The organism is Roseburia sp. 831b, from assembly GCF_001940165.2.
Taxonomy (GTDB): Bacteria; Bacillota; Clostridia; order Lachnospirales; family Lachnospiraceae; genus Roseburia.
Window position 1 is genome coordinate 1 of sequence record NZ_CP135163.1, and the last position, 230,686, is coordinate 230,686.

210 protein-coding genes, 9 pseudogenes and 3 riboswitches (1 of these 222 cut by a window edge) are annotated in these 230,686 nt (G+C 40.5%); of the genes and pseudogenes, 45 read left to right on the plus strand and 174 right to left on the minus strand.

Annotated elements, in window-relative coordinates; translation table 11 throughout:
* Positions 1–12: 12 nt before the first annotated feature.
* The 33 genes from BIV16_RS14535 to pdxR form a co-directional block, all read right to left on the minus strand.
* Positions 13–360 carry a hypothetical protein gene (locus tag BIV16_RS14535; protein ID WP_075681193.1) on the minus strand — a complete coding sequence of 116 codons (348 nt, stop codon included), beginning with the start codon at positions 358–360 and terminating at the stop codon, positions 13–15.
* 122 nt (positions 361–482) lie between these two features.
* Entirely contained in the window at positions 483–1,190 is a 708-nt protein-coding gene (locus tag BIV16_RS14540) for an ABC transporter ATP-binding protein (RefSeq protein WP_075681195.1), read from the minus strand.
* 16 nt (positions 1,191–1,206) lie between these two features.
* Positions 1,207–1,923 (minus strand): hypothetical protein, encoded by a 717-nt coding sequence (locus BIV16_RS14545; protein WP_143524770.1) that lies wholly within the window; start codon positions 1,921–1,923, stop codon positions 1,207–1,209.
* A gap of 30 nt (positions 1,924–1,953) precedes the next feature.
* Positions 1,954–3,435 carry an ABC transporter permease gene (locus tag BIV16_RS14550; protein ID WP_075681199.1) on the minus strand — a complete coding sequence of 494 codons (1,482 nt, stop codon included), beginning with the start codon at positions 3,433–3,435 and terminating at the stop codon, positions 1,954–1,956.
* Positions 3,432–4,973, minus strand: coding sequence for an efflux RND transporter periplasmic adaptor subunit (locus BIV16_RS14555; RefSeq protein WP_075681201.1), 1,542 nt, complete (start codon positions 4,971–4,973; stop codon positions 3,432–3,434). Before BIV16_RS14555 ends, BIV16_RS14550 begins: the two co-directional genes overlap by 4 nt.
* A 15-nt stretch (positions 4,974–4,988) precedes the next feature.
* A complete protein-coding gene (locus tag BIV16_RS14560; RefSeq protein WP_083625272.1) occupies positions 4,989–6,725 on the minus strand; it encodes an HlyD family efflux transporter periplasmic adaptor subunit in 1,737 nt (578 codons plus the stop codon).
* Between the two features lie 232 nt (positions 6,726–6,957).
* Entirely contained in the window at positions 6,958–8,346 is a 1,389-nt protein-coding gene (locus BIV16_RS14565) for an MATE family efflux transporter (RefSeq protein ID WP_075681205.1), read from the minus strand.
* Positions 8,347–8,427: 81 nt separating this feature from the next.
* On the minus strand, positions 8,428–10,302 hold the full coding sequence (locus tag BIV16_RS14570) for a DUF1266 domain-containing protein (RefSeq protein WP_075681207.1): 1,875 nt from the start codon (positions 10,300–10,302) through the stop codon (positions 8,428–8,430).
* Positions 10,303–10,333: 31 nt separating this feature from the next.
* On the minus strand, positions 10,334–11,587 hold the full coding sequence (locus tag BIV16_RS14575) for an ATP-binding protein (RefSeq protein ID WP_075681209.1): 1,254 nt from the start codon (positions 11,585–11,587) through the stop codon (positions 10,334–10,336).
* 362 nt (positions 11,588–11,949) lie between these two features.
* The gene (locus BIV16_RS14580) at positions 11,950–12,828 is read right to left on the minus strand and encodes a DUF2971 domain-containing protein (protein ID WP_075681211.1); all 879 of its coding nucleotides are present in this window, start codon (positions 12,826–12,828) and stop codon (positions 11,950–11,952) included.
* Between the two features lie 114 nt (positions 12,829–12,942).
* A complete protein-coding gene (locus BIV16_RS14585; protein ID WP_075681213.1) occupies positions 12,943–13,353 on the minus strand; it encodes a peptide deformylase in 411 nt (136 codons plus the stop codon).
* A 14-nt stretch (positions 13,354–13,367) separates the two neighbouring features.
* On the minus strand, positions 13,368–14,150 hold the full coding sequence (locus BIV16_RS14590; RefSeq protein ID WP_075681215.1) for an arginase family protein: 783 nt from the start codon (positions 14,148–14,150) through the stop codon (positions 13,368–13,370).
* A 98-nt stretch (positions 14,151–14,248) separates the two neighbouring features.
* Positions 14,249–15,391, minus strand: coding sequence for a glycerate kinase family protein (locus tag BIV16_RS14595; protein WP_075681217.1), 1,143 nt, complete (start codon positions 15,389–15,391; stop codon positions 14,249–14,251).
* Between the two features lie 31 nt (positions 15,392–15,422).
* Positions 15,423–16,526, minus strand: a complete 1,104-nt coding sequence (gene cobI / locus BIV16_RS14600) for a precorrin-2 C(20)-methyltransferase (protein ID WP_075681219.1) — start codon at positions 16,524–16,526, stop codon at positions 15,423–15,425.
* Positions 16,499–17,932, minus strand: coding sequence for a cobyrinate a,c-diamide synthase (locus BIV16_RS14605; RefSeq protein ID WP_075681221.1), 1,434 nt, complete (start codon positions 17,930–17,932; stop codon positions 16,499–16,501). Before BIV16_RS14605 ends, cobI begins: the two co-directional genes overlap by 28 nt.
* A 1-nt stretch (position 17,933) precedes the next feature.
* Complete coding sequence (locus BIV16_RS14610; protein ID WP_075681223.1) at positions 17,934–20,072, minus strand: bifunctional cobalt-precorrin-7 (C(5))-methyltransferase/cobalt-precorrin-6B (C(15))-methyltransferase; 2,139 nt, start codon at positions 20,070–20,072, stop codon at positions 17,934–17,936.
* On the minus strand, positions 20,069–20,806 hold the full coding sequence (cobJ, locus tag BIV16_RS14615) for a precorrin-3B C(17)-methyltransferase (RefSeq protein WP_075681225.1): 738 nt from the start codon (positions 20,804–20,806) through the stop codon (positions 20,069–20,071). The genes BIV16_RS14610 and cobJ overlap by 4 nt, the downstream gene beginning before the upstream one ends.
* Entirely contained in the window at positions 20,796–21,839 is a 1,044-nt protein-coding gene (locus BIV16_RS14620; RefSeq protein ID WP_075681227.1) for a cobalt-precorrin 5A hydrolase, read from the minus strand. The genes cobJ and BIV16_RS14620 overlap by 11 nt, the downstream gene beginning before the upstream one ends.
* Positions 21,839–22,609, minus strand: coding sequence for a precorrin-4 C(11)-methyltransferase (cobM, locus tag BIV16_RS14625; protein ID WP_075681229.1), 771 nt, complete (start codon positions 22,607–22,609; stop codon positions 21,839–21,841). The genes BIV16_RS14620 and cobM overlap by 1 nt, the downstream gene beginning before the upstream one ends.
* On the minus strand, positions 22,606–23,718 hold the full coding sequence (gene cbiD / locus BIV16_RS14630; RefSeq protein ID WP_075681231.1) for a cobalt-precorrin-5B (C(1))-methyltransferase CbiD: 1,113 nt from the start codon (positions 23,716–23,718) through the stop codon (positions 22,606–22,608). The genes cobM and cbiD overlap by 4 nt, the downstream gene beginning before the upstream one ends.
* A 12-nt stretch (positions 23,719–23,730) precedes the next feature.
* Positions 23,731–24,366 carry a precorrin-8X methylmutase gene (locus tag BIV16_RS14635; protein ID WP_075681233.1) on the minus strand — a complete coding sequence of 212 codons (636 nt, stop codon included), beginning with the start codon at positions 24,364–24,366 and terminating at the stop codon, positions 23,731–23,733.
* Entirely contained in the window at positions 24,359–25,396 is a 1,038-nt protein-coding gene (locus BIV16_RS14640; RefSeq protein ID WP_075681235.1) for a pyridoxal phosphate-dependent aminotransferase, read from the minus strand. Before BIV16_RS14640 ends, BIV16_RS14635 begins: the two co-directional genes overlap by 8 nt.
* A 336-nt stretch (positions 25,397–25,732) precedes the next feature.
* Complete coding sequence (cbiB, locus tag BIV16_RS14645; protein WP_075681237.1) at positions 25,733–26,701, minus strand: adenosylcobinamide-phosphate synthase CbiB; 969 nt, start codon at positions 26,699–26,701, stop codon at positions 25,733–25,735.
* Between the two features lie 12 nt (positions 26,702–26,713).
* Positions 26,714–27,349, minus strand: a complete 636-nt coding sequence (locus tag BIV16_RS14650; RefSeq protein ID WP_075681239.1) for a histidine phosphatase family protein — start codon at positions 27,347–27,349, stop codon at positions 26,714–26,716.
* A complete protein-coding gene (locus BIV16_RS14655) occupies positions 27,322–27,720 on the minus strand; it encodes a bifunctional adenosylcobinamide kinase/adenosylcobinamide-phosphate guanylyltransferase (protein ID WP_075681241.1) in 399 nt (132 codons plus the stop codon). The genes BIV16_RS14650 and BIV16_RS14655 overlap by 28 nt, the downstream gene beginning before the upstream one ends.
* A gap of 273 nt (positions 27,721–27,993) precedes the next feature.
* On the minus strand, positions 27,994–28,761 hold the full coding sequence (gene cobS, locus BIV16_RS14660) for an adenosylcobinamide-GDP ribazoletransferase (protein WP_075681243.1): 768 nt from the start codon (positions 28,759–28,761) through the stop codon (positions 27,994–27,996).
* Between the two features lies 1 nt (position 28,762).
* Positions 28,763–29,356: a bifunctional adenosylcobinamide kinase/adenosylcobinamide-phosphate guanylyltransferase gene (locus BIV16_RS14665; protein WP_075681245.1), complete on the minus strand. Its 594-nt coding sequence runs from the start codon at positions 29,354–29,356 to the stop codon at positions 28,763–28,765.
* Positions 29,353–30,459 (minus strand): nicotinate-nucleotide--dimethylbenzimidazole phosphoribosyltransferase, encoded by a 1,107-nt coding sequence (gene cobT, locus BIV16_RS14670; RefSeq protein ID WP_242940400.1) that lies wholly within the window; start codon positions 30,457–30,459, stop codon positions 29,353–29,355. The genes BIV16_RS14665 and cobT overlap by 4 nt, the downstream gene beginning before the upstream one ends.
* Positions 30,446–31,921: a cobyric acid synthase gene (locus tag BIV16_RS14675; protein WP_075681247.1), complete on the minus strand. Its 1,476-nt coding sequence runs from the start codon at positions 31,919–31,921 to the stop codon at positions 30,446–30,448. The genes cobT and BIV16_RS14675 overlap by 14 nt, the downstream gene beginning before the upstream one ends.
* Before the next feature lie 107 nt (positions 31,922–32,028).
* Positions 32,029–32,226, minus strand: a riboswitch (cobalamin riboswitch).
* A 112-nt stretch (positions 32,227–32,338) separates the two neighbouring features.
* Positions 32,339–32,599, minus strand: a complete 261-nt coding sequence (locus BIV16_RS14680; protein WP_075681490.1) for a hypothetical protein — start codon at positions 32,597–32,599, stop codon at positions 32,339–32,341.
* A 53-nt stretch (positions 32,600–32,652) separates the two neighbouring features.
* On the minus strand, positions 32,653–34,386 hold the full coding sequence (locus tag BIV16_RS14685; protein ID WP_075681249.1) for a methyl-accepting chemotaxis protein: 1,734 nt from the start codon (positions 34,384–34,386) through the stop codon (positions 32,653–32,655).
* 235 nt (positions 34,387–34,621) lie between these two features.
* On the minus strand, positions 34,622–36,106 hold the full coding sequence (locus tag BIV16_RS14690) for an aminotransferase class I/II-fold pyridoxal phosphate-dependent enzyme (protein ID WP_075681251.1): 1,485 nt from the start codon (positions 36,104–36,106) through the stop codon (positions 34,622–34,624).
* A 129-nt stretch (positions 36,107–36,235) separates the two neighbouring features.
* On the minus strand, positions 36,236–37,633 hold the full coding sequence (gene pdxR, locus BIV16_RS14695) for a MocR-like pyridoxine biosynthesis transcription factor PdxR (RefSeq protein ID WP_075681253.1): 1,398 nt from the start codon (positions 37,631–37,633) through the stop codon (positions 36,236–36,238).
* 106 nt (positions 37,634–37,739) lie between these two features.
* Between pdxR and pdxS the strand changes: the two genes are divergently transcribed.
* Together pdxS and pdxT are read left to right on the plus strand one after the other, a co-directional pair.
* Entirely contained in the window at positions 37,740–38,615 is an 876-nt protein-coding gene (gene pdxS / locus BIV16_RS14700; protein WP_075681255.1) for a pyridoxal 5'-phosphate synthase lyase subunit PdxS, read from the plus strand.
* A gap of 1 nt (position 38,616) precedes the next feature.
* The gene (gene pdxT, locus BIV16_RS14705; protein ID WP_075681257.1) at positions 38,617–39,201 is read left to right on the plus strand and encodes a pyridoxal 5'-phosphate synthase glutaminase subunit PdxT; all 585 of its coding nucleotides are present in this window, start codon (positions 38,617–38,619) and stop codon (positions 39,199–39,201) included.
* A gap of 21 nt (positions 39,202–39,222) precedes the next feature.
* On the opposite strand, the gene BIV16_RS14710 is transcribed toward pdxT, so the two are convergent.
* The 8 genes from BIV16_RS14710 to BIV16_RS14745 all read right to left on the minus strand — a co-directional run bounded on the left by BIV16_RS14710 (position 39,223) and on the right by BIV16_RS14745 (position 46,819).
* Complete coding sequence (locus BIV16_RS14710) at positions 39,223–39,588, minus strand: hypothetical protein (RefSeq protein WP_075681259.1); 366 nt, start codon at positions 39,586–39,588, stop codon at positions 39,223–39,225.
* Between the two features lie 111 nt (positions 39,589–39,699).
* Positions 39,700–40,347, minus strand: coding sequence for an ABC-2 transporter permease (locus BIV16_RS14715; protein WP_075681261.1), 648 nt, complete (start codon positions 40,345–40,347; stop codon positions 39,700–39,702).
* Entirely contained in the window at positions 40,335–41,195 is an 861-nt protein-coding gene (locus BIV16_RS14720; protein WP_075681263.1) for an ABC transporter ATP-binding protein, read from the minus strand. Before BIV16_RS14720 ends, BIV16_RS14715 begins: the two co-directional genes overlap by 13 nt.
* A 27-nt stretch (positions 41,196–41,222) precedes the next feature.
* On the minus strand, positions 41,223–41,597 hold the full coding sequence (locus BIV16_RS14725; RefSeq protein WP_075681265.1) for a GntR family transcriptional regulator: 375 nt from the start codon (positions 41,595–41,597) through the stop codon (positions 41,223–41,225).
* 86 nt (positions 41,598–41,683) lie between these two features.
* A complete protein-coding gene (gene rsgA, locus BIV16_RS14730; RefSeq protein WP_075681267.1) occupies positions 41,684–43,264 on the minus strand; it encodes a ribosome small subunit-dependent GTPase A in 1,581 nt (526 codons plus the stop codon).
* Positions 43,265–43,724: 460 nt separating this feature from the next.
* Positions 43,725–44,975, minus strand: a complete 1,251-nt coding sequence (locus BIV16_RS14735) for an HD-GYP domain-containing protein (protein ID WP_159435944.1) — start codon at positions 44,973–44,975, stop codon at positions 43,725–43,727.
* Positions 44,976–45,055: 80 nt separating this feature from the next.
* Positions 45,056–45,931, minus strand: coding sequence for a damage-control phosphatase ARMT1 family protein (locus tag BIV16_RS14740; RefSeq protein WP_075681269.1), 876 nt, complete (start codon positions 45,929–45,931; stop codon positions 45,056–45,058).
* Between the two features lie 21 nt (positions 45,932–45,952).
* On the minus strand, positions 45,953–46,819 hold the full coding sequence (locus tag BIV16_RS14745; protein ID WP_075681271.1) for an SPL family radical SAM protein: 867 nt from the start codon (positions 46,817–46,819) through the stop codon (positions 45,953–45,955).
* A 203-nt stretch (positions 46,820–47,022) separates the two neighbouring features.
* Between BIV16_RS14745 and BIV16_RS14750 the strand changes: the two genes are divergently transcribed.
* Both BIV16_RS14750 and BIV16_RS14755 read left to right on the plus strand, forming a co-directional pair.
* Positions 47,023–48,015, plus strand: a complete 993-nt coding sequence (locus BIV16_RS14750) for an aldo/keto reductase (RefSeq protein WP_075681273.1) — start codon at positions 47,023–47,025, stop codon at positions 48,013–48,015.
* 17 nt (positions 48,016–48,032) lie between these two features.
* Entirely contained in the window at positions 48,033–48,470 is a 438-nt protein-coding gene (locus tag BIV16_RS14755; protein WP_075681275.1) for a MerR family transcriptional regulator, read from the plus strand.
* 100 nt (positions 48,471–48,570) lie between these two features.
* Here BIV16_RS14755 and BIV16_RS14760 read toward each other — a convergent pair whose 3' ends face one another.
* The 8 genes from BIV16_RS14760 to acgA form a co-directional block, all read right to left on the minus strand.
* Positions 48,571–48,894 carry a type II toxin-antitoxin system Phd/YefM family antitoxin gene (locus tag BIV16_RS14760; protein WP_075681277.1) on the minus strand — a complete coding sequence of 108 codons (324 nt, stop codon included), beginning with the start codon at positions 48,892–48,894 and terminating at the stop codon, positions 48,571–48,573.
* 105 nt (positions 48,895–48,999) lie between these two features.
* On the minus strand, positions 49,000–49,941 hold the full coding sequence (locus tag BIV16_RS14765; protein WP_075681279.1) for a DUF1848 domain-containing protein: 942 nt from the start codon (positions 49,939–49,941) through the stop codon (positions 49,000–49,002).
* 28 nt (positions 49,942–49,969) lie between these two features.
* Positions 49,970–50,896 (minus strand): SIR2 family NAD-dependent protein deacylase, encoded by a 927-nt coding sequence (locus tag BIV16_RS14770; RefSeq protein WP_083625275.1) that lies wholly within the window; start codon positions 50,894–50,896, stop codon positions 49,970–49,972.
* On the minus strand, positions 50,847–51,620 hold the full coding sequence (locus tag BIV16_RS14775; RefSeq protein WP_075681494.1) for a protein-ADP-ribose hydrolase: 774 nt from the start codon (positions 51,618–51,620) through the stop codon (positions 50,847–50,849). Before BIV16_RS14775 ends, BIV16_RS14770 begins: the two co-directional genes overlap by 50 nt.
* A 5-nt stretch (positions 51,621–51,625) precedes the next feature.
* Complete coding sequence (locus tag BIV16_RS14780) at positions 51,626–52,213, minus strand: 4Fe-4S binding protein (RefSeq protein WP_083625277.1); 588 nt, start codon at positions 52,211–52,213, stop codon at positions 51,626–51,628.
* Between the two features lie 100 nt (positions 52,214–52,313).
* Positions 52,314–52,889 (minus strand): nitroreductase family protein, encoded by a 576-nt coding sequence (locus BIV16_RS14785; RefSeq protein ID WP_202969659.1) that lies wholly within the window; start codon positions 52,887–52,889, stop codon positions 52,314–52,316.
* Positions 52,883–53,947, minus strand: a complete 1,065-nt coding sequence (gene acgM, locus BIV16_RS14790; RefSeq protein ID WP_075681283.1) for a radical SAM/SPASM domain protein, ACGX system — start codon at positions 53,945–53,947, stop codon at positions 52,883–52,885. Before acgM ends, BIV16_RS14785 begins: the two co-directional genes overlap by 7 nt.
* A 24-nt stretch (positions 53,948–53,971) precedes the next feature.
* Positions 53,972–54,166: an ACGX-repeat peptide gene (gene acgA, locus BIV16_RS14795; protein WP_075681285.1), complete on the minus strand. Its 195-nt coding sequence runs from the start codon at positions 54,164–54,166 to the stop codon at positions 53,972–53,974.
* A gap of 227 nt (positions 54,167–54,393) precedes the next feature.
* On the opposite strand from acgA, the gene BIV16_RS14800 reads away from it, so the two are divergent.
* The 3 genes from BIV16_RS14800 (at position 54,394) to BIV16_RS14810 (ending at position 55,353) form a co-directional block, all read left to right on the plus strand.
* The gene (locus BIV16_RS14800; RefSeq protein WP_075681287.1) at positions 54,394–54,720 is read left to right on the plus strand and encodes a winged helix-turn-helix transcriptional regulator; all 327 of its coding nucleotides are present in this window, start codon (positions 54,394–54,396) and stop codon (positions 54,718–54,720) included.
* Between the two features lie 84 nt (positions 54,721–54,804).
* The gene (locus BIV16_RS14805) at positions 54,805–55,065 is read left to right on the plus strand and encodes a DUF4160 domain-containing protein (protein WP_075681289.1); all 261 of its coding nucleotides are present in this window, start codon (positions 54,805–54,807) and stop codon (positions 55,063–55,065) included.
* Between the two features lie 12 nt (positions 55,066–55,077).
* A complete protein-coding gene (locus tag BIV16_RS14810) occupies positions 55,078–55,353 on the plus strand; it encodes a DUF2442 domain-containing protein (protein WP_075681291.1) in 276 nt (91 codons plus the stop codon).
* 56 nt (positions 55,354–55,409) lie between these two features.
* Here the strand turns inward: BIV16_RS14810 and BIV16_RS14815 are convergent, their stop codons facing one another.
* The 4 genes from BIV16_RS14815 to BIV16_RS14830 all read right to left on the minus strand — a co-directional run bounded on the left by BIV16_RS14815 (position 55,410) and on the right by BIV16_RS14830 (position 59,599).
* Entirely contained in the window at positions 55,410–56,450 is a 1,041-nt protein-coding gene (locus BIV16_RS14815; protein ID WP_075681293.1) for an MFS transporter, read from the minus strand.
* A complete protein-coding gene (locus BIV16_RS14820) occupies positions 56,440–57,042 on the minus strand; it encodes a TetR/AcrR family transcriptional regulator (protein ID WP_075681295.1) in 603 nt (200 codons plus the stop codon). The genes BIV16_RS14815 and BIV16_RS14820 overlap by 11 nt, the downstream gene beginning before the upstream one ends.
* Positions 57,043–57,064: 22 nt before the next feature.
* Positions 57,065–57,418 carry a dihydropteridine reductase gene (locus BIV16_RS14825; RefSeq protein ID WP_075681297.1) on the minus strand — a complete coding sequence of 118 codons (354 nt, stop codon included), beginning with the start codon at positions 57,416–57,418 and terminating at the stop codon, positions 57,065–57,067.
* A gap of 213 nt (positions 57,419–57,631) precedes the next feature.
* Positions 57,632–59,599, minus strand: a complete 1,968-nt coding sequence (locus BIV16_RS14830; RefSeq protein WP_075681299.1) for an LPXTG cell wall anchor domain-containing protein — start codon at positions 59,597–59,599, stop codon at positions 57,632–57,634.
* Between the two features lie 291 nt (positions 59,600–59,890).
* Between BIV16_RS14830 and BIV16_RS14835 the strand changes: the two genes are divergently transcribed.
* The gene (locus BIV16_RS14835) at positions 59,891–60,685 is read left to right on the plus strand and encodes a MerR family transcriptional regulator (RefSeq protein ID WP_075681301.1); all 795 of its coding nucleotides are present in this window, start codon (positions 59,891–59,893) and stop codon (positions 60,683–60,685) included.
* Between the two features lie 108 nt (positions 60,686–60,793).
* Here BIV16_RS14835 and BIV16_RS14840 read toward each other — a convergent pair whose 3' ends face one another.
* The 14 genes and pseudogenes from BIV16_RS14840 to BIV16_RS14905 form a co-directional block, all read right to left on the minus strand.
* On the minus strand, positions 60,794–61,468 hold the full coding sequence (locus tag BIV16_RS14840; RefSeq protein WP_075681303.1) for a dihydrofolate reductase family protein: 675 nt from the start codon (positions 61,466–61,468) through the stop codon (positions 60,794–60,796).
* Positions 61,468–62,183, minus strand: a pseudogene (locus tag BIV16_RS14845) (aldo/keto reductase); the annotation flags it as partial. The pseudogene BIV16_RS14845 and the gene BIV16_RS14840, both read right to left, overlap by 1 nt.
* Before the next feature lie 122 nt (positions 62,184–62,305).
* Positions 62,306–63,589, minus strand: coding sequence for a group II intron reverse transcriptase/maturase (gene ltrA, locus BIV16_RS14850; RefSeq protein ID WP_075681305.1), 1,284 nt, complete (start codon positions 63,587–63,589; stop codon positions 62,306–62,308).
* Positions 63,590–64,124: 535 nt separating this feature from the next.
* Complete coding sequence (locus BIV16_RS14855) at positions 64,125–64,523, minus strand: bacteriohemerythrin (RefSeq protein ID WP_075681307.1); 399 nt, start codon at positions 64,521–64,523, stop codon at positions 64,125–64,127.
* A gap of 111 nt (positions 64,524–64,634) precedes the next feature.
* A pseudogene (locus BIV16_RS14860) lies at positions 64,635–65,867 on the minus strand (HD-GYP domain-containing protein).
* A 24-nt stretch (positions 65,868–65,891) separates the two neighbouring features.
* Positions 65,892–66,047, minus strand: coding sequence for a rubredoxin (locus BIV16_RS14865; protein WP_012740305.1), 156 nt, complete (start codon positions 66,045–66,047; stop codon positions 65,892–65,894).
* A gap of 91 nt (positions 66,048–66,138) precedes the next feature.
* On the minus strand, positions 66,139–66,513 hold the full coding sequence (locus BIV16_RS14870) for a desulfoferrodoxin family protein (protein ID WP_075681500.1): 375 nt from the start codon (positions 66,511–66,513) through the stop codon (positions 66,139–66,141).
* A gap of 27 nt (positions 66,514–66,540) precedes the next feature.
* On the minus strand, positions 66,541–67,449 hold the full coding sequence (locus tag BIV16_RS14875) for an L-lactate dehydrogenase (protein WP_075681309.1): 909 nt from the start codon (positions 67,447–67,449) through the stop codon (positions 66,541–66,543).
* Between the two features lie 49 nt (positions 67,450–67,498).
* Positions 67,499–68,680, minus strand: a complete 1,182-nt coding sequence (gene rbr / locus BIV16_RS14880) for a rubrerythrin (protein WP_075681311.1) — start codon at positions 68,678–68,680, stop codon at positions 67,499–67,501.
* On the minus strand, positions 68,673–69,080 hold the full coding sequence (locus BIV16_RS14885) for a Fur family transcriptional regulator (protein WP_075681313.1): 408 nt from the start codon (positions 69,078–69,080) through the stop codon (positions 68,673–68,675). Before BIV16_RS14885 ends, rbr begins: the two co-directional genes overlap by 8 nt.
* 127 nt (positions 69,081–69,207) lie before the next feature.
* Positions 69,208–69,957 carry a peroxide stress protein YaaA gene (yaaA, locus tag BIV16_RS14890; protein ID WP_075681315.1) on the minus strand — a complete coding sequence of 250 codons (750 nt, stop codon included), beginning with the start codon at positions 69,955–69,957 and terminating at the stop codon, positions 69,208–69,210.
* The gene (bcp, locus tag BIV16_RS14895; RefSeq protein ID WP_075681317.1) at positions 69,957–70,412 is read right to left on the minus strand and encodes a thioredoxin-dependent thiol peroxidase; all 456 of its coding nucleotides are present in this window, start codon (positions 70,410–70,412) and stop codon (positions 69,957–69,959) included. Before bcp ends, yaaA begins: the two co-directional genes overlap by 1 nt.
* Before the next feature lies 1 nt (position 70,413).
* Positions 70,414–70,623, minus strand: a complete 210-nt coding sequence (locus BIV16_RS14900; protein ID WP_075681319.1) for a DUF6219 family protein — start codon at positions 70,621–70,623, stop codon at positions 70,414–70,416.
* A 462-nt stretch (positions 70,624–71,085) separates the two neighbouring features.
* Positions 71,086–71,358: pseudogene (locus BIV16_RS14905) on the minus strand (alpha/beta hydrolase); the annotation flags it as partial.
* Here BIV16_RS14905 and BIV16_RS15790 point away from each other — a divergent pair.
* A pseudogene (locus BIV16_RS15790) lies at positions 71,356–71,487 on the plus strand (MerR family transcriptional regulator); the annotation flags it as partial. The pseudogenes BIV16_RS14905 and BIV16_RS15790 overlap by 3 nt on opposite strands.
* Before the next feature lie 55 nt (positions 71,488–71,542).
* On the opposite strand, the gene BIV16_RS14910 reads toward BIV16_RS15790, so the two are convergent.
* Both BIV16_RS14910 and BIV16_RS14915 read right to left on the minus strand, forming a co-directional pair.
* Positions 71,543–72,133 carry a cytidylate kinase-like family protein gene (locus BIV16_RS14910; protein WP_075681321.1) on the minus strand — a complete coding sequence of 197 codons (591 nt, stop codon included), beginning with the start codon at positions 72,131–72,133 and terminating at the stop codon, positions 71,543–71,545.
* Between the two features lie 13 nt (positions 72,134–72,146).
* The gene (locus BIV16_RS14915) at positions 72,147–73,514 is read right to left on the minus strand and encodes an MATE family efflux transporter (protein WP_075681323.1); all 1,368 of its coding nucleotides are present in this window, start codon (positions 73,512–73,514) and stop codon (positions 72,147–72,149) included.
* Positions 73,515–73,723: 209 nt separating this feature from the next.
* Positions 73,724–73,833: riboswitch (THF riboswitch) on the plus strand.
* A gap of 64 nt (positions 73,834–73,897) precedes the next feature.
* Here BIV16_RS14915 and BIV16_RS14920 point away from each other — a divergent pair.
* Complete coding sequence (locus BIV16_RS14920; RefSeq protein ID WP_075681325.1) at positions 73,898–74,479, plus strand: folate family ECF transporter S component; 582 nt, start codon at positions 73,898–73,900, stop codon at positions 74,477–74,479.
* A 74-nt stretch (positions 74,480–74,553) separates the two neighbouring features.
* Here BIV16_RS14920 and BIV16_RS14925 read toward each other — a convergent pair whose 3' ends face one another.
* The 17 genes from BIV16_RS14925 to BIV16_RS15005 all read right to left on the minus strand — a co-directional run bounded on the left by BIV16_RS14925 (position 74,554) and on the right by BIV16_RS15005 (position 93,297).
* On the minus strand, positions 74,554–76,272 hold the full coding sequence (locus tag BIV16_RS14925; RefSeq protein ID WP_075681327.1) for a glycoside hydrolase family 13 protein: 1,719 nt from the start codon (positions 76,270–76,272) through the stop codon (positions 74,554–74,556).
* A gap of 142 nt (positions 76,273–76,414) precedes the next feature.
* Positions 76,415–77,278 (minus strand): DUF4300 family protein, encoded by an 864-nt coding sequence (locus BIV16_RS14930; RefSeq protein WP_242940401.1) that lies wholly within the window; start codon positions 77,276–77,278, stop codon positions 76,415–76,417.
* Positions 77,262–77,618 (minus strand): hypothetical protein, encoded by a 357-nt coding sequence (locus tag BIV16_RS14935; RefSeq protein ID WP_075681329.1) that lies wholly within the window; start codon positions 77,616–77,618, stop codon positions 77,262–77,264. Before BIV16_RS14935 ends, BIV16_RS14930 begins: the two co-directional genes overlap by 17 nt.
* 205 nt (positions 77,619–77,823) lie before the next feature.
* A complete protein-coding gene (locus BIV16_RS14940; protein ID WP_075681331.1) occupies positions 77,824–78,024 on the minus strand; it encodes a hypothetical protein in 201 nt (66 codons plus the stop codon).
* A gap of 24 nt (positions 78,025–78,048) precedes the next feature.
* Entirely contained in the window at positions 78,049–79,212 is a 1,164-nt protein-coding gene (locus BIV16_RS14945) for an MFS transporter (RefSeq protein ID WP_075681333.1), read from the minus strand.
* Positions 79,213–79,450: 238 nt separating this feature from the next.
* Positions 79,451–80,536 (minus strand): LCP family protein, encoded by a 1,086-nt coding sequence (locus BIV16_RS14950; RefSeq protein WP_242940402.1) that lies wholly within the window; start codon positions 80,534–80,536, stop codon positions 79,451–79,453.
* Between the two features lie 25 nt (positions 80,537–80,561).
* Positions 80,562–83,417 carry a response regulator gene (locus tag BIV16_RS14955; protein ID WP_159435947.1) on the minus strand — a complete coding sequence of 952 codons (2,856 nt, stop codon included), beginning with the start codon at positions 83,415–83,417 and terminating at the stop codon, positions 80,562–80,564.
* Between the two features lie 137 nt (positions 83,418–83,554).
* Positions 83,555–84,547, minus strand: coding sequence for a hypothetical protein (locus BIV16_RS14960; protein ID WP_143524771.1), 993 nt, complete (start codon positions 84,545–84,547; stop codon positions 83,555–83,557).
* A 124-nt stretch (positions 84,548–84,671) separates the two neighbouring features.
* Complete coding sequence (gene hypB, locus BIV16_RS14965; protein ID WP_173664562.1) at positions 84,672–85,343, minus strand: hydrogenase nickel incorporation protein HypB; 672 nt, start codon at positions 85,341–85,343, stop codon at positions 84,672–84,674.
* A gap of 113 nt (positions 85,344–85,456) precedes the next feature.
* Complete coding sequence (locus BIV16_RS14970; RefSeq protein ID WP_075681343.1) at positions 85,457–87,157, minus strand: bifunctional diguanylate cyclase/phosphodiesterase; 1,701 nt, start codon at positions 87,155–87,157, stop codon at positions 85,457–85,459.
* 103 nt (positions 87,158–87,260) lie between these two features.
* Positions 87,261–88,322, minus strand: coding sequence for an SGNH/GDSL hydrolase family protein (locus BIV16_RS14975; RefSeq protein ID WP_075681345.1), 1,062 nt, complete (start codon positions 88,320–88,322; stop codon positions 87,261–87,263).
* A gap of 60 nt (positions 88,323–88,382) precedes the next feature.
* The gene (locus BIV16_RS14980; RefSeq protein ID WP_075681347.1) at positions 88,383–89,006 is read right to left on the minus strand and encodes an NUDIX hydrolase; all 624 of its coding nucleotides are present in this window, start codon (positions 89,004–89,006) and stop codon (positions 88,383–88,385) included.
* 43 nt (positions 89,007–89,049) lie between these two features.
* Complete coding sequence (locus BIV16_RS14985; RefSeq protein WP_075681349.1) at positions 89,050–89,958, minus strand: DMT family transporter; 909 nt, start codon at positions 89,956–89,958, stop codon at positions 89,050–89,052.
* Positions 89,959–89,963: 5 nt separating this feature from the next.
* A complete protein-coding gene (gene larE, locus BIV16_RS14990; protein ID WP_075681351.1) occupies positions 89,964–90,794 on the minus strand; it encodes an ATP-dependent sacrificial sulfur transferase LarE in 831 nt (276 codons plus the stop codon).
* A gap of 1 nt (position 90,795) precedes the next feature.
* Positions 90,796–91,548, minus strand: coding sequence for a nickel pincer cofactor biosynthesis protein LarB (gene larB / locus BIV16_RS14995; protein WP_075681353.1), 753 nt, complete (start codon positions 91,546–91,548; stop codon positions 90,796–90,798).
* 116 nt (positions 91,549–91,664) lie between these two features.
* Positions 91,665–92,324 (minus strand): lysoplasmalogenase family protein, encoded by a 660-nt coding sequence (locus tag BIV16_RS15000; RefSeq protein WP_075681355.1) that lies wholly within the window; start codon positions 92,322–92,324, stop codon positions 91,665–91,667.
* Positions 92,325–92,367: 43 nt separating this feature from the next.
* Positions 92,368–93,297: a diacylglycerol/lipid kinase family protein gene (locus BIV16_RS15005; RefSeq protein ID WP_075681357.1), complete on the minus strand. Its 930-nt coding sequence runs from the start codon at positions 93,295–93,297 to the stop codon at positions 92,368–92,370.
* Positions 93,298–93,466: 169 nt separating this feature from the next.
* On the opposite strand from BIV16_RS15005, the gene BIV16_RS15010 reads away from it, so the two are divergent.
* Entirely contained in the window at positions 93,467–94,201 is a 735-nt protein-coding gene (locus BIV16_RS15010; RefSeq protein WP_075681359.1) for a DUF134 domain-containing protein, read from the plus strand.
* 79 nt (positions 94,202–94,280) lie between these two features.
* Here the strand turns inward: BIV16_RS15010 and BIV16_RS15015 are convergent, their stop codons facing one another.
* The 5 genes from BIV16_RS15015 to BIV16_RS15035 all read right to left on the minus strand — a co-directional run bounded on the left by BIV16_RS15015 (position 94,281) and on the right by BIV16_RS15035 (position 101,221).
* Positions 94,281–95,957 (minus strand): two-component system response regulator, encoded by a 1,677-nt coding sequence (locus BIV16_RS15015; protein WP_075681361.1) that lies wholly within the window; start codon positions 95,955–95,957, stop codon positions 94,281–94,283.
* A 159-nt stretch (positions 95,958–96,116) separates the two neighbouring features.
* The gene (locus BIV16_RS15020; protein ID WP_075681363.1) at positions 96,117–97,778 is read right to left on the minus strand and encodes a sensor domain-containing diguanylate cyclase; all 1,662 of its coding nucleotides are present in this window, start codon (positions 97,776–97,778) and stop codon (positions 96,117–96,119) included.
* Positions 97,779–97,850: 72 nt separating this feature from the next.
* The gene (locus BIV16_RS15025; protein WP_075681365.1) at positions 97,851–98,108 is read right to left on the minus strand and encodes a hypothetical protein; all 258 of its coding nucleotides are present in this window, start codon (positions 98,106–98,108) and stop codon (positions 97,851–97,853) included.
* A gap of 88 nt (positions 98,109–98,196) precedes the next feature.
* Positions 98,197–99,702, minus strand: a complete 1,506-nt coding sequence (locus BIV16_RS15030; protein ID WP_159435948.1) for a methyl-accepting chemotaxis protein — start codon at positions 99,700–99,702, stop codon at positions 98,197–98,199.
* A gap of 262 nt (positions 99,703–99,964) precedes the next feature.
* Positions 99,965–101,221: a methyl-accepting chemotaxis protein gene (locus BIV16_RS15035; RefSeq protein ID WP_159435949.1), complete on the minus strand. Its 1,257-nt coding sequence runs from the start codon at positions 101,219–101,221 to the stop codon at positions 99,965–99,967.
* A 2,454-nt stretch (positions 101,222–103,675) separates the two neighbouring features.
* On the opposite strand from BIV16_RS15035, the gene BIV16_RS15040 reads away from it, so the two are divergent.
* From BIV16_RS15040 to BIV16_RS15070, 7 genes are all read left to right on the plus strand, one after another.
* Positions 103,676–104,434, plus strand: coding sequence for a ParA family protein (locus BIV16_RS15040; RefSeq protein ID WP_075681371.1), 759 nt, complete (start codon positions 103,676–103,678; stop codon positions 104,432–104,434).
* A gap of 1 nt (position 104,435) precedes the next feature.
* Positions 104,436–105,566 (plus strand): hypothetical protein, encoded by a 1,131-nt coding sequence (locus BIV16_RS15045; protein ID WP_075681373.1) that lies wholly within the window; start codon positions 104,436–104,438, stop codon positions 105,564–105,566.
* An 869-nt stretch (positions 105,567–106,435) separates the two neighbouring features.
* Positions 106,436–107,749 (plus strand): replication initiation protein, encoded by a 1,314-nt coding sequence (locus BIV16_RS15050; protein ID WP_075681375.1) that lies wholly within the window; start codon positions 106,436–106,438, stop codon positions 107,747–107,749.
* A 318-nt stretch (positions 107,750–108,067) separates the two neighbouring features.
* On the plus strand, positions 108,068–108,271 hold the full coding sequence (locus tag BIV16_RS15055; protein WP_075681377.1) for a hypothetical protein: 204 nt from the start codon (positions 108,068–108,070) through the stop codon (positions 108,269–108,271).
* 183 nt (positions 108,272–108,454) lie between these two features.
* Positions 108,455–110,047, plus strand: coding sequence for a hydroxylamine reductase (hcp, locus tag BIV16_RS15060; protein WP_173664563.1), 1,593 nt, complete (start codon positions 108,455–108,457; stop codon positions 110,045–110,047).
* Between the two features lie 13 nt (positions 110,048–110,060).
* Entirely contained in the window at positions 110,061–110,747 is a 687-nt protein-coding gene (locus tag BIV16_RS15065; protein ID WP_075681381.1) for a Crp/Fnr family transcriptional regulator, read from the plus strand.
* 33 nt (positions 110,748–110,780) lie between these two features.
* Positions 110,781–111,524 carry an ATP-binding protein gene (locus BIV16_RS15070; RefSeq protein ID WP_075681383.1) on the plus strand — a complete coding sequence of 248 codons (744 nt, stop codon included), beginning with the start codon at positions 110,781–110,783 and terminating at the stop codon, positions 111,522–111,524.
* Between the two features lie 254 nt (positions 111,525–111,778).
* Here the strand turns inward: BIV16_RS15070 and BIV16_RS15075 are convergent.
* Positions 111,779–113,156: pseudogene (locus BIV16_RS15075) on the minus strand (transposase).
* On the opposite strand from BIV16_RS15075, the gene BIV16_RS15080 reads away from it, so the two are divergent.
* The 14 genes from BIV16_RS15080 to BIV16_RS15145 all read left to right on the plus strand — a co-directional run bounded on the left by BIV16_RS15080 (position 113,145) and on the right by BIV16_RS15145 (position 125,098).
* A complete protein-coding gene (locus tag BIV16_RS15080) occupies positions 113,145–113,708 on the plus strand; it encodes a hypothetical protein (protein WP_330546511.1) in 564 nt (187 codons plus the stop codon). The pseudogene BIV16_RS15075 and the gene BIV16_RS15080 overlap by 12 nt on opposite strands.
* 776 nt (positions 113,709–114,484) lie before the next feature.
* Positions 114,485–114,697 (plus strand): FeoA family protein, encoded by a 213-nt coding sequence (locus tag BIV16_RS15085; RefSeq protein ID WP_075681389.1) that lies wholly within the window; start codon positions 114,485–114,487, stop codon positions 114,695–114,697.
* 142 nt (positions 114,698–114,839) lie between these two features.
* Positions 114,840–115,061 carry a FeoA family protein gene (locus BIV16_RS15090; RefSeq protein ID WP_075681391.1) on the plus strand — a complete coding sequence of 74 codons (222 nt, stop codon included), beginning with the start codon at positions 114,840–114,842 and terminating at the stop codon, positions 115,059–115,061.
* A 180-nt stretch (positions 115,062–115,241) separates the two neighbouring features.
* Positions 115,242–117,401, plus strand: coding sequence for a ferrous iron transport protein B (feoB, locus tag BIV16_RS15095; RefSeq protein ID WP_075681393.1), 2,160 nt, complete (start codon positions 115,242–115,244; stop codon positions 117,399–117,401).
* 36 nt (positions 117,402–117,437) lie between these two features.
* Positions 117,438–117,575 (plus strand): FeoB-associated Cys-rich membrane protein, encoded by a 138-nt coding sequence (locus tag BIV16_RS15100; RefSeq protein ID WP_075681395.1) that lies wholly within the window; start codon positions 117,438–117,440, stop codon positions 117,573–117,575.
* Positions 117,576–117,603: 28 nt separating this feature from the next.
* Positions 117,604–118,026, plus strand: a complete 423-nt coding sequence (locus BIV16_RS15105) for a Fur family transcriptional regulator (RefSeq protein WP_075681397.1) — start codon at positions 117,604–117,606, stop codon at positions 118,024–118,026.
* Positions 118,027–118,187: 161 nt separating this feature from the next.
* Positions 118,188–118,802 carry a DUF3793 family protein gene (locus BIV16_RS15110; RefSeq protein WP_075681399.1) on the plus strand — a complete coding sequence of 205 codons (615 nt, stop codon included), beginning with the start codon at positions 118,188–118,190 and terminating at the stop codon, positions 118,800–118,802.
* A 14-nt stretch (positions 118,803–118,816) separates the two neighbouring features.
* Positions 118,817–119,248, plus strand: a complete 432-nt coding sequence (locus tag BIV16_RS15115) for a flavodoxin (RefSeq protein ID WP_075681401.1) — start codon at positions 118,817–118,819, stop codon at positions 119,246–119,248.
* A 1-nt stretch (position 119,249) separates the two neighbouring features.
* Positions 119,250–119,540, plus strand: a complete 291-nt coding sequence (locus BIV16_RS15120) for a DUF2325 domain-containing protein (protein WP_075681403.1) — start codon at positions 119,250–119,252, stop codon at positions 119,538–119,540.
* Between the two features lie 102 nt (positions 119,541–119,642).
* Positions 119,643–121,064 carry a histidine kinase N-terminal 7TM domain-containing diguanylate cyclase gene (locus BIV16_RS15125; RefSeq protein WP_159435950.1) on the plus strand — a complete coding sequence of 474 codons (1,422 nt, stop codon included), beginning with the start codon at positions 119,643–119,645 and terminating at the stop codon, positions 121,062–121,064.
* A 257-nt stretch (positions 121,065–121,321) separates the two neighbouring features.
* A complete protein-coding gene (locus BIV16_RS15130; protein WP_075680103.1) occupies positions 121,322–122,581 on the plus strand; it encodes an IS110 family transposase in 1,260 nt (419 codons plus the stop codon).
* A gap of 151 nt (positions 122,582–122,732) precedes the next feature.
* Positions 122,733–123,611 carry an EAL domain-containing protein gene (locus tag BIV16_RS15135; RefSeq protein ID WP_075681407.1) on the plus strand — a complete coding sequence of 293 codons (879 nt, stop codon included), beginning with the start codon at positions 122,733–122,735 and terminating at the stop codon, positions 123,609–123,611.
* Positions 123,612–123,913: 302 nt separating this feature from the next.
* The gene (locus BIV16_RS15140; protein ID WP_075681409.1) at positions 123,914–124,672 is read left to right on the plus strand and encodes an NYN domain-containing protein; all 759 of its coding nucleotides are present in this window, start codon (positions 123,914–123,916) and stop codon (positions 124,670–124,672) included.
* A gap of 36 nt (positions 124,673–124,708) precedes the next feature.
* Positions 124,709–125,098 (plus strand): AsnC family protein, encoded by a 390-nt coding sequence (locus BIV16_RS15145; RefSeq protein WP_075681411.1) that lies wholly within the window; start codon positions 124,709–124,711, stop codon positions 125,096–125,098.
* Between the two features lie 10 nt (positions 125,099–125,108).
* On the opposite strand, the gene BIV16_RS15150 is transcribed toward BIV16_RS15145, so the two are convergent.
* A complete protein-coding gene (locus tag BIV16_RS15150; protein WP_075681413.1) occupies positions 125,109–125,750 on the minus strand; it encodes a TetR family transcriptional regulator in 642 nt (213 codons plus the stop codon).
* Between the two features lie 129 nt (positions 125,751–125,879).
* Here BIV16_RS15150 and BIV16_RS15155 point away from each other — a divergent pair, with 129 nt between their 5' ends.
* From BIV16_RS15155 to BIV16_RS15165, 3 genes are read left to right on the plus strand one after another with little or no spacing between them, the layout of a single operon-like run.
* Positions 125,880–126,545 (plus strand): amino acid ABC transporter permease, encoded by a 666-nt coding sequence (locus tag BIV16_RS15155; RefSeq protein WP_075681415.1) that lies wholly within the window; start codon positions 125,880–125,882, stop codon positions 126,543–126,545.
* A 12-nt stretch (positions 126,546–126,557) separates the two neighbouring features.
* The gene (locus tag BIV16_RS15160) at positions 126,558–127,313 is read left to right on the plus strand and encodes an amino acid ABC transporter ATP-binding protein (RefSeq protein WP_075681504.1); all 756 of its coding nucleotides are present in this window, start codon (positions 126,558–126,560) and stop codon (positions 127,311–127,313) included.
* Positions 127,310–128,152: a transporter substrate-binding domain-containing protein gene (locus tag BIV16_RS15165; RefSeq protein ID WP_075681417.1), complete on the plus strand. Its 843-nt coding sequence runs from the start codon at positions 127,310–127,312 to the stop codon at positions 128,150–128,152. Before BIV16_RS15160 ends, BIV16_RS15165 begins: the two co-directional genes overlap by 4 nt.
* A 903-nt stretch (positions 128,153–129,055) precedes the next feature.
* Here the strand turns inward: BIV16_RS15165 and BIV16_RS15170 are convergent.
* The 19 genes from BIV16_RS15170 to BIV16_RS15260 form a co-directional block, all read right to left on the minus strand.
* Positions 129,056–129,979: a tyrosine-type recombinase/integrase gene (locus BIV16_RS15170; protein WP_075681419.1), complete on the minus strand. Its 924-nt coding sequence runs from the start codon at positions 129,977–129,979 to the stop codon at positions 129,056–129,058.
* A gap of 4 nt (positions 129,980–129,983) precedes the next feature.
* A complete protein-coding gene (locus BIV16_RS15175) occupies positions 129,984–130,415 on the minus strand; it encodes a MarR family winged helix-turn-helix transcriptional regulator (RefSeq protein ID WP_075681421.1) in 432 nt (143 codons plus the stop codon).
* A 1,248-nt stretch (positions 130,416–131,663) separates the two neighbouring features.
* Positions 131,664–132,050, minus strand: a complete 387-nt coding sequence (locus BIV16_RS15180) for a thioesterase family protein (protein ID WP_075681425.1) — start codon at positions 132,048–132,050, stop codon at positions 131,664–131,666.
* 46 nt (positions 132,051–132,096) lie between these two features.
* Complete coding sequence (locus BIV16_RS15185) at positions 132,097–132,600, minus strand: CarD family transcriptional regulator (protein ID WP_075681427.1); 504 nt, start codon at positions 132,598–132,600, stop codon at positions 132,097–132,099.
* Between the two features lie 448 nt (positions 132,601–133,048).
* Positions 133,049–133,858: a ZIP family metal transporter gene (locus BIV16_RS15190; RefSeq protein WP_242940403.1), complete on the minus strand. Its 810-nt coding sequence runs from the start codon at positions 133,856–133,858 to the stop codon at positions 133,049–133,051.
* A gap of 57 nt (positions 133,859–133,915) precedes the next feature.
* Positions 133,916–134,776, minus strand: coding sequence for a lysophospholipid acyltransferase family protein (locus tag BIV16_RS15195; RefSeq protein WP_075681431.1), 861 nt, complete (start codon positions 134,774–134,776; stop codon positions 133,916–133,918).
* A complete protein-coding gene (locus BIV16_RS15200; RefSeq protein ID WP_083625286.1) occupies positions 134,773–135,729 on the minus strand; it encodes a glycosyltransferase family 8 protein in 957 nt (318 codons plus the stop codon). The genes BIV16_RS15195 and BIV16_RS15200 overlap by 4 nt, the downstream gene beginning before the upstream one ends.
* The gene (locus BIV16_RS15205) at positions 135,689–136,573 is read right to left on the minus strand and encodes a glycosyltransferase (protein WP_075681435.1); all 885 of its coding nucleotides are present in this window, start codon (positions 136,571–136,573) and stop codon (positions 135,689–135,691) included. The genes BIV16_RS15200 and BIV16_RS15205 overlap by 41 nt, the downstream gene beginning before the upstream one ends.
* Before the next feature lie 2 nt (positions 136,574–136,575).
* Complete coding sequence (locus tag BIV16_RS15210) at positions 136,576–137,352, minus strand: lysophospholipid acyltransferase family protein (RefSeq protein ID WP_075681437.1); 777 nt, start codon at positions 137,350–137,352, stop codon at positions 136,576–136,578.
* A 227-nt stretch (positions 137,353–137,579) separates the two neighbouring features.
* Positions 137,580–138,443 carry a DUF362 domain-containing protein gene (locus BIV16_RS15215; protein WP_075681439.1) on the minus strand — a complete coding sequence of 288 codons (864 nt, stop codon included), beginning with the start codon at positions 138,441–138,443 and terminating at the stop codon, positions 137,580–137,582.
* A gap of 66 nt (positions 138,444–138,509) precedes the next feature.
* Positions 138,510–140,939 (minus strand): PAS domain-containing hybrid sensor histidine kinase/response regulator, encoded by a 2,430-nt coding sequence (locus BIV16_RS15220; protein WP_075681441.1) that lies wholly within the window; start codon positions 140,937–140,939, stop codon positions 138,510–138,512.
* Between the two features lie 163 nt (positions 140,940–141,102).
* Entirely contained in the window at positions 141,103–142,053 is a 951-nt protein-coding gene (locus BIV16_RS15225) for an AEC family transporter (protein WP_075681443.1), read from the minus strand.
* 46 nt (positions 142,054–142,099) lie between these two features.
* Complete coding sequence (locus BIV16_RS15230) at positions 142,100–142,555, minus strand: subtilin biosynthesis sensor protein SpaK (RefSeq protein ID WP_075681445.1); 456 nt, start codon at positions 142,553–142,555, stop codon at positions 142,100–142,102.
* 91 nt (positions 142,556–142,646) lie between these two features.
* Entirely contained in the window at positions 142,647–145,181 is a 2,535-nt protein-coding gene (locus BIV16_RS15235) for a heavy metal translocating P-type ATPase (RefSeq protein ID WP_075681447.1), read from the minus strand.
* A gap of 73 nt (positions 145,182–145,254) precedes the next feature.
* Positions 145,255–145,560 (minus strand): metal-sensing transcriptional repressor, encoded by a 306-nt coding sequence (locus BIV16_RS15240; RefSeq protein WP_075681449.1) that lies wholly within the window; start codon positions 145,558–145,560, stop codon positions 145,255–145,257.
* Between the two features lie 156 nt (positions 145,561–145,716).
* On the minus strand, positions 145,717–147,882 hold the full coding sequence (locus BIV16_RS15245; RefSeq protein WP_083625287.1) for an EAL domain-containing protein: 2,166 nt from the start codon (positions 147,880–147,882) through the stop codon (positions 145,717–145,719).
* Positions 147,883–148,024: 142 nt separating this feature from the next.
* On the minus strand, positions 148,025–148,468 hold the full coding sequence (locus BIV16_RS15250; protein ID WP_075681453.1) for a hypothetical protein: 444 nt from the start codon (positions 148,466–148,468) through the stop codon (positions 148,025–148,027).
* A gap of 34 nt (positions 148,469–148,502) precedes the next feature.
* Positions 148,503–150,053 carry a Y-family DNA polymerase gene (locus tag BIV16_RS15255; RefSeq protein WP_075681455.1) on the minus strand — a complete coding sequence of 517 codons (1,551 nt, stop codon included), beginning with the start codon at positions 150,051–150,053 and terminating at the stop codon, positions 148,503–148,505.
* Between the two features lie 191 nt (positions 150,054–150,244).
* Positions 150,245–150,835 (minus strand): hypothetical protein, encoded by a 591-nt coding sequence (locus tag BIV16_RS15260; protein ID WP_075681457.1) that lies wholly within the window; start codon positions 150,833–150,835, stop codon positions 150,245–150,247.
* A gap of 242 nt (positions 150,836–151,077) precedes the next feature.
* On the opposite strand from BIV16_RS15260, the gene BIV16_RS15265 reads away from it, so the two are divergent.
* On the plus strand, positions 151,078–151,449 hold the full coding sequence (locus BIV16_RS15265) for a hypothetical protein (protein ID WP_075681459.1): 372 nt from the start codon (positions 151,078–151,080) through the stop codon (positions 151,447–151,449).
* A 49-nt stretch (positions 151,450–151,498) separates the two neighbouring features.
* Here BIV16_RS15265 and BIV16_RS15270 read toward each other — a convergent pair whose 3' ends face one another.
* Positions 151,499–152,758, minus strand: a complete 1,260-nt coding sequence (locus BIV16_RS15270; RefSeq protein ID WP_075680103.1) for an IS110 family transposase — start codon at positions 152,756–152,758, stop codon at positions 151,499–151,501.
* A gap of 314 nt (positions 152,759–153,072) precedes the next feature.
* On the opposite strand from BIV16_RS15270, the pseudogene BIV16_RS15275 reads away from it, so the two are divergent.
* Positions 153,073–153,399 (plus strand): annotated as a pseudogene (locus BIV16_RS15275) (cupin domain-containing protein); the annotation flags it as partial.
* A 30-nt stretch (positions 153,400–153,429) separates the two neighbouring features.
* Here the strand turns inward: BIV16_RS15275 and BIV16_RS15280 are convergent.
* The 5 genes from BIV16_RS15280 to BIV16_RS15300 form a co-directional block, all read right to left on the minus strand.
* Positions 153,430–154,776 (minus strand): MATE family efflux transporter, encoded by a 1,347-nt coding sequence (locus BIV16_RS15280; RefSeq protein WP_083625261.1) that lies wholly within the window; start codon positions 154,774–154,776, stop codon positions 153,430–153,432.
* Positions 154,777–154,788: 12 nt separating this feature from the next.
* Positions 154,789–155,976: an MFS transporter gene (locus BIV16_RS15285; protein WP_075681463.1), complete on the minus strand. Its 1,188-nt coding sequence runs from the start codon at positions 155,974–155,976 to the stop codon at positions 154,789–154,791.
* Between the two features lie 37 nt (positions 155,977–156,013).
* Positions 156,014–157,411: a DUF5808 domain-containing protein gene (locus tag BIV16_RS15290; RefSeq protein ID WP_075681059.1), complete on the minus strand. Its 1,398-nt coding sequence runs from the start codon at positions 157,409–157,411 to the stop codon at positions 156,014–156,016.
* A 50-nt stretch (positions 157,412–157,461) separates the two neighbouring features.
* Positions 157,462–157,827 (minus strand): GntR family transcriptional regulator, encoded by a 366-nt coding sequence (locus BIV16_RS15295; RefSeq protein ID WP_075681061.1) that lies wholly within the window; start codon positions 157,825–157,827, stop codon positions 157,462–157,464.
* Between the two features lie 167 nt (positions 157,828–157,994).
* Positions 157,995–159,329 (minus strand): MATE family efflux transporter, encoded by a 1,335-nt coding sequence (locus BIV16_RS15300; protein ID WP_075681063.1) that lies wholly within the window; start codon positions 159,327–159,329, stop codon positions 157,995–157,997.
* Between the two features lie 118 nt (positions 159,330–159,447).
* On the opposite strand from BIV16_RS15300, the gene BIV16_RS15305 reads away from it, so the two are divergent.
* Positions 159,448–160,347 carry an AraC family transcriptional regulator gene (locus BIV16_RS15305; RefSeq protein ID WP_075681065.1) on the plus strand — a complete coding sequence of 300 codons (900 nt, stop codon included), beginning with the start codon at positions 159,448–159,450 and terminating at the stop codon, positions 160,345–160,347.
* Here BIV16_RS15305 and BIV16_RS15310 read toward each other — a convergent pair.
* From BIV16_RS15310 to BIV16_RS15340, 7 genes are all read right to left on the minus strand, one after another.
* Positions 160,344–162,056, minus strand: coding sequence for a methyl-accepting chemotaxis protein (locus tag BIV16_RS15310; protein ID WP_242940396.1), 1,713 nt, complete (start codon positions 162,054–162,056; stop codon positions 160,344–160,346). The genes BIV16_RS15305 and BIV16_RS15310 overlap by 4 nt on opposite strands.
* A 107-nt stretch (positions 162,057–162,163) precedes the next feature.
* Entirely contained in the window at positions 162,164–163,807 is a 1,644-nt protein-coding gene (locus tag BIV16_RS15315) for a Na/Pi cotransporter family protein (protein ID WP_075681069.1), read from the minus strand.
* A gap of 526 nt (positions 163,808–164,333) precedes the next feature.
* Entirely contained in the window at positions 164,334–166,970 is a 2,637-nt protein-coding gene (locus tag BIV16_RS15320) for a cation-translocating P-type ATPase (RefSeq protein ID WP_075681073.1), read from the minus strand.
* 198 nt (positions 166,971–167,168) lie between these two features.
* Positions 167,169–168,848: an alpha-glucosidase gene (locus BIV16_RS15325; RefSeq protein WP_075681075.1), complete on the minus strand. Its 1,680-nt coding sequence runs from the start codon at positions 168,846–168,848 to the stop codon at positions 167,169–167,171.
* Between the two features lie 475 nt (positions 168,849–169,323).
* Positions 169,324–170,448, minus strand: coding sequence for a LacI family DNA-binding transcriptional regulator (locus tag BIV16_RS15330; protein ID WP_075681077.1), 1,125 nt, complete (start codon positions 170,446–170,448; stop codon positions 169,324–169,326).
* The gene (locus tag BIV16_RS15335) at positions 170,435–170,998 is read right to left on the minus strand and encodes an NUDIX hydrolase (RefSeq protein WP_330546497.1); all 564 of its coding nucleotides are present in this window, start codon (positions 170,996–170,998) and stop codon (positions 170,435–170,437) included. The genes BIV16_RS15330 and BIV16_RS15335 overlap by 14 nt, the downstream gene beginning before the upstream one ends.
* Positions 170,999–171,081: 83 nt before the next feature.
* Positions 171,082–171,984, minus strand: a complete 903-nt coding sequence (locus tag BIV16_RS15340) for an NAD-dependent epimerase/dehydratase family protein (RefSeq protein WP_075681079.1) — start codon at positions 171,982–171,984, stop codon at positions 171,082–171,084.
* A 217-nt stretch (positions 171,985–172,201) separates the two neighbouring features.
* On the opposite strand from BIV16_RS15340, the gene BIV16_RS15345 reads away from it, so the two are divergent.
* On the plus strand, positions 172,202–173,686 hold the full coding sequence (locus tag BIV16_RS15345; protein WP_075681081.1) for an AAA family ATPase: 1,485 nt from the start codon (positions 172,202–172,204) through the stop codon (positions 173,684–173,686).
* Here the strand turns inward: BIV16_RS15345 and BIV16_RS15350 are convergent.
* The 16 genes from BIV16_RS15350 to BIV16_RS15425 all read right to left on the minus strand — a co-directional run bounded on the left by BIV16_RS15350 (position 173,683) and on the right by BIV16_RS15425 (position 188,854).
* Positions 173,683–175,101: a hypothetical protein gene (locus BIV16_RS15350; RefSeq protein ID WP_075681083.1), complete on the minus strand. Its 1,419-nt coding sequence runs from the start codon at positions 175,099–175,101 to the stop codon at positions 173,683–173,685. The two genes, BIV16_RS15345 and BIV16_RS15350, sit on opposite strands and share 4 nt — an antisense overlap.
* Entirely contained in the window at positions 175,091–175,816 is a 726-nt protein-coding gene (locus BIV16_RS15355; RefSeq protein ID WP_083625262.1) for an ATP-binding cassette domain-containing protein, read from the minus strand. Before BIV16_RS15355 ends, BIV16_RS15350 begins: the two co-directional genes overlap by 11 nt.
* A gap of 539 nt (positions 175,817–176,355) precedes the next feature.
* Positions 176,356–177,687, minus strand: coding sequence for an IS110 family transposase (locus BIV16_RS15360; RefSeq protein WP_173664561.1), 1,332 nt, complete (start codon positions 177,685–177,687; stop codon positions 176,356–176,358).
* A 118-nt stretch (positions 177,688–177,805) separates the two neighbouring features.
* Positions 177,806–178,945 carry a cysteine desulfurase family protein gene (locus BIV16_RS15365; protein ID WP_075681085.1) on the minus strand — a complete coding sequence of 380 codons (1,140 nt, stop codon included), beginning with the start codon at positions 178,943–178,945 and terminating at the stop codon, positions 177,806–177,808.
* Complete coding sequence (locus tag BIV16_RS15370) at positions 178,942–179,268, minus strand: hypothetical protein (RefSeq protein ID WP_075681087.1); 327 nt, start codon at positions 179,266–179,268, stop codon at positions 178,942–178,944. The genes BIV16_RS15365 and BIV16_RS15370 overlap by 4 nt, the downstream gene beginning before the upstream one ends.
* A gap of 11 nt (positions 179,269–179,279) precedes the next feature.
* The gene (locus BIV16_RS15375; protein WP_075681089.1) at positions 179,280–180,788 is read right to left on the minus strand and encodes a hypothetical protein; all 1,509 of its coding nucleotides are present in this window, start codon (positions 180,786–180,788) and stop codon (positions 179,280–179,282) included.
* The gene (locus tag BIV16_RS15380; RefSeq protein ID WP_159435941.1) at positions 180,778–181,167 is read right to left on the minus strand and encodes a metalloprotease family protein; all 390 of its coding nucleotides are present in this window, start codon (positions 181,165–181,167) and stop codon (positions 180,778–180,780) included. The genes BIV16_RS15375 and BIV16_RS15380 overlap by 11 nt, the downstream gene beginning before the upstream one ends.
* Positions 181,168–181,295: 128 nt before the next feature.
* On the minus strand, positions 181,296–181,658 hold the full coding sequence (locus tag BIV16_RS15385) for a hypothetical protein (RefSeq protein WP_075681094.1): 363 nt from the start codon (positions 181,656–181,658) through the stop codon (positions 181,296–181,298).
* Between the two features lie 53 nt (positions 181,659–181,711).
* A complete protein-coding gene (locus BIV16_RS15390; protein WP_083625265.1) occupies positions 181,712–181,951 on the minus strand; it encodes a hypothetical protein in 240 nt (79 codons plus the stop codon).
* A 264-nt stretch (positions 181,952–182,215) separates the two neighbouring features.
* On the minus strand, positions 182,216–182,407 hold the full coding sequence (locus BIV16_RS15395) for a helix-turn-helix transcriptional regulator (protein ID WP_075681096.1): 192 nt from the start codon (positions 182,405–182,407) through the stop codon (positions 182,216–182,218).
* Positions 182,408–182,493: 86 nt separating this feature from the next.
* Complete coding sequence (locus BIV16_RS15400; protein WP_075681098.1) at positions 182,494–182,709, minus strand: helix-turn-helix domain-containing protein; 216 nt, start codon at positions 182,707–182,709, stop codon at positions 182,494–182,496.
* 15 nt (positions 182,710–182,724) lie between these two features.
* Positions 182,725–183,219 (minus strand): hypothetical protein, encoded by a 495-nt coding sequence (locus BIV16_RS15405; protein WP_075681100.1) that lies wholly within the window; start codon positions 183,217–183,219, stop codon positions 182,725–182,727.
* Positions 183,220–183,908: 689 nt separating this feature from the next.
* Positions 183,909–185,135 (minus strand): U32 family peptidase, encoded by a 1,227-nt coding sequence (locus BIV16_RS15410; RefSeq protein WP_442971738.1) that lies wholly within the window; start codon positions 185,133–185,135, stop codon positions 183,909–183,911.
* 31 nt (positions 185,136–185,166) lie between these two features.
* A complete protein-coding gene (locus BIV16_RS15415) occupies positions 185,167–186,597 on the minus strand; it encodes a hypothetical protein (RefSeq protein WP_075681102.1) in 1,431 nt (476 codons plus the stop codon).
* A gap of 127 nt (positions 186,598–186,724) precedes the next feature.
* Entirely contained in the window at positions 186,725–188,608 is a 1,884-nt protein-coding gene (locus BIV16_RS15420; protein ID WP_075681104.1) for a heavy metal translocating P-type ATPase, read from the minus strand.
* A 27-nt stretch (positions 188,609–188,635) separates the two neighbouring features.
* A complete protein-coding gene (locus BIV16_RS15425; RefSeq protein ID WP_075681106.1) occupies positions 188,636–188,854 on the minus strand; it encodes a cation transporter in 219 nt (72 codons plus the stop codon).
* Positions 188,855–189,065: 211 nt separating this feature from the next.
* Here BIV16_RS15425 and BIV16_RS15430 point away from each other — a divergent pair, with 211 nt between their 5' ends.
* Complete coding sequence (locus tag BIV16_RS15430) at positions 189,066–189,794, plus strand: metalloregulator ArsR/SmtB family transcription factor (RefSeq protein WP_075681108.1); 729 nt, start codon at positions 189,066–189,068, stop codon at positions 189,792–189,794.
* A gap of 43 nt (positions 189,795–189,837) precedes the next feature.
* Here the strand turns inward: BIV16_RS15430 and BIV16_RS15435 are convergent, their stop codons facing one another.
* The 11 genes from BIV16_RS15435 to BIV16_RS15485 all read right to left on the minus strand — a co-directional run bounded on the left by BIV16_RS15435 (position 189,838) and on the right by BIV16_RS15485 (position 203,220).
* Entirely contained in the window at positions 189,838–191,316 is a 1,479-nt protein-coding gene (locus tag BIV16_RS15435) for a DUF1846 domain-containing protein (RefSeq protein WP_075681110.1), read from the minus strand.
* A 120-nt stretch (positions 191,317–191,436) separates the two neighbouring features.
* The gene (locus BIV16_RS15440) at positions 191,437–191,688 is read right to left on the minus strand and encodes a heavy-metal-associated domain-containing protein (protein WP_075681471.1); all 252 of its coding nucleotides are present in this window, start codon (positions 191,686–191,688) and stop codon (positions 191,437–191,439) included.
* 167 nt (positions 191,689–191,855) lie between these two features.
* Positions 191,856–192,710 (minus strand): YitT family protein, encoded by an 855-nt coding sequence (locus tag BIV16_RS15445; protein ID WP_075681112.1) that lies wholly within the window; start codon positions 192,708–192,710, stop codon positions 191,856–191,858.
* A gap of 61 nt (positions 192,711–192,771) precedes the next feature.
* A complete protein-coding gene (locus tag BIV16_RS15450) occupies positions 192,772–193,890 on the minus strand; it encodes an ABC transporter ATP-binding protein (RefSeq protein ID WP_075681114.1) in 1,119 nt (372 codons plus the stop codon).
* Positions 193,887–194,891, minus strand: a complete 1,005-nt coding sequence (locus BIV16_RS15455) for a FecCD family ABC transporter permease (RefSeq protein ID WP_075681116.1) — start codon at positions 194,889–194,891, stop codon at positions 193,887–193,889. Before BIV16_RS15455 ends, BIV16_RS15450 begins: the two co-directional genes overlap by 4 nt.
* 6 nt (positions 194,892–194,897) lie before the next feature.
* Positions 194,898–196,043 carry an ABC transporter substrate-binding protein gene (locus BIV16_RS15460; RefSeq protein WP_075681118.1) on the minus strand — a complete coding sequence of 382 codons (1,146 nt, stop codon included), beginning with the start codon at positions 196,041–196,043 and terminating at the stop codon, positions 194,898–194,900.
* A 3-nt stretch (positions 196,044–196,046) separates the two neighbouring features.
* Positions 196,047–198,011, minus strand: coding sequence for a sirohydrochlorin cobaltochelatase (locus tag BIV16_RS15465; protein WP_083625267.1), 1,965 nt, complete (start codon positions 198,009–198,011; stop codon positions 196,047–196,049).
* A 484-nt stretch (positions 198,012–198,495) separates the two neighbouring features.
* Positions 198,496–198,704: riboswitch (cobalamin riboswitch) on the minus strand.
* A 74-nt stretch (positions 198,705–198,778) separates the two neighbouring features.
* Positions 198,779–199,315: a GNAT family N-acetyltransferase gene (locus BIV16_RS15470; RefSeq protein WP_075681473.1), complete on the minus strand. Its 537-nt coding sequence runs from the start codon at positions 199,313–199,315 to the stop codon at positions 198,779–198,781.
* Between the two features lie 230 nt (positions 199,316–199,545).
* Positions 199,546–200,127: a histidine phosphatase family protein gene (locus tag BIV16_RS15475; RefSeq protein WP_075681120.1), complete on the minus strand. Its 582-nt coding sequence runs from the start codon at positions 200,125–200,127 to the stop codon at positions 199,546–199,548.
* Positions 200,128–200,171: 44 nt separating this feature from the next.
* Positions 200,172–201,212, minus strand: coding sequence for a helix-turn-helix domain-containing protein (locus BIV16_RS15480; RefSeq protein WP_075681122.1), 1,041 nt, complete (start codon positions 201,210–201,212; stop codon positions 200,172–200,174).
* A 733-nt stretch (positions 201,213–201,945) separates the two neighbouring features.
* On the minus strand, positions 201,946–203,220 hold the full coding sequence (locus BIV16_RS15485; RefSeq protein ID WP_075680211.1) for an IS110 family transposase: 1,275 nt from the start codon (positions 203,218–203,220) through the stop codon (positions 201,946–201,948).
* Positions 203,221–203,557: 337 nt separating this feature from the next.
* Between BIV16_RS15485 and BIV16_RS15490 the strand changes: the two genes are divergently transcribed.
* Positions 203,558–204,301, plus strand: coding sequence for a hypothetical protein (locus BIV16_RS15490; protein ID WP_330546512.1), 744 nt, complete (start codon positions 203,558–203,560; stop codon positions 204,299–204,301).
* Between the two features lie 184 nt (positions 204,302–204,485).
* On the opposite strand, the gene BIV16_RS15495 is transcribed toward BIV16_RS15490, so the two are convergent.
* Both BIV16_RS15495 and BIV16_RS15500 read right to left on the minus strand, forming a co-directional pair.
* Positions 204,486–205,400, minus strand: a complete 915-nt coding sequence (locus BIV16_RS15495) for a LysR family transcriptional regulator (RefSeq protein WP_075681128.1) — start codon at positions 205,398–205,400, stop codon at positions 204,486–204,488.
* Positions 205,397–206,302 (minus strand): LysR family transcriptional regulator, encoded by a 906-nt coding sequence (locus BIV16_RS15500; RefSeq protein WP_075681130.1) that lies wholly within the window; start codon positions 206,300–206,302, stop codon positions 205,397–205,399. The genes BIV16_RS15495 and BIV16_RS15500 overlap by 4 nt, the downstream gene beginning before the upstream one ends.
* A 164-nt stretch (positions 206,303–206,466) precedes the next feature.
* On the opposite strand from BIV16_RS15500, the gene BIV16_RS15505 reads away from it, so the two are divergent.
* Positions 206,467–207,264, plus strand: coding sequence for a DUF4866 domain-containing protein (locus BIV16_RS15505; RefSeq protein ID WP_075681475.1), 798 nt, complete (start codon positions 206,467–206,469; stop codon positions 207,262–207,264).
* A gap of 25 nt (positions 207,265–207,289) precedes the next feature.
* Complete coding sequence (locus tag BIV16_RS15510; protein WP_075681132.1) at positions 207,290–208,630, plus strand: threonine/serine ThrE exporter family protein; 1,341 nt, start codon at positions 207,290–207,292, stop codon at positions 208,628–208,630.
* A gap of 193 nt (positions 208,631–208,823) precedes the next feature.
* Here BIV16_RS15510 and BIV16_RS15515 read toward each other — a convergent pair whose 3' ends face one another.
* From BIV16_RS15515 to BIV16_RS15535, 5 genes and pseudogenes are all read right to left on the minus strand, one after another.
* The gene (locus tag BIV16_RS15515) at positions 208,824–209,027 is read right to left on the minus strand and encodes a hypothetical protein (RefSeq protein ID WP_075681134.1); all 204 of its coding nucleotides are present in this window, start codon (positions 209,025–209,027) and stop codon (positions 208,824–208,826) included.
* Positions 209,024–210,982 carry an AAA family ATPase gene (locus tag BIV16_RS15520; protein WP_242940398.1) on the minus strand — a complete coding sequence of 653 codons (1,959 nt, stop codon included), beginning with the start codon at positions 210,980–210,982 and terminating at the stop codon, positions 209,024–209,026. Before BIV16_RS15520 ends, BIV16_RS15515 begins: the two co-directional genes overlap by 4 nt.
* Positions 210,983–211,207: 225 nt before the next feature.
* Positions 211,208–211,645, minus strand: coding sequence for a MarR family winged helix-turn-helix transcriptional regulator (locus tag BIV16_RS15525; RefSeq protein ID WP_075681136.1), 438 nt, complete (start codon positions 211,643–211,645; stop codon positions 211,208–211,210).
* A gap of 134 nt (positions 211,646–211,779) precedes the next feature.
* Positions 211,780–212,991: a methyl-accepting chemotaxis protein gene (locus BIV16_RS15530; protein WP_330546513.1), complete on the minus strand. Its 1,212-nt coding sequence runs from the start codon at positions 212,989–212,991 to the stop codon at positions 211,780–211,782.
* Positions 212,974–213,372, minus strand: a pseudogene (locus BIV16_RS15535) (cache domain-containing protein); the annotation flags it as partial. The gene BIV16_RS15530 and the pseudogene BIV16_RS15535, both read right to left, overlap by 18 nt.
* A gap of 265 nt (positions 213,373–213,637) precedes the next feature.
* Between BIV16_RS15535 and BIV16_RS15540 the strand changes: the two are divergent.
* A pseudogene (locus tag BIV16_RS15540) lies at positions 213,638–215,015 on the plus strand (transposase).
* Positions 215,016–215,286: 271 nt separating this feature from the next.
* On the opposite strand, the gene BIV16_RS15545 reads toward BIV16_RS15540, so the two are convergent.
* The 7 genes from BIV16_RS15545 to metE form a co-directional block, all read right to left on the minus strand.
* Positions 215,287–215,670, minus strand: coding sequence for a C-GCAxxG-C-C family protein (locus BIV16_RS15545; protein WP_075681142.1), 384 nt, complete (start codon positions 215,668–215,670; stop codon positions 215,287–215,289).
* A gap of 60 nt (positions 215,671–215,730) precedes the next feature.
* On the minus strand, positions 215,731–216,132 hold the full coding sequence (locus BIV16_RS15550; RefSeq protein ID WP_075681145.1) for an HI0074 family nucleotidyltransferase substrate-binding subunit: 402 nt from the start codon (positions 216,130–216,132) through the stop codon (positions 215,731–215,733).
* Positions 216,116–216,385, minus strand: coding sequence for a nucleotidyltransferase family protein (locus BIV16_RS15555; protein WP_075681147.1), 270 nt, complete (start codon positions 216,383–216,385; stop codon positions 216,116–216,118). The genes BIV16_RS15550 and BIV16_RS15555 overlap by 17 nt, the downstream gene beginning before the upstream one ends.
* A gap of 99 nt (positions 216,386–216,484) precedes the next feature.
* Positions 216,485–217,285: a class I SAM-dependent methyltransferase gene (locus BIV16_RS15560; RefSeq protein ID WP_143524767.1), complete on the minus strand. Its 801-nt coding sequence runs from the start codon at positions 217,283–217,285 to the stop codon at positions 216,485–216,487.
* 98 nt (positions 217,286–217,383) lie between these two features.
* A complete protein-coding gene (locus tag BIV16_RS15565; protein WP_242940399.1) occupies positions 217,384–217,980 on the minus strand; it encodes a TetR/AcrR family transcriptional regulator in 597 nt (198 codons plus the stop codon).
* 44 nt (positions 217,981–218,024) lie between these two features.
* Complete coding sequence (metF, locus tag BIV16_RS15570) at positions 218,025–218,906, minus strand: methylenetetrahydrofolate reductase [NAD(P)H] (protein ID WP_075681481.1); 882 nt, start codon at positions 218,904–218,906, stop codon at positions 218,025–218,027.
* A 4-nt stretch (positions 218,907–218,910) separates the two neighbouring features.
* Positions 218,911–221,181: a 5-methyltetrahydropteroyltriglutamate--homocysteine S-methyltransferase gene (gene metE, locus BIV16_RS15575; protein ID WP_075681151.1), complete on the minus strand. Its 2,271-nt coding sequence runs from the start codon at positions 221,179–221,181 to the stop codon at positions 218,911–218,913.
* A 148-nt stretch (positions 221,182–221,329) separates the two neighbouring features.
* Between metE and BIV16_RS15580 the strand changes: the two genes are divergently transcribed.
* A complete protein-coding gene (locus BIV16_RS15580; protein ID WP_075681165.1) occupies positions 221,330–221,584 on the plus strand; it encodes a hypothetical protein in 255 nt (84 codons plus the stop codon).
* Positions 221,585–221,621: 37 nt separating this feature from the next.
* Here the strand turns inward: BIV16_RS15580 and BIV16_RS15585 are convergent, their stop codons facing one another.
* The 8 genes and pseudogenes from BIV16_RS15585 to BIV16_RS15620 all read right to left on the minus strand — a co-directional run.
* Entirely contained in the window at positions 221,622–222,980 is a 1,359-nt protein-coding gene (locus BIV16_RS15585) for an MATE family efflux transporter (RefSeq protein WP_075681167.1), read from the minus strand.
* 87 nt (positions 222,981–223,067) lie between these two features.
* Positions 223,068–225,200 carry a YhgE/Pip domain-containing protein gene (locus BIV16_RS15590; RefSeq protein ID WP_075681169.1) on the minus strand — a complete coding sequence of 711 codons (2,133 nt, stop codon included), beginning with the start codon at positions 225,198–225,200 and terminating at the stop codon, positions 223,068–223,070.
* Between the two features lie 25 nt (positions 225,201–225,225).
* Positions 225,226–226,113, minus strand: coding sequence for a DUF368 domain-containing protein (locus tag BIV16_RS15595; protein WP_075681171.1), 888 nt, complete (start codon positions 226,111–226,113; stop codon positions 225,226–225,228).
* Positions 226,114–226,203: 90 nt separating this feature from the next.
* A complete protein-coding gene (locus tag BIV16_RS15600) occupies positions 226,204–226,911 on the minus strand; it encodes a response regulator transcription factor (protein WP_075681173.1) in 708 nt (235 codons plus the stop codon).
* The gene (locus BIV16_RS15605; protein ID WP_075681175.1) at positions 226,901–228,073 is read right to left on the minus strand and encodes a HAMP domain-containing sensor histidine kinase; all 1,173 of its coding nucleotides are present in this window, start codon (positions 228,071–228,073) and stop codon (positions 226,901–226,903) included. Before BIV16_RS15605 ends, BIV16_RS15600 begins: the two co-directional genes overlap by 11 nt.
* Positions 228,074–228,195: 122 nt before the next feature.
* Positions 228,196–230,096, minus strand: a pseudogene (locus BIV16_RS15610) (heavy metal translocating P-type ATPase).
* Between the two features lie 211 nt (positions 230,097–230,307).
* Complete coding sequence (locus BIV16_RS15615; protein WP_075681177.1) at positions 230,308–230,583, minus strand: metal-sensing transcriptional repressor; 276 nt, start codon at positions 230,581–230,583, stop codon at positions 230,308–230,310.
* A gap of 74 nt (positions 230,584–230,657) precedes the next feature.
* On the minus strand, positions 230,658–230,686 hold the 3' end of the coding sequence (locus BIV16_RS15620; protein WP_075681484.1) for a cytidine deaminase family protein. 364 nt of this gene lie beyond the right edge of the window; the window shows 29 of its 393 coding nt (coding positions 365–393); its start codon lies beyond the right edge, outside the window; the stop codon is at positions 230,658–230,660.

Here is a 230,686-nt window from a genome sequence, read left to right on the forward strand (position 1 = left end):
AGCTTCCCCTTTTTAAAAATACAGGAATCCAAAAAGCTCATGGTTGTCTGTCTTTTCTGCAATCTCATGTACTTCGTCACAACACGCAATCATCTTTTCTAATTTTGCAGACCGAGCATCTAAAATTTTTTTCTTTAAGCTTTCCTCATCCATAACAAGTCCTTCCAAATTGATATTTCTTTCACAATGTCTTTTCGACGGATAATTTCCAATCAATAATCTGTCAAAATCATCCTCGTTTTCTCTAGTATATACAATTAGCATCATTCGCGCAAGGCTGGTAGTGCCAAGTGCCAGGTCATAATAAAAAGAATCCTGCTTGCAGGATTCTCCGCCTGCGGCGGGTCGCATTTGCGACATTGTTCAACTCCGCCGCAGTGCGATCCTTGCGGAGCATTTTTATGTAATAGGAACGAAATTTCCTATTACATAAAAAAATGACTGCCTGAAATTACAACAATCTCTTCCAAGCAGTCATACACTTATGCACCAAGTGCTTCTGGGTTCTCATCCTCGAACAATTCTCCGTCCACGATGCGTACAACACGTTTCGCGTGCTGGGCTACGCTTAAATCATGCGTAATCATGACAATCGTATTTCCCATATCGCTTAAGTGCTGGAACAATTTCAATACTTCCAATCCACTGTTGCGGTCTAGCGCTCCGGTCGGCTCATCTGCCAAAAGAATTGCCGGCTGTCCGACTAATGCTCTCGCAATGGCTACCCTCTGCTGCTGTCCGCCGGACAGCTCATTCGGTTTATGCTTAATACGCTCCGCAAGTCCTAGCATCTCTATGGTATCCATGCTCGCATCCGTCGCCTCTTTTAATGTCATGCCACGCATCAATAGCGGCATGACAATATTTTGCAATACATTATAAGTTGGAATCAGGTGATAGCGCTGAAAAATGAAGCCGATTTTCTGGTTACGAATTTTTACCAGCTCTTTCTCTTTGGCATCCTGAATGGCAACACCATCTAAATTGTATGTTCCGGAACCGGCCACATCCATACATCCAATAATGTTCATCAGCGTACTTTTTCCAGAACCGGAAGGACCTAAAATCGCAAGGTATTCTCCTTTTTTCACATCAAGCGAAATATCTTTTAAAACATGAAGCGGATCTGCACCTGTCTCATAATACTTGTTGATATCCCGCATGGTAATGATATTTTCTGTTGTATCCATGCTCTTTCTCCCTTCTTTATTGTTCTATCATCCAGATTTCAAGTATGACTTCATTTCCGTCATCGTCTGTCTCAAGCAAAAGCTTCAAAACATCTCCTGTTGCAATTCTTGAAAAAGTTGTCTCCGTACCTGCTGCGGTATGCACGGTTACACCAACCGGAATCTGTGTGGTGACAACGCCTCCCGTCATATTGGAAGCATCTTTTTCCCCGGAGTCCGATGGCATTTCTGTTGTATCCATATCCACAGATTCTCCATTCGAAGGCACATCAGATGGGGCATCTCCTGTCGGTGGCTCTCCTGTTGGTGCCTCGCCGGACGGTGCTTCTTTGTCGGATGGTTTTTCTCCCGATGGGGCTTCTCCTGACGGCGCGTCTCCGCCAGATGGAGCATCCCCAGATGGCGGCTCTCCTGTTGGCGCTTCACCGGATGGCTTATCCCCTGATTCTGTTCCGTCTGAATTGCTTTCGGAATCTGTCTGTTCCTGTTTTTCTGCATCTTTTGACTCCGTGCTATCCGCTGCTGCATCTTCGTCTTCTTCCGTTGAGATTACCTGTGATTCATCCACTTCCATGTATGTGATTTCATTTCCTTCTATTGCGGTCACAACGGCATACGCATATCTCTGATTGTCTGCAAGTTCCGTATCATCCGCCTGCGAACCACATCCGCCTAAAGAAGTAAGAAGTAACATTCCGGATAAAATCAGTCCTATTCTCTTTTTTATCATCATTCTTTCCTCGCTTTTCTTTCTATCCGGCTCTTATTCCGCGCTCAACGCTTCTACCGGTACTAACTTCGATGCCTTATAGGCAGGATAGAATCCAAAAATAGTTCCTGTTCCGATTGCAAATAAAAGTGCAATGAAAAATGCTGACACGGAAAGTTCCACCCTGACTCCAAGATATTCAACCAACGGTGTAATCAACACACTGACACCTATTCCTAACACGCCTCCTAAAAAGCTGATTGCCGCTGCTTCTAACAGGAATTCAAACAAAATATTACGCTGGGAACAACCGATTGCTTTTAAAATACCAATCTCATTTGTTCTTTCTTTTACCGAAACAAACAGAACATTCATAATACCGATACCGCCTACAACAAATACAATTGCCGCCATTGCAACTAAAAGCATAGTTAGAATCTCATTTGAGGCGGAAGCTGCTTCTATTTTGCTTCCGGCATCTTCATAAGTGAATTCTGTGTTTGGATAAGACTCTGCGAGAACGTTTGTAATATCTTCGATTACGGTATCAACCGCATCCACGTCTTCCGCTAACACTGTGATGGTAGGATTTACATCTGTTCCTACGATATATTTAATCCCTGTTTCATATGGAATAAATACAGAGTCGTCCGGGCTGATTCCGGATGCCACGGTTCCCATCGTCTGTAACACGCCGTTTACCACATAAGGACGGTCATCAATATAGATAACACTTCCATAAGCATCAATCGCACTTCCGAAAATCTCCTCTGCAACTGTCGCACCAAGGACACAGACTTTTTCTTTGTTCTCATCATCCGAATCTGTGATAAAGCTTCCAACGGCAAGCTCTAAATTGCTGATTGACTCATAATTTGATTTGATTCCCGCAATCGTGTAAGAGGTCTCCTCCTCCAAATCTCCACCGTCAACATTGGATTTGGTGGAGTACGAAATGGTTGCCGCGGATATGCCGGAGACAAATGTCTCGATGTCGTCGACATCATCATCTGTCAGTGTTATTTTTTCTTGATTCATACGGTCTTCCATATCCGTGCTGTTACCAAAGAGAGATGACATATCTGGCATTCCGCCGCCTAATTCTCCACCAGGACCTCCTGAACCGTCGCCGCCTCCTGGGCCACCGCCCATGTTTCCATCGGAAGCATTGCCTCCACCGGCACTGTCACCGCCACCCGATGGCATTCCTCCACCAGACGGCATTCCTCCACCGGAAGCGTCACCGCCGCCACCACCCGATGGCATGACAACACCACCGCCACCGGAAGAACTGTCGTCATCACTGCCTGAGGACATGGAATTGTCCATTCCTCCGCCCTCATAAGAAATATCAATTGCTCCTGCATTCAAGTTTTTAAACTGGTCTGCCACATCTTCCTGTCCGCCTTTTCCAATTGCAATTACCATTACGATTGTAGCTGCACCGACGATAATACCAATAGATGTCATAATCGCCTTAAATTTATTCTGGGTGATATTAATCCAGACCAGCCTTAATAATTCTTTTCCTCTCATTCAGATGTCACCTGACTTTCTATCAGAACCGTCTGACCTTCTTCTAATCCAGACTGAATTTCTACGTTGATACCGTCTGAAAATCCTGTCGTCACCTCTACTTTCTCAATCGATCCATCGTCATCTTTTACATCCACGTAAGATGTTGTTCCATCCTTTATAATTGCTTTATTAGATACATATAAAACATCTTCTACCTGCTTTGTGATAAAGGTAACGTTTCCGGTCATATCGGAGTACACATCCGAGGTGTCTCCGGTGAATATTACAGTAACGTTGTAGGAGACTGTGGACGAGCCACTTGAGGTAGAGGTATCAATACTTTCTACGGTTCCGCCATAAACCACATCCTCGTATGCTGTCAGTTCAATATTTACAGTATCTCCGATTGCCACATTTGAAATATCCTCCTGGGAAACCGAAACCGTCATCGTAACAGCGTCCGCATCTGCAAATTCTGCAACCGCCGTATCGGATGATAAATCATCTCCCGCCTCATATCCGACTGACAAAATGCTTCCGGAATACTCTGCATAAATGGTGCCATCGCCGATAAAACTTTCAAATTCATCTAGTGCTTCCTTGGCATCGTCAAGTGCATCCTGCGCATCATCCACATCATCTGTTATTCCATTGACATCAACCGAGTAAAGACTAGATGCATTATTGTAATTTAACATTGCTTCCTGATAGGTCTTTTCAGCTTCAATTGATTTTGTGGTCTGGTTATTCTGTGCAGACTGAAGTTTTATCACGAGAGAATTATAATTACTCTGTTCTTCAGATAACTCAGAACTTAAATCCTCACCTGCTGCAATTCTCGCCTGATAATCAGCAATTTTTGCTGCAGATTCATCGACCGCTTCCTGCGCATTATCCACATTTTCCTGCAATTCGGCAAGAGTTGCTTCATATTCCGCCTTTGCAACGGAGCCTTCTGCTATATTCGAATCATACGTATACTGTGCATCTAACTTCTGTTCAGCTGCGCTTAATTTTGCGGAGGTCAGGGAAGCTGACGCTGTGGACACTGCCGCCTCTAACACTTGTCGGTACTCTTCCACACTCTCATCCGTTATTTTCAAAAGTGGATCGCCCTCCGATACATTCTGTCCCACTGTAACGTAGACTTCTTCTACCTCAAGTGAGGCACTGCTGCTTGAACCGGAGGAACTGCCCACGCCAGAGGAACTGCTTGAACCTGCCGAACTTCCCGCACCCGCTGCACTTCCTGTTCCTGCACTGTTGCCACCTGTACCTGTTGTATTCCCTGCAGAAGACGTCGAACTGTTGTTCGAGTTTGTGGAAGATGATGTCTCATCAAAATCAATTTCCTGTGTAAGCGTTCCAATTGTGACGGAACCACTCTCCGTAACTCCTACGGTCAGATTCCCACTCTCAACAGTTGTCTCCTTATAAACGGTTTCTGTATCGTTTGAGCTCTTACTCTGATAAGCCCATACACTGATTCCTGTTCCTGCAACCGCCACAGCACATATCCCCGCAACTGCTGCCTTTATTTTTTTCCCTGCTTTCATTGTTCCATTCCTTTCCTATTCCTCTGTCTCAATCAGACAGGTATCGTCTGCTGAAATTCCTTCTACCACAACCGTATACTGCTCTGTGCTTTCTCCGATTGTAACCGGTATCTCAACAACGTCGCCATTTTCATCGTACTGTTTTACTTTTGCTGTCGTTCCATCAATATCTGACAGTGCATCTGTCTCGATATAGTAAACATCTTCCACCGTTCCATAAGAAAACGTAACGTTTGCAGAGGAACCGGAACTTAACATACCGTCAGAATTGTCAATCTGTATCCCAACTGCATACGTTACATTTGATACGCTTCCTCCTGTCGTTGCGGAAGATGCAATGGATGCCACTTTTCCTTCCACGTTACCGGTTCTGGCACCTGAAATTGCAACCGAAACAGTATCTCCTACGGCAATTTTTGAGATATCTTCCTGTGATACTTCTACCGAAATACTGATTGTCTGCGTATTATAATAAGAAACAAATGCCTGCTGTTCCACAAGGGTATCGTCAGCATCATAGGTCACAGATGCAATCGTTCCATCCTGGCTTGCACACACAACACCATCTTCTAATGAAAGCAGGGCATTTTGCTCTTCTTCCAAATCATCTAATGTACTCTGTGCACTATCCACCGCATCCTGCAGTGTGGTAATGGTTGCATCATACGTGCTGTCCGCATACTGTGCCTCAAGCACGGTAGAATCGTATTCATTTTCTATACTTACCTGCTTTGTCACCGCATCACGTAATGCCTGCTGATAATCACTCTCTAACTGGGACAGTTTGCTTTCTAATTCCTCTTTCTTCTTGGTTGCCTGCTGGGCTGCCTGTTCCGCCTGCTGTTTGGCTGACTCTGCCTCTTTTTGTGCCGCCTGCAAATCACTTTGGGCTTTTTCTGCATTCTGTTTCGCCTGACTCATGCTCTCGTCTGCTGCTTCCACTGCGCCATAGTCTTGACTAACCTGCTCCATCAACGTTGTAATATCGTCTCTGGATGTCTCTAAATTGTCTGCCGAAGTAATCAGATTCTGCAATGCAGCTAAGTCATTTGTCAGCGTTGTTTTTGCCGTATCGTATGCCTCTTTTTGCTCCTGATAAGCTGTCTGCGCTGCTGTGGCTGCATCCGTTGCCGATGTGACAGCAGCCTCTTTTTCCTCTACACCTGCTTCCGTGTAGTAGGTATTGTTTGCAAGGTTATTGGTGTAAGTTGCGATGTCATTTTTAGCATTTTCCCATTCCGCCTTTTTTTCCGCAACGGTTGCATCCAATGCACTTAAGGATGCGCTATAACTTGCATCTGCATTTTCTGCATCCGTTAATGTCGACTGGTACGTGTACTGTACCTCTAAGACTCCTGTCTCATAGTTCATCTCTGCTGTATCTAAATCATCTTTTGCATCCGCAACTGCTTCCTCATAATATTCTTTCGCTGCCTCCACACTGTCATCTGTCAGTTTATAAAGTGCATCTCCTTCATTGACAGAATCCCCAGATTCTACATAAACTTCTTCCACTGTCATTGTCACTGCTGTTACAGAAAATTCCGGCAACTGGCTGTCCGTTGAGATTGCCGTGGTGCCGTCCTCCTCAAACGCCAGTTCCAGGTCCCCATATTGTAGTGAAGTCTCCTGATATGCACTTTCTTTTTCTGTACCTTTTGCATGAATCATCGTGAATCCAATGGTTCCACCAACAATCACTACAACCATAGTTCCAGATATTTCCACCCAGAACTTTTTACTATGCTTCATGAATCAACCTTACCTTTCCGTATCCCGCTCTTCTTATTCTTAATAAGCAGAAACTATACTCAAATTTTTCATTGTGCCTATCTTACCAATGCAACCTTAACGTTAATTGAATGTAGTGTGACGGTTATGTGTAGATTCCGTTAAATAAGTGTGTTATAAAAAGACGGGACAGCCGCTTTGCAAAAAACTGCAAAACGGCTGTCCCGTCTTTTTATCATGATCTATATCCTTTTTATACCATTCGGACAAGCCATACATTACTCCGTACCATACAGTATCCGATTATCACCTTAATCATCTCCGTTGCCTGCACAAAGAAATAGATGCTTACAATTCCAAGACCTGTGAAATGTGCTAATACAAATGCTGTCGGCACCACAATTACCCATGTAAAAACGGAGTCAAATAAAAATGTGACAAATGTTTTTCCACCGGAACGTAGGGTGAAATAGGACGCATGACTGAACGAGCAGAATGGCATAATCATTGCCGAAACAGCAATAAAGCTTGTTGCCAGTTTCTTAATCTCTTCCGACGTATTATAAATAGCCGGAAAAAATCTTCCGACAACGAGCATGACAGCTGCCATGATGATACAGCAGAACACGCTAAACGCAATCATTTTGTTGTCCGCGTCTTTTGCTTCTTCCAGCTTACCGGCTCCAAGGTACTGACCCACCACAATACTGATACATGCACCAAGCTGCAAGTATACAATATTAAAAAGGTTTGTAATCGTTGTCGCAATGTTTAATCCGGCAACAACACTTAATCCGCGCACAGAATAGCACTGTGTCACGGCCGTCATTCCCGCAGCCCATAATACCTCATTCATCATCAATGGAAAGCCTTTGATAAGAATCGCCTTTAATTCCTGCCCCGGTACGCCAAATCCGACATAGGCACCTTTTAAATATTGATTCTGTTTCGCGTGTGTATGTGCCCATACAATCACAATAATCGCCTCAATATAACGGGCAATTACCGTTGCAAGCGCTGCTCCCATGACACCCAGCTTTGGAAACGGTCCTATTCCAAAAATAAGCAGATAGTCAAGCACTGCGTTGGTTCCAACTGCAACAAAACTAGCAATCATCGGTATCAAGGTCTGCCCGGTCTCTTTTATATTTGTCGCATAGGATTGGTTTATGGCAAACGGAATCAGCCCTACTACCATAATGGATAAATACTCCAGTCCATACTGCAATGCCTGTTCTGTTGCACCATTTCCTGTTGTATCTGTCAGATACAGTGAAATCAGATTTCCGCCCTTTATCAGAAACAGTAAAATTGCAAAAGCGGTCACAAGCAAGGTGGCATAGAGTTTAAAACGGAAGGAATACATATGTCCCTTATGGTCACCTTTTCCATAATACTGTGCCCCAAAAATGCTTGCCGCTGACACCGCTCCAAAAATTGCCAGATTGTATACAAAAATCAACTGATTTACAATCGCTACCCCGGACATTTGTTCCGTACCCAGCTGCCCTACCATAATATTGTCCAGAAAGCTAACTAAATTTGTAATTGCATTCTGTACAATCATTGGCAGTGCAAGAAGCAGATATCTGCGGTAAAATGCCTTGTCCCCAATATATTTTTTCATTCGTGCTGTTCTCATTGATAACCTCCCTCCAAAAAAGTGCGTATTACCTATGATATCATTGAAAACAGCAATGTCAAGCATTAATTAAAATTTCTCTTACTTAAATTTCACCTTTGCAGAATAAGCCATCTGTGTATATTGTTTATACCCCGTTTTATATACAATTTTGTTTTCGATTCTTCCATTAAAAACAAGATATCCATAGTAGTAACTCTCGTACATCTGCTCCCACGAGGTGTATTCATTTTGCAGGTATTTAACGATAGGTGCAGAATGAAGCAAATATTCATCGTAAGATATATATCCACATACATATGACATGGCATACATTCTGATACATCTGCAATAATCCCAGGAATCCACGCCCGCATCTCCGATATTCTTGTATGCCTTGTCTGCACCTTCATAGCCTAATACATCGTCATACTGGTAATATTTGGTTGGATCATAATCCATGCCATTCATCTTTTCCAGATATTTTTCGTAGGTATATTTATCCCCCTTCTCTAACACGGAATTGGTAACTTTTATCAATGTACTCCTATTATAAATGCCCCAGTTCTGCTCTAAATTTTCCTTGATATCCTCGATGTCGTCTTTGTAGCCAGAAAGTTTTCTCTCTTTGATATCCAGTTTCTCATAATCTTCCTCTGATATGCCCTGTTCATGAAAGTATGGATAATATGCATACTTGAGCCACTCTTCATAATCGGATTTCTCCATTCCGGTTGACTCCATTGCTTCCTGCGCATTTTCCCGGTTCTCATCATCATTACCGCTCCACTCCAGCTGCAGCTTTCTGCCATCACTAGTCATTTCATACCATTCCACCTGAAAATACTTATATCCCTGGAATCCAATCCAGATAATGGCAGCAACACTAATTATAGCTAAAATAAAATGCTTCTTTAGCCAACGCCCAAATGGTAGTTTTTTACTTGCCTTAAAAACATGGAATTTAAGTTCATCACGGTCTAACAGATAATCCGACAGCGGACTATACCACAAATATTTTCTTTCTCCCTTTTCACTGCCCCATGGTATATCATCCGTAATCACACTATCGGATAACAAACGCCTTTTTTGACCTTTTTTATCCATAAACTCATACATAACATGTCTTTCTCTTGTGCGGGAATCCACCTGGGTAACTTCTTCCGATACGGCAACCGCATCTACTCTGTAATAGGTGCGCTTTACAACATTAAATATTCTGTATTCCTTTAATATTCCCACGCCCGCATTCAAAAACATGCAAAGTATTGCCAGACAAATACTTCTAAAACCAAAGATACAGATAAAAAACAAGATAAATATCATTACTTTCAAGAAAACATTCCATCTGGCAATTCTTTTTATGCGCTGAATTTCACTCTCAACAAGTACAGGCTGTTCTGGAACGGACTCCATATCATATGGAACAGCCTGTGAAGCAATCTCATCTGCCCTTTGGGATGAAACAACCACTTCCCCAGTTCTTATGTAATTTCTTACTATCATATCATTTGCATTTGCCACAATTGGAGCTTGTTTCTTTACAAAAAAATTGTACCTGCACCGGCTATTTCTCTGCAGAGCATTCAAAATTATCTTTTTCGGATCATCCGAAGCTTCATATTCTACCATTAAATATGATTTGTCATCGTATAATTTGATTTTCTTGCCAACGGAACAAATTTTCACATCATATATGGAAACACTCTTCTTGCATCCGATTGCCGGAGTTATCCAAAGTGTGTTTCCATCCACAGTTATCTTTTTCCGATTCACTTTTATAATAAAAGGAATTGAGAGAATTGCCCCGCCAAGGATCAGAAAGAAAATATCTCTTTCTATTGCATCCAGAAGTGGACTATATTCCATAAACAATTCTAAACTTGCATCCAAAATTACTCCCACCATGCACATCAGTGGAATCAGTGTTACCAAAACTCTCTTTTTTAAAGAAACCCGTACTTCCATCTTTTCCATTTTTCACCCTCATTTGTAGTTTTATTTCATATTAGAACTCCAGGCTATCCGCATTGAGCAGAAAATATTTCATACCCATAATTACAAAACCTTCATCATTTCTCCACGGCTTTTTCGTTCCATTTACGATAACAATCTTCTTAAATGAATCTGAAATATTCCTGAATGAATTGAACTCCTGTGCTTGCTTTTCCTCAGAGACCATGTCGTACGCTACCTGAATATAATATCTCTGGTTTCCCTGATTAACTACAAAATCAACCTCTAGCTGCTTATGAACCCGCTTTCCTTCACTATTCTTTTTCAAAACATCTACAATACCAACATCTACATTATAGCCTCTGATAAGCAGCTCATTATACACGATATTCTCCATAATATGAGTAGGTTCCTGCTGCCTGAAATTCAGTCTGGCATTTCTAAGTCCTATATCAGAAAAATAATATTTCAGATTTGCCCCTACATACTTTCTGCCTTTAATATCATACCGGTTCGCTTTCGAAATCAAAAATGCCTCTTCGAGGTAATCTATATGATTGGATATAGTCTTATTGCTATAATTGATACCTCTTTCACTTTTAAAGGTATTTGATATTTTGGTAGGATTCGTTGGGGAACCTATTGCAGAAGCAAGAATATCTACAAGTGTTCCTATTTCATCAACATTTTGAATTCTGTTTCGCTCTACCACATCCTTTAAATATACATTGGTAAAAATATTCTTCAGGTACTCTGCCTTTTGACGCTCAACAGAAAACTGTGCCACCTGTGGCAATCCACCATATATCATATACTCTTCCCATGCATCATCATAATCTCCATCGAAAGCTGCATAGAACTCTGCAAAGGATAACGGGTAAATTCTTACCTCATCTCCCCTTCCTCTAAATTCAGTTACAATATCACTTGATAAAAACTTCGAATTACTTCCAGTAACATACACATCAATATTGCTAATACGAAGTAAACTATTCAACACCTCTTCAAATCGAGGCATAAATTGTACCTCATCCAAAAGAAGATAATATTTCTGCCCATCCTTCATAGCATCTCTAATATACTGATAACATTTTTGCGGGTCTCTCAATTCCTCATTTTCAATACCGTCCAACGCAATCTCAATAATGTGATCGTTGTCTACACCACTCTCCAACAAATATTTCTTATACAATACAAATAGCAAAAACGATTTCCCACATCTTCTAATTCCTGTGATAATTTTTATCATGCCATTATCTTTTCTTATCTTTAACTGTTCAAGGTAGGAATCTCTTTTAATCTCCATATAGCCGCTCCTTATTTTTGTACATTGTACAAATTTTAGTAATGTAATTTTACTACTAAACTATTCATGTTTCAAACAACATTACTATTTTTTGTGCATTAGCATCTTTTTATGTAATAAAAAAGTATGACGAACAACCAGATACACTTTTAAAACACTAGATTATGAAGTTCCGTATTAATCTTACCAATATGCTCAATAAGTTCTGCTTTTTAAAATGTCATAATATCTGTTTTGATATTTTCTTTCGTATAATTATCATACAGCCGAATTTTCTAAGTTTCCACTTTACTTTTCATTTGTTGTGGCTAACATTTAATACAACTCCCCTTACTTTTATGTCAGTACACAAATAATCTTTCTTAAAAATTTGCTCTAAGCACAATAGGTATATCTGTAATAATATTTTCAATACCTTCTTGGGCTTTTCTTGAATTACATACTATAGTTTTTATAGATTTCCTATCAAAATTTATAATATTGTAATGACAATTGTTTTTTTCGTTATAACAATATTTAGGAATCATTTCTTTTATTTCTGGATGCTTTTCTGTTGGTACAACAGTATTGATTAAAAATCTATATTCTTGTTCATCTTTATACTGATTGTTCAAATCATATTCTCGCTTATAAAAATTGCCAACATACATTAAATGACGAAGTATACACTCAATTTTTGTATCATCATCAAATGTAATATCTTTTACCGCCATCAGATCATTGATTTCTTTTTTTATTATTTCAACCTGCTTATTAGTGTCATAAACAATTTTTGAGTGTTTGATACAATTTTTATCCTTTCTTTCTTCTTTTTTAGTAAAGAAGTATAAGCTATCCACAAATGCTCTTTTATCAAAAATAATATTATATCCATTTTCTCTTGCATAATTGTTCCAAAGATATTCAGAATCAGTATCCAAACACATTGATAAAACTGCTGTTCTATGCTCACTAATAAAATTTTCAATTTTATTATCATCACCAATTAAACTGTATGCATATTCTCTTTGTTCATCAGAAAATATATTTATTTTTGAAATGATTTCGTTTACGCGTTGTAAAATCAATCTTCCTTCACATTTATCGCCAAAGTCTTTTATATCTGTAGCCCAAAATTCGCCACTGCAAATATTACTAAGGGCATTTATGTTTGATGTATAATGACTCAAACAAACAATATCTGAAGTATCGTTTTTCATTATGCAACTATAATCATTAATTCTATTTAAAAATTCCCCCATTTTCTCACCTCAAATCTTTCTTTACATTTTATGTCACTGGAAATATCCTTATTATCACAACTACTGTCTATAATTTTCTGCATGCAGGTAATTTTTTAATATTCACATTTGATGCTAAATCACAACCCCATTGCAATGGTCGATTTCATGCTGAATAATCTGCGCCGTCCATCCGGTATATTTGCCATGCTGCTTTTTGAAATTGGAATCTAAATAATCGACCTCAATTTCTTCATATCGTGTACATGGTCTCACACCATCTAAGGAAAGACATCCTTCTTCTGTTTGATATGCTCCTGATTTTCTGGTGATAACAGGATTAACCATAGCAAATGCAAACGGTCCCGCTGCCACAACAATGATTGCCTTATTCACCCCTATCATATTGGCAGCCATACCAACACAGATTTCTCTATTAGCCCCTAACGTATCGAGCAGGTCCGTCACAACCTGCTTGTCTGCCTCTGTCGCGGGCTGTGCCTTTCTTGCAAATATATGCTGTCCTTTTACAATTTTCTTTACCATAATCATTTCTCCATTTATTTTGTATAATATGTTAAAAACTCAAACAATTTCTGATTCGTTTTCGCATTAATTTCTTCCGCCCGCAAGTACTCTGGTAACGGTATTCCCTGCTGACATTCTCCACATATATCAACACCTAAAATGTTTCCGCTTTCCAGGAAATAGGACAACAGTTGTTCTAATATCGGAAGCGACATTTTTCCCTGGCTCCAGTTTGTCTCCGAATATTTTTCATCTAAGATATCTTTATCTACAGAGATATAAAATGGCACGTTTTTCTGTATTTTTGGAATTTTCTTTTTATCTTCTCCAGAACAAATCTCTTCTGTTGAAAATGTAATTAACTTTTTCTGTAATTCTTCCCTTTTTCCTAAAGCACTCAGTTCATCATAAACTTGTCTGATATCGCTTTCTTTTGGTCCAATCAAGATTAACTGCTGCAGCCAGTGGTTTTTCAAAAATACTTTTCTGACCCAGTCTCCACAACTTGTCATATGTTCAATCATCGGCTTTTGCATGTCGGTGTGGTGGTCAAATACGACCAATGAAAATTTCTGCTGAATTTTCTCTGTCATAATTCCCGTTACATAGTGATAATTTCCTGAATCCAAAAAATGAATTCCATGTATTCCATATGGCTCTATTCGAGCAAGAATCTCTTTTTCTGCACGTTCCGAACAATATAAGTCACATTCCTCTATATCGGAGCAATCCAACCAGTATACATGTTCCTTCTTTGGGATTTTTTCATCACAATATACATGTGAAAAATCTAATATCAAGTGCGCTGCTTCCATTTTAAAATCAAGCCTCTTTTCGTCAGATTCCGTTTTCACCCCAACTTTATTTCTACCCCATATCGTTCATTTTTTCAATCGAATGATAACATCACATTCTAATCTTCCATACATTTGATAAGACGAAATACCTGTTCAACAGTGGCGGCCATATTTTGATATGCATTCTTAGGATTTAATGCTTCATCTAACGAAGATACTGTCCGTAGAATTGGAAAAAAAGCATCAATCCCATACTGATTACAGACTGCCGCATCTTCGGTCACACAGCCTGAAAAAGCTATCACTTTTTTCTTGTGTCTTTTTGCGATTTCTGCAACTCCTGCCGGAGCTTTTCCCATTACGGTCTGCACATCAAGTCTTCCTTCCCCGGTGATTACAAGATCTGCATCCTTTAAAAACGATTCCAGTTTTGTTTCCTCTAAAACAATTTTTATCCCGGATTCTAATCTGGCATTTGTATATGATAAAAAGGCAAAGCCGAGTCCTCCGGCTGCGCCTGTTCCGGGTTCGTTTCTATCTGCCTTTGGATATTTTTCCTGGGTAAGCTTCGCATAGTTGGCTAACCACTGATCCATCTTGGCAATCATGGATAACGTTGCACCTTTTTGCGGACCAAATACAGCGCTGCAGCCCTGCTCGCCGCACAGCGGATTTGTCACATCACAGGCAATCCGAAAGGTACAATCCTTAAGTTCTGGAATGACATGACAATCGGATATTTTTTCAATCATTGCAAGGCCTTTAGCGCCATAGGGTACCTGCTTATTCTGACAGTCCAGAAATTCGTAGCCGAGGGCTTGCAGCATTCCTACACCTCCATCATTGGTTGCGCTTCCTCCAATCCCAACCATAAAGTGACGGCAGCCTTTTTTTATTGCATCCAGAATCAGCTCTCCAACTCCAAATGTAGTTGTATTTAACGGATTTCGTTCCCTTTCGCAAACAAGCGTGATTCCCGCGGCCGCAGACATCTCTATGATTGCCGTATTGCTCTCCTCTATCCTGCCATATTCCGCTTCCACAGGCGTACCAAGTGGTCCCGTCACCCACACCTTTTCCAATCTTCCATTCATGCCTTCCACTAATGCCCTGACAGTGCCTTCGCCCCCGTCGGCTAATGGTCGAACCACAACCTTGGCATTTGGAACTACTTTGTGAATTCCCGCCGATACCGCGGCTCCAGCTTCAAGTGAAGTCAGGCTTCCTTTGAACGAATCCATCGCAACTACAACTTTCATAAAATAACCTCCGAACAATTCAACTACAACCTTAGTCCTGTTTCCCAAACGTCACCTTCCCAGACAAAATTTTCATAATATTATCATAATTTTCTGGCTGATGCGGATAGGTACAATTTGTACATACTTTGATGGTTTTTCCATTCTTTTCCCAGTATTCCGGTTTTCCGGGACAAGGATTCATCCGGTACATTGGGCAGTAGCAGAACATACAATTTAACTGTTCGATTCCTTTGTGACAAGGATAATAGGAACACGCCCTGTTTTCAAAAAAACGGCTGCTGTTTGGAAGTGTCTTTGTCTTATTTTTCACAATCACAATCGTAAGGTAGCCATTCTCGGATGACAGATTCTCAATGCCTTCTGTCACACATTCGTTCTCCATGCCACAGTTTGAGACGCAATAAACCTCTAGCGGGCGGATTTTCTGCTCCTTTTGCAGCATTTCTTTGAGCTTTTCCAAACTTTTTCCAGATTTCATATAAATTCTGGTTCCCGTAAACTGTTTGGTTTCTTCGATTTCATAAGAACCCGGAATGATGTGAATCTGTTCTTCCTTTTCCCCTAAAGAGATTCCAAGCCTTGCCGCAACTGCACAAAAAGATGGGATGCCGCTTATCATTTTCGTCTGATATCCTTCTTCTTTCGCACGATTTTGCAGATATAAAAACGTAGAATACACCGCCGGGTCACCGATGGTCAAAAAGGCGACGTCCTGCCCTTCCTTTAAAAGCGCTTCTATCTTTGCAAAACTTTCATCCTGCGCCTTTTTCAACCGATTTTCATCCTTTGTCATCGGAAGCGGCAGCGCCAAAAGTGGATGTGCGGAAAGGTTTGGAACCATTTTCTTTGTAATCTGGTACGCATAGCAATCCTCAATCGGTTCGGATGGGAACAGAATGGTCCGACAGGCTTCTATCGTCTTGACCGCCTGATACGTCAACAGTTCCGGCTCTCCCGGTCCGACGCCGATTCCATATAAAGTTCCCGTTTTTTCCTGTAATTGTTGCATCTTACTCTCCATTTCTGCGCCGGCTTTTACACGTTCCAGGCTTGTGCGCTGGCTTTTTGTACATTTTAAGCTTGTGCGCCGGCTTTTTACACATTCTAAGCTTGTGGACTGGCTTTTTCGCATGAATCTGCATACTCCAGCGCTTTTTGATAAAAGTGTGCCACAAAATCTGGATTTGACGGATAGTACAAGTGTGGAAATCCCCACCAATGATTATCCCCTGCGTGCACACAGTTCCATTCTCTTTTTCCGGTTGGCTTCACCGCTTTGCAGCTCATTCCATTCTCAGTGCTATCAAAATAATGGAATTCATGCCCTTTTATCGTCTCCCCTTTTTTCAAAAAAAGAGGTTTTTCCTCTTGAAAAGCTGCATACCCAAAGTGTACCAGCTTTCCTTGATAACTGCAATCTGCCGGCAAAATGTTGCACATCGGATATGTCACACCATCTTCCGTCGTCAACGTCCGATGCAGGTACATAAAACCTCCACATTCTGCGACAGATGGCATTCCATCCCGAATCGCAGTCACTATGGATTGCATCATCTCCTGATTTTCGGACAATTCTTTTGCAAAAAGTTCCGGGTAACCACCACCCAGCAAAAGTGCGCTCGCACCTTCTGGAAGTTTTTGATCATGAACCGGCGAAAAGAACTGAAGTGAAAATCCAGCCTGCTCTAATGCCCTTAGATTTTCCTGATAATAAAAGCAAAAGGCCTCATCATAGGCAACCGCAAGGATTGTATTTTTTTTCACAATCTCATGTGTGGCTGCACCGGTCAACCGGATTTGCCTATCCTCTTTTACGTCATTTTCTCCTGGCAAGTCGGATTCCCTCACGGACGCACTTCCAAGTGCAAGAAGCGCCTCTAAATCCACCGTTTCCGCCAACGATTTTGCCGCAACCCGCACCTGTTCTTTTAAATTTTTCTTTTCCTGAGGCATCTTTAAGCCCAGGTGACGGCTCTCTAAGTGGAGTTCTTTTTGCTCCGGGAAATATCCTAACACCTGGATGTCCAGCTCTGACTCAATCAGGTTCGCTAGGGATGCAAAAAACATCTTGCTGACCCGGTTTAAAATAACACCTTTTATCAGATGTTCCTTATCGTAAGATAAAAAACCTGCTAAAATCGACAGAATGGATCTTCCCATTCCGTGTGCATCTACAATAAGCACAACCGGAAGCGAAATCGTTTTTGCCAGGTGATACGTGGATGCCTCTTCTTTTATGCCGCCAAGACCGTCAAAAAGTCCCATGACACCCTCCACCACTGCAAAAGCTTCCTTTTTTGTCTGCGCCAGGAACAGGTTTCGTGTATCTGCTTCCCCTGTAAAAAAGGTGTCCAGATTTCCACCCGGGACGCCAAGAATCGTCCGGTGAAACATCGGATCAATATAATCTGGTCCACATTTGTAGGAGACAACCGGAACCTCTTTTTCTTTTAATGCCTCAATCATGGCACAGGTAATCAGGGTTTTCCCACTTCCACTTTTGGGTGCTGCAAGAACAACGCCTTTTCGCAACTGCATCTTAATCCCTCCCGTTCTTTTTCTTGCCGTGTAAGGTAAAAGAACAAATCAGAATCGGATTTTCTGCTTTTGGCATCTGATAAGCGCCAAGACTACGGTAACGGCTTACCTGCATCTGAACCAGTTCAAACCCGCTCACCGCATAATTTTCCTTAATCTGTGGCAATTCTGAGATGGTTTCCAAACTTACTGCATTTAAAACTACACGCGTACTTGGATTCTTTTTCGAAAGACAATCTAAAATCTCCCAAAGATGTCCTCCACTTCCACCGATAAATGCATGTGTCGGCTGCTCTGGCAATTCAAGTGCGCCCGGTGCCGTTCCGCCGATAATTTTCATGTTTGAAACACCAAACTTTTCTTTGTTCTGCTTTAAAAGTTCCAGTGCCTCCTCTTTTTGTTCAATGGCATAAACGGTAATATGCTTTGATAATCTTGCAGCCTCGACCGCAATAGAACCCGTGCCGCTGCCGATATCGTAAAGCACAGAATTTTCCTGCAATCTTAGTTTGCATAGACTAACTTCGCGCACTTCCTCTTTGGTCATCGGAACCTTTGCGCGAAGGAACTCATCGTCTGAAATGCCTGGCGTGATAGCACTCTTCTTGACGCTTCCAATCGTTCCGGCTTTCTGTGAAGTTTCATCCTGCATTATGGAATTCGTCTCTCTTTCAAGCAGAACGACATAAAGCCCTTCCTTTTCCACCTGCATGCATTCCTCCGGTGACAATTCTTTTACGTTCTGCTCCGGATAAGACAGCTGGTAACCAACATAAATATGTAGTCTTTCTTTCTTTGCCGCAAAAAGTTCCCCCAGACGTCTGATATCTTTTGCCCCTGATACGAGAAGAAAAAGGCGTCCCTGCTGCTCAAGACAAGACAACACCTCCTCCTGCCAGCCTTCTTTGTCACTTTTTCCATGAATGCTGTAAATTCCGGCATCATTCCAGTTTGTGCCAAGCGCGGCAGCCAGCATCTGAACCGAAGAAATTCCTGGTGCAATCCGAAGAGAGCCGGTCAGCTTTTTTTCTTCCAGCGCACGGGACAGGCACTCGTAGACTTTCTTACAACCACTGTAAAAACCGCTGTCCCCGGAAAAAAGAATCACAACTTTTAACGTTTCAAGCGGTGCATACTCCTTACTCGCCAAAAGAAGGGATTCCAAAATATCATTTGCAAGGTATTTTGCCTCTTTTTTCAGGCGGGCAGAATAAGGTGCTATCAAGCGGCTTGCTCCGTACAAAAGGTCCGCCTGTTCGATTGCATTTCTCGTCTCAAGCGTCATCGTTGCCTCCGTTCCCATTCCGGCTCCGGCAAGCAAAATTTCAAGATTTGCACTTTCTTTTTCCTTTGCACCCGTTAATGTGGCAATCCTGTTACAAACCTCAGAAAACGAAAGCCCCTCTGGTGCATTTTCCTGTGTGTCCGTCTCCTTTTTTATCACAAAAAGAGGGATGTTGGCTCTCCTTGCAGCCTCCTGCTTTTCCGGGAATCCTCCTGTCGCACCGCCCTGTTTTGTAACTACACATGTAATTTCATATTGATGGAGTAACGCCTCATTCATTTCCACAGAAAACGGTCCCTGCAATGCCAGAATCTGTTTGGGCAAAAGTCCTTGCTCCATGCAGATAGAAAGACTTTCGATACCCGGTAACACCCGCACATAAAGCCTTTTTCTAAGACGTTCTGACTGACAGAATTTTGCCAGCTCTTTGCTTCCGGTTGTAAGCAAAATATGCCCCGGCACCTGTTCTAATGCCTGAACGCAATCTTCTATCGTCTGATAAAACTGCGTCTGATTCGTTCCATCTGCTGCAATATCACGCTCTAAACGAAGGTATTCGATTTCCTGTCCTGCCGCTTTACGCTCTTTTACACAGGCGCGGATGGTTTTGGTTACCTCCGTCGCATATGGGTGCGTCGCATCCACTACAACTTCGAACTGGTGTTCTTTTAAGAATTGCGCCATCTCCTCTTTTGCCAGACGGCCTCTATGGATGGTGACAAGCGGGTGCTCTTTCATGACAAGCTCCCCATATTCCGTTGCAACGGAGACATCATGCGGTATCTGTTTTTTTGCTAAATGTTCTGATAATCTTCGTCCTTCTGTTGTTCCTGAAAAAATAAGAATCTTTTTCATTGTTCTCTTCGATATCCTCTCGGTGTGACAAGTTTTCCACCTAAAATCCTTGTTTTGGAGTTTCCGATAAACACGGTTGTAAACATATTGACCTGCATATGCTCTAATTCTTCTAAGGTACAGGTTACGATGCGTTCCCCATCCCTCCCGATATTTTCCACATAACCGCAGGCTCTCTCCGGCTCTATTTCTTTTTGCAAAATCTTACATGCTTTTTCCAGATAATCTGCTCTTTTGTGGCTCGACGGATTGTAGATTGCAATTGCAAAATCTCCACGTGCCGCCATCGTGAGGCGTCGCTCAATCAGTTCCCACGGTGTCAGCAAATCACTTAAACTAATCACGCAATAATCATGGTTTAACGGTGCGCCAAGCACTGCTGCTCCGCTGTTTGCGGCCGTAATTCCAGGTACGACCTCCAATTCAATTTCTGGATAATCTGTGCCAATCTCATACATCAGTGACGCCATTCCATAAACCCCGGCATCTCCACTGCAAATCATAGCGACGGATTTTCCTTCCATCGCCTGCTCGAAACACATCTGGCACCTTTTTTCTTCCTGGCGCATCGGCGTGGAAAGAAACGTTTTATTCTGAAAACGTTCCCCCAGCAAGTCTAAATATACCGTATAACCGACAATGACCTCGACCTGCTCTAATACCTGCAGTGCATATCCCGTCATCTGTATCTCTTCTCCCGGTCCCATTCCAACAATCCAAATCTTATTCTTCATATAATGTCAATCTCCATTCTTCCTTTGCAATTGCAAGTGTCATTCCATTTTCCGCCTGTTTGCGTCTGACGAGTCTTACCCCATCTTTTCCGGCTGCGATTGCGGCTCTCTCGCAGACATTATCCACACCGACCTGCTCTTTTACAAAAGCCGATGGCAAAAAATCACCCTTGATGTGCATAAGCGTATCAGCATCAAACACGACAAACGGAATTCCCTTTTTATGTGACAGGGCAAGAATTGCATGTTCCTCTTTTTTCCGGTCGATAGAAGCAATTGCGCGAACCTGCTCCCAGGTAATGCCCGCTTCTTTTAAACATTTCTCCACAAATGCTTCTAAAACCTCATCCTCTTTGTCCCTCCGGCAGCCAATTCCAAGGATGTATTCCCTTGGAACAAGGGTTAAAAGGGGCATCCTCTCATTTTCGACCGATTTATTTTCTTGTAATTCAGTCTCCCTGCAACGCTTTCCTATCATAACATCCACCTGGGATGCATACGCATCCGAAACCGCCATGGAAAGCTTCTTTTTCTCTAGCACCTTCGAAGAAACCTTTGCAATGCCGTCTTTGTTCGCCACCGCCAAATCATGCTTCTTTGCAAACACATCGATGGAAAACTGGATTGAGACATCGGTCGCAGTTGTAATGACAGGCGTAGTTGAATCTAGCAATCTCGAAATATTCCTTGCAATCTCGTTTGCGCCACCGACATGACCGGATAAAATCGGAATGACAAACTGTCCGTTTTCATCCATGACAAGCACCGGACTATCGGTTAATTTCGACTCTAAAAAAGGCGCAATCGTTCTTACCGCAATCCCACATGCCCCGATAAAAAGAATTGCTTTTCTCGCTAAAAAGCATTCTCCTGCCCACTCTTTTAAATCTGTAACATAGGCAGCATCAGAAACTTCTTTTTTTGCGGTAAAAACAGAAATTTCATACGGCATCGCGCTTTCTATGAAACGCGTTTTCATGCTCTTTGCAAGTTCATTTCCTTTATGCGTAAAACTGATGATACATAGTTCCATCACACATCCGTTCCTTTCTTTGCGCTGCGAAACTCCGTGGAAAAATCGCTTGCATAAAGACGCGACTTTTCATATCCTTTTTGTGCAATCGCATCTCCCACTAAAACAAGGGCTGTCTTTGTAATATTGTGCTCTTTCGCAACCTTTGCGAGCGTTGCCACCGTGCAAAAATAGATTTCCTCGTCAGGCCAGGTTACCTTATACGCAAGTGCTGCCGGGGTATCCTCCTTATATCCGCCTGCAAGCAGCCTTTTCGTTAACTGCTCTAACACTCCGGTGCTTAAATAAATCGCCATCGAACACTGATGTGCTGCAAAAGATTCAATCTGCTCTTTTTCCGGGACAGCCGTACGGCCTTCCATTCTTGTGATAATCAAAGATTGTGAAATATTTGGCAAAGTATATTCCAGATTCATGGAAGCCGCTGCACCAAAACATGCGCTTACCCCAGGTGTGGAATCGAATGGAATCCCTTTTTCCTCCAATGCATCCATCTGCTCTCTTACTGCTCCGTAAATACTTGGCTCTCCGGTATGAAGTCTTACAACATCTTTTCCCCCGGCTGCCGCCATTTCCATAACCTCAAGCACTTCCTCTAACGTCATCGTTGCGCTGTTATAGATTTCACATTCTTTTTTGGCATAAGAAAGCAGCTCTGGATTCACAAGTGAACCGGCATAAATAATGACATCTGCCTTCTCTAACTGGTGCATCCCGCGCACCGTAATCAAATCCTTTGCACCGCACCCTGCTCCTACAAAATGTATCATACGTTTTCCTCCTGCTGCTTTTTTAATTCTTCTAACAAACTTTGCGCACCTTTTGTCTTGCCCAGCAATCCGATTTCATTGCTATATACCATGCACTCGATTTGCACACTCCCCATTGCCCGATGATTTAAATGGTCTGCAATCTTTTCCATGACCTGCTCCATCACCGGTTCCAACAAATTTTCTTTTTGAATCCGGTTCATGGCATCCTCGGTACTGATGCAGTCTAAAATCGCTTGTAACAAGGAAGTGGATGCTCCCGCACGGATTGCTGCCGCCGCAATTAACTCCATCCGGCAGTCGCCCTCCTTGGAATGCGTGTTCATGATACCACCGGAAACCTTAATCATTTTCCCGATATGCCCGGTCAAAAGAACCTTTTGGAAGCCAAGCTCGCGTACCATATCAATCGTCTGACCAATGAAATTACTGCATTTTACACTTTTATCTAAGTCAAAGCCATAGGTTTCCCGCATAAAATCTAGTCCATAATTGCCAGGTGATATCGCTACAATTGTAGTTCCTTCCTCTTTTTTCTGATTCAATTCTACCCGGATGGTATCCAAAAGCGCCTGCGCACTCATCGGTTCCACCACGCCGCTTGTCCCAAGAATCGAGATGCCGCCCACGATTCCAAGTCTTGGGTTAAACGTCTGCTTGGCAATCTCTTCTCCTTGCGGCACTTCAATGAGAACCTTTAATGCGCCCTGATAATCAAAAAAATGGCAGACCTCGCCCACTTCTTTTTGAATCATCTGTCGTGGAACGGAATTGATTGCCGCATTTCCGACCGGCTGGTCTAGCCCTGGTCTTGTCACGCGTCCAACCCCAGCGCCACCGTCAATTAAGATGCCTTCTCCGGTACCATAGGAAACCGTTGCGTACACGAATGCGCCTGTCGTAACATCCGGGTCATCGCCACCGTCCTTTACAACGGCACAGCGCACCCACTCTTCCTCTCTTTGAATGTCTTCTAAGATGGCATGAAACGGGATTCCCTTTGGTGTCTCAATCGTAATGTCCTCTTTTTTTCGTCCACCAAGCAGCATATACGCTGCCGCCTTTGCCGCCGCTGCGGCGCAGCTTCCGGTTGTAAATCCAAAACGCATGAAACCCTCTCCTTATCTTCTTAACTGATACAAAATCGCGTTGCAGATTGCCGCTGCAACATTGCTGCCGCCTTTTCGTCCTCGGTTAATGATGTATGGCACATCCGTCTTAATAATCAGCTCTTTTGCTGAAACGACATTGACAAATCCAACCGGAACCCCGATGATAAATGCCGGGCGATACACACCCTCGCTCATCATCTTATGAAGTTCAATCAAAGCCGTCGGTGCATTCCCAACCGCAAAAATGACCGGTTTCTTTAGCTGCGCCGCCTTTTCCATGCTAACCGTTGCTCTCGTGACCTGACGCTCCTTTGCAATTTTGGCAACATCTTCATCCGCCATAAAACAGTGCGCCTCCCCGCCGAACGACGCTAAAATCTTTTTGTTGATTCCCGCAAGTGCCATATTGGTGTCGGTCACAATGTCTGCCCCGTCTAAAATCAGCTGTTTTGCGATGGCAACCGCATCCTTTGAATAAGTCATTGTCTTGGCATACTCAAAATCTGCACTCGTATGAATCACACGTTTTGTCACAAGTTCCTGGCTCTCTGGCAACACAATATTCCGTTCTTTTAACTCCTCCGAAATAATCTCAAAGCTTCGCTTTTCAATGTCTCCCGGAAGCACAAATTCTATCTTATCCAACTCTCATTTCCTCTCTCATCACTGCAATCAGCCGTTCATTTTCCTGCCTTGTCTTTACGGCAATGCGGTAATAATCTTTTCCAAGTCCCTGATAATTACTGCAATCCCGGATTAAAATTTTATGTTTCAATAATGCCTCATAAAGCGGCGCCTTTGTCTTAAAAAGCAAATAGTTCGTCTCACTGTTAAAAACTTCACAATCTAATTTTTCTAACTGCTCTTTTAACCAGATGCGCTCCGTTTGAATGACCTCTTTGCTTTCTTCGATGAACTTCGTCTCCTTGACCGCCGCAACACCTGCCATCTGTGCAAAAACGGAAACGTTCCACTCTGGGAGCTGCCTTTGTATCCGCGATAACAGTGTCTGATTCTCACAAATGGAATAGCCGAGCCGTACACCCGGAATGGAAAATGTTTTCGTAAACGCCCGGACACGTATCAGATGTGCAAACTTTCTCTTTGCAAAAAAAGTTTCATACTGCACTGCCCCCACACAAAATGGAAGGAAGCACTCGTCTAACACCACATAAATTCCAAGATTTTCACAATGTTCTAAGATTTTTTCCAAAAGGGAAAGCTCGACACATGCCCCCGTCGGGTTATTCGGATTTGCAAGAAAAAGAAAATCCGTCTCCTCCGTCAGTTCTTCTAAAAAAGTCTCGGATAACTGGTATCCGTCTTCTTTTCTCATCGGAACAAACTTTATCTGCGCTCCCACCGCCTGTGCCGCCTGCTCATAACCCAAAAAAGAAGGCACCGGTATCACAATCTGCGTTGGTTTTATCGCATGCACAATCGCAAGGAAAAGTTCGGATGCCCCGTTTCCACACAGAATACTGTCCGGCGGAACTTTTTCATACGCTGCTAATGCATCTTTTAATTGCTCTTGTTTTGGGTCTGGATACTGTATACAATGTTCCACTGCTTCATGCATCGCATTTTGAACCGACTGCGGAATGCCCAGTGGATTCATATTCACGGAAAAATCAAGTTCCACCTCATTCCGGTAGATGTCGCCTCCATGGTTCATTGCTTTGGCCTCCTTTCGTTTTGCTTTACTAATTTATTTCATAGGATAATTTATAGGTTACTAACTGGAAAATGGCAAAAGTCCAGGATAAATTTTGTTGTGATGTACGAACCTAAGAAAATCTGGATATGCCTGAAAAAAATGACAACAAGTGACGTGAACGGCTTCAACGAGCCATCCTTGGCTCGTGAAGCCTTGTTCTGCCATCCATGGCAGAACATCACTGGAATAGAACAGGCATACTTAGATTTTCTAAGATTCTCCCATAGGTACAAAATTTGTCCTGGGTTTTACCATTTTCCAGCCACTACGTTGTGAATTATCTTATCGAATACATTATAATACTAAAAACAATGCCATCACGCCTAGACACACCGCCTCGCAGGCGATTGCGGTCGCGTAGAGCAATCGGTTGGCGCGCTTGATATCTTCGAATTCTACCTTTCGGACTGCATCTCCGATGAAGGGCTTCTTTACCACTTTTCCAAAATAGCTGGCGTCGCCGGCTAACTGAATCGACAGTGCGCCGGCGCATACTGCCTCTGTCTGTGCAGAATTTGGGCTTGCATGATGGTAGCGGTCTCTTTTGTAAATAAAAGCAGCATGTCTGCCATCAAACGCTTTTCCAAGAAATGTACAGACAAAAATCATGAAATATGCGCTGATTCTTGCCGGAAGATAATTGCATACATCGTCTAGCTTTGCTGCTGCGCGTCCAAAATAAAGATAGCGGTCATTTTTGTAACCAATCATCGAATCCATCGTGTTGACAGCCTTGTATACAAAGCCAAGCACCGGACCTCCGATTGCCGTATAAATCATCGGTGCAATCACGCCATCCGAGGTATTCTCCGCTACTGTCTCAATTGCCGCTTTGGCTACTCCGGTTTCATCCAGACACTCGGTATCGCGTCCCACAATCATGGAAACTGCTTTTCTGGCTCCCTCTAAATCCTGCTCTTTTAACTTTGCATACACTTTCATGCTCTCCACTTTTAAACATTTGGTCGCAAGAATCTGGTAGGTCATCACCGTTTCCACGACAATTCCGGCTATCGGATGGAACCAATATGCCCCAACAAGAATTGCAAGTGCAACTATAAGTGTAGTTATAAGTACAAGAACAACCAGCAAAATTCCCATCTGAAACTGTTTTGCTGTATCATCCTTCTCTTTTCGTAATTTTTTTTCTAAAAACGCAATCAGACTTCCAATCAATCGGATTGGATGGAAAAGCCAATATGGGTCTCCTAGCAGCAAATCCAGCAAAAATCCAAGCCCGAACGCTATCATATGATATTTCATTTTTATCTCCTCTTACAAAGCGGTTATCGCATTTATTTTTGTCTGTTCCCTCGAAAGAAGAATCTTGCAGCGATAACCACCACCATTTTTGACCTGATAATCAAAATAACTTCCACCACTTATCGTAGATAACACTGCCATAATTGTACCACCATGCACAACGGATGCCACACAAAACTTCTTTTTTTGCTCTTTCCTAGCTTTTGATAAAAGCAGTTCTGTTGCTCTTTCATATCCCGCCATGCAGCGCTTTACAAATCCACTCTGACTCTCGCCCTCTGGAAAAGGAAGCGTACCATTGCTGTCAATCCAGGCTTGATAATAGGAATCCTCTTTCAAATCCTCGTAATTTTTTCCTTCAAATCTTCCAAAATCCATCTCCCGCCATTCCGATATGAAATGGGGACTTTTCTCCGGGAACAAGATACCTGCACTCTCTATACACCGCTTCATCGGGCTTGTCAGAAGAACATCCGGTTCTTCTGGAAAAATGTCCTTATCACGCAATCCTTCTAACTGTTCTCTTCCTTCTATCGATAACGGTTCCTCCGTTTTTCCAAGGTACCGATGCTCCCGATTTGACTTCGTCGCTCCGTGGCGAATCCAAAACCAATCCAGTTCTATTTCAGCCGCTGTCCCATTCCGCATAGGATACGTTCCACCCTTTCTGCTTTCTCTGCAATCAAAATCTGCATTCTTCCGGTCTGTTCGCGATACGCTCTCTCCACCTTATCCATCGGAACAATTCCGTTTCCAACCTCATCACAGATAATTATCACATTTGGGCAGTTTTCAACGAGATATGTCGTTAATTCCAACGGATTTGCCTTATTTTCCACAATTTTTTTAATCCATTCATGAAAATGATTGATGATACACCGGGAATCTTTCTCGATTGCCCCGGATAATTCCTCTCTTGTAAGTGGAAGCTCCTTTGCCTCCATAACCACACATTCTGGATGTCTTTTTTTCACATAAGAAAGTTTTCCCTGAAAACATCCTCCAAGATATAATTCCATTTTTTCTCCTTTCCCCGTGCGAATTTCCTACATGGATTCGGGTATCAAAAGGTTGCTCACAAATTAGTTATTGGCAAATTGCACAAAGACCGGACTCTTTTTGTGACTTTGAGGAAACATTCGAAAATCTTAGTATGCCTTTCTGTCCCCAGTGATGTTCTGCCACGGACGGCAGAACAAGGCTTCACGAGCCATGGATGGCTCGTTGAATGCCGGTCACGTTACTTTGATTGCCAGTAAGAAAACTGTAAGCAACCTTTTAACACCAGAATCCTACATGAAAATAAGCCCGCAGACTGCCACTGCCACTGCCATGACGTTTTCACACAGGGACACAAAATAACCTGCTGTATCTCCATTGATTCCGCCAAACTCTTTTTTACTTTTCCAGTAATAATAGAAAAAACTAAGAAACGCAACTACAACTGTAATTACACCAATTTTTCCATCTATCCAAATCATAAACCCAGCATACAGGACTGCCTGCAGCACAAGTGTTACAAACACGTTTCTTTTCTGGGCGCTGTCCGCAAAATAGGCAAGCATTCCTTCTTTTTTTGCCGCCGGGAAACGGACAACCGCGATTCCACTTAGGCTTCTGGACAATGCAAAGCCGACACCTATCACCCAGATTTGACGGATGGAATGAAATTCCGCAAATGCCGCACCATAAATCAATTCATACAACAGCAACATCAATACAGAAAATGCGCCAATGTGCGGATCTTTTAAGATTTCTAATTTTTTCTCTTTTTCCTGATACGAGTGAAATGCGTCCATCGTGTCCATAAAACCATCGAGATGAAATCCCCCGGTCACCAAAAGTGGCAGTGCAATGGCAACAAGTGTCTGGCAAAGACTCCCAACTCCCAGCCATTCCACCAGTCGAAACCAAAGCGCTTCCAAAAGTCCTATCACAATTCCAATCCATGGGAAAAAACAAAGATGGTATCTCATATCCTCTTCCTTCCAGGCAAACTGAGGCACCGGAATCTTAGAATAAATGGAAAATGCAATACAAAACGGTTTCCATAACTTCATGTTATCTTTCATCCTTTCCCATAATTGGTATCCCTGCCACAACCTCTATCACCTGATTGGATTCGGCGGCAAGTTTTTCATTGATGGCTCCAAGCACCTTCATGTATGCCATCGTCGAATCATCATAACGAATGCCATCCTCAAACACATTGTTTGTCACGATGACAAGATGCTCGCAGTTTTCTCTTATCTTGTCAATGCCTGATACAACTTCTTGCATCACACGGTTACAGTTTGCTTTAAAACCGCTATTTTCCTGTAAATTATCGCCCTCACACGTTGATGTGGCCGCTTCCTCCTCCACAGGAGAAAACATCTCATTCGCTACCAGGTTCGACATACATTCTATCAGTACAACGCTGTCTTTTTTTATTTTGTCGGCTGCCTGTCCGATATGCATCGGCTGTTCAATCGTCTGGAAGCCTTTTCCGGCGCGAAGCTTTTGGTGACGCTTAATTTTCTTTTCGCCCTCATCATCAAAAACCTGCATGGTGGCGATGTAATACCGCGTTTTTTCTTTTGCAAGGCGAAGCACCGTCTCCTCCGCATAAGCTGATTTTCCACTTCCGCTTCCGCCCGTCACTAAAACCATCATGAGGAATACCTCTCATACTGTTCAATCTGGAATTCATCAAATGAAGAACCATCTTCATAGACCTGCAGTGCAATGTCAAGAAGGGACATCATCATAACCGCTCCGGTTCCCTCTCCCAGTGCCATATCCGCATCCAAAACCGGGTCTAACTGCAGTTCTTTCATCACCTTTGATGCCGCCTGTTCCCTGCTTTTATGGGAAGGAATCATGTAATCCTTACAGCCGGGACAAAGTCTTTCGGCAAGCAAAGCTGCCACTGAACTGATGACACCATCGACTAAAACCGGTATCTGATACAAAGCTCCCCCGATGAAAATTCCGGTAAGTCCTGCAATGTCAAGACCTCCTACCGTCTGCAAAATCGTAAACGCATCTGCTCCTATAAGACTATATTTTGTGATTGCATCCTCAATCACGTTACATTTTCGGCTCAAAGAAGCATCATCCAATCCTGCTCCACGACCAGTAATCTCTTTTACATCTAAATGAAGAAGCGATGCAACTACGGCTGTACTTGTAGTTGTGTTGCCAATTCCCATTTCGCCGGTTGCAAGTAAATCGTATCCTTGTTCCTTGCAGGAGCCCACAAGGCGGATTCCTGTTTCGATTGCAAGAAGTGTCTCCTGCTCACTCATCGCCGGCTCTTTTGCAAAATTTCTCGTTCCATGTGCCACTTTTTTTGATAGAACACCTGGAATTTCCTCTGATGTGTCAATTCCAATATCAACCGGAATCACGTCCGCTCCGACAACCGCTGCCATTTTTCCAACGGAAGACTGGTTTTGCCCCATTGCCCTTGTCACTGCAAGCGTCACTTCTTTTCCTGACTGGCTGACGCCCTCCTCCACAATTCCATTATCCGCGCACATCACAAGAACTGCCTTCTTTTTCGTGGAAATCTGCACGTTTCCCTGAATGGCTCCAATCTGTGCAATCAGATGTTCAAATTTTCCAAGGCCATCCAGTGGTTTTGCAACTGCATCCATCTTTTTTTGAACCGCCTGATAAACCGTAGTGCTTGTCGGTGTAATCAAAAACTTTTGTAGTTGAATTTTATGTTTCAATGGAAGATTCTCTAAAAACTCCATCTTATCTTCTGTCATACTCTGCCTCCTGCAGCATTCCGTAAATCTCGTCCATATTCAAATATTCCCGAAGCGTATCTGCGAGCAAATCAAACTGGCTCTCCTTGAACTGCTCGTAATCCATCACTGCTCCCGGTTCGTAATCGATTCCTTTTTTCTTAGCAAGTGCCTGCAGCAACGTAACCGCAAGGTCTCCTGCGTCAAAAATTCCATGGATGTAAGAGCCATAGACATTTTGTTCCTGTAAAACCGTTCCTGGAGTTTCCCCGTTTTCACAGACGGTTCTGCCCATATGAATCTCGTAACCTTTGATGTTTTCTCCTGTTAACGCTGACAATGTACCGGTTAATTCTGGGAACGTCCGTTCCACCTGTTTTCTTATCTTTTCTTCTTCTAACACCGTTGTCGACGGCAAAAGTTCCATGCCTCTTAAGGTTCCACCTTCTTCTAGGGAAAGCGGGTCCTCTAAATGCATGCCAAGCATCTGGAAGCCGCCACAGATTCCAAAGACCGGTATCTCATTTGACATTTTTTTAATGGCTGCCTCAAGCCCGTTTTGACGCATCCATTTCAAATCTCCCATCGTATTCTTCGTTCCCGGCAAAAAAATCATATCCGGGTGATGCAGCTCTTCCACGCTTGTCACATAGCGAACCGATACTTCATCCATCCGCTCAAATACATCAAAGTCCGTAAAATTTGAAATCCTTGGATAACGGATTACCGCGAGGTCAAGCAAAGCTTCTTTTTTCTGTTCAAACTTTTCCGTAAGACTGTCCTCATCCTCTAATTGTACTCTCATATAGGGAATCACACCGCTGACCGGAATCTTGCCCTTTTCCTCTAGCATTTTGATTCCAGGGTCTAAAATGGATGCATCCCCACGGAATTTATTAATCAAAAGTCCTTTTACTCTGGACTTTTCCTCATCCTCTAACAAAAGAAGTGTTCCTAAAAGCTGCGCAAACACACCTCCGCGGTCAATGTCTCCTACCAGAAGAACCGGTGCGTTAACCATCTTTGCCATTCCCATATTTACAATATCATTCTGTTTTAAATTGATTTCTGCAGGGCTCCCTGCTCCTTCAATGACAATGATGTCTGCCTGTTCTTCTAACTTTTGAAACGCTTTTAAAATGTCTGGTATCAGTCTGGTTTTATAGGAAAAATATTCTTTTGCCGGCATATTTCCGATGGCTGTGCCATTCACAATCACCTGAGAGCCGATGTCGTTGGTCGGCTTTAGCAGGATTGGATTCATGCACACCTGTGGTTCTATCCCCGCCGCCTGCGCCTGCATCACCTGTGCACGTCCCATTTCAAGTCCTTCCTTGGTAATGTAGGAATTTAATGCCATATTTTGTGACTTAAATGGGGCAACACGATAACCATCCTGATGGAAAATACGGCATAACCCTGTAACAACCAGACTCTTTCCCGCATTCGACATGGTTCCTTGAATCATAATTACTTTGGACATAAAAAACCTCCATGCCACATATGGCATGGAGGCAGATAAGACAATATGAGTTTTCCCGGGAACGCAGTTATCGCTTAAATCCATCACAAACCAATTACTCGTGGCTGTTATGTACCATATCTCAGGCAGGTCTCCTGACTAAAAGATCTTTGCCGCCCAGAACGCCTTCCCAAATTGCTTTAGTGGCTTCTTTTCTGGTAACTCCCTTATCACAGTGACGAGTTCGTACAGGATTTGCACCTGTTTCCCTTTTCATCAGAGCATACAGCATACTGTACTCTGACACCTGAAACACTTACTTTCTTCTTATATTTATACGGATTTATTATACGAGATAATTCTGCAAGAAACAAGATAAAATCTCGAAAAAGCTATCTAACTACGTTTGTATTCGTTTTTACATCTTCAATTGAAACGCTATTCTGCATCAAAATCGATTTTGAATTCACCTTCCGGTGCCTTGATGGTCAGAATACCTAAATTGAACTCTTCATCCATAATCGTAATCTGGTATTCAAACACAACATCATCCTCAAATTTTGACAACAGAAGATAGGTTCCGTTCTCTTTTCCTTCCATCTGGTCACAGATATCATTATATACGTCCGCTCCGGAAATCTCTCTTTTGTAACCGGACTGTCTGATTTTTTCTTCAATTGCCTGATATAACTCGTTCATGCTGGTCTCCATTCTGAAACGTGAATCTACGTTCACAATCTTGTGCATTTTCTCTACAAGACATCCTGTCTCGCATCTGTCCTAATATGGAAAAGTGAAATCTCTTCCTGTAAAACCTTCACAATTTCGTTCAGGTCTTTCATTTTCTGTGCCATCTCGTCGATGTTCTCACAAACCTGATCGGTTGTGGCAGCGGTCTCCTCTGTGCTTGCTGCATTCTCCTCTGAGATTGCTGCTACACTTTCTACGGCTGAAACTGTCTGCACTCTTGCTTTATCGAGATCCTGTGTCTTTTCCTCAATCTGCTCAATCTCTTCCACCGACTTCTGGATTCCATTCTCGACAATCGTAAATGCTTCGTTTGTCTCACTGATTTTCGTCTCCTGAATCTCAATGGTATGACTTACTTCGCCCATTGTGCTGACAGAACTCTCTGAATCTCTGGTTAACTGATTTAAGATTTCCTGGATGTCCTGGGCAGAACGATTACTTTGCTCCGCTAACTGCTGAATCTCAGAAGCAACGACTGCAAATCCTTTTCCCTGCTCCCCTGCACGTGCCGCCTCGATACTTGCATTTAAGGAAAGTAAATTGGTCTGGCTTGCAATCTCAGTAATAACGTTGGTCGCCTCACTGATTTTCTTTACGGATTCATGTGTCGAACTTGTCTTTTCCGTAATATCCAAAACAGCATCTTTTACATCATTCATGCTGTCGTTTAATTCATCTAATGTTTTTCTGGAATTGGCAGATGCCGTTCCCATTTCCTCTAACAGCTGCATCAGTTCCTCAATTCTTGAAGATGTTTCCTCAATCATCTGACCCATTGCTGTTACATTATCCCCTGCGGAAACCGTATCCTGTGCCTGCGTTGTCGTTGCATTTGCAATCTCCTGCACGGTTTTGTCAATCTGCTCCATAGAAGAAAGCGCGCGTCCGGCTGTTCCGTCGCAGATACTTGCCGTATCGCTTAACTGCTCACATTGTTCCTGAATCTGTGTAATGATGGAACAAAGCTTCTGATCCAGGGTCTGGATTCCACGGCTCATATCACCGACAACGTCCCTTCGGGTCAGTAAACGCTCTGGTATCGGGAACCCAAGTTCTCCTTCTGAAATCTGCTGAACGACTCCCATTCCATCTCCGATTGCATGAACAATTCGAACCGCAATGATTCCGGCAACCAACGCTGACACTGCCAAAATCACTACTATGATGATAAGCATTTCTCCTCTTGCTGCCAAAACATCCTTATTTACATTTCGGTATTCCTGTCCCAAAAACACCATACCAACCGGTGTGTTACTGTCAGACTGGGAAAAAATTGGAATATAATAACTGATGTATCGCACTCCTGCAATCTTTGTATTGCTGTCCTGATAATCTTTTCCTTCTTCTAAGACAGCCTGCTTCACCTCATCGGATGCCGTCGTTCCAACCTGTCTGTTTCCATTTTCATCTACAACCGTAGTTAAATATCTGGTATCTCCGTAAAAAACTGTAACATCCATTCCGGTGTTCTCTTTGATACGATCGACCAGTGCCTCAGACTGGGAAATGTTCAAATCCCCTTTCCAAAGCTGACCATCCTCTGTTCCTACATGATATTCGCCGTCCGATGCTTCCTCAAAAATATCGCGGACTGCCAATGATGTCGCATGCATTCCGGTATACGCTTCCGAAAAAATCCCGGACTCAATCTTCCAGGATGCAATCAGATACGAAATTAACCCAAGAATCACCAAAGGTAATGTTACTAATAAGACAATTTTTGCGCGTAATTTCATCTTAAACCTCCATTTTTTGCAAAAAAACTACCATTTTTCTCATATAAATAGTAAAGTACCTATTAGCATAACATACAATCCCTTTGGTTTCAACTAAAAGTTATGCCTTTTTTCGTACTTTTTTCTCATATTTTCGTATTATAATATAAAAAAACAGCTCTGCTTTAATATGCATCCTGGATTCTGGGTGCCTATCACTTTACAGAACTGTTTTTTTGTAAATTAAAGATATATTTTACTGTCTATAATAGGAAAGGAAATCTCCTAATTTTCCAACTGCTTCCTGCAGAACCTCCATTCTTGGCAGATATACCACTCTGAAATGATCTGGTTTTTCCCAGTTAAATCCGCCGCCATGAACCACTAAAATCTTTTTGTCGCGAAGCAAATCTAATGCAAATTTTTCATCATCTACGATATTGAACTTTTTCACATCAATCTTAGGGAAAATATAGAATGCTGCCTTTGGCTTTACAGCAGTAATTCCCGGAATATCATTCAGCGCCTTGTAAATATACTCTCGCTGTTCGTACACTCTTCCACCCGGAACAATGTATTCCTGCACGCTCTGGTAACCACCGAGAGCTGTCTGTACGATAGACTGCGCCGGTACATTCGAACAGATTCGCATGTTGGAAAGCATATTGATTCCTTCCATATAATCTCTTGCCATATTTTTGTTGCCACTTAACACCATCCAGCCAATTCGAAAACCTGCAATCATATGTGATTTGGAAAGTCCGCTGAATGTCACACAGAATAAATCTGGTGCCAAGGACGCAATCGAAATGTGTTCCTCACCATCCATGACAAGACGGTCATAAATTTCATCGGAAAAAATGATTAACTGATGTTCTCTTGCGATTTCCACAATCTGCTGCAAAATTTCTCTTGGATAAAGTGCGCCGGTCGGGTTGTTTGGATTGATGATTACGATTGCCTTTGTCTTATCCGTAATTTTTTTTCGGATATCGTTCATATCCGGGTACCATTCAGACTGTTCATCACAGATATAATGAACTGCCTTTCCACCTGCTAATGTAACACAGGCAGTCCACAATGGATAATCCGGTGATGGAACCAGCACTTCGTCACCATTGTCGAGCAATGCTGACATGCTAAGATTGATCAACTCACTGACACCATTTCCGGTATAAATATCGTCAATTGAAACATTTGGAATCTTCTTTAACTGTGCATACTGCATGATTGCCTTACGGGCAGAAAAAAGTCCCTTGGATGCGGAATATCCTTCACATTCGGTAATCTGTCTTTGCATATCGTAAACAACTTCATCCGGTGTTCGGAATCCAAACGGAGCCGGATTTCCAATGTTCAGTTTCAGTACATGGGTTCCGTTTTCTTCCATTCTTGCTGCTTCATCGACAACAGGACCTCTTACATCATATAATACATTATCCAATTTGGTTGATTTCTTAAACTCACGCATAGCAGAATTTCCTTTCTTCTCCTCTATCTCTATCTTTACATCCTTCTTTTCGTTTTTTCCATATAACCAGTCTTTTTCAACCTGTAATGTTTTCGCAAGGAATTGCGCAATATTCTCTCTCGGAACGGCTTTCCCGTTCACATACTGGCTAATCTGGCTTTTTCCGAGCTTTATCCCGGCGCTCTCTGCGGCTTTTAGCAAATCAACCTGCTTCATTCCATTTTTCTTCATCGCCTCTAAGAAACGCTCTGCAAACACTGTTTCCGCCATCTTTTCCTCCTTCTCAAAACATAAAGTTCATTTTCATTGATTTGATTCTATCACTTTCGTTTGAAAAGTTCAATATTTTTGCAAAAGTTCATTTCTGTATTTATTTTTTCAAAAAGTTCATTTTTACTTCTATCGTATCACCTCATAGAGCGCATCACATGCCTGCGATATCTTATCAAGCTCGATATTCGAGTAGTTTACGATAAAGTAATGTTCCTTTTCTACATCGTTTGTAAAAAAGTATTCGGACAGCGCCTGGATTCGAATTCCTTTTTTCTGAAGTTTGTCAATAATTTCACAATCTGGTTTTTGTGTCTTTAATTTTATCAGGAAATGGAGACCTGCCTCATTTTCAATGATTTCACAGCAATCTTTTAATTTGCTTTCCTCGATTTCCTGAATCAGTTTTTTTCTTTGTCTGATATAGTACAGTCTCATGCGGTTGATATGCTTTTCAAAATATCCTTTATTGAGAAATGCCGCCAGTGTGTACTGTTCGAAGTTGGAAACCGTGCAGGAATAGAACGATAACTGTTCATAAAAACGGTTGGCTAAGTGCGTCGGCAGTATCATATAACTGATTCGGATGGTCGGCGTCAAAGATTTGGAAAAGGTATTCATATAGATGACCTTTTCACAGGCATCCATACTGATTAACGTTGGGAGTGGCTTTCCACTGGGGCGGAATTCACTGTCGTAATCATCTTCAATAATGTACCGCCCCTCTTTTTCATTTGCCCAGGCAAGTACCTCGTAACGTCTGTTTGCCGGCATGGTAATTCCGGTCGGGAAATGATGATTTGGGCTGATATGCGCGATATCTGCCCCGGACGCCTGCAGCCCTTCTACCGTAATTCCATCGTCATCCATTCTGGCATACCTGCACGTAATCTGATACTGTCTGTAAATCTGCACCAATTTTTTATAGCCGGGATTCTCAATGCAATATTCCTTCTCGGTTCCCAAAAGTTGAACCAACAGTCCATATAAATACTCGGTTCCGGCACCCACCACAATCTGATCCGGGTCAACTAACATTCCTCGAAAAGACTTCAGGTAATCTGCGATTGCCTCGCGAAGTTCTAATATCCCACCGGTCGGTGACACCTCCATCAACTCTTTACACTGATTGGAGATGGTCTCCCTCGATACTTTTGCCCAGACGGAGAAAGGAAAATGATCCGGGTTCATTTTATTGCTCGACAAATCCACTTCATAAGATTCCGGTACATCCGGCACTTTGATATCCAGCGAAATTCTCGACTTTTTCGGCACGCGGAGCATATCATTGATTTTTGCGGCATAATAGCCCTTTTTCGGGATGGTATAGACATATCCCTCACTAATCAACTGGTCATACGCATTTTGAATCGTAATGGTACTAATCCCATTGTGGCTCGCGAAGGTCCTCTTCGACGGTAATTTTTCCCCCGGTCGTATCACTCCCGCCAAAATATCACGTTTTAAGCAATCATAGACCTGTTCATACAGTGGTGTTCCATTTTTTTCAAAAACATAAGTTAACATTTCATTTTTCCTTTTCTCTGACATGTATTTTAATCTTATTTTGAGTATTTTCTTATAACCAGTTCTATTATAGGATAAAGCCATGCAAAACACAAGGAGGAAAAAAATGAACGTATCACAATATGAATTAAACAAAGGATTAGCACAGATGTTAAAAGGTGGTGTCATCATGGATGTTACAACACCGGAACAGGCAAAAATTGCAGAAGCCGCAGGCGCCTGTGCCGTCATGGCATTGGAACGGATTCCTGCCGATATCCGTGCTGCGGGCGGTGTATCCCGTATGAGCGATCCGAAAATGATAAAAGGTATCCAGGATGCCGTCAGTATTCCAGTCATGGCAAAATGCCGTATCGGCCACTTTGTAGAGGCTCAGATTCTTGAGGCAATCGAGATTGACTACATCGACGAGTCCGAGGTACTCTCCCCTGCTGACGATATCTACCACATTGACAAAACACAGTTTAAGGTTCCATTTGTATGTGGCGCAAGAGATTTAGGAGAAGCATTGCGAAGAATCAACGAAGGTGCTTCCATGATTCGAACCAAAGGAGAACCTGGTACCGGCGATATCGTACAGGCAGTCCGCCATATGAGAAAAATGAACTCTGAAATCCGCAAAATCACATCCATGCAAAAAGATGAACTTTTTGAGGAGGCAAAACAGCTTCAGGTTCCTTATGAATTGGTACAGTATGTCCATGAGAACGGAAAATTGCCAGTTGTAAACTTCGCTGCCGGCGGTGTGGCTACTCCTGCTGACGCAGCACTTATGATGCAGCTTGGTGCAGAAGGTGTGTTTGTCGGTTCCGGAATCTTTAAGTCCGGTGACCCTGCAAAACGTGCATCCGCAATTGTACAGGCTGTCACAAACTACAAAGACGCTGCCCTGATTGCAAAACTATCCGAGGACCTTGGCGAAGCAATGGTCGGCATCAACGCAAATGAAATTGAACTTATTATGGAAGAAAGAGGGAAATAACGTGAAAATAGGTGTACTCGCTGTTCAGGGAGCTTTTATCGAACATGAAAAAATCATAGAATCCCTCGGTGCTGCCTGTATCGAAATCCGTAAAAAAGAGGATTTAGACGACATCGACGGCGTTATTCTTCCTGGCGGTGAGAGTACCGTCCAGGGACAACTTTTACAAAAACTAGATATTCTTGCGCCTCTTAGAGCGCTCATAAAAGATGGGCTGCCGACACTTGCTACCTGTGCCGGACTGATTTTACTCGCCGGTAACATTGATGAGGACCCGACTGTCCATCTTGGGACATTACCGGTCACCGTAAAACGAAATGCTTACGGCAGACAGCTTTCAAGCTTTCTTACCGATGCTGATTTTAAACCAATTGGTAACGTTCCCATGATGTTCATCCGCGCCCCTTACGTGGTACAGGCCAATGAGGGTGTGGACATCCTGTCGGAAGTTGACGGTCGCATTGTGGCAGTAAAATACCACAACCAGATTGGACTGGCCTTTCATCCTGAGTTAACGAAAGATACCAGAATCCATCAATATTTTTTAGATGTTGTTACACAGAATAGGCAATCATTACCCAGGTAATGATTCCCTGAACAATCTTCGCTAATAGCGAAGATTGTTCAGTTCTTCCTGCACTTTGTCCTTTGTATAAGCCCCTGTAAGATAACCACTGATATGCATATTCACCAATTCTTTTTCAAAACGGGGTTCTTTTGACATTGGAATCAGATTCAACTGTGGGTTCTTTTTCTTCAATCGTTTTGCCAGGAAAAAACCATGCCCAAATTTATCTTCCATACTGATAAATGCAGCTTCAATGTGATTCTCCTGCGCATGCAAAAACGCTTTTTGCGCATCACTAAAACTCTTTATTTGCGTTCCCATCTCATTTTTCCGCTCATATTGCGTAATTATATGTTCTAGCGTTACACGCTTTTTCCAATCCTCTTCATAGATTAGAATACACATTATCTCACCTCATTTCGCTGCCTATACTTTTTATTTGGTATCCTATCTCTATTATAAAGGATCAATGTTGCCTAAACGTTGCTTTTTTCTTGCTTTTTTAATATTTTCTTTCTAAAATTCTTTTTTTTCCATAATTTTAACGCTGGCATGGTAGGAAATCACAAGAACAAGGAGTGTTACCACGACACTTCCAATTGCAATTACAGAATCACTTATATTGCCTGCCAAATATAATGGTACATTACCCGCTGACAAATTGACAAATCCGGTAATTAAAGCCACTACCGCTGCCGCTCCACCAGCGACGCAAAGTAAAACAATTCTTCCTCTTTCTGCGCCAAATTTTATCTGTACCGGCAGCATAATCGCCATAAGAAAGCATACCACACATAAAAACATCAGGAATTCCAAAGCCTGTTCGGATAACACCATCTTCGTTCCTGAAGATATCTGGGCTGCCATATACAAAATGACTGCAAGAACCCATGCCAACGCAGTTCCACCCATACAAAAGACATATTTTTCCTTCACATATAGCCGCTCCGATATTGGAAGTGTCATCAGAAACTGATAACCATTGTCCAGTTCATCATACGATATAGTGCTCATTAAAATCATTGCGGTCAGAAACGGAAGATAGCCTAAAATAAAGGTTCCATCCTTGGCAAAGCCTACTACAATCGATATTACAAAAAATAAAATAAGAAGTGCTTTTCGCTGTAACAATAAGCGAATATCTTTTTCGATTAATCCTGCCATTCTCTTTTCCCTCCTGTCATCATCAGAATCAATTCATCGATTCCTCCGTTTTCTACCACGATTTCCGGATAATTTTCCTTATAAAAATTTTTATCACTAACAAAGCAGGCATATCCATAGTTTTCTTTTTTTGTGCTTAAAATGAAATCTTTGTCTAATTCACGGTATTGCTGTTCCTTTACTTTTAACACACCATACTGTTCTGTAATAATGTCCGTGTCCTCATGCAAAATAATTTTTCCATCGTGAATCATGTAAATATCATCGCATAGGTTTTCTAAATCCGAAGAAATATGAGAGGTAATCAACACCGTGCGTTCTTCATCTGCCATAACATATTCGCGCAACATATCTAAAATTTCATTTCTTGCTTCAATATCAAGCCCTGCGGTCGGCTCATCTAAAATCAAAAGTTTTGCCTTGTGGGTCATTGCAGTCAGTACACGCAGTTTTGCTTTCATTCCGGTTGAAAATTCCTGAATTCTTTTGTTGGTTGGAAGTGCAAGTTCCTGACACTTTTGTTTAAAATACGAACGCTCAAATTTCGGATACATCTTTGCTAAAATATGTTCTATGTCATTGATATTTAACTGCGAACTAAATCCCGCTTCCGCCATGGATACCCCTATCTGCTGTTTTTTCTCCGGCGTTAAGGTTTCTTCGCTTTTATCCAAAACAAAAATGCTTCCGGCATCCGGTTTTACAAGTCCTAACAGTAATTTAATAACGGTGCTTTTTCCGGCTCCATTTTTTCCTACAAGTCCTGTGATTCTGCCGTCTGGAATCTCCATCGACAAATCTAAGTGATACGCTCCATAACTCTTTTGGACGTTCTTCATCTCAATCATTTTCTTTTCTCCTCTTTCCTGGAAAAGCTAATTCTCGTCTAACAATAAGGTTACAATTTCTAAAATTTCATCTTTGCTTAGTCCGATTATTTTTGCCCGGTCAATCGCCTTTTCAAAATCCGCCTCAACCGTCTTTGTTCTGGCCTCTAACGCAAGCTGTTGGTCCGATGCCGTCACATAGGTACCTTTTCCATGTACGGTTGTAACAAAACCATCTTCCTCTAACTTGTCGTAAGCCTTTTTTACCGTTAATGCACTGATTCGCAACTCTCCTGCAAGCGTCCTTACCGAAGGGAGTGCATCGTTCTCTTTCAATGAAGCATTCATAATCTCTGATTTAATCTGCTCCATCAGCTGCTCGTATATCGGAACCATCGATGAATGATTCAAAATAATATGCATATTATCTTCTCTCCTTTGCAATAAACAGTATACAACAGTCAGTATCTGTTGTCAACTGTTATATACTGTTTGCTTTTTACTTCTCCTTATTTTTTCTTAATTGCTTTTCTCATCTTGGAAATCGACTTCATCTTTGCCGCCTTGTTGCTCTCGTGATGCAGGCCTTGATAGAGCTGGTAACGCTCCCTCGATAACGTTCCATCCTCTAATGCTTTTTTGACTGCACAGCCTGGCTCCGTATCATGTTTGCAGTTACGGAACTTACAATGCGTTTCCAGCTCTGCAATGTCAGAAAATGTTTCATCAATCCCTTCTTCTACATCACACATGCCAAGTTCCCGCATCCCTGGCGTATCGATGATAACAGCCCCATTCGAAAGTTCTATCAGCTGACGATAAGTTGTGGTATGCCGGCCTTTTGCATCCCCCTCCCGAATCCCGGAAGTTTTCATGACTTCACGCCCCACAAGCGCGTTTACAAGTGTCGATTTACCAACGCCGGAAGATCCGAGGATTGCAATAGTATTTCCCGGCAAAAGATAATCCTGTACCTCATCCAGGCCGATGCCGTATAACGCACTGATGGTATGCACTCTGACTTTATCTGACAGGCTCTCCACCTCCCTTACATACCTTCCCGGATTGCTGCATAAATCCACTTTTGTTAAAATCACAACCGGAATACCATTTCCATCCAATGTGATGGAAACATACCTTGCAATCCGATTAAAATTGTAGTTGTCATTTAGGGATGCCACAATAAACACATAATCAAAATTGGAAACCATCACCTGTTCCTGCATATTTTTTACATATCCAAACGCATGCCCTGACTGATCCGGACGTTTTAACAAACTCTTTCTCTCGCAGACAGACGTAATTATCGAATCCCCCAATGGATTATACTGAAACGTCACATAATCTCCGACCACCGGAAGCTCCTTTCCATCCCGTAAAAATGTACCTTTTAATTTTCCCTGTAATTCCTTTTCCCAGAATTTAATCTTATACGTGTTTTTCTGAATCTCGCAGATTCTTCCAAGTCTTTCCTTATGAAGCCACTGACAGGAAAGCTTTAATGGTTTGTGATATGGGAATTGCGCCGTCAGTTCATCTAATGCATTAGCATCTTTGCATTTTTCATACACATCACTCTCATAAAACTTTCCATGAATATTTCCAAACGTTTCCTCATCTAGCGGATATGCCATCAAGGCATCAAAATTTTCTCCTTGTGGTGTTGTGATTCCAAACTTATCGCAGGTTTGAAATTCATGTCTTGAATAATAGTCCGGTTCTCCATAGATTACAATTCCTGGATATCCCGCTTCTTTTGCAAGAGAAATTGTTTCTTTTAGCAGTTTCTCACCAATCCCCATGCTCTGACACGTCGGCTCCACCGCCAATGGACCAAACGTAAGAACCTCATGCGTTTTGTCACCGTCAACTACTTTTGCCTTTGCATACAGGATGACACCTACCACTTTTCCGTCCAGTTCGGCAACACGACTTAGTTCTTTTTCGTAACAATCCGATTCTCTCATAAGATGTACGAATAAATGTTCCTCGCATCCCGATCCATGCAGATTCCAAAAGGCACGCAGTGTTACATATTCTGTTTCTCTCTTTTCGTTTTCTCTTTCTTTTCTGATTCTTATTTCGCTCAATGTTTTGTTCTCCTATCACATTTCATTTTTTCAATATCAGACCTGCAGCTTCTATAAGGCAGGCGTTTTTCTAATATTGGGGTTCTTTTGAATATGAAATGTTACCGGGGAAATAAGAGTTGTTATAATAGGATGATGCAAAAGATGTTTCATCGTTTTTGGGAGTGATAAACTTGGCTTTGTACAATTTATCCACCCGAAAACGATGACTCAACGTTTGACATCATACCTATATAATAGAAAAAGCCGTAGCAAAATAAGCCACGACCTGATAGACAGATAGAATCATTCTCTTTTTAACAAATCGCTCCAAACCGGGGTAACATTACATATTCAGTTCTTACAATAGCCATTTTCTTATTCATAATCACGTTACCTCCTGTTTCTTTAGATTTGTGTTTCATTATTTTAAGCGTAACACTTTCTGACTGCTGTGTCAATTGTTGTTTCTCATCATGTTTTAAAATTCCCCCATCAATTTCTCCACTTCTTCTCTCGCTTCCAGGAAAATGGAGACCAGATTGGGATCAAAATCTGTTCCTGCTCCCTTTTCAATGATTGCAAAGCACGCATCTATGGGCATTGCGTCGCGATAACATCTTTTCTGTGAAACTGCGTCAAACACATCTGCAATTGCCATCACTCTTGCATGGAGTGGTATCCGCTCCCCGGAAATTCCATCCGGGTACCCTTTTCCATTATATTTTTCATGATGATATCGTGCGATTTCGTATGCAATTTTTTGAAACTCAGGGCTTTCCAGGTTTTGAAACGTATTTTGAATAATCTCTCCCCCGCGCGCCGCGTGCTCCTTCATAATTTCATACTCTTCATCTGTCAGCTTGCCTGGCTTTTGCAAAATCCGGTCTGGCGTCGCAATTTTTCCAATATCGTGCAATGGTGCTGCATTGCTCACGTGAATAAGATAATCTTTGTTTACAATATCCTGATAGCGTTTGTTGTGCCGCATCTTGTGAAGCATGAGGTTAACATAAGACCTTGTTCTTTTGATGTGTCCACCGGTACTATTATCCCTGTTTTCCACCATCGTTGCAAAGCCGTCTGCCATCTCCTCATTGTACTGTGTGAGTTTTCGAATCGATGGATTCTCAAAATCAATATATATTCCAAGCATTAGCACCGTTGGACAAATTGATGTCAGCAACACCTCCGGGAATATGATTTGTATGACTAAAATCACTCCAACAATCTCGATAAATGACACTGTTCCAAGCATTTTGTCTTTTGGCAGAAAGCGGTGTCTGGCAATCACAAGATACAAGATTGCGCCATAATGAAACAATAACGACGCATAGCAGACATACACTGAAAATCCCATGGAGTAGTTTGTAATTTCACCATGAAGATACTCAATCCGGTTGATTCCAGCAATAATTAATACAAGAGACAGCACTCCCGGCAAAAAAAGAGGCAGATTCCTTTTCTTATTCGTCTTACAAAATCCGACCAGTTGGTCATACATATACATGGATGTTATGATTATCATTACATCCATCGACAGGAAAAATATAAGATGCAACAGGTTATTTACCGGTCTTGGAATTTGTGCAAGATGATTTACTGTCCACGCAGTCAGTCCATCGAATAAAACAGACCACGGTGCAGCCACCATCAGCGCATCAAACCATCTGTTACGCGTGATTTTTCCTTTTTCTGTTGCCTTTACATAGGAAACAACTATATATGCCATTACGAAAAGGCATCCCATTTGTAATCTGATATACTGCATGTTCTCACCCACACCTCATTTTTCTTTCCCACGGTTGTTCTTTATTTTTTCAGTGCATCACTTCTTTTTAAAATCATCTTCATCTCTGGCACACCAATATCTTTTGCAATTACCTGACATTTTGTCATCAGTAAAAAGTAGATGTTCTTTTTTTCTGTACTGAGACATTCATAATTTGCCTGTCCCTTGGCTATCACCACATCCGCTTTTTCATATATCTGCAAAAACTCCTTTGACGTGCGCGAAAGAACCGTTCCAAGTGAAGAATCCCCATTTGACACAACCGTTGCAACCTCATCAATTCCAACCAGATAAGCATCTTCCTCAATGGAATCGTTTACAACCGCCGCTCCTCTTGTTGCAAAGAAAATCTGAACTTTTGGGTTCATTGCTTTTATTTTTCTCAGTAATATCTTATCCAGACAAATTTCCCCACAATTGTCCCCTAAATATAGAATTGTTTTCGCTGTCTCAAGCTCTTTTCGTAGAAGCGCAGCATCATTAATTTCCAGATTTTCGCCTTTCAAACGCTTGAAATGACGTTCTACATCTAAAATTGTCAGCTCATGAATTGGGTTAAAGTCAATCACATTTCCGATAATTGCATATTTTACAGCTTCCTCAAACGGATTTTTCGACTGCTCTATCTCTTTTTCATATGCAGGCAGTCTTTCTAAAAACATTTTATTGTACTTTTGTCTTGTCTCCTTATAAGGGTCCTGATTGCCTGTTTCCTCTTTTATAATAGAAAAAATTTCTCCGATTAGTTCCGGTGATGTGATGGCATTATAGTCCACCTTGCTAAGATAAGAAAAAACTCTTCGCAATAAATTTCCTTTTTCTTTCATCCCGACCATGTCTGCAACCTTAATCGCCTGATTTACAACACATGGAAGACATTTTTCCTGCATTTTCATAATCCTATGCTCCTTATAGTTCTAATCAAACAAAGATTGCTGTACATATTTTTCCGGGAATTCATGCAAGTAGGCAAAACAGTCCTCTGGTTTACATAAAATTCCTGTCTCTTCGCACCTTTCCATAACCAGCTTTGTTAACTCCCTCGTATTCGGGCTTGGAAGTTCATACGCATTCCCATAAGTCTTAATATACCGTTCTTTCATTCCCGGAAAATCATGATCGAGCGCACTGTAAAAATACTCGCGGTCTCCTTCCCGAAGCGTAACGCCTATGCCAAAGAAGATGATTCCTTTTACACCTGCCTCAATGCAATAATCTAAAATTCCATCGATGTTTTCTTTGGTATCATTGATAAATGGCAAAATGGGAGACAACCAGACAACCGTAGGTATTCCACGTCTCTTACATTCCATCAGAACCTCGAAGCGCTCCCTTGTCGTACATACGTTTGGTTCAATTTTTTTACATAATTCCTCATCATAGGTTGTTAGTGTCATCTGCACAACCGCTTTCGCTTTTTCATGGATGGACTGTAAAAGATCCATATCACGTAACACTCGATTGGACTTTGTATGTACTGTCACACCATATTCATATCGGTCAATCAACTCCAGACACTTTCTTGTGAGTCCGAGTTTTTCCTCTAAATGCAGATATGGGTCGCTCATTGCACCCGTTCCAATCATACATTTCTGACGTTTGGAACGAAGCGCCTTTTCGAGTAACTCCGGTGCATTCTCCTTGATTTCAATATCTTCAAATGCATGCGTAAAATTGTAACATTTACTTCTTCCATCGCAGTAAATGCAGCCATGTGAACATCCCCGGTAGAGATTCATTCCATTATTTTGTGATAAGATTCCTTTTGCCTGTACAAAATGCATTTTTCTTCTCCTCTACAACCTGCTCATGCCACTTTTTCCCATTATAGCATTGAACACCTCATCCGAAAACCATAATTCTATCTTTTCCATTTCTTCCTTGATAAGCTTTTGATATCGGAGTATAATTTTCTTATTATTTTGGAGCTGCCATGTACCAAAATGGATTGAAAACTTGTATACAAAAAGAAAGGTATGGGGATTTTATGTATCAGGCAAAAGAAACACGATATGACCGTATGAAATACCAGCGTTGTGGCAACAGCGGTTTAATGCTGCCGGAGGTTTCACTTGGATTTTGGCATAATTTTGGGGATACCGGTGTCTATGAAAATATGCGCCAGATGGTTTTTACGGCATTTGACAATGGAATCACGCACTTTGACCTGGCAAATAACTATGGACCGGAATATGGAAGTGCGGAATCTAATCTTGGAAAATTGTTAAAAGAAAATTTTACTGCGTACCGCGATGAGTTAATCATCAGCACCAAGGCGGGATATGATATGTGGAAAGGTCCGTATGGCAACTGGGGCAGCCGGAAATATCTGCTGGCAAGCTTAGACCAGAGTTTAAATCGTCTCGGCTTAGACTACGTCGATATCTTCTATCATCACCGCATGGACCCGAACACGCCATTAGAGGAGACGATGGGTGCGCTTGACCAGGCGGTAAAAAGCGGAAAAGCCCTGTACGCAGGGATTTCAAACTATGATGGCGAAACCATGAAGCGTGCTGCAGTTATCTTAAAAGAACTACATTGCCCGTTTGTCATTAACCAGAACCGCTACTCTATTTTTGACCGCACCATCGAGCAAAATGGTTTAAAGCAGGCTGCGGTGGAAGAGAAAAAAGGAATTATTGCGTTCAGTCCTTTGGCACAGGGCATGTTGACAGACCGTTACCTGCACGGTATTCCAAAAGACAGCCGCATCAGCACAGACGGACGTTTCCTGAAAAAAGACCAGTTAACAGATGCAAAACTCCAGCAGATTCAGACGTTAAACGAGATTGCGGCGCAGCGTGGCGAAAGCCTTGCACAGATGGCATTGAAATGGGTTTTAAAAGATGACGTGGTGACGAGTGTACTGATTGGTGCATCGAAACCGGAACAGATTTTAGATAACATCAAAGTAATTGAAAGTACGGGATTTTCCGAGGAAGAGCTTCGCAAAATTGATGAAATCGCAGGTGTATAAAAGAAAGGCTGGAAAGGATGTATTCAATCGGACAAGTATCAAAAATGTTTGACCTTCCCATCTCGACTTTAAGATATTATGATAAAGAAGGTCTTTTCCCGAACTTAAAAAGAGAGGGAAATATTCGAAAATTCAGTGATGCAGAGTTAGAAGAGATCCGCGTCATTGAATGTCTTAAAAAATCTGGACTAGAAATCAAAGACATCAAACAATTTTTTGAGTGGAGCAGCCAGGGCAGTTCCACCTATGAAAATCGTAAAAAAATGTTTGAGCTTCGCAAATCCGCTGTCGAGGAAGAAATCCATGCCCTCGAAAAAACACTTGCCATGCTGGAATTCAAGTGTTGGTATTATGAAAAAGCGATGGCTGATGAAAATGAAGACGGCATCAAAGACATGTTGCCGGATAAATTGCCTGCCAAAATCCAGGCACTATACGATAAGGCACATGAATAATATTAAAAAAACGCTATTAGTGGAAGATAACTTTATTCCCTAATAGCGTTTTTATAAATCATATTTGTCTCTTCTTTTCGCAGCTTCTTTATACACCATGTCATTCGATATCCACATCCTCCGTCTCTAAAAGTTCGTCCTCCGAAATTCCTAAATCATTCGTCACAGAATCAAATGAAACGGTCTTATTGTTACCATTCTCTTCCATTCTCTTGTTTGCTTCTAACAAAAGAAGATAATCCTCTTCAATTTCTGTTAATCGTGTATATTCTTCCGGAGATAAAATAACCGCCGATGGCTGATTATTCTTTAGTACAATTAGCTCCTTTTCTGAGCGGAGTCTATCAAATATTTTAGCTGCCTGACCTTTATTAAACTGTGAAATAGGGACAAGACTTTGTAAAAGATGTGTCGCAATTGCCATAATATGGCTCCCTCCTTTGTTTCTTTCTAACTTTATTATATGCAGTGTCAGGCAAAAAATCAATATATCATATTGTAAAATTTGTTGTAGTATTTTCATTATAATTTATTGTAATAAATCCAGCCTCATCTGTCCATCCACCCAGCTCTCCTGCTTTGCTTCATGAATCACGTCACCCAGCATGTGAGTTCCTAGTAAAAACGGAGACGTCGGGTCATGTTTTTTCCGGTTTTCTTGTACCAGCCCGGCATTGGCGTTCGCGTAGCAGTATTTGCAAAGATGACCGCAGGTATCGTATGCTCCGATATCGACACCGAGCAGGCAGGCGCATTGTCCGTTTCGCTGATTTGTCTTTCTTTTTGGCACATCTAAGTGCGCATGGAGAGCTGTTTCAAAAGTGTTTACGGTCATGCAGCCGGAACAGTCTGCGCCAAACGCAGCCAGCTCGTCCCCTTCTGCGCAGGGGCGAATGGTCATTCCGTAAGTGACGGCAATCTCTACAAATGCTTTTCCGATTGCGATTCTGTCGTTTTTTGAAACGGCTCTCGCAGTTGGAAAATTGTGTTCCACCTTTTTGTAAATATCAAGGAAGCTGATGACACAGGTTTTGGTATAGCCGGAAAGATTTTTTGCCATTTTTTCAAATGTGGCGATGTGCCATGCAACGGAGTGGTTCGCATCGATAAAAATCGGGTCGTATCGCCATCCCACACTGTCCACACCGACAAGGTTTGACAGCTTTTTGAAGTCTTCCATCACAATTTCTTTGGCGGGAACATGAGGTTCCACATCCCGCCCATAAGGGGTGATGGTGACAAACCAGTACTGACCGTATGGTCTTAAAACATCCATGTGCGCAAGCATCGGCGCCGGATTTTTTGTGCAGAATGCGATAAGGTCGACAAAATCAGGCGACAAACTGTATTTTGTCACCTGACTCTGATTGTAAGGATTGCGCACGAGCACGTAGCCTTCTTTGATTCTGTTTACAAGCCATTCCGAATAAAATGCCGGAATATCGGTTCTCATTCCTGTCTGTATAATCATAATGTTCTCCGCTCTTAGACGTTATTTTTCAGATTCTGCTTTGAATATCGGAAATCACTTCTGCGATGTCGGCATCGATGCCAATGCTTTTGTCTGCAATATCGTCCGGCACATAGGCCTGTCCCTTGTTGATGCAGACATAAAAAGCATGCTGCCAGTTGTTTGCGTACTGCCAGAAGTTGTATTTTATGATGCCGGGCGTGTTGTAGCCGACCCCTAATTCCAGAAAAACAATCTTTTTCCGCATGTGCTGCTCCATAAAGCGTTCATAACGGTTTGCCGCTGAATGCCAGCCGGCATCTTCCACAAACGTATTGTCGGCGCGAAGATTCATACTCATGGGTCTGCCGCATTTTGGGCATTTTGGGACGAGTTCTGTCGGAACAGACATTAAAATTTCGGTATTTTTCGGTTTTACCGGTTTTCCGTTTTCAATCTGAAAACCCTGACTTTGCACCATTTTTCTGACGACCTCTTCATTGTCATAAGTCATGGCATGACAGGGCTTACTGCACTGAAACAGCCCATAATCGCCCTGCGTATAAAATAATCGTTCTTTTGCAAAACCGGCTTTTTGAAAGCAGTGATCCACGTTGGTTGTCAGGACAAAATAATCTTTTTCTTTTACCAAATTATAAATATCCTCGTAGAGGTGTTTCGGGGCATCCATATAGCGGTTTACATAAATATATCTGCTCCAGTATGCCCAATGTTCCTCTAACGTTTTATAAGGATAAAATCCACCGGAATACATATCTTCAAAGCCATATTTTTCCGCAAAATCAGAAAAATACTGCTCGAATCGCTCTCCGCTGTAAGTAAAACCCGCAGCGGTGGATAGTCCTGCGCCTGCACCAAGAACGATGGCATCGGCATCTTTTATTTTTTCGATTACGACTGCTAATTTATCGGAGCAGCCGTCGATAGATTTGTTCATCTTCGTCTTTGAAAACATTAAATATCACCTTTATCTTAGAATTAAATTGTTGTTTATATGCTTTGACGGTCTGTACAGCGATTTCCGCCGCTCTTTCGTTCGGGAACATAAAAACACCCGTCGAAATGCAGCAAAACGCTATACTTTGCACCTGATGCTCCTCCGCAATTTTAAGGCACGATTCGTAACAGAATTTTAGTAAATTTTCGTGTGCTGCGGTTAAGTTGCCACTTACAATTGGTCCGACCGTATGAATCACATAATCGCAGGGCAGATTAAATGCCGGTGTGATTTTTGCCTGTCCGGTCGGTTCTTCATGCCCTTGTTTTTGCATCATGGCAGCACAGAAATTTCGAAGCTGGATGCCGGCATAAGTGTGAATACAGTTGTCAATGCAATTATGACAGGGCTGGTAACATCCCGTCATGCCGCTGTTTGCCGCATTTACGATGGCGCCAGCCTGAATCCTTGTAATATAGCCCTTCCAGAGGAAAAAATCAGGCTGGAGTTCCTCCATATCGTTTAAGGTAACCACGCCTTTTTCGGCATTGACTTGCTGTAAATATTCGTTTTGAACCTGCAAAAACGCGTCATCCATAGCCGTAGCCATGCGAACATTCATCAGGGAACGCAGTAGGTTTTTCTGCTCCTGTGCATTTGAAGGAAGTGGAATATCTGCATACCGCGGCTGTTCCTGTTTTAATTTTTCGATTAAAAAAATACGTCTTTCACTCTGATTCATCGTTCTCACACCGACCTCTCGATTGCTTTCACCGGGCAGTTCTCATAACAGTTTCCGCAATGCAGGCAGTGTTCCTGTTCGATACGGAAGGGTTCGTCTTTTTCAATACACTGTTGTGGGCATTTTGTCTGGCAGACACCGCATCCGATACAGGATTCTGTTATGAAGTAGCCTTTTTCTTTTATTTTAACATCTCCGAGGCGGTATGTCTCGCGAAAAATAGGGTGGACGCCAAGATTGAAGTATTCAATCTGCGCCTCGTCAATGCAAAAAATGATGCCGATATCCCTGGTGTCGCCGGGATACACATTGGCAAGGTATGGCTGCTCTTCAAAAATTTTGTCTGTCCATTTTTCCTGCCCGTCCTCAGCTACGGCATATGCTTTTCCGGAAAGACGAATCATTTCCTTATATTTCGTGTAGGCAAGTATCTGCACTCTGCCGTCTTCTAGCAGTTCTTGGCAGAAATTTTTCCCTCTTGCGGTAAAAAAATATAATGCATCCGGTTCGTAGTGAATCGCACTGATATTTCGAATCTGTGGTGTGCCCTCACGGTCTACCGTTGCAAAGGCAAGAACGCCTACGAGTTTCATTTTTTTCAAACATGTCGCTAAATCATGCTGCAACCTCCTATTGTAATTAAAAAATCTAAGGTATTACTTTTGCCGGAAAGATTTTTAGAAGCTGTCCGGTTTATTCTACGATTTTAATTCTGCCAGGCTTTCTCGGCTTGCTTTGCGGCAGTGCGCCGTCGATATATCCTAAAATTACAAAGCCCTGACAGGTGTAGCCTTCCGGCACATCCCACTTTTCCATAAGACGTCTGCCTTCATCGGAGTCGAATGTCTCGTATCCTCTGGAAATGATGCAGGATGCAATGCCAAGCTCTGTCGCCTGCAAAACTATGTTTTCCATCATGCAGAAAGCATCGGCTGTCTTGAATAGAAAGTTGTTCTGACAGAATACGCATACAACCGTAGGTGCACCGTAAAAACCATTTTGAATCGTCGGGTCATCAATGGTACTTGGCTGTTCTTTGGAGACGTAACTGCCGGCTAAATTTGTGCGGTCGAATCTCGCCAGATTCATTGTTCCAAGATGTGTCGTAAGTTCTTGGTTGTGAACGGCAACTAACATGCTCCGCTGTCCGCCACCCGCGTTTGGCGCATAATTTCCGGCTTCTAAGATTTTTTCTAAGTCGGCTCTTCGAATCTGTTCTTTCGTATATTTTCGAATGGAATGTCTTGCTTTGATGATATCCATCAACATGGTAACACCTCCCCGGTTTTATCGTTTTTAGTCTTCCAGCACTGCGGATCCGCTCCATAAAAGTCCCCGGTTGTGCCGTTTGCAACTGCCGGGCAGCCCCTGCACCAGGCTTTTAACTCGCATTTGCTGCATTTTACAAATTTATCGTAATCTCTGTATTGCTCCATCTGGCAAATCCACACATCTGCCAGCCTGTCCTCGAATACGTTTGCAACCTTACTGTCGGTTACTCTGCGGCACGCCATAATATCACTGTTTGATGCTATTGTGATGTGGCAGTTTCCACAGTTGCAGCCACCGTAAATCATGCCGTCTTTCGCATTTTCCGGTAGGGAAAACTGCCCTGTCTCGTATTCGTATAGCGTCCACAAGTGGTCTTTTTTATTAAAATAGGTCTCGCATCCTGCCGCCTCATATGCCTTGAATTTTGCGTCACAGATTTCTAATAAGTGCCGGTATTCCTGCGGGGTCATGCTCGTATCGACCTCGCCGCCGGTAGGCACATAGCGGGAAAATGCAAACACCTTAACGTTCGCTTTTACTACCGCATCGATAATGTCTGGTATTTCATTCATATTTGTTTTCGATACGGTACTCATAATGACACTTTTGATTCCTGCACGGTTCAGGCATCCGATTTTTTCCAGTGTCAGGTCAAAACTGCCCGGTTTTCGAAACCAGTCATGTGTCTTTTGCATTCCATCTAATGACATTTGATATTTCTCGCAGCCACATACTTTCAGCATCCGACAGATTTTGTCGTTTAAATGGAAGGGATTTCCCATTAGGGTAAATGGGATGTTTTTGCTTTTTAAAAGCACCATCAATTTCCAAAAGTCCGGATGAAGGATAAGATCTCCGCCGGTAATGTAAAAATATGGAATTCGGTTGTAAACTTTGCAAAAGTCTTCGCAGTTTGCCACGACCTCCTGCATCTGTTTCCAGGTCATGCTTTTTAATTCCTTGCATCCTTCCCCGGAAAAAATATAGCAATGTTTACAACGCTGGTCACATTCATCCGTAATGTGCCACTGAAAAGAAAAATAATTCTGGCTCATCCTATCCAACCTCCTTCTAAACTCTTATTTGTCGCCAGCACCACATGCAGTACCGCAAGCAGCCGGTTTTTCGTCAGGCTTGGCGCCAGCACCGCAGGCAGTACCGCAAGCAGCCGGTTTCTGTTCAGGCTTGTCACCAGCGCCGCAGGCGGTTCCGCAAGCAGCACCTGCCTGATGTTCTTCTTTCTTGTTCCATCCCAAAATGTTTGATAATGCCATCTTTGTTACCTCCTGTTTGAAATGATTTTGGGCTTTCGCCTTGTTGCAAGTTTAGAATATCAGGTGTCTGCCGTGAAAAAAAGTACGCACTTTTTTATTACATAGTTACCTTTTTGTAACTGATAGACAGACGCAAATTCGTATGTTACACTCAAATTAGAACTTACATCATATTTGATACTTAGAAATGAGATGGATGCAAAATTGCATGGAAATGGAGGTTTTTTATGCTGACGAAGGATGAATTGCCGGAATGTCCGGTTGCCACTACGGTTCAGTTGATTGGAAGTAAATGGAAATTACTGATTATGAGAAATCTTTTAGACAGACCGTGGAGATTTAATGAATTAAAGAAAAGTCTGGAAGGAATCAGCCAGAAAGTTCTGACGGATTCGCTGCGTTCAATGGAGGAAGACGGCATTATCACACGAACGGTATATGCGGAAGTACCGCCACGTGTGGAATATGCGCTTAGCGATGTCGGGGAGTCGATGCGGCCGATTTTGGATGCCATGAAGGAATGGGGATTGAGGTATAAGGAGACGTTGGAATAACACGATAACTAACATTTTTCTAAATGATGCGCTATACAAATTATTCATTTTTAGGGTATAATAAATTTGGAAGGAGGTCGTATAATGCCAGAGATATCACTTTTTTACGGAATACGTGTTACGATGTATTACGAGGATCATAATCCGCCACATTTTCATGCTGAATACAATGGAAATAAGGCACTTATAGATATTACTGAAGCACGTGTCATAAAAGGGGCTTTGCCTTCACGACAATTGAAATTAATTTTAGCATGGTGTGTTATACATCAGGACGAACTTATGCAAGATTGGGAACTTTCTAAGGATGGTCTTCCATTAAATAGAATTAATCCTTTGATTTAGGAGGTGTTATCTATGTTTCATAATGTTATTCAGGTCATTCCATATGAGGATTATAGTGTTTATGTATATTTTGAGGATGGAAAAATAGTATGCTACAATGCAAAACCATTGCTTGAAAAAAAGGGATTTGCGCCCTTAAGGGATCAAAATTTCTTTATGAATGCCTGCACTATTTTAAATGACACATTGGCGTGGGATGTGTCCGGACATAGAGATGCCAGCACGTGCATCGATATAGATCCTGACATGCTATATTCCTTAGACCCTGCAATTGAAAAAATTGCCTGAAACATTAAAAACTGGCTTTTAAAAGCCAGTTTTTTCTATAATATCTATTGATTTTTCTATCTGTTGTTCTTTTCCATTCTAAAAAGGATGATAAGCAACATCACAACGGTTACTGCAGTCATGCATCCAAATGTATCATACATTTTTCCGGCTAAGGGGCTGATAACAGCCATTGCAAGTGAACCGGGTAATGTTACCAATCCAGATATGGTGGCACTTCTTCCAAGTATGTTCTGTACATACAAAGGCATAATCACGGATGAGCCCATCATTACAAGATATAGCATCATACTGCCAATCACACTTAAGCGATATTCCGAAACTTTTAAGATGCGCAGATTTAAGAAAGGTTCTTCCAAGTTCAGTTGTCGGTGTGTAAATAATATTCCCGCAAATACACCGATTACTAACGGACATAGTGCCATAACGGCTGTGAGACCAAGGGCACTTAAATTTCCGATTCCCAATGTAATTCCACCAAATGTAATTGCACTTAAAACAAATGAATATACATCAAATGTTTTGATATGAGTTTCCAGTACATTATCGAATATTGCAAGTGCCAGAACAAAGGATACCATTAAAATGCCAAAGGCTATGACAAATATGGTGCGCCATCCAAGTGTATCCACCAAAACACCAGCTATCGTTGGTGCAATGACGGGTGCAGCTCCGACAGATAGACCATACCACCCTATAACCGTTCCACGTTTTTCAGGGGGATATATCGTTAGAAGGACTACCTGTGCCATAGAAGTAGTAATTCCATTACTGCAAGCCTGCAATATTCTACCTATCATCATAGTTGGAAAATTTGTGGCAAAAATGCAAACTGCCAATCCTGCTAAAAATAGTCCGATTGCGCTTATATATAACTTTTTGGTCGGACATCTGGTAATTAAAAATGCTGTAAGCGGCATCATAATGCCCATTGCCAGTGAATATCCGCTTGTCAGCCATTGACCATCCGATACAGATATGTGCAAATCATGGATGATGGGTGGCAGCGCTGTTGTAAGTGCCGTCTGCAAAAAGGATGATGCAATGCACGTTATAATGAGATTTATCATAATAAAAGTTCTTTTTCTAGTGTTCATCTCTTGTACTCTCTTCTTTTTTCATTACAATTTTTATAATCAAATGCGCGACCTCTTCTACACTTTCCTTACACCCTGTTTCTATCCATTCTTTTACCATACCGGTAATGCCATAAATGTAAAATGCGGACAGGAACGAACGCTCCTCCCTTGGAATATCGAATCTTTCCATGATTGGTTCAATAATGTGGAGATACAGATTTCGATATTTCAGGTTTGCTTCATATACTTTATTTTCAAACGCTGCACGGTAAATTCGTTTGTTCTTTTGAACGAATTGCAGATAGGGAATCAGATATTCCTCGGTCACAAAAAGAAGTTCATCCGTGGAAGCATTTCCAATTTTTTCAATGGTTGCCCTGGGACTCGACTCAAAATATTCCAAAAAGGAATCTAGGATATATTGCATGGTTTCTTCTAGTAAATCAGCCATATTTTCGTAATGCAGGTAAAAAGTAGAACGGTTCACGCCTGCTGTTTCGCAGATTGCTTTGACGGAAATATAGGAAAATTCCTGTGTTTCCATCAATTTGATGAGTGCCTCATCCATACGGATTGCTGTATTAAAATATTTACTTTCTGATCGGTTCATGCACTCACCTCCGTTTTTTTTATTATGCCTCATCGCTTATCTGGTTGGCAAGTTCTATTATTTCAAAGGCGTATTTTTTCTTTCCGGCTTCTAATTTTTTCTTATAAATGGGATAATTGATGCCCATTCCGATAAGCCCGACAATTCCCAGAAAAATGCCAAGTATCATCATGCCGATACCCTCGCCGATTACCTGCATGGAAAGACACATGCCAAGTCCCATGATAAGTGCTGCTACAATACCGAAGGTGTAGGTAAAGATTTCTGCCGGAAGTTTCGCTTTCCGGTCTAATTTTTTAAGTGCTGTTATTTTGGATGCATCCTTTGGTGCATATTCGCTCGCAAGAGCTTCTGCATAAATTTTATCTGTGTTCATTTTTATTTCCTCCCTGTTTTTGATGAATTTATTATAGGAGGTTTTGGGAGGAAACAGAACAACACAAATTGGGAAAAATGTGGAGTTGTAAATAAAAGATTATTTCGGTATCAGAAAAACGCGGGGAAAAGTTCTATCGCTTTTCTCCGCGTTTTGTGTGTATTCTTTATGCGTTATGGTTTAAAGCCTGTGTGATAAATTTGCTAATACAAATTATTTACAATCGTTCTTTTTTCTTTTTGCAAACATTCCTGCAAGTCCTGCGAAGGATGCCAAAAGAAGCGTTGTCCAAAGCGCCGGATTCGAGTTATCTCCCGTCTGTGGGGATGTTACACTCTGTGTATTTTCATCCGTATTGTTACTGCCAGTATCCGCTGTATTTTTAACAATGTTAAAGTTTGTGCTTGTGGAACCATCTGTCCAGACAAGTTCAATGGTGTGACTTCCAACAGAAAGTGTCTTAAGGTAATCAGCACTTAAAGTGATAATGGTAGATCCTTCTGTGACGGTATAATTTTTTGCATCAATAATGACACCATCCACTTTTACACTCTGGAACTTGCTAATCTCGCCACTTCCCCTGATTACAAGACTTCCATCTGTATTCTGCGTCCAGGAACTGTTTGCTCCGTCAAGAATGGTATAAGAGGAAGAAGTTGCAGCTTCTTTTTCTGTTACAGTTAAGGTTACGGCCTTTGTTGTAACAGTACCGGCTGAATTACGGATGACACATTGATATTTAAAACCGTTGCAGTCTTTGGCTGTTACACCTGTCGTATAACTTGCCTGGTTTGCTCCGGTGATATTGACAAATCCTTTTCCATCATTTTGGTTTATCTGCCATTGATACGTTAAACCGATACCGGTCGCTGACACTTTGAAGGTTGCGGCGCTTCCGGGTTCCACAGATATATCTTGTGGCTGAGCCGTAATCTGAGGCGGTGCGATGGCAAGAGCCAAAGCATTTCCGGATGCAGTAATTGTATAGGATGGTTCGTCAGAACTGAAATATGCTGCATTGCATCCCTCATTGGTAAAGACGGTCGGATTTCCTTCCGATGGGAGTCTGGAATAATTTAATTCTATGCCAATCAGAGAACCTTCTGTCAGGTTGGCAGCTTTGATGACATGATCGCTGTCCTGATAATAATTAGAACACTTACCATTTTCCGCTGTGTTTCCGGTTATGGTCACTTTACCTTTCAGTTCCACAGAATTTGCGCTGTTGACGCTAATACCGCCGCCACATGCTAAACCTGCTGTATTACCGGTAATGCTGCCGCCGTTCATTTCGAAGTATGTGCCACTGTGGTACACGCCGCCACCGCTGCCATCCGGGGCACTGTTTCCTGTAATGGAGGCATTGTTTTCCATGGAAAAAGAACCGGCACAAGTATATACACCACCACCATAATGTGTCGTTGCAGTGTTACCCGTGATAGAACTGTTGTCATGCATGCAAAAGTCTGCCGTGTTTGAACTTCCGGTGTTGCATACGCCCCCACCGGTTACAGCAGTGTTATCCCGGATAGAGGAAATGTCATACATATCCACATGGTAATAATTAAATACGCCGCCACCATCGTTTGCAGTGTTGCCGCTAATAACCGCACTGCCCTTCATCTCGAATGTAGCATAGCTGTTATTATATATGCCGCCGCCGTCCACGCTGGCATTATTGCCGGAGATTGTTCCGCCGTACATATGGAAGGTTTTATAGTTCGCCACGCCACCGCCACATGTATCGGTCTTATTACCGGAGATGGAGCCACCATAAAGGTTAAAAATTGAGCCGTTGTAAACGCCCCCACCGTCCACGCCGGAGGTGTTGCCGGAAATGTTGCCATTATACATATAAAAAGTTCCGTAATTAGAAACTCCATTTTTACTATAATTTACTTCATGCGTGATCTTACCGGCATCGGTGTGACAATCGGTAAGGGTAAATGGCTTATCTCTATTTACGGTAATGTCTCTATCGTTCATCTTACCGACAATATCGTTCCCGTTGAGGCAGAGTGTCACGTCATAATTGCATTCCCATGTGCCGGTAAGAGTTACAGACTGTGTTAAATAGTAAAAGCCGTCCGATGCGATAGCATCTAAACTATCCACAGGTGTCCATACCTGACTTTTATCACAGGTGTGATTCCCGGCAGTTAAATCCCCTGTTCCACACACACAGTGTACATGTTCTGTATTCTGTGTGCTCTGAGTGTCTGCCGCTTATACAGATATAGCGTTTCCCGGCAGCCATGGAACGCCCCCGATTGCCATTCCAAACGTTAATATACCGGAAAGCAGCGCTGTGATTGCTTTTCTCATTCTATTCCGTTTTCTCATACTCATTCTCCTCCTCCTTGTAAATTCCCACACCATTTGTTATAGTAATTATAAATCGTACCCTAAGGGACGAGTCAAGCAATGTGTACGTTTATTCGACATATTTTTTCAGGGGAAATGGGGATTGGTATGAAAAAGAATGATGAAAATCTGTTTAAAATCGGGGAAATTGCAAAGATTTTGGGAGTCACCAGAAAGGCAATCCTTATCTACGAAGAGATGGGGCTGCTGACGCCTGCTGTCAAGGATGAAAACAGCGGATACCGCTATTATACGGCGGATAATATGACACAGATTCGCTCTATCCGTTCTTTACAGACGCTAGGGCTTTCTCTCGCGGAAATCAGGGAATATTATTATGATACGAAGAATCTTGACCATCACTTGAACCGGCTTATGGATTTGCGTGATGCGTTAGACCGCAACATTCAGCTACTCCAGGTGCGTGCAGCAAAACCGGGGGATTTTAGCGTCCACTCGGTACGCCTTCCACATCAGGTATGCTTTTGCCGTGAATATCAATGTGAAAATACGAAGGATGCTGCCGACAAACTGCGCGATACCTACATTGCCGCAGCCAGAACCGGAAAAATGTCCGTAAATGCCAGAATGTTTACCATGCGCATCGGACAAACGGATGATGAATTGAAACTGATGTGCTGTATTCCGGTTGAAGATGATTTTAAAGGCGTGGAACGAAAGGAATTCGCAGAAACACATGTTTTATGTATCTATTACCGTGGACCTTATGAAGGGATTGAATCTGCAATCGCCTCCTTAAAGGCATATACACATGCTAACCGTATCCAGACCACCGGGGAATTCCGCTGTATCTATCTGGAAGGTCCGCCGAGCCGCGGAGAAAACAGTGCCGACTATATCACACAGATTGTGGTACCTGCAAAGCCAGTTTATGGCATATAAAGATACCATATTCATCGCATTACCAAATTTGTGTAAAAACGCTAATGCGTGATCAAAAAAATGGAGAGAAGCGCGTGCTTCCCTCCATTTTTATATCCTTTTTTATGTTTACAGTGTATACCGTATCCAGACAGCTCCACTGTCAAACTTCTGCACATCCATAAGCTTTAGTCCTGTAACATCATGTGACATTGCGAGTCCGTCGAATACTGCCGGCATACCGCCTCTTCCATCGATTCCTGCGCCGATTAATAAACTGATTTCATTTAGAAGTCCAGCTTCTAAAAAGGCTGTATTTATTTTGGAACCGCCGACAATACCCATTCTTTCCACATGGAATTGCTCTGCAAGGATTTCCGCTGCACGGGCTAAATCTGCGTGCTCTTTTCCACAGGCAATCCAGGAAATGTTTTGTGCATCGAGATAGGCAAGATATTCTTTGGTAACATTTTCGCTTGTTACGATAAGATACGGCTTTTTCATGCCGGATGCGTCAGGCCATAATAATTTTCCTTTTGAGTCGACAATTACCTCATAGCCGTCGCTGTCTGCCTTCTTCGAAAAGCCTTCCTGACCGTAGACGGCGTCATTTTTCGGGATGAATTGTCCCGGTTCTGCCATTTCTAATTCGGCTGTCACTCTTCCGCTTACGGTGGTTGGGATATTGATTTCATCTAATGTTGTATAGTAATCTGCTACGCCTGGCAATTTGGATGTCATGGCACAATCGATTCGTCCATCAATCGAAATCATCATACGACAGATGATATATGGTTTTTTCATTAAAGTTTTCCTCCATAAACCGGGAAACCGCTGTTTGCACCGTAGTTTTCAATTTTCTTAAAATTCTTAAGTGTCTGCATATCTTCTGCGCTGATTTCAAAGTCAACCTCAGCGTTTGTCTTCATATGCTCTGGATTTGCAGTCTTAGGAAGTGAGATGGCACCAACTGTAAGGTGTAGCGGATGCAAAGCTGCGGAACCGATACCTTGTATTTGTCGGCAATCGCTTTGATTTCCGGCTGATTTAAGATTTCACCGTGTGCAATCGGGGAATAAGCTTCCACGGTAATACCGTTTTTCTGGCAAAAATCGATAAGTTCGACCGGTGTATTGCTGATATGGCAAAGTACCTGATTGACCATCGGTTTTACTTTATCTGTTTCCATCAGACTTTCTAAATCTTCTTTCTGGAAGTTTGAAACACCGATTGCTTTCAGTTTGCCTTCGTGATAAGCTTCTTCTAATGCTCTCCAGGCTGCTCTGTTTCCTTCTACATATCGGTTTTCACTCTGGTTTACCTCGACCCAAGGCTGTGGGGAGTGGATAATCATCATATCAAGATAATCGAGTCCCATTTTCTTTAATGTCTCCTCAATTCCTGCTTTGGCTTCCTCGTAAGTCTTGTGCTCAGCAGCAACTTTTGAAACGACAAATAATTCTTCTCTTGGGATTCCGCAGGTTCTGACACCCTCGCCTACGCCACGCTCATAAGCATATTGTCAAGTGTAGGTGTCAGATTTTATATTCAAAATAATCGAGTAGGAGGGAAAATTAAATAAATTTTCCCGACCTCTCACACCACCGTGCGTACCGTTCGGTACACGGCGGTTCAATCAACTTAACAAGTAACACGCCTTTCCGTGTAGTAATCTAACATTGAGATTAATCCAAATCGGGTTAGTCTTTCTTTGTTTATTGCAAAATTCATAACTCTTTGCTGACACACATAAGCGATTCGGCTACCTGTGTATGCCGTAATCCATGCTGTATCCTTATCAACTCCAAGTTTCATCAAATTCTTTATACGTTTCTGCGGGGTTTTCCATTGCTTCCAGATACACATACGCAGCCTATAACGAATTCTTGAATCTAGTTCTTTACATAGAGTTTTCATACTACCTATCTTAAAGTAGTTAATCCACCCTCTTATAACCTGGTTGAGCTTCTCCACCTTATAGCTGTTGCTGACACCCCAGCTACGACAGGTGAGTTCTTTCATTCTTTTCTTGAACTTCGCTACTGACTTTGCGTGTGGTTTTGCCTTAAACTGATGCGCTCTTGAATCAAAGTAGAAACCAAATCCAAGGTATTTAAGTCCTTGTGGTTTATCTACCTTACTCTTGGTCATGTTGACTTTGAGTCCTAGCTTCTCTTTAATGAATCGTGAAATATTTCTCATGACTCTGTTAGCAGACATTTCACTTCCGACCATTATAATACAGTCATCCGCATATCGTACAAAGTTAAGCCCTCGCTTTTCCATTTCCTTATCAAGTTCATTGAGCATGATGTTTGCCAATAATGGCGAGAGGTTTCCTCCTTGTGGTGTCCCCACTATGGAATCCTCATATTCATCATCAATCATGATTCCGCTGACAAGATATTTTCTAACAATAGAGATGACATCTCCATCTTTAATAGTTCTGCCTATGATAGTCATTAACTTGTCATGATTTACTGTGTCAAAGAACTTTTCCAAGTCAATATCTACAATCCAGTCATTACCCTCATTCATCATGTCGAGTGCTGTTAGAATTGCTTGCTGTGCACATCTGTTAGGTCTGAATCCATAACTATGGTCATGGAACTGTTCCTCATAGATTGGTGTTAAAACCTGTGCAATGGCTTGTTGTATGAATCTGTCTGTTACTGTTGGTACTCCTAGGTTTCTGACACCGCCATCAGGCTTTGGTATCTCCACTCTTCGTACTGGCTGAGGTTTATATTTTCTTGTCCTCAACTGTTCCTTGATGATTTCGCCATTCTTTACAAGATGTTCCTTAAGTTCTGTGTACTTCATTCCGTCCACTCCCTCTGCACCTTTGTTTCGTACGACTTGCAGATATGCTCTGTTGAGGTTATCACTAGATAGTATCTGCTTCATTAGACTACTTGTGTCCATGCGTTCTTTCCTTTCCGTCCCGCTTGATTTGACCACCCTTTTCCCGATTGGTTACGGCAGATGTTGCCATTTCTGCAATACGAGACATACTCAAACTTATTGATTGTTCGCCCCTTTGCTCCATCTCCATTACAGAGACTTCTTCACTACTATGGGCTCGGCTGACTTCTCACAGTTCGTTGTTACTAGGCTGATGGAACCTCTGTGAGACCTCCACGCTTAAGGTGCACGCTCTTTCTCTCCATGTATCCGCCACATTTACTCTGCTACTACAAAAGTGATAGTTATTAGACTTCGTTGCTTTACGCCAACTTATCTCTCGCAGCTTAGCCTTATATGTGATTTCTGTTCGTCAGACCAGAGATTTGCTTACAGCTTCCTTCAGATTCTACCTCACAATAGACACCCTTGCTGTTCGGCTATACACTTCCCACTATCTGGGCGTGTTCGGGACTTGCACCCGTTAGAGCGCGCCCATGGCGCGCAAACGTAAAAAGCTGTTACTCCCTAAAGAATAACAGCCATTCTTACAATATCAGCCTTTTGGAATTTGACCATCGACATACAGAATGTGATTAACTAACCACTCTGTGAGATATTTTAAAATCCCCATAATCTGTTCATCCTGATCTTCTATCTCATCATTATGATGCTCCATAAATTCATCAAGTTTATGTATAAATTCCTGATGCTGAACTTTCTGTGTAAATAACTTCTTATAATTAATAGATTCCATATACTGTTCTTCATCTGTAAAATGTTTTACTGTATAATCACGAAGATTTTCCAATATTATGTCAATTCTATCATATTTATCTGGTGTATACTCGTCATGAAGCAGTTCATATGCCTCATCTGCATATTTAAATAACTGCTTGTGTTCTTCATCTATCATATCTATTCCGATATAATATTCTGGTTTCATTTCATACATCAATTAATCCTGCTTTCAGTTTTATTTGTTTTATGAACCTGTTCTATACTATCTGATCATAATAGGCAAATGCATTTCTCATGAATTTCCTATATTTTCTTTTTCTTAATGTTAGATTCTACCAAAACATTCCCTAATTTTCTTGGAAATATCAGAATCAACAAAACCTTTCTGCGCCATGTCATCGAGCATCTCACACGTTTTTTCGTGCGTTAAACCTTTCTTATATGGTCTGTCCTCAGTTAATGCCTGATAAATATCAATACATGCCATAATACGTTCCGGCTCATTTAATTCAGATGCGGTTTTTCCAAAAGGATACCCTTTTCCATTTAATTTTTCATGATGGAAAGCTGCCCAGTCTCGTATTTCTTCAAAATCATTAACCTCTGATAATATAAGGTATGTATAGCTAGCATGATTCTTCATTTTTGAAAATTCATCATCTGTCAGTTTATCCGGTTTTTCCAAAATTTCATTGCCTACTGCCATCTTCCCAATATCATGCAGTGCACCAGCCAGATAAATTTTTTGCACATTAATAGAATCATATCCGATATATTGAGCAAAAAGAGCTGCTTTTTCAGCCACTCCTATAGAATGTCTGCTTGTAAAAGAAGATTTATAATCTACAATCTTTGCAAAAAAATCTGCGACATTTTTACACGTTTTCCAATCAAAAACCTGTTTTTGTCTTGGGATAATCTCCCATAGCTTCATTTCAAAAGAATTATCACTTAAACACATAAAAGATTCAGAATGTGTGAATGCATGAAAAAAGGCATTCACACATTCTGAATCGAATAATCCATCCCTATTTTTTAAAAGGTACTGACATATAAAATTCTAACTGTTATTTCCAGATCCCTTATTATTTCCTATAATATCAATGGTATCTGCAAGATGAATAATTCTTGCAAACAATTGAATTTCATTCCACTTTTTTTGAAAAGAACCAGTTCCATCGGCATGTTCATGATGATACAAAATCACATTTGACACATCTGTTTTAAATGGAATTTTAGTAATATTTTTTTCACCATAAATACAATGAAGATTTGTTTTTTTCTCGGATAAATCTTTTTTACAATTAATGACGGAATCCTTTTTCAGTTCTTCCGAAATATATTGTGTCAAAGCATTATCATACAGTAAAGCACACATGGCTAAATCTTGTAATTCATCACCTTGAATTTTCCAATATTCAGCCATGCATATACTTATATAAGCCACTCTTTTTCCATGTTTGTTTTTAATATTTACCAACTCTGCTTCTATACAATCCAAAGCATAAGAACAGGCTCCTGCAAGTCCGATGATATCTATACTTAGTTCTTCTTTCATTGGTATAATCCTATCATAATATATTTATGCTTCTGAGAACTGATCTTTTCCTACAGAGCATAACGGACATTCAAAATCTTCCGGAATATCCTCCCACTTTGTACCAGGTGCAATACCACCTTCTGGATATCCTTTCTCCTCATCGTATTCCCATCCGCAAACATCACATACGTATTTCATTTGTTGTTCCTCCTTGTAAATATATTAATACACAGCCTATATTACTGGTTATATTTGTGTTGTTCTGTAATCTTAATATTTATAAATGCTTCTAGCATTTCCATAATCCATGCAGATTACAATATGCATATACTTCTTCTACCAGTTCACCATCGCAAAGACAAAAATCTGCTACCGGCTCCTGCCCTGGATTTAACTGTTTTCTGTATATTCCTTGATTGGTACTTAATGTAATCCACTCAATGAAATGCTCTTCAAGCATTGGATGTTTTGTCTCTCCGACCACGACATGAACATGACTGCCTTCTATCGTATATACAGGTACATGCTTCTCGACAGCAGCATCTGTCACTCCGGCTTTTAATTCCTGCATAGGTTCTCCGCAACAAATTACAGGTACACCCTTATCCTTTACCTTTTCAACGATGTTTCCACAATGCTTACAAATATAATACCTTACTTCCATGCCTTTCTCTCCTTCCATGTGTAAAATTTATAATTCAATTGTCTCCATAATCTTTTTCAATGAATCTGCAGATTCCTTAAGCTTTAACGCTTCCTCGCCACTTAAATTAATAGGTATATCAGCCTCAATACCATCTGCACCTACAATAGCTGGCATACTTAACGATACTCCGTCAATATCATATACTCCATGAATCATGTGTGATACAGGAAGTATTGATTTTTCATCTCTCATAATCACTTCGCTGATTCTTTTTACAGACATTGCAATTCCGTGCTTTTTGTTTATAATCTCATAAGCACTGTTCTTGACTGCTGTAGCTATTTCTGCCGTGTTTTCCTTGTGCTTGTAATGTCCACGCATTTCACACATTTCACTTAATGGAACACCAGATACATTGGCTGATGACCATGCTACAACTTCGCTGTCTCCATGCTCACCTACTATAAATGCATGAACACTCCTGCTGTCCACAGATAAATGCTCACCAAGCTTATTTCTTAATCTGGCACTATCTAACACAGTACCCGATCCAATAACCCTGTTTTCTGGAAGTCCTGATAACTTTATGGCTACCTGAGTCAGGATATCTACCGGATTCGCAACTACAAGCATGATACCTGCAAAATTTCTCTTTGCTATTTCAGGAATGATTGACTTAAATATTACTACATTTTTATTTACGAGATCAAGCCTTGTCTCTCCCGGTTTCTGTCCCGCTCCGGCAGATATAACAACAATTGCAGCATCATCCACATCATCATAATCTCCGGCATATATTTTCATCGGACTCGCAAATGGAATACCATGGCTGATATCCATCGCTTCTCCTTCTGCCTTGTTCTTATCTGCATCGATAAGGACAATCTCTGTAAACAAGCCACTCTGCATCAGAGCAAATACCGATGCAGAAGCAACAAAGCCACAGCCTATCATTACTGCTTTTTGAATTAATCACTTTCTTCTTCGTAATAATCTCATCTCCTTAATAATTCTCTTCATGTACTTCAAAATAGCTCTGTGGATGATTACATACCGGACATACTTCAGGCGCCTTAGTTCCTACCACAATATGTCCGCAGTTACGGCATTCCCATACCTTAACTTCGCTCTTTTCAAATACCTGTGCAGTTTCAATATTCTTAAGAAGTGCACGATATCTTTCCTCATGGTGCTTCTCAATCTCACCTACTGCCCTGAATTTTGCTGCAAGCTCAGGGAATCCTTCTTCCTCAGCTGTTTTAGCAAAGCCATCATACATATCTGTCCACTCATAATTTTCGCCTTCTGCCGCTGCCGCCAGGTTTTCCTTTGTATCACCAATTCCTGCTAATTCCTTGAACCACATCTTTGCATGTTCTTTCTCATTATCTGCAGTCTTTAAAAACAATGCTGACATCTGCTCGTAACCTTCTTTTTTCGCTACAGAAGCAAAATAGGTATACTTATTTCTTGCCTGTGATTCCCCTGCAAATGCCTCCTGTAAATTCTTCTCTGTCTGTGTTCCTGCATATTTGTTTTCTGCCATCTCTTTTACCTCCGTTTTCTTTACTACTTTTTCAAAATCTGATGCCGGGTGCTTGCACAAAGGACATATAAAGTCATCCGGTAATTCCTCGCCTACATATTCATATCCGCAAATTCTGCAACGCCATATTGTCTGACCGTCCTCTGTTTTTCCAACCTCCTGTGGCTTAGGCTTAATATTATTCTGATAATAATCATATGTTACTGAAGGAACATTGCTTAAAACTTCCATATCGGTTATCTCACCGATAAACATCGTATGTGAACCCAAGTCCTCTGTTTTAGTAACTGTTACAGAAATGTATGCATTTGTACCTTCTGTAATATAATAAATACCATTTGTGCCCCTGGCACACTTTTCAAATGCTTCAAATTTATTGGTATCCCTTCCTGATTGGAAGCCAAAATGTTTGAATAATTCAAACTGTGCCTTCTGACTTAAGACTGATACTGTGAATTTTCCGGTTCTCTGAATCATATCATGCGTGTAATTTGCTTTATTGACGCAGATACTTAACTGGTTTGGTTCTGAAGCTGCCTGAATGGCTGTATTAATAATACATCCATTGTCTTTTTCATCTTCTCTGGCAGTCAGCACAAACAATCCATAACTCAGCTTATACATTGCTTTCCTATCCATTTTTTTCCTCCTTTACCTTCTCCCTGCATTTCAGACAAATGCCTTTAAATGAAATATCATAATCCAAAAAATCAATTCCATGAGTGTTATGAATTCTTTCCAGCAAGTCCGGTATTTCATCCATATCCACATCTGAAACCTCACCGCATTTTATGCATCTGACATGGTAATGATTTTTCAGTGTAAAATCAAACCGGTTCGATCCATTCGGAACTTCAACCTTTCTTAATGCACCTTCCTCTACCAATATATCAAGATTTCTATATACAGTTCCTTTTCCAATTGATGGATATGCTTCTTTTATAAATTCATACACTTCATTTGCCGTAACGTGTCTTCTCATTTCGTATACGGTATTTCTTACGATATCTTTTTGAATGGTATTTCTCCTACTTGTCATTCGCCCTCCTTATTAGGATTAGTTCTTAATAAAGATTATATACCACTATTATCCTGTTGTCAATAAAAATAGTAATAATTCTCATTATTATAAAAACTGCCAAACTGAGCATCTTTTACCTGAATAACTATTTTATTTTGCGTTCAAATACATATTCTGAATCTGAAGATAAATCATACCGAAACGAATATCCGAGTCTGTCAAATTTCTGAATCTCCACCGGATTTTCAATATTATTTTCCGCTATGAATCTGACCATTTCACCACGAGCCATCTTGGCATAGGTACCTTTTGTTACCAATTTATCTCCGGATAACTCACAAAATACAATCGTAATATATCTGTCCTGTGGTGTCAGATACTTTTCTATAGATTTTGAGTATTCTTTTGATGCAAGATTAATGATAATCCTACTGTCATCAATTACTGAGCGGTATAACAATTCTCCCCAGTACTCATACAGATTTTTTGCATCTCCTATTTCAACCTTTGCCTGCATTTCTAACCGATAAGGTGTCACTCCATCCATTGGTTTCAGAACACCATAAAATGCAGATAATATTCTCAAATGGTTTTGTATATACTCAAACTGCCTATCCTCAAACACAGATGGTGCCATATATTGAAAAGCAATTCCTTCATATGATAAAACAGCCGGAGTAAGTATATGGTAAATATCCATGTTTTCCAATCTATAAAAGTTTTGTTCTGCAATTTTGTCATTACATTTCCAGATAGCTTTCAACTCCTCTTTTGACTTATCTTTCAACCAGCTTAATAACTCTGTTGTCTTATCAATAAACTCCGGTAAAGCAACTGGCTCTATACTGTCAGTATCCGTAATCATCTTTTTTGCAGGAGATAGTATAATCTTCATCAATCTAATTCCTTAAGCATATTTTTTGGATCATCTGCCGCTTTGACTTTATCATTGGCTTTGATGATAACCCCCTGCTCATCAATAAGATATGTTGTTCTTACCACACCCATAGAAACTTTTCCATAGTTTTTCTTTTCTTTCCAGACATCATATGCTTCAATAACTTTACGCTCCGGATCTGCTAAAAGCGTAAATGCAAGTCCATATTTTTCTTCAAATCTCTTGTGAGATGCTACAGAATCCTTACTGACTCCGAGAATAACCGCACCTTTTTCCGTAAACTGAGGATAACGCTCTGAAAAGCCACATGCCTGCTTCGTGCATCCTGCAGTATTATCCTTTGGATAAAAATATAAAATCACTTTCCTGCCTGCATAATCACTTAATTTATGCATTTCTCCATTCTGATCCGGCAATTCAAAGTCCGGTGCTTTTGTTCCTGTTTCTAACATATTATTTCTCCACCTCTTTCTTTTCTATCTTTTTTCCTGATTTCTTATTACCAGAAATCATTTTATGACCAGAATAAACTGCCATAATCATACATATCAAAGAGCCAAATGCAAAATATTTGTGGCTTAATTTTGAACCCTTGTATCCTGTGTAAAGAGTACCTATCATTGTAATTAATGTTCCAATTGACCAGTATTTATGTGCTTTCACGCTTTATTCATCTCCTGTATATGAACATATTATATCAAATTTTTTGTAACATGGTCTATATTTTTCTGAATGACACACCTTTCTTATCGTATTGGTTTATTATGATACGATAGTTAGAAATAAATCTCTCACTTAATCTTTAATTCAATTTCCATTCCTTAACCATATCTCTATCGCTTTTTGCCTCTTATCGACTGATTATAGTATACCTTTTTATCTATACTACTCCGATCTTCTGACTTTTCATTTTTCTTCTTCCAACAGTATACCACATTTTTTCGGGGCTATTCAATTAGATAAATTACATTTTTTCTGACCCAAATTGATAAATACTCTACATTTTTTCCGACCTAATAGGGACGTAAATAAAATTTCAGGCAGGATTATATCCTGCCTGATAAAGTTTATGCGTCTATTTCAATTTAGCTCCATCCTTAAATGCAGCACCGACACGCTCTCCTTCTATAAGTTTTTCTGGAAAAAATCATCCATTTTATCAAATGGAATTGCTTCGAGATTATCATATAAATCTGTGTGAACAGCGCATGGGATGCTCAAAAATTCCTTGTTGGCTGTATATTTACTATCCTTAACCATATTCTCATAAGCATCTTTTCCGAAATAATAGCTATGTGCTTTATCCCCATGCATGATAAGTACGGCACTTCTAATCTCGTTACTGTATTGCAGGATTGGCTGATTCATAAATGATTCACATCCAATGCTGTTCCATCCCTGTTAAAATATAAATGCTGGTATTATGAAACCGCTATGAAAGATGGCAACGAAGACGCTATCAATGCCATGCTGCCAGATAAACTGCCAGAGGATATTCAAAAGTTGTATGATGATAGTTGGAAGTAATACCGATACGCTTTCAAAAATGGTAGAAATTTTACTTTTTGCAACCCATTATACGTTAATGGTTCACACACTCCAGAATCATCCTCTCACACATACCATACCCAAGCTGTGAACTGTTCAAGGAAAGCGTATAATTCCCCGCCATGCCCCATTTCTGCTCCGTATAAAAATTATAATTTGTGCTGCGCCTTTTATCGGTGTCATTCATCATTTTTACAGCATCATCCTCCGAAACACGGTACAACGCGCATATCCGCTTTATTTTTTCCGACATATCGCCATGAATAAATACATTCAGTACATCATCCCTGTCCTTTAAGATAAAGTCAGCATTTCTTCCAATAATAACGCAGCTCTCTTTTGCTGCGATATCCAAAATGACGTTTCGTTGTGCTTCATATACCATATCTTCTATCGATTTTCCGGTGATGTCGCGCCCGGAAAAAGCATATGCAAACAAGCCTTTCTTTGGAGACAATTCAGCGTTTTCTTTAATGTATTCCGGGGAAAAGCCTGACTGCTCTGCAATTTGGGCAATGATGTCTCTGTCGTAATATTTTATGCCAAGCTTCTTTGCCACTTCTTCGCCGATAAAGCGTCCACCGCTTCCAAACTCTCTGCTGATTGTAATAATTCTTTTTGCCATCGTTCCTTCCTCCTTAACGTAAATTTTCCACTTTTTTCTTACGGATTCTCTTTAAAAATACATAACCCACCAGACAAGCCACAAGCTCTGTTACCGGGAAGGCCCACCAAATCAGCGCAACTCCAGCCTGACCATTTCTGACAAACATTGAGAAAACTCCTGCCAGCGGCAATATAATTACAAGCTGTCTAAGCAGTGAAATCACGAGGGACTCGATACCGCCGTCTAATGCCTGATAAATTCCCTGATATGCCACATTGATTCCCGCAAAAATAAAACTGATAGAGATAATTCGCATAGCGCTGATAAAAAATTCTTTTGACTGTCCTGCGTTAAACAGTGTGGCAAAGGCTCCCGGAAAAATTTCTGTGATAAGGATACCGAAAATCATCAGAGCTGCGGTATAGAGCAGTCCATATTTCATACCATCCTTTATCCGTTTTTTATTTCCCATTCCATAGGCAAATGCGATGATTGGTGTAATTGCATCTCGCAGTCCAAAGGCAAGGAACAATACAAACTGTTGGACTTTGTAAAAGAGACCGTATGCTGTCTGAGCCGATGGATTGAATTTTAGGATAAGGTTCATCACATACACCATAATGGACATAAGTGCCTGTGCAATAATGGCCGGAAGCCCAATGGCATAAATTTCCTTGATAATTTTGCCATCCGGCTTCATGTATTTCACATCATGTTCAAACTCCTTATTCAATTTCATATGGAAAAGGAACAATACTACCGCTGATACAACCTGACCGATTACCGTGGCATACGCTGCACCCTCTACTCCCATCTTTGGAACCGGCCCGATACCATAAATCAAAATTGGGTCAAGAATAATATTTATGACCGCACCTGCGACTTGACCGATTGTGGAATAAAGGGAACGACCGGTTGCCTGCAATAATTTTTCAAACAGCGAGAAGAAAATAATCCCAAAAGAAATCACACAGCATATCTTAAGATAGCTTGTTCCCATGGATATAACTTCCGGGTCTGCTGTCTGGGATGCGATGTATGCTTTTACTCCGAAAATTCCAAACAACAGGCACACTGCATAAATAATCCCTCCAAGAAACAGACTGTTTCCTGCAACCTTTGCCGCTTTTTTGCTGTTGCCCTGTCCCAGAGTTCTTGCAAGAAGTGCGTTTGTTCCCACTCCGGTACCGATTCCTACTGCGACCATCAGCATCTGAACCGGAAATACCAGTGTCAGGGCATTCAGCGCTGCCTCACTTCCTTCTCTCATGTTTCCGACGAAGGCACTGTCTACGATATTGTAAACTGCCTGCAATGCCATCGATAAAATCATGGGAATTCCCATTTGAACCATGAGCTTATTTACCGGCATCTCCTTCATTTTGTTACTTTCTGCCATCTTGAATCCTCCTTTTTTGCATAAAAAGAACGAGCAGCAAAACTGGATTTACGCAATTTTGCTACTCGTTCGGGAATTATTATACTTATTAAATTAAAAAAGTCAAACAAAAAAATTACCTTGTTCTTCTACAAAAATACTACAGATTCTTCTTTACATCGTCTTATCGATATGGTATAACAATACCTGTTAAAATTAATTTTCATATTAGCAGAGTAGAAATCTGTGCGTTAAGTGCCATGTGAACAGGGAGTTGTCACACGGACGAAAAGCAAAAGCACTGCTTTTGTTTGCGATACAGGATTCGCATCCCGCTGCTGCATAAGGATATTTACGTCTCCTCTATGCGGTTTTAGGAAACTGCTAAGGAAGGAGGCTTTTTTATGTTAAAATTTAAAGAATTGTATCAACACTCACTTAGGGAATTTCGCAGCACGAAAACGATTGTGCTCTGCGGAATTCTCGCTGCACTTGCCATTGTATTAAGTATGGTTGCAAGTATCCAGCTCGGACCTTATATCAAGATTGGTTTTTCCGGTCTGCCGAACCGCATTGTTGAATTTCTATTCGGTCCAGTGGTCGGATGCCTGTTTGGCGGTGCGCTCGACCTCTTAAAGTATGTCTTAAAGCCGGATGGCCCGTTTTTCTTTGGCTTTACTTTTAATGCCATGCTTTCTGGTCTTATCTACGGCACTCTTCTTTACCGCCGTCCGGTTTCTATCAAACGTATTGTGATTGCTGAGTTTCTCGTCAAACTTGTCATCAACTGTGGACTGAACACACTTTGGCTCTCCATGCTTTACGGAAAAGGTTTTATTGTACTGCTCACTCCACGCGTCATCAAAAATGTAATCATGTTGCCGATTGACAGCTTTATTTTATTTTTTGCGCTGACTTATGCAAGAAAATTTGCGGCAAGGTTTGGATTTTTCACAGTGAAATCCGGGGTAAAAGAATATCTCTAATGGGTACCTCCTTTGTTTTAATGATGTAGTTGGCAAACCATGCATCATTTTAACAGAGGAGGTTCTTCTGTATGCTAAAGCTTGATTACCGCCGCATCAAGCCCTTCTACTTTTCCATCAAATACGCTGTCTGTAATCAAATTGTATTTCTGTGCATACTCATTAAATTCCTTCATCCTGGTGCTGCAATTAAAAATCATGGCAATTGTCTCTTCACCATTTTTTCTAATCATAACAATTGTCTCTTCCTCATCTTTTGCGCTTATCTCAATCAATTCACCTTCTACAACGCAGGTATGTGTTTTTCGAATCTGCAAAAGCTTTTTATACCATTGAAACATCTCTTTGTCCTGGTATTCTCCATCCCAGTACATACCTCGTCTGCAATCCGGATCGTTTGCTCCCGGCATTGCAAACTCATCTCCATAATATACCATAGGCATTCCCGGCAATAACAACTGAAAGGCTGCCGCCAGATGCTGTTTTTTCTTATTATCATTACATAGATGTAAAAATCTTGCTGTATCATGACTGTCAATCAGGTTCCACATAAGAGGATAACATTTTTTATTTAAGCGGCCCTTCAGATAGCCAAGGTTCTGTACAAACTGGCTGACATTAATCCTGGTATCTGCAAGCAGGTCTATCATATTCAGGTAAAATGGGTAATTCATGACAGTATCCCATTCATCTCCCTCAAGGAAATCTCCTGCATAATGCCATATTTCTCCAATTATCAGCATATCCTTCTTTACTGCCTTAATTGCCTTTCGAAAATTTTTCCAGAAAAAATGACTGATTTCATCACCTACGTCCATTCTCCATCCATCAATGTCGCATTCCTTAATCCAATAACAAGCAACATCTGTAATGTATTTTTCGACCTCAGGATTCTTCAGATTCAGCTTTGGCATTCCGCCATAATAACCAAAACATTTGAAGTTTGGAATCTCTCCCATTTCATCTTTAGGCGGCAGTTCATCAATAAAATACCAATCCAGATATCTGGATTTTTCGCCCTTTTCCAGAATATCCTGAAATGCAAAAAAATCTCTTCCTGTATGATTGTATACCGCATCCAGAACTACTTTCATTCCACGCTCATGTGCTTTTTGTACCAGCTCCCTAAGATCCTCTGTTGTTCCAAAGGAAGGATCAACCTGATAATAATCAATGGTATCGTACTTATGGCACGAATTTGATTTAAAGATAGGTGTCATATACAAGATGTCAATTCCCAGGTTCTCAATATAATCCAGATGTTCAATAATTCCTCTGAGATTGCCATGTAAATCGTCCATATGTGTAATCGGTGCTTTATACCACAGCTCCTTGTCTACTGGCTGAGACGCTGCAAAACGGGATGGAAAAATCTGATATACCACCTTGTTGGCTGCCCACTGTGGCACCTCAAACATCTCTTCCTCCCTAAGGTTCTGCGGACAGTCAAACATCCTGTCCCTGTTTGTAATACAGTCCTTATTAAATTCATAATTGCCGTAATATACCTTCTCTCCATGTGTGTCTATAAATTCAAAGAAATAGCGCAGACATATCAAATGCATCTGAAGCTGTGCTTCATAATAATCGTGGAACTGCGAAGTGGCAACCTTCTTCATAGAAATCGTCTTTCGCGTATCCTTGCGCTCCATTGGTATATACTTGTCCTCATAGTGAAGGATTATCTCCTTCATATCATCCTTTTTTACCTGCACACGGATCACGAATACATCCTTATCAATCGCATAGCAGAACCTTTTATCCATATCATGAAAAATTGCTGAATACTCCATAAATTTTCCCCTTTACTTATTTCGTTTTTTTGTATTTTAACGCACTTTTTCAAACAATTCTAACACTATATCCCTGATTTTTATAACTTTTTCTACCTTCAACCCTATATTTCCAAAGAAATAAGGATGGCTGCAGCCATCCTTAAATATTTTTCTTTAATGTTCCAATATATTCTCCGTTACAATACACAAACGGTCCAATTTCTCCTTCTTCGCCGAAATATTCTGGTCTCAATGACAGAATATGAAGCAGCTCATCCATATTATGCACCTTTGTTGCCTGATATGGCTGTTCAAATGCAATTTTTTCTACAAATAAATAGTAGTCACTGTATTTTATAAGAATACCGGTGTGACCTACGAAAACAACATCCGAATCCGGGTCATATATTGCTATGCTGAGAAGAGATATTCTATCACTATCTATTTGAAATCCATAATGCTGCCAGTTGTCGGAAAATGTGGTTTCCGGATGGTTTTCATCCGTAAGACTCTTTTCGCCATAGAGTGTAGTAAACATATCTCTATTTTCTTTTATAATCTCATATCTATCCACATTATCTATCGCTTCTGTATCAAACATTAAATAGCTGCCATTATAGCTGCTTTCCATCGTTTCTGCATGAAGCAGCCCATCCAGCAAAAGAAAAGCTGTCATTCTGCAGTTACTGTCTGAATAATCATGATTCTGTTCCCAGCCATCCATACATTTTCCTGTATCTGCCCTCATTTTTTCAGGATTAGACCACGCATCCTCCAGCTTTGCATTACTCCCTGCAGAAGCTGCAAAATCAACTACCCACTCCTGGAACACATCTACATTAGAGGCTCCCGCATCTTCCATTTCCCTGCAGACCTCTTTAATGGTATCGTTTCCGCCCATATAAGTGGCAACAGGTATCTTCTGTTTCTGTGCTGCTGTACATGCACTTAGCATCATACTGCATAAGAGCATAACAATAGCGGATAATTGAATTATTGTTTTGATTTTATTTTGTCTTTTCAATAGATATTATCTCTCCCTCAAACGGATCTACCTCAGAAATTGTTCCTGTATATTTAACAGTCACGGTATCTCCGTCGCTGATATTTTCTAAGCCTTCTGGCTTTTCTTCAAAAGTAAAACTATACGGTGTGTCATTTTCATCTGTGACAACAAACATAAAATCTTTTATCTCATCAATCGTTCCTGTCAATTCCTTTTCTTCTGCTGTTCCTTCCTGTTTCCCGGTCTCACTATTACCCGTTGCAGCACTATCCTGCTTGGGTTCTGTCTGACCACAGCCACCTAATAATCCCATGCAAAGCATCATTCCCATTACAATTACAATTAATTTCTTTTTCATTATCAATATACCTCTTTTCTTTCTTATTAGCAGTCGTTTGGCTACCCTTTAACAGATTACCCTACTATTGGATATATGTAAATAGTATGGTTTCAACCAAAAAAAGTATACCCAAATTATAACACAGCAAAACGATACGCACTTTTTTTCCTTAATGCAATACGATACTCTCGTTGTATTTCCTCCGCAGCTTTTCTCATGTTCTTTAAATGTGGAACGCATAAATCTCTTCCGGCCACTCATCTCCCTCATTTAACCCCTGCATCAATAACCAATTATCTGGCATTTCAAAGGAAATGATTTCTCCTATCTCATTTTCCAAGGTAACGAGCGCCATAAGCGGTTCGCCCGGCAAGCGCTCCTCGCATCCATAATCCACTTCGTCAATTCTTTGTATCGTCCACATCTCAAATCTCCCCTTATTTTTCTTTTATAAGCGGCTTTCCTGCCTAAACTTCTTACAGCTATAAGAAAATCCTATCACTGCAACCAGGCAAAAGACTGCTCCTGCTATCATGGCGTGACTGACACTCTCATCCGCTAATTTCCCAAAAATCAAGTTCGTTGCAATTGCAACACCATCCATCATAACAGCGTTAATGCTAAGCGCTGTGGCCCGGTTTTCGTGATGTACCTGCTCATTTTCCAAAAGGCTTACAAGCGGCAGCATCAAAGAAAATGCTACACGGACGCAAATAATAGCAAGTACCGATACCATTGCATTTGTAGAAAAAGCCAAAAACAGGCAGCACACCAGTCCTAATCCAAGTAACAGCACACCCGTTTTTCTTTTTCCAAGGCGCACGGTCAGCTTGTCAGACCAGGCTCCCGTCAATCCTGCAACCGTCATTACCGCGTATGCCCACCCTATTGCGTTATCCGTCATTCCACAACGAACATATTGCAGCTGATTCAAAAATACGGTAATGGTCTGCTGCATCTCACTAAACAGTGCAACCGAAACCAGAAAACACAACAATTCTTTTCGCCCAATCGTTTCTTTTAAGATCTGCCAGAATTCAATGACCGAACTTTTTTCCTCTTTCTCCGGTTCTTTTACCTCATCCAAAAACAGGCAAAAAATAGTGGCGATTCCATACACAACCGCTGTTAAAAGTGCACTTAAGCGGTAATTTCCACTTAAAAACAGGCTGTACACACCAGCTGCAATCAGCATACCTGCCGTTCCTATGCTGCTGTATATTCCAAAAATTCTCTGTACTTTTGCTTCCTCACTGGATAAATAGAGAATACTTTCATCTACTCCCGACAATCCTGCTATTACAATACTTAAAAGAATCCGTTCCAGCAAAAACATGCCAAATCCATTTGCCTCGTAAAACACTACTTTTGACAGAAAATAAAGCAGACAGCAGATAACCATCGTATGCTTATACCCTATCTTTTCCGCAATTATGCCCCATGGGAGCTCTAACAGCACACTTAGTGCAAGCGAAATGCTTTCCATTAATGTTATCTGGAATACACTGATTCCAGCAGCCTGACGGTACAACGTCGCAACCGCACTGTAAAAAACCATACCCTGCAAAAAGGAGATGGCATACATAATTCCTATATTCTTTTTTCTTATCATCACGTTTCGTTCCTTTCAAATTGTACACAAAGAAAGCTAAGAACTTTTCACTCTATTTGTGAATATCTTAACAATCCTACCGCTTCTCATTCTGCTTTCTTTTACAATTTAAATGGGACGATTCATGACGTTTCCTTTCCAAAACAAAAGAGGACAAATTCCTCATAGATATATTTATTTTATGACAAACCTGTCCTCTTTTCAAGTTTTTTCGTTCTATTTTGATGTAATCGATGTTCTACTCTTCCTCTGTATCTTCGGATTCCTCTAAATAATCACCGGAAAAGGTTACTCCATCGCTCTCAGATACTCCTGTATCGCTCTGAATTTTCTTACTGAGTTCCTGAATCGTTTCAGATACCTCATAATCTGTATCACCAAACAAATAAGAATGTAGTTGTATGACGTTGCTCTCCAATGTAGTCGGTACAACCACCTGACCTTTTTTGCCCAAGGTCATCGGATAATGGGAAAATGGGAATCCAGACGAATCTGCAAGCTGATACTGCGCAATTCCTGCCGCAAGCTCTAAAATATCGGCGGAAGAATAACTTGTACTGATGTCGTCCATCACCGCATCTACAATCTTATTAATTGTAAAAATATCGGATTTCTTCGCTTTTTCAAACATCAATGAAAGCACGGTTCTTTGTCTTTGTGCACGCTTAAAGTCATCTCCTACGGTATTGCGCACCCTGCAATATGCCGTTGCCTGAATCCCATCTAAAGTGCGGGTTCCACCCGATACATAACTAGATTTTTTGCCGGTTACCTTCATCAGCTCGTCAATGTATACCTTCATGTTCTCGGCTTCCTGGTTGGTAAGCTCAATTTCAATGCCGCCTAACAAGTCTACCACTTCCGATAATGCATTAAAATCGACTGCAACATAATCCTTGATATTCAAATCAAGGTTCTGGTTCATCATCGCAATCGCATACTCAGGTCCGCCCTTTGCGTAAGCTGCATTACACTTTTGGAAGGAGTTATCATAAACATTCAGATAAGAATCCCGGTATAACGAAACAAGCTTCACTTCTTTGGTGTCATTATTGATGCTTACAATCATGATACTGTCACTGTTTCCAGACTTGTAGCTTCCATTCGAGCGGTTATCCAGACCAAACAGCGCAATGTTTGTATATCCGTCTAAAATATCCTGTGTCTCTTCATCCAATTCATTAATCGACAATTCCTCTTCCGCAATCTCTCCGGTGTGTTCCATCTTATTCAGTTTCTGTTCTACAAACAACGCAGGAACTGCAATGATAATCACCACAATTGCAAGTACAATCCCCAGACAAACCCATTTCTTTTTCTTCATATCAGGCCCCTTTCTCTGCGATACCCTATCCGGCATGATTTTTTTTGATATCGCGCGTATAAAATTGAATCTGTTCGTAAATCTTCCTTGGTTCAATCGGCTTTGCAAGATGTGCATTCATTCCTGCCTCCAAGGATTTTTTGACATCCTCCTCATAGGCATTCGCCGACATTGCAATAATTGGAATCTGCGTGGCATCCTCTCTGTCTAAGGCACGGATGCGCCTTGTTGCCTCCAGCCCGTCCATCTCCGGCATTCTGATATCCATTAAGATAACATCATAAGTTCCCGGTTTTGACTGCTGGAACAATGTCACGCCCTCTTTTCCATCCTTTGCCCACGTTACAACCGCTTTTTGCTGCTCTAACAGCTTCGTTGCAATCTTGGCATTTAGCGGATGATCCTCACACAAAAGAATCTGGAATCCCGGTCTTAAAACTTCCGGCGGCTCTGTTCTCTTTGCCGCTTTTGGTGCTGGTGTAATGCTTATTTCTTCCTTTTTCTTCTTCACAAGTGGCATATTTAAGAACAACGTAATCGTTGTGCCACATCCTTTTTTACTGGAAATGGAAATCGTTCCTCCCATCATTTCAATCAGCTGTTTTGCGATTGGAAGCCCCAGTCCGGTTCCCATTGTATAATCTTCGTTTGTGTTTTCCTGCTTGAACGGTTCTAAGATATGTGGTAAAAAGTCTTTGCTGATTCCAATTCCAGTATCACGCACAATAAACTTGTTGCGTATCATTTCGTCTGTCTGTTCCACACGCTCCATGATGAATTCAATCTTTCCACCCTGCGGTGTGAATTTTACCGCATTGTTGAGCAGATTAATAAAAATCTGTTTGACTCTTTGCTCATCAATCATCATCTGGTACCATTCCGGTTCTTTCTTTTCAAAATGGAACTCTAAATGTTTCTCTGCAATCAACGGCTGCATCATATTGATAATCGAATCAAATACACCTTTTTCATCACATTCATGCGGATTGATGGTCAGATTTCCGCTTTCAATCTTATTGACATCCAACACATCGTTAATGAGCTGCAATAAAAATTCGCTCGACTCCTGCAATTGTGGAATATACCCTTTTAAGGTATCCATATTCTGCTCTTTTTCCATCAGATAGGACAGTCCTAAAATCACATTCATCGGCGTTCTCATATCGTGGCTCATTCTGGATAAAAAGGAACTTTGCGCCGTTTTTGCACGTTCCAGCTCAATATTTTTCTTTTTCATCCGGCTCGAATAGAAAAGTACTACCAGACAGACTCCGATTGCCGCAATAAAAAGTGCAATCACAACAATAAAAACCTGGGGTTTCTCATAAAACAGTGTCTCAAAATCCAATGCCGGGCTGGTATTTGCTGCCCCTTGAAAAATTGCATCGATATCTTCATCTGAAATGCTTTGAATTCCTTTTCCAATAATTGATTTTAAACAGCCATCCGTTTTGTTAGACATTCCTAACCCCAACTGGTACTGCATCGACGGAATCAGAATATATTTCAAAGAAATATATTTTCCACGATTCTGGAATGCTGTCGAGGTAAAATAATTCATAAATGTACAGTCGGCTTTTCCATCCAATACAGCCTCCAGGGCATCCTCTGCATTGTCATATTCGTCATAGGAAACGGTATCCCCATATATCTTGTATATCTGCTTCTCCAGATAGGGCTGGCCGTACACCGCAATTCTTTTGATATCAGATGAATTGTGATTCTCATTCACCACACGGTAGACATTCATCTCGTTTACCACATCCGATAATTCTACGTTCCACTGATTCGCAAATACAAAATCGTACGGGAAATCGACAATCATATCCGTCTCCCCTGATTTGATGGCATTTAGCGCATCCGTGTAACTTGGATAAGCGACAAACCGAAACTGCAATCCGGTCGCTTCCGAAATCCTGTCGTAGATATCGACCAATGAGCCACTGCAGTTTCCTTTTTCATCAAAGGAAATCATCGGATACCAGGAACCTCCCACGGCAACCGTTATAACCGAATTTTCCTTTAAAAATTCTTTTTCCTGACTGGACAGTACAACCGTCTGTTCTTCCTGTCTGGACTGATAATGACGCTCCATCTCCTGCTGGAAATTCGGCATATCAATCTTGATTCGCGTCATCGCATCGTTTAACTCTTCTAAGACATCTTCTTCGTCCTTTGGCACCGCAAAATAGTAGTCCATCGGTGCAAACTCGGCGACAATCCGGCTTCCATCGCCATAACTGCTTGAGACAACCCTTGCATCAATGATACCATTTTTCAATGCCTGTGTCATCTCATCCCCTGTATCAAAATAGAAAATCTGCGGATGCAGGTCATGTTCTTTACAAAAATCGTCAAAATATCCCCTGAAAATACTGGTGGAAAGAATTCCTACTTTCATATTCTGAAACGACTCATAGTCATTGTATGCATAATCAGTATTGTCCTGATCAACTAAAATACAACCGTAGTTGGTTCCTGAGGCGTAATCGGAAAAACCAAGTGTCTGCTCCCTGTACGATGTTTTGGAAACATTGTTCATCAGGTCAAGCTCACCATTTTCAAGCATTTCCACGCCCTCTGCAAACTCCACCGGAACAAATTCATATTTCCATCCTGTGTACTGCTGAATTGCCATCAGATACTCATAACTGCATCCGCTGTAAGTCTGTGTTTTCTCATCATAATCCTGAAAGCCGGGTGCTATGTAATATCCTACACGGATTACTTTTTGTTCCTGCCCCGCTTCTGTTGCCTCCTGCGCCATTGTGGTAACCGGGTACGCAAAAAAGCTGCACAGCATCATAATCAATATGACGGTTGCAGCTTTTCTAAGCCATGCCTTTTTTCCCTGGTATGATTTATTCTTTAATACTCTCATCGCTCTATCCTCAAACATTCTTAAAAAGATGAAATCTGTCTTTTTTGATATTTCCTTTTATCGTACTTTATCTTACTTCATCCTTCTTCAAAATTCTAGAATATTGGCGAAAATAGGCATCTTATATACAATTTTTTCTAAGAATTGAAATCAATCTTGATTCCTTTTAAGTCTTCTTCGAGCATATCGTTCTCTTCTAGAATCTTTTGAATACTTCTTTGTGCCTGGACAACGTTGCTGTTTGACTGCTCACTTTGTGTCATGTGCGTCTCTAACTTTTCTACTTCTGCCTGACCCTTTAAAAGTTTTTCCTGCTCTTTGCGCTTTTCTTTGGCATCTTCTAGGCGCTTATCCTGTTCTTCTTTCTCTTTTTCCTTCTCCTCTGCCTTTTCTTCACTCTCCTGGACTTTATCATCCACATTCTCTTTTACCTGATTGATGAGAAGTCCTAATATTTCTTTGTTAGAGGCATCTAACAGCTGCTCTGCAGAATCGTTTGCTTTTAACATATCCTGGGATTTTAACTCATCGATTCTTGCGTCCGCTATGGAGCCTCCTAAAGAACGTGCTTCGCGCTCATTTAACTCCGACAGCTGTTTTAATTCGATTGCTCCCGCGTTAAGCGCCAATGCTTTCTTTTGATATTCTGTACGAGGTGTGTTCTGTAATTCCTTTAACCGCTCCACCTCTTCCTTGGTAAACGGTTTGTCGCACACACCACCTTGATAATCCTGGAATTTTTCTAAAAGCTCAGTGTCCTTTTGCTCTTTTGAATCTTTATCAATCCCATATTCCTCCATCAGCATCTCTTTTTTCTCTTCAATATCACTTAAATAGTCTTGTGCTTCAAGATTTTCCTGAATCTTGGTATCCCGCAAATTCTTCCAGTCACGAATCTGCTTGTCTCTCTTATTATCCTTTTCCCAGGCACTCTGAATCAGATTCATTGCCTGATTTCTTGCATTTTTCCGTTTCTGCTCAATCAGATCATCCTGTCCGAGTGTAAGGCTGCCTCCGTAGATGGTATTGGTTTCTTTCTTCTCCGTTGACTCGGTCTTTGTGCTTTGGCTTTGGTTTACATAATTCTGTGTTGTACTAGCTCCATACTCCTGAATTTTGCTCATATTCATACCTGTACCTTTCATAACTGTGTGAAAACCTGTTTCTCACTTTTCCCCGTGTTCCTTTTCCATGAACTGCTTTTTGAAAAAGGGAGTTGTAATGCATCTTCTTGTCTTACAGCTCCCTTGTGTCCTATTTGTTTAATTTTGCTCTCTCATCGAGAATCCAGTTTGCAAACTGCTCCATTCCCTCTCCGGTCTTTGCGCTGATTGGCATAATCTTCGCATCTGGATTCAGTTTTAAAATGTGGCTGGATGCCTTCTCTAGATCAAAATCAAAGTATTCTAATGTATCCATTTTGTTGATTAAAATCACATCACATTTGGAAAACATGAGTGGATACTTCAATGGTTTGTCGTCCCCTTCCGGAACGGATAAAATCATCACATTCTTGTGTGCTCCGGTATCAAATTCTGCCGGGCAGACAAGGTTTCCAATGTTCTCTAAAATAAGAACATCCAAATTCTCCACACCGAACTCTTTAATTGCATTTGCCGTCATCTCCGCATCGATATGGCACAATCCGCCATTGTGAATCTGCAAGGAGCGAACGCCGGTCGCATCTGCAACGCGCTGTGCATCAATGGTGGACTGGATATCAACGTCCATCTCTCCGATACGCACTTTATCCTTCATCATGTTAATCAGCTTTGATAACATTGTGGTCTTTCCGCTTCCCGGTGAAGACATCACATTCATGAAAAAGATTCCTTTTGCTGCAAGGTCTTTTCTTGTCTGTTCCGCCTGATCTTCATTCTTCGCATAAATATTTTCATTTAGCTTAATAATCTTTACTTCTGCCATGTTATACTCCATTCTTATCCGTTTCATATTTGTGCATTGGCACAAATTTGTGTGAAATGATTCACACGCTTCCCTCATGTTTATTATAAAGAACTTTCGAAAAAAAAACAACTTTAATTCTCCAGATACTGCTCGAATTCTTCCACCGGAACCGGACGGTTTAACAGGTAGCCCTGATAGTAGTCACAATGCATATCGGCAAGAATCGCCGCCTGTTTTAGGTCTTCGACTCCTTCTGCAATACATTTTTTGCCAATTTCATGACAAAGGGCAATAATATAGCGAATCAGTGCCGCACCTTCCTTTTCCTCAATCTGTAACACAAGGCTGCGGTCAATTTTTACAGTGTCAACGCCGCGCATCGTTACCATTTTAAGTGAAGAATACTCACTTCCCATATCATCCAGTGACACACCAAAGCCAAGTTCTGAAAGCGTAGAAACAATCTCTAACATCTTTCTGTTATCCTTGGTGTCTGTTGATTCTGTAATCTCAAATTCAATGCATGCACGGTCTGCCTGATACTTATCACAAATCTTTAAAATATGGTCTAAAAAGTTTGTCTCGGCTAGCGAGACACGCGACATATTAACCGATATCTTAATCTTTCGCCTTCCCTGCTCGTCCCATTTTTGCAAAAGCTTGCACACTTCTTCTAATACGAAAAAGTCAACCTTGGATATCAGCATCTCTTTTTCTAAAATCGGGACAAATTCAAACGGTGGCACTACTCTGCCATCTTTTCCAATCTTTCGAATCAGTGCCTCTGCCCCGATTACCTCTGTGGAGTTCATAGCTGCTTTTGGCTGCAAATATACCACGAACGCTCCTTTTTCCATCTCTTCCAATAATTCTTTTAAGATTCTTGGACGGTGCTTGGACTCTAAGTTACTGCTTTCTATATAATAGCGCTGCTTTTGGATAATCATAAGCTGTTCCGTCTGATAGATTGCCTGCTTTAAGTCAAGTACTGTCGTCTCCCATTTATAGCCAACAGATGCGGTGTGATTCTCATCGACCTCACGCATGAATTCTTTTACCGTCTCCTCGAAGTCTGTCACCTCGACATTTTCACGGATGACCACAAACTCATCTCCACTGATCCGATAAATCTCTTCCTGCTTAAAATGATTCCGCAGCATCTCTGCAAAAGAAACGATCAGGCTGTCCCCAAACAGATGACCAAATTCATCGTTTGCTGCTTTTAATCCATTGATATCTGCAAATAAAAAACCGGTCTGATATTTCATGACGAATTTATTTTTTTCCAGATAGTTGTTGTATGAATAACGGTTGTAAAGACCGGTTAACGGGTCATATTTACTGATGATTTCCAACTCTTTTTGTTTGTCTAAAAGCTGTTTTTCATATAATACCTGGCTTGTATTATCCATAAATAAGGTAAAGTAAATCTTCGTATGTTCGTCTAAGTCCCGACAGGAACACAGCGCATTCATCCACTTTGTATTCTCGCCGGATGTCCCTCTTAAACGAAAAACTCTCTGGGAATATCCTGTCTTTACGGCTTCCTCCACCAGTTCTTTTACAATCGGAACATCCTCGTCGGTTGAAAAAGCGTATAGATTGGCAGAAAACGCCTTGTATAAGGTCTCTTTACTCCATTTTGCCTCATCTCTTGTCTCCACGTAATTGTGCACCTGATTGGCAAAATCTAATAATCTGTCATTGATTGCAAGAATGTCTACCTTACCGTCCGTTATTGTATACACAAGCGTTCCTATCGGCAGGGATTCGACAAAATCCTGATATGCAGCTACATCTAACATACTGTTCTGATTCAAATTTTCCCTCATCTGGCACCCATCTCCTAAAACATAGTCTTATGTTTATTATAATCGGTTTGATTTTCCAAAACAACAACCCAATCTTCCAAAACAGGTGCAGATTTCTGATATTTTACCAGCCCATCACGGTCTGGATGTTGCGTGCGACAGCTTTTGCCACCTTCTGATGCGTACGGGCTGTCGGATGATTATCCGTCACTCTTCCGTCTTCCTCACTTTGTTCCTTTAATGGGAATACATGAATGTGCATATCGTCGTATTTTTGCATATATTCTGTTACCGCGGCCGCTACCGATGGGTAAATGCGTTCCCCCATCACACCGACGGTGCAAAAAATCTCAGCTTTCTTATTGTGTTTTCTTATCTTTGTTAAAAATTTAACGTATTCGTTGCAAAACTCCTGCTGTCTGCCCGCATCATCCTTGCAATAGCTGTCATCATTGGTTCCTAAATTAACCACAATGACGTCTGGACAAAACCTTGAAAAATTCCATTCCTGTTGCTCAAGCTTACAGGTGCCAAACGGATGTGCATAGGAAAATGCCACTTTTTCATAGTAGGCCGGTACAAGCTGATGGCTGCATCTTTCGTCTGTGTCAGTATAGCCCGACAACACCCCATAGCCGCTATACGAAACCATGCTGTAATCTGCGTCAAGAAGCCTTGCCGCCCGATACGCATACGCCTTCGTCACATCCTCGGTATCGGTTGCAAACACCGTGTCCGGCTCTTCTAAATCAACGCCGTATCCACAGGTAATGGAATCTCCAATAAACTCTATTTTTCGCTTTTTATCCGGTAATGGATGAATTCCATCGACCGTATCTGCCTCAATCTCTTCGATTCCAACGGTCGACATTGCAGCCTCTGAAATCTTAACGACTTCAACGGTAACCTCTTTTACTGTCTCACTCTCCCAGACAGTAACTGCTTTCTGTTCCTCTTTCATCATGAAATCAAACGTTTGTTCCCCGTTGACGAAAATCGCAACTCTGGCTTTTCCCTCCGTCTCGTTTCCAAACGTACTGTCATCTCCTCTGAAATGAAGAACTGCCTTTGTTCCCTGAAACGTAAACCCAATTCCGGTACCGGATAATGCACACCATAAAACGCCCCCGTTTTCCAATGTACGTCCATACATTTTTACATTTTTTTCACTAACCTTGTAATTCATTTTTTCTCCCCACGCCCATTTTTTGGCTCTCACTAAATTTTATAAAATCCCGTCTTTACCCTAATCTATCATAAACAAGAAAGAGAACGGCTCTTCTTTTGTCTGCAAAAACTGCATCAACAAATATCCTGCTCGAAGTGATAATTTTTCCTCACGCAAAATACGAAGCGCTTCCTTCTTATCGACAAGGCAAACCTCGATGTCCTCCGTATCTTCCTGCTCTTTCTCACAAGAATCGGTTGACACCGTCCCAAACACGGTACTGTCTAGCTCATCCGAAAAGCCCTGCGCAAGATAAAAAGGTTTTCGAAAGGCTTCTTCTCCACCCTCATAAACTTTCATTGTAAAACCGGTTTCTTCCTTCATTTCCCTGATTGCTGCCTGCGCATCCGTCTCACCTTCCTCGATGAGTCCCGCCGGAAGTTCATAGAGGTATTCGTCCATTGGATAACGATACTGGCGTATCATAACCAAGCGGTATGGCTTTTCTTCTGTCACTGCGTAGATTGCCATACCGCTTGCCTGATTCGAGTGTGTATGTAATTTAATGTCTTTTTCCCCTTCCCTGGACGAAAAATAATAATGAAATGGCTGCCCTGACTTTGTCAGCGCATCCATTTCATAAAGGTTTAAATACGGATTTTCCGTCAATTTTCGAACTGCTGTATATTTTTTCTGATTCATACATATGCTCCTTCTCTTAACTTCTTCCGCAAATCATATTCTGTTATGCATCAAATAAACCTAAAATAGCGATACCCACAACTACAACTGCAATTGAAAGGTAATGTTTGAACGACAGCTTTTCTTTTAAGAAAATTCTGCTCCAGATGACACTCGCCACACAATATGCTGAGATAATCGGTGCTGCAAACATGACATGTGCCTCGTCTCCAATCGCGTAGATATAGGCAAACTGTCCGGCTGTCTCACATACAGCTCCGATGTACTTTGGAGCCTCCATCTTTGGTACAAGACGGTCTTTTTTGATAATTACAACATAGATGAAGCAGACAATGCCGCAGAATAAAAATGTCAACTCATACGCAGCATTTGCAGAATCCTCATTTAAGGTACGAAGTACCAGGGAATCTGCGAATGTTCCCAGTGCATCTAACAGACAATAAATAATTGGCAACGCCAGCGCCAGCATGGATTTTGCATACCTGAAATTGGATTTCTCCTGTCTGGCTGCACGAAGTTCGTCATCTTCATGTGCCTCAACCACACCAAGTGCAACAACACCGATGCAAACGCAGGCAACTGCGACTAACTGCCAGCCATTTACAGCACCAATTCCTCCTGTAATCAGGCAAAGCACTGCAACCAGCGCACCGGATGAATTACAAATCGGGGATGAGATGGATAACTCAATATAACGAAGTCCCACATATCCGATTGTCATAGATAAAATATAAAGAATCGATACCGGCAGGTAAGTTAAGATAATTTTCCACGAAATTACGGTTCCTCCGATAAAGATTTCATAACCTGCGTGAAGTCCCATGACAACACCAACGGCAATTACCATTTTTAAATGCGCATATTTATCTCTGCCGTCTCTGCATCCAATCTTGGAAAAAAGATCCGAACCGCTCCAGCAAAGTAATGCTATGATGGAAAGCCAAAACCACATTTTTCTTATTCTCCTTTGTCCTTTTGAACATGAATGTCCATACTTCCTGACCGAAAGCCTTCTAAGTCAAGAGCAATATAAGAATACCCTAAACCTTTTAAATAGTCCACAATTTCTTCCCGATTTTCCATGATTTTATCGAAATATTTCGTATCGACTTCAATTCTTGCGGTATCCCCCTGCACACGGATTCTGACATTGTAAAGGTCATATTTTTTCAAAAAATTTTCTCCCTTATCTACATGCTCCATATCCTCCAGGGTAAGTGTTGTGCCGTACGGGAAGCGTGTTGCAAGGCAAGGTGCAGACGGACGCGATGCTACTGATATCTGCTCCTTGGCTGCAAGCTTTCTGACATCTTCCTTGGAAAACTCTGCCAAACGCAGTGGACTCTTTACCCCAAGCTCCTCAAGTGCTTTTAAACCTGGACGATATACTTTTAAATCATCGGTATTCGTTCCATCGTAAATAATTGCTGCCCCTAATTCCTTTGCCATATTTTGTATCCCGGTAAACAAAAATTTCTTGCATCTGTAACAACGGTCAACCGGATTTTCTGTGATATCGGCATCTGCTAACTCATTAATCTGTAAAACCTTATGGTCCGCTCCCATCTCTTTTGCAACTTTTTTTGCAACCGCAAGGTCATTCATGGGATGCAGTTCTGTGTTCGCTGTAATCGCATACACTTTTGTTCCATGTTTCTTCGCATGCGCTACCGTTGTCTTTAACAAGACACTGCTGTCCACTCCACCGGAAAATGCAATCACAATATCGTTTTTCGTATCTTCCTCTATAATTTCCTGTAATTTCTGATATTTTTCTTCAAATAACATTCTAGTTTTCCCCTTCTGCTAATCGATTGATTTGTGTTGCCATATAGCCTGCGCCATAGCCATTGTCAATATTGACAACCGCAATTCCGTTTGCGCAGGAGTTAATCATGGTAAGAAGTGCGGACAATCCATGCATGCTTGCACCGTAGCCAACAGATGTCGGGACTGCAATTACAGGATTTTTCACCAGTCCTCCAATCACACTTGCAAGCGCTCCTTCCATCCCTGCAACAGCAACCACACAGTTTGCCTCCTGAATGGCATCCATTTTGGCAAGAAGCCGGTGTAGTCCACTGACTCCAACGTCAAAGATACGCTCCACGTTTGTGCCAAAATATTCTGCGGTCTGTGCCGCTTCCTCTGCCACTGGAATATCTGCGGTTCCGGCTGTACATACTGCAATTTTTCCAATCCTTTTCTTATCCGGTTTTTCAATTTTTAAAATATGGGAAACCTCGTCATACGTTACCTCTGGCAAGACTTCGCGAATCCGTTCGTACTGGTGTTCGTTCGCTCTTGTTCCAAACACCTCGCCGTTGTCCTGATATAACCTGCGATAAATCTCTACCAGATACTTGTCTGCCTTCCCACTGCAAAAAACAACCTCCGCAAAACCGGAACGAACCTCCCGGTGTGAATCAAGCTTCGCATAGTTACCCAGTTCCTCGTAAGGCTCCTTTTTTAGAAATTTTTCGGCCTCCTCAATCGAGATTCCGCCGTATTTTACCATCTCAAGAATTTTTCTTGTATCCATTTATCATCACCTATCCATTTTATTGTTTCTTTCTATCGTCAACTTTATGGTTTTCCAAAACACATTTTCTTCCCATGCCCGATGAATCCCTGATATTATAATACCCAAACTTTACGTCAGGTCAAGATACTTAGTGCAAGAAAAAACATTCCATAATAATACGTTGCAAGATTCCATCCGTGTGTCGACCACGGCCTTGTTTTTGCAAAATACAAAAACAAAATCAAAAAATCCGATATCAGAAAAAAACATGAGCCAAGTGCAAGGCAAGCTGTCATTTTCTGTGGCATTTTCCAAAAAATATGCATGCTTTTTACGAAAAACATTGCCACGAAAAAAGAATACAGATAGACGTATGGCTTCATTTTTCCAAGCAGCAACTGTTTTCGGATTGTGATGCCCATCGTGCCTAAGACCGCTAACATTGGAACCACTACGTCAAGAATCCCAAGTGGCTGCAATGTCACAAGTGCTGCCAAAAACGAAAGATGTCCGAGTAAAAAGAGAAAAAGACCGGCTAAAAAGAACGGCTTCTTCCTTCTCACATTATAGATGCCAAGGCACACGTCTCCGAGAAAACAAAAAAGAAATCCCGGCAATATGTGAAAGAACCAAGCATTTTTTCCGCTTTTTTGCCAAAACAAAACCGCAATCCCAAGAAACGCCGTACTCGCTACAATCTTGGCAAAGACAAAATAGTTGCGTGCCGGCTTATAAATTAATGTCGTTAAAAGTGCTGCTATTATAAGTGTATCTAATGTAAATACGCTCCACATTGAAATCACCTTATCCTTCTATCGTTGTCCCAAATATCATCTACTACATCCTTACCTGCAAAACCCCTTCCAGACACCGGAACCACAGTTCATCCCGGTCTCCACAGTACTCTCCATCCGCATGTACCACCATTTTCCGCTGAATCCGAAGGTGTAATTCCATTCCCTGCAAAATCCGGAAGCCTTTTATGTTTTCCTGTTTTCCCAGGACAAGAAGCGGCAACAGGAAAAATGTTTTCCATTTCGGGATTCCGCAAATGCAGCAAAAAGAAAGTTTTCCATCCTCTGCGTTTGCACCTGGAACCATCGGCACTCCGCCACCTTCATATTTTAAGTTCATAGCAACAGTACAAATCATCCGGTCTGTCTGAAAATGCTCCCCTTCGTCCGTTTCTACTTCAATTGTAGTTGTTTTCATCGCAAACAGCGTTTTCACGGTCAGTAAAACATATGTAAGTTTTCCCAGATGAAGCACGTTCAAAAATTTTTTTAACTTGGAAGTCAGCGCCTGCTTGCATACGTCTGCGTCCAGCCCGATTCCGGAGCTGATTGCAAATCTTCTTTTTTCCTGTCCATCCTTCCAGGACACTTCCCCAAGGTCAATTTTTTTCACTTCCGTCGCATCCAATATCCGGTTCAACAATTCAACCGGTGTTCCTGCAAGTTTTAAGCCCCTTCCAAGGTCATTTCCAGACCCGGTCGGAATAAATCCCACCTGAACGTTTTTAAAGTCTGTAATGCCGTTTAACACCTCGTTGGACGTGCCATCCCCGCCTACCACTACAAGCTTGCACCCTTTTTCGTTCTCCGTGGTGATTTTTTTCGCCAGCTCCTTCGCATGTCCTTTGTATTCTGTGCAAAATGCCTGATAATCAACCTTTCTTCTTTCTAATTCAAGCACAAGTTCTTCCCATATCTGCTTTGTTTTTCCTGTTCTGGATTTTGGATTTACAATAAAATAATATTCTGCCATAAATCCACCCCCGTTCTTCCTTTGTCTTTCCTTTCTTTTAGTATATCATTCTTCTATTCTTCCATAAACATTTTTAATTATTGACATATGTCAATAACGTGTTATAATACAGCTAAACAAAACAACACACCTTTTACATGCGCTAAATTGCGCAAGAATGGAGATTTTTATGGCAAGACCAAACAAATCAAGACTTGTATGCCGCATGCCAAGCTGCAGCGCCTTTTTCCCTGCGGATTCTCTTCAATGTTCTATTGAAATCCACCTGTCGGTGGAGGAATACGAGACCATACGGTTACTGGACTATTCCGGTATGACACAACAGGAAGCAGCCCAGCAGATGGGTGTTTCACGGGCAACGATACAGAGCCTTTACGCAGAAGCCCGTAAGAAAATTGCGCGCTTTCTGGTGGAGGGAACCCCACTCAAAATTGAGGGTGGAAATTACGAGCTTTGCAGTCATGGTCTTCATTGTCAAAAACGGCAAAAAAAGTTAGGAGGAACTCATATGAAACTTGCAGTAACCTATGAAAATGGACAGGTTTTTCAACATTTCGGACACACCGAACAGTTTAAAGTCTACGAAATCCGGGATGGCAAAATCTTATCGTCTGAAATTGTGGATACCAACGGACAGGGACACGGCGCTCTTGCCACCTTCCTTTTTGATGGCGGCATTGATGCCCTAATTTGTGGAGGCATCGGCGGAGGTGCAAGAAATGCGCTCGCAGAAGCCGGTATCGTTGTTTATCCGGGTGCTTCCGGAGATGCCGATGCGCAGGTGGCTTCTTTCCTTCAGGGAAATCTTGTCTTCGACCCAAATACAACCTGCCATCACCATGACCACGAAGAAGGACATACCTGCGGTTCGAACGGATGTGGAAGTCATAATTGCCACGCCTAAGCGTGTTCTGATATCCACACACGAAAAAACAGGATTTACACAACCTTGCGTGTAAATCCTGTTTTCTTTTGTCAGAAACTTAATCCTTCTGCTCCGTTAGCAGCTGTTCGTACTCTTCTGCCGGTAACGGTCCCACGAAATAAAATCCCTGGATATATTCACATCCTACGCTCTTTAAGAACGTATACTCTTCCTCTGTCTCGACCTCCATCGTAATAACCGGAATATCAAGCCACTGCATCATCGCAATGACAGACGAGAGAATTCTCTTACTCTTGACATTGGTCGGATCTAGTGGGAGTGATTTCATATTGATTTTAAGGAAATCAACATCAACATCTTTTAAAACATTCAAGGAAGAATATCCTTTTCCAAACTCATCCATGACAACTAAAAATCCTGCTTCATGAAGCTTCTTCACAACCTCATTGATTGCCAGAGGGCTGTCCATATAAGCACTTTCGGTCAGCTCAATACAAAGACTTTCCGGTGCAAGTTCGTATCTCTCTACAAGTGTAGTTAAATACTCTACCAGATTCGGATTCTGGATATCGGCTCTTGCCACGTTAACGGATATCGGACCTGCATGAATTCCTTTTTCTTTCCATGCCTTTAACTGTCTGCAGACGGCTTCCCATACATAAATATCCAGCTCCCCGATAAATCCATTTTTTTCAAGTACCGGTACAAATTGGGATGGATGTATGATACCTCTCTTCGGATGATTCCATCTTACCAATGCTTCTGCACCATTTACCGTCTTGCTTCTCGTCTCGTATTTCGGCTGATAATAGACTTCAAACTCTCCGTTTACCAATGCATCCTGCATCTCCTGGATAATCTGCTCTTCCTGATGTAAACACTCTCTCATGCTTTCATCAAAAAACGCAATGGAACGTGTGTAATTTTCCTTACACTCCATGCTTGCAAGCGAAGCATTCCGAAGCATTTCAGACGCCGAAAGGGTGTCATCCGTAATCCGATAAATTCCATAAGATGGCTCAATACGATAATCTGGATTATATTCTTTCATCTTCGTCGTCAGCTTCTTAATATGTGACTTACAGATGTCTTCATCATATGGAATACAGGCACAGAACACGTCCGATTCCATTCTTCCGTACACGCTCCACTCATAACACTCAACAATTTCTCTTATCTGGTTGGCAACATATTTTAAAAATTCATCGCCGCCCTTTTCCCCGAAAAAGGAGTTAATCAGATGGAATCTACGGATATCGACACGAATCAACGCCTTGCTGTCCTCTTTATGCTCCGAAACCATCTTCTCTGTCATCTCTAAGAAATGATTCCGGTTATAAAGGTCCGTCAGCTTATCATGCTCCACGACATGTTTTAACTGAAGCAGATAGCTCATCTTACTTCTTGCAATCGCATTGTTTACCCTTGTCATTAGAATTCTTGGCTCATATGGTTTTGAAACAAAATCCCATGCTCCTAAGTCTAATGCTCTCTCCTCGGAGCCTCCTGTCATATCGGATGTCATCACGACAACCGGTATCTGGCTTAACTCGTTTTCCTTTATGTAGGAAAGAACCTCATAGCCATCCTTTCCCGGCATTCTCAAATCTAATATGATTGCAATAATATCGTCTTTATAATTCTCCAATATTTCTATGGTCTGCTGTCCGTTTTCTGCCTCTAATACATCGTTTTCCTTTGAAAACATTTTCACAAGAATCTTCCTGTTTATCCTGTTGTCTTCTGCAATAAGTATGATATGCTTTTTATTCATCCTGACCACCTCTACATTTTTGCTAAAATCCCTTACTTATATCATAATCATATTTTTATGAAAAAGCTAGTTTATAATTGGACAGTCTTCAACCATTTTTTGACTTTTTTCTGCCAAATTCTCTTCTTAGCGCACAAATTGAAAAAGGAGACAAGTGTCTCATCCTCTTGTCTCCTTTTTGTACTTATACATTTTATGATCTGCTTTCTCGTAGATTTTCCACGGTGTCTCCCGTTGTCCTGTGCAATCGGAGGCATAACCGTAGGATACCGATATTTCATAAGGAAAATCCTTTTTCTTATTATCCTCTTCTATTTTAAGGAGCAGACGCTTCATGTATGTTTCCACAACCTTATCTTCTACATAATCCATAATCACGACAAACTCATCGCCGCCCATTCTTCCAACACAGTCTGTCTCTTTAAAAGTGCTGTCCAAAAGCCCGGCAAAGCGAATCAGCAGCTCATCTCCGGTCGTATGCCCCAGAGAATCATTTACGTGCTTAAAATGATTCATGTCCATGTTGATGATTGTAATTGGCCTGGACTGCTTTTCATATTCCTGCATGACTTTTTCACACCACGCGCGGTTCCGAATCCCGGTCAGAGCATCCTTATATGCCATGTCATATAACGTCTTTCGCTCCATCTCACCCGCAACACGTTCCATCATACGGCAGAAAAAGCTTGCAAACATCAACAAAATAAATAGTATTACCCCAAGCGGGATGATGCTTTGTGAAATCTGATGTGCCGGAATACATAATTTATTGTACCGGTACCGGATTAATTCCAACATACCACAAACAACCAATGCATCGATTCCCCACAGGAAAACACGCTGTGCAAGCTTCTTTTTCGCAGTCTCTCTCGACAAGAAATAAATAATAACCGTCGACGAAAATAACATATAGATATGAAAGCTTAATACCGTCTTTGGAAAATGCAAAATATCCAGCTGGTTAAGTGTAACTAAAATGCCAACCAATAACACCATTCCGGCTGTCAATATATGTATCGTCTTCCTCTGCTTCTTATCCTCTAAAATCTCTCCGACATAAAAGAGTACACTTGTACAGGCTCCATACATGCCAAGATATTCCAGATAACAGATTGTCTGCAAATTTTCAAAAAATATCTCAATCAGCCTTGTATTGCTTACCAGCCATATCGCAATACAGATGGAAAACAGTCCCATCCATAATAACATTTGAAATCTGGTATCCCGGAACCCTGTCACGACGCAGCAGAAAATGCTTGCCACTCCCAATACCATGATACAGGATGCTATCACACCGCTTAAAAAATGGTCATACACAATCTCTGTATACGCCTGCTTTGCCTGAATCATATAGATTGGATCTATGGAGGCAAATGCTTTCTTTTCGCCTGCAAAGTAAACGATTCTTAGCGTCTTTCCCTCATAATTTTTGGGGAGTGTGACCCAATGATAACCGTTTCCAAGCACTTCTCCCTTCTGATATTCATCCTGCCCGGACTCATAAAGCAATTCTTCATCCAGCCAGACCTGTAAGGCGGAATATCTTGAATAAACGCGAATCTGTGCCTGCTCAAAACTGGATTTTTCGAGTTTTTTCGTTAATGTCACAATATCATTTTTCTTCAATGCCGGAACTTTAAAATGCGATATCTCGCTATTCTCATAGTTCTTTTCATTTATTGCAATGTTCCAGCCATCATCGAGCAATTCCATCTCACTGTTTCGTGTATGTTTTAAATATCTTTGAGTAAAACTAAGCAAGCAGATTAAACAAACAAAAAAAACAATGATTCGCATCACTTTATATTTTGTCAGCTTCATTTTTCCCTCATGTTTCCTGTGAAAAATTATTCCTGTGATGTTTCCATTAGATATGCAGTTCCATATTTTCTCTTAATATTCCAACACAGCTCTTGAACAGACATCTTTAATTCTTGCCTTAAAATCTTCAATACTGTTTCCTGGCTCCCAGGATTCACAAATATCCGGCAATTCTTTTTGCAAAATTGCATTTGCTTGTGGACTCTCTTCCTCAAGGTGACTTTCTTCCATAATCAGGCGCTCTGGCAATTCAATTGCAAATTCGGTTACTTCATCTTCTGTTACTTCATCATTTAAAAAGTTTTCTACAAATAATCTGATTTCATCCATGTTTCTATTCCTCCAATGTGAAAGTTGTATCATCATAACCCGATTTTTACGAGATAGCAAGATACAATTTCACCGATTCGTATACTTTTTACATATATTTATCCAACTGGTGGGATACTTCGATAACACCATCCAAGAGATTTTTTGCATTTTCTGCATTCTGTAAGTTTTCAACACTTAAATCCGCTGCCTGTACGGAGGATGCGGTTACTTCTTCCGTTGTTGCAGAAAGGTGTGTAATATTTTCAACAATGTGATTGTTTGCTTCCGAAAGATTGTTTAACATCGTATCAATCTCACCAATGTCTGAAATCAGCTCGGTTACATTCTGATTCATACTGTCAAAGCTTTCGGCTGCACTTGTAATCATTTCATCCTGTGTATTGGCTGCTTCCACCGATTTTGAAACCGCTCCTGACGCAGTCTGTGCATCCTCTGATAACTCTTCTAAGATAAATGCAATATTTTCTGTCTCCTGTCTTGTCTTTTCTGCAAGCTGGCGAATTTCATCCGCAACAACCGCAAATCCTTTTCCTGCCTCTCCGGCTCTTGCACTCTCAATCGACGCATTCAATGCCAAAAGATTGGTCTGTGCTGAAATTGCAAAAATAGTGTCTGCAATGTTTTTTACGGTGCTGGTACGCTCCTGCAGACGGTTCATCGCATCTGCAACCTCGGAGTTTGTCTCTGAAATCACTTCCGACTGGCTTTTTAGCTGGTGCATGATATTGATATTCTGTTCGTTAAGTTCACTGGACTGGCGCGCAATCTGCACCATTTTATCGGAACGCTCCAATGTATTTCCAATAGAATCCTGGATATTCTGGGTCATCATAGTCTGTGTCTGGATGTTTTCCGCGGTGCTTTGTGAACTGTCTGAAATATCTTTCATTGCGCTGTTTACCACCTCTGTGGAGGAATTTAAATCGTTCACAATGTTCATGACATTTACAGAGCCTTTTCGTACTTCGTCTGCAACAGCAATGACATCGTCCATAACCTTTTGCTGTTTTTCCTGCTGTCTGAGCAGACTGTGTCTTGTGTCGTGGTTAAACAGATTCGCAACACTTGTTGTAAAAGAGATTAACAGCATCATCATAAAGATTGCTGCCGTTGCAGATATCTGATCCATTGCATCTTCGCCTGAATAAATGCCAAGAGCTGCAATTTTTATAATATTTACAATCACATTTAAAGCCACACATAAGCCGCCGGATAAAAGAGAATACTTCACATCAAAAAACAAGATGCAGCCAACGAACGGGATTGCTGCCATGAATCTGACATAATAATTATCAAAATCAAACGACAATAACAATGTTACAAATAAAAGTCCAAGCAATGCCAGATATCTTATTTTGGGATCTGCAGGATTCCTTTTATTCATGATTACCACTGCAACCACACTAAGTAAGATTACAAGTGTCAGGATTCCAACCGACTGAAATGTCTTTGCTCCTCTTAACACTGCTATCCAGATTAATCCCAATACAAAGACGTAAAACACAATATATCCCATAGATAAAAAATGATTTGCTCTTTGTATCTGTGCTTCCTTTGATGCGTACTGATACTTTTTCTCTTGATTTTCCATAATGATGACCTCTCTTTTTTCCATACGTCTATTCTTTTTTTTGTGTTACTTTAGTGCCATTTTCTGCCAATTTCCGATTATATCACGACTTTTATCATCACACAAACCTTTTTTCTGTTTCTGGCGATATTTCTGTGTCTTTACCTATTAAAATGTATTTTAATCAGAATTTTTTTTATCATCATGCGGTAGATATGTATATTTTGAAAAAGGCACCTGTGATAATTCACAAATGCCCTCTCCTGTTGCAATTTATGTTAATTTACTCCACCTTAAACACTGCCACCTCGTTATGTAACTTCACGGAGGTATTCTCTGTCTTTTTCATCATGGAATCAATCTCAACGGTCTTTTCCGAGATACTTTGTACCTGTTCTGCAATCTGGGAAATATGGCTTGCTCCGTCCACGGATGCCTTTGTCACCTCTGAAATTGCGTCCGCAACTCCGTTTACAGATGCTAATAATTCCTCTGAGATAGAGCTAAAATCAGATGTAATATCATCTACATATTTTGCATCCTCGTTGTAGCTTTCTGCCATTTTTTCAAATGAATCAAAGCTATTTGAGACATCTGTACCAACAAAATCAAGGAGTTCCTGTGAATGTTCCGTCAGTTTATTTACCGCTGCCCTGACGTGCTCTGTCACTTCCTGAATATCTCCGACCGCATTGGAGGACTGCTCCGCTAACTGTCTGATTTCTTCTGCAACAACCGCAAAACCTTTTCCTGCCTCTCCGGCTCTTGCAGCTTCAATTGATGCATTCAGTGACAAAAGATTGGTCTGTTCTGTAATACTCATAATGGAGTCCGCCAAAACTTCGATTCTATCGACTACTTTGGCATTTTCCAATGCCTCTGTTAATTTTCCTTCTATTTCATAGTGAACTGCCTTTACATTTCCTCTGGTCTCTTTTACCTGATTTTCCGTTGCAATCGCTCTCTTATGAATTTCAGTGGAACGCATTGCGCCATCCTGTGCTTTGTCTGCAATATTTTTTGCAACCGTCTCAATCTCATTTGCCATTGCATTGATTTCTTCTGTGGAAGAAGCCGTCTGCTCAGTCCCTGCTGATAATTCCTGGGTTGCAGAAGATACCATGCTAATATCTCCTACCACCTGATTTAAACTTACCTCTGTACCGTCTACAACATCTTCCAGGTTGCGAACCTCATCCTGTATTTCACTAAGCAGTTCCTTCATATTAGAAGAAATCGCATTCATGCTTCTTGCAAGGTCTCCGATTTCATCGCCTCTTTCTAAGAATTTTGCATTTGCCTCAACCGAAAAATCGCCATTTGCAATCGTTTCCGCATATTTGGATGCCTTTTTTATTGTTCTCGCAAAATCCGTTGCGAAAAAATACGTATAAACCACTGTCACAAGCACCAACGCAACCTGTATGTAAATTGCATGTTTTGGTGCTGATCTTGATAAAAACCCCAGAACTGCGACAGCATCAATCAATACAATCAACAATCCTGCCTTAACCCCCATTTTGATGTTTTGTAGCCTCATTATAAATACTCCTTCCTCCATTCATTCTTTCCGAATCCAATATCTGATTCTACGCTACTACTTTTTCAGCTTATTTACAATAATTTATACTGTTTTGGTTCTTTTTACACCGAAATTGTCTGACATTTTTCTTCTTTCACTTTTTTCCTAATTTTTTTATCCAACTACGTTTGTCTCAAAATGTTTTACGTGAAACATTTTCTGATAGTTTTTATTTATGTCAGATAATTGTTTTTGCTTGAAGTAATCAGTTTTGCTGCCATCTTGCTTGATTTTCTTATTTTATACGTCATTTTGTATCTTTCAATATTCTATCTTTCCTGTGATATCATTTCTAATATAAATTTCACATAAAAAAGAAAGAAGAGACTTTATGTCATATTTTCATAAAATTTTTTCTTAAAATTAGGTTATAAGTACCAAAACATGACAAATAATCCTGCTCACTTTATATTTTTTGCAGGATATCTGTCACATTATGTCTTTTTCTTATGTTTATTATCAAAAACTTATTTTTCCGTTTTTGTATCTATCAGGAGCTATGTTTCTGCCAAAGTGGAAATTCTTCTTTGAATTTATCATCTGTCACGTTCATTGGATGTTAATTTTTCGTTTTGCTTGCAAAAATTTTCCCGGATGATGCTTTTTCTGTTTTCAGAATTCTTTCTGCGTTTTCCGACTTTTTTATAGACATTTCTACGATAAGGTAAATTTCATTTTGGGTGCATCCAGATGGCGTACTCTTATTTTTGTACTTCTGCTCGCTTCTGGTGTTGTAGTATTATATAGTACAATCTCCACACACTTATTTTATGTAAATTCTTTTTTATCATTTTTCTAGATACTTTATGTTATATCTATTATATCGTACAATTCTATATTATTCAATAGATATATTTTATTTCTTTTTATCTTATTTTAATTTTAAAACTTTTTTCATGAAAAATATATTTTTTTCAGATTTATAATATTTTATATTTTGAGGTTTTATTATTTATGATGTTTTTTTATTATATTTATTGTTTTATATTTATAATGTATATTTTGTATTTTTATCATTTTATTCTTTTGTAACTTTAAATATATATTAATATTTTTATCTATTTTTATTCGTTCTATTATATTTATCGTTTTTATGATATTTTAAGCGCTTTACGTATATATTTTATTATATTATTTTTCTATATTATATCATCATTCATATTTATAGTTTTAATCTTATTATCCGATTTGTGTGTTTTATGTTTTTATTCTTATAAATAATTTTATTATTTTTAAGGATTTAATAATTTTAAAAATATATTTTATGTTATGTGCATTTCATGCTTTTATGTCATATTGTGCATTTGTTATTTTAATACAGCATTATATATTTTTTGAATTATTTATATTTAATATGTATTATTTTATAATTATAGTTTTTTCATATTTAACATTTTAATTAAATTTATTTTATTTATTCTTTTTTATTTTTATATTTTTATTCAATTTAATAAGCATTAATGTTTTTATATACATTATTAATACATGAATGTGACGTCAGGATGTCTGCCCTTTATTTGTTACTTTGTATTATTGCATTTATCCAAGAATTGTTATACTTATCATGCTTTTAATACTCATTTAATTGCTTTAATACATATTAATGATATGATATTCCACTTTTTCCCCTATTGTTTTAGCGTCAAAAAATGTTTTTCTGGTGGGATACACTTTTTATATTTGTTTGGAGACAGTTGCATTCTTTTTAGTTCATTAAATAAATATTTTATTTTTTAAGATATTAAATACTCATTTTATACTTTTATCTTTTAAACCATATGTTGTGTTATATATAATTATTTCATAAGATATGCATTATACTTTTAAAGTATTTTTACATTTTAAAGAATTAGAGGTATTTTATATCTTTGTTATATTGTATATGTTTAAAGCATTTTGTAAACGTTATATATTTATTATATTTCATATTTTTAATAGCATTTTATTTTAATTAGGTTTTATATGTATTAATTATATCATTTGTAAAATACATCAAATTTATATTAATTGTATTTTACATTAATTCTTTTAATTATTTTTATATTATATATCTATTTTATTCTTTTATTAGTATTATCTATTTTAATATTTTATATGATTTTATTTCTTTTAATATATTTAATGCATATCATATTATTATTCATTTAAAATTCATTAATAGTAAAGTAATTATTTATAATATATATAATTTCAAATATTTAAAATGTCAATATATTATTTTTCATATTATTCAAATAAAATAGTACAACCATATATTATTTTTCATATTCCATTTTTGTATCAAACATTTTTATTATTTTTTATACTATTTATTGAAATTATTTTATTTACTGATATAATGGAAAAAGAATAAAAAACTACAAATATATATAGTACGAAAATACAAAATACACACTTTTAAGGAGAGACAAAATGGCTATCAAAATTGCGATAACGAACCAAAAGGGAGGGGTAGGGAAAACAACTACGGCTATCAACCTTGCAGACGCCTTAAAACACATCGGCTACAACGTTTTACTGGTCGATATTGACCCTCAGAGTAATTCAACCTCCACTTATCAGGCAAACCTAGATGAATTCACAATTTACGACCTGATGGATAAGAAATGTACCACCAAAGAAGCGATACAGCATACTGATATGGGCGATATTATCGCCGGAGATCCTTTATTATCCGAGCTGGAAAGCAAACTGGTTGGAAATATTGGTGGATACAATATCCTCAAAAAAGCATTGTTACAGGTAGATGATGAATATGATTTCGTCATCATTGATACACCACCTAACTTAGGTGTTTTCATGCTGAATGCCTTAACAGCATCAAATGGATGTATTGTACCAATCAAAGCAGAAGTTTACGCTGTCGATGGATTAAATCTGATTATCAAAACAGTGAATGACGTCATTGAGAACGCCAATCCGGAGTTAAACTTCTATGGTGTCATGTTGACAGCATATGACGTTCGAAATGCACAGGATAAAGCAATTTGGGAACAGCTTCCGGTCGTAGGAGAGCAGAGTGGTTTCCGCGTTTTTAAAACACCAATTCGAATCTGCCAGGATGTTAAGAAGGCTCAAAGCAAACGTACCTCTTTATTTGAAATGTCACCTTCTTGTTCTGGATCACTTGACTACGCACACTTTGTAAAAGAATTACTGGAGGTTATCTAAAATGGCGAAATCAAAATCTGTAAATTCACTGGATATGTTTGGAAATATGGCAAAATTGAATACCAAGCCTTCACGTACAAAAAAAGATGAAGGATTAACTTCAAATGTAGTTAAGAAAACATACCATGTTTCCTTTTATAATGGAGAAGATGTTTTCTTTGAAACCGAATTGGAAGAAGGAAATATGATTGAAGCTCCACACGACAAACCACAGAAGGCATCTGACGAACAGTTCGATTATACTTTTTCCGGTTGGGATCATGAACTTGGTCAGGTAAAAGAAGATATTGTATTTCATGCAGAATATCAGAAAACAGCACATTCCTATCTGGTACAGTTCCGCATTGACGGACAGATTGTGGAAACACAGAATGTTTTATATGGAGCAACACCTTCTGCTCCACAGATTTCAACAAACAAGCCAGACGATGAGCAGTATCATTATCATTTTGTAAAATGGGAGCCAGAATTAACCACTGCCATTACACAAAATACTGACATTCAGGCTATTTATTCAAAGGAACTGATTCAACATACCGTTACATTTTTAGATGAAGCTGGAAACGAATTACATAAAATCTTTGTCGTTCATGGACAGGCAGCACATATTCCAGATGAACAGCCACAAAAAGCATCCGATGATTCTTATGATTATCAATTTAACGGTTGGGAAAACGAAGCGAAACTTTTATCAGTTACGGACGATATTACTGTAAAACCAATTTTTGAGAAAGTAGAAAAAGAAACGGTCAAATTTACTGAACCTGAAACAGTAACACCTGTTCCAACAGAAGAAGTAATTTCAACCGTATCCTTCACACAACCACAAGTAAATGCGACCGTACCTATGGAGAACGTAACAGCACAGGAAATCATGACACCTCCTGCGGAAACCGTAACAGAAACCGTATCTGTTACTCCAAAACGAGGTAAAGTTGGAAGACCTGCAACGAAAAAGGGTATTGCTAAAAAAGTAAATGTTTTATTCACAGAAGATACCATGGAAGTGATTAACACCGCTAAGGTATTCTTCGATGGAAATATGACAAAATATTTAGAAACACTTATCATGGAAGATTATAAGAAAAACAAAGATCTCTATGATACATTGGCAAAGACAAAACGTATCTAAATAGCAATAAGTAAATTTGACCGTTTCTTAAAGATACGGATAGAATTACTTACATATCCGACAGCGTGTTGTATTTGTTAATTTTTATATGTATAACAACAACATTATATTTATTTTATTTATATTAAGAAATCCGAAGCCTGCTATCCAAAAGGCTTGCGGGAAACTTTAACGGACAAATTTACTGAATGAAAACGAGACAACAACTGAAAGAAACGGACAAATTTACTTTCGGATAAGGAGCTGTACAAGCAAAGAAACGGTCAATGTTACTGAAAATAGATGCTGGGAAAATGACTGAAAGAGACGGTTAACCATACTGAAAGAAACGGTTAACTATACTTACGGACAAAAATACTGAATGATATTTGGTATTTTTGTCCGTTATTAATTGTTAACCTGGAAAAAGATACGGTTATTTTTACTTATATAAAGCAGAAAATAGGACAGAAAACAAGAAAGAAACGTCTGATTTTACTTATATATAGAAGAAACGGACAAATTTACTTTTATAATGTCGAGATTTAGAAGGTCTCCAGCAGTGAAAAAGAGGTTGGAAAAGTCTTATAAGACGTTAAAACGGATGAAAGAAACGGTCTAAATTACTGAACTATTTCAAAAGAAACGGTTAAAACTACTTATAAAATAGAAAGAAACGGTCTATTACACTTGATTAAACGGACAATATTACTTGAAAATTGTATAATATGATAGAAGAAACGGTCTGAATTACTGAAAAAATGCTAGAAAATGAAAATAGTGACGAAAAAGAGGTTTTCTATCGAAATTAGCTTGATTTAACGGTTGAAAATACTTATATTAGTAGATGTAAGTAAATTTGACCGTTATTTTATGTTAGGAATTATGAAATGGATAATCAAAGCAATAGCAATGAACTGATTTTAAGAAAATCAAATAGCCTGATTAGTGGAAAATATAAGACAAGTTTGTTGGAAAACAAGCTGATGGCAATTGCACTGACCAGAATAGAAATCAGAGACAACTGTCCGGTAGCACGTCTTTTTCCGGGAGAAATCAAACAGATACTTGGAAAAACGAATGATACCAATATTTATAAGACATTAAAGAAGACTGCCAAGGTTATGACCGGGCATCAACTGGTGTTAGAGGATGGAAAGGGGAATTTCAAAGCTTTTTCCATGATTAACAATGCGGATTATGTAGATGGAGAGTTTACCATCACATTCAATAAAAACATGACGCCATATGTACATAACCTGAAAGCAAACTTTACGACAATGGAACTTGCAACATTGATGAAGTTCCAATACAATTACAGTTATCGTATTTATGAACTTTTGAAGAAAGAGATTTATCGCAGTGATCCAGATATTGATAATGGAATTGTACAAAAAGAATATGGAATCAATGAGTTACGATGCATGATTGGGCTTGTCAACATGGATGAAGAGGGGGTCAAGCGTGCGATTGCAGCAAACAAATCCTGGGATGATATTTATGAGAATATTGCAATAGAGAAGCAGTTTCCGGTCTGGTATGATTTCCGAAGGAAAGTATTGGATGTCGCACAGAAGGAATTAAAAGAAAAATCGGACATCAAATTTGATTATTCCGTGGAACGATATGGCCGGGGCGCCAAGATAAGAAGAATCCGTTTTTACATCAGTGAAAATGACCCGGATATCTCGATTGTAGAAAGCGTGAAAAATACAGCAAGTATTATCAAAATCAAGAATAATCAATATACACAGATGAATTTTGAAGATATTGAGGAGTTCCCACTGCAAGAATATGTTGGACACAATGGTCTAGAACGCGATGACCTGGAAGTATTTTTAAAACTGGCGGAGGGCGATGTGGACCGCGTGGTCAGTGCCATTCAGATGTCAGATGCGCAGCCGGAGATTCGAAACCTCGTCGGATGGATTCGTTCCTGTATCAAAGATGGCTACAAACAACCGGTATCAACGGTGAATGGAAGCAGCGAGGCTGCGGAACGGATTGAAGAAATCAAGCAGACTGTTGAAGAGAACAAGAATGATATCGCAATGAAAGTCTGGGAAAGAATCCAAAACAAGAGCGAGTATGGAGATTTCCTGGAATATATGAAGAAAAATGGTATCAAAGAAGATACAATAGAAGTAGTTTATGATGTGGAAGAGCGAATCGATCTTTTCACAAAATGGAAAAAAGGATTATAGAAAAAGGTGCTAAATACTATATTTAGCACCTTTTCTTTTTAAGAATACTACATATATGAATTTGAAATTTCAACAAAATGGAAAAATGCAGGATATCCGTCATTTTTAAAAATATTTCAAACGCTTTAAATGGCGAAATAAAGGATTTTACGACGAAAGGTGAAGAAGTTTACGAGTAAGTAATAAAAATGCCTGAAATCGCAAAATACGAGGTTGTAAAAAGAGCATACGAAAATTTAGAAAACCTTAATAATTTTTTCAAATAACTTAAAACATCTAAACTGAAAAATATGCTAGTATGAAAAAAGTTGATGATTGATGCCTGATACAAAGTATCTACTTTATATTAAGGAGCGTGAGATAGAGATGGATATTTCCTATTATAAAACAGGGGATAGAGAACAGAAGAGAAAAAGAAATCGGAAATTCTGGAATGTCTGCAAGATGATACTGACACTGATTTTACTTATCGTTGTCATTTGTGGATGCAGCCAGTATCTGATGACAGCATTGAATAGTTAAGATAGAAGAGATGGAAATTCTCCATAATAAGAACAAATTTCGCAAATTTGAAACCGCGTAACATTTGTTACAGATTCTTTTTAAAAAAGAGGATATACTTGGCCTATCAAATGAAACAACACAAACATTGGATGCCGGCTATAAAAAAATCCGGCACCTTAATAAGAAAGGATAGGCAATAAAATGGAGAATAAGATGTTTTGTTTCCAGTGCGAACAGACGGCTGGATGTAGTGGATGTAAAGGAAATGCAGGTGTCTGCGGAAAATCAGCAGAGACAGCAAACCTTCAGGATGAATTAACAGGAGCTTTAATCGGACTTGCGAAAGCCTGTGCAGGAAATCCTTACACAGACAGCGCAATCGATGTTATGATAAAAGGTTTGTTTACGACCATCACAAATGTAAACTTTAATAATGAAACTATTCAGTTATTAATTGACGAAGTTCATGCAGAAAAGCAGAAAGTTGTACCAAACTGTTCCGCTTGTGCTTCCAGATGTGGAAATACAGATGATTACGATTTAAATAATATCTGGAATGATAACGAAGATATTCGTTCTTTGAAATCATTGATTCTTTTTGGAATCAGAGGTATGGCAGCTTATGCATATCATGCACAGGTATTAGGATATAAAGACGAAGATGTACGGAAATTCTTTGTGAAAGCATTGTCTTTCTTAGGATACGATTTAGAAATGGGAGATTTACTTCCAGTTGTGATGGAAGTTGGTGAAGTCAACTTCAAATGTATGGAGCTGTTAGACAGGGCTAACACAGAGACTTATGGAAATCCTGTTCCAACAACGGTGCCGCTCACAATTGAAAAAGGACCATTTATCGTAATTTCCGGTCATGATTTATATGATTTAAAACAGTTGTTAGAGCAGACAAAAGACAAAGGAATCAACATTTATACACATGGCGAGATGCTTCCTGCACATGCTTACCCGGAATTGAAGAAATATCCTCATTTAAAAGGGAACTTTGGTACTGCATGGCAGAATCAGCAGAAAGAATTTGATGCGATTCCAGGAGCTGTGTTATTTACAACAAACTGTTTAATGCCAGTTAAACCAAGCTATGCTGACCGTGTATTTACAACGGAGATGGTATCTTACCCGGAAATTGTACACATCGGAGAAAACAAAGATTTTACACCGGTAATCGAGAAGGCATTAGAGTTAGGCGGATACAAAGAAGATCATGAGATGACAGGTATCAACGGTGGAAAAGAAGTGACAACCGGATTTGCACACGGAACAGTTCTTTCTGTTGCTGATAAAGTAGTAGAAGCTGTAAAAGCAGGAGATATCGGACACTTCTTCTTAGTTGGTGGATGTGATGGAGCAAGAACAGGAAGAAATTATTATACAGATTTTGTAAAACAGGCACCGGATAATTCGATTATCTTAACCGTAGCTTGTGGAAAATATCGTTTCAACGACTTAAATCTTGGAACAATCGGTGGATTACCAAGAATCATGGATATGGGGCAGTGTAATGATGCATACAGTGCAATCCGTGTTGCCGTTGCATTAGCAGAAGCATTTGACTGTGGAGTCAATGAGCTGCCATTATCCATCGTATTATCCTGGTATGAACAGAAGGCAGTATGTATTTTATTAACATTATTATATTTAGGAATTAAAAATATCCACCTTGGACCAACACTTCCTGCCTTTATTTCTCCAAATGTGTTAAACTATTTGGTAGAGAACTTTGGAATTGCGCCAATCAGTACCGTAGAAGAGGATATGGCAAAATTATTAGGATAAGGAGTGAAATCGGATGAAGGAAGATGTAGCTGCTATTTTGCAAAAGTCCCCGCTTGGCCGGGGGCTTACCAAAGAGGATATCGATGAGATTTTAAAAGATAAGAGTACGCAGATTAAGACATATGAAAAAGGAAACACGATTTTTATGGAAGGGGAGAAACCGTCTAAGATTTTTCTCCTGGTAAAAGGAAATGTCGGCGTTTTAAAGGGAACTTTTTCCGGAAAAAGAATTTTAATTACAAACATTGAGCATCCAGGTGAACTTTTTGGAGAGGTATTCCTTTTCATGGAGAAACCAATTTATGAGATGCAGGCAGAGGCGTTGGAAAAATCGGTTGTGCTAGAACTGCAAAATGAAAATTTTAAAGAAAGCAGTGCAACTGGGAGCAGAATTGAAGAACTGCTAAGAGGAAATCTGATGAGTGTCTTTGCGATGAAGGCGTACCGGTTAAGCAGTAAAGTGAGGGTCTTAGGATGCACATCTATCCGCGAGAAAATAGCAGTATATCTGACTGAACATCAGGGAAAAGATGGCTCCCTGAAGAACATTCCGTCAAGAGAGGAGATGGCGGATTATCTGAGTGTAACCCGTCCATCTTTATCCAGAGAGCTTGGTAATATGGCAAAAGAAGGCATCATTAAGATGGTTGGAAGAGAGATTGTCATAACTGATCAGGACATGCTAGAAGAGTATTTATAAAACCACAGATTTAGTTGAAAAAGGAGAAAGAAAATGGTAAGAAAAATTGTTCATATAAATGAGGAATTATGTAATGGATGTGGTGCGTGTGCAAATGCCTGTCATGAGGGTGCTATCGCAATGATTAACGGAAAAGCAAGATTGATAAAGGATGATTATTGTGATGGATTAGGCGATTGTCTGCCAGCCTGTCCGATGAATGCAATCCAGATTATCGAACGCGAGGCAAGAGAGTACGATGAGGAAGCTGTAAAAGCAAGAATGGAAGCAAAGAAACGTGCCGAAGAAAAAGGCTGCACAGGCGCTAATGTTCACATGTGCCCTGGAAGTATGGCAAGAAGTCTTAATTCCCAGAATGAAACTGCAACAAATCGTGTAGTTGAAACAACAGAGAAAGAGGTTATGGTACAGAGCAGATTACAGCAGTGGCCTGTTCAGATTAAACTTGCGCCAATCAATGCGCCATATTTTGACAATGCGAACCTTTTGATTGCAGCGGATTGTACGGCATATGCCTATGCGAATTTCCATGAGAAATTCATCAAAAATCACATCACATTAATTGGTTGTCCAAAACTGGATGAAGGAGACTATGCAGAAAAGTTAACCGAAATCATCCGCATGAACAACATTAAGAGTGTGAAAGTAGTTCGTATGGAGGTTCCTTGCTGTGGTGGAATCCAGAATGCTGTTATGCGTGCCTTACAAAGCAGTGGCAAGATGATTCCATGGCAGGTTGTAACCATTGGATGTGATGGAAGAATTTTGGAAGATTAAGAGTGTAAAAGTTTTATAGGTAATTGCGAAACAAGTTCGCAATCTTGATTGAAAACAAGGATAGAATCCTGCAATGCAGGATTCTTGGAATGGAAGGTGGCAGTCATTCATTTAGGGCATGACAAAAAGGCTTCATAGTTAGTATGAAGCAGAAAAATTTATAAAATCTCAATTTTAAGCAATCAAAGGCTTAAGACTTCGGATGTATTGATGTTGATGAATTTTATCAGCAACGATTACTGTAACAAGTTGAGCTATGCCAGCCAAAAGTAAATCGGCATGAAGCGTTTTTTCGTTCTGGGTTTTACGATTAGCTACGCAAAAGCTGTCTTTAAAGTGGTTAATAGATTTTTCAACGTTTACACGGATTTTATATGTTTCTTCCCATTCGTCTGACCCCCGTTCCACTCCGGGATAGGCACGAAGATTCTTTTCGGGATAAACGTAAATCATTCTTCCACAGGAAGATGTTGTGCAGGGATTATCACAATGGCATACACGGCGTTTTGTTTTATCTGCTTTATTGTATTCCCATTTCATTTTCGGGCAGACAAATTTCATCGTGGGAATTTTGCTTTTTAAGTGTGATTTACTACCTTCTCTTTTCATAGGAAGCGAAGGATCATGAGGACAACAGGGAACACCATTTTCGTTGATGGTATAACCGTTATCTTCCATAGAAAGTTTAACGCGGAGAGGAATAAATGCTTTTTCAAATCCAATTTCACCGAAAAGAGATTTGTAGATTTCAATCGTGTCAAAAGCAGCATCACCAAGAAAAGTCTTAGGGGCGATAAGCGGATGCTTCTGAAAGAAATCAACCAGGACAGGAAGCAGGGCTTTTGAATCGGCAAGAGATTTATCCTCATCAGGAGAGTCAGATTTCTTTTCCACAACGATATCCGGATGAGCCTTTAGGAACTCTTTGTTATAGAAAGTGATATCACGGACAATACCAAGTCCGTTGGTTACAATGCCAAACTTATAGGCGTAACAGAAATGTCCATTAATGTACATCTGCTGGATTGCCTGATTGGAAGCAGCATGCGTAGGCATGGAACCATAAGCAGCCTTATAAGGATCATAGGAATCATCAAGGTTATGGGATTTCTTGAAAGCCTTTAACTGCTTGATAATACGGTTTGCGTATTTTGGATTATTTTCAGTCACCCAGGCTTCAATGCCAGAGGTATCGAAGATGGTCATAGCCGCCAGATGAGGATCAAGTTTTTGGCATATCGGTTCGGTCATATCAACCATGTGAACGAACATAGATTGTAAGTCCATCAGGAAATCCTGTTTAAAACGGGTAAATTTTGAGGCATCAGGAACAACATCAAAGCCACAGAAATCACGTAATTCCTGAGAGTATTTCAAGAAAACGATTAGGAGCATATCAGTCGGGATTGAGAATATACGCTGAATCAGAAAAGCTTTAAGCATTGGATAAAGCTGGTGCTTACGAGGTCTTCCGGTTGAAGCATGAAAATGAGTAACAAAAGAAACAGGAACAATTTCATCAAGGTTAATGGCTTCATCAAGAAGAGAAAGGAACTGGTATTTGTCGTTGTCGAATTTATTTTGGCAATCTTCAAAAACTTCTGCCAAAGAGAGCTGTTTATGTGTTATCATGTAGGTATATCTCCTTTAGGTGGATTGGTTGATAGTTTCTCACAACTCTATTTTACCATAAACCTTGAGGAGATATTTTATTTTAACAACAAAAAAAGCCGTATTTATGCGGCTTTTGGCGTTTCGCAAGCGCCTAAAGGTGAATATTGTGGAAAAGGAGCAGAATTTACTTATGATGTATCCGAATATTTAGCAAGTACGGATGTATATGACACACAAAGTTATAGTGAGGAGCTTAACGAGGAAGAAAATGAAAAGTTAAATACAATTTTTTCTGGAACAAAAGAAATTTCAATTACAGTAGGGAAGTTCAAAGGAGGATTTCCTAACGGTAAGGTAAAACAATATGAATATGGAAAGCTATTATATGATGGACAAGAAAAAAAGGGTGAATATGATGGGAAGGGAAAATTATATTATTCATTGTCAGATAATTTAAGATATAAAGGGAAATTTACAAAAGGAAAATATAATGGAAAGGGAACAGAGTATGATGAGGATGGAAATAAATTATATTCTGGCAAATGGAGTATGGGGGATTATAAGAATTAAAAATATATTTAGATGCTTAAAACCCTCGATATACTAAATTATCATACATAATAGCATAGAGTCACTAAAAGTCCTCGTTTTTTCAAACGAGGGCTTTTTTTTTACTGAAAGAAAATTAATAGTTTGCAATTTGTTATTTATAAGATTAGGAAAATTACTGTCTTGGGTTTTGGTTATAAAAAGTTTTCATCGTTATAATTTTTTTATAATATAAGCCTTAAACATACAATGAGTATTAAATATATAATATGTAAAAAATATATGTTCAATGAAGGAATACAAGTGATTTAAGTGCAAAGATAAGTGTTGTAATTCATGGAAGAAAGATGTTTTGCTTCAAGAGCAAATAAATTAGGAAGAACTGGTATGTATTATTAAGAAAACTGATTGGATATAAGGAATGAAGTGTTTGAATATATGTAAAAAGATTGTAGTGTTCAAAAGGTTGAAGATTGTTACATAAAGGCTTCATGTGTAGATTCTTTTTAAGCTGGTATTGAACACAAAAAGCTACATGTCAGAATTGCGTCCCATAGAAATTCCCTAAACTCATCCTAACATTGATTCCCCAATAAAATCCCCCAATTTACATCACAGACAAATAAAAAATCACACACATTCCGTGCGCCAACCCCTGCTTATTTCATCTCATACTAACCAGATAGGAAATAAATGGAAAAATTCTTAAAATAGTTATTGACAACTAACTAAGGTTAGGCTACACTAACTATCGTAGGAAATGAAAATAATTATCAACACAAGAAAGAAGGGATGAGATGATGCCTTTAACAATGGCCAGAGAAGGAGAACAAAACGTCATCAAAAAGGTTGGCGGAAAAGAAGAAACACGTAGATTTTTAAAAAATCTTGGATTCGTTACCGGAGGTGTCGTGACAGTCGTTTCTGAAATGGGCGGAAATATGATTGTGAATGTGAAGGATTCAAGAGTCGCAATCGGAAAAGATATGGCGAATAAAATTATGGTCTAAAAAGCAGTTTCGAAATAAGGAAGAAATCCCTGAAATGGGAAGAGACAGAAGCAGCTTAAAGATAAGAAGAAAACCTGATAGGGATGATGAAGCGCTGATTTTGCGCTTTTATCAATAGAGAAAGAAAGAAGGAGCTTTAGTAATGAAGACATTAAAAGAAGTTGCTGTAGGGCAGACAGTAAAAGTGAAGAAACTAAACGGCGAAGGCCCTGTGAAGAGACGTATCATGGATATGGGAATCACAAAGGGTGTTGATGTGTTTGTAAGAAAGGTTGCACCTCTTGGAGATCCTGTTGAAGTTACAGTAAGAGGATACGAGTTATCACTTCGAAAAGCGGATGCTGAAATGATAGAAGTAGAGTAAATTTTTTTGTTATATAGTTAGTCAAAACTAATCTAAAGTGCAATATAATAGGAAAAAATTCTAATAATAGTTGCATGTGACTAACCAAATACATATTACGGAATAGTTCAAAAAGTTTACAAGTGGCGTAAAAAGTCACAAGGTTTTAAATGAAATTTTAGAGGAAAGAGGAACAAGGAAATGTCAATCAAAATCGCATTAGCAGGTAACCCAAACTGCGGAAAAACAACGTTATTTAATGCGCTGACAGGTTCAAACCAGTTCGTTGGTAACTGGCCTGGCGTAACAGTTGAGAAAAAAGAAGGTAAACTGAAGAACCACAAAGATGTTATCATCATGGATCTTCCGGGTATCTACTCTTTATCTCCATATACATTAGAAGAAGTGGTTGCCAGAAATTATCTGATTGCAGAAAGACCAGATGCTATCTTAAATATCGTAGATGGTACAAATATTGAGCGAAACTTATATTTATCTACACAGTTGATGGAATTAGGAATTCCGGTCATCATGGCAGTCAACATGATAGATGTTTTGGAAAAAACAGGAGATAAGATTCATGTAGACAAATTAAGCAAGAAATTAGGCTGTGAAGTGGTTGAGATTTCTGCATTAAAAGGTACTGGTATCCAGAAAGCTGCAGAAAAAGCAGTTGCCTTAGCACAGCAGAAAAAATCAATGATGCCGGTTCATGAATTTGCAGATGCTGTAGAGTCCGCAATTGAGCGTGTGTCAGATAAACTTGCAACTCAGGTTCCAGAAGAACAGAAACGTTTCTTTGCAATCAAGTTGTTAGAGAAAGATGACAAGATTTCCACACAGCTTAAGACAATGCCAAACGTAGATGAAGAAATCAGCATGTTGGAAAGAGAATTTGATGACGATACCGAGAGTATTATCACAAATGAGAGATATGTATACATTTCTTCTATTATTGATGAGTGTTGCACAAAGAATAAGAAAAAGACAATGACAACTTCGGATAAGATTGACCGTATCGTTACAAACAGATGGGCAGCGCTTCCAATCTTTGCGGTTGTTATGTTTATTGTTTACTATGTATCCATTACAACAGTCGGTGGTTTCCTGACAGACTGGACAAATGATACTTTGTTTGGTGAATGGATTGTTCCGGGAGCCCGCAGCCTTTTGGAAGGCATCGGTTGTGCAGACTGGTTAACAGGTCTTATCGTTGACGGTGTAATCTCCGGTGTTGGTGCCGTACTTGGTTTCGTACCACAGATGTTAGTATTATTTATCTTCCTTGCTTTCTTAGAGAGCTGTGGATATATGGCACGTGTCGCATTTATCATGGACCGTATTTTCCGTAAATTTGGTCTTTCCGGAAAATCCTTTATCCCAATGTTAATCGGTTCCGGTTGTGGTGTTCCTGGTGTTATGGCATCCAGAACAATCGAAAACGACCGTGATAGAAAAATGACAATTATGACCACAACTTTTATCCCTTGTGGTGCAAAATTACCAATCATCGCAATGATCGCAGGTGCGTTCTTTGGAAACTCAGGATGGGTTGCAACAAGTGCTTACTTCGTAGGTATCGCAGCAATCATCTGCTCTGGTATTATTTTAAAGAAAACAAAAATGTTCGCTGGAGACCCGGCTCCATTCGTTATGGAACTTCCAGCATATCACTGGCCAACCGTATCTAACGTATTAAGAAGTATGTGGGAGCGTGGATGGTCCTTCATCAAAAAAGCTGGTACTATCATTCTTTTATCTACTATCGTATTGTGGTTCTTAATGAGCTTTGGATGGGAAAGCGGAAGCTTTGGAATGGTAGAAGAATTAAACAATTCTATTCTTGCTTCTATTGGTAGCGCAATTGCATGGATTTTTGCTCCTCTTGGCTGGACACAGGCCGGAGAAGGATGGAAGATGGCAGTTGCAGCCGTTACCGGATTAATCGCAAAAGAAAACGTAGTTGCAACATTTGGTATGTTGTTTGGTTTTGCAGAGGTTGCAGAAGATGGTGCAGAAATCTGGGGAAACCTTGCAACTGTTATGACACCAATCGCAGCTTATGGATTCTTGGTATTTAACTTATTGTGTGCACCTTGTTTCGCAGCTATGGGTGCCATCAAGCGTGAGATGAACAATGCAAAATGGTTCTGGTTTGCAATTGGATATCAGTGTGGATTAGCTTACTTAGTATCTCTTTGCATCTACCAGATTGGTACTTTAATTACAACAGGAGCATTTGGCGTTGGAACAGTAGTTGCATTTATTATTGTAGTTGGATTCATTTATCTGTTGTTTAGACCTTATAAAGAAAGTTCTTCCCTTAACGTAGGGGGAAAAGCAGTTGCCGGCTTAAAATAACAAACAACAGATTCCATTTGGAAAGGAAGTATGCAGATGGGAACTTTAATTGTAGGTATCATTTTACTTATCATTGTAGCACTTATTGTAGCAAGCATGGTGCGTGACAAGAAAAATGGAAAATCATTACAATGCGGAGGCGATTGCAAAAACTGCGGAGGTCACTGTCACTAAGAGCCCAGGTTTTGGAGGAATTCGTATTATGCAAAAAGATAGCATTATTCAGAAACTGAAAGAACAAGGATGCCGTATCACAAAACAGCGCCTGATGCTGCTCGATATTATTTTGGAGGAGGATTGTTCTTGTTGTAAAGAGATTTATTACAAGGCATCCAAACAGGATCCAAAGATAGGGGCAGCAACGGTCTATCGTATGATTAATACGCTAGAAGAGATTGGAGCAATCAGCAGGAAGAATATGTATAAGGTTTCCTGCGATGACGATTGCGAAAACAAGGCAAATTGTACCTGCACAATCGAGTTAGATGATAATTCTGTTATTGAGTTATCGGAGCATAACTTAAGACACATTATTGCATCAGGTCTTACAGCGTGCGGATATCTGAATGGACAAAATATTAAAAGCGTGAAAACAACCCCATGTGCTTGTGGAAACGCATCATAAAAAATTGCAGTCAGTGAAAACTGGCTGCAATTTTTTTATGGAAAAAGAAGGTCTGATAATGAGAAAATAAACCGTTTAACAGTCTTGACGAAGCAGCCTAATATCGGTAAAATATAGACAGTTAGTTAAGACTAACTAAAAACTTTGAGGAAAGGATGCTTATGTGCCAGGAAACATTTGAACTTGTAAAAGGGATGAATTTGAAGAAAATTGATACGCAGCTTGCGCTGCAGTGCGCACCGCTTATTACAGGAATCAAGATAGCCAATCTTTTGATTGTGCAGGATGCAAATGAAAAGCTGGTTCGCATGGTATTGCAACGGAGTGGGATTTCCTTTTATCGTTTACTGCAATACAAACATAAGACAACATTCTTACTTTTCCGCAGACAACAGCTGGAATCTTACTTAGCCCAAAGGGAAGTGCAGAGTGTGTTAAAGCAACAGGGATATGAAGATTTCACAATGGGAAACCTACTAAGGACATTTTCCATGCGCTATCAGGAATGCAGAAAAAACGGTGAAGATTTTCCACATGAGATGGGAATTTTCCTCGGATATCCGGTAGAGGATGTCACAGGATTTATCGAGCAGAAAGGACAAAACTTTTTGTATTCGGGATATTGGAAAGTCTATCAGGATGTGGAGCAAAAGCAGGCATTATTTCAAAAATATGAGCTTGCGAAGGATTTGTTGATCAAACTGGTATCCGATGGTACAGATATCAGAGAAATCATAGATTATTATAATAAGAAAGAACTGCACATTGCAGGATAAAGAAGGAGGATATTATGAGTAAAATTCAAGTAGTTTATTGGTCACAGACAGGAAATACAGAGGCGATGGCAGAAGCTATCGGAAAAGGTATCACAGATGCTGGAAAAGAAGCAAATGTAGTGCCGGTAAGTGGAGCATCCATGGACGAGTTAAAGGCAGCAAACGTATTTGCAATGGGATGCCCGGCAATGGGAGCTGAGGTGTTAGAAGAGATGGAAATGGAACCTTTTGTAACAGAGGTGGAAGGATTTGTCTCCGGAAAAACAGTTGCATTGTTTGGTTCCTACGGCTGGGGAGATGGACAGTGGATGAATGACTGGGTAGACCGTATGAATGCTGCAGGAGCAAAGGTTTTAAATGGGGAGGGACTGATTTGCATGGAAGCACCGGACGATGAGGCAATTGCAGAATGTGAAAGCCTTGGCAAACAGTTAGCAGGTATCTAAGATGAGCGTTGTAATCGTAGGAGGGCACGACCGTATGGTGTCCCAGTATAAGAAAATCTGCAAAGAGCATCATTGTAAAGCGAAAGTTTTTACACAGATGAGTGGAAACTTAAGTACAAAAATCGGAAGTCCGGATCTGATTATTTTATTTACCAATACCGTGTCGCATAAGATGGTGCATTGTGCATTGACAGAGGCAGAAAAATGTAATGCAGATATCGTAAGATGTCATACAAGCAGTGGCACAGCATTACATGATATTTTAAGAGAGGCGTGTGGGGCCGCTTGTTAAGAAAAGCTTGTGGGGATAGCAAAAATATTGTATACTATAGAGAGAAAAGGGTTCATTCAATAAAGAATGAACCCTTTTAGAGTAGAAAAAGATGGTGATAAAATGAGATTCGTTGCAATTTTGCTATACGCAGCTGTATTGCTGATGTTGATTCATACAAATTTCAAGGCAAAAGAGAGAGAAGGAAGACTTGCAAAACAGGTACGAAGTGTGTTAGTGACCGCGATGCTAATTACATTTTCGTACCTGTTGTTACTTTTTTCAAACAACTACATATTTAGTTCTATATGGTATAGTATCTATTTCATGTCGATGGACTGGCTCTGCTTTGCATTGCTGGAATATGCCCTGATTTATATTGACCCGTCGAAACATTTTCCAAAGACACGCCTTGCCACGGTTTTGATTTTATCGGTTGACAGTGTGTCGATTGCCTTAAATGTAAAATTTGGGCATATTTTTCATTATAAAGCAACAAGATGGGATGGAAAAATCTGGCTCGCCGTCACGGGAACACAGTTATTTAACGTTCATCTGGCAATCTGTTACTTTTTGCTTGGGCTGTGTTTTTTTGAGCTGTTGCGGGCGGCATACAGGAGTCCGAAGCTTTACCGGGCAAAATATGAAAATGTTGTCATTGGATTGTTAGTCGTGGTGTTTGTAAACGCATTTTTTGTCTACACATCGTTAATCGTCGATTTATCCGTGCTTACCTACGGATTTGCCGGGATTATTTTTTATAATTATACCTTTGAATATCTGCCGAAAATTCTTGCAGTGCGTGCCTCATCCGTGATGGTGCATTTTTACTCGGACCCGATTCTGGTATTTGATATGGATGGCGCCTGTATTACCGCAAACCAGATTGCAGTAAAAAGATTTTCCGTTGGAGAAAAGAGTTCTTATGGAAATCAGGAAAATGTATTGTCTGAATTTTGTGAACAATATAAAATTTGTAAAAAAGAGGAATTAAACAAAAAGTTTACAAAAGAGAAAAAAATCAAAACGAAGCAGGGAGCGATTTTTTACCGGATTGAATATAATATTCTTAGGGATAAAAAGAAACAGGAAATCGGTTACTATTTCTTGCTGCATGACATGACGGAGGAGATAACCGCGAGAAACCGGGAATGGTATCTTATGACGCATGACAGGCTGACCGGGCTTTATAATCGGGAGTATTTTTATGAACAGACGAAAAAGATGCTGGAGGCACATCCAGATACGGAATTTGTGATAGTATGCTCGAACATTGGACAGTTTAAGCTTGTAAATGAGTTCTTTGATGTGGAATTTGGAAACAATATTTTAAAAAATATTGCGGATACCATGCGAAAAAATGCGACAGAGAAGTCTGTGTATGGAAGACTGGGCAGTGACCGGTTTGCAATCTGTATTCCGGCCAAATCGTACGATGAACGATGGTTTTTGGATGATACAGGGAAAATCGAGGTAAAGGATATTCATAATTATAATCCGCCTTTCTGCGAAAGGCACCAATGCGTCATGAAACACTTTGGCTAACTTCCGCTTTTCTAATTTATATTCCTTCTGATATTATTTACCTATAAGACTGACACACTACAGAACACGTGGAGGTGAGTGGCGGGGCTGTATAGCGGCGACCTCGTATAATTATTTGTTGTCGGTCATCCGTTAAGGCATCAATGATTGGCGCATAACGTAGCCCGTAAACTTATCTCTTCCAAAGTCGACTCGATTTTGCCGGATGACCAGTCACTGTCAGTTTTATAACGCTAAATCATCAGGAGGTACTTTTATTGTCGTTTAAAATTCTCAAAAATAACTGTTGTGGTCTTGACGTCCACAAAACCTGGATCTATGCCTGTATCGGCATAACTGATTCCCTGAAACGTACCGAGTATAAAGAAGCCCGCTTTTCTTCCTTTACCAAAGGTCTGCAGGAGCTGTGTGACTGGCTTTCCAAATACAACTGTACGGATGTCTGCATGGAATCTACCGGTAAGTACTGGATCCCTGTTTTTAATGTTCTGGAGAAGAATAACATCTGGGTTACTCTTTCCCACCCCAAATATACCAAACCGCAAAAAGGCAACAAGACTGACCGCAAGGATGCTAAATGGATTTGTGACCTATATATGTGTGGAATGGTAAAACCTTCCTTTATTCCACCGGCTGACATCCGTGAATTAAGAGATTTAGTAAGATACCGTTTCAAACTCACTTGTATGATCACCGGTGAGAAGAATCGTGCTCATAACTGTCTTACTGTTTCTAACTTAAAACTGGATGATGTCTTTTCTGATATATTTGGTAAATCCTCCCGTTCCATTACGGAACAGATTTTACAACACCCTGGGGAAACATTTGATGTGTCACCTTTTGTGGATAGCAGATGTAAGACTCCTACCGAAGAAATACAAGCTGCTGTTGATGGTGCCATATCCAAACAACAAGCTGTAAAGCTCAGACAATGTTTAAATCACATTGATGAATTAGAAATGCACAAAGTAGAAATAGAACGGGAAATCTTTCGTCTCAGTGATAAGTATGAAAGCATTCTCAATCTTATACGAACCGTACCTGGATTCGATAAGACCCCAATGACTGCTATTCAGGTGCTTTCTGAAATCGGAGGTGATATGTCTGTCTTCCCCACAGCTAAAAACCTCATATCATGGGCTGGATGTTGTCCCCGTAATGATCAAAGCAATCATAAAATCAAATCCACTAGGATTTCCCGTGCTGGTTCTTATTTTAAACCAGTTTTGGTGCAAGTTGCAAATGCTTTAATCAAATCCAAGAAACACCCAGAATTTACAAACCGTTATCGACGTATAAAAGCACGTCGTGGTCACAAGAAAGCTATCATTGCCATCTGTCGTATGATCCTGACCGCTATCTGGCACATACTCACAGATCTAAAACCATATACGCCTGAAGGTTTTCTTGAATCGCGACCTGTGAATAAATCCAAAGTATTGACTACTTCACAGGCACTTAATTTAATGAAGCAGCGAGGCTACATTATCAAAGATGATGTTGTTCCTGTTACCTGATTAGGTGTTGTGTATATATTCAATTTTTAAAACCGACTGCTTAGGCGGTTTATTTGCTATGCTCTTTATTTTTAGGCTGTCCTCTACTTGTTTGTTTCAAACTTTCACGTTTGTAAATTATTTTGGAGTCTATTTTATTAAGAACCGCGACATGTCAGTGGGAGCAATGTGTGACCGCGCAATCACTGCCATTGAATCCATAAAAGGGGATTACAATAAAAATGTTGCCTATTACAATAAGGAAATTCATGAAGAATATATGAGGGAACAGAAGCTGATTGCGGATTTTGATGAAGCAATCGAGGCGGAGGAGTTTGAAATCTATATTCAGCCACAGACTTCACTTACAACCGGACGCTGTGAAAGTGGCGAAGTGCTGGTTCGCTGGTGTCATGGAGAGGATGGCATGATTTCGCCGGGCGTATTTATTCCGGTATTCGAGAAAAACGGCATGGTAGCGCGATTAGACCGCTATATCTGGGAAAAGGCATGCCAGGTTTTAAATCGCTGGGAAAAAGAAGGAAAAGGCGAAATGTCGCTGTCTGTGAATATCTCACCAAGAGATTTTTATTACATGGATATTGCAAAGGAATTTTCAAAACTGATTCAAAAATATCAGATTAATCCGGCAAAATTAAATCTCGAACTGACGGAAAGCGCGTTTGTAAGGGAACAGGAGCAGATGTTAGAATTGCTGGAACGCTTGCAGAGTCTGGGATTTTCGATTGAAATGGATGATTTTGGAAGCGGTTATTCTTCTTTGAACACCTTAAAAGATATTCCGGTGGATGTTTTAAAAATTGATATGGGATTTTTCAGTGATACAGATGCAAAAAGCCGTAGCAGAAAAATTGTGGAGATGGTCGTCCAGCTTGGTAAATCACTTGGAATCGCAGTGATTGCAGAGGGAGTGGAAAAAGAGGAAATCGTTACCTTTTTGAAAGAAGTCGGATGCGACATGATACAAGGTTACTTTTTTGCGGCACCGATGCCGGTTGATACGTTCGAATCCCGGTATTTTTCTGAATAAATGGAGTTTGCCAATGAAAAAGAAGCACGTTTGAGGGAACGTGCTTCTTTATCGTTGAAGTTAAGGGTTCTTCAACGAAAGGGGGAGAGTTTATGAAAATTTTTGAAAAGGTTGTTTACCTTTTGACAGGTATTAGGATACCAACAAATTGTGACCAAAATAAGGACATAATCTGAAGAAAAAATGAAGTCTATCGAAAGATTTTCTAAAAATGTCCTGGAAATGAATGTTAATTTTATCACAAAAGTAGTATAATCGGTATATCACAATGGGTAAATGGGAAAAGAGAGGTATGATATTTCATGGAGAATGAAAACAAATATGCACTGCTGGTAGATGCGGACAATATTGCACCAAAGTATCTGGATATTATACTAAGTGAGGCAAAAGAGTTTGGTACCATCAGCATTAGACGAATCTATGGGGACTGGACGGACAATTCAAAATCGTCCTGGAAAGAGACACTGTTGGAGAATTCGATTACTCCAATACAGCAATATACCTATACAAAAGGGAAAAATTCGTCGGATTCAGCGATGATTATTGACGCCATGGATATTTTATATGGAAATAATGTAGATGGGTTTATTCTGGCATCCTCGGACAGTGATTTCACAAGGCTTGCCATGAGACTTAGGGAATCCGGCAAGGATATTATCGGAATGGGAGAGAGCAAGACGCCATCTCCTTTTGTAAAAGCGTGTCGTGTGTTTAAGACGCTTGATGTGCTGTATAAGGCAACACGTCCTGGCAAGAAGAAAGTCAAGGAAAAGGGTGTTAAAGTAGAGGTGGAGCAGGAAGAACAGGAAGTAGCACCAATCACAAGTTTTGAGACCATCAAATCAACCATTATTTCACTGATTGAGAATAAGTCTCAGGATGATGGATGGCTTTTCATGGGAGATTTGGGAAATTATCTTTTGAAAGAGTTCCCGGATTTTGACTGTCGTAACTATGGATTTAACAAGCTGACACAGCTTGTGGCAAGTTTTGACGAGATTCAGACGAAATCAGGAAAAACAAGCCGTGGAATCACACTTGTCTATGTGAAAAAGAAATAGGAATTAGCGAAAAAGCCGCGTAAGAATGGAGATTTTATGGAACAGAAAATCAACATTGTATCAAACGATTCCATTGCAAACGAATTAAACATTGCAAACCTGACAGAACTTTTAAATACACTTGGAATCGATGCGAAAGCGCAGAAACAGGCAGGACAGATTACCCTGCAGGTTGCTTATACAGGAGAACAGATATCCAATCTGAAAAAGCGAAATGCGGGACGAAAAAGAAAGCTGACTGAGAATCTGACATACGGAGATGTGGAGCAGCTGTTAGAAACTACATCTGTAAATGAAATCGCCCGATTAGCAAACATTTCAAGGGCAACCTGTTATCGAAGAATTCAAAGATTAAGACAGTACCAGGAGGAGAGTAAGAAAGAGAATGCTCCTTTTGGTGAGATTTATAAAGGATATACGTTTTAAAGGAGAGACTTTACTTGGTGTACCAGTTGAGGCACATTAAGATAAAGTCTTTCATTGTTTCACAAAAAGGGATGTCAGTCTTTTCTTTTCCAATTAAAGACATTGCTTCTTTTATCAATGGGTGATTCTGGCAGCCACTGTTGGTTCCAACGGCATAGTGATAGATGGCAAGAAAAAGCTGTTCTGCTTTTTCATTAGAAATATGAAGATTCTCTGCCAAAACGGAATTGAGCTGATCCGCCAGAGTATAGTAAGATTTTTTGAATGCGGCAAGGCGTTCAATGGAAACGTTTGTCTCGATAATGGTAGAGAGAATGGCACAATATTTCAAATAATCGCGGTGGCAGTTTAAAATATTTGCCCAGACTTCTGCCAGGACTTCATGGCTGTAAGTGCAGCCGAGCGGATACGCACTGAGTAGATTTGTCATGTAAGCATCCCGTTTATCTGCAATGATTTCCAGGAAAATGTCTTCTTTTGTTGTGACATAGTTATAGAGCTTACAGCGGGACCAGCCAAGCTTATTTGCAATGGTGGTCAGTGTAATCTCCTGATAGTCCTCCGTTGAAAAAAGAGCATCGGCTGCCTCCTTGATTTCCACCAGACACTGTTCTTTTTGTTTTTCACTTCTTGCACGTACACAACAAGACATGTTTTACCCTCCTAGAAAGTTCTTATTTTTATTATAACGTGGGAATGGAAAATTGACAAGATACAAATTGTATGATATATTTCAAATAATAGACACGGCGTATGTTAACAAACGAGAGGATGAAATAAAATGACGAACCGATTATTTGAGATTTTGGTAGATTCATTTTGGAAAATACTTGTGCCGGGTATTACGATGACAGTACCTTTGACGATTATTTCCTTTGCAATTGCACTTGTTATTGCAGTTGTCGTTGCATTGATTCAGGTAGCAGATATCAAGGGCCTAAAACAGCTTGCCAGATTTTATGTGTGGGTAATCCGTGGAACGCCGCTTCTGGTGCAGCTATATGTGATTTTCTATGGCTTGCCAAGACTTGGACTTTTAATCAATCCGGTTCCGGCTGCGATTTTTGTATTTGCAATCAATACCGGCGCCTATGATTCCGAGACGATGAGAGCAGCGATAGAGTCTGTTTCCAAGGGACAGTTAGAAGCTGGCTACTGTGTGGGAATGAGCTATTGGCAGACGATGCGTCGAATTGTGCTTCCACAGGCATTCCGTACCGCATTTCCGCCGTTATCAAACTCCTTAATCAGCCTGGTAAAAGATACGTCTCTTGCCGCAAACATTACGGTACTGGAGATGTTTATGGCGACACAGCGTATTGTGGCAAGAACTTACGAGCCATTGGCATTGTACATAGAAGTTGGTGCCATCTACTTACTTTTCTCAACCGTGCTGACGAAGTTACAGCGTGTGGGTGAGAAGAAACTGGCAAAATACGGAGCATAGGAGGTCATGGCGTTGTTAGAAATACAGAATATTCAGAAAAAATTTGACGGCATGGAAGTCTTAAAGGGCATCAGCCTTTCCGTGAAAAAAGGTGATGTTGTCGCAATTCTTGGACCAAGTGGCTCCGGGAAAACAACATTGCTTCGCTGCCTGAATTTTTTGGAGACAGCGGATGCCGGAACGATGGTGTTTGATGGAGAGCAGTTTTCTTTTGGACATGTAAGCAAGAAGGATATTGCCAGAATCCGCAGAAAAACAGCATTTGTTTTTCAAAATTACAACCTATTTTTGAATAAGACAGCTTTGGAAAATGTGACAGAAGGTCTGATTGTTGCAAGAAAGATGCAAAAAGAGCAGGCGATTCAGATTGGAAAACAGGCATTGGATAAGGTAGGACTTTCCGATCGTTACGATTACTATCCAAGTCAGTTGTCGGGAGGACAGCAGCAAAGGGTTGGAATTGCAAGAGCGCTTGCCACAGATCCGGAAATCATCTTTTTTGATGAGCCAACGAGTGCCTTAGATCCGGAGCTTGTCGGAGAAGTGCTGACAGTTATGAGAAAATTAGCTGAGGAAGGCCGTACGATGATTGTGGTCACACATGAGATGAATTTTGCAAAAAATGTGTCATCGCATGTAATTTTTATGGAGGATGGCTCCATTTTAGAAGAAGGAGATGCCAAAACATTTTTTGAACATCCAAAAGAGGAGCGTGTCAAACTTTTCTTAAAAACATTAGGACAGGAAAACAGAAAGGATAGCGTATGAAAAAGAAATTAATCGCATTACTAATGACAGTGGCAGTTTCTGCAACCGTATTTGCAGGCTGTGGCACAGAGAACAAAGCAGACGAGAATACAACAGAAGCAACTACAAATGTAAATGAAGAGGGCGGTGATTTATTAAGCCAGATTCAGGATAAGGGAGAGATTGTAATTGCAACAGAAGGAACCTGGTCTCCATGGACCTATCACGATGAAAACGACGAATTAGTTGGATTTGACGTGGAAGTTGCAAAGGCAATTGCAGAAAAATTAGGCGTGAAAGCAACTTTTGTGGAAGGTGAATTCGATGGACTGCTTGCCGGAATCGAGGCAGGACGTTACGATATCATGGCAAACGGAATTGAAGTGACAGATGAGAGAAGCGAAAAATATGATTTTTCCGATCCATATGCTTATATTCGTACCGCAATTATTGTAAAAGATGACAACGATTCTATCAAATCTTTTGAAGATTTGGATGGAAAACAGACTGCAAACACATTAACAAGTACTTACGCAGCGCTTGCAGAAAGCTATGGCGCAACTGCAACAGGCGTAGATGATTTGAACCAGACCATCGAACTTTTGCTTGCAGGACGTGTAGATGCAACTTTGAATGCAGAGGTTACTTACTATGATTACATGAACGCACATCCAGATGCAGCTTTAAAAATTGCAGCGTTGACCGATGATGCATCTTTAGTCGCAATTCCAATGAGAAAAGGCGATGAAACAGCTTCTTTAAGAGAGGCAATCAACAAAGCAATCGTAGAACTCCGTGAGGAAGGCGTTTTAGCAGATTTGTCCAACAAATATTTTGGAAACGATATTACTGCGGAATAAGAAAGTGATTTGAAACAATGATTACCCAGGAAATAGGTCGGTTCTTCTATGAAAATGGAAGGGACGGCAGGTTTTCTGGGTGTTTTTTATTTAATGACTGTAAAAATATATCAATGTGGATGTACTGTAAAAATAATAGAATTCGATAGTAAATGTAACATTTATAAGTTCTGTTGTTTAGTGTTAGAATGTTGCATTTACTTATATATTTTACGTGGTAGCTGGTCAGACATATACTTATTTTCTTTCAAGTGGCAGCGTTCAGACATATACCTATTTTCTTTCAAGTTGTAGCGTTCAGACATATACCTATTCGCTAAAGTCAGGTTTAACGAATAAATACATGTCTCAAAATTAATTATGAGACATATATTTAATATGGATAGGTTTTGAGATTTTCATAAAGGTATATGGAATCATATAGATATAGGGAATACAGAAATGTGATGTCCTAATGTAGACGTTATTATCAAGTAAAGGGCGTACGAGGTTTGGAAAGCTAGGATACGCCCATTTTTCAGGAAAATCAGTCGCTAAAAACAGCTAAATGGGCGTGGAGATAGAATGAAGTTCTTACTACGCCCCGATTTTCGTAAAAACCGGGGCGTACGATGGTTATTCTATATCCGTACTGCCCATTTGAGGAAAATTTTAACTGAAAAAGAAGGAAAAATGGGCGTAGGGAATGAAGAATATTCTTAAACGCCCACTGACTCATTCTAAAAAGTAATTATATCAAAATCCGGAGAATTATCCTAAGAAAAAGAACCTCCTCCCATCCTAAAGAAAAGTGAAAAAACCAGAAAGCTCTGTATGCGATTATTCTAATATGAAAGCAGGGAAATACATGTTTTTAGAAATAAAAATCGCATACAGAGCTTCTGTGTCTGGAAAACCTTGATTTTACTGACTTTTTAAAGATTTAATTTCAATATTTGCCAAATCATGGGGTGCAAATTGCAATTCCGGAACGACCATGTCGTATCGGTGCATCCAACCGACGTCGACTCCAACATAATTTGCAACTTCATTGACAGTGACACCTTTTAATGATAGTAAGTAGGCAATACTTCCGTTTCGCAAGTCGCTCAGGGTATAGTTATAAGAACCTTTTGAAAAAGAAACATATTTTTGATAAAGGCGCTGCAGCCCACGTGGAGTTAAGGCATCTCCCCTTGTGTTGACAAAAAGGGAATCCTGATTGGATGGCGAAACGGAAATCAGTTCCTGAATCAATTTTGCAATATCGTTTGGAATTTTTACTACCCGCTTCTGCCGCTTTTCTCCTAAAATAAATCCAAAGTGATTGGTAGAATCCACAATAATGCGGCTTCGTTTCAGAGAACAAAGTTCAGAGGTCGTCAGGGAGCACCGGATGACAATGCTGACTGCAACGTAAAGCTGTGGGTCTGCCTTGCACATCGTAAGAATGGAATCCATCTGTTTTAAATCTGGAACATGCTCCTTAGTAAGATAAACGTCGGGTTCTGGAAGATTTACCTCGGTAAATGGATTCTGATAAGCACGAATACTCCAGGTCAAACCATTTTGTAAGATAAAATTTGCAATTGAATGCAATCTGGAAAAACGCACCTGAATCGTGGAAAGCCTTAATTTTCCTAGATGATATCGATTTAGCTGATCATCAAAAAAGTTTTGCGCGTCCTGACCGGTCAATTCTAAAAAGTCTTTCTGACAAAAATCACAGATAGCACAAACTAACGAAAAATAATCGTTTTTTGTTTTAGTGGATCGAAAGGAATCTGAAAACCTTGGCCAGATGCGCTGGTAAAAGGTTGTTGAAAAATAGATACTTGGTTCTCTCATTTTGTTACTCCCGTCTGCCGTTGGCAGCAAGCTTTAAGAAATCTGTAAAATCCTGCAGCTGATTATCGCTAAAGTCATGAAAAAAATTGTTTACAACGCTCTCCTGTGCTGCAAGCAATGTGGCAACGACCTCATCCGAATGGTGTGACAGATAAATGTGTTGGCAGCGACGATCATTTGTATCAACAACAAGTGAGACAAAGCCTTTTTTTACAAGAGCATCCAGAGCCTTTGAGACATAAGCCTTGGAAAATCCACGATTCTGGCAGATTTCCTTTGCGGTATCAAACGCCGGATGAGATGCAAGAAAAACTAAAATATCCGCTTCTGCCCTGGAAATCTGACACGATTTGGCAGCACTTGTAAAAACAGTGTCATATTGGCTGGAAAATAAATTGTTGAAATAAAACAGTAAATTGAGGTCAAAATGGGTCATAAATCCACTCCTTTTTTCGAAAATAGATGAAAAAATCACTAAAATAGTTTCTTGAAAAACTAATTTTATATGTGAAAATAATAGTTTCTGTATAAACTAATTATAAATAAAAATAGTATTTTTGTCAAAGAATTTTGTGAGAAATATCGTCGAAAACCTTGTAAAATGCAAGGAAAATTGCAAAAAATGTCATGCATGACCAGGTGGCTTCAAAATTAGATTTCTGGAAAACTAATAAAATATCCGGCATTGGAGAAAAAATAGAAAAATGTAAAATGATGCCAATCCGTCATTTCGTGAGAAAACGACAGGATTCTTTCAAAAAGAAGAGGTGCACCAGGTAAGAATGATTCCATAAGATGAAAGAGAGATTGCAACCACTGTCTCATATTTAATTTTGAGACAGCAAGGAAATCCATCAAATAATATGGAACAAGACAATAATATTCTCAGCTACTGACTTTTTAGGAATTCGATTTTAATATCTGCCCAATTATGGGGTGCAAATCGCAATTCCGGGATGACCATGTTGCATTAATGCATCCAGGAAAAGGAGAAGTTAGACATCATAACATACAAGTGGAAAGGGAATATTATATGTTTTGTGAGAAAAGATGGGGTTGGATGATTCTCGCGGAGTTGAACAATGTCGCAAATGCTACCCGCTGCAGGCGGAGAATCTTGCTTGCAGGATTCTTTCTGCAATGCAAAATATTTCTTGAAAATATGACTCGAAGGTATTGAAACCTGCAATGCATGGGAATTGAGATGTTTTGGGTGAGGGTTTATCCTTGTTTGTGTTTTTATGTGGAGGGTGTAATTTTCATTTTATTATATGTATGTGTGGTGGGAAGAGATAAATGGCGGTTTTGTCGTTCTATATACATATCCCGACAATATGCGTCTTTTTTTACAGTCTTTCCTTATCGCTCTACCCTCCTTCTTTATCCACTCCTTTCTTTCCGGAATAATCCCAAAAACCTTTATTATATCTTACATTCCTACAAAGATTGAAGTATCATAGGGGCGTTGCTACACTTGTGAAGGTAACGCATGTTTCTGCATTACATATTAATTATTGTAAAATCCTGGCTATCTTTTGACACCCGAATCCTATGACAAAAAAAGCGTTCACAGACAGATTTCTCCATCTATAAACGCTTCTTGTCTTGATTCGTCCATTCTTTCTGCAATCGCTGCAGCTTCAAATAATTGTCCAAATTTTCTTATTTCTAGCGGCCTGCTCTTTTATTTTTCCAGCTTTGCATAGGTCTTATCCGTAAATTTCTGATTCTCGATGATAAAACGCTCATGTGTACCTTCTCCAATCAACCCGGACTTATCATAAACTTTTACATCAAAAACAAGACGTTTGCGGTCAACTTCTACCAGTTTGGTCTCACATGTTACTTTCATGCCAACCGGTGTTGCGGAAACATGCTTTACATTCACAAGTGTACCAACGGTACCTTGTCCATCCTCTAAATATGGCTCTACGCTGTTGCTTGCTGTATTCTCTACAAAAGCAATCATACAAGGGGTTGCATAGACATCCAGTTTTCCGCTTCCCATTACTTTTGCTGTCATCTGTTCCGTTACTGTGGTTGTCTGATTTGCGGTAATTCCAATTTCCATCTGTGTAAATTCCTTTCTGGTTCTGATTTTCTTAAGCCTATTATACCTAATTCCAGGCAGGAGTAAAATACTCTACGACATATTTTTTGATTTTTTCACGTTCTGTGCCAAGTGACAATGCAAGCTCGGCGTATAACCGGTCTTCTGCGATATGAAAATACTTTTCATCGATTGCTGTAATTTTTTTTCCATTTTCTTTCCGCTTTTGAATTCGCAAAGAAAGTGTTTTTATCATCTGAAGAAGATTCGTACAATTGCCACCGTTTACGTTCTCTTTGTAAATTTCTTCCCGTCTCTTTTCTTCCGTGATTCCGATTGGTTCAATCATTCCAATGTGATTCAAAAGATCCATCGCCTCTTCTTTTGATAATACCGGTCTCATGCGGCTTTCTTCTTTTTCAATTGGAATAAAAATCTTACTGCCTAAATTGGATAGCGGTACCAGGGTGTAGTAGAGATCTCCTGAACTGTTAAATTCCAGTGGACCAATGCTTTCTACTACACACGGACCTTTGTTACCACATACTACATAATCATCAACCTGATACATACTTACCTCCTTAAAAAAATAGACTTATCATCGAATGTCTCCAAGATAAGTCAATTCCAAACATCAGTTATAAACTTCTTGTCTTAAAAGCTGAGAATCTCATGTATAAAATATTCTACTCACGAAATCAACCTTTTCCTGAATATCAATATCCCCTGACATTTCCCATTCCCACTATTTCTATTATAGCACATTTTTACCCAATTCGTAAGGCAAATAGCGGTAAATATGAAAAATTTGTGAAAAATGCGCACAATTCATCCCTATTGTTTTTGTGATTATCACATATTTTTTGTTCTTTGTGACTTCTTTCCTATGTGCATTTCGTTGATGATACAATTTTTCGCTTACAAAATTTTTCATAAAATGCAAAAATACCTTTAATGAATTTAATACTCATTGAATTCATTAAAGGTATTTTAATTGTAATACACGTTATTTGCAGTCATCAACCAAGTGCAACATCTAACGACATCATCAAGGTAAATCCAACTGCAAAAAGAATAGTTCCAATATCAGAATGCTCTCCTTCTGCCATCTCCGGTACAAGCTCCTCTACCACCACATACATCATGGCTCCGGCTGCAAAACTGAGCAGATATGGCAATAACGGAATGATAAAATATGCGGCAAGAATCGTAAGTAGAGCTCCAATTGGTTCTACCACACCAGACAACGTTCCATAAAGAAACGCTCTTTTTTTGCTTGCTCCTTCTGCCCGAAGTGGCATGGAAATGATTGCGCCCTCCGGCAGGTTCTGAATGGCAATTCCAATGGAAAGTGCCAAAGCTCCCATCATCGTAATCTTTGCTTCGCCGGACATCCAGCCAGCATAGATGACACCGACTGCCATTCCCTCTGGAATATTATGAAGTGTGACGGCAAGTATCAGCATCGTCGTCTTTTTTAACTTACTTTTCGGTCCTTCCGCCACCTCACTGTTTGCATGAAGATGCGGAATGATGTGATCCAGGAAAAGTAAAAACAAAATTCCAATCCAGAATCCGACCAAAGCCGGAAGGAATGCAAATTTTCCAAGTTCCGCAGATTGCTCCATCGCTGGAATCAACAGACTCCAGATAGATGCAGCAACCATAACCCCGGCGGCAAAGCCTGCCAGCGCTTTTTGCAGGACAACATTTAGTTCTTTCTTTAAAAAAAATACAAATGCTGCACCTATTGTTGTTCCAAGAAATGGAATCAGAATTCCTCTTGCGACTTCTTGCATCAGCAGCTTTCCTCCTCTCTCCTTTCGCATACAAAATCCTTATTTCAGATTTACTATACTATATGCAACAGTTATGAAAATGTTTTTTCAGTACGCCTCCACCCAGCCTGCGATATCCGCCGGCTCAAAATCATAGGTTAACGGTTTTCCATAAGCCTGCTCGTAGGCTTCTTTTTTCTGCTCATAATCAAGGTTCATCATCGCAATGCTATTTTCTCTTACACTAAGGTTTGGATCCGGATAAATCGGTTTTAAGACGTGAAGAATACACTTTGTTTTATAAAACTCCTCCGTCTCCTTTTCCGGTAAATCTACAATCTCTGTAAAACAAGAAATGACTGGCACATTCATTTTCGCTGCATAGTAATAAGTACCACGCTTTGGCGGTCTTGGCTTGCGGTAATTAAACCACATTTCCTGTTCCGGGTAAATCAGCACAAACTGTTTTTTCCTGATTTTTTCTTTTAACAGCTTTGGAAATACCTTTTCTAAGTAATTCTTATCGGAAGTAATCGGAATCACTCCGGCATGACGCATGATAAAGCCGATAAATCCCTTCATTGCAAGATTGGACTCCTGGCTTACAATAAAATACTTGCGTCTGCTGTGTTTTTTTACAAAAGTCCGAATTACCGTACTGTCAAGCGGATTAAAGTGGTTGCTGGTAATAAAGGCTCCACCTTTGATGTCTTTTACATTTTCCAATCCAACTACTTCCGTAGTTCTATTTTCTTTTCCACTGACGATATCAATGATAATCCGGGCAATAAAACCAAAGAAACGGTAGGACAATGTCTTTCTGGTATGCAGATAATGGCGGATAATCTTGTGCTTTTGTCTGGCGGATAAATTCGGGTCATCCACCTCTACCTTATTGTTGAACTTTCCCTGCCCGGCATTCTTCTTGATGTTTTCGATTACCAGATTTTTATTGGCTCCTATAATCATATACGCACCTTTTCTCCTCTTTCCATCACCTTTTTAAATGTAATATCAAAGTGAATCATCTCATTCGCACGGTTTACTAAAATTTCAAGTCCTTCATTGTCTGCTTTCTTTTGTTCCTCGGAACAGTTTTTCTTCTGTGCAAACAGTTCCTCATAGTAGGAGGACATTTTCGCATATTCCCAGAAGTAGTGATCATACGGTACATCATAATTCCACGGTTTAAAAAACAGATTATAATGTACCAGTTTTGGATTTTTCAATGGTTCACGCCCTTCTGCCGGCATAGCATCCCAACATTCGTCTAGATAAAGCATTCTACCATTACACATGGCATTCAGATAATCCTGATCCGGTGCCACACTGTCAAAATGGTATTTGCAAAGAAGTTCCATAAAACGTTCACTAAACTTTTTCTCACGCATCTCTTTTAGATTCATCAGTAACACACCGGAATTAATGTAGTCATTTCTTGAAACACCGATTACATTTTCAATATACTGCATCAAAATTTCGTTTGCCGCAATCGAGTGATCTTTGCAGCCTCCGATGATATTGTCACCCAAATCAATCTGGTATAATTCTGAAATATCGCCCGGTACCACCACGTCACTGTCAATGTAAATTCCTTTCTCATACTGTGGAAACATCTCCGCAATAAAAAGACGGAAGTAAATCGTAAGTGTAAAATTATTATGTCTTAGACGATTCTCAATTCTATCCGTAATCTGATCAAACTTATCCTCCATGCGATAGAACTCAATCTGAAACTTCTCTGACGCATTTTTTGCAAGAAGTTCCTGATTTCTTGCTGATAATTCCTGATGCATAATAATAATATGGTATTGAAATTCCTTCGACGCATTTGCAACCAAAGAGTGCAGCGCAACATCTAAATATGGTGCGTAAGTATCGTCAATTGAAAAAAATATTGGTATCGTATTGTTTCTCATCATAATCTCCCTTTACTTTCTTTTCCTGTTTATAGTTCATCAGACAGGCATATTCATTTAAAATGTCATCATACGCGAAATTTTTTAACACGCGATGCAGCCCCGTTACATTCCATGGTTTTACGGTAACGGTATGAAACCATGGAAAAAGGCGAAACGTCGTGGTAAAATGCTGCATGACCGTATCATCCTTTAATCTGCGCTGTTCGTTGTATTTTCTTGGTAAAATCTTTTTGGAGGTAACAAGCTTATTGATTGCAGCCTGATCCGGCAAAAACATTTTTTCTTCCTGGCACATTTTCCGGCACTTGGAAAAAAGTCCGGTCTCCCTTATTTTTTTCATATTTAAAAGCAAAACGCCAGAGTTCATATAATCAAATTTCAAAAAATGATTATGGTAAAACCACTTTCCATAGTAATCAAGCACTCCGGCCAGCTCATATCCGTCAAGATCTTCCTCATAAAATGAAAGGCAGTTCTGTCTGCATACCACATCATTGTCTAAATACAAAATCCGGTCTGGCAATGTTTCAATCTGATCTGCAAAAAGGCGAAGCATGCAATATGGTGTGAAACGTGTCTCCATATTGACACTTGGCATCTCTTTTTTAAATGCTTCCGTCACATCAAATTTTTCAATGGAACCATCTGGGTTGGTAAACCGAATCCGTTTCCGCAAAAATTCTAGCATCTCATCTGCAACCGGCTCATATTGTTTGCCGTTCCACTCTGCAGACATCGTAATCACATAAATATGCAGCGGTTCCGGCACATTCTTAAGCAGAGATAGAACCGAAATCAACATACCGCGCTCAATATTTTGATCACCACAATATAAAATATTCATATCTAGCTCTCCTTCTCATAACGGATATATTCATAAGAACTTCTTTTACTCCGCTCGCGCATGCAGCTTTCTATCTGGTCACGAAGCTGGTTTTGTTGTTCTTTTTTGGAAAGACTTTCGTCTGGGAAAAATGGGCCGTCCACGTACATCGTTATCTTTGGCTTCTTTCCATGCTTTCTTTTCTGATAGGTCGTCGTCATACAAAAAGATGGCGCCTGACATTCCACCGGAAATCGAAAGGAAGTTGCCGGGAACGGACGTATCTTCGTGTAATACGGCCAGACATGGGCTTCCGGATAAATCACCACACAGCATCCTTGTGAAATTCTCGTCTTAACAGCGCGGTAAAACGCTTTCATCTGGGATAAATCCATAGGAACCGGCAACGCGCCTAACATGGGCAAAAGTTTTCCAACCACAGGAACCCCTAAGTTTGCTGCGCTCGCCACCGAATAAAAACGTTTCGCACCACAGACCCTTGCCGGTGAAAAAACGTCTCCTATCGGCTGTGTATGATTTCCATATAAGAAATATCCCTTTTTCCGATAGGATTTTAGCACATCCCTGTTCTCTACGGAAATATGTAATCCAAATTTGCAGTAAAAAAAGCTGAAAATCCATGCTATTTTAAACAGAAGCCCGGCAAAAAACTGATACCATCTGCTCTTTTTTATATAAACATACGTATCCGGAAGTTTACAATCCTGATTCTCATTCACGACAACATCATCTTGAAAACTCCGGTAATACTGTACTTTGTTCGTCTTTTTCTCTGCCACGCTCTCACTACCCCATCAAACTCATTTTTGTCAAAACATGACATGCTCATTTATTGTAACACTTGTCCCCTTTTTATTCAACCTGATGTTCCTGTCGTATTGTTAATTTTTTATCAAAGTTTCCACATTTTTTGATATTTCCAATTACATGAGAAAAAAATACGATTCGAAACAGTTTTTCTCGTTCTCCTGTTTCAAATCGTATTTTAATCTTGTTTTTGTAAGGATTAGACTTCTTTTAATTCGTATTCTCTTGAGCCAAAACCAAGCGCTGCAGCTGCTTCTACGGTATGAACACCATTTCTGCTCTCAATTCGTTCCACGAGATGGTCACGTCCCGGATCATCGGACTGGTATACAAGGTCTAAACATGCCTGGTCAATTGCGATAGGGTCTAGGGAAACTAAGATTCCGATATCCTTCATGCAAGGGTCTTCTGCTACCGCACAGCAGTCACAGTCGACAGACATATTCTTCATGACATTGATATAAACCATATTTCCTTTAAAATAATCTACCACTGCAGAAGCTGCATCTGCCATCGACTCTAAGAAAGAATCATGGTCAGCGGTCCAGATTTCTTTTGGATCACCGGCGCCATGGATGTAAGCTTTTCCATAAGAAGAAGCCACACCGATAGACAACTGCTTTAATGCTCCGCCAAAGCCTCCCATCGGATGTCCTTTGAAATGGGACAATACCAGCATGGAATCATAGTTTGCTAAATCCTTTCCAACATAGTCAACCTTGATTCTTTTTCCATTTGGAATCGCAAGTTCAAGGTCTGGTCCCTCTGCGTCCATCAAATCCACATCAAAATACTGACTCCATCCATGTTTTTTTATGAGTTCTTTATGTTTTGCCGTCGTGTTTCTCGCACCTTCATATGCGGTATTACATTCCACAACAGTTCCTTTTACTTCTTCAATGATTGGTTTCCAAAATTCTGGTTTTAAAAAATTCTGATTTCCTTCCTCACCGGAATGAAGCTTTACAGCTACCTTTCCAGGAAGCTGCTTTCCAACAAGCTGATACATTTCTGCTACTTTTTCTGGTGAAATTTCTCTTGAAAAATATACAATCGGCTTCATTTTACATCCTCCTTGTTTTGTTTCCTTTTCATCATAACACTAAAGTTAACTTTAGGTGCAAGTTTTTTATTCTTTTTTCCCAATTTCTGTAATTAGCGTAGATACCAATTTCTTTGCATCGATTGGCTTTGACAGGTGTGCATTCATGCCTGCCTCGAACGATTTTTTCACATCCTCATCAAAGGAATTACCCGTCATTGCAATGATTGGTACTGTCTTTGCATCCGGGCGGTGCAGAGCGCGAATCGCCCTTGTTGCCTCCATGCCATCCATGACCGGCATCTGAATATCCATCAGAATGGCATCATAGTAATGGAGTGGCGCATGTTCAAACATCTTCTCTCCGACTTTTCCATTCTCTGCCACCTCTACGCGCATCTTTTTGTGAATCAAAAGTCTGGTTACAATCTCTCTGTTTAGCGGGTGATCCTCGCAGACTAAAATTCTCTTGTTTATTAATACATCCTCTTCCTCTTTTTTCTGACTCTCCTCTTTCCAGCGCGCAACCTGCTCTTCCGATGCAATTTTAATCGGGAGCGTAATCATAAAGCAGCTTCCTTTTCCAATTTCGCTCTCAATTTCAATCGAACCGCCCATCAAATCGACCAGATTTTTCGTGATTGGCATGCCAAGGCCTGTTCCCTCGCTTGTCTTGGCTTTGCGATGCTCTTCCTGGGAAAATGCTTCAAAAATATGTGGCAAAAAGTCTTTGCTCATACCGATACCGGTATCCCTTATCATGATTCTATCCACCGCAACTCCATTTTCTTCCGAAATACGTTTCATCACAAATTCAATTTTTCCATGTTCCGGTGTGAATTTTACAGCGTTTCCGACAATATTGACAATAATCTGTTCCACGCGCGCAATATCTACATATAAGACGGTAAATGGAATCTCCTCTATCCGCACTTCGAACTGAATATGTTTTGCCTCAATACTTGGGCGGAGCAGACGAAGTACTTCCTCCAGTACCCTTTTTCCATCGCAGACAACCGGATGAAGCTCTAATTTTCCATTTTCAATTCTACTGATATCCAATGTATCGTTAATCAGGCTTAACAGATACTGGCTGGACGCCTCTAACTGCTGAATATCCCTTGCAGCCTGCCCTTCCTGAATGGTTTCTTTCAGGAAAGATGTCATACCCAAAATACCATTTAAAGGAGTCCGCATATCATGGCTGATTCTGGAAATAAATGCTGTTTTTGCCGCATTTGCCTGTTTGGCTTCCTCGAGCGCATCCTGTAAAGCTTTCTTTTGTCTGATCCATTCCTGATTTACATCCCGGAGTATGCAGCTGATACGAACCGCATCTTCTCCGCCGTCATACTCCCGTAATCCGATAATTTCCGTCCACTGGTACGAGCCATCACACATTAACATACGAAGAATTGCGCTGCATTTTCCTTTTTGGAGCTCTCCCTGCGCTAGAAATTCTTTTAAAATCTCACGGTCATCCGGGTGAACCACCTTCTCGTCCACAAGATTTTTTCGTAATTCCTCGAATGGAACTTCTGAGATTGCATACTGATAATAATTGCTGGTGCAATAAAAGCCTGCCTGCACATTCCATTCCCAATATGCAATCCCAAGCATATTGATGACCCTCCGGTAATGGCGCTGTTCCTGCAGCGTGCGGATAAACTCCTCCGTTGTCCTTGTATGCACCGCATATAAAACTGCCTCATCGTTCTCCCCGATTACGGCCTCTGTCATCACATTGGCATCCACCCTTGTCGGGCAAATCTCTCCTGCCTTGGTTTTCACATGGAAAAAAGCATGAATCGACTTCTGATGTGAAATTGCCTCTTTCACCGTACTTCTTGCCATTTCAACATCATCTTTTGCAATATGCACCATGATATCGTCAAATTTCATGCACTCATCCGGCGTATATCCAAACGTATCTGCAAAGCCCTCCGACGCATAATCCACGACCACTCTGCCATCCTTTTTTAACCGGTAAACTGCAATTCCACCTGGAATAGACGCAAGAAGTGTCTTTTCCTTCAGCTGATTCTGTCTCATTTCTTCCAGATTCTTCTTAAGAATAACCTGCTGTTCCTGCTCCTTTGTCTCATCGGTAACATACATCATATAAGCGTCCATCCCGCTTATTGTGATTGCCTTCGCCCGAATCGAAAAATAGTGGCCACGCCGATACATCTTAAATTCTGAGAAATGCGCTCTTGGCAATTCCATAATATCTTCTTTGGTCAAAAATTCTGTTCTTCCGTAGGTTTCCAAAAGTTCCTTCTGGGATTTCCCGATAAATTTTCCAACATCCATCTCGCAGATTCTTGAAAATGCTGCATTTGCATATAGAATCGTGCGGGTCTTTTTGTCTGCAACGTAGACGCCCGCCTCTGAATCCTCTACAATATTGCGGAAAAAAGTATCTGCTGCTATCCCTTCCTGCAATTTTTCTAACAAATCACCCCGAATCTGTTCTCTTTCTGCTTCCTTCCCTGTAAACTCACGTTCCCCAGTCATAACTTTGCCCCTCACTTTTCTTAACCCTAACTACCTGTCATTTTCTATCTAAAACCCATTCCTTCTTATAAATTGATATAAATTTATTATACAATACTTTGAATAATTTTCAATCAATTTACCTGATTTTACCTAAATAGAATATACAAATAGGAAGATTTTTCTAGTGAAAAAGCAGACTTAACAGCGGAATTGTAAAAATTGACCCGAGTGTTGTCAGAAAAGTTCCCTGTGCCATTAATTTTTCATCCCCATGATATTGCAAACAAAGCATCGTCCCATTCGTTGCCACCGGCATTGCTGATATGATAACGGTAATGCCAAGCACAAGCGGATTTGACAAAAATGGGGAAAAAATTCCATACGTAATCAGTGGAATGACCAAAAGACGTATGATTGTGAAAAGATAAACTCTCACATTTCCAAACATCTCCTGAAATTTCATCTCTGCAAGCGAAGAACCGATGATTAAAAGTGCCGCCGGTGTTGTAATATTTCCAAGCATCGTACAGGTATTTCCAAGCAACTGCGGTCCTCTGACATTGCATAATGCCATGAGAAGTGATACATAAGATGCAATCATGCACGGAGAGAAAAATGTTTTAGCGGAAAAAACAGCCTTTTTCTCTATTTTTTCTGCCTGCGATCCCTCGCTTGCACTTTTTTGGATAAAACCAACGCCAACGGAATAGACCAGGATATTAAAAGGCAGGTTAAATACGCTGGTATAAAAAATGGCGCTGTCTCCAAAAATTGCCTGTGTCACCGGGAAACCGATAAATCCTACATTTCCAAAGCTTAGCATGAACTGGTACACACCACGCTTTGATACCGGCACACGAAGAATTCGTGGAAAAAGAAAAGCACCCAAAAATAACAGCACATAGCTTGCCGCTGCCACTAAGAGAAGCTGCAGGATTTCACCAACGTCCGGCAAGCTGTCCTGCGTCATCACCGACGATAGAATCATGGCCGGCAGCGTTATATTCAAAACTATATTCGTTAACTTTATCCGTGCCTCCTTGTCCAATATCTTTTTTTTGCAGGCATAATATCCTACCAAAATCACAAGAAATAATTCTATCATCTTTTGAAATACATTTATAAATCCCATTTCTAAGTCTTTCCTTTTTATTTATTATACTTATAATATAGGTTTGTTACGCCTGTTCTAAATTAAGGAAACGATCCCATTTTTCCACATCGCATGTTCCTTCTACTTTAAGGAAATACGTGTGCTCCTCTGTATCAATAAAAATCTCATAACAGTCTGACTTTTTCTCAATCGAATAAATGCTGCCTTCCTGCAGGTTTTTAAGCATGTCCAGATATACATCTTCTGTCAGGACAATGTCATCCTGTTTTTTGACAAATGTTCCATTCGCATCAAAGACCTGATATCCTTCTTCCACAAAGGTAAGAATTCTTCCATCCGGTATCTGAAATACAAGGTCATTCGTTCTCATTTTGCGGATATCGCGGTTGCAGGTATTTTCCGGCAAAATGGTAACGTTTGCAAGGTTCATATAAAAATATCCATTCATCTGCACAATTTCTTCGATAAATGCCTCTTTAAATTCAAAATGTTCCAATTCGTTTGTTGTCTGATATTTCAATGTTTTCTTTCCTTTCACATAAAACTAGCAGGGCAGCCGAAACTGGTCACCCTGCTAACTTATTTTAACACTATTTTTTTTCTTGACAAGACTATTCTATGGAAACTACTTTGTAATCCTGATCTTCTACTGCTTTTTTCAAAACATCATTTGCGACCTCTGCATTGAGTGTTACAACAGCAGTTCCGTTTTCGTGGCTTACCACTGCCTCTGTTACCTCTGGAAGCTCCTCTAAACATTTTTTCACTCTTGCCTCACAGTGTCCACACATCATTCCTTCAATTTTCATTGTTCTTTCCATTTGTTTTTCCTCAACTTTCTTATATTTTCTTTTTTCATCTTTACGCGCATCATACATCCGAAACAGGTTCAAACGAAGTGCGTTTGTAACAACACAAAAACTCGAAAGGCTCATGGCAGCCGCTCCAAACATCGGGTTTAATTCCCAATGGAACAATGGAATCCACACACCCGCTGCAAGTGGAATTCCAATGACATTATAGAAAAATGCCCAAAACAGGTTTTCATGAATATTTCGAAGCGTTGCACGGCTTAAGCGGATTGCTGCCGGAACATCTTTTAAGCGGCTTTTCATCAATACAATATCTGCCGCATCTATCGCAATGTCGGTTCCGGCACCAATTGCAATACCGATATCTGCCCTGGTAAGCGCCGGTGCATCATTGATACCATCCCCAACCATGGCAACTTTGCCTTTTTTCTTAAGTTCTCTTATCACGGCTTCTTTTCCATCCGGAAGAACACCGGCAATGACATCATCCACGCCAGCCAGCTTGCCAATTGCCTGCGCCGTGCGCTCATTGTCACCGGTTAGCATCACAACCTGAATTCCCATATTCTGCAATTCTTTGATTGCAGCCTGGCTGTCCTCTTTCATAAGATCTGCCACCGCAATGATACCAAGCAATCCATCTTCTTTTGCAAAATATAACGGCGTCTTTCCCTGATTGGAGAGCTTTTTCGCATCGTCTTTTATCTCATCTGGAATTTTTACCTTATCCTTGATAAAATTTTCATTCCCTGCAAAAAACGTCACACCGCCTTGTTTTGCGGTAAGTCCGTTTCCTGGAAGTGCCTGAAAATCTGTAATGTCACCTGCAAGTAACTGCATTTCGGATGCCCTTTTTAAAATTGCCTTTGCAAGCGGATGCTCACTCTTTTGTTCAAGGTTTAAGGCAAACTGTAACAACTCCTGTTCCGTGATACCCCCTACCGATATCACATCCGTCACGTCCGGCTCACCGTTGGTAATGGTACCTGTCTTATCCAATGCTACAATCTGTGTTTTTCCGGTTTCTTCTAAGGAAGATGCGGTCTTAAACATGATGCCGTTTCTGGCACCCATACCGTTTCCAACCATAATTGCAACCGGTGTTGCAAGTCCTAAGGCACAAGGGCAGCTGATGACAAGCACGGAAATTCCTCTTGCCAGGGCATAGCCAAAATCAGCACCGCACAAAAGCCATACCAGCGTTGTCACAACGGCAATTGTGATTACAGCCGGAACAAAAACGCCCGAAACCTTATCCGCAATCTTTGCAATTGGAGCTTTGGTTGCAGCCGCGTCACTGACCATCTGGATAATCTGGGAAAGTGTGGTATCCTCGCCGACCCTCGTTGCCTCACATTTCAAAAAGCCGGACTGATTTAGGGTCGCCGCAGAAACTTCATCTCCAACGGTCTTGTCAACCGGAATACTCTCCCCGGTTAATGCAGACTCATTTACAGCACTCTCGCCTTCTAAAATACGTCCATCAACCGGAATATTTTCGCCTGGCCGGACCACAAAGATATCTTTTTGTTTTACCTCACGAATCGGAACGGTCACTTCTTTTCCATCCCGCAGCACAACGGCAGTTTTCGGTGCAAGTTTCATCAAGCCTTTTAGCGCATCTGTCGTTTTTCCTTTGGAATGAGCCTCTAACATTTTTCCAACCGTAATCAGGGTTAAAATCATCGCTGCGGACTCAAAATAGAATTCATGCATATAGGACATGACACCATCCATGTCACCTTTTACCTGCATATCCGTCATTGCAAACAACGCATAGGTACTATATCCAAACGCCGCACTCGAGCCCAGTGCCACCAAGGTATCCATGTTTGGTGCACCGTGGAATAAACTCTTGAATCCACTGATAAAGAATTTCTGGTTGATTACCATAATCGCAATTGTGAGTAACATCTGAAGCAGCCCCATTGCAACATGGTTTCCTTCCAGCCAGCCCGGAATCGGCCAGTTCCACATCATATGCCCCATGGAAAAGTACATCAGTACAATTAAAAATCCGAGTGATGTCCAAAGTCTTTTCTTTAAAACCGGTGTATCATGATCTTTTAACATTTCTTCCTGTTCCAACATCTGTGAGGACATTCCGGTTCCACTGCTTTCTGATGCATTCTTATGTTCTTTCGGGCGGGCTCCATAACCGGCCTCCTCGACCGCTTTTATGATGGCATCAGCATCTGCCGTTCCCTCCACGCCCATGGAATTGGTCAAAAGACTAACCGAGCAGGAGGTCACACCCTCTACTTTTGAAACTGCTTTTTCTACTCTGGCACTGCATGCCGCACAGCTCATGCCAGTCACGATATATTGTTTCATTTTCTCTCCTTTCCGTAATCTCTGATTGCAATATTGTTAGCATCTATTTTTCACTTGTAATCAAACTTCCTGTTTATTTCATCAGTTTCTGTAACATTGTTACAAGCTCGTCTACTGTCCCCTCTTTTCCAGACTTAATATCGTCTGTCACACAGGTCTTGATGTGATTTGCCAAAAGCACTTTATTAAAACTGTTCAACGCTGCATTCGCGGCTGCTACCTGTGTAATGATATCCGGGCAGTACGCATCCTTTTCTACCATCCCCTTGATTCCACGAATCTGTCCCTCAATTCGGTTCAATCGGTTGATTAAATCTTTGTATTCTTTTTCGGAACGTTCTTTCTTTTTATGACAACAACAATTTTTTTCTTCACTCATATAGTTTCCCTCCTGTCGCGATTATTATATACCCCTGTGGGGTATATTTCAAGTAGTTTCTTGATACTTTTTTTCAGGAAAAATACAATTTGGAGCAGCAAGGCACAAAAAAAGCCGCTTCAAAAGCGGCTTTTTCAACAATTTTAAAAAATATTCTTACTTTTCTTCCCGTCTTGACTTTCCAAGATGTATCGACACAAGTCCATGCTTGATTTTCCTTAATTCATAGCTTGCTACGACGTTTGAGACACGTTTCTTGATTACAAGCGCATTGTATGGTTTCGAGACAAAATCGTCCGCTCCCATCTTCAATGCCCGCTGTTCCATCGTCTCGTCCATCTGTGACATAACAATCACCGGTGTCTGCCTTGTCTGATGGTTGGTTCGAATCTTTTCTAATAATTGGAATCCATCCATAACCGGCATTAATAAATCCAACAATATAATATCTACCTTAGACGCATTTTCCTGTAAATATAACCATGCATCTTTTCCGTTTTCAAATTCTTTGATGACATATTCTTTTTCAAATGTGGCTGCTAATGCGGCACGGTTTACCTCTATGTCATCAACAATCATCATAACACGGCCATCCTGTAACGCTTCGTTATTTTTCTCATTGATGGTGTAATCAAGTGTAGTTCTGCTTGTGCAGATCATCTCTGCAACCTCTGATACCCGAATCAGCTCCTCAAAGGCGCTTTTTTCCAACGGTTTGGAATAATAATACCCCTGCGCATAATTACAATCCATGGAGCGCAGGACATCAATCTGTTCCTTTTGTTCGACTCCTTCTGCTACCACTGCAAGATTCAGCCATTTTGCAAGACTGATGACAAAGCTTAAGATTCCTTTTCCGGAAGCCTTTCTTGTCTCTGTCTGGATAAATCCCATATCCAGTTTCAAGACGTCTACCGGCATCTCCGCAAGCATATTTAAGGAGGAATATCCACTTCCAAAATCGTCCATCTCAATCAAAAATCCTAGTTCCCGAAGGCGTCCGACAACGCGGATAATCTGCTGCGGATTCTCTGTATAAGCGGATTCTGTGATTTCCAGATGAAGGTATTTCATCGGAATATCGTATTTTTCAATCAAGGCTAGCAGGTTATCAATCAGCTTTGGATTATAAATATCAGCTCTGGAAACATTGACAGAAATTGCAATTGGCGGATATCCTTTGTCTCTCCATGAACGGATATCCCGGCATGCGCACTCCCACACATATTCATCGAGCTGCGATATAAAGCCATTGGTCTCAAACAGCGGTATAAAGTCCCCCGGAGATATCATTCCCATTTCCGGATGAATCCAGCGCACCAATGCCTCTGCTCCCGCAACCCTGCCTGTGTTCAAATCATATTTTGGCTGATAATAGACCTGGAACTGGTGTTCTTCTAACGCCGGCTTCATATTTCCAATGATAAACTGTTCGTGAAGCAATTTTTTTCTTAGCGAATCATCATAAACGCAAAAATATTCATCATATTTTCCACGATTCTTGTCCGCTGCAAGCTGTGCACGGTCACACATTGCCTCCACCGGAATCGAAGCATCTTCAATCGCATATATGCCACAATGAATCTTGATATCCATCTCAATCGGGAAATTCTCCACACGTCTGATCCATGGTTCAAAGCTCTCATTGGTATATTCCTTATATGGCAAAACGGCATAAAAGTTATCTGCACCAAATCTGCCGCAAATTCCAACTTCCCTGGCAATATCTTTCATCATTGCCGCCATATATTTTAAAACTTTATCCCCATAATAGACGCCAAAGGTATCGTTTACCAATTTAAAACGTTCAATTCCGACGCAAAGCAAGTCATATTTCTGATGGCTGTTTTCCTCTAACAACTCCTGCACCTTATGTAAGAAGAACTGTTTATTGTATAATCCCGTCAGTTCATCCTTCTGTGCTTTATTCACCATTGCAGCCTTCTCTCGAAGTTTAATGATATTATTCAGTCTTCGGATAATTAACTCCGCTTTGTATGGCTTTGCAATAAAGTCCTGAGCGCCCATCTCTAAAATCTTAAGTTCGTCTTCGTCACAATCTCTTTGTGATGTTGCAATGACAGGTATCTTGGATAACACCTCATCCTGGCGCATTTCCTCTAACACCTCGTAGCCGTTCATGACAGGCATCATCACATCCAGAAGAACCGCTGCAATTACATCTGCATGTTCGTGCATGCATTCCAATGCGACCTTTCCATTTTCTGCAAACAAAAGGCCATACTTGTCCTGTAACATCCTCGCTAAGATTTTTCGGTTGATTTCTTTATCATCTACAATAAGAACTGTTCGTTTATACATGGTCCGCCCCCATATCGTTTCTTCTTCACTGTTTCATTTCAAATACCATGATTTTCCTTATATTCTTACTATATTCTTTCTGAATTTTAAAATCAATCGGCACATAGCCTTTTCGCCGAACTTTCGCATAATTCGGGTAGATTTAGTCATCAAATCCGGTCAGAATCCTGCAAAAGTCTCCGGTTATCATGACAATGTCATCGAAACATACGCATTTTCCATCTTCCAAAAAAAGCTTTCGCCCGAAGACATCTATTTTCTTTACCACCCCTGTAAGGCTTCGATATGCCCCACCTTCTTTTTTCTCATCTTTTTGAAAGTACGTGATGTCCACACAAAGATGTTCGTTTAAATGTGTTTGCAGATATTGCAATTTTGCATCCAGCTGTTCTTTATAATCTTCGTCTAACTCTGCTTTCTTATCCGTTTGTCTTGCCGTCTCATCCACCGCAGCCCCGTAACCGGTCAATGCTGCAAACGGGGCAAATTGGGCTGCACGGTTCTCAATTGACATCCGTGGATGTTTTTTTGAAACCGGACGCGGTAAATGTATGATGTCCTCGTAGGAATCCTGCTTACCTCTCATGCCTGTCACCGTACCTTTCTATAAAATCTTTCCTCTACATCCGATGTCCACCAATCTGCTTATTACGGTCTATGGTTGTCGCGCCTTCCTCGAGATTCATTCCCTTTAAAATTGCATTTTTCCCAAATTTTGTCTTAATATCAAGCATCGCTTCCTGAAGCTTCCGCTCCTTTTTATCGGATTCTACATACATTTTCGAATCTTCCTTTGGTTCTAGCAAGTCAAACAGATTCATCTGTTCAAATGTATTCTCCTCTTTGGCAGCGGTCTCATCCATCACACGGTTTGCCGTAAGATTGATGCGGCGCACCAGGAGATTTGGATCGACGATACTGTCATACAAATCCAGCACTGCTTTGCGAATCTGTTTTGTCGAGGATGTCTTCCTATCCATATTGGCAGTTCCGTGTGCATGCTTTGGCACCTGCCTTCCATAATGGTCTATGGTAACAGGACCTTTGTATTTCGCCCGTATCTTGGGATCTGTCAGGTTTTCAATATCATAACCAATCGTCAACACCATCTGGTCTGTCACAAGCCTTTGTGCAACAAGATCTAACGTCAAAAGCTCTGTCATTTCTTTTACAATCAGACGCGCTTTTTCAAAGGAATATGGGCAGGAAAGCACCTGACCGGACCCGATGCCATGCTGTCTTGGCTGGTAGGTCTTGATATCTGAAATCGTACAGGGTTCATATCCCCATGCATGGTCAATCAAGAGTTCTGCATTAACGCCAAACATCCGATACAGTAAATCTTCGTTATAAAACTCATTCTCTTTGCCAAGTGAGCACCTTGCAATGTCTCCCATCGTCATAAGCCCCACCTGCTCTAACTTTCTGACATATCCATTCCCGACACGCCAGAAATCCTGCAAAGGTCTGTGATTCCATAATTTTCTGCGATAGGTAGTCTCGTCTAACTCTGCGATGCGCACGCCGTTTTCATCCGGCTCGACATGCTTTGCCTCGACATCCATCGCAATCTTACAAAGATACAGATTCGTGCCAATTCCGGCTGTTGCTGTAATATTTGTCTCATGCAAAACTTCCTGGATGATTTTGCATGCGAGCGCCCTTGCCGTCATCTTATAAGTTTTCAGATAATGTGTCACGTCCATAAAAACTTCATCGATGGAATATACATGCATATCTTCATGCGCCACATATCTTAAATAGATATCATAAATCATGGTACTGTACTTCATATAAAGTGCCATTCTTGGTGGCGCAACAATAAAGGAAAGTGCAAGTGATGGATTCCGTTCTAACTCCTCTGCATCATCCGATTCCCCAGTAAAAACATTGCCTGGTGCCTTGCTAAGACGTTCCTCATTCACCTGTCTGACCTTCTGGATAACCTCAAAGAGTCTGGCACGCCCTGGAATACCATAAGCTTTCAACGATGGCGTCACCGCTAAACAGATGGTCTTTTCTGTACGGCTTGCATCTGCCACAACTAAATTTGTAGTTAGAGGGTTGCGTTTTCTCTCCCTGCATTCCACGGAGGCAAAAAAAGATTTCAAATCAATTGCGATGTACATATGTAGTTCCTTAGGAACCAAAAAATCTTGTTCGTCTGGCATCTTTCTTCCTCCCTCCTTTCTATTACGGGCAACTTTCTTTCCATCAAAAATTGTTCGTCATTTACATTATTCGTACATATGTTTGGTTTTATTCTAACATCTTTTTCTCTTTTTTACAAGAAAAAGCAGTTACTCCAAAAGAATAACTGCCTTCTAGCATCCATTTTCTATTGTCGCTATGCTTCTCTATCCTAAAGTGATGAGAGGAAACGTAATACCTTTTTCCATTTTGGCTCATTGCGAAGTGCCTCTGCAATGGCTGGGTCTTCTTTCTTTGGAATGGATTCCTCCACAAAATAATAATCCGAAACATCTTCTCTTCCGTTCACCATCTTGCAAAGTTCCTTTAGAATCGCCATGGTTGTAATCATCATCTGTTTCACGTCAATTGCAACCATATCTCCGCTTTTTTCACGCTCTGCGTCATGGTCTTCTAGGTAGATACACTGATCTGCAAGGGTGCGCACTTCGTTCAGGCGGTTCCGCTGCTCGTTTCCCACTGCACTGAAAAAGAAGCTGACCGACCTGTTATGTTCATCCTCATCCCCATAACAAAGATAAGATTCTATTGAATCCTCTTGTTCCATTCCAACTTTATAAAATTGATTGTAAACATGACAGATATCCTCTGCTATTTTTCGAAGTGTTTTCGCACACTCAATCGGCTGCTCCCAATATTGCGCTTCCGCACACTCTAAAAGCTCGTTGATTTCATTGTATTTTCTTTGCAGGAAGGAATCCTCGTTTACGCATTCCTTAAAAAATTCAAAATTTATGGACATCTCATTTCCCCAGATTCTTTTTCAAAATTTATGCGCCATCATGTTCCATGATTCGACTTAATCTTTATTATAACACATTTTTCACCATTCGCCAATTGTTCTAAAAATGGCAGTAGAATCCTCTCTTTCTAGGAATCTGTGGATTTCATTCGTTATTGTACTTCCTATTTGTTTCATTGTAAGGTATATTAAGCGTATAAGCAATCCCATCTTTGCAGACAATGAATCAGGAGGAAAAACAGATGAATCCAGTATTTACCATTGAACAATTGCGTCCGGTTCGGGATGGCATGACCATTTCCAGAGATTCTAAGCTTGGAGAACAAAACAAAGTCACCTTTTTTTCCATGGGAAAAGATACTTCCATCAGCCAGGAAAGTTATGACCGCATGACGATGTACCTTGGTGCATCCGGAGTTGGAACTTTTTTGCTTAAGGAAGAGGCTGATAAGGTCCTTATGAAACCCGGCACCGCCCTCATCGTTCCTTCCAAAACATTGTGTGGAATGGAAACAGAAGATGGATTGGTGTACACAGAACTTATTTTTGAAAAGGAGACAAGTTTGAAACAAACAAGTAGAGGACAGCCTAAAAATAAAGAGCATAGCAAATAAACCGCCTAAGCAGTCGGTTTTAAAAATTGAATATATACACAACACCTAATCAGGTAACAGGAACAACATCATCTTTGATAATGTAGCCTCGCTGCTTCATTAAATTAAGTGCCTGTGAAGTAGTCAATACTTTGGATTTATTCACAGGTCGCGATTCAAGAAAACCTTCAGGCGTATATGGTTTTAGATCTGTGAGTATGTGCCAGATAGCGGTCAGGATCATACGACAGATGGCAATGATAGCTTTCTTGTGACCACGACGTGCTTTTATACGTCGATAACGGTTTGTAAATTCTGGGTGTTTCTTGGATTTGATTAAAGCATTTGCAACTTGCACCAAAACTGGTTTAAAATAAGAACCAGCACGGGAAATCCTAGTGGATTTGATTTTATGATTGCTTTGATCATTACGGGGACAACATCCAGCCCATGATATGAGGTTTTTAGCTGTGGGGAAGACAGACATATCACCTCCGATTTCAGAAAGCACCTGAATAGCAGTCATTGGGGTCTTATCGAATCCAGGTACGGTTCGTATAAGATTGAGAATGCTTTCATACTTATCACTGAGACGAAAGATTTCCCGTTCTATTTCTACTTTGTGCATTTCTAATTCATCAATGTGATTTAAACATTGTCTGAGCTTTACAGCTTGTTGTTTGGATATGGCACCATCAACAGCAGCTTGTATTTCTTCGGTAGGAGTCTTACATCTGCTATCCACAAAAGGTGACACATCAAATGTTTCCCCAGGGTGTTGTAAAATCTGTTCCGTAATGGAACGGGAGGATTTACCAAATATATCAGAAAAGACATCATCCAGTTTTAAGTTAGAAACAGTAAGACAGTTATGAGCACGATTCTTCTCACCGGTGATCATACAAGTGAGTTTGAAACGGTATCTTACTAAATCTCTTAATTCACGGATGTCAGCCGGTGGAATAAAGGAAGGTTTTACCATTCCACACATATATAGGTCACAAATCCATTTAGCATCCTTGCGGTCAGTCTTGTTGCCTTTTTGCGGTTTGGTATATTTGGGGTGGGAAAGAGTAACCCAGATGTTATTCTTCTCCAGAACATTAAAAACAGGGATCCAGTACTTACCGGTAGATTCCATGCAGACATCCGTACAGTTGTATTTGGAAAGCCAGTCACACAGCTCCTGCAGACCTTTGGTAAAGGAAGAAAAGCGGGCTTCTTTATACTCGGTACGTTTCAGGGAATCAGTTATGCCGATACAGGCATAGATCCAGGTTTTGTGGACGTCAAGACCACAACAGTTATTTTTGAGAATTTTAAACGACAATAAAAGTACCTCCTGATGATTTAGCGTTATAAAACTGACAGTGACTGGTCATCCGGCAAAATCGAGTCGACTTTGGAAGAGATAAGTTTACGGGCTACGTTATGCGCCAATCATTGATGCCTTAACGGATGACCGACAACAAATAATTATACGAGGTCGCCGCTATACAGCCCCGCCACTCACCTCCACGTGTTCTGTAGTGTGTCAGTCTTATAGGTAAATAATATCAGAAGGAATATAAATTAGAAAAGCGGAAGTTAGCCAAAGTGTTTCATGACGCATTGGTGCCTTTCGCAGAAAGGCGGATTATAATTATGAACCAGAACATAAAAACAAACGAAGTATTTGCATTAAAAGATTTCATTTCTTATGAAGAAGGCAGCATCGCAAACATGGATGTCGTAAGCAATAACACCATGAAATATGTGCTAATGGCATTTGATGAGGGAACCGGTCTTACCCCACACCGTGCTCCTGGAAACGCAATCGTATTCGCTTTGGAAGGAAAGGCAACCATCGAATACGAAGGAAAAGACTACGAATTAAGTGAAGGAGAATGTTTCCGCTTTGAGAAAAATGGTCTTCACAGCGTAACTGCAAACGGAAAATTCAAGATGGCATTATTGTTGGTATTAGAATAAGAAAAATTGCAGATGCACAAAAAAAGCTTCCTAACGGAAGCTTTTTTTCTTTGTAATCGTATAAGCAATCATCATTGCAATTCCTGTTATCACCCAGGAAATCGGATAGATAATCATAAGTACCCAGAATTCATGCACCCTATGGCACATGGTTGCAATCCAGATTAACCGAAGAACACAGGAACCTAAAAACGTAATGATTGCCGGAAGAAGAGAATGACCCAATCCTCGCATCGCTCCTGCACTCACTTCATAGACTGCCGTCAGCAATTCCAGGGTCGTTGCAATCAAAAGTCTTTGGTTTGCATAAACTAACACCCTGGAATCCGTCGAATATAAGCGTAAGAAAAATCCACGGTTTAACACAAAGATACTCGATAAAAATCCACAGGATACCATCGCAAAAAGCATGGAAATACGAAAAATTTTCTTACATCTGTCCTGCTCCCCTGCTCCGTAATTCTGGCTGGTAAAGGTTACCGTCGCCTGTGCAAACGCATTTACCATAAAATAAGAGAAAAATTCATAGTTGAGCGCAGCCGCAGAACCGGCAACCGCCTCTGAACCGAAACTGTTGATGGCACTTTGAATACAAACGTTTGCGATAGAAAACATCATTCCCTGTAATCCTGCTGGAATCCCAATTGTTAAAATTTTCTTAAACTCTTTGACATTGATGGCAAGCTTTTTCCATTCCAACCGGATTGGCTCCTGCTCATGAAGCAGAACATATAAAATGATGCCGGAACTTACTATATTTGAAATTACCGTCGCAATTGCAACACCAGATACCCCCAAATGAAATACGATGACCAAAATCAGGTTTAACACCGTATTAACAACCCCGGCAACAATCAAACTGTAAAGTGGACGTCTGCTGTCCCCGGTACTTCTAAGAATCGAAGAGCCAAAATCATATAACATCATGAAAGGCATGCCAATCAGATAGATTCTAAGATATAGTACTGCCAAATCAATGACATCCTCCGGTGTTCCCATCAAAAGCAGTACCGGTCTTGCAATGAACTGCCCCAATACCATGACGAAGAAACCACTGAGCAATGCAACTACAATTGCCGTATGTATCGCAGCCTGAATATTCTGTTCGGCCTTTTGTCCGATGTAGTGTGCAATTACAACATTTGACCCAAGTGAAATTCCAATAAAAAGATTAATCAAAAGCGAGATGAAAGAGCTGTTGCTCCCAACCGCAGCCAATGCCTGGCTACTTGCAAACCGTCCCACCACCGCAGTGTCCACGGAATTAAACAACTGCTGTAAGATACTGCTCGCAGCGAGCGGCAACGCAAAAATCAAAATTTTATTCCACAATGGTCCCTGCGTCATATCCATTGATTTTTTTCCTATTGTACTCATAAAAAACCTCTTTTATTTCTCATTTTTCTGCCTTTTTCCACTAAAACTCAAACCGGCAAAAAGCAGGGTCGGGAACACGATTCCCGCCAAAATTCCCGCACGAAGGTTATTGTTCCATGCACTCGAGACAAATCCTACCAAAGTTGGTCCACCGGAGCATCCTAAATCTCCCGCAAGGGCAAGCATGGCAAAAAGTACTGTTCCGCCTCTTCTTAAAGATGCGGACGCCTTGCTAAAGGTTCCTGGCCACAAAATACCAACGGAGAATCCGCATATGCCACAACAAATCAGTTCTACCATTGGAAACGGTACCAATGCGATACCTAAGTAGGACAGGATGCAAAGAAAACTGCTCGCTTTCATAAAACGATCCAAATCTAACTTTTCTCCGTATTTTCCATAAAGGAGTCTGGAAAGCCCCATTAAAATGGAAAGGGACATTGGTCCTACAAGGTCGCCGACTGTCTTGGTGATTCCAAGTCCTTCCTCCGCAAACGTGGATGCCCACTGGCTTACGGACTGCTCTGCTGCACCGGCACAAAGCATCATCACCATCAAAAACCAGAATGTCTTTTCTTTCACAAGCTCGACAAAGCTCATGCCACACTCTCCCTCTTCCTGCAAACTGTATATTGGCACTTTTGTAAAAAGAATCAGATTTCCAATTGGAATGAGCAGCCAAAATAATGTCAAAATCTTCCAGTTTCCGGTTCCAAACAAGGAAAAGAAAATGGTAGAGAGCAACACAACACCCGTGCATCCCCAGCAATAAAAAGAATGTAACAAACTCATCGCACTCTCCTTATTATCGGTCGGGCATGCTTCAATAATCGGGCTGACCAGCACCTCTAACAAACCGCCGCCAATCGCATAAACAGATACAGACAACAGAATTCCAACAAAAGAATTCTCAAAAACTTCCGGCAAAACCGTAAGCAATCCAAGCCCCAGTGCTGCGAATATATGCGCCAGAATCACTGACGCCCGATATCCAATTTTATCAATAAAACCGGCTGACAACATATCAACCAACAGTTGGATTACAAAATTAATCGTAATCAAAAGTGTAATCTCCGACAGCGGTATGCCATAACTTTTTTGAAAGGTGACAAACAAAAGCGGGACAAAACTGTTCACAATTGCCTGCACTACATAGCCCATAAAACAGGCGTATGTCGTTGCCTTATAACTTAATTTCATCTCATTAACCATGCCTTTCCGTACTCGCCAAAACTTCTTATTTATTTTGCAGCGTTTCATAAATTGCTTCCGTCTGCACATCATCATATCCGCTCATATAATAATCGGTTCCATCCGCCTGAAAATAGAGGAATTCACTGTTTTGCGGATTTAAAAACACCTGGCATTTTCCAACATTGCGAATATAGTAAGTCCCTTTTTCCAGATTGTCCATGCCCGTTCCCTCGGACTTGCTCCACTTCGGAAGTTCGGTAATCATCTTAAGATTCTCAATGTCGTCCGTGTCAATCTGATACTCTGTCCGAAGATGTACCGCACGGAGCGTGTCGTCTTTTATATCCAGATGAATCGGTGTAAATTCCTCTGATATCAGCCAGATACAAAGAACTGGAAGTGCGAGTAAGACGATGGTCGTAAAGATACTCGTCACCTTTCCAATCGGCGTTGCCATATTTAACGTAGTGCCAATTCCTACCTTTTTATTCACCACTGTCCGTTTATCCCCCGGATTGTAATAAAACATTCCGAAAATCCAATTGTCATCCTCATCGGTCACGGACGTCATATCATGCTTCGCCTCATAGTGCTTTTCGATATGTTGTAAGCTTCTTATCAGAAGAATTGCAAGCACCAGAATTATAACCGCATAGAGTATAGCACCAAATATCAGAATTGTCACTGCATTTTCCGTGAAAAATGATGCAAGTACAATTGTAATTGTAAAGCCGGTATTTCCCCAGACACAAATCAGCCAAAAATTCTTCCACACATTCTTTTTTGCTCTGGCATAATTCACATTCACATCACTGTCACTGCTTATGACTTCAGCTGGCTGCCGGTCCATCACAACGGCACAAATCCAGAAAATGATGCTGCAGGCTGCAATTTCAAGTGCCGCAATACTGACGCCTTTTTCCGGAATCATAGCTGTCGAATACCAGTATTGATATAGATAGGGGAAAATGCCATCCAAACCAACCGCCACAAAGCCAAGGAGTGTTGGCAGGAAAAATGGGAAAAAGCTTACTCTTCGTATTCCACCCGCAGCTTTTAGCTCTACATATTTTTCCATGCTTGCCTCTTCATAGACATTGTGCTCTTTTTTCCACTCTTTTAACTTCTTATTTCCTTTTGCAAATGGTACATACATGATGACAATAGATGCAAACAGCCATATCATCCAGATTGTCGTCTGAATGGAAAAATGTCTGGTCAAAAGACTCGTAAATGGAACCAGCATAAGAATCCAAAAATCCCGTTTCATCTCCTTTTTAAAATCAGAAATCACCTGTTGTACTTCTTTTGTCTCCTTCCATTCCGGTTTCATTGTAACTGCAAACAAAGAATCTTTCTCCGTCTTGTAAGTCCACTTTATTACAAAGTAGAACAATATTAAGATTGGATACATGGTCACAAAATATATTAGATTTATCATAAAAATACCGTTCCTTTCTATCGTCCGTATAAGAATGAGAGTTCACACCTTTATTCTCCAAATATTTTTTCACACTCTGTGAAAAAATCCTCCTTGGTCATACCACAGACCTTTGCCTCCGATACAATCTGCTGCAAAAGTTCCCTCGACTTCTCGCTTAGCTGCTTACTTTGCGGGAATTCTAACCGCACACGTGCGCCATTCCGCCTGTCCGCATAGATATAACCTTCCTGTTTTAAGAGCGCATACGCTTTATTTACAGTCATGGAATTGATTCCGATTTCTTCCGCTAATGCCCGGACAGTCGGAAGCTGCTCCCCCGGTGAAAGCCTTCCATCGGAAATTCCAAGCACAATCTGGTTGCGAAGCTGCTGATAAATGGGGATTTCCGACATCTCATTGATTGAAAGAATCATGTTTACTTTCTCCTTCCTACTTTTGATTATGTATTATTTGTATTATTAATTATAATACAAATAATACATAATGCAAGTAAAAAAATCCGCATTACATCTTGTAACACGAATTTCTTTTTTATAACGCAATCATCCTAAAATATTGTGGGGCATTTTATTCATCATTGCTATATTTTTTGCATCCAGATTTTTTTATGAAAAAGAAAATAGGAAAGAAACAGTCTTACTCCCTCTTCCAGGGAAAGGATAAAATACACCGCTGGAATCGGTAATTTCAGGACAAAAGCAGAGATAAGACCAAGCGGTACACCAAATCCCCAGGTTCCGATCAAATCAATTCCCAACACATAATTGGTTTTTCCACCACTTCGTAAAATTCCACCGCCTAAAATCATATTCTGCACCTTAATCGGGCATACAATTGCAAACACAATCAGAAGCTGATAGCAAATCTGACGTACTTCGGGTTCGACATTATAAATATTGGTGTACTGCTTTCCCGCCAAAAGCAATACAACCGACAGTACCACAGATGCCAGAAAACCATACCGCATTAACTTTTTAGAATCTTTATAAGCCTGCTCGTACTCCTGATTTCCAAGTGACTTACCAACCATAATACCTGCGGCCTTTGCAAGACCGGATAACGCACCGACCATCAGACACTGGATTGGCGAAGTCATTGTCATCGCCGCACACTGCTTTGTTCCAATGTTTCCATAAATTCCAGAGTAAATATTTTCCCCAAGGCTCCACATAAATTCACATGCCAATAGTGGCAGCAAAATTTTTGCATAGGAAAGATACTCTGCCTTTTGAAAATGAAGGTCAAATGCAAGCCGTATATTCTTTTTTCTAAGCATAAAAAACAGAAAAATATAGGTAAGAATACATCCTAGAATCTGGGAGATTACGCTTGCAATTGCAGCCCCTGTCACACCGAGTTCCGGGAATCCAAATTTTCCAAAAATAAGGACATAGTTGAGTGCCGTATTACAAATCAGTGATGTAATACTTGCAATCAACGGAAATACCGCTGCTTCCATACAACATAACATGGTCTCTGCCATTCCTGCCAACGCTGCCGGGAAAAATGACCACGCATAAATTCTTAAATAGGTTTCTCCAATCTCTCTTGTCGCAAGATCCTTTGTATAACAGCTTAAGATTGGCTGTGTAAAACCAAGCGATATCGCTGTAAAGAAAAAGGCAATTAACATGGCGACTAAGAAGTTGACCCAAAAACTTCTTTGTATCTTTTTTTCCTTTTTCTGTCCGATATACTGGGAAATCATGATTGCTGCGGCTGCCGTAACGGCTCCTAGTACCACTCCGTGGATGGATGCAAATTTTCCACCTAATCCGATACCAGAAATACTTTCACTGCCAAGCTGTCCAATCATGACCTGGTCTACAATGCTAAACGACGCTTTTAGCATACATTGAACCGTAACCGGAAGTGCAATCTTAAGAATACTATCTAAAAAAGAATTTTTTGTCATGCTGCCCTTCTCCTCTTCTTTTTCTTCGATACCATTATATTCTTATTTCTATTGCAATTCTCACTTAAAAATCTTATAATACTAACACAAAACTATTATTTTAAGGAGTCGTAATCGAATGAAACACACAGCACAGCCTCATCCGGACAAGGAACCTGTCATTCTTCCGGACGGGCAGGAGGTAAAAACACATGGAAGTGCCACCATCCCCTTTGCGGTTTACCGTGGCGTTATCCCAGATTTCATGCCTTCCTATCCGCTTCATTATCACGAAGAAATCGAGTTTATCTACTGTGTTTCGGGCAGTGGCATCATCAGCGTGGACGGCACTGACTGCCTCATTTCACCAAAAGAAATCGCCGTCATTTTGCCGAACCAGATTCATTCCATCACATCTGTAAACGAACCCTTTGAGTATTATAATGTTCTGTTTCGCTTTTCGATGTTAGAGCAGGAACAGGAGGATAATTTTATCTATCAGGAATACTTTGCACCGTTTGCAAACGGAAGCGAATCCGTTTTTCCTTTGCAAAAGAAAGACAGCCCTTCGTGTGTCGAAATGACAATGCACCTTCTCCCGCTTATCCGTGAACAAAACAATGTTACCATTTTAACAATCAAATCACATCTTTTTGCATTGATGGCAAGCTTATGTGAGATTGCGGTTCCATCCGCACAACACGCCACCTACAACGAAAAGGCACGTACTTTTTTAAGAACGGTGATTCCCTACATCAATACACACTTTTGTGAACAGATTCCGATTTCTGACATCAGCACGCTCTGCGGTTACAGCGAAAGTCACTTCATGAAACTGTTCCGGGACTTGACCGGCACAAGTTTTTCGCAATATCTGATTCATTTTCGCCTGGAAAAAGCCGCATATCTGTTGCGGACAACCCAAAAATCGGTTCTTGAAATCGCAACCCTATGCGGCTTTTCTAATGCATCCTACTTTACAAGGGCCTTTCTAAAACAATATCATAAAAAGCCCTCTGACTATCGGAAATTTTATTAAATTTCGAATCGGTCCATAATCTGAACCATGGTCTGAACCTGTGCGGTCTGCTCCTGGCTGACTGCCGCAGTTTCCTCCGATGCCGCAGAGTTGTTGTCGACAATCTCTGCCACACGCATGATGCTCTCATCAATCTTTTTGATACCCTCGGCTTCTTTTTGTAAGGAGTCTGCCATGTCAATCATCTTTTCCGTTGCATCCTTGGCACCCACCATGACCTCACTCATATTGGCAACTGCTTCGTCTGCGATTACAATGCCTTTTTCAACGGCCTCGATGGTGTCCTCAATCAGTTTTGTGGTCTCACCAGCCGCCCGTGTCGACTGTTCTGCAAGATCTTTTACCTGCTCGGCAACAACTGCAAATCCTCTTCCTGCCTCTCCTGCTCTTGCAGCTTCAATGGATGCATTTAGTGATAAGAGATTCGTCTGGCTTGCAATATCTTCAATGGTTCCGATAATGGTTTTAATCTCCTCGGAACGACGGCTGATTTCGCCGATTGCCTCTTTTAACTCCTGCATCTTGCTGTTGTTCTCCAGCAATACATTGCCGGCCTGCTGTGAAATCTGTGCTGTAACCTGTGCCTCCTTAGTCTTTTCTTCCATTCTCTTTGCAATCTGATCCACCATCTCAGACACCTCAGAAACTTTACCGGACTGTACCGTACATCCTTCCGCCAAATCAGTCGCAGCCTGCGCCAACTGTTCTGAACCAGCATCAATCTCTTTGGATGCATCCTGAATTGTCGATAAAGCACTCTTTGTACTCTCGATAATCTGATGCATGGAATCCTTGATTGCAACAAACTCACCCACATATGCTTCTTTTAATTCTACCTGATAATTTCCTTTTGCCATCAAATCTAATACATGGGAAAGCTCCGATATCATCTTTGTGAAATTATCGTTCATGAAAAGGATTGCGCCAACCATCTTACCAACTTCCGAATCGTCCGGCTGTAAATCCATCTTATTTTCAAAACGTCCCTGTGCAAGTTCTTCCATCTGTTCCGAAACTTTTACAATTGGAAGCAGCAGTTCTTTTCTGGAAAAATTGATTGCGTATGCAATTCCTTTTACAATCAAAACAAAGGACACCACAAAAATCAACATACTCACAATCATTAAAATCCCCAAAACCGTCTGTCTGTTTGCCATTCTGTCCTGAATGTCGCTGATGCACTGATTGGTCGTCGAATTGATTTCCTGTACAGTCTGCTCGTAGGAATCTCCAAATACGAGTGCTGTTGCGCCCTCTGTATCGCCGTTAGAAGCCTTCTCACAGGCTTCCTCCTCAATCGGTACAAGCCCGTTTGAAAGTTCTGCAATGTGTTCCAGTTCTGCCCATTCACTATCTTTTAAGCCACATTTCTTTAGTCCTTCCCATGCGATGTCACGGTTCTTATCTTCATTCAGTTCCTTTAGATAGGCATCGTAATAGCTTTGATCTCCCGTTACACAATAAGACTGGACTTCCGAGGTTAATGTCTTGGAACCCAGACGGTACTGGTCTAAATAATTGGTACTTCTTAACTGCTTCTTCGCATCAAGGTTCAATGTGATGTTAAATGCCATAAAAAGAACCAGACAACCAATTCCAATTCCCACAATTGTATAGATTGCCTTTACAATTTTGCGCATTGAAGCCGCCTGCCCCGTTTGTCTTTGCTCCCATTGTTCCGCTTCCTGTTGTTTTTTCTTTTTCATCATACACTCTCCTTCTGTAAAACCCGTAATGTTTCTAATTTTTATTATAACATTTGTTTTTTAGAAAAAAGTGTCTACACGAAAACGAACCGATTTTTGCAAGAAACGGTTTATTTTGCCATCGCCATTTTTAGCATCTCATTTGCGATATTTAATGCATGGTCTCCAATACGCTCAAAATCCGTCAGCATCTCGGAAAATAAGATACTGCCGTCATCCGAACATTCCCCGGCATGAATGCGCTGATACATATTATCCCGGTACTGTATGGTCATATCATCCATCTTTTGCTCCATGCAGGCAATTTTTTCATGCCAGGAAACATAATCCGCCGGTTTCTCTAACAGACTCACCAGTATATTTGCGCATATTTGCTGCATCTGATCCAGCTCTCCATATGCATGTCCTGAAAATGAAATTCCTTTTTCGTCAATAATATGAGAGTACTCCGCAATATTGACCGAATGGTCACTGATACGCTCAATATTGCTTGTAATCGTAAAAAGTGCATTAAATACCTGGCTTCCTGCCTTTGAAGTTTCAAACGGCAAGACGGATGTAATATATTTTGAGATTTCCCTATTCAGATAATCGATATATGCCTCTCTCTCCTCCACATCTTTTGACTTTTCCTTATCTCCCAAAGCAACAGCGTCAAATGCATCACGCACGTTTTCCATTGCCATATTCATCATACGCACAAGTTCTTTTTTGATACTCTCCATGCAGACAACGGATATCCCGTGTTTTTCTGAGTTAATGCGCTTTACATCCAAAAGATACTGCACATGCATTCCCTCTTTTTCTTCTTCCCCTTTTGGCTCTTTTAAAATCAGTGTCGCAAGTTTTCCAAGCCAGGTTCCAAACGGTAAAAGAAGCAAGGTTGTAACCACATTAAACATCGTATGAAGGTTTGCAATCTGCGCCGGTGCATTTTTAGGTGTCCATCCCTCGACCATGGAAATGATTGGTGTTGTAAGACAAAGAATCGTAAAGACCACTGTACCAAACACGTTAAACATAATGTGAATAATGGTTGTCCGCTTTGCATTTCTGCTTGTTCCAATAGATGCAAGGAATGCGGTGATACAGGTACCGATATTTTGTCCAAACAGAACAAACGCCGCGCTCTTTAAGCCAATCACGCCACTTCCCGCAAGTGTTTGTAAGATACCGACTGATGCAGATGACGACTGAATCAACGCAGTAAAAACCGTTCCCGCAAGAATTCCTAACAGGGGATTTTCAAACTTTGTTAAAATACTGACAAACTTTTCTGAGTCCGCAAGCGGCGCCATTGCAGTTCCCATCATATCCATTCCGATGAAAAGCACACCTAATCCGGCTAAAATTTCACCGACATATTTTATTTTTTCTTTTTTGGAAAAAATAACCGCCGCCACGCCCAAAAAGGCAATGAACGGAGCAAACGCTCCGATATTAAGTGCAATCAGCTGACCGGTTATCGTAGTGCCTATGTTTGCACCCATAATAATCCAGATTGCCTGATTTAACGTCATCATCCCGGAATTTACAAATCCAACCACCATAACGGTCGTGGCAGACGATGACTGGATAATCGCTGTAATCACTGCTCCCACTAAAACTCCGACAAAGCGGTTTGCCGTTAATTTTTCTAAAATAAGCTTCATCTTGTCTCCGGCAGACGCCTCTAACCCAGTACTCATCATCTGCATCCCATACAGGAATAACGCCAGTCCACCCAGCAATCCCATTGCATATGTAACATTCATCTTTTTTTATCCTCTCAACTCAATTTTTTGCATGCAAAATAAGCCTAACAAACTTAGGCAAGGCAGAGTTTTAGAGTCGTTTTTTTCCGTCTGAATCATGGATATAATTTGTAACAAGTGTTGTCCTGGATGAAAGGGAAAGGCAGATATCTGCTCTTCCAGGAAAGTGATTTGCATTTTTCAGGGTGAAACTCTTCTGACACAAATAAAAAAAGTTCAGTCTCACGTCCTGTTTTTCTCTTAGAATATGACCTTCCGACTGGATCAATCCAAGTGACCCGTTCCCCTCAAGCATCTCTAAGGTGCACCTTTGTGCATCCGGGGTACGAAGGCTTTTAGAGGAAAGAACATCCTCTGTTATGGAAAAAGGAGCATTCTGTGCATACACAGTCCATGCATCTTCTTTAAAATTTTCAAAGCAGAATCCTGAAATAAAAAGGAACATCATCAGGAAAAAACATATTAATTTCTTAGCTCTGTTACGCACGCTGCTCTCCTTACATCTTACGTCATTGAGTTCATTCTCTCACCATTTTTCTAATTTGGCAAGGGATGTTTTTATTTCCTTTCCTCTTCTGACACATTGAATCAGAAAAGTTGGCACAATCGCAAGTACCACAACTGCAATTATTTGTGAAATTTTTAACGGTGCAACCAGAAACAGTTTTTGCAAAAACGGAACCATTAAAACAAGCGTAAGCAACATGGTTCCAAGACCAAAAGCTGCCAGGCTCCACTTGTTGCTCGTCAGTTTCATCTGTACAACAGAGGAACTTCTCCTGCAGTTAAATCCGTGAAAAAGTCTTGCCAATGTCAGCGTTGAAAATGCCATTGTGCTTGCAGTTGCCGCATCTGTTGCGTGTCCAAAATAGTATGCCCCCTGCGTCACAACTGCAATAAGGGCTCCATAAATCAGTAACCGGGCACAAAACTCTTTTGTCAGAATTCCCTTTTTCACATCTCTTGGCTTTTCTTTTTGCAGCCTTTCATCGGCTGGCTCCATTCCAATTGCAAGCGCCGGCAGGGAGTCTGTAAGCAGATTGATAAACAGTAAATGCACCGGCTCAAACGGCGTATCTAACGCCATAATGGAACAATAAAGCACCACAAGTATCGCCGCCATATTCCCGGAAAGCAAAAACTGGATGGCATTTTGGATATTCCGGTAAATGTTACGCCCGTTTAAAACCGCCTTAAGGATAGTTGCAAAATTATCATCTGCGAGAATCATGGATGCGGCATCTTTGGCGACTTCCGTTCCTGTGATTCCCATTGCAACGCCAATATCTGCTTTTTTTAAGGCCGGTGCATCGTTTACCCCATCCCCTGTCATTGCTACAAGATTTCCTCGCTTTTGCCAGGACGACACAATCCTGATTTTATTCTCCGGCGATACCCTCGCATACACCGATATCTGACTCAGCTTTTGTTCCAGCTCCTTTTCTTCCATGGAATCTAGTTCCTGTCCGGTTAAGGCAATATCTCCCTCCCGGTAAATTCCAATCTGTTTTGCTATTGCTGTTGCTGTAACCTTGTGGTCTCCGGTTATCATAATCGTCCTGATTCCGGCACCCTTTGCATCCTCCACTGCTTGCCCTGACTCCTCCCTTGGCGGATCCATCATCGCTGCTAGTCCAACGAAAATGTAGTCTCGCTCGCCTTCCACCGTAAGTGTCTCATCCTTTTGACATTCCCGATAAGCAAAGGCAAGAACACGCAATCCCTTTTGGGAAAAAATAAGGTTTTGTTTTTGGATTTCCATACGTTTTGACTCTGTCAGGGGCTGAACACCTTCACACGTCGCAATCCACTTTGTGCGTTCTAGCAACACATCCACAGCACCTTTGGTAAACACGGTCGGAATCCCATGGACAAGGTATTTTGTGCTCATCCGCTTTCGAACTGAATCAAACGGGATTTCCTCCATGCGCGGCATCAGCTCCCGGATGGTCTCCTCCGTAATTCCCGCTTTTTCAAGCCCGGCTCTCCTTGCCATATCCAAAAGGCATGTTTCGGTCGGGTCTCCAATCTCTTTTTGATTTTCGATGGAGGAATCATTATTTAAAATAGCAATATATAAAAAATATCGGTGAAGCTGCAAGGACAAATCCATCTGCTCCGGTACCATGCATTTTCCATCCAGATAGAGTTCTGTCACCGTCATCTTATTCTGTGTCAGCGTTCCTGTTTTGTCCGAGCAGATAACGGAAACACTTCCTAAACTTTCAACCGCTTTTAAATCCTTGATAATCGCATTATCTCCGGCCATCTTCCAGGTTCCCATTGCCTGCACAATCGTTACAATCGAGCTTAGCGCCTCTGGGATTGCAGCCACCGCTAATGCAACTGCAAACATCAAAGAATCTAACACCGGCTGTTTTTGCATGATACGAAGCAAGAATACAACTACGCTTGTCATTATAATTGCGATTGACAGTTTTTTACTAAAATCATCCAGGCTAACCTGGAGCGGTGTTTTTTTCTCCCTTGTATCATTTAATAATGCTGCAATTTTTCCGACCTCGGTATCCATTCCGGTGGCAGTAACTAACACCTTTGCCCTTCCATAGGTGACCAGGCTTCCAGAGAATACCATATTGCGGCGGTCTCCTAATGCGCAATCTTTAAGAATATCCTCCTGACTTTTTTCTACGTTGGTCGATTCCCCGGTCAGAGAACTTTCATTCACCTGCAGGGAGTAATTTTCAAGAATGCGTCCGTCTGCCACCACCATGTCGCCCGCCTCTAACAAAATCACGTCACCCGGTACAATATCTTTTGAAGCAACCTCTTTTTTCACGCCATCCCGAAGGACTTTTGCCTTCGGCGCAGACAACTCTTTTAACGCATCCAACGATTTTTGGGCTTTGACATATTGCACCGTTCCAAGTATTGCATTTAAAAGAATCACCGCAAGAATGACAATCGTGCTTTCTGCATTTCCTGCCACCATAGAAATCACCGCAGAAACTAAAAGAATGATTACCAGCAAATCCGTAAACTGCCCTAGGAAAATCTGCCATGCTTTTTTTTGTTTCTTTTCCTGTAACAGGTTTTCTCCGTATTTTTCTATCAAATGGTTTGCCTTTTCTGACGAAAGTCCAGCAGCGTTACCGTACTCTTGTTGTAACTCTTGTCTTGATAATTTGTAAGCTTCTTTCATGGGATGCCTCTCCTTTTCCTGTTTTAACGCAAAAAAACAAGACCTTTTGTGTACCAAAAATGTACACAAAAAGTCTTGTTTAACGGTTCGTTACTTAACTTCCGGTCTCATAGACGTCCTGACGAAAGCTAAGACATGCCATGCATGCAACTACTCCCTTTTTGCTAAATTTAACGTTATCAGATTCTCTTTGAAAAGTCAACTATGATAGCGATAAACTTTTGCTTCGTAAGGGCGTAACAAACTGCTTTCATTCTGCGCATAGTTTGCAATTAATAACTCTGCATCCTCCGGTATTTGGGAAAGAATCTCTTCCGGTAAGTTTACATAATTCTCTGTGAAATTACAGAGCACCATAAGCTGTTCCTCTCCTAAGGTTCTGGTATAGATGAAAAGTTCTTCGTTTTCCGGCTCTAACAGCTCATAATCGCCGTACACGATAATCTCATTTTCGTGGCGGAGTTTAATCAGCTTCTGGTAATAATGGAATACGGAATCCGGGTTGTTTAACTGCTCTTTTGCATTTACCTTCGGATAGTTGGAATTTACCTGAATCCACGGTGTTCCTGTGGTAAATCCTGCATTTTTGCTGTCATCCCACTGCATTGGAGTTCTGGCATTGTCACGGCTGATATTTTTTAAATATCCCATCATCTCCTCATGGGAAACACCACAGTTCTTGGTCAAATCGTTGTAAGCATTGATACTTTCAATATCACGGTAATCCTCTAATTTTTCAAAATAAGCGTTGCACATCCCAAGTTCTTCTCCCTGGTAAACGTAAGGTGTTCCCTGCATCATGTGAATACAGGTTGCCAACATCTTTGCGGAAGTCTCACGATATGTGTCGCTGTCATTGCCATATCTGGAAACGGAACGCGGCTGGTCATGGTTAGAAAGGAATAAACTGTTCCATGCTTTATCTTCAAGACCGGTCTGCCATTTGGAAAGGATAGCTTTCCACTCCACAAGTGGCATTTTATGTTCATCCCATTTTCCAAAACGGGAATGCTGGCTGCTTCCGCCACCGGTATGCTCAAACTGGAATACCATGTTAAGCTCGCTGCCATCGGCATTTGCGTATTTTTTCGCTTCTTCTAGCGTAACACCTGCGGCTTCCCCAACGGTAATCAGGTCATACTTGGAAAGTACTTTCTGATTCATTTCCTGCAAATACTCATGCACGTGAGGTCCGTTTGCGCAATCACTGTCTCCGTAGCCGTTTTCTCCGGCTTTTCCATCCGGGAGTCCCGGTTTTTTGGAAATCAGGCTGATGACATCCATACGGAATCCGTCGATTCCTTTTTCACACCACCAGTTCATCATGTCAAACACGTGCTCACGCACCACTGGATTGTCCCAGTTTAAATCCGGCTGCTTTGGCGAGAACAAATGTAAGAAATACATATCGGTCTGTGGATCGTATTTCCAGGCAGAACCGCTGAAAATGGAGCCCCAGTTATTTGGCTCTTTTCCATTCTCTTTTCCCTTTCTCCAGATATAAAAATCACGGTATGGATTGTCCACACTCTTACGGCTCTCGATGAACCATGCGTGTTCATCGGATGTGTGGTTGACAACAAGATCCATCATGATTTTGATGCCAAGCTCATGCGCTCTCGCAAGCATGCGGTCAAAATCTTCCATCGTTCCAAACTCTGTCATGATTGCCTGATAATCGCTGATGTCGTATCCGTTATCGTCATTCGGTGACTGGTACACCGGCGAAAGCCAGATGACATCAATCCCTAATTCTTTTAAATAATCTAATTTTTCTGTAATACCATTGATATCACCGATTCCATCTCCGTTGGAATCCATGAAACTTCTAGGATAAATCTGATATACGACGGATTCTTTCCACCATGTCTTTTTCACGCTAAATACCTCGCTTTCTTTTCTACAACTTTTCTACGATATTCATGGTTCGGATTTTAGTGTTAAAAAATTGACGAAAGTTTTGTGAGTGGTAAATGACACATAAACGAAGCTAATTTTGTGACTTTGGGAGAACATTAGAAAATCTTAGTATGCCTGTCACAACTCAGTGATGTTCTGCCAAGGATGGCAGAACAAGGCTTCACGAGCCACGGATGGCTCGTTGAACGCCGTTCACGTCATTTTTAGATACTTTTATAAGGCATACTTAGACTTTTCTTATGTTCGGACAACAGAACAAAATGGATTCGGTTATGTGTCATTTACCAGTAAGAAAATATAAATCAATTTTTTAACACTAAAATCCGAAACTGTACTTTTTCTAAAGAAACAGTAGCATAAGAATCGAGGAAAAGTCAAAGGTTATGCGCATAACCATGAATGTGACGAAAACCGTGGCATTTTTTTGTTATATTTATACAATGCGTCGGACGGACTCGCGTTCTACCAGTTTGACGGGAAGCGTCCATGGATTGCTTGTATCGTTTCTTTTCAGTACGTTCTTTTTTACTTTTTCTAACATTACGGAATCTGCGTCAGCATTTTCGTTTGAATTTGGCTTTCGATTTGCATTTTGTTTCTGATTTTGCCGCTCCAATTTTCGTTTTTCCTGCAGATAGAGAAGCGCTTCTACTGCCATCTTGGCTTTCTTTCCCATGTTCTGGCTCATGGTGGTGAGCTTTGGTCTTGCAAGCTTGGCATAGAGCAGGTCATCGAATCCTGCAATCGAGATGTCCTGTGGAATGCGAATTCCTTTGCTTTGTAAAAAAGAACTGACTTCTAAGGCATAAAAATCGGACGCGACAAACAGCGCTGTATAGTTTTGTAAGTCCGGGAAGAACTGCTCCATCTGCAGTTCCCGCACGGATTCACTCGGAGAAAACAGGAAGTGATCTGTTTCAGAAATAGAGATTCCCGCTTCGTCCATCGCTTGTTTTAGTCCCATCCAGCGGTGATGGTCGACGGTGTCATCATTATCGGCTAACATTGCGATTTTCCGGTGCCCCTGCGCAATCAGATATTTTCCCATCTGATAACCGCCGCCGAAATCATCTGTCGATATATTGATGACATCGGACTGGTTTTCGATGTAGGAATCAATGGAAACGATTCCTCTGGAATATTTTTCACTTAAACTGTTTAATTCGTCTGCCGACATATTACAGACAATCAGGCCTTCTAAATTCCAGGCAATTGCCTGACGAATCATTTCTTCTTCCGACTGCTGGGCAATCAGATACATATAGCAGCCATGCTGGCGGATTTCGTATTCAAGATTTCCCAGAAAAGCACTGTAATACGGGTCTTCTAACGCAATCTTCATGCCGTCTTTGTGCGGAATCACAACACCTATCATGTTAGACGTCGTCTGCGCTAACATCATCGCCGTATGGTTTCGCACATATCCCATCTCATCGAGTGCCTTTTTTATTTTTTCACGGACTTCTTTGGAAACCCGCTGTTCTTTTCCATTGATGACATTGGAAACCGTCGCAGTGCTGACACCGACATAATCTGCGACATCTTTAATTCGAACCATGTTTTTTCTCCATATAGCCTTTTATGATTTCAAGTCCATCTAACGGAGCACAGAATTTCTGATTGTGTTTTTTTGTTTCTGATATTACTTCTTCGAGTGGGAACCATTCTACACCGTCAAGCTCTTCTTTTTGCAGAACAAGCTTATCGATGTCAACCGGTTTGGTATAAGCAAAAACAAATGCAATCTCGTTGTCTTTGAACATTTTTTCATAGAATTTCTTTTCATACTGGATTACAAAACTACAAATGTAATTCAAATCTTCTGGTTTTGCGGCAATTCCAAGCTCTTCTTTCAATTCACGAAGCGCAGACTCTCTTGGTTCATCCCCTGCCTGGATATGCCCTGCCGATGAGGTATCAAATCTGCCTGGAAAAGAATCCTTTTTTGCAGCTCTTCTTTGCATCAAAACCTCCACTCCCGCCTCTGTTTCTCTGGCAATCCAGATATGCGCCGTACGGTGTCGGATGCCTTTTTCATGTGCAAGCGTCCGCTCCACAATTTCACCGGTCGGTTGTCCGTTCTCGTCTACAACATCAAATAATTCCATTTTTTCTACCTCGTCTTTCTCTATTTTCTTCTTTCTGTATCTTTTTTAATATTTTATATTGTATTCTGTATACAATCTGCTTTTTACTCGAAGTGTTCCCTGATATACTCAAAATACGGCTTGCGGTTTACTTCCTTTTCATGTCCCACATACCACTCAAACGCCTCTTTTAGTCCTTCCTGTAACGACATCGTCTCTGGCATCAGTTCCTCTTGTTTTGCAACATCTAACACATATTCATAATCATAAAAGCTAAAATAGCTGCGCTGTTCCATTTCGTCATAAACCTCCACAAAATCCGGTGTTTTTCCAGCACAAGCGTAGCACATCGTAACCCAGTCCTTGATGCTTACCGTTTCCTTATTTCCTACGTTAAAAATATGACAATCCGGCTTTTGCTCTATCAAAATGGAAAAGAAACGACATAAATCTCTCACATGAAAAAACTGCAGCTGCATCGAACCATCTTTCGGGAGATAGAATGCTCTGTTTTTTAATGCGCACTCAAACACAAATGCCTCACGATAGACGTTGTTCATCGCGCCGTACAGGTACGGTGGGCGTACGATGTATGCATTTTTGTCTGCTAAAAGAAGTTTTTTTTCTGCGGCAATCTTATCAGTTCCATACTGTCCCCAAAATTTATTTTGTCCAAGTTTTTCGTTCTCTTTGAATGGCTGCTGTCCGGTCTCTTTATAAACGGCGCTGGAACTTACCAAAAGATACTGCCCATAAGAACCCAGTCCCTTTAAAAGTGCCGTCACATCTTTTTCGTTGTAAGCAGTAATGTCGGCTACAACATCAAAATAAGTCTGTTTCAGTTCGTCTTTTAACGCATGACGATCTGCCTCAATCAACGTTACCCCTTCTACCTGCGGCTTCGTATTTCTGTTTAATACATAGACGTCATACCCTTGCTCCTTAAAATAAATTGCAACATATTTACTTACAAATGTAGTTCCACCTGTGACTAAAATCTTTTTCATGCGAATACCATTCCTTTCCATAACCCACAAATTCTAACTTTGCATTTCCCGTTCCACTACAAATGTAATTAATATGCAACTGCTTGTCAACCAAAAACACAATGTGGTATGATGTGAATAAATATGCATGACTGTATCGATACAGCTTATCATTATACATATCAAATTTTTATGCCAGCACTCCGTTTTTATCAGGAGAACCAAAAGGAGGTTTTTTATGCCAGTATATGATTTTAACCATACACCAGACGATAAAAATAAATCTGTCTGCACCTATACCATTTTTCAAACAAATAACGCCACCCCATCTGCGAAGGAACCAATTCTTGTCATTGATGCAAAAGAAATGACTCCAGCACACCATTCCTGCGGGGTCTTTACAAACCCGGTAAAGCGGACTTCTTTCGAGTTTGAGACAGCGCAAGGCACCATTTCCGCTGATCTTACATCCATCGACGCAAGATTTGTAAGCCTTTTAAAATGGCTTGGTGAAAATCACATCAATGTGCGTCTCTCCGGTGAAAACACCGCCGACGGGTATGCAGTATACAAGATTCGTGAAACCGGATTCGGTGGAGGGACAAAACTTTCCGCTGAAGATGGATTTCTTCAGTTCATGATAGAGCGGCTTCTTGCAAGCGACGCTCCGACCGAAGAACCAAGCGATGAGGAATTAGATGAAATTGGTGATGACATGAGACTTACCAGTTTACAAAGCATCACGGATTTTATGAACTGTGCCGGAAGAACCCTGCCGGACAACATCCGCTTATGGGCAAGACGAAATCTCGCCGTCGCACGCTCCCACGAAGTCACCACCGAGGAACGCCGCCATGCACAGCGTGCCCTCTCCATTATGATGAATATCCAATGGAAAAATAATTACTTTGAATCCATTGACCCGGTTGCAGCACGACGTATTTTAGATGAAGAACTTTATGGCATGGAAAAGGTAAAGCAGCGTATCATCGAGACCATCATTCAGATTAACCGTACCCACACGCTCCCGGCTTATGGACTTTTGCTTGTCGGTCCGGCAGGAACCGGAAAATCACAGGTTGCCTATGCAGTTGCACGAATTTTAAATCTTCCATGGACAACACTTGATATGAGTTCCATCAACGACCCGGAACAGTTGACCGGAAGTTCCCGTATTTATTCCAATGCAAAACCTGGTATCATCATGGAGGCTTTTTCCATGGCAGAATCCTCAAATCTCGTTTTTATCATCAATGAGCTTGATAAGGCTGCTTCTGGAAAAGGAAACGGCAACCCGGCCGACGTACTTTTAACCTTACTAGACAACCTTGGTTTTACAGACAATTACATCGAATGTATGATTCCAACCGTCGGTGTCTATCCGATTGCAACCGCCAACGACAAAAGCCAGATTAGCGCGCCTTTGATGTCCCGTTTTGCAGTGATTGACATTCCAGATTATACGCCGGATGAAAAGAAAATCATCTTTTCCAAGTTCGTACTACCGAAGGTATTAAAACGTCTTGGCTTGGAAGCACAGGAATGTATCGTAACCCCGGATGGCCTGGATGCCATTTTAGAGCATATCAAAAACACCTCTGGTATCCGTGATTTAGAGCAGTCTGCGGAGCACATCGCAGCCAATGCCCTCTACCAGATTGAGGTTGACCATGTGACAAGTGTCACATTTGATGCTGCTTCTGTGAAAAAGCTGTTGTCTTAACGCCTTTTTTGAGAAAGCACCGTCAGTCCCCGCAGACTAATGGTTCCACTTAAAATACCAAGTAAAATGAGAAGTATCATCATTTGATTTGTTGTTAATTTGAGGAAGAAACAAATTGCCGCAACCGCCATTAAAATGAGAACCAAAAACAAAATTCCCGTTATAGCAGAAAACGGATTTTCATTTTTGGCAGGAAATAAAATTCCTGCCATTGTGAAAAAAATAATAGAAAATATAACCGATGCAACAAAAAGCAACAGAAAGGTGATTTTTCCGGTTGTGGCAACTGTTATGATAATCATAGGCACAGAAAGAATCAGTATTTCAAATACCTGTGTCCCAATTAAGAGAACATAATCTCTTCCAACACTATATTTTTTTTGCATCGTAAGATATCTTAGTTCATCCGTTTGCACATAGGCATACAGTGCATTCAATGCCAAAATTAAAATCGCATAACATCCATTTTCTATTTTTGCCATCTGCATCATTCCAAAAAGGAAAAGCGAAATCACATAATAATTTATGGTATCGGTCTTTCGAAAAAAAGCGAAAAAATATGCCCTGCCAATTGTATTGTGTTTCGTTTTTCTACCAAATAATTTCACATAGTTATCATTTCCTTCCAGCTCGTGATTTGGAATCGCAAGAATAAGACCACCTAATATCGCCACAATCAACACAAATACCAAAAGTGCAGCTCCAAACTGATACTGTTCTGCAATCCTTGTAAAAAACAAGATAGAAGCTGTTCCGGTTTGCTCTTTATAAGTATATAAAATTGACAAAAACACATCTGGAATCACCACAACGTAAAAGCAGATAAGCAATACGGAAAGAATACAAATATTAATGACATTCTTTACTTTTCCAAGCCCGAACCAGCTGCAAATCCATCCCAAAATGAGATACATCAGCTCAAACACAAAATATTCCGTCACGCAGGTAAATAGAATATTACAGCACATTCTCGTCAGGAAAAAAACTCCATTTCTGCAAATCAAGGCAATTATCATAGAAGAAGAAAGAATCAGAACCAATGCCAGTGCAATTATAATTTCAAATGTTAAAACAGCAAAGTTCTTTTCTTTATTTGTCACAGGCATCTGGGTCGTATATTCCATCAGGGAACCTTTTTTCATAAATAAAATTTTGACAAACAAGAACACCAGGAACGTCCACATAAAAACAGAACAGCTATACGCATCCAACACAACCCGTGTCTGCGAGGCATTACTGTTCACACTTTTGAAAAAAGAAAAAAGTGCAAAGGACAAAAAAGAAATGATTCCAATCACAACCATACCCATAAACAGCCGAAATACCCTGCTTTTTAGTAATCCTGCCTGAAGAACATTTCGTTTGAAAAATAGAAACAATAGCTGCACGATCTCTTTTACTTTGCTATATCTCATAATCCGACTCCCTAAATCCTACCAGTTGTTTAAACACTTCTGTTAGCGATACCTTTTCTTTTCTCATATCAAGAATGGATTTCATCATTCCTTTATAAAGTAAAACAGCACGGTCTCCTATCTGCTCCGCCAATTCCAGATCATGGGTACAGATCATAACCAATTTCCCTTTTTCAGCAAGCTTACGCAATAAAATTTTGCTTGCCTCCTTCGCCTCGATGTCAATTCCATTTAAAGTTTCATCCACAACCGTGATGTCTCTTTGGAGTAAAAATGCGGTAATTAACTGAATCTTTTTTACCATTCCGTGCGAATAATTTTCAATCAGATTCTGGATTCGATGTTCCATCGCGTAATATTGTATTAGCCGCTCATACAGTTTTTCATCGACTGTAACATCATAGAGTCTGCACATCATTCTCACATACTCATCGCCAGACAAAAAAGCCGGGAGGATATTTTCACTCGAAAGATAAAACATTTGATTCTTTGCCGCTATGTTGCAGCTGCTTTCATTTTTTACCAGAATCTCGCCATTTTTTCGATTTAGTAAATCAAACATCAATTTGATTAAGGTTGTTTTTCCACTGCCATTTGGACCTGCAATCACAAGAATTTCTCCTAGATTTCCTTCAAAAGTTATGTCCTTTAAGACATTGGTTTTCTCATATGCAAAGGATAGCTTCTCAATCTTTAACACCGCTTCACCTGTCATCTTATCCTTCCTATTCTGTCAAGCCTAAATCTATTGATTTTACTGGCTTTGACGATATTTATTTACCTCAAAACAAGAGCCGAGAGTGATAGATATCGTAGTATCTTGTACCGAATAGCTGATTAATGGGTACACTTCTTAAAGCATCCTCTTTCTTCGCTTTATAAAGGCTATTTTCCCTCTGATCAACTATGATGATGAACCTTCCGTGTCTAAGGGGATCGTGTCCCAACTTCCTTCGTCCCATCTACCATACACTGAGTGCCAGCCAAGCTCCTAAACGGGGTCTTGCCCCACGGAAATAACCGATGCCGGCTACAGCTCTTGTTTTATGTTTGATTGTTACTGACCAGCATTCACCTGTCGTGGTACTGATTTACTCAGTGGACGCTATACCATCTCAGGCTCTTGTTGGTCTTTTGCAGATGCAGTCTGTTCCGGACTCCATCATTTACGGGTTTCTGTTCCAGAACCCTGTCCAGTCTCCGATGCATTCCATCAGCCACTCGACAGAGTTCTGGATTTGATTCTTTTATTTACTATGCTGCCATTGGTACCTGTGACTGCATCTTTTTCAGCGGATTGTTGGTTCGTGTTGTATAGTACTCATGTAGCTGCTTAAATTCATCTGCATGCGACACCGCTGACTTTGCTGCCTGGAACAGCCAGTACCTAAGTCTCTTGCGTCCTCTGTGGCTGATTTTTGTCTGTCCTTTATGCTTGCCTGAACTGCATGCCACCAGCCCCATACCGCTTAGTTTCTGGATTTCCTTCACATCATCAAATCTGCTGATATCTCCCATTTCTGCCAGTATTCCAGCCAGTATGTTTTCACCTACACCTTTGATTTCAAGTATGTTTTCTGCGTAAGGTATTTCCCTGCATTTTTCATGTAAAGTACTTTCAATCACAGCAAGCTGCTCATCCAGCTTCAGGATCTGTTCTGCATACCATTTCACTGCTTCACGCCCTGCATCCGTTCCATCCGTTAATCCCACACTTTTCTCTGCATAGCTCACGATTTCATTGGCTCTGCTGTAACCGCGTCCTCTTAGTTTTACATTGTGCCAGATATTTTTTATGCCTTCTGCTCCCAGTGCTGTGATATCCGATGGGATAGCTGATACTTTCAGTACTTCCAAAGTAAACGCTCCATCTATTTTTCCAAATGCGTCCATGTATTCTGGAAAATAGATTTTCAATTCTCGGTGAAGACGATTGATATTTCTTATCCTGTCTTCGGTAAGCTGATCCCTGAACATGGAGAGTCTTCTCATGTCTGCGTAAACTTTTTCTGGAAGATAAGGCATTCCGTAGTTTCCATCTTTCACAAGATTTGCAATCAGTTTCGGATCTTTTCTGTCATCCTTGACCTGGCTATTGTCTTCTATTTCTTTACTCTGCTTTACGGCATATGGATTTACCTGGACAACGCTGATTCCGTTTGAAATCATCCATGCAGCCAACGCAAACCAGTAGTGACCTGTCGGTTCAAGACCCAGTACTATCTGTTTCTTATCGTGTTTTGCCGCAAGTGCCAGCACCCATGCCTTGGCATTCGCAAAGCCTTCTGAAGTATTGCTAAACTCGAATGCTCCGCTGCTTAACTCTCTTCCTCTGACATCGATTGCCCTAATATAATGATTCTCACTACCTATATCGCATCCTACTATAAGCATGTCATCCGTAATGAAAGAGAGTTTATCGTTCTTGGCAAATTTACCGTTTGTTTCAAGTTCACGCCAGGTATAGGATCTCAGTTCTTTTTCTACCACCTCTATTTTCCTGCTCAATTCTTCTTTTGACAGAAGCTTTATTGCCTGATTTTCTACATTTACTTGCTTTTTTGTTCTTCTTGCTTTAACATTCATCTTGAATACCTCTTGTGTTTTTAGATTTTACCAACTGGCAGGTCAGTAATAATCTAAATTTACTTGAGGTATTCTTTTTGGTCAATTCCTTTTACTCTTTAAAGTATACAGGAAGCTCCTAATAAATTTGTCTCATTATATTAACTGTGCTTCTTAATTCTTCTACAAAAGTAGAAATCTCATCCCTGTTGTTGTATCTGGATAGAGAAATTCGTATGGTTGCTTTCGCATCCGCCTCTGACATTCCAATCGCCTTTAACACATGGGACACCTTTAACTGCATTCCATTGCAGACGGAACCCGTGGAGATGCAGATTTTTCGTTCTCCCAGCTGATCTGCTAAATTTAACGCATTCACACCTTTGATACAAACGCTTAAGTGATGATAGGCACGATTCTCTTTTTCTCCAACCAACGAGATTTCTTGTATGTTTTCCTTTAATTCCTTCCATAACAAATCGCGCATTTGTTTTATTTTCAAAGATTCCTGTGAAAAATCAGCGTATGCTTCTTTTGCCGCCACCGCCATTCCCTCGATTCCTATGGTATATTCCGTTCCTGCTCTTACCCTTTGCTCCTGCGCCCCTCCGTATATCAATGGAGATATCCGAATTCCATCTCTTTTATATAAAAAACCGACTCCCTTAGGGCCATGAAACTTATGTCCACTTGCGCTTAACAAATCAATTCCTAGCTTATTACAGTCAATCTCATAATGACCATATGCCTGAACCGCATCCGTATGAAAAAGAGCATTCTGGCTATGTGCAATCCGTGCAATTTCTTTTATTTTCATCAAGGTCCCAATCTCGTTGTTTGCATACATTACACTTACTAAGATGGTATCTGGCCGAATTGCCTCCCTCAACTCATCCAGCTTTATGTTTCCCCGGTGATCAACTCCAATATAAGTCACTTCATAGCCATTTTTTTCTAAAAATTCGCATGATTTTAGCACCGCCTTATGCTCAATCCTACTCGTAATAAGGTGTCTGCCCTTTTCTTTATATGCATCCGCAATTCCGCGCAATGCCCAATTGTCAGACTCACTTCCTCCTGAAGTAAAATAAATTTCCTTTCCCTGTGCATGTAGGGTGTCTGCAATATCCGCTCTCGCTTTTTCTACCTTTTTTCGTTCTTCTTTTGCCCACTGATATCCAGCAGACGGATTTGCATATCTATGCCTAAGACCTTCTTGCATGATTTCATATACTTTATCAGATATTCTGGTTGTCGCTGCATTATCAAAATAAATCATCTTTTTCCCTCTGCATCATTACCAAACTTGATATAGGTCATTTCTGGCATCCATGCAATACTTTCTTGAAATAGTACTGGCAGATTCGATATTTTTTGGCTATATGTTCCTTTCTTGACACAGTCATTTAGATACTCCAGCAAGCTGCAATAAACCTGATTCGCTATTTTTCCTTTTATAATAATGCATGGCTCATTATTGTTATATTTTTCCTTGCTAATGCGCATGATATAGGAATTCTTTAACGGCAATTCCGAAATTTTACACTCCCTTCGTTTTTCCTGTTCCATGGAATATAATTGAATTTTTGCTTTTCCTTTCATATTTTGTCTCCTTACCCTGCAAATTGTTGTAGCAGCATCATAATTCCAGTCACCAAAAATAAAACAGCGTATGTAAGCTTTACCCAGTGTGTTTTTTCACTGACAAAAAGTGCCAGTACCGAAGTCTTTTTCCCAAAGGAAACCAGAAACACGAAAAATAGCAACGGAAGCATACAAATAAAACTATATAAGGAAAGGTACCAGAATGCTTGTAAGAAATAGGCTGCATCCACATGAATAATTGTAACAATGGAAAGCAGATAGATTTGCCCCGCGCATAAAAATTCTGTAAATCCAATAGCTGCACCTAAAATCAAACCTGATAATACAAAATAGTTGCTATTTAAAAACCGCTTCACATTCTCTTTTATAAGCCTATGATTTATCCCTCTTACTTTTTCTGGCAGCTGTGCTTTTATGCCGCCTAAGTCATCTTTTTTGATTGCAGCATAATCATTCAAATTCAATACACCTAGCAAAAGTAAAAGCAAACTAAGAACGATATGAATTACCTTCACTAAGATGGAAGAGTGAATCTGACTCATCACCTGATACAAAACAGTTCCAAGCAAAAGCATTGATATGAATTTTCCAATGCAAAAGGCAATTCCAACTGGAAGAACCTTTTTGGAGTCTGCTTCAAGTAACATTAAGAGGAAGAAGAACATGGAAAGCGAGCAGGGATTTAAACCATTCAAAAAAGCAGCACCCACAAGTTTTAACACATCCATATCCCGCACTACTTTTTGGTCCTGGTTTAAGTGAGAGACCTGCTCTCCCAATTGCTTTGTCTCCCCTAGGCTTTCATCTTCTATTACATCCTCCAGATTCTTTTTTATGGATGCTTCCTCATAAAAATACGAATTTCTGACAAAAATAATAGGCACTGTCCCAACGAACTCTGGTTCAACACCATATTCCTCACAATACCCATTTAATAGACTTTTGTTTTCCACGGAAACAATATTGTATTTCAAAATCTTAAGATTTTTTTGTGTCTTTGAATACGCCAGAAGATAATCCGATATTTTTTTACAACTGGAACAGGTTGGGGAATAGAAATACACCAGTTCAAGTTTCCGTTTGCTATCCTTCTCTTGAAAAAAATGATAAATATCATCTTTCGTGATATCCTCATAGAGTATCTCTTTGGGGTGACCGTCGATATAATGTACAATAAATGGGACTCCTTCTTTTCCATATTTTGAAAGCAGCGCGTCAGAACCTTCCTGCATAGAATCAAGGTCAATTCCATAGATTACTTTTTTATCCAAAAGGGAACTTTCTTTTTTTACCTCTGACATATCATTTTTCAGTTTTTTACAAGATGCACAGGTCTCACTTGTCACCCAGATATAACAATCTGATTCCGTCTTTGTAATTTTTTCTATATCTTCACTCTGAATCTTCACATATAAGGAATCTTCCTGCTTTCTTTTTTCATTTACCAAGGTAATCATTCCTATGACAAAACAGGCAAATAAGAGGATTCCTAACATTTTTTTCCATTTATTTTTCATATCGTTTCTTTGAACCCTTTCCATTTTTTACAGTAAGAATTCCCTTTAAAATCATTTTTCCGTCTCCTAGTGGTGGTATGACATTTACAATGTGGAGCATATAGATGCCGGAAATAACTTCTATGATACCGCTGTCACATTGACGGCTGAAAAACATTCCGCAAAGACCTATTAAAAATGTCACAGCCGGTCCTAGCACCGCTGTCTGTATTAAATTCGCTCCTGTCAAATTTTCTTCTGTAGTAATGGAGGCTTTCCAGATTCCGTAGCTGATTTTTACAGTCTTTACTCCAAAACGCCGCATAAACACAATGTGTAAATACTCGTGTATGCTAACGGACCCAAGAAAGCCAACCAGATACACAAGTAAACAGCTCATTCCAATTTCCAATGTCTGTGTAAAAAAAAGAAGCAGCGTTGTTAAGAGCAACATGATGATTGCAAAAAACAGATTATTTCTGAAACACCAGGCATATATGGTATGAAATGATAACTCCGCTGTATTTTTCACAGTGATTTTTGATTTTCTACCAGGTAATGTCTGTATTGCAATAATTTTTTTGCAAAATAATAGGTTCCAAACAGCATTGCGAAACAGATTCCTACAAAAAATACAATTGGGAACCATTCACCTGTAAGTCCAAATGACATGCTTGTTACACCGGCAGAGTCTGTTGCAGATTTAAAAAAAATTGTTTGAAAGAAACAATATCTCATTCCATCTTCCCCTGATGAAAATAACATCACCAAAAAACTAATCGTCATACCTACCAGCGTTGTAACCATTGACAAAAGTATGGAAACCGCTAACATAACGCCGGTTGAAGAATTTCTCCACTTCATCAAAAAAACACTTTCTTTTTCTTCCATATCCATTTCCTTTCAACCTGTGGGAGAAAAATTCTCCCACAGGAATTTTAGAATTATTTACACTCGGCTCTTACTTCTATACCATTTTTAGACCAATTCCATTTTCCGGTAAAAGTCTTTCCCTTATAAACCACACACCAGATCTGTAAGCCTGCATAAACGGTAAATGCAATTGACAATAATACCGCCAATAAAATCAAAAACCATGCATTGCACTCCACAATGGCATTACGAATCCCCTCTTTTACGGCCATCAAATATGTACCAACTTTTGCTGAAACTGCATACTGCATATTCCACTTCTCCTTTCTTCTATACCCTTTTTATATCCATTTCTTCTCGTCGACGTTTCGAAATGTGTTGTCCTTGGACAATGAAAAGTATAGCTTTTTGGACAAGCATGCACAATAAAGTATTGGTATATTCTGATTACCTATAATTCCTGTTATTCAATAGAAATGGTATAAAGATAGTTCAATATCTCGGATACCTTCTCCTTTTTCTCATTTGGAAATTGATTTAAATCATAATTTACCTTTCCAGACAAAATAAAATCTCTAACTCGAATAAAGTTCTCTTGCGAGCAAATATAAAATTTTGGCTGAAAATCCTCTTCCCTTCACTTCAATCTCATATAAATGTTTGGTCGAAATCTCTATTTTTTCTGCTAATTGTTCTCTTGTGAAGCCTTCTCTTTCCCGTATATCCCGAATTCTTTTTCCTGCGTATTCATAAATCTGTTCTGTCATATTGATTACTATGCCTTTCTATGATCTAATCAAAGCAGTTTTGTGTAAAAATATTTCCTGTAAAAATTTTCACAGATTCGAAGAAATTACTCGCCTTCATCCGGCAAATATTCAAACAAATCCCCTGGCTGACAACCCAATGCTTTACAAATTCGCTCCATGGTTTCAAAACGTATACCCTTCATTTTCCCTGTCTTTAAATTTGATAGATTTACATTTGTCATATCTAGTTCTTTTGCAAGGTCATTGACACTTATCTTTCGATCTGCCATAACTCTATCAAGTCTGATTATAATACTCATCTTCCCATATCCCCTCTATGCAATCGTATCCATCTCTTCCTCAATCTCTTTTCCATAGAAGAAAATCTCTGAAATAATTCCGATAATTGCACCAAATAATAATACTATAATATCGTCAAACTGAATTTTGACAATAAATCCGTTCGAAGCGGGATTCATTCCCTCTAAAATCAGCGACAGCAGCATTTGAAGTGGGTAGCTTGCAATCAAAACCAGTGCCATTCCACGTACTTTCTTTACATTTCCTTTGCCAAAAGGTTTTCCGCTTTTGGCAATCTCTAGCAATACAAGGCTAAGTAACAGCTGTGATACTGCAAGACAGCTTAATTTTACAAACAAAACTCCATGATCCTGCAACGCAGCGTTTCCATAATCTCCTGCCTGCATCATTACTACCATTTGAAACAATTGATAGCATGCAAAAATTGCAAATACCGCTGAAATGATAAAACTCACAATCTTATCACTCCTGATTCTTCTAATTAATTTCTTCAATCCTACTTCTCCCATGTCTTTTCTCCCATCCTTTCTTTTTTCGTGTTAAATTTGCAAAAAGTGCATCATTGCTACGATTACAGCCTGCATCTTGTCATTGATTCTGCCCGAATTATAATCAGGTTTTCTATTTATTATATATCATTTATTTTAAACTATGTCAATATATTTTTAAAGTATTGCTTTAATTATTTCAATTTGTTTTATAAATATGACTCAATTACAAACCAAGATGCAGTTGATTTCAAACCTTTAGCTGAAACTCAATTGTTCCTCAATTGCAACCATTACTTCTACTGCATTTGCAACTTTATTGAAATTTAGAAGTGCTCCCACAGCGGTAAGTGAACCTATTTTGCACTTATTTTGTCATCTTTCTTCATTTCTGCGGTGCCTTTCCTCTATAACTCGGTATTAGGCATGTGCATTTTCACCACTTTTTTTCCTGCTCTGCGGTGCCTTTCCTCGATAACTTGGCATTAGGCATGTGCATTTTCACCACTTTTTTCCTGCCCTGCGGTGCTTTTCCTCGATAACTTGGCGTTAGGCATGTAATTTTGTACATGAAAAAACATGCCTATAACCAAAATACAGCTATTAGGCATGCCTTTTATCTCTTTTTAAGCGAGAGATGTACGTGCCTGAAATCAATATTTTAATAATAGGCATGTCAATTGTCCCCAAAATACAACTTTTTACTTTCTCTATACGTGATTTCTATAATAGCAATTATTGGAACATTCCCCGTGGAACAGTCTTGTTCGAATTCGTCTTTGAAATTCCGCATGAAGCTGAACTTCTCCACTGTCTTTTTGCGCTAGCGCTTCAACCTCCTCTAAAATTGTAAGTGCCCTCCTTAACTGACGAATATCTTCTTTTTCATAATCGATATAATTCCCACGGCCGACCACTTTTAAGTGCGTAACTCCGGCAGTCTGTAAGGATGCAAGTGCGCAAAGACCGCAGCCTGTCACCCCAGTCAGATACCCATCTATCTCTGCTTCTTCATTTGCCCCTGGCAAGTAGCCATCTATCTCTGCTTCTTCTTCATTCGCCTCTGACGCACTGGCATCCGTCTTACTCTTATAACCTTTCATCTTTGGCTCATATTCAACTGATGCCGTCACAGAACTATCTAACATGCAGCCCGGCTTTTCTTCCTGCGTCTTGTATACAGTATGCAGATTTTCTTTCGATTGATACAAGACATTACTTTGAAAAGCCGATTTCCCATAACTCCCCAGCTGATACGGCACTTTGCACAAATGTCCTAGTTCATCACAATGAAGTGAATTGCAGTAGGCACCTGTGAAATGGCACATCTCATTTAGGACAAACGCTTCGTATTCTGGTATCTTCTCCTTGGTCTTTCGGACGCAGGACTCCATATCCAATAAGCTGTTTTTCCGATGAAAAATAACCCTTGAAATGTCATACTTTGCCATCTGTTCTAAGAAAAGCGAATTTACCTCCGACATTTCCCCGCTTAAATGAATGTTACAACGAATTCCCTTTTCCCTTAAAAAGAAAACAAGTGCCGGATCTGCTATGATAAAAGAATCAAAGCCAATTTCCATACATGATGCTACAATGGATGCAATTTCCTCGTATTGTTCTTTGACATAATAAAGAGCATTTAGCGCAATCGTCACCGGTACCCCGTAGATTTTTACCAGATTACTTAAAATCTTTAAGTCCTCAAATGCCCCAATCTGCACATGATATGCCAAAACCTCCCGCCGGTTTAAGGGCGAGAGTGTTCCATATTTCTGACTCCACCAATACGGGACATAGCCACAGAAAAGTTCATCCGCCCCAGCCTCTACATACGGAATATATTCCTCTATAGAGCCCAGTCCTGCTACAATCTTCATTCGCTGCTTCGATTTTTTTCTAAAATCACTATTTTCTTGCATGTTCTTTGAACTCATGTTATCTCATACTTCCTGTTTTTTATCATTTCTACATCAAATTTACAACCATCCGGTCAATGTTGCTTTTTCTTATTTTCACCCAAAAATCTATCTCCTCTAGCGCACGCTTGTCATATCCAAACAATGAATTGTACCTTCCAACCATCCGTAGATGTTTGGGATATAGGAAAACAAAATCCCTACAATATTGCGGGCAGTTTTTTACAAGCGTCTGATTCCCACGGTCTCCATTCACACACCTTGCAAAAAGCGGACAATACTGTGATGTATTGGTTTGAAAATATGGAACATGAATACTATGATGTCCGTCCGGCACAACAAAATCATAGCCACAGGACTCATATTCGTAGCGGACGATACCGTACTGTTCTTTTAAATATTTCTGGTAAAAAGCATTGTTCGCAGCATTTTCGTGCATGGCATCTGCTTGAAATCCCAGCTTGTAGTTCATCCTTGGGTCTTTTCTTCGTTTGTTCAACAAAACACCAAGAATCGGCGTCAGCATATCCTCTTTTCCTTTTAAAAGAGCTGCCATTCCCCAGTCGTTTATCACAACTTCACAAGGAAACTTCTCTTGCTTACACCATGCATACAACTTCAAAAGTAGTTGTGTCGTCTGCTCTACATATTCCTCCCTTAAATAGGTGAATGCAAATGTCACCGACAAATCTTCCCATTTTGCTTTTTGTAAAATTGAAAAAAGCTGTGTTTCACACGGGAAAAGATTATGACAGAATTGATTTCCCAGATAAATCCTGGTCCATTTTGCCCTTGCAAAAGGATGTTCCGCCAATCCATTCCCAGACCAGTACTCTTTGAAAAAGCTGTCCTTATCTTTGGACAAATATTCCTGATAAAGTTTCGAATTGTCAAGTTCTAATGCGAGCTCTAAATTAGAAACTACACCCAGCAGTTCTACCGGGCTGCCCTCTAATGCATTGACACACTCACCTTTCTTTATCTGCATAAGTGCCTCCTGATACCACCCCAGTTTCTGGCTGGTAAAGTTTACGGCAAACACTTCGTCTTCTTTGGCAGGATAGCCCACACACTCCTTTGCAAGATAGGCATCATCCCCACATAATTTTAAATTGATATAGCGGTAATACGCTTCGAAAAGCCGTCTTGTCTGTGCCCGAAAGTCCTCATTTTCTATTGCAAGAAAATAAGAATTGAACACCTCCCCCTTTTCGTCCTTAGACATGCGGCGTGGGGTTATGTGCTCTAAGACAACATCCTGATACCCATTCTTTTTTTCATCGAAAAAATGTAACACCAGTGATTCATCTGTTCTCTCAGACACTTTTCCTTCATATTCAAGCGGTTCTGCGGTTCGAAAAACCAGTCCATTCTCTGACAGTTTTACAATTCGAACCTCTTTTTTAATCCCAATGTCATTCCAAAGTTCTCCCGCCAGCAACCCAAACGGAATCTGTTCTACCATTCCTTCGAAATCCATCTTATGCTCCTAACTTCACTTCTCATTTTTTCTGTAATAAGAACGAAATTTCCTATTACAGAAAGAAAAACTCCCATCCAGATAATCATACATGATTTATCCGGATGAGAGTATCTTTTTCAAAAAATTACAACTTCTTTGTAAACAATGCACGGATTGCATTTAATACCGCAATGACCATGACACCGACATCTGCAAAAATTGCAGCCCACATATTTGCAATACCGAGCGCACCAAGCAACAGACAAATCAGCTTGATTCCGATTGCAAACCAGATGTTTTCATAGACAATGCGGATACATTTCTTGGAAATCTTGATTGCCTTAGAAATCTTTAATGGATCATCGTCCATCAATACGATATCTGCCGCTTCAATCGCTGCATCCGATCCCATCGCACCCATCGCAATTCCGATATCTGCTCTGGATAGTACCGGTGCATCATTGATTCCATCACCGACAAAAGCAAGTTTTGCTTTTTCGGATTTCTTTTCGATAAGTTCTTCTACCTTTTCTACTTTTCCAGAAGGAAGAAGTTCACTGTATACTTCATCTAAGCCAAGATCTGCGGCAACTTTTTCTGCTACGCGCTTCGAATCTCCGGTTAACATAACAGTTTTCTCGACACCAGCTTTTTTCAGCTCTGCAATGGCCTGTTTGGAATGTGGTTTTACAATATCTGCAATGACGATATGACCTGCATATTCCCCGTCGAGTGCCATATGAATGATGGTACCGACATGATGACAATCCTTGTATGCAATTCCAAGACTCTTCATCAGTTTGTCGTTTCCGGCTGCAACCGTAACACCATCAACCTTTGCAGTGACGCCATTTCCACTGATTTCCTGGATGTCAGTAACTCTGCTTCGGTCAATCTCTTTTCCATAGGCACGCTGGATGCTCTTACTGATTGGATGGCTGGAGGCGCTTTCTGCTAACGCAGCATACTCTAGGATTTTTTCTTCTTCCAGCTTATTGTGGTGGATTCCTGTCACCTCAAAAACACCTTGTGTCAAGGTTCCGGTCTTATCCATTACCACATATTTGGTCTGTGAAAGGCTCTCCATATAGTTTGAACCCTTAATCAGAACACCTTCTTTACTTGCACCACCGATTCCGGCAAAAAAGCTTAACGGAATACTGATGACAAGAGCACAAGGGCAACTGATGACAAGGAAGGTAAGGGCACGGTAAATCCAGGTTCCCCAATCGCCGCCAAGTCCCATTCCGAATATCCGAACAAGCGGTGGAAGGATTGCTAATGCAATCGCACTATATACAACCGCCGGTGTATAGACACGGGCAAATTTTGAAATAAAATCCTCAGATTTTGATTTTCTAGAGCTTGCGTTCTCAACCAGATCTAAAATCTTAGATACAGTGGATTCTCCAAATTCCTTTGTGGTCTGAATCTTAAGAACACCTGTCATATTGATACATCCGCTGATGACCTCATCGCCCTCTTTTGCATCACGAGGAAGGCTCTCTCCGGTCAATGCCGCTGTATTTAAGGAAGAAGAACCAGAAAGAATGATACCATCGATTGGCACTTTTTCGCCTGGCTGAACTACAATTGTAGTTCCAATTTCTACCTCATCCGGGTCAACCTGTTCTAATTTTCCGTCCTGCTCAATGTTTGCATAATCCGGACGGATATCCATCAAATCACTGATATTTCTTCTGCTCTTTCCGACTGCATAACTCTGGAACAGTTCCCCAATCTGGTAAAAGAGCATAACGGCAATCGCCTCAACATAATCGCCATTTTCATAGACTGCCAGCAAAATTGCACCCACGGTCGCAATTGCCATCAACAGACATTCGTCAAATGGCTGTCTGTTGATAATTCCTTTTACGGCCTTTCTTAATATGTCATATCCAATCACCAGATATGGAATCATGTATAACACAAATCTGACCGCTGCCGGAGCTTTTACAAAATGTAATGCAATCAAAAGTACCGCTGCCACAATAATGCGGACAAGCATTTTCTTTTGCTTTTTATTCATAAGCATTTCCTTTCTTAGCGGAAGCTTTTACAGGAAAATCTCACAGTCATCTTCCACTTTTTTGCAATTCTTTAATACTTCCTGCATGACAGCTTTTGCATCCTGTCCTTCTTCAAATTCCACTGCCATTTTAAGTGTCATAAAGTTTACGGTACAATCTTTTACACCTGCTGTATTTTTTGCAGCCTCTTCCATCTTATTTGCACAGTTTGCACAATCCACATCAATCTTATACGTTTTTTTCATCTTCGTAATCCTGCCTTTCTGTTATTTGCAATTTCTTATTGGTAAAATTGCGTTTTCTTTATTTGATTAAACATTTGTTTAATTGTTGACTTTACTTTAACCGATGGAGTATAATAAGTCAACCGATATGGATTCTTTTTTTCCATTTGGTCAAAAAGAATTTCCAAATGGAGTAATACTTTCACAGAAAAAATTTTTACGGAGGTTTCATATGGACGATAAAACACTGCCTTACCACTTAGACAATACGGAGCAAAACATTTTATCCCACATGCCAAGTGCAGATGAGATTACAGAAGTATCCAACGCCATGAAGCAGTTAGGCGACCCGAGCCGCCTTCAGATTTTCTGGCTTTTGTGCCACTGCGAAAAATGCGTACAGGAAATCGCTTCTCTTTGTAATATGACAAGCCCTGCTGTCTCCCACCACTTGCGCTTACTAAAAAGCAGTAAATTAATTACGAGCAGACGCGAGGGAAAAGAAATGTACTACCATTCTGCTGACAATGAAATTGCAAAAGTACTTCACCATACCATCGAACAGGTTGCAAAAGTTACCTGTCCGGAGGAATCCATGCCTGCTCCAAAGGAGACATCCACCTCGCATCCATGTGATGAAAAGCAGGTACAGATTATCAAGGAAATTCATACACTTTTGACGGAAAATATGGAAAAACGCTATACGATAGACGAATTATCCAGACGTTATCTTTTGAATACGTCTACGCTAAAAGACTCCTTTAAAGCTGTTTATGGAATGCCAATTGCAACTTATATGAAGCAATACCGCATCCACGAGGCTTCAAAAATGTTAAAAGACACGAATCTTAGTATTGCAGAAATCTCGGCTGCAGTCGGTTATGAAAACCAAAGTAAGTTTACCAATGCATTTAAAAATGTAGTTGGAATTCCACCTACCGCCTACCGGAAATCGTGTTAGAAAAAGAAAACTTCGCACAGTCATAAAACTGTACGAAGTTTTTTTAATATAATTTCAACCCGTTGCGCACCGGTTCGCTGGTCAAATCAACGCCCAGCTTTTTAAAACTCTTAAGATCAATCTCCGAAAGCATGACAGAGGTGTGAACCTGACATCCTCTTAATTTCGGAAGCTGTTCCATCGCTGCTCTTGCCTTCTCACTGGTTGCGGAGGAAAGTGCCAGTGCAATCAAGGTCTCATCCGTGTGAAGTCTTGGGTTCTTTCCGCCGAGGAAACGCACTTTTAAGTCCTGAATCGGCTGAATTGCCTCTGCCTGAATCAGTTTTTCCTCATGGTCAATTCCCGCAAGATACTTTAATGCATTGAGAATCAAAGCCGCGGAAGCGCCAAGGAAATCGGATGTCTTGGAGGTGATAATCGTGCCATCTTCCAACTCGATTGCGGCGGTTGGCACCCCAAGCTTTTCTGCACGTTCTTTGGCTGCAACGGTAACCTTACGGTCGTCTGTTGTAATCTTTGCCTGTTTCATCAGAAGCTCAATTTTATAAACTTCATTTTCCGAAGCTTCGCCTCTTGCGACCTTATTCATTGCAGTATAATATCTGCGGATAATTTCCATATTGGACGCCTCGCAACATGCATCATCATCAAAAATGCAGTTTCCAGCCATATTGACGCCCATGTCGGTCGGTGATTTATAGTAGGTATTTTCCCCGTAAATCTCTTCAAAAATCGCATTTAATACCGGGAAAATCTCAATATCACGGTTATAGTTGACAGTTGTCTCACCGTAAGCTTCCAAGTGGAATGGGTCAATCATATTGACATCGTTTAAGTCTGCTGTTGCTGCCTCATACGCAAGGTTAACCGGATGTTTTAGTGGGATGTTCCAGATTGGGAATGTCTCAAACTTCGCATATCCGGCCTTCACACCGCGCTTGTTCTCATGATAAAGCTGGGACAGACAGGTCGCCATTTTTCCACTTCCAGGGCCAGGTGCTGTAATAACAACAAGTGGTCTTGTCGTCTCAATATAATCATTTTTTCCGAATCCATCTTCACTTACAATCAAAGGAATGTTGGATGGGTATCCTTCAATCTTATAATGCTGATATACTTTGATATTCTTTTTCTCTAAACGTTCCTTAAACTGAACGGCGCCATTTTGTCCTGCAAACTGCGTAATGACAACGCTTCCGACATAAAGACCTTTCTTCTCAAATTCGCCAATCAGACGCAGCACATCGACATCATAGGTGATTCCCAAATCGCCTCTGACTTTATTTTTCTCGATGTCGGCTGCACTGATTACAATTACAATCTCAGCCACATCCGAAAGCTGCATTAACATCTGCAATTTACTGTCCGGCTTAAATCCCGGAAGTACTCTGGATGCATGGTAATCGTCAAATAACTTTCCACCAAATTCCAAATACAGCTTGTCTCCAAACTGACCAATCCGTTCTTTGATGTGCTCGGACTGGATTTTTAGATACTTGTCATTATCAAATCCTATCTTCATCTTTTTCCTCATGTATTCGTTAGTATATTCTAAATTAAAATTTTAACATAGAAAGAGGAAAATGTACATTACAAGATATCCAAACAATAGCCCCTTTTTTTGTGATAATTTCACATGAATTTATTTTTTGAAAAAAGAAAATTTCGACTCGTATGGTTCACTTTCGGATGATAAAAGCTGATAACCGATTCCAGCAATTTTTTCCCGAAGCATCTCAATGTCCGGCTCGCTTTCGCTGACGATAACGGTCTCTCCTTTTTTGGCGGAGGATGTCACCTTTTTTACCTTACAATTAGAACGAACCAGATCATTTAAGTGGGATTCGCACATTCCACACATCATGCCATCAATTTTTAACGTTGTTTTTATCATGTTACATAGTCCTTTCCTGCTTTTTACTTCAAAAAAGTTTCGCTTCATTGGCAGAATTTTCCTGTACCAATAAAGCACTTTCTCTATCTCACATTCTAAATTCGAGTCCGTTTTTGTCAATAAAAAACAGCCCATTGAGAAAGAATCTCAACAAGCTGTTTTCGAATTTACCATGTTTTTGCGACATAATGAATATCACTTACCGTATAGATGGTGACAAATGCTTCCGGATCAATCTCCCGCAGAAATGCCATCAGTTTCTGATACTCACCTTTGTCTACAATCGTGATTAATTCGGAACGTTTTTCCATTTTGTAAGCGCCTACCGCCTCATAGATAGTCGCACCGCTGTGAAGTTCATTTACAAGAAAATCTCGAATCAAATCTTGCTTTTTTGAAATAATGCAGACTCTTCTTTTGATATTGTGGTCAAAAATGAAATGATCCAAAATCATTCCATTAAAATAAGTACCAAGCAAGCTAAGAATCACCGTCTTGGTATCATAAAAAAAGATGGTCGACATTGCCACACAAAAACCTGCAATTGTTAAGGCTCTTCCGATTTCAATGTGTAAGTACTGATTGATGATTTTTGCTACAATATCAAGTCCTCCTGAGGACGCATTCCGGTTAAACAGAATCGAAAGCCCGATGCTGACGACTAAAATATAACATACGACATCTAGTTCTGCACTTCCTGTCATCGATGTGTAATCAGGGAACAACCGCTCAAAAATCGCCAGATAAACGGACAATAATAAACTTGTATACACGGTTTTCCCGCCAAATTCTTTTCCACAGAATATGAATCCAACTACAAGTAGAATTGTGTTTAATACAAACGTGATGACCGACAACGGCTGCGGAATAAGATTTGTTAGGACAATGGCAAGTCCTGAAATGGAGCTGATTGCTGTATGACTTGGCTGCAAAAAGAAAAAAACAGCAAATGCGATGATTCCATCTGCAAGCGTTAAATACAAAAATTCTTTTATCATCTCGGCATATTTCTTTTCCTTCATGTTCACAAATCCTCTTCTTTTTTCATTTTTACAAAATCTTTCTCTGTTTTACCACAAAATACTACGAAATACAATCCAATTTGGAAACGGAAATGAGTTTTTTTGTTTTCTTTGCATAAAAAAGCAATTCTTCATTTGCCTGGTTGTATGGTCCAAATGCTTCGATGGTACAGATGCATTTCTCGCAGGAATCCATCTTTTCTTTTGCCATTTGTACGGTTTCCTCCTTGATTGGGAAAAATGCCTGTTCCGCCACGACATCGGATGCAAGTGGCTTCGCAACTGCATATTCGATATCATTTTCGTAGAGAATTCCTGCTACAAATGGTATGTTTTCCCGCTGCAAGCGATAATATACCGGGATTGCGTCTCCCCCGCCTCCTATCACAAAAACTTTTGGTGCTCCCTCATTCGGCGGAAGCTGCATCATTCCAAGCAATGGATGAAAGCTTTTTTCGGCTACGCCATATAAGTTTTGAACATAATCACCGGTAAAAATCTCTTCCGGCGCACCCACTTTATCTAATTTATCGCCTTTTACACAGGCAATCGTATCCGATACTTTCTGTGCAAGGTCTAACTCATGAAGAGACATGATAACAGCCATATCCCGCTCATGTGCAAGGCGTCTGATACTGGATAAGATATCAAGCTTATAACGCATATCAAGATAAGAGGTCGGCTCATCGAGCACCAGCACATTTGTCTCCTGACAGATTGCCCTGGCAAGCATGACACGCTGCTTTTGCCCGTCGCTGATTTTGGAAAATTCCAGATTTTCCACATCATTTGCATGCACTAACGTGATGGCTTCCTCCACGGCACACCAGTCGTCCTTTGAAAGAATTCCAAAACGCCCGGTGTATGGGTATCGTCCGGTTGCAACAACATCCTTACAGGTCATAAGCTCCGGGTGAATCGGTTCCGTCATTACCATCGAAAGCTCTTTTGCAATGTCTGATTCTTTCATGTGGTTCGTCTCTTTTCCACAAAGAATCACGCTTCCGCCAAGCGGTTTTAACTGACCGATAATACTTTTTAATATGGTAGACTTTCCAGAACCATTTTTCCCTATCAAGGTGAGAATTTTTCCTGGAACTACGCGAAGTTCCACATTGTGGATGACAACTTTTTTTCCATAACCAACGGTAAGCTGCTTCGTTTCTAACCCTTTTTTCATCCGCGTCCCCCTTGCTTTCTTAACATCATCACAATGACAACCGGAACTAAAAGAACCGCTGTGACAGAGCTGATACTTACCTCCGTCGGCGCAAACAGTGTTCTTGCAATTCCGTCACAGAAAAGTGTCACCACTGCTCCACCAAAAAAACTGCCCGGAATTAACACCAATGGTTTTGCTGTTCCCATCGCCATTTTCACAAGATGCGGCACCGCAATTCCCACAAACGAAATCGGTCCTGCAAATGCAGTCACACATGCAGACAGAAAACTGGATAATAAAATCAGTGCAATACGGAGTGCCAGGATATTGACCCCCATGTTTCTTGCATAATTTTCTCCCATCTGGAATGCTCCGATTGGTTTTGACAAGAAAAGTGTAACTACAAATGTAATTGTAATAATCACCGTAATCATACCCACATTGGACCAGTTCATTCCAGAAAAACTGCCCTGCGACCAGTTGTGAAGATTTACAATATTGGAATCGTCCGCAAACGTCACACAAAGATCCGTAATCGCGGAGCAGATATAACCAATCATAATTCCGCAGACAATTAAAAGCGACATTTTGTGAACCCGCAGGGAAATCAGAAGAACAAATCCCATTGCGAGCATCGCTCCTATAAAAGCTGCCACGACCATTCCAAAAGAGCTGATGGTAATCCCTTTTCCAAGCAGATAAATCATCGTGAGTGCCACCGTAAGTTTTGCCCCGGAAGAGATACCAAGTACATACGGACCTGCAATCGGATTTCCAAAAAAAGTCTGTAACAAAAATCCGGAAATCGAAAGCGCCCCGCCTAAAAATATGGCAGATAGGATTCTCGGCAAACGGATATCCCAGATAATATGATATGCCATACTCTGTGTATCCTGTTTGCATATGACCGCCATAAAATCTTCCCTTGAAATCGCAATACTGCCGTAACAGACATTCCATACGAATAAGCCAATCAGCAATATCAAAATTGTCCCAAATGAAATTACATACCTCTTCACGCTTCATTACCTCAATTTCTTTAGATAATTAAAGTTCTCAGATTCCTGATTTGTAAAAACCTGATGTAAATCTTCCATAAAATCTCCAATTGCAGTCGATCTTTGGAAAAAGTTCTGGCTGGTGCAATAAACGTTTCCATCCTGCACTGCCTTAAAATCTGCAAACAATGCATTTTTTGCAATAAGCTCATCAATGCTGCCAATTTCGCCATCAATCGTGCTATTGTAAATCAAAATATCTGCATCCTTTGCTCCGGCATAGAAATCTTCCATCTGGATGTTCATGGTCGAGAGTGCGTTTTCATCCTCTCCGGTCAACTGAGCCGGCACATAAGTTCCACCTGCAAGTGCAATCATCTGAGCCACATAATCACCGGATTTTCGAACGCTGATTGCACCGTTTCCGGTCACATAGAAAAAGGCTACTGTTTTCTTGCAATCCGCATTTTCCATAATCGGTTCTATCTTCTCTAGTGCCAAGTCATAATAATCGGCCGCTTCCTCTTCTTTCCCAAACAAAACACCATATAACTTAATCCACTCTAACCTTCCAAGTGGATGGCTCTCATAACTGGAACGCTCCACCAATACCGGAATGCCAAGTTCTTCTAACTTCTCTTTTACCTCTGGATTATGATAAATCATGGTATTTTCGATTGCGAGGTTACAGCCCTCACTTAGAATCAGCTCATAATCTGGCGCACTGTATTTTCCAGCGTAAAGAAGTTCTCCATTTTGCATTGCTTCTACCGCTTCGTCAATGTACCAGCCATCTTCTTTTGTACCGGACAAACGGATATCGGAAACCGCGCCAATCTGTCTGATTAGATCCATGACGGATGTGGAAACCAGGTAAGTCTTATCTAACGGCTGCTGTAATACCGTGACATCCTCCGGTAAGTTAGACGGAACTTCTTTCTTTTCCGGGACAAGCAAAAAACGACCGCCATCCACGATCGTAATCATTTTGTAGTCCCCATATTCGTCTACGCTATATTGTGTGGCATAACTTAACTCCATCGTTCCTGTCTTAGAAAGGGAATTAAAATCCACTTTTTCTTCTGCTGTCTCCTTATCCTTAGCGCCACAGGCACTAAGGATAAAGAGCATACAGAGTAATAAACCTAAAAGAATCCTCTTTTGCTTTTTCATAAACTATTTTACCAATTTAAAATTCAATGTGTAATCTACTTCATGTGGTTTGCTCATGGCAGTTGTATCTCCAACCACCTCAAGATCTGTATCAAGTGCAGCTACCGGAATTGTAAAAGTAGAATTGCCACCTTCGTTTTCATTTAAGATTTTTTCACCATCTACAAGCATGTAATCATAGTTTTTGCTGCTCCATACGATTGTAGCAGAAATCTTTCCGTCTGTCACTTTGATTTTTGCAGGAGATTCTACGGTTGCTTTTCCGCTTCCACCTTCTAACGTTACCTCTGCTTCGTATTCACCATCTGCTAAATCAGAAGATTCACCTTCTTTTACAGGGTTTGAAACAGAAACTTTATGATCGTACCATTTTCCTTTTGTTCCGATGATAGCAAGATCAAATTCTTCTCCTAATGCTTCTACCGGAATGTCAAATCCGTAAACTTCTTCTGTTGTTCCATCGCTATATGTAACGGTATCTGTAGTTGGATTTAATAATTTTGCGCCATCTTTCTGTGCATCGTCTGCGGTTCCAACAAAAAGATTTACAACATTTTTAGATGGTAAGCTGATATGTACGGTCATCTCACCATTTTTTACAGTAAGAGTTCCTTTTCCATCGTTTGCTTCATTTACATGAAACATTGTGCTGTCAGTATCAAAATCAACGGTGTAAGTTCCGTCTGCAACTTCATTTGTGATGGCGCTTGCTGTACCTTTTGCAAGGTTTTCGCTGGATGCTAATGCATCTGCTGTGTGTTCTACATATAACTGCTGGATTGCTGGGATTCTTCCAAGACCTGCAATCTGGGTATCTACGCTGTCAAATGCACCGGATGCTTCAAACTGGCTCTTCCAGGAATCTTCGTCGTCACCAGCCATATCGTTGTTCGCATGGTCACCGGCAACTACCATCAATGGACGAAGAACTACTTTTTTGTAACCTGCTTCTTTTATTTTTTCAATGACAACGTCACATGCAGTATCTTCTGGTTCACCCTCAACGGTACCGATAAAGGTGTTGGTATATCCTAATGTATCCATCTGTGTCTGCATCTGGTCATAGGTTACATTTGCTGTGTGGGAAGTTCCATGTCCCATAAATACAAAAGCGGTTCCGTCTTCTGCTGCAGCTTCTACGCTATCAAAACCTGCTGTCTTAGCAGCTTCCTCTGCAACTGCTTTTGCAACTGCTTCTTTATCTGCGTTGATTACAGTTGCATCATCGCCAACTTTACCAAGAAGTGGTTCTGCAACTCTTACTGTCTCAAATTTATCTGCATATTTTTCAACAGCTTCCATCAATTCATCATATTCAGCACCATGCATTAAGTGTGTTGGCTGAACAACAAGGTTCTTTACCCCATTTGCAACTGCACGGTCTAATGCCTGATCCATGTTATCGATTTTCTCATCATCACGTGCCTGAACATGGTTAATGATAATCTGTGCTGTAAAAGCTCTTCTTACAGACCAGTCTGGGTTTGCTTCCTGTAATGCTTTCTCAATTCCACCGATATCTGTTGCACGGCTGTCATTGAAGGAAGTACCAAAGCTTACAACCAAAAGTTCATTTTCTCCGATTTCATCCTCATTTAAAGAATCATCTTTGGATGCATCTCCCGTATCTCTTCCAAAGTAATCTGGGTCAGCGTTTTCGCCGGATACTAATTCTTTCTGTGCATCGGTCAAAGCATCCCAGGCTGCTTTTGCGGCTGCACACTGCTCATCTGTGTCATCTGTTCTTTCCTGCACATAAATTGCATCTATCAAAGCTGCTACTTCATCTGCCTTTGCCTGGTCGTCTACAACTTCTTCTGTAGCTTCTGTCTGAACGTCTTCGGTTACGGTTTCTTTTTTGTTTCCACATCCTGTAAAGGCTGTGACGGTCATCATGCATGCAAGCAATACCGCTAATGTTTTCTTTTTCATATTTTTCTCCTTCTTTTTGCATTCCATATCGATCATTTTCTATTACCGATACATCTTTCATAAGAAAAAGTACACAGAACAAAAAGTCGAGTGCCAAAAGACGGCTTGCAAATTCGCTGCTGGCAAATTGTACAAAGGCAAGCCTCTTTTTGTGACTTTGCGGGAACATTAGAAAATCTTAGTATGCCCTAAAATACCCAGTGATGTTCTGCCACGGATGGCAGAACAAGGCTTCACGAGCCATGGATGGCTCGTTGAATGCCGTTCACGTCACTCCAAAATAATCTGCATCAGGCATACTTAGAATTTTCTTATGTTCACTCATCGGAACAAAATCGACTTGGCATTGTACAATTTGCCAGCAAGAAAACTGTAAGCTGCCTTTTGACACCCGAATCTTATAAATCAAAAAACTCCGTCCTGTAATCAGAACGGAGTAAAAGACCATACAAAAGTAATGCAGAACCATAATCCTGCATACTTAGACAGTACGATCAATTACTCGTGATCTAGAATTTCTTCTTGTACCAAATAACTGGCAGGTTTCCTGGCTGAAAGATCATCATACAGCTATTCCCTTCCCAATGTAACTACATCAGTGGTTGAAACTTCTTAATAGCTGCACTCCCTAATCACAGTGACGAGTTCGTACAGGATTCACACCTGTTTCCCTTTTAACCCTCATGAAAAAACTTCTTCCATGCTGGCACCAATTACTTTTCTATGAAATTGCTACCATACTATCATATTTTACAAATGTTGACAACAGGTTTCTTCATCTTTCTGTTCCTAACTTGAACCATTTATCTTCTCAATGCATAAACTGGTTTAAACTCTGTTTCCGTTAACTCATAATCAACAGAGGACCTTGGCTCCCCTATCTGATTCACCCAGGAATCCTTATGGATTGTTACTTTTCGAAAACCCAATAATTCATAGACATGTTGTGCACGTGTGTTTTCCAAATCTGTATCTAGTATGATTTTTTGAAAGCCCATAGAAAACAGTTCTTTCAAAAACAGGCTTAATATGCACCTTTCCAGTCCTTTTTCCTGATAGCTAAACTCACATATTTTTATCCCAATCTCTGCCGTACGCTCCCCACGATTGTAAAAGCTCATTTCTCCAATCGGGTGCGCATCATATTCTATGATAAGTCTTCTTTGGGTTGTGTCAGAATCATTCGCTATCTGCTTTTCAATTTTTGCAGCACTTGTACCAAGACCATTCGGGAAACCTGCATGTGCCATTACGGCACCGTCATTCCACCATTTTTCAAGTAATGGACAATCTTCCTTTCTGGCATTTCGAATAGATAAATTTTCATATTTTATCTGCATATCGTTTTCCTCTCTTGTCATTGGGGCGTAGGAATCATCTAAGTACACCTGGCGCCCATTTTGTGCTAATTTTTCTTGATTTTCATGACAGAATGGGCGCCACACACCACATTTCTTCTCCTACGCCCCGGTTCTCTTAAGCTAGCGGGGCGTCAGAGGGATTTCACATTTTTCTACGCCCATTTCGTCAAAAATTATCGTGAAAAACACGCCATAATGGGCGTATGGCGTTATTTTACATGGCTGACGCCCAATCTAATGTCCTGGACTTCATCTTTTTCAAATTCTATGATAAAGTAATCCGTCGGATTGATCGTTCCATTTAAAATCACATGCTGATTCCAGGTAATCTTTCTTGCTTTCGTTTTGGCATCGCTTACCTCTATTTCGCAGTAATTAAGCAAATAGGAACACATTTCTGTCGCATGTGAAACAACCAAAACACTTTCTCCCTCGTTCATCTTTTCAAGAATGGAATCTATTGTTGCTTTCATTCTTACTTTTACTTCGTTTAGAGATTCTCCACCTTTATTTCGAAAATTATGGTCAGAATACTGTTTGCACCAAAAATCTTCGCTTGCATCACCAATTATTCTCTCATGGAGTTCGTTTACAACTTCAACCTGATCCGTCATAAGTTTTGCCGTCTCTAACGCTCTCTTATATGGAGAGCAAAAACAATGAGCAATATTATGAAACTGGTCTTTTTTCGACAGGATAAGCTTTTTGCCTTCTTCCGATAATGGCAGCTGCTCGGTTGGCAGGTTCCGTCTTTCTAGAATCGAATGCCTCATCAAATATATCTTTTTCATGTCTGCGCCTCATATTTATAAAAATCTGTTTTTACTTTTATTCACTACTTGTATTCCTTTAGAAGTTTTTCCCAGTCGGTATTTTCTTTCATATAGGAAAACATTTCTTCGTCTTGAAATCCTTCTACTAACTCTTTTTTCAGCTTATCTGTCATGGATTTATTCGGACTGCCAAACTTCATATGCCGAAAAAGACTTGACTTTCTAAAATCATATAACGTATCTACATTGTTTAGTAGCTGTTCGACAATATGGTAAGTTCCATCTACATCTTTTTTGGTACACATCACATCCAGCATGGCGGAAACCTCATTGTATTTTCCCATCTCAAAGGTATGTGCAACCTCTCCCATCTTTTCTGCCAGGGATTCCGCCCGATCAAAATCCTTCTCTTCTAACGCAGCTCTCATTAAAAAAGCCAGGGTAAGATTTATCGTCTGATACTCCTGGTACAAAATTTTTTCAAACACTTCGTAGGCTTTTTCCGTATCACCTTGCTCTTTATAGAGTCTTGCCTCGTTTATTTTTTTGTTAGCATCATGTTCTGAAAAATACGATAGATATTCCTTGGCTTTATCATATTCCTTTTTTCTTAAATAAAAACTAAATAATGAATCCGCCGCATGACGTTTTATCTCTTCATTTGCATCCTGTAACGCAATCTCATACCACGCATTAATCTGATTATCATATTTTTCTGCCTCGGCAACACCATTCATCCCTCTTCTGGAATCAAGCACAACCGCCATTTGCCAGATTAACATATTACAATTCGGATATTCTTTTATTTTATCCATCGCCCAGGCAAATGCATTTTCGTATTCTTCGATTTCAAGCATGGCATCTAACCGGTGTATCAATTCGTCAATTTCCACCGCACTGAGTTCCTCGTGAAATGACATAAGCGTATCCAGCGAAATATGAAGAAGTCTTGCAATCGGTGCTAACAGCTCGATATCTGGATTAGAACTTCCTTTCTCCCACTTGTTCACGGCCGGGGTAGTCACCCCTAACCGATTTGCCATCTCTTTTTGCGTCAAGCCCACTTCTATTCTATATTTTCTGATAACCTGTCCTATCTTCATATGCTACCTCGCTTTCCTGGCAGATTCGAATCTATCTAAAATAATAACAGGATTCAAAGCTTTCGGCAATTGAATCGTTGTTAATCAATACTATATTTTTTTAACTGCTGAGAAATTACATCCAATGTAAAAAATAACGCCTGAATTTATGCACTTTTCTATTACATAGCATATTGCCTGATTTTACTCGCTTTTCCCGTTACCTAACACATTTCCTGTTTTTACTTGCTTTTCCCAGTACCTAATACATGGCCTGCTTCTATTCACTTTGTCCTGTAATGTTAGAGTATTCAGATGCCATTACCTAACACATAACCTGGTTCTATTCGCCTTGTCCCGTGATGTTAAAGTATTCACAGACCGTGGTTCTATTCACCCTGTCCGGCGCCTTGACAGTTATGTCCTATGGTAGTAGGATGATATTATAGTTAGTTTGCACTAACCGCATATTATAAAAAACGAAGTACATATTAACTGGTGCCTGATACAACACATTTGCCACATAATACTTGATGTCTGGCACTTTAAACTTACCATGTATTACTTGATGTCTGGTGCTTCAAACTTGCTATCTGGCATCTGATGTCCTATACCTTTTTATCAGATATAACTTAATTTTTACAGGGAGAATCTTAGTGTGAAAGAAAGTAGAGGACAGCCATAAATGGGCGCACTTTACTAAGCTGTCTAAATCAGGCAACTTTTTAGAGTGTTATAGATATAGTGAATTAGATTAAGAAGCTAATGGTTCATCAGGAGGAAGTATTCCCTCCCGTTGCAATAGTTTCTTGGCTTGCTTGATAGCTTTTGCCTTTTGTTTTTCAACAAGAGCTACAGGCATATCGATTTTGTAAAGATCGCTCGGATTCCACTGCTCACCAGTAGACAGCATCTGGTAGATGGCAGTAAGAATCATACGGGCAATAGCGATAATGGCTCTTTTCTTGCCACGACGTTTAACAAGTGATTCATATTTCTTTTTGTAGTAAGGAGATTTGTCAGATTTTACGGCTGCATGAGCACACTGTACTAATGCAGGTTTGAGGTAGACACCGGCACGTGTAATCCGAACAGATTTCTTCTTACCAGCAGATTCATTGCTGCCTGGTGTAAGACCAGCCCAGCAACATAAACGTTTGGAACTTGAGAACTGAGACATATCAGTACCGATTTCGGAGATGATAGTGATTGCACTATCACGTTTGACACCCGGAATGGTACAGAGGAACTGGACAGCATTTTCAAAATCAGGATTAGAAGAAATCATATTTTCTATCATTTTATCAACATCGTTGATTTCTGCTGTGATATAATCCATATGTGTGCGGACGAGGCGCACACGGTATTTTTGGGCATCAGTCATCTGATATCCTTCGACGGATTCTATAACAGCATCTTCTTTGGATTTGAGGCTCCGAAGAAGCTTAGATGCGATTTCTTCGTGGTTAATGGATGTACCCGATTGTTCAAGCAGATAGTCGATAATGGACATGGATGACTTCCCAAAGATATCGGAAACAACAGAATCTAATGCAACATTACAGACAGTAAGAGCATTCTGATATCGATTCTTTTCACTTGAACGGCAGGAAACAAGCTTGTAACGATAGCGAGTGTATTCCCTGAGAATACGGACTATCTTACAAGGGATATAGCTGCCTTTGACAAGTCCGAGACGGAATAAATCCCCAATCCATTTAGAATCTTTGGTATCATCTTTGTTGCCTTTCACAGCCTTTACCCACTTGGGATTGGCAATGACAACATTGATCTCATCTTCCAGAAGATTAAAGACAGGAACCCAGTATTTACCTGTGGATTCCATACAGACATCATGGCAATCATTGTCGAGAAGCCATTGCTTGAATTCAAGAATTGAATTGTTAAAGGTGGAAAAGCGCTTCTTTTGGTAAGAAGGCTCAATGCCACCAGTGGTTTTTACAATTGTGGCAACGAGAAAAGATTTGTGAACATCGATACCACAACAGGTTTGATAAGTAACTTTCATAGTCAGACTCCTTTCGTGAATGATAAGAAGCCATTGACTGAACTGCCACACAATTAAACTAAGGTGCTTAAACAATTCTTAGTGTACGGATTCATGATGCCACTTATTTGTGCTTGAAAAGGCAGAACTTACACTGATTATTATGCTGTCTAAAACGAAGAAAGTTATTACAACTCCTCCTCCCGTGCTTTGTAGTGTAGCTTCTTGCAAACTATTTTACAGCACAGTGTAGAGAGTTGGAACACTTTCATTACTATTTGTGCCGCCAGCCGAAGGCGGCGGAATGGAGATTATTATGAAAGTCTATGAATTTGGAGAAAAAGAAAAACCTAGCATTATGCTGTTTCCGGGAACCTGTTGTCACTGGGAGGGAAACTTTGGACATGTGCTAGAGGATTTACAGCAACATTTTTATACTCTGGTCGTTAGTTACAGCGGCTTTGATGAAACGGAATCTGGTACATTTTTGTCTGAATTGGACAAAGTAAAAAAAGTGGAAACTTACATTAAAAATCAATTAGGTGGAAAACTTTTTGCAGCTTATGGATGCTCACTTGGAGGCTCTGTGGTGTCACTGCTGGTCGAACGGCAAAACATCCACATCACACACGCCATTCTTGGCTCTAGCGATATGGACCAGGCACCAAAATGGCTGGCGAAAATAGAAACCGCCATCATGATGCCACTTTTTTATCCTATGATTACCAATCAGCCCGGACCTTTTGCCAGACGGATGATGAAGAAAATGATGAGCAAAGAAAGTGCCCAGTCTGAGTATCTGAAAAAGTTTATGAAAATGATGGGCATGGATGGAAGCCGTGATTTCTCTTTTCTCTCCAAGGGATCTGTAAAAAATCAGTTTTGCACGGACTTATATACCAAGGTCGGAGACAACATTTTGGTAGATGGAACCACCATTCATGTCTTCTATGCCAAAAAGATGGGCGCAAAATATTTGAAGCGTTATCACAAACACTTTGCAAGCCCGGTCATTCATGAATACAATTTGCAACACGAAGAATTATTGCTTGATGCCAAACGCTGGACCGCTGAAATATGTAAAGCTTGTGGTCTTTCATAATACTGCCTATATAAAGAAAATGTCTGTGGTCTTAAAAAACTTCCTACGAAGTCATAATGAAAAGGAATGTGTAATTTTTGCATTGTTTTTTCTCCGTTTATCTTGTGTTTTCTTTTTCTTGATTATAGGTGGAAAATGTCTCCTTGCAAAATACATAAAAAAACGGGTTATCCATAGTTTGAAACTATGGATAACCCGTTTCGCCTAGATATTTTTTGATTGCATCAAGATAGGTAAAACCCAATCGGCTTATCATTCCTTTGCGATGCGTAATATAGCCAATCCGCATTTCATCCTCGTCCGCCAGTGGAACCGCAATAATATCTTTTCCATTTAATTTTTCATCAATCACACCACTGCATACGGTGTAACCGTTTAGTCCAATCAACAGGTTGAACAAGGTGGCGCGGTCTCTCACACGGATATTTTTCTTCCGCTCTGCCGCAGAAAAAATCTCCTCTGAAAAATAAAAAGAATTGTGTTCTCCCTGCTCAAAAGAAAGATATGGATAATCTTCCAAATCCTGGTTTGTAACCACTTTTTTCTTTGCAAGTGGATGGTTCCTGCTTATGAAAACATGCGGTTTTGCAACAAAAAGCGGATGGAATGCCAAGTCGTGGGATTTTAAAATTTTACGGATGACGCTTTCATTAAAATCATTCAAAAACAGGATTCCGATTTCACTTCTCATTTTTGCAACGTCTTCTATAATTTCGTATGTCTGCGTCTCCCTTAGGCTAAAATCATACGCTTCCTGTCCGTATTCCTGAATCAAATCCACAAAAGCATTCACTGCAAAAGAGTAGTGCTGTGTCGAGACGCAAAACTGCTTTTTCCCACCACTGTTTTCCTTGTAGCGCTCTTCTAATATGGAAGCCTGCTCTAGTACCTGCCTTGCATATCCTAAGAAATCATCCCCCTCTTTTGAAAGACTGATTCCCTTATTTGTTCTGTTAAAGATGACAATATTCATCTCTTTTTCCAACTCGTGAATCGCATTTGTGAGACTTGGCTGCGAAATATAGAGTTTATTTGCCGCCTCTGTAATCGTTCCTGTCTCCGCCACGGTCACGACATATCTAAGCTGTTGCAGTGTCATTCCTCATTTTTCTCGCTTTCTTCTAATAATATTTTTTTCAGTCTTTGTGCCGCCACGCTCATCGATCGTTTTGAATCATACACCATACAAACATAGCGTTTTGGTATTTTTTCTTTTAACGGGATATGGCACACCTCTTGTTTCTCAAGTGCCTCTTTTGCCATTTCTTCCGGCAAAAACGCTAATCCAAGTTCACTTTTCACAAGCGGCAATACCTGATCCGTGGTCGCCGCTTCCGTGTCCGGCACGATTTCAAGCCCACACACCAAAAATAACTGATTGTAAAAATAGTAAGTCGTCGTCTGCTTTCCAAGGCAGATAAACGGGTATTGCCTGATATCCTTAAGAGACATTTCCTGATGTTTCAGTGCCTCGAACGATCTTCCACCAATTAAGATTTCCTGGAAGCCCTTTAACCGAATTTCCTTTAACGGCGCCTCGATATTTGTTGGCGTCGTTGTCAAAGCGAAATCAATTTCTCCATTTTGAACTGCACGAATTGCCTGTGGTGTGGAATGATTGTGTATTTTTAGTCCCACTCCCGGATATTGTGTATGGAATTTTTTTAGTCTGTCCAATAAATAGATATTAAGTGCAATCTCACTGGCACCAATCGAGATACTGCCATGTTCTAACCCTACACTTTCAGACAGCTCTTCCTCCGCCAGTTGAAGCTGCCGCATCGCAACAGACACCCTTGCATACAGCCTCTCCCCTTCCGGCGTCAGGCAGACTCCTCTGTTTGTCCGGGTAAAAAGCGTACAATTCACCTCCTGTTCCAGACAGTTCATCGCCCGTGTAACATTCGGCTGGCTGCTGTTTAACGCATGTGCTGCTTTTGTTAAATTCTGATATTTCGCAACATAATAAAAAATCTTGTAATATTCAAAATTTATATCCATTCCATCTCTCCGTGGTATATCAAATCCTTATTGTTATCATATCAAAAATATCTTTTACTTATCTCTATACTCAAATTATAATCACGTTAGATAGAAAAAAGCAATAGCGAAAAAGAGATTGTTTTCTATCCTTTCAGTATTTAAGGAAAGGCATGGTGATTTTTATGTCACTTGTATTACCAAGAGAAGAAGAAGTTGAAAAAATGTTTTCAAGAATCCTTTCTTCTGATGAGTTCTGCGAAAGACTTATGGATACTTTCTATGATCATTTATGTGATGACAACAGGGATACCGATTCCGACCCGCATCATTTTGCGGAAGTTCTACTAAACGCCTACAAAAACGGCGATGTGAGCGCACTTTTACTTGAAATCTGCAACCGCAGTATGTTCGATCTTTTAAAAGAAGCTTACCTGATTCCAAAGCGTTTCCACGGAAAATGCGGAGAAAATCCTATCCTGCTTACCGATGCAGATGGAAATCTGCTAGAAGATAAAAAAGAGCTTGTTTCCAAACATGAATATAAAAAATTTTCTGAAATTTATCAGGCGCATCCGGCTGCTCCACGTTCCAAACTGTATCTTGCGGACGGCTATGACCTTGTAAGATACTACACTTCCGGCATGAACACCTGCGAAAAACCGGAAAATAAGGAGCGCGGTATTCTGATTTTATACGCTCTTCCTGATACCAAAAAATTAAATCTGACGGAAGCACAGGCATACGATACTGTCTGGTCTACTTTTCATGAAATACAAAAAGAGGCGTTTTCTGCCATTGTCTATTACGGTCAGGAAACCGGGCTTAAATCAGGGAAATCTTTTGATGAGCTTGGCGTCCTTTTGCCGATTCACCAGTTTGAGGCAAAAATGTTGCAGCATCTTAGCGTGATAGATGGGCTTGTTCTTTCCTGCCGTGAAAAAATGTTAAAGACTGCAGGCGCTGACAGCCTGGATTTATAATTTTTGTTGAAATGGAGGCACCACTATGAAGGCCGCAAATTGTCAGACATCGTTAAAAAAGAATCACATGGATATCCTTTGGCATGAGTATGCAGACAAAACGGATTCCACTCCAATTACAAATGCAAGTCTGTCCGCAAAGGCATCTGTTGTCGGAAGAGTCGGTATCATGATGCTTTCCTGTGGCACCGGTGCATGGCGTGTCCGCAGTTCCATGAATGAATTATCAGAACTTATGAATATCACCTGCACGGTTGATATCGGCCTGATGTCCATCAATTATACCTGCTTTGATGGCAATGACAGTTTTAGTCAATCCTTATGCCTTACAACTACGGGTGTAAATACATCACAGCTTCATCGGCTTGAAACATTTGTATCCGATTTTTCCGAAAAAGAAATCACGCAAAGCTGTGAACAGATTCATTCCGGTCTTGACCAGATTGAACAGATACATGGTTTGTACACACCATCTACCCTTGCCATTGCTGCCGCGTTGGCCTGTGGCGCTTTTACATTTCTTCTTGGCGGCGGAATTGTTGAAATGTTATGTGCCTTTGCAGGTGCCGGAATTGGAAATTACCTCCGATGCAAACTTTCCAAACATCATTTTACACTGTTTTTATGCATCATTACTTCTGTATCCGCAGCCTGCCTTACCTACACCGTCCTCTTGAAACTGTTAGAGCTCATCTTTTCCGTAAACTTAGAGCATGAGGCCGGTTACATCTGTTCGATGTTATTTATCATTCCAGGCTTTCCCTTTATCACAAGTGGAATTGACCTTGCGAAATTAGACATGCGGTCTGGAACAGAACGACTTATGTATTCTCTTATTATCATAACCGTTGCCACCATGACTGCCTGGATTTTGGCAATGCTGCTCGGATTAAAACCTCTTCCATTTCTGCCTTTAAATCTGGCATTATGGCAGTGGATTCTGCTTCGCCTGCTGGCTAGTTTTTGCGGGGTCTTTGGCTTCTCGATTATGTTTAACAGCCCCCTGCGGCTTGCAACGGCTGCCGGCATTATCGGTGCTGTTTCAAACACCCTTCGCTTGGAATGTATTGACCTTTTTTCCATGCCACCCGCTGTTGCAGCTTTCCTTGGAGCATTTTTTGCAGGAATTCTTGCCTCTACCTTAAAAGGTGTCGCCGGATATCCAAGGATTTCCATTACAGTTCCATCCATTGTTATCATGGTTCCCGGACTTTACTTGTATAAGGGCTTTTATAACCTTGGTATTATGAATCTTACCGTAGCTGCCTCCTGGCTGACTTCTGCGCTGCTTATTATCTTAGCTTTGCCGTTAGGACTGATTTTTGCAAGAATCCTTACAGATAAAACCTTCCGGTATTGCACGTAAAAAGGTGTGCTGTTCCTACCTGCTCATTGCCTCCATCACATACATTTCTCCAGGCGTCAAAAAGCGGTCTTCGTAATATTTTTTTACAATTCTCCACTATGGTTTCCGCAAAGTTCCGGGCGTATTTCAACACTAAGTTCTATCGCATCTTCCAAGTCCTCTAATCTAAAATAACCAAAGTAGGTTCCGCTCTTTAAAACCTTATAAAATTCCTTTTTCGGATATTTTCGTCTGTAAAACCAATCCCCTTATCTAAGCACTCCTCCCAGCCTGGATAATTATATACCGCGTATTCACCCTGATATTTCCAGTCACACAGTTCCTTTGCGTCTGCCTCCTCGAATGGTACAACAGTAAACAGCTCCGCAGCTTTTGTAATCTTCTGTAAAGAATTCATTCCATGGCAACTAAAACCTCTTTCCCCTCAAACGCAAATCCCAGTTTACAAATACGCTCTTTTCGGATACCGACAGCAATCAAATCTGCCTCGTATTGTCTCTCTTCTATCTGACGGAGTGCATTTGCCGCGGTTTCCTCAAGACTCTTTTCTTTCCTTCCATCGAATACTTTAAATTCCATGATAAAAGCATCCCCGTCCGGTTGCAGCGGATAAAGTGCAATATCGTATCTGCCACGTCCACTTTCCCGGTTTGAGACAATGCGATATTGGTCTTTCAAAGAAACAATCAGCCCCAATACAAGTCCATGGAAAAAATTTTCCGGTGCTCTTCTTGAAGAAGCTCCTGTATCAAAATAACTCATGGAAGAATATGTGATGTCAAGAAGAACATCCTCCATTTCATCCGTATCATGTTTCAGCAAAGCCTTTATAAATTCATTGTAGTACAATTGCCCATTCTCAAACATTCCTAAAATCTCATTTCGGAACATGCTCATAACTTCGAGATTTGTGACAGACAGGTCACATTCTGTATACTCCTGATATTTCACTACATGATCAGCTTTTATATAGCCAATGGAAAGCAACAAAGACCACAGACTGTTTTCGTCCCCGTCCATATACTGAAATGTAAGATTCTCATTTATCTTTTTATGCACAACATTTCCAGCCATGAGCTGTTCTATCTCATGCTTGCTTCGCACTGGATGCCTGCGGATGATATCTCCAATCATTTTATTGCTGCTCGTATTAATCCAATATGAAATTAACTGACCCCTGTCCAGGAAATTACAAATAGACCACGGATTGTAAATGTCTTTGTGTTTTCCGAAAATAAAACCATCATACATCGCCTTGACCTCCTGAAACCGGTCCATATTCTGACATTTCAGGGCATCCATCACTTCCTGCTCTGTGAACCCAAAACAGTCACTGTATTCGTCATCTGTCACCGTGTAAGTTTCGATGTTGTTGAGGTCTGAAAAAAGCGAATTCTTAGAGACCTTCGTCACACCCGTTATGATAGCCCGGTAAAACATCTCATTTTCTTTAAATGTACTGTGAAATAACCCCCTGCAGGTCTCTATCATCTCATCCCAATATCCACCGGCATATGCTTCTAACAATGGGGTATCATATTCATCCAATAGAATAATTGGCTTTCTGCCATAATGCTGATACACCAGACTACACAATTTATGAATACTGTTTTCGACAACACCTTCTTCTCCATGAAATAGTGCCTCTTTGATTTCTAAAAATTCCGCCTTATCATAATCATCTAACTTTTCACTTCCAAGAAGATATTCATGCATACGATACATCGATTCTAAACTGCTCATCATTCCACGTATACTGTGCGCATAATCTCTTCCTTTGCAGCTTCCAAAACTCACTGAAATCGTTGGAATCGTACCAAACTGCTCCCTGCAGAATGTGTCTTTCCAAACCTTGAGTTTCTCAAAATACTCCGGATGTTTGGCATACTCAGGAGCAAAAAACGCACGCACTGTACTGAGTAACAGCGTCTTTCCAAAGCGGCGCGGTCTGGTTATAAGGGAAACTTTCGCACTGGTGCGAGCCCACTCCGAAATAAAATGAGTTTTATCCACATAAAATTTTTTCTTACTTGCAAAATCTGCAAAGTTCTGAAAGCCAATTCCTAAATCAGGAGAGTCAAGATATGGATTTTCTTTTAAAATATGAGACAACCCCTCCATGTATGCAACCAGGCTCTTCTTTTCTTCTGATAATTTACCCCGTTCCTCAAATTCTAGTAAAATCTGCTCTCGTTCTGACATCTTGACATAGGAACTGACAGACTTTCCCTCTATCGTACGCTGTACATAAGGTTGCTTCTTTCCATTAATTGTCTTATAAGTAAGCGTTCCCTTCGGCAGTTGCTCCAGTCTCTCCTCTATTTCCTCAATGCGTCTCTTTGGATTGCTCATGATAACTCCTTTCAGGATTATTGGTTCTCGCAAAAATGGTTATGATTGGTTATATCTATTATATAACCAATCATAACCATTGTAAATATGTACGCATCTGCATTTTTAAGTACCGCCGGGAAAAGATTCGCCATGCTAAGATTTTATATCCAATTATATGCTTTTTTCAAGAGATTTCGTGTGTTTTGTCAAATATTCCTTTTGGAGGGTTGTCTCTTCTTGCTCCTATTTTTTCTCTACTTTTTGCAATAATGTATCTGCAAACTGGTTCTGTATTGTGATAGCTGCTGCCATCTCTTTTTCATCCAGCATAGTTGCTGCCTCTTCTTCATACTGAAAAAGTGGTTGAATCAATGCCTGTGCAAAGACTTGTCCACTTGTAGTGAGAGAGATTATTTTTTCACGCTTATTCTGTGGATTTGTCTGCATCTTAATATAACCAGTATTTAATTGCTTTTTGATAATACTGTTAATGGATGTTTTGGGTGCATCCAGTTTCTGACATAAATCCTTTTGAGTCATTGCTTCACTGTCATTTTTCACCATCTCATAATAAATTTGTAATTCATACAGGGTAAGATCATGTGCTGTCGCCCAGACCTCGTATGCATGATTTATTTTTTTGACAGTTTCGTAAATGCAGTCTATTTTTTCTCTGCTCATATATGTTTTCCTTTCGTATACAATGGCTTTACAAATAAATTTTTTCAAAATAAAATAGGTACGATTTCGTACCATAAATAATAGTTTGAAATCGTACCCTTGTCAATAGGAGTTTTTCGTTTTGTTTTTCTGTCCTATTCTAATTCAAATCTCTGTACAAGTTCATTCAATGTGACAGACTGTGCTGCTAACTCTTCACTGGTTGCGGAAGTTTCTTCTGCCATAGCTGAGTTATCCTGAACCACCTGTGCCATATCATCAATTCCATCACGAATCTGATCGATACTTTCCATCTGTGTATCTGCCATCTGTGCTGTATCCTGAATCATTCCGTTTGCAACACGAACACGTTCTACCGCTTCATCCAAAGAGGTAATGACATCGTTTACAATTGCGTTTCCTTTTTCAATCTCGCCAAGTGATACATTAATCAGCTCACGTGTGGTATTTACTGCATTTGCACTTTCGTTTGCAAGGCCACCAATCTCACCTGCAACTACCGCAAAGCCTTTTCCTGCTTCACCTGCACGAGCTGCTTCAATTGATGCATTCAGTGACAAAAGATTGGTCTGGGTTGCGATATCTTCAATTGCCTTAATGACTCCAACAACCTGCTGTGAAGATTCTTGAATCTTATCCATTGCTTCACGCATCTGTGCCATCTGTTTCTTGCTGTCTTCCATGACATCTGCAACTTCATTGGTATAGGATGCAGATTTTTCAGAATTATCACGATTCTCTTTTACCTGCTCTGCAACTGTTGTTGCTGTTGCAAGAAGTTCCTCAATTGCTGCTGCCTGTGTCTGTGTATTCTCCGCCATACTCTGGGCTGCCTTTGCAAGGTCATCACTACCTACGGATACCTGGTTTGCGCCTTCCACGATATTAGTCATAACGTCTGTCATAGACTCTGAAATATGATTCAGTGCATCTTTTACTTTCTGGAATTCACCTACATAAGCATATTTTAGATGAATTGCCAATTTTCCATCCGCCATATTGGCAAGTACTTCTGAAATCTCATCAATATAATCAATATAATCAATGTATTCTTTTAATCTGGTTACAGTCTTATCAATAGAATTTCCAAGTTCACCAACTTCATCCTCTGAATGAACATCAATATTAACATCAAAATTGCCATTTGCAAGCTCTATTGCAGCACCATTTAACTCTTCCAATGGCTTTACAATTTTACCAGTTAATCTGCCTATCAGGAACAGAATAAATACCACACCAATTGCCATTACCACAAGGAGCATGATAATCGCCAATATCAAAGAGGAATAATACTGTCCGGCCGGAATACAGCTTAATACGATAAATCCTGTTTCTCCGATTGGCATAATATATCCATGCTTACGTGAACCGTCTACCGAATATGTTATAAGCTTTGTTGCCTTGTCCGTAACTGCCTGACCTACTCTGCTTGAAATATTAATATCCTGAAGTGACTTGTCAATCAAATCAGAATTTGGGTGATATACAAATGTTCCATCATCTGCAAGTAACATTGCATATCCATTTGCTCCGATTGTATAGTCCTGCATGAAATTCATAATTGTTTCAATTACAACGTCAATTCCTGCTACACCAACAACATTACCACTCTTATCAAAAACCGGTGTTGCTGCACTAAGAATTGTCTTTCCTGTACTTGCAGACACATAAGTCTTGGTCAGCATAGTTTCTCCTGTGCTTGTACACTCATACCATGCACGGGTTTTGACATCGTAATCGTCTCAGGAAATTGTGCCACCGGATGTAATAGATGCGTTACTGTCAAGATCCGCAATAAACACACCCTGAATATTGTCTGTATCAAGATTGGCAACTCCCACCATCTTATCAAGCACTAGGCGCTTGCGAAACGCCAAAAGCCGCATAAATACGGCTTTTTTTGTTGTTAAAATAAAATATCTCCTCAAGGTTTATGGTAAAATAGAGTTGTGAGAAACTATCAACCAATCCACCTAAAGGAGATATACCTACATGATAACACATAAACAGCTCTCTTTGGCAGAAGTTTTTGAAGATTGCCAAAATAAATTCGACAACGACAAATACCAGTTCCTTTCTCTTCTTGATGAAGCCATTAACCTTGATGAAATTGTTCCTGTTTCTTTTGTTACTCATTTTCATGCTTCAACCGGAAGACCTCGTAAGCACCAGCTTTATCCAATGCTTAAAGCTTTTCTGATTCAGCGTATATTCTCAATCCCGACTGATATGCTCCTAATCGTTTTCTTGAAATACTCTCAGGAATTACGTGATTTCTGTGGCTTTGATGTTGTTCCTGATGCCTCAAAATTTACCCGTTTTAAACAGGATTTCCTGATGGACTTACAATCTATGTTCGTTCACATGGTTGATATGACCGAACCGATATGCCAAAAACTTGATCCTCATCTGGCGGCTATGACCATCTTCGATACCTCTGGCATTGAAGCCTGGGTGACTGAAAATAATCCAAAATACGCAAACCGTATTATCAAGCAGTTAAAGGCTTTCAAGAAATCCCATAACCTTGATGATTCCTATGATCCTTATAAGGCTGCTTATGGTTCCATGCCTACGCATGCTGCTTCCAATCAGGCAATCCAGCAGATGTACATTAATGGACATTTCTGTTACGCCTATAAGTTTGGCATTGTAACCAACGGACTTGGTATTGTCCGTGATATCACTTTCTATAACAAAGAGTTCCTAAAGGCTCATCCGGATATCGTTGTGGAAAAGAAATCTGACTCTCCTGATGAGGATAAATCTCTTGCCGATTCAAAAGCCCTGCTTCCTGTCCTGGTTGATTTCTTTCAGAAGCATCCGCTTATCGCCCCTAAGACTTTTCTTGGTGATGCTGCTTTTGACACGATTGAAATCTACAAATCTCTTTTCGGTGAAATTGGATTTGAAAAAGCATTTATTCCTCTCCGCGTTAAACTTTCTATGGAAGATAACGGTTATACCATCAACGAAAATGGTGTTCCCTGTTGTCCTCATGATCCTTCGCTTCCTATGAAAAGAGAAGGTAGTAAATCACACTTAAAAAGCAAAATTCCCACGATGAAATTTGTCTGCCCGAAAATGAAATGGGAATACAATAAAGCAGATAAAACAAAACGCCGTGTATGCCATTGTGATAATCCCTGCACAACATCTTCCTGTGGAAGAATGATTTACGTTTATCCCGAAAAGAATCTTCGTGCCTATCCCGGAGTGGAACGGGGGTCAGACGAATGGGAAGAAACATATAAAATCCGTGTAAACGTTGAAAAATCTATTAACCACTTTAAAGACAGCTTTTGCGTAGCTAATCGTAAAACCCAGAACGAAAAAACGCTTCATGCCGATTTACTTTTGGCTGGCATAGCTCAACTTGTTACAGTAATCGTTGCTGATAAAATTCATCAACATCAATACATCCGAAGTCTTAAGCCTTTGATTGCTTAAAATTGAGATTTTATAAATTTTTCTGCTTCATACTAACTATGAAGCCTTTTTGTCATGCCCTAAATGAATGACTGCCACCTTCCATTCCAAGAATCCTGCATTGCAGGATTCTATCCTTGTTTTCAATCAAGATTGCGAACTTGTTTCGCAATTACCTATAAGGATTATACTCCATTTTATATTTTTAACCCTTATTCAAGCTCTGCTTCCAACAAAGCTGCTGCTTCCTTTACACAATCAATACATTCTCTCTTTACCACCCCATCTGTAACGCCTTTTAGCTCCTTACAGACAACAGTTCCATTTTGTTCTTTAAATTTACTGATAATTCTTCTTGCACCCTGCATCGTTTCCTGCGGATTATTTTTAATTATGCCTAACGCCATTACGGCTCCAATTAATGCTCCGCATGTAGCTTCCATGCTGCCACCCATGCCAACTGCAAAGCCTTGTGCAAGATTTTTTGCTGTTTCTTCATCCATATCTGCCAGCTTGCAATACGTGCATGCCACCGCCTGTGCACAATTATAACCACACATTTTTCTTTGTGCTGCTTCATTCACTTTTGATTCCATATTTCTCTTTCCTTCTCTTCCTATATTTATCTTTATTGGTAAGCTTTCCAGCCTGTCATATCAGCTCAACAGACGCTTTACTACTTCTTTAAACTCATAAAACAAATCAATATATTTCTCTACAATGACATTGCAATGAGCCTTTACAATCTCACAATCATAATCGTGTGCAAGATTATTTCTTACTTTAAGCATCTCCATCCAGGCATCGTCTGAAATTAAATTTGCCTTATATGATTCTCTTAGCACTTCCCTTGGAGAGCCTGCAACAAATCCAGTTATTGCATAGTATTGCACCAATATATCTTTCATGACTTTCCATGATAAATCAAATGTTATACTAAATTTTGCACTCGTTCCGCTAAGTACAAAAGAATCTGAAAAGTCTCTCTGTTTTGCTTCTGCTAATGCATCTAACGAATTGCAAAAAGATTGAAATCGTCTATCAAATTTTTCGTCCATATTGTTTGATATCCTCCAATAACAGTTTATTTTTACAGGTATCCATATTTAGTAAATCCACACTGTAAAGTGTAGGAATCTCCTCAATCTGCTCCAAAAGTTCATCAAAATAATCTGCTCCCGATACTGCTATATCTATATCGCTTCTTTCTCTTGCAGTCCCCTTCGCCCTTGAGCCATATAAAATAATTTCTTTTGCATGATAACTTCGACACAACTTTGCAACTTCTTTTATTACATCTTCTGCTTTCACAAGAATTTCCGTCCTTATTGCTTCTTTTTCTTATATTATAGCATGATTCTATCAAACTCATATTAACATGAACAACTTTACTTTACAATCTATAACTTTTTAAGCATGGCGCTCCATAACAATAATTTTATTTGAAATGTTTTTGACCGTAGGAATCGCACCAATCACATGATAAACCGGCAAGAGTTTTTTCATGCCCTCTACCAGACTGACTTCTTTTTTGCACGAAAAAGCAGGGAGAAGCTGTTGGAGTTCTTTTCCATTTTTCACAACCCAGGTGAACTTGGCATTGCTTCCCTCGATTGATTTCTCTTTTGCATGCTGTACCACAAAAGGTGACATGGTCTCTATTAACACGGTGGCACTTTGAAACGTTTTTTCAATAATCGAAAACATCTGTCTAACATCAGCTTCGTTTAAATACATGGATAAGCCTTCCATCACCACTAGAACATCCTCTTTGTAGTACTCTATTTCATTTGTATAAGATGTGTCCATCACTGATTTTGCAATCTGATAAACCGGTCCGTTTTCGGTAAGAAATCTTTTTCTTATCTGAATCGTCTCAGGGAGGTCAATGTTGTACCAGCGCAGATATTTTCCTTTCATGCGGTAACATCTGGTATCCATCCCACACGCAATATTTACAACCACTGCATTCGGATGCGCGCTTAAATACTGCTCTACCATCTCATCTAACACGATTGTCCGGGCAATTACTCCGTTGCTCATTGTCTTATCCTTTTTTGCATTGGAAAAATCGTAATCCAGTTTTGACACAATTTCAACGGCTATTTCATCCTTAATTTTCGGATTCTTTTTGCATGTTTCCATTGCCCTTGCATACAAGGTCTGAATCATAGTTTCCGGTACACCTGTTACATTTACTTTTTCTTTCATATCATTCACCATACCTTTCTGCCACAGCGCGAAAATCTTTCCTCTGCCTGCGACATAACACTTGTTATCATTTGTTATGTTATAAAAAAACTCCACAGCTAATTACTGTGAAGCTTTTCTAAACTCTGTATCAATCTGTCTGTTCCGCCTTCGGCATAAATTCCTGTCTGCTCAACTAAGTACAAACTGTATTGCATGTCATAATCCTCTTTTATGATTTCCAGGCAACTATCTAATCTCTGTCTTGCTAATAGTTTCATCAAACCCTCATCCGGTGACACCTTTAACCTGCTTTGATAATAGGCAAAAAATGACTGTTCCATCATTTTCTCAATTTTTCGGCGATACCCTTCATAGCAGCTTCCCTGCGCCTTCTCCATGATGATAATGGTTTCTTTTCGATGCTTTAAGATAAACTGCATGAGAAGTACATCTAATTTGGCAGACTCCTGTTGGTTCTCCATCTCGATTTTCATGTATTCTGCTAACATCTTCTCATAGTTTTCTATCAACGGCTCAAGAATTGCCCGTAATAAGGCTTCCTTATTCTCAAAGGAAAAATACATGGCTCCTGTCGTGACACCTGCACGATTACAGATTGTCCGAAGGCTTGCCTTTGCGTAGCCCTTGTCATAGAATTCGTCCAAGGCTGCCTGCTTTATCTTTTGCATGGTTTCTTCTTTGTTCTTCATCATAACACTTGTTATGTTAGTCTAAGCTAACTTGTTTGTCAAGATTTTTATATAATATTGCGGATACCCTCACATATCCTTCTCGCAACAAGCGGGTTGTTCATGGTATACAAATGAATTCCATCAATATCACTAGCAAGCAGGTCGATAATCTGACTTAGGGCATAGGACATTCCTGCGTCAAATAATGCCTCTTTGTTCTCTTCATATTTACTGATAATTTTCTGGAAGCGCGTCGGAAAAGTTGCCCCGCACATCGTAATCATTCTCTTAATCTGGGCGGCATTGATAACCGGCATAATGCCCGGAATAATTGGCGTGCCAATATCTGCGATTCTACAATCCTCCTGAAAACGGAAAAATACTTTGTTGTCAAAAAATAACTGCGACAGCAACACCTCTGCCCCTGCATCTACCTTGGCTTTTAAATGCTTGATTTCACTGACTCTGTCATCGGATTCTGGATGACACTCTGGATAACATGCCCCTAAAAAGCAAAAATCCCCTTTTTCTTTCATGTAGGAAATCAAATCGGAGGCGTGCCTGAAATCCCCTTTTTCTGGAATATTCGGATTTCGGTCTCCGCGAAGTGCAAGTATATTTTGCAGACCAACATCTGTTAAAATTTTGGCAAACTCGTCGATTTCTTTTTTATCGTAATGCAGACAGGTTAGATGAACAACCGGTTCTACATGATATTCATACTTAATCTTTTTCGCAAGTTCTATGGTGCGGTTGCAGTTTGCACTGCCTCCCGCACCGAACGTCACACTGATATAATCCGGTTCTAGTTCACACAAAACCGCTAATGTCTCGTCAATATTCTTTAATTCACTGTCCTTTTTTGGTGGAAATATCTCAAAGGACAGACTTTTTTTCGGTAAACGTCCTTCCCCTTGTTTTTCCTTGTATTTTTCTGAAATCTTCATTCCCTTATCCTTCACTTCTGATTACTCTTGCAGCTGCCACAAGATTTTTAAGGCTTTCCTCTGTCTCTGGAATGTCTCTTGTCTTTAACCCACAATCTGGATTGACCCACAATTTTTCTTTGTCAATTTTCGTCAGCATGACGCGAAGCGCAGCGACAATCTCCGCTACCGATGGCACACGCGGTGAATGGATATCATAAACACCTGGTCCTACTTCTGTCTCAAAATGATGTTCCTTTAAGGCATCGAGAATCTGGAAGTCGGAACGTGATGCCTCAAATGTGATAACGTCAGCATCCATATCGTCAATTGCCGGAATAATATCGGTAAACTCGCTGTAACACATATGTGTGTGAATCTGTGTTCCGGCTTTGACACCACTGTGCGTCAGGCGAAATGCCGGAATTGCAAAATCTAAATATTCTTTCTGCCAGTCTGATTTTCGAAGCGGCAGTTTCTCTCTTAGTGCAGCTTCATCAATCTGTATGATTTTGATTCCATTTTTCTCTAAATCTAACACTTCATCCCGGATTGCAAGGGCAATCTGTGAAATGGATTCTTTGATGGAAATGTCCTCTCTTGGGAAAGACCAGTTTAAGATGGTAACGGGACCTGTCAACATTCCCTTCATGATTTTTTTCGTAAGGGACTGTGCATAGACGGACCACTCGACTGTAATCGGCTTTTCGCGGTAAACATCACCCCAGATAATCGGTGGTTTTACGCATCTTGTACCGTAAGACTGTACCCACGCTTTTTCTGTAAAAAGAAAACCTCCTAACGCTTCTCCAAAATACTCTACCATGTCATTTCTTTCGTATTCCCCGTGAACTAACACATCCAATCCAATTTCTTCCTGCCATCTGACACATTCGGCGATTTTCTTTTTGTTAAACGCTTTGTATTCTTCCTCCGATATTTTGCCCTGGCGATATGCAGAACGATTTGCCTTGACATCTTTGGTCTGTGGAAAAGAACCGATGGTGGTCGTCGGGAATTCCGGCAGTCCAAGCTCTTTTTTCTGCAGTTTCTGGCGCTCACTGCGTTTTGGTTCGCGAGTGTAATCCTTTTTGGTCACAAGAGAAAGTCTTTTATGCACCTGCTCGCTGAAGCAATCTCTTCCTTCTGCGAATAATTTTTTGTTTTTCTGGTAAGTTGTCTCTAACTGATAATTTGCGCTTTCGGCAAGTTCTTTCAGTTCCGCAAGTTCGCCAAGTTTTTCCTCCGCAAATGCAAAATAGGACAGATACTTTGCGGATAGTTTTGTTTCATGTTTTGTCGTGTATGGAACATGCAATAGGGAGCATGAGGTAGACAATACACTTTTGATTCCTTTTTCCTGCAGCTTTCCTAACACCTGCAACGTCTTTTCATAGTGGTTTTTCCAGATATTTTTTCCATTCATCAAGCCGGCAAACAGCCATTTATCCGTCGGGAACCCGTAAGTCTCCACTAGAAAATCCGTCTCTTTTCCCTCGATAAAATCAAGTCCGATTCCATCAAATGGCATTTTGATTAAATCTGCATAGATATCCCTGACATCTCCAAAATAGGTCTGTAATAAAATGTGGCTTTCTTTTTTCACGGAAAGAACCGCATCATAAATTTTATGGAACAATGCGATATCTTCTACGCTCATATCCTGGACGAGAGCCGGTTCATCAAACTGAATCCATGCAATTTTGTTTTCTTCGCATTTTTTTAGCAAGTCCTGATATGCCGTAATCACCGCATCTGTGTAGTCATTTATCGTTTTTTCTCCAGTGTAACGGCACAGTTTTAGCAGGGTGTACGCCCCAATCACAACCGGCTTTGTCTCGATTCCAAGTGCCTTTGCCTCGTTGTATTCTTCAAATGGTTTATTCCCTGAAAGCCTAATCTGTGTCTCGTCCTCTATCTCCGGAACAATATAATGGTAGTTGGTATTGAACCACTTTTTCATGGCAAGTGCTTTCACATCACCACTTGCTCCCTGATAACCACGCGCCATTGCATAATATGTGTCTAAATCCGATAGATTTAACTCTCTGTAACGTTTCGGAACGATTCCAAACAATACCGCAGTGTCTAGCATCATATCGTAGTAGGAAAAATCGTTACAGGAGATAAAATCAATCCCTGCTTCCTTCTGCGTGTTCCAATGTATTTTCCGCAAATCCTTTCCTGTCTGCAAAATTTCCTCTGCCTTGATTTCTTTCTTAAAATATTTCTCAGAAGCGAACTTTAATTCCCGTAAAGTTCCGATTCTAGGAAACCCGATTACTGATGTCTGCATAACTTCCTCCAAATCATACTGTATTTTTCGCAATAGAATCTGTTGCATAACAGATAACTTTTTTTCAGTATAATTTTTCCTGGCAGATTTGTATAATACATAAAAATATAGGCTTGCCATAGTTTTAAGCTATGGCAAGCCTGTTTGTATGTATCAGGGCTATGCAGCTAACCTCGTAGAAACCGTCGGCAAAAATGGTTCTGTCATTACTGACTATCAGTACGAGCAGAACAACTACAGTGACAGTCAATTTTTAAAGGATAGTTTTGCCCGCACCGGAGTTCAGGATGAATCCATTACAGTCGTTGCAGATGGTGCATACTCAGGAGTGGTGACAACAGGATGTTTTAAATCTTCTAACTCAATCAAAATCTTACCCTTCGTCGCTGGCTTTGTGACATAGCCACTCCTCTTTCGTTTACAAATTTGATATGCTTATTTTAACACATCCGCTTTAGTTCCGGCAACACCGTACAAAGCATTGTGATAAAACAAAGGCTTCCGCCGATTACATTCGATACCGGTTCCGCCAGGAAAACGCCGTCCGTTCCCATATGTAAGGCATACGGCATCAGATACGTCAGCGGCACGACAATAAGTACCTTTCGAAGCAGGGAAAAGAAAATCGCCTGTTTCTTCTTATTTAAGGACTTAAAGATGGTCTGCCCGATATACTGGAAATCCATGAAAATAAAAGCGGCAAAATATTGCTTCAATGCCGGAACCGAATCTGATATCAGGGCGGCATCCGAACTGAATACCGAAATCAGCGCCTCCGGGATTAAAATAATAAGACTCCACATAATTGCCGTGTAACCCAGAATCATAATACCCATCACAAGCGCCGATTTACGTACACGGGCTGGACGGTGCGCACCGTAATTATAACTTAAAATCGGAGACGTTCCCTCATTCATCGCATAAATCGGCGTTTCCACCAACTGTCTGACACTCGATACAATCGTCATCACAGAAATGTAAATATCACCGCCTGTGACAGACAGCACATTGTTGCAGCAAATTGTCACAAGACTGTTCGTCAACTGCATGATAAAACCTGCGGTTCCAAGGCTGATAATATTTTTTGCATAGGTGATGCTCTCCGTAATTTCATTTTTCCGAAGAAAACGCACCTTAAGTTCTGCCTTCTTTGTCAGAAAAAAGAAAACAAATGCCGCCGACAGACATTGCGAAAGCACCGTTGCCATCGCCGCACCTTCCACGCCGAATCCAAATGCAAAAATAAACAATGGGTCAAGCAGCAAGTTCGCCGTTGCGCCAATCGCCACCGAAAGCATTCCAACCAGAGAATAGCCCTGCGCATTGATAAACGGATTCATTCCAACCGCAACCATAGAAGGCAGCGTGCCGACTAAATATATCATCATATATGGATATGCATACACGAGCGCATCCGACGAGGCTCCAAACAGTACCAGAAGCGGGCGCGTAAACAGCATGCCAATTCCCATTAAAATGACTGCGCTAAGGCAGACCATGGAAAATGACGTGTTCATGATATGTACCGCCTGCTGTTCTTTTTTACTGCCCCTGTATATGGAAAAAAGCGGTGCACCGCCACCTCCAAACAGGTTCGCAAATGCCGTAATAATAACAATCAGCGGAAAACAAAGTCCCACCGCACCGAGTGCGGCTGTTCCCTCGTCCGGGATACGTGCGATATAGATACGGTCCACAATGTTGTATAACAGGTTTAATATCTGGGCAACCAGCATTGGAAGTGCGGCTCCTAAAATATTTCCGACTACGGTTCCATGTTCAAAATCAACTCTCTTCATCTTTATCTAGAATCCTTTTCTCTCTTACTTGATTTCTAGTATAGCAACCGTTGTTCTATATGTAAATTATTTATTTTGTATTGTTTTTCAGGCTCCCATCGTGTGTTCTTCAATCCATGTATACAGAATCGTCTTCCCTGCTTTTATTCTATTGGCACGATACCAGAACAGGACAGCCGTAAGCAGTGTAAAAATCACGGTTAACACTATCAGTACTCCTAATTCACTTCCAATACCGGTTCCACCGGAAATGGCACTTCGAAATGCCGTTACGGTATATGTGAACGGAACATACTTATGAATCGATGCTGCGAAACTTCCCGAAATTTCAATCGGATACGTTCCTGCGGAACCCGCTAACTGAAGCACCATGAATACCAGCATGAAAAAACTTCCCACTTTTCCCAACATGGCATTGAAAAAGTACATGATTGACATGAAGCAGATTGCGGCAATAACGGAAACCAGTATGGTCTTTCCCGTCTGAACCGGCTGAAATCCATTTGCAAGATGCAAAATAAAATACAGCACGATTCCCATGATAATTGCTGTCGGATACACAATAACCGCCTTGCTTGCAAACCATGCAAGACCATTGTTTAACTTCTCATGATACTCTACCAGCGGATACATCAGGCAAAATGCCAGGCATCCAACCCAAAGTCCTACTGACATCATATAAGCCGCCATCGCATGACCATTGTTTTCTACTGATGTAATCTGCGTCTCCTCTGCCGTAAGTGGTGTGACAAACATATCGATATTCGTATCCGTCACTGCATTTCCTGCCACCTGGTCTGCTCCGTCTTTCAATGCCGTATCCAGTGTCATTGTGCCATCCATCAGCGATGTAATGCCATCCTGCAAATCTGCGGAACCTTTTGCAAGCGCATCCGCACCATCGGAAAGCTGTGCGGTACCGTCGCTTAACTGCCCCGCACCTGTCTTTAGTTCATTTCCCTTTTCCACAAGCTGTGCGCTTCCATCCTTTAATTCCTGTACCCCGCTTTGCAAGCCACTTTCACCTGCAATTCCTGCATTTAAACTTTCGATTCCTGCATTCAGCTGAGAAACGCCCTCTATGATTCCAGCCTGACCATCTGCCTGCATGGTCTGTCCGAGCCCTTTTTGTACATTTTGCATACCAGAAAGCAGGGAATCCATTGCATTTGAGGATGCTGGCAGTAGCTGACTCGATGCCGCCGCAAGCTGTTGTACCATTGCATGCAAAGCAGCCATCTGTTCCGCAGAACCGGCGGCGCCCATTCCTTTATTTGCCTCTGTTCCGTCCCCATTGACTGCAGCATTCAGCTTCTGGATGCTGTCATTCATCGCAAGCAGAGAGGACGATGCTGTTTTTATCTGGGCGACCTTCTCGTTTGTTAAACTATTGTCAATCTGGTTTTTCATGGTATTGACACCGGTTAACAGTGTCTGACTGCCAGATAAAAGTTGGTTCGTGCCATCTGCAAGCGCATCCACGCCACCGGAAAGTGTATGCAATCCACCGTCCACCTTTGCAACGCCATCCAGATATGCCTCTACACCGTTTTCAAGTACCGCACTTCCCTCCTGCAAAGCGGTGCTCGAAGATGCCAACACACCTAAATTATCGGTAAGCGACGCTGCACCATCGTTTAAGGTATTCATGCCGGATAGCAGCTCCCCTGTACCATCTGCCGCATTCGAAAAACCGTCGCCCATTTCGGCAATGCTCGCAAACACTGCTTTTGTGTAGGTTTCCGTAACCTCAGCCATAATATTTGCCTTGATTTCTTTTATCGCACTTTCACTTAATTTGCTGGAGATATAATTGTATCCCGGATTTGTTGCATATTGTAATTTCATTTTCTTTGGATTGGCATCCATCATGGTAGATGCATTTTCAGAAAAATCTTCTGGAATGGTAATCACCATGTAATAGGTTCCATTCTTTAGTCCATTTTCTGCTGTCACCTCATCTGTAACATGAAAATCCATTGCATCACTGTTTTCTAGCGATGTCTCAAGGCTATCGCCCACGGAGAGCGTTTTGCCCTGATAGTCTACGGACACATCCTGATTTACAACTGCCACCGGAAGCTTACTGATATCTCCATACGGATCCCACATCGAACTTAAAAACATGCCCGCATATATCGCCGGAATCAATAAGATTACTGCCATTACAACTACAAGTAATTTATTTTTTCTTAAAAAGTTTAATTCATTTCTTACCAATCTGTTATCCTCCCTCTCGTTCCCCTTACATTTTACTAACTTGTGCTTTGCTTCTCTCTTTTGCAATCTGCATTCCTAATACGAGTAATAAACCTATCAGGCTGGTCGTAATCTGGAAATTGCCTAAGTTCATTGCCGGCTTTGATACGTCTAAAGTCATCGGTCCCTGCACAATCGCATAAAAGGATCCAAGCATCATTCCCAAAATCAGATAAACTGTCTGTGGTCTGAATTTTTCCAGGCAGACTTTGATTCCCTTTACCACGATAGCGGCTCCTGCCAAAACACCAAATCCAAAGAACATAAGACCCGGAACATAAGAAAAATCAAGTCCTAAGAAGCCACGGATTGCTGAAATCACCGGAATATATGCACCAAAAATAAGAAGCAGTGTAGAACCGGAAATGCCCGGAAGAAACATCGCTGAGATTGCGATCATGCCAATCAGAAACAATTTAATTCCTAATCGGATGGAAAACTGGCTAACATCCATCATTCCGCCTCCAAACTTTCCATTCATCCATGTAATTCCTACCACAAGTACCACGCCTAACAGGCAAAACCAGATTCCCTTTCTAATTTCACGAAAGCTGTCTTTTTCCTCCTTCACAATCAGCGGAATCGAACCTGCGATAAAGCCGATGAACAAAGAACTGATACCATAAATATGATTTTCAAATAATGCAGACAGCGCAAGAATTGCCAGCACCATCCCGATTATCCAGCCTGCACCTAATTTTGCCAAAAAAGAAAAAGCTGTTTTTTTATCCCTTCTTTTTCCAAAAACCAGGTCATGAATCGAACCTATAAACTTATCGTAAAATCCTAAAATAAAGGCGATTGTGCCTCCTGATACGCCAGGGACACTGTCAGCTAACGCCATACAGAATCCTCCAACTCCTTCTTTTAACATAAAAAAATCCTCCTGTTTCATTTTCTGCAAGTATCATAACCACTCACATTAAATAAACAGGAGGTAATTTCTTAAACAATTCCTAAACAATTATTTATTCAAACGGTATCCAGCGCCCCACACCGTTTCCAAAATTTTCGGATTTTTGCTGTCATCTTCTATTTTTTCCCGAATCCGGTTGATATGTACCATTACGGTTGCGCTGTCACCCATGTAATCATATCCCCATATTTTTTCAAAAATCTGTTCCTTGGAAAATACGATATTCGGATTCATTGCCATAAATTTCAGAATCTCAAATTCGCGGTTTGGGAACTTGATTTCCCTGTCCCCTTTATACACTTTCCAGCTGTTGGTGAGAATCCTTACATCTTTAATCTGAATTTCCTCGACTTCCTCTTTTTTCTCTTTCACGGTATTATGAATGCGGTCATACTGTCTTAGGTTTGCATTGACCCTTGCCACAAGCTCCGCTGGGTCAAAAGGTTTTGCGATGTAATCATCGGCTCCCAGCCCCAGACCTCTGATTTTATCTACCGACTCGGTTCTTGCTGTCACCATAAGAATCGGAATATCCGTCTTATCGCGAATCTCACGGCATATATCATATCCGCTTTTTCCTGGGAGCATCAAATCGAGTAAAATTAAATCAAACTGCTCCTCTTGTATGACAGCATTTACAAGGGTTCCGTCCTCTATGATTCGGGTACGGTACCCGGCAGATTCAAGATAGGCTTCCTCTATCATGCTGATATCTGCATCATCTTCTACAATCAAAATTGTTTTCCTATCCAACATTTTCTGCTCCTTCCAGATTTTGTGATGGGAAGTTTAACGAAATCGCAAGTCCGTCTGCATTTTGGGCAGCAACACTTCCCCCCATTGCCTCCATCAAATATTTTACAATGTAGAGTCCCAGTCCGTTTCCTTCTTTTTTATTTCTGGACTCGTCCACCCGGTAAAATTCATCAAAAATATAAGGCAATTTTTCTTCCGGGATGCCCACTCCATTGTCTTTCACACAAATGGTAACGCCCTCTGGCGTCTTGGATAACACGATATCCATCACCAAATTTTCACTTTGTGCATACTTTCTGCTGTTTTCAAGCAGATTATCTAAAATTCTTTGAAGCTGCTTTTGATCCGCCGTCACTTCCGCTGTCATCTGCCTCGTATCTATGTGAATGGTCTCGTTGCTGTTTATCACGTAATCCTGCTTTCCATGCACATAATGTTGCAAAAAAGCAGCAATTTCTATTTTTTCCAGGGAGATTGGCATGTTCCCGGTCTCCATTTGGGAAAGATAAAACAGTTGGTTCAACAGCATATCCATATCCCCGGCTCTTCGGTATGCCGTCTCTAAAAATTTTCTTTGTTGTTCCGGCTTAGAAGCGACACCGTCCAAAAGCCCCTTTATCGTCCCCTTAATTGCGGTAAGCGGTGTGCGAAGGTCATGCGAGATACCCACAATCATGTCCGTTCTTGCCTTCTCATACTTTCTGTTTTTCTCCTGCTCCGTGGCAATTGCTTTCATCATTTCATTGAAAGAGGTGCAGACATTCTCAAACTCTGTCTCGCCCGTATAGGCAATTTCCTGTGTCAAATCGTTCGCTTTAATTCGTCTGGTTCCATCTGTCAGTGCATCCAGCGGCTCCATAATGTGCTCCGTCAGATTCTTCGTGAATACCTGGCTGATAATAATCAGCGCCGCAATACATAAAATGCCATCTATACTAAAAAGCAGGATAAATTCATCTCTGTAAATGGTGTAGTCTTTTACCATATCGTCTATCTGATCAGGATCCACAACCTTCTCTATCTTTTTCTCGACTTCTTTTTCTATGGACTCTGAATAGCAAAATATTACGAAAATATTAATGCCTAGAAACAATACTAAGGTGACTAAGACCATCCATGCATTTGAGATAAATATCCTGCGTTTTACGGTTCCTTTTTCCATGGTTTCTCCTCCGCATCTTCCATCTTTTTCCTACATGAACCTTATCTTCCGATGGTGATATTATACTACTTTCGATGAGAGAAGTCGTTAGGGAAAACCTAAACAATTTCTAAACAATGTGTTTATTTCCGTCTCCACTTCAACAGCAACGCCGAATTAAGGATGACAAGCACGGAACCGCAATTATGCACCAGTGCTCCCGCCACCGGGTTTAAAATTCCGGTAATTGCAAGAAAAATCGCAAGGAAATTCAATCCCATAGAGAAGGAAAGATTTAATGTAATCGTGCGCATCATCTTTTTCGAAAGTGCAATCAGATGTGGTAATTCCTTGACTTCATCATCTACAAGCGCAATATCTGCGGCATCCACGGCAATGTCACTTCCGACACCACCCATTGCAATTCCAACATCCGCTTTTTTTAAGGCAGGTGCATCGTTAATGCCATCTCCTATCATACAGACAGCTTCTCCGTTTTTCTGATATTCTGCAATGTAATATAACTTATCCTCCGGCAGGCAGGCTGCACGCACCTGGCTGATTCCAAACTCTGCGGCAATGGCTGACGCCGCATTTTCATTGTCACCCGTCAATAGCACCGGGGTAACCTTTAAAGTCTGCAAGTCCTGAATCATGGAAACACTTTCTTCGCGGACTGTGTCAGATAATGCAAGATATCCTGCAAACATTCCATCTACTGCAACCAGAATGACCGTGCATCCTTTTCCTAAAAAATGCTGCATCTCTTCTTTCTGATTTGTCGAAACCACAACGTTTTGATTCTTTAACAGCTTCTCATTTCCGGCTAAGACCTTTTTCCCCTCTAAGACTGCTTCGATTCCCTGTCCCGGCAGCATTGCAAACTCTTCTGCTTCTAACAGATTTTCGGCTTGCTCTTTCCGGTAGCAGGCAACGACTGCTTTTCCCAGCGGATGCTCGGAATTGCGCTCCGCGGAGGCAACATAGCGGTAAAGCTTTGTATCGGAAATGGCGGCATCCGCACTTTTGCATGCGACAACCACCGGTGTTCCGTATGTCAGTGTTCCTGTCTTGTCGAACGTTATCTTGGACACTTTGGCAAGACGCTCAAGTGCATCCCCTTCTCTCACCAGAAATCCATGCTTTGTCGCATTTCCGATTGCTGCCATAATTGCAGTCGGTGTCGCAAGCACCAGTGCACATGGGCAAAATACAACTAATATTGTAACTGAGCGAATGATTTCTCCGGTAAAAAACCAGGTCAGTGCCGCCGCACTCAGCGCAAGCATGACAATCCAGGTTGCCCACCGGTCTGCCATTCCGACAATTTTCGCTTTTCCTGCGTCCGCGGACTGCACAAGACGAATCATTCTCTGAATAGAACTGTCTTCTCCGACCCTCTTCGCTTCCATCTCGAAAGCGCCGAACTGATTCACGGTACCGGGCGATACCTCGTCTCCCGGATTTTTATCGACCGGCATGGACTCTCCGGTCATGACTGCCTGATTTACAGACGTCTGTCCGGATAAAATAACGCCGTCCACCGGAATGGTCTCCCCCGGAAGGACGCGCAGAATATTTCCCGCTGCTACTTCCTGTGCCGGAATAACCGTTCCCTCTGTCCGTTCGCTGTCTTTATCGGCTGCAAGAACCCTCGCTGTCTGCGGCGTGAGGTGCACCAGCTTCTCAATACCGGCTCTCGCTTTTGCAACGGTCAGTTCCTCTAACAATCCACCAATCTGCATGATAAATGCCACTTCGCCCGCCGCGAAATCCTCGCCAATCAGCACTGATGCAATCAGCGCAAGCGATACCAGCACGTCCGCCTTGATATCGAATTCTGTAATCAGGCCAATCACCGCTTCCATATAATGGGAACACCACATAACACGATGGCTACCCATGCCGTATCAAACGGAAGTCCCGGTATCATCTTAAAAATACTGATAATAAGGGCAATGCCTGACAAAATTAAAAACATAATATCACGTTTTGTGCCTCCTAATTCCAGGAACCACTCCATCTTTTCCATCACTTTTTTCATAACTGAACCATACCTTTCTTCTTTTATACCTATGGGGGTATATGCAATACTATACCCATAGGGGTATTGGTTGTCAAAGGTGATACGTTGAGAACTTTTATCTATCAAATCATATATCAGAAAAAGAAAAGCCCTTCCGACAATGAACATGAGGTAATCCAAAAGTTAATTTTGAATCACCTCATGTTCATTGTCGGAAGGGCTTTCTGCTCTACGACATATTCGCAAACCGCTCTACTGCCTTTGTGAAATTTTCAATGGTTTTATCCGGGTCACCATGCTCTAGTCCGTCTCTGACGCAGTGCTTGATGTGCCCTTCTAACACGACCTGTCCCGCTTTGTGCAAGGCAGATTTTGCTGCATTTATCTGTGATAAAATATCCTCACATGGAATATCTTCATCTATCATTTTATCAATTGCCTGTACCTGACCGATAATTTTTTTTAATCTGCGGTGCAGATTTTCTGAATCCATACACTGTTTCATTGCATATCCTCCTTTTATACCCTGGTGGGTATGCTTTCATTGTAACAGAAAAAGAAAGGTTGTCAAATCGAAATCTATAACCACCATTCCGGTGTCAGTTTAT

Bases quoted from the DNA above. Each gene is read 5' to 3' on its own strand.
- BIV16_RS14535 (WP_075681193.1), bottom strand. From the start codon at position 360: ATGTCGCAAATGCGACCCGCCGCAGGCGGAGAATCCTGCAAGCAGGAT.
- BIV16_RS14540 (WP_075681195.1), bottom strand. From the start codon at position 1,190: ATGGATACAACAGAAAATATCATTACCATGCGGGATATCAACAAGTAT.
- BIV16_RS14545 (WP_143524770.1), bottom strand. From the start codon at position 1,923: ATGATGATAAAAAAGAGAATAGGACTGATTTTATCCGGAATGTTACTT.
- BIV16_RS14550 (WP_075681199.1), bottom strand. From the start codon at position 3,435: ATGAGAGGAAAAGAATTATTAAGGCTGGTCTGGATTAATATCACCCAG.
- BIV16_RS14555 (WP_075681201.1), bottom strand. From the start codon at position 4,973: ATGAAAGCAGGGAAAAAAATAAAGGCAGCAGTTGCGGGGATATGTGCT.
- BIV16_RS14560 (WP_083625272.1), bottom strand. From the start codon at position 6,725: ATGAAGCATAGTAAAAAGTTCTGGGTGGAAATATCTGGAACTATGGTT.
- BIV16_RS14565 (WP_075681205.1), bottom strand. From the start codon at position 8,346: ATGAGAACAGCACGAATGAAAAAATATATTGGGGACAAGGCATTTTAC.
- BIV16_RS14570 (WP_075681207.1), bottom strand. From the start codon at position 10,302: ATGGAAAAGATGGAAGTACGGGTTTCTTTAAAAAAGAGAGTTTTGGTA.
- BIV16_RS14575 (WP_075681209.1), bottom strand. From the start codon at position 11,587: ATGGAGATTAAAAGAGATTCCTACCTTGAACAGTTAAAGATAAGAAAA.
- BIV16_RS14580 (WP_075681211.1), bottom strand. From the start codon at position 12,828: ATGGGGGAATTTTTAAATAGAATTAATGATTATAGTTGCATAATGAAA.
- BIV16_RS14585 (WP_075681213.1), bottom strand. From the start codon at position 13,353: ATGGTAAAGAAAATTGTAAAAGGACAGCATATATTTGCAAGAAAGGCA.
- BIV16_RS14590 (WP_075681215.1), bottom strand. From the start codon at position 14,150: ATGGAAGCAGCGCACTTGATATTAGATTTTTCACATGTATATTGTGAT.
- BIV16_RS14595 (WP_075681217.1), bottom strand. From the start codon at position 15,391: ATGAAAGTTGTAGTTGCGATGGATTCGTTCAAAGGAAGCCTGACTTCA.
- cobI (WP_075681219.1), bottom strand. From the start codon at position 16,526: ATGCGAAAAAGCCAGTCCACAAGCTTAGAATGTGTAAAAAGCCGGCGC.
- BIV16_RS14605 (WP_075681221.1), bottom strand. From the start codon at position 17,932: ATGCAGTTGCGAAAAGGCGTTGTTCTTGCAGCACCCAAAAGTGGAAGT.
- BIV16_RS14610 (WP_075681223.1), bottom strand. From the start codon at position 20,072: ATGAAAAAGATTCTTATTTTTTCAGGAACAACAGAAGGACGAAGATTA.
- cobJ (WP_075681225.1), bottom strand. From the start codon at position 20,806: ATGAAGAATAAGATTTGGATTGTTGGAATGGGACCGGGAGAAGAGATA.
- BIV16_RS14620 (WP_075681227.1), bottom strand. From the start codon at position 21,839: ATGGAACTATGTATCATCAGTTTTACGCATAAAGGAAATGAACTTGCA.
- cobM (WP_075681229.1), bottom strand. From the start codon at position 22,609: ATGATACATTTTGTAGGAGCAGGGTGCGGTGCAAAGGATTTGATTACG.
- cbiD (WP_075681231.1), bottom strand. From the start codon at position 23,718: ATGCGTTTTGGATTTACAACCGGAAGCTGCGCCGCAGCGGCGGCAAAG.
- BIV16_RS14640 (WP_075681235.1), bottom strand. From the start codon at position 25,396: ATGAACCATGGAGGCGACATCTACCGGAATGAGGTGGAACTTGATTTT.
- cbiB (WP_075681237.1), bottom strand. From the start codon at position 26,701: ATGAAATATCATATGATAGCGTTCGGGCTTGGATTTTTGCTGGATTTG.
- BIV16_RS14650 (WP_075681239.1), bottom strand. From the start codon at position 27,349: ATGCGGAATGGGACAGCGGCTGAAATAGAACTGGATTGGTTTTGGATT.
- BIV16_RS14655 (WP_075681241.1), bottom strand. From the start codon at position 27,720: ATGGAATTATATCTTGGAGGATGTTTTCAGGGAAAACTTTCTTATGTG.
- cobS (WP_075681243.1), bottom strand. From the start codon at position 28,761: ATGAAGTTATGGAAACCGTTTTGTATTGCATTTTCCATTTATTCTAAG.
- BIV16_RS14665 (WP_075681245.1), bottom strand. From the start codon at position 29,356: ATGATGGTTTTAGTGACGGGCGGAAGCGGAAGTGGAAAATCAGCTTAT.
- cobT (WP_242940400.1), bottom strand. From the start codon at position 30,459: ATGACAGAAGATAAGATGGAGTTTTTAGAGAATCTTCCATTGAAACAT.
- BIV16_RS14675 (WP_075681247.1), bottom strand. From the start codon at position 31,921: ATGTCCAAAGTAATTATGATTCAAGGAACCATGTCGAATGCGGGAAAG.
- BIV16_RS14680 (WP_075681490.1), bottom strand. From the start codon at position 32,599: ATGAACGAGTTATATCAGGCAATTGAAGAAAAAATCAGACAGTCCGGT.
- BIV16_RS14685 (WP_075681249.1), bottom strand. From the start codon at position 34,386: ATGAAATTACGCGCAAAAATTGTCTTATTAGTAACATTACCTTTGGTG.
- BIV16_RS14690 (WP_075681251.1), bottom strand. From the start codon at position 36,106: ATGGCGGAAACAGTGTTTGCAGAGCGTTTCTTAGAGGCGATGAAGAAA.
- pdxR (WP_075681253.1), bottom strand. From the start codon at position 37,633: ATGTTAACTTATGTTTTTGAAAAAAATGGAACACCACTGTATGAACAG.
- pdxS (WP_075681255.1), top strand. From the start codon at position 37,740: ATGAACGTATCACAATATGAATTAAACAAAGGATTAGCACAGATGTTA.
- BIV16_RS14710 (WP_075681259.1), bottom strand. From the start codon at position 39,588: ATGTGTATTCTAATCTATGAAGAGGATTGGAAAAAGCGTGTAACGCTA.
- BIV16_RS14715 (WP_075681261.1), bottom strand. From the start codon at position 40,347: ATGGCAGGATTAATCGAAAAAGATATTCGCTTATTGTTACAGCGAAAA.
- BIV16_RS14720 (WP_075681263.1), bottom strand. From the start codon at position 41,195: ATGATTGAGATGAAGAACGTCCAAAAGAGTTATGGAGCGTATCACTTA.
- BIV16_RS14725 (WP_075681265.1), bottom strand. From the start codon at position 41,597: ATGCATATTATTTTGAATCATTCATCGATGGTTCCGATATACGAGCAG.
- BIV16_RS14735 (WP_159435944.1), bottom strand. From the start codon at position 44,975: ATGGCATATATAGTTGTTTCCTATGTAAAGGCAACAGAAAAAGGAAAA.
- BIV16_RS14740 (WP_075681269.1), bottom strand. From the start codon at position 45,931: ATGAAAATGCAGGAAAAATGTCTTCCATGTGTTGTAAATCAGGCGATT.
- BIV16_RS14745 (WP_075681271.1), bottom strand. From the start codon at position 46,819: ATGCATTTTGTACAGGCAAAAGGAATCTTATCACAAAATAATGGAATG.
- BIV16_RS14750 (WP_075681273.1), top strand. From the start codon at position 47,023: ATGTATCAGGCAAAAGAAACACGATATGACCGTATGAAATACCAGCGT.
- BIV16_RS14755 (WP_075681275.1), top strand. From the start codon at position 48,033: ATGTATTCAATCGGACAAGTATCAAAAATGTTTGACCTTCCCATCTCG.
- BIV16_RS14760 (WP_075681277.1), bottom strand. From the start codon at position 48,894: ATGGCAATTGCGACACATCTTTTACAAAGTCTTGTCCCTATTTCACAG.
- BIV16_RS14765 (WP_075681279.1), bottom strand. From the start codon at position 49,941: ATGATTATACAGACAGGAATGAGAACCGATATTCCGGCATTTTATTCG.
- BIV16_RS14770 (WP_083625275.1), bottom strand. From the start codon at position 50,896: ATGTTTTCAAAGACGAAGATGAACAAATCTATCGACGGCTGCTCCGAT.
- BIV16_RS14775 (WP_075681494.1), bottom strand. From the start codon at position 51,620: ATGAATCAGAGTGAAAGACGTATTTTTTTAATCGAAAAATTAAAACAG.
- BIV16_RS14780 (WP_083625277.1), bottom strand. From the start codon at position 52,213: ATGAAACTCGTAGGCGTTCTTGCCTTTGCAACGGTAGACCGTGAGGGC.
- BIV16_RS14785 (WP_202969659.1), bottom strand. From the start codon at position 52,889: ATGTTGATGGATATCATCAAAGCAAGACATTCCATTCGAAAATATACG.
- acgM (WP_075681283.1), bottom strand. From the start codon at position 53,947: ATGAGCCAGAATTATTTTTCTTTTCAGTGGCACATTACGGATGAATGT.
- acgA (WP_075681285.1), bottom strand. From the start codon at position 54,166: ATGGCATTATCAAACATTTTGGGATGGAACAAGAAAGAAGAACATCAG.
- BIV16_RS14800 (WP_075681287.1), top strand. From the start codon at position 54,394: ATGCTGACGAAGGATGAATTGCCGGAATGTCCGGTTGCCACTACGGTT.
- BIV16_RS14805 (WP_075681289.1), top strand. From the start codon at position 54,805: ATGCCAGAGATATCACTTTTTTACGGAATACGTGTTACGATGTATTAC.
- BIV16_RS14810 (WP_075681291.1), top strand. From the start codon at position 55,078: ATGTTTCATAATGTTATTCAGGTCATTCCATATGAGGATTATAGTGTT.
- BIV16_RS14815 (WP_075681293.1), bottom strand. From the start codon at position 56,450: ATGAACACTAGAAAAAGAACTTTTATTATGATAAATCTCATTATAACG.
- BIV16_RS14820 (WP_075681295.1), bottom strand. From the start codon at position 57,042: ATGAACCGATCAGAAAGTAAATATTTTAATACAGCAATCCGTATGGAT.
- BIV16_RS14825 (WP_075681297.1), bottom strand. From the start codon at position 57,418: ATGAACACAGATAAAATTTATGCAGAAGCTCTTGCGAGCGAATATGCA.
- BIV16_RS14835 (WP_075681301.1), top strand. From the start codon at position 59,891: ATGAAAAAGAATGATGAAAATCTGTTTAAAATCGGGGAAATTGCAAAG.
- BIV16_RS14840 (WP_075681303.1), bottom strand. From the start codon at position 61,468: ATGAAAAAACCATATATCATCTGTCGTATGATGATTTCGATTGATGGA.
- ltrA (WP_075681305.1), bottom strand. From the start codon at position 63,589: ATGGACACAAGTAGTCTAATGAAGCAGATACTATCTAGTGATAACCTC.
- BIV16_RS14855 (WP_075681307.1), bottom strand. From the start codon at position 64,523: ATGTATGAAATGAAACCAGAATATTATATCGGAATAGATATGATAGAT.
- BIV16_RS14865 (WP_012740305.1), bottom strand. From the start codon at position 66,047: ATGAAATACGTATGTGATGTTTGCGGATGGGAATACGATGAGGAGAAA.
- BIV16_RS14870 (WP_075681500.1), bottom strand. From the start codon at position 66,513: ATGGAAGTAAGGTATTATATTTGTAAGCATTGTGGAAACATCGTTGAA.
- BIV16_RS14875 (WP_075681309.1), bottom strand. From the start codon at position 67,449: ATGATAGGCTGTGGCTTTGTTGCTTCTGCATCGGTATTTGCTCTGATG.
- rbr (WP_075681311.1), bottom strand. From the start codon at position 68,680: ATGGATAGGAAAGCAATGTATAAGCTGAGTTATGGATTGTTTGTGCTG.
- BIV16_RS14885 (WP_075681313.1), bottom strand. From the start codon at position 69,080: ATGACAAGTAGGAGAAATACCATTCAAAAAGATATCGTAAGAAATACC.
- yaaA (WP_075681315.1), bottom strand. From the start codon at position 69,957: ATGAAGATTATACTATCTCCTGCAAAAAAGATGATTACGGATACTGAC.
- bcp (WP_075681317.1), bottom strand. From the start codon at position 70,412: ATGTTAGAAACAGGAACAAAAGCACCGGACTTTGAATTGCCGGATCAG.
- BIV16_RS14910 (WP_075681321.1), bottom strand. From the start codon at position 72,133: ATGGCAAAAAGAATTATTACAATCAGCAGAGAGTTTGGAAGCGGTGGA.
- BIV16_RS14915 (WP_075681323.1), bottom strand. From the start codon at position 73,514: ATGGCAGAAAGTAACAAAATGAAGGAGATGCCGGTAAATAAGCTCATG.
- BIV16_RS14920 (WP_075681325.1), top strand. From the start codon at position 73,898: ATGTTAAAATTTAAAGAATTGTATCAACACTCACTTAGGGAATTTCGC.
- BIV16_RS14925 (WP_075681327.1), bottom strand. From the start codon at position 76,272: ATGGAGTATTCAGCAATTTTTCATGATATGGATAAAAGGTTCTGCTAT.
- BIV16_RS14935 (WP_075681329.1), bottom strand. From the start codon at position 77,618: ATGAAAAAGAAATTAATTGTAATTGTAATGGGAATGATGCTTTGCATG.
- BIV16_RS14940 (WP_075681331.1), bottom strand. From the start codon at position 78,024: ATGTGGACGATACAAAGAATTGACGAAGTGGATTATGGATGCGAGGAG.
- BIV16_RS14945 (WP_075681333.1), bottom strand. From the start codon at position 79,212: ATGATAAGAAAAAAGAATATAGGAATTATGTATGCCATCTCCTTTTTG.
- BIV16_RS14950 (WP_242940402.1), bottom strand. From the start codon at position 80,536: ATGAAGAAAAAGAAATGGGTTTGTCTGGGGATTGTACTTGCAATTGTG.
- BIV16_RS14955 (WP_159435947.1), bottom strand. From the start codon at position 83,417: ATGAGAGTATTAAAGAATAAATCATACCAGGGAAAAAAGGCATGGCTT.
- BIV16_RS14960 (WP_143524771.1), bottom strand. From the start codon at position 84,547: ATGAATATGAGCAAAATTCAGGAGTATGGAGCTAGTACAACACAGAAT.
- hypB (WP_173664562.1), bottom strand. From the start codon at position 85,343: ATGGCAGAAGTAAAGATTATTAAGCTAAATGAAAATATTTATGCGAAG.
- BIV16_RS14970 (WP_075681343.1), bottom strand. From the start codon at position 87,157: ATGAGGGAAAATTTGAATCAGAACAGTATGTTAGATGTAGCTGCATAT.
- BIV16_RS14975 (WP_075681345.1), bottom strand. From the start codon at position 88,322: ATGAATTACAAGGTTAGTGAAAAAAATGTAAAAATGTATGGACGTACA.
- BIV16_RS14980 (WP_075681347.1), bottom strand. From the start codon at position 89,006: ATGAATCAGAAAAAATATACAGCAGTTCGAAAATTGACGGAAAATCCG.
- BIV16_RS14985 (WP_075681349.1), bottom strand. From the start codon at position 89,958: ATGTGGTTTTGGCTTTCCATCATAGCATTACTTTGCTGGAGCGGTTCG.
- larE (WP_075681351.1), bottom strand. From the start codon at position 90,794: ATGTTATTTGAAGAAAAATATCAGAAATTACAGGAAATTATAGAGGAA.
- larB (WP_075681353.1), bottom strand. From the start codon at position 91,548: ATGGATACAAGAAAAATTCTTGAGATGGTAAAATACGGCGGAATCTCG.
- BIV16_RS15000 (WP_075681355.1), bottom strand. From the start codon at position 92,324: ATGTGGAGCGTATTTACATTAGATACACTTATAATAGCAGCACTTTTA.
- BIV16_RS15005 (WP_075681357.1), bottom strand. From the start codon at position 93,297: ATGGCAGAATATTATTTTATTGTAAATCCAAAATCCAGAACAGGAAAA.
- BIV16_RS15010 (WP_075681359.1), top strand. From the start codon at position 93,467: ATGGCAAGACCAAACAAATCAAGACTTGTATGCCGCATGCCAAGCTGC.
- BIV16_RS15015 (WP_075681361.1), bottom strand. From the start codon at position 95,957: ATGAATAAAAAGCATATCATACTTATTGCAGAAGACAACAGGATAAAC.
- BIV16_RS15020 (WP_075681363.1), bottom strand. From the start codon at position 97,778: ATGAAGCTGACAAAATATAAAGTGATGCGAATCATTGTTTTTTTTGTT.
- BIV16_RS15025 (WP_075681365.1), bottom strand. From the start codon at position 98,108: ATGGATGAAATCAGATTATTTGTAGAAAACTTTTTAAATGATGAAGTA.
- BIV16_RS15030 (WP_159435948.1), bottom strand. From the start codon at position 99,702: ATGGAAAATCAAGAGAAAAAGTATCAGTACGCATCAAAGGAAGCACAG.
- BIV16_RS15035 (WP_159435949.1), bottom strand. From the start codon at position 101,221: ATGAGGCTACAAAACATCAAAATGGGGGTTAAGGCAGGATTGTTGATT.
- BIV16_RS15040 (WP_075681371.1), top strand. From the start codon at position 103,676: ATGGCTATCAAAATTGCGATAACGAACCAAAAGGGAGGGGTAGGGAAA.
- BIV16_RS15045 (WP_075681373.1), top strand. From the start codon at position 104,436: ATGGCGAAATCAAAATCTGTAAATTCACTGGATATGTTTGGAAATATG.
- BIV16_RS15050 (WP_075681375.1), top strand. From the start codon at position 106,436: ATGGATAATCAAAGCAATAGCAATGAACTGATTTTAAGAAAATCAAAT.
- BIV16_RS15055 (WP_075681377.1), top strand. From the start codon at position 108,068: ATGCCTGATACAAAGTATCTACTTTATATTAAGGAGCGTGAGATAGAG.
- hcp (WP_173664563.1), top strand. From the start codon at position 108,455: ATGGAGAATAAGATGTTTTGTTTCCAGTGCGAACAGACGGCTGGATGT.
- BIV16_RS15065 (WP_075681381.1), top strand. From the start codon at position 110,061: ATGAAGGAAGATGTAGCTGCTATTTTGCAAAAGTCCCCGCTTGGCCGG.
- BIV16_RS15070 (WP_075681383.1), top strand. From the start codon at position 110,781: ATGGTAAGAAAAATTGTTCATATAAATGAGGAATTATGTAATGGATGT.
- BIV16_RS15080 (WP_330546511.1), top strand. From the start codon at position 113,145: ATGTGTTATCATGTAGGTATATCTCCTTTAGGTGGATTGGTTGATAGT.
- BIV16_RS15085 (WP_075681389.1), top strand. From the start codon at position 114,485: ATGATGCCTTTAACAATGGCCAGAGAAGGAGAACAAAACGTCATCAAA.
- BIV16_RS15090 (WP_075681391.1), top strand. From the start codon at position 114,840: ATGAAGACATTAAAAGAAGTTGCTGTAGGGCAGACAGTAAAAGTGAAG.
- feoB (WP_075681393.1), top strand. From the start codon at position 115,242: ATGTCAATCAAAATCGCATTAGCAGGTAACCCAAACTGCGGAAAAACA.
- BIV16_RS15100 (WP_075681395.1), top strand. From the start codon at position 117,438: ATGGGAACTTTAATTGTAGGTATCATTTTACTTATCATTGTAGCACTT.
- BIV16_RS15105 (WP_075681397.1), top strand. From the start codon at position 117,604: ATGCAAAAAGATAGCATTATTCAGAAACTGAAAGAACAAGGATGCCGT.
- BIV16_RS15110 (WP_075681399.1), top strand. From the start codon at position 118,188: ATGTGCCAGGAAACATTTGAACTTGTAAAAGGGATGAATTTGAAGAAA.
- BIV16_RS15115 (WP_075681401.1), top strand. From the start codon at position 118,817: ATGAGTAAAATTCAAGTAGTTTATTGGTCACAGACAGGAAATACAGAG.
- BIV16_RS15120 (WP_075681403.1), top strand. From the start codon at position 119,250: ATGAGCGTTGTAATCGTAGGAGGGCACGACCGTATGGTGTCCCAGTAT.
- BIV16_RS15125 (WP_159435950.1), top strand. From the start codon at position 119,643: ATGAGATTCGTTGCAATTTTGCTATACGCAGCTGTATTGCTGATGTTG.
- BIV16_RS15135 (WP_075681407.1), top strand. From the start codon at position 122,733: ATGTCAGTGGGAGCAATGTGTGACCGCGCAATCACTGCCATTGAATCC.
- BIV16_RS15140 (WP_075681409.1), top strand. From the start codon at position 123,914: ATGGAGAATGAAAACAAATATGCACTGCTGGTAGATGCGGACAATATT.
- BIV16_RS15145 (WP_075681411.1), top strand. From the start codon at position 124,709: ATGGAACAGAAAATCAACATTGTATCAAACGATTCCATTGCAAACGAA.
- BIV16_RS15150 (WP_075681413.1), bottom strand. From the start codon at position 125,750: ATGTCTTGTTGTGTACGTGCAAGAAGTGAAAAACAAAAAGAACAGTGT.
- BIV16_RS15155 (WP_075681415.1), top strand. From the start codon at position 125,880: ATGACGAACCGATTATTTGAGATTTTGGTAGATTCATTTTGGAAAATA.
- BIV16_RS15165 (WP_075681417.1), top strand. From the start codon at position 127,310: ATGAAAAAGAAATTAATCGCATTACTAATGACAGTGGCAGTTTCTGCA.
- BIV16_RS15170 (WP_075681419.1), bottom strand. From the start codon at position 129,979: ATGAGAGAACCAAGTATCTATTTTTCAACAACCTTTTACCAGCGCATC.
- BIV16_RS15175 (WP_075681421.1), bottom strand. From the start codon at position 130,415: ATGACCCATTTTGACCTCAATTTACTGTTTTATTTCAACAATTTATTT.
- BIV16_RS15180 (WP_075681425.1), bottom strand. From the start codon at position 132,050: ATGGAAATTGGAATTACCGCAAATCAGACAACCACAGTAACGGAACAG.
- BIV16_RS15185 (WP_075681427.1), bottom strand. From the start codon at position 132,600: ATGTATCAGGTTGATGATTATGTAGTATGTGGTAACAAAGGTCCGTGT.
- BIV16_RS15190 (WP_242940403.1), bottom strand. From the start codon at position 133,858: ATGCGAAAGGAGAGAGGAGGAAAGCTGCTGATGCAAGAAGTCGCAAGA.
- BIV16_RS15195 (WP_075681431.1), bottom strand. From the start codon at position 134,776: ATGATTATAGGAGCCAATAAAAATCTGGTAATCGAAAACATCAAGAAG.
- BIV16_RS15200 (WP_083625286.1), bottom strand. From the start codon at position 135,729: ATGATGAGAAACAATACGATACCAATATTTTTTTCAATTGACGATACT.
- BIV16_RS15205 (WP_075681435.1), bottom strand. From the start codon at position 136,573: ATGAATATTTTATATTGTGGTGATCAAAATATTGAGCGCGGTATGTTG.
- BIV16_RS15215 (WP_075681439.1), bottom strand. From the start codon at position 138,443: ATGAAGCCGATTGTATATTTTTCAAGAGAAATTTCACCAGAAAAAGTA.
- BIV16_RS15220 (WP_075681441.1), bottom strand. From the start codon at position 140,939: ATGACTGGGGAACGTGAGTTTACAGGGAAGGAAGCAGAAAGAGAACAG.
- BIV16_RS15225 (WP_075681443.1), bottom strand. From the start codon at position 142,053: ATGGGATTTATAAATGTATTTCAAAAGATGATAGAATTATTTCTTGTG.
- BIV16_RS15235 (WP_075681447.1), bottom strand. From the start codon at position 145,181: ATGAAACAATATATCGTGACTGGCATGAGCTGTGCGGCATGCAGTGCC.
- BIV16_RS15240 (WP_075681449.1), bottom strand. From the start codon at position 145,560: ATGAGTGAAGAAAAAAATTGTTGTTGTCATAAAAAGAAAGAACGTTCC.
- BIV16_RS15245 (WP_083625287.1), bottom strand. From the start codon at position 147,882: ATGTATAAACGAACAGTTCTTATTGTAGATGATAAAGAAATCAACCGA.
- BIV16_RS15250 (WP_075681453.1), bottom strand. From the start codon at position 148,468: ATGAGAGGTAAGCAGGATTCCTACGAGGACATCATACATTTACCGCGT.
- BIV16_RS15255 (WP_075681455.1), bottom strand. From the start codon at position 150,053: ATGCCAGACGAACAAGATTTTTTGGTTCCTAAGGAACTACATATGTAC.
- BIV16_RS15260 (WP_075681457.1), bottom strand. From the start codon at position 150,835: ATGTCCATAAATTTTGAATTTTTTAAGGAATGCGTAAACGAGGATTCC.
- BIV16_RS15265 (WP_075681459.1), top strand. From the start codon at position 151,078: ATGAATCCAGTATTTACCATTGAACAATTGCGTCCGGTTCGGGATGGC.
- BIV16_RS15280 (WP_083625261.1), bottom strand. From the start codon at position 154,776: ATGAGTACAATAGGAAAAAAATCAATGGATATGACGCAGGGACCATTG.
- BIV16_RS15285 (WP_075681463.1), bottom strand. From the start codon at position 155,976: ATGAAATTAAGTTATAAGGCAACGACATACGCCTGTTTTATGGGCTAT.
- BIV16_RS15290 (WP_075681059.1), bottom strand. From the start codon at position 157,411: ATGATAAATCTAATATATTTTGTGACCATGTATCCAATCTTAATATTG.
- BIV16_RS15295 (WP_075681061.1), bottom strand. From the start codon at position 157,827: ATGATTCTTTCAATCAATGAGATGTCGGAAATCCCCATTTATCAGCAG.
- BIV16_RS15300 (WP_075681063.1), bottom strand. From the start codon at position 159,329: ATGACAAAAAATTCTTTTTTAGATAGTATTCTTAAGATTGCACTTCCG.
- BIV16_RS15305 (WP_075681065.1), top strand. From the start codon at position 159,448: ATGAAACACACAGCACAGCCTCATCCGGACAAGGAACCTGTCATTCTT.
- BIV16_RS15310 (WP_242940396.1), bottom strand. From the start codon at position 162,056: ATGATGAAAAAGAAAAAACAACAGGAAGCGGAACAATGGGAGCAAAGA.
- BIV16_RS15315 (WP_075681069.1), bottom strand. From the start codon at position 163,807: ATGAATGTTACATATGCAATGGGATTGCTGGGTGGACTGGCGTTATTC.
- BIV16_RS15320 (WP_075681073.1), bottom strand. From the start codon at position 166,970: ATGAAAGAAGCTTACAAATTATCAAGACAAGAGTTACAACAAGAGTAC.
- BIV16_RS15330 (WP_075681077.1), bottom strand. From the start codon at position 170,448: ATGGTTCGAATTAAAGATGTCGCAGATTATGTCGGTGTCAGCACTGCG.
- BIV16_RS15335 (WP_330546497.1), bottom strand. From the start codon at position 170,998: ATGGAATTATTTGATGTTGTAGACGAGAACGGACAACCGACCGGTGAA.
- BIV16_RS15340 (WP_075681079.1), bottom strand. From the start codon at position 171,984: ATGAAAAAGATTTTAGTCACAGGTGGAACTACATTTGTAAGTAAATAT.
- BIV16_RS15345 (WP_075681081.1), top strand. From the start codon at position 172,202: ATGCCAGTATATGATTTTAACCATACACCAGACGATAAAAATAAATCT.
- BIV16_RS15350 (WP_075681083.1), bottom strand. From the start codon at position 175,101: ATGAGATATAGCAAAGTAAAAGAGATCGTGCAGCTATTGTTTCTATTT.
- BIV16_RS15355 (WP_083625262.1), bottom strand. From the start codon at position 175,816: ATGACAGGTGAAGCGGTGTTAAAGATTGAGAAGCTATCCTTTGCATAT.
- BIV16_RS15360 (WP_173664561.1), bottom strand. From the start codon at position 177,687: ATGAATGTTAAAGCAAGAAGAACAAAAAAGCAAGTAAATGTAGAAAAT.
- BIV16_RS15365 (WP_075681085.1), bottom strand. From the start codon at position 178,945: ATGATTTATTTTGATAATGCAGCGACAACCAGAATATCTGATAAAGTA.
- BIV16_RS15370 (WP_075681087.1), bottom strand. From the start codon at position 179,268: ATGAAAGGAAAAGCAAAAATTCAATTATATTCCATGGAACAGGAAAAA.
- BIV16_RS15375 (WP_075681089.1), bottom strand. From the start codon at position 180,788: ATGAAAAATAAATGGAAAAAAATGTTAGGAATCCTCTTATTTGCCTGT.
- BIV16_RS15380 (WP_159435941.1), bottom strand. From the start codon at position 181,167: ATGAGCTGTTTACTTGTGTATCTGGTTGGCTTTCTTGGGTCCGTTAGC.
- BIV16_RS15385 (WP_075681094.1), bottom strand. From the start codon at position 181,658: ATGGAAGAAAAAGAAAGTGTTTTTTTGATGAAGTGGAGAAATTCTTCA.
- BIV16_RS15390 (WP_083625265.1), bottom strand. From the start codon at position 181,951: ATGCAGTATGCAGTTTCAGCAAAAGTTGGTACATATTTGATGGCCGTA.
- BIV16_RS15395 (WP_075681096.1), bottom strand. From the start codon at position 182,407: ATGACAGAACAGATTTATGAATACGCAGGAAAAAGAATTCGGGATATA.
- BIV16_RS15400 (WP_075681098.1), bottom strand. From the start codon at position 182,709: ATGAGTATTATAATCAGACTTGATAGAGTTATGGCAGATCGAAAGATA.
- BIV16_RS15405 (WP_075681100.1), bottom strand. From the start codon at position 183,219: ATGGGAGAAGTAGGATTGAAGAAATTAATTAGAAGAATCAGGAGTGAT.
- BIV16_RS15410 (WP_442971738.1), bottom strand. From the start codon at position 185,135: ATGAGTTCAAAGAACATGCAAGAAAATAGTGATTTTAGAAAAAAATCG.
- BIV16_RS15415 (WP_075681102.1), bottom strand. From the start codon at position 186,597: ATGGATTTCGAAGGAATGGTAGAACAGATTCCGTTTGGGTTGCTGGCG.
- BIV16_RS15420 (WP_075681104.1), bottom strand. From the start codon at position 188,608: ATGAATAAAAAGCAAAAGAAAATGCTTGTCCGCATTATTGTGGCAGCG.
- BIV16_RS15425 (WP_075681106.1), bottom strand. From the start codon at position 188,854: ATGAAAAAAACGTATAAGATTGATGTGGATTGTGCAAACTGTGCAAAT.
- BIV16_RS15430 (WP_075681108.1), top strand. From the start codon at position 189,066: ATGGACGATAAAACACTGCCTTACCACTTAGACAATACGGAGCAAAAC.
- BIV16_RS15435 (WP_075681110.1), bottom strand. From the start codon at position 191,316: ATGAAGATAGGATTTGATAATGACAAGTATCTAAAAATCCAGTCCGAG.
- BIV16_RS15440 (WP_075681471.1), bottom strand. From the start codon at position 191,688: ATGATAAAAACAACGTTAAAAATTGATGGCATGATGTGTGGAATGTGC.
- BIV16_RS15445 (WP_075681112.1), bottom strand. From the start codon at position 192,710: ATGAAGGAAAAGAAATATGCCGAGATGATAAAAGAATTTTTGTATTTA.
- BIV16_RS15450 (WP_075681114.1), bottom strand. From the start codon at position 193,890: ATGAAAAAAGGGTTAGAAACGAAGCAGCTTACCGTTGGTTATGGAAAA.
- BIV16_RS15460 (WP_075681118.1), bottom strand. From the start codon at position 196,043: ATGAAAAAGCAAAAGAGGATTCTTTTAGGTTTATTACTCTGTATGCTC.
- BIV16_RS15465 (WP_083625267.1), bottom strand. From the start codon at position 198,011: ATGATCGATATGGAATGCAAAAAGAAGGAGAAAAATATGAAAAAGAAA.
- BIV16_RS15470 (WP_075681473.1), bottom strand. From the start codon at position 199,315: ATGCAGATAAAATATGAAAATTTATCTATTCGAAATGCCAGAAAGGAA.
- BIV16_RS15475 (WP_075681120.1), bottom strand. From the start codon at position 200,127: ATGAAAAAGATATATTTGATGAGGCATTCGATTCTAGAAAGACGGAAC.
- BIV16_RS15480 (WP_075681122.1), bottom strand. From the start codon at position 201,212: ATGAAGATAGGACAGGTTATCAGAAAATATAGAATAGAAGTGGGCTTG.
- BIV16_RS15485 (WP_075680211.1), bottom strand. From the start codon at position 203,220: ATGAAAGTTACTTATCAAACCTGTTGTGGTATCGATGTTCACAAATCT.
- BIV16_RS15490 (WP_330546512.1), top strand. From the start codon at position 203,558: ATGCTGTTTCCGGGAACCTGTTGTCACTGGGAGGGAAACTTTGGACAT.
- BIV16_RS15495 (WP_075681128.1), bottom strand. From the start codon at position 205,400: ATGACACTGCAACAGCTTAGATATGTCGTGACCGTGGCGGAGACAGGA.
- BIV16_RS15500 (WP_075681130.1), bottom strand. From the start codon at position 206,302: ATGGATATAAATTTTGAATATTACAAGATTTTTTATTATGTTGCGAAA.
- BIV16_RS15505 (WP_075681475.1), top strand. From the start codon at position 206,467: ATGTCACTTGTATTACCAAGAGAAGAAGAAGTTGAAAAAATGTTTTCA.
- BIV16_RS15510 (WP_075681132.1), top strand. From the start codon at position 207,290: ATGAAGGCCGCAAATTGTCAGACATCGTTAAAAAAGAATCACATGGAT.
- BIV16_RS15515 (WP_075681134.1), bottom strand. From the start codon at position 209,027: ATGAATTCTTTACAGAAGATTACAAAAGCTGCGGAGCTGTTTACTGTT.
- BIV16_RS15520 (WP_242940398.1), bottom strand. From the start codon at position 210,982: ATGAGCAATCCAAAGAGACGCATTGAGGAAATAGAGGAGAGACTGGAG.
- BIV16_RS15525 (WP_075681136.1), bottom strand. From the start codon at position 211,645: ATGAGCAGAGAAAAAATAGACTGCATTTACGAAACTGTCAAAAAAATA.
- BIV16_RS15530 (WP_330546513.1), bottom strand. From the start codon at position 212,991: ATGCCAATCGGAGAAACAGGATTTATCGTATTAAGCTGTATTCCGGCC.
- BIV16_RS15545 (WP_075681142.1), bottom strand. From the start codon at position 215,670: ATGGAATCAAAAGTGAATGAAGCAGCACAAAGAAAAATGTGTGGTTAT.
- BIV16_RS15550 (WP_075681145.1), bottom strand. From the start codon at position 216,132: ATGGACGAAAAATTTGATAGACGATTTCAATCTTTTTGCAATTCGTTA.
- BIV16_RS15560 (WP_143524767.1), bottom strand. From the start codon at position 217,285: ATGAAAGAAAAAGTAAATGTAACAGGTGTACCGGAAACTATGATTCAG.
- BIV16_RS15565 (WP_242940399.1), bottom strand. From the start codon at position 217,980: ATGATGAAGAACAAAGAAGAAACCATGCAAAAGATAAAGCAGGCAGCC.
- metF (WP_075681481.1), bottom strand. From the start codon at position 218,906: ATGAAGATTTCAGAAAAATACAAGGAAAAACAAGGGGAAGGACGTTTA.
- metE (WP_075681151.1), bottom strand. From the start codon at position 221,181: ATGCAGACATCAGTAATCGGGTTTCCTAGAATCGGAACTTTACGGGAA.
- BIV16_RS15580 (WP_075681165.1), top strand. From the start codon at position 221,330: ATGTATCAGGGCTATGCAGCTAACCTCGTAGAAACCGTCGGCAAAAAT.
- BIV16_RS15585 (WP_075681167.1), bottom strand. From the start codon at position 222,980: ATGAAGAGAGTTGATTTTGAACATGGAACCGTAGTCGGAAATATTTTA.
- BIV16_RS15595 (WP_075681171.1), bottom strand. From the start codon at position 226,113: ATGTTAAAAGAAGGAGTTGGAGGATTCTGTATGGCGTTAGCTGACAGT.
- BIV16_RS15600 (WP_075681173.1), bottom strand. From the start codon at position 226,911: ATGTTGGATAGGAAAACAATTTTGATTGTAGAAGATGATGCAGATATC.
- BIV16_RS15605 (WP_075681175.1), bottom strand. From the start codon at position 228,073: ATGGAAAAAGGAACCGTAAAACGCAGGATATTTATCTCAAATGCATGG.
- BIV16_RS15615 (WP_075681177.1), bottom strand. From the start codon at position 230,583: ATGAAACAGTGTATGGATTCAGAAAATCTGCACCGCAGATTAAAAAAA.